The sequence below is a fragment of the Arthrobacter sp. L77 genome, from assembly GCF_000816565.1.
Lineage (GTDB): Bacteria > Actinomycetota > Actinomycetes > Actinomycetales > Micrococcaceae > Arthrobacter_D > Arthrobacter_D antioxidans.
Map to the genome: position 1 here is coordinate 1 of NZ_JWSU01000006.1, position 230,686 is coordinate 230,686.

The window sequence follows — 230,686 nt, forward strand, 5'->3', positions numbered from 1 at the left end:
AGCCTGGCCTGGCCGCGCCGGCCGGTGATCCCGCTGCGGCGCTGGACGGCCTGGCCGCCGTGCGCGCGCGGGCCTTCGCCGAGGCCGATCCGGACCTGCTCGCGATGGTCGACGTCGAGGGGTCCCCTGCGATGGCGGTGGACCGTGAAGCGGTCGGGGCGCTCGCGGAGACGGGCAGGACCCTCCGTGACCTGTCGATCGACATCCGCGACGCGGCCGCCCTGACGGACGCGGAGCTGGCGGGCCTCCCGGCGCTCGCGAGCCTGGCGGCGGTCACCGACCCGCCCCCGACCACCGAGGTGTCAGTGGTCCGGGCGACGGCGGCGCTCTCCTCCTACACCGAGACGGCGGCGGGGACGGGGCCGCAGCGGTCCGGACCGAGCCCGCTCACGGCGGCCGGTCGGCAGGAGCTGGTCTTCGTCCTCTGGAGTTCCGCCGACGGGTGGCGGATCCACTCCGTCGTCGCGCCGCCCGCCTGAGGCGTGGTGCCCGCAGGGTTCAGGACGTCACGGTGCGGTGCACCCAGCCGGCGAGGGCCTCCGGTGTGGGCTCGCCGAAGGTGAAGCCGGCCCGGGTCAGCGCGCGAGGCTCCATCCGGGAGCTGACCAGCAGGAGTTCGAAGGCGAGCTGCCCGATGACGGTGGTCAGGATCAGGCCGGGGACGCGGAACCACACCGGCCGGTGGAATGCCTCGCCGAGGTGCAGGGTGATCGCATCCAGGGTCGCGGGCGCAGGAGCGCTCAGGTTGACCGGCCCCGACAGCGGTGCCGTGAGGAGGAACTCCAGCGCCCTGACCTCGTCGTCGAGGCTGATCCACGGCCACCACTGGCGGCCGGAACCGAGCGAGGTCCCGGCGAAGAATCGGATCGGGGTCAGCAGTTTGGGCAGCGCGCCGCCCTTTTCCGACATGACGATCCCGGTGCGTGCGAGCACGACACGGACGGTGTCGGGAGCGCGGAGCGCTTCGGCCTCCCACCGGCGGCAGATGTCGGCGAGCAGCGTCCCGCCGGAGGACGAACTCTCGGTCAGCACCTCGTCACCGCGGTCCCCGTAGTAGCCCGACGCGGACTGGCTGATGAAGACCGCGGGCGGGTTCGCGGCCTTCCGCATCGCGTCGACGAGCGTGCGGGTGGGCAGGATACGGGAGGAGTAGAGCGTCTCCCTGTAGCTCCTCGTCCAGAGTCCGCCTGCGATGCCCGCCCCGGAGAGGTTGATGACGGCGTCCGCCCAGTCGACGGCGTCGACGTCGAGCTCCCCGGCGGAGGGGTCCCACCGGACCTCCTGCGGACCCTTGGGAGCCCTGCGCACCAGGCGTCGGACCTCGTGGTTCGTCTCGAGCTGGCGGATGAGGGCAGTACCGATGGTCCCGGACGCGCCGGCGAGGAGGATGCGCATGGTCCCATCGAACCACTTGTCACGGGGGAACGGTACCGGAGCCGACTGCGGGGGTGGCCGCGTGGCGGGGCCGGGGGAAGGCCGGTCGCGACGAAGGACCCCGGACGGCGTCCAGGGTCCTTCGCATCACGGGACGGGAGGGCTCAGCCCTGCAGCGTGGCGGTCAGGGAGATGTCCTTGACCGCGGCCAGCGCCTGCGACACCGGGCAGCCCACCTTGGCGGCCTGTGCCACGCGCTGGAAGTCCTCCTCGGACAGTCCGGGCACGGTGGCGTCGAGGGTGAGGCGGATGGCGGTGATCCCGGTTCCCGGCTGGAAGTCCACCTCCGCCTTCGTCTCGACGCGCTCCGGGGTCTTCCCCTCCTCGCCGAGGGCGTTGCTGAAGGCCATCGAGAAGCAGGCGGAGTGCGCGGCGGCGATGAGCTCCTCGGGACTCGTCTTGCCTCCGGACTGCTCGGCGCGTGCCTTCCAGGTGACGTCGTAGGTGCCGAGGCCCGAGGAGTCGAGCGAGACCTGCCCCGAGCCCGAGGCGAGGTCCCCGCTCCAGACGGTGTGGGCTGTGCGAACGGTAGCCATGGTTCTCCTTGCTGTCGAACGGGCGCGGGGGTCGCGTCCGGTGCTTCGGTCCCATCCTAGGGAGCGGGGGAGAACGGGAGAAGCCGCACCTCACGGGAAGCGGCTTCTCCTGCGCACCGGGTGGGCGTTACAGTCCGAGCTCGGCCTCGAACGCGCCGCCTTCCAGGCGTGCCTTGAGCGTCTGCAGGAAGCGGCCCGCGTCCGCGCCGTCCACCAGACGGTGGTCGTACGTCAGGCTCAGGTACATCATGGAGCGGATCGCGATCGTGTCGTCGCCGTCCGGGCCGGTGATGACCACGGGACGCTTGACGATGATGCCCGTCCCGAGGATGCCGACCTGCGGCTGGTTGATGATCGGCGTGTCGAACAGGGCTCCGGCGGACCCGATGTTCGTGATCGTGAACGTGCCGCCCGAGAGCTCGTCCGGGCCGATCTGACCGTTGCGGGTGCGTGCGCCGACGTCGGCGATCTTCTTGGCCAGGCCGCCGAGGTTGAGGTTGCCGGCGTCCCTGATGACCGGGACGAGCAGGCCCTTCTCGGTGTCGACCGCGATCGCCAGGTGCTCGGCGTCGTGGTACGTCACTTCCTTCTTCTCCTCGTCGAAGGAGGCGTTCAGCTTGGGGTGCTGCTTGAGCGCCTCGGTGACGGCCTTGGAGAGGAACGGCAGGAACGTGAGCTTCGCGCCGTTCTGCGCCTGGAAGGAGTCCTTCGACGCGGTGCGCAGCTTCGCGATGCGGGTCATGTCGACCTCGATCACCTGGGTGAGCTGGGCGGACACCTCGAGCGACTCGCGCATGCGCTTGGCGATGGTCTGGCGGATGCGCGGGGCCTTCTCGACGGTGCCGCGCAGCTTCGAGGGCTCGACGGCGGGCGCCGCGGGCTTCGACGGTGCGGCGGCCGGTGCCGGTGCCGGTGCGGACTCGGCGGCTGCGGGCTCGGCCTGCTGGGCCTTCTTCGCCTCCGCTGCCTCGAGGACGTCCTGCTTGCGGATGCGCCCTCCCACGCCGGTGCCCTTGACGGTCGAGAGGTCGACGTCGTTCTGGTTGGCCAGGCGGCGGACGAGGGGCGTCACGTAGGCTGCGGCGTCCGAGGCTCCGGACACCTCCGCCGGTGCGGCGTCGGCAGCGGGCTCCGGGGCAGCCTTCTCGGCGGGCTTGTCCTCGGCCGCGGCGGGCTTCGGGGCAGGGGCGTCGTCGGGCGTGGAGGCCTGCGGGGCCTCCTTCGCGGGGGCGTCGTCGCGTTCCTCGGCGGGTGCGGCGGCCAGCGGTTCGCCCGCTGCGGCCTCGGTCTTCTTGGGCGCGGCAGCCCCCGACCCGATCACGGCGAGGACGGCGCCGACCTCGGCGGTCTCGTCCTCGTTCACGCGGATCTCCTGGAGCTTGCCGGCGACGGGGGAGGGGATCTCGGTGTCGACCTTGTCGGTGGAGACCTCGAGGAGGGGCTCGTCGACCTCGACGTCGTCGCCGACGGCCTTGAGCCAGCGGGTGACGGTGCCCTCGGTGACGCTCTCGCCGAGCGCGGGGAGGGTGACCTCGGTGCCCTCGGACGAGTCCCCGGAGGGCTCGCCGTCGGAGGACTCTGCTGCCGCAGGGGCGGCTTCGGGCTCGGCTTCGGGCTCGGCGGGAGCCTCCTCGGCGGCCGGAGCGGCGCTCGCCTCGGCACTGCCCGTATCGGTGCTGCCCTCATCGCCACTGCCAGCATCGGCGCTGCCGGAGCCGTCACCGATCCGCACGAGCGGGGCGCCGACCTCGGCGGTCTCGTCCTCGGCGACGAGGATCTCCTCGATCACGCCCGCGATCGGCGACGGGATCTCGGTGTCGACCTTGTCGGTGGAGACCTCGAGGAGGGGCTCGTCGACCTCGACACGGTCACCGACCTGCTTCAGCCAGCGGGTCACGGTGCCTTCGGTGACGCTTTCACCGAGAGCGGGCAAGTTCACGGATTCAGACATAATGCGCCCGTTTCTCCTTCGTAGATCGTTCCTTGGCAGCTGGTCGACGCGCGTGGCGTGCTCAGCTGGACGTGCTCGGATTTCCTGCTTCCGAGCTTAGTCCACGCCCTCGGGGCGTGGACCAAGCCGGGGTGGTGCCTGAGGTGTTGCGCGTCAGCCGTGCAGCGGCTTGCCGGCGAGGGCGAGGTGGGCCTCGCCGAGGGCCTCGTTCTGCGTGGGGTGCGCGTGGATGAGCGGGGCCACGTCCTCGGGGTACGCCTCCCAGTTGACGATGAGCTGCGCCTCGCCGATCTGCTCGCCCATGCGGCTGCCGAGCATGTGGACGCCCACGATCGGGCCGTCCTTCTCGCGGACGAGCTTCACGAGGCCGCCGGTGCCGATGATCGAGCTCTTGCCGTTGCCGGCGAGGTTGTACTCGTGCGTCTCGACGCGGTCGTCGCCGAACTTCTCGCGCGCGGCCTTCTCGGTGTAGCCCACGGACGCGATCTCGGGATCGCTGTAGGTGACCTTGGGGATGTTCAGGTCGGCGACGACGACGGGCTTCAGGCCGCCGATCTCCTCCGCCACGAAGATGCCCTGCTGGAAGCCGCGGTGGGCCAGCTGCAGGCCGGGGACGATGTCGCCGATCGCGTAGATGTTCCCGACGCCGGTGTGGAGGCGCTCGTCGGTGATGACGAAGCCGCGGTCCAGGGTGAGGCCGGCCTCCTCGTAGCCGAGGTCCCGGGTGACGGGCCCGCGTCCGACGGCGACGAGCATGAGGTCCGCCTCGAAGGTCTTGCCGTCCTCGAGGGACACCACGACGCCGTCGTCGTTCTGCTCCACGGACTTGAACCGGGTGCCGGTGTTGAACTTGATGCCGCGCTTCTTGAACGCCCGTTCGAAGTTCTTGACGATCGAGGCGTCCTCGTTCGGGACGAGCGACGGGAGGGCCTCGATGATGGTGACGTCCACGCCGAAGGACTTCCAGACGGACGCGAACTCGCAGCCGATGACGCCGCCGCCGAGGATGATCGCCGTCTTCGGCACGAAGTCCATGGTGAGGGCCTGGTCGGAGGTGATGACCTTGCCGCCGATCTCGAGGCCGGGGAGGCTGCGCGAGAAGGAGCCGGTGGCCAGGACGATGTGCTTGCCGGTGTAGACGGTGCCGTCGACGTCGATGGTGTTCTCCGACGCGAGCTTGCCCGAGCCCTCGATGACCGTGATGCCCTTGGACTTGATGAGTCCCTGCAGGCCCCGGTACTTGCCCGCGATGATGCCGTCCTTGTACGCGTTGACGGCGTTCATGTCGATCGACTCGAACGTGGCCTTGACGCCGTACTTCTCCGCGTCGCGGGCGCCGTCGGCGATCTCTGCCGAGTGCAGGAGCGCCTTCGTGGGGATGCAGCCGTTGTGCAGGCAGGTGCCGCCCAGCTTGCCCTTCTCGATGAGCCCCACGGTGAAGCCCAGCTGCACCGCGCGGAGAGCCGCAGCGTAGCCGCCGCTGCCTCCACCCAGTACCAGGATGTCGAATTCTTGCGCAGTTGCCGATGCGGCCACTTGGACGCTCCCTCGCGTGGTCTGTTGACGCGCAGGGCGCGTCGGTTGATAGATCGGTTGATGAATCGAGAACTGGTGCGGTCGCGGTGCGGTCGCAGGTGCTTCGTACCCTTGTTTTTCACCCTATCCCCAGATGTCATCGGCATCCACTTGAAGCGCGGGCGCTACGCGCCGCAGTTCGCGGATGTGCGCATTCTCACCCGGGACGTGGAGGACACGTGGAGAGGACGGAGACGGGGTCGAGGGGCGCCGGCCCGGACTGCGGCTCGGCGCCCCTCGCAGGCTACGCGGTGCGGGCGAGTACGTCCTCGACGTACGCCAGCAGGGTGCGGACCCCGACGCCGGTGCCGGCCTTCGGGGTGTAGCCGTACGGCGCTCCCTCGTTGAAGGCCGGCCCGGCGATGTCCAGGTGCGCCCAGGGGATCTTCTCGCCGTCGACCTGGCCGACGAATTCGCGCAGGAACACCGCGGCGGTCATCATGCCGCCGTTCCGCTCGCCGATATTGGCGATGTCCGCGACCTGCGAGTCGAGGCTGGGGCGCAGCTCCTCCGGCAGGGGCATGGGCCAGAACTGCTCGCCCGCGCGGTCCGCCGCGGCCTTCACGGCGTCGCGGACGCCGTCGTCGCCCATGACACCGGAGACACGCGTCCCGAGGGCGATCATCTGCGCGCCCGTCAGCGTCGCGATGTCGATGATGGCATCGGGTGCCTCCTCGCTCGCGGCCGCGAGGCCGTCGGCGAGGACCAGGCGGCCCTCGGCGTCGGTGTTGAGGACCTCGACGGTCCGCCCGCCGTAGATCGACAGGACGTCCTCGGGGCGCTGCGCGGTCCCGGAAGGCATGTTCTCGGCCAGGCACAGCCAGGCCGTGACCTTGGCGGGCAGGCCCAGTTCGGCGACGGCGAGGAGGGTGGTCAGGACGACGGCGGCGCCCGCCATGTCCAGCTTCATGGTCTGCATGCCCGCGGCGGGCTTGAGCGAGAGTCCACCGGAATCGAAGGTGATGCCCTTGCCCACGAGGGCGAGGTGCACGGCGGACCTGGCGGGGGAGTATTCCACCTTGACCATGCGCGGGGGCCGCGAGGATCCCTTGCCGACGCCGAGGATGCCGCCGTAGCCGTCACGCTCGAGGCGCTTCTCGTCCATGACGGTGACCTTCACGGGGAGGCCGCGGGTGAGCTCCTTCGCGGCCTGCGCGAACGTCTCCGGGTAGAGGTGGCTCGGCGGCTGGTTCACGAGCGTGCGCGTTGCGTTGACGTTCTTGCCGAGGATCACGGCGCGCCGCAGCGCGGGGGCCAGGTCGGCGTCGTCCGCGACCGGCGTGTACACGACGACGCTGCGGACGGCGGCCCTGTCCTTCGGCGGGGCGACCGTGCCGTCGGGCTTGATCCCGGACTTGTGCCCCTCGTAGCTGTAGGCGCCGAACGCGGCGCCCTCCGCGACGGCGGTCGCTGCCGCCACGGTCCCGGCCGGCAGGGCGAGGACGACGGTCTCGAGCCCGGTCAGCTGGCGGATCGCGGCGCCCGCGGCGCGGCGGAGGGTCTCAGGTGCGAGCACCTCACCGGCGGCCACGGGTCCCACGCCGGAGAGTACGAGCGAGTCGGCGCCGGTCTCGGGGAGGCCGGGGAAGCGGCGCACCTCGTCCGCGGCACCCGTGATGCCGAGGACCTGGAGAGAGTCCCCGAGGGCGCGCGCGGCCTTGGCGGGCAGGGGGCTGTCGAGCAGGACGGGCCCGTCGGTCCCCTTGGCGACCGCGATCACGAGCGCGTCACTCGGAATCTTCCTGAGGTCCTTCGCGGAGGCGGTCAGGTGTAGTTCGGTGGTTCTGATCACGGAATCTGTCTCCTCGTGTCCGGCTGGGTGGTCCGGATCGGCGTTGCGGGTGCTCCCGGTGTCCGGTGGTCCGGGAACCGTCCTGACGATCGTAGTCTCTACCCCGCGACGGCCCGGAATGAAGCCGGCGCGGGTGGTGTTGAGGAGAGCAGGACCTGACCGGAGGAGAGAGCCATGCTGGATCCACGAACCCTGTACACCACCGACACCGACGTCTTCGACGACCCCGGGAGCAGGGGGCTGCCCCTGCTCGTGAGCCTGACCGGCTTCATGGACGCCGGGCAGGTCGTCTCGCAGGTCAGCGAGGAACTCCTCGAGGTGCTCGAGCACGAGCCCGTCGCCGAGTTCGACGCCGACCAGCTCATGGACTACCGCGGCCGCCGCCCGAAGATCACCTTCGCCGAGGACCACCTGACGGACTACCGGCCGCACCGGCTCGAACTGCACCGCCTGTACGACGGCCTCGGCGAGCCCTTCCTGCTGCTCACCGGCGCCGAGCCGGACCTGCAGTGGGAGCGTTTCGCGAGCGCCGTCGTCGGACTCGTCGAGGAACTGGACGTGCCGATGACCTCGTGGATCCACGCGATCCCGATGCCCGTCCCGCACACGCGGCCGATCGGCGTGACGCTGCACGGCAACCGGTCCGACCTCATCGACGGCATGAACGCCTGGCGGCCCACCGCCGAGCTGCAGGCCTCCATCGGGCATGTCCTGGAGCTGCGCCTGATCGAGGCCGGGCACGACGTCGTGGGGCACGTCATCCACGTGCCGCACTACCTCGCCGAGGCCGAGTACCCTCCCGCCGCCGTGGCGGGCCTCGAGTACCTGGGCGCGACCGCCCGGCTCGTCCTTCCCACCGACCGCCTACGGGAGACCGGGCGCGACGTCGAACGGCAGATCGCCCGGCAGGTCGGGAACTCCACCGAGGTGCAGTCCGTGGTCGCCTCCCTCGAGAAGCGCTACGACGAGTACGCCGACGGCGTGGCCCGGAAGTCGCTGCTGGTCAAGGACAACAGCGAGCTCGCCAGCGCGGAGGAGCTCGGTGCTGCGGTCGAGGCCTACTTGGCGAGCCCGCAGGCGGAGGAGGAGTCCACGCTGCTCTGGGACACGGAGTTCCTGGGGACCACGCCGATCGACTACGACCGCTCCGGCACCGAGGACGGCGGCTCCGACAGCGCGGATGCCTCCCCCGGGACCGGGGCGGCGTCGAAGCCCCGCGCCTCCGACGGACACGACGACGGACCGGGCGGCGCGTCCGCCACGGGATAATGGGCGGGTGAATTCTTCGCGGGCACTCCTGGTCTGGACGGCAGGGGTCGTGGCCTACCTGGTCGCCGTCACGCAGCGCACCACCTTCGGTGTCGCCGGCCTCGAGGCCACGGACCGCTTCAGCGCCTCGGCCTCGCAGCTGTCGATCTTCACCGTCGTCCAGCTGCTCGTCTACGCCGGACTGCAGGTGCCGGTCGGTGTCCTCGTCGACCGCTGGGGTCCCCGGACGCTGATCGTCGCGGGCGGCGTGCTCATGGCGCTGGGGCAGGCGCAGCTGGCCTTCGCGGATTCCGTGGGCGCCGGCATCGTGGGCCGCCTGCTCGTGGGGGCGGGGGACGCCATGACGTTCATCAGCGTGCTCCGGCTGCTCCCCGCGTGGTTCGAGCCGCGCCGCATCCCCGTCCTGACGCAGTGGACGGGGATCATCGGCCAGCTCGGGCAGGTGGTCTCGGTCATCCCGTTCGTCGCCGTGCTGTCCGTCCTCGGCTGGCAGTCCGCGTTCCTCTCGGCCGCCGCCCTCTCGGTCGTCGCCGTCGTGCTCTCGGTGAGCCTGATCCGGGACTCGCCCGTCGCCGGCACGCGGAGCGCCCAGACCATCCGCGAGACCGGCACGTCCCTCGCCGCCGCCTGGAGGCAGCCCGGCACGCGGCTCGGCCTGTGGACGCACTTCACCATCCAGTTCCCCGGCACCGTCTTCGTCCTCATGTGGGGCTACCCCTACCTGGTGCGGGCCGAGAAGGTGGGTGAAGGCGCGGCGTCCGCCCTGATGACGCTGTTCGTCGCGGTCGGGATCGTCTGTGGGCCCCTCCTGGGGCGCTACGTGGGCCGGCACCCCCTCCGGCGTTCCACCATGGTGCTCGCGATCGCCGCCCTGATGGCCGTGGCCTGGCTCGCGGTCCTCGTCTACCCTGGACCCGCACCCCTGCCGCTCCTGACCCTGCTGGTGGTGGCGCTCGCCGTGGGAGGGCCGGGGTCCATGATCGCGTTCGATTTCGCCCGCACGTTCAACCCCGCGGCACGCATGGGGACCGCCACCGGGATCGTGAACATCGGCGGCTTCATGGCGTCCCTGCTCACGATGTTCGCCATCGGGACCGTCCTCGACGTCCTGCTCGGGAACGGCTTCTCGCAGGGGGACCTGTATGCGCTGCCGTCCTTCCGCCTCGCGATGTCCGTGCAGCTCCTCGTCCTCGCGGTCGGCGCCACCGCCGTCGTCGTCGCGCGGCGGAGGGTCCGCCGGAGGATGGCGGAGCAGGGGGTCGTCGTCCCGCCGCTCCGTGACGCCCTGGCCCGGGAACGCCGGCGCCGCCGGGAGCGGAGGGCAGCCCGGAACCGCTAGGGCTGCCTCCGCCCCGCGCCGCGGTTGTCCACATAGGCCGGAACCCCGGTGCGCTCCGCCGGCGACGCGAGGACGCTGGCGGCATGTCATCTCCCACGAGCCCCGCGCGGGGCACCCCGGCGTCACCGTCCTTCGTCGTCACCTCACCGGCCGACATCCTCTCCTACATCCCCCATGCCCTCGGGTTCATGCCCCGCGAGAGCCTGGTGGTCCTGACCACCGCCGGCAGGAGGCTCGGAGCCACGCTGCGGGTGGACCTCCCCGAGGCCGGGGCGGATCCGTTCGGGTTCGCCGACGGCGTGCTCTCGTTCCTGCAGGGTGACGCCGACGCCGACGGCACGCTCGTCGTGGTGTACACGGAGGAACGCTGGGAGAGACGCACCCCGGCCCCGCGCAGCAGGCTGGTGCGGACCGTCGAGACGGTCCTCGATGCCGCGGGCCTCCCCGTCCGCGGGGGCTGGCTCGTCTCGCGGTCCGGGTGGCGCGACGTGTTCTGCACGGAGGAGGAGTGCTGCCCCTGGCCGGGGCAGCCCCTCGACACCGTGACGCTCAGCGCACTGAACGCCGAGCTGATCTTCGGCGGAAGCGCCTTCGACGCATCCGCGCCCGACGCCGTCCTCCGGGCCGCACCCTCCGTCGCCGTGCAGGACGGGGCATCGGCCGCGGTGGCCCGGGCCGTCGAAGGCGCGCAGGCACACTATGCCGCGTGCTGCGCGGGCCGGTGGACGGCACCCGACCAGTTCCGCGCGACGTCCGCGCTGTGGGATGCCGTCCTGCCCTGCGCAGGCGAGTTCGACGTGGAGGCCGAGCCCGACGTCGCGGGCTTCCTCCTCGCGAGCGTCGAGTCCCGCGCGGTCCGCGACTTCCTCCTCGCCAGTGCGTGCCTCGGGTCCCCGGCAGCCCTCGATGGGGCGACCGGCTGCGGGTTGCTCGAGCCCGGCCCGCCGGCCGGCACCCCGTCGACGGAGGAGGGGTCCCCGATCGCCGCCGCACGGGTCCTGCCGGACGTGCGGGGCGGCGGCCCGCTCGAGGATGCCGTCGCCGCACTCCGGGCCGCCGGGGTCGTCCCCGGTCCCGGAACCGGTCCTGACGACGAGCCGGCCGGGTCGCCGTCGGCAGGGCCTGCATCCTGCGGGGCCGAGGCCCTGCTCTACGCGGATGTACTGGCCGGCAGGTACCCCGGCGCGATCGCCTGGGACCGCGTCGATGCGATGAGCATCCTCCTCGCGCGGCTCGCGGCGGTATCGGACGGCGAGTCGCGTGCCGCAGCCCTGACCATGAGCGCCTGGTTCGAATACGCGCGGGGTCGGGGATCACGCGCGGCCGTCTTCCTCGACGCGGCGGAGCGGGCCGTGCCCGGCTACCGCCTCGCGCGTCTGCTGCACGAGCTCCTGCGCCGCGGAGGGCTGCCGGCCTGGGCCCGGAGCCGCGCGACCGCCTGGACCACGGGGGCTGCGGCGGCCCTCCATGACGCGGCCTGAGGCCGGAGGACCGGCAGGACATGCGGTGCCACGGGCCGGCAGCCGACCGCCGGGTGATTTCCGGCGCGGTGGCGACCCGTGAGACAATCGGAGTTGAGACCCGGTTGGGTCCGTGCACCAGAACTTCACCGAGCGTTTCCACGCGGGTCCTTGCCGAGAGGCGGGTCCGAGGGAATAGCGAGGGCTGCAGGACCGTTCCCTTGGGAACTGACCCGGCAGTGTTCATCTGGTATCGAGCGCGGACTTGACAGGGTCATAGTGGTGTTGTCCCTCTGACGATGCCACACACCGCCGTACGAAAGGTTCTCTGTGTCGGTCAAGAAGACAGCAGCACCGGCGTCGTCAGACGCTGGTACCACCACTACCAAGCGACGGGTCGCGGCCAAGAAGCCCGCCACCAAGGCCGCTTCGGCCGCTGCAGCGAAGGCCTCCGCGGCGGACGCCCAGGGTTCCGTGGACACCGTCGACACAACGGATCCCGCCGTCGAGGTCGACGTCGATGCCGAGGACGCGAAGCCCGAGACCCCCGAGGTCGGGACGAGCACCGGCTTCGTCTACTCCGACGCCGACGACGACGACGCACCCGCGCAGCAGGTCGTGTCCGCCGGTGCCACCGCGGACCCCGTCAAGGACTACCTGAAGCAGATCGGCAAGGTCGCCCTGCTGAACGCGGAGCAGGAAGTGGATCTGGCCCTGCGCATCGAGGCGGGCCTCTTCGCCGAGGAGAAGATCGCCGCGGATCCGGACATGGATCCGAAGCTGAAGCGCGAACTCGAGTTCGTGATCCACGACGGCAAGCGGGCGAAGAACCACCTCCTCGAGGCGAACCTCCGCCTCGTCGTGTCGCTGGCCAAGCGGTACACCGGGCGCGGCATGCTCTTCCTGGACCTGATCCAGGAAGGCAACCTCGGCCTGATCCGTGCGGTCGAGAAGTTCGACTACACCAAGGGCTTCAAGTTCTCCACCTACGCGACCTGGTGGATCCGCCAGGCGATCACCCGCGCCATGGCGGACCAGGCCCGCACCATCCGCATCCCGGTGCACATGGTGGAGGTCATCAACAAGCTGGCCCGTGTCCAGCGGCAGATGCTGCAGGACCTCGGGCGCGAACCCACCCCGGAGGAGCTCGCCCTCGAGCTCGACATGACGCCGGAGAAGGTCGTCGAGGTCCAGAAGTACGGCCGCGAGCCCATCTCCCTGCACACGCCGCTCGGCGAGGACGGCGACTCGGAGTTCGGTGACCTGATCGAGGACTCCGAGGCCGTGGTGCCGGCGGACGCCGTGAGCTTCACCCTCCTGCAGGAGCAGCTCCACTCGGTGCTGGACACCCTCTCCGAGCGGGAGGCAGGCGTCGTGGCCATGCGCTTCGGCCTGACCGACGGACAGCCGAAGACGCTGGACGAGATCGGCAAGGTCTACGGCGTCACGCGTGAGCGCATCCGCCAGATCGAGTCGAAGACGATGTCGAAGCTGCGCCACCCCTCGCGGTCCCAGGTCCTCCGGGACTACCTCGACTGACCGTCCGGGCATTCGTCGACGAAGGGCCCCTCCCGCCGGGAGGGGCCTTCGTCATGGGAACCGGGGTCCGGACAGGCCCCGGGACAAGGAAAGGCCCGCTCCATCGGAGCGGGCCTTTCCTTGTCCGTCAGCGCCTGTACACGGGGCGCCTCATGGTGGGTGGTCGGTGGTCCCTGTGGCGATCAGTCGCCTGCGAGGGCCGGCTTCGCGTGAAGCCGCTGGGTCTCGTCCTGCCACTCAGAGGTGAGCGGCTTGAGGTTAGCTTCGACGGCGCGCGCATGGTGGCCGCAGAACAGAAGCTCTCCACCGGAGGACTGAAGGACTGCCCGAACATAGGCCTGGGCGCCGCAGCGGTCGCAGCGGTCCAGGGCAGTGAGCTCGCGAGTGGCTACTGCAGTGGTCATGAATGCCTCCTCATGTGGATCGTGTATTCATATAACCACTATTCGTCGCCGCACCTCCGCAGGCTTGGCCCCCTTTCGCTGGCGGCGTATCAGGGGTATGGGTCACATCCTCGGCGACGGAGGCGCGGTGGCGGGTGCCCGCGGTGCGGCCCCTGCCGGTCACTGTCGGCGGGAGGTAATAAACTGGAGCGACCCATCCCGGCAACCACCCTCCTGACGCCTGTCCTGGATCGTGCCCGTTCCGCCAAGGAGACTGACTCACCGTGACCCCCACCTCGGACTACACCGCCCGGCACCTCTCGGTCCTCGAGGGACTCGAGGCGGTGCGCAAGCGCCCCGGGATGTACATCGGGTCCACGGACTCCCGCGGCATCATGCACTGCCTGTGGGAGATCATCGACAACTCCGTCGACGAGGCGCTGGCCGGCCACGGCCAGAGCATCACGGTCATCCTGCACGCCGACGGCTCGGTGGAGATCCACGACGACGGCCGCGGCATCCCGGTGGACATCGAACCCAAGACCGGCCTGACCGGCGTCGAGGTGGTGTTCACCAAGCTGCACGCCGGCGGCAAGTTCGGCGGCGGCTCCTACACGGCCTCCGGTGGCCTCCACGGTGTCGGCGCCAGCGTGGTCAATGCGCTGTCCTCCCGTCTGGACGTCTTCGTCGATCGCGGCAGCAAGACCTACGCCATGTCCTTCCGCCGTGGCGAGCCCGGCCTCTTCAAGGACGGCAGGACGCCCTCGCCCACCGCACCGTTCGAACCCTTCCTCGACGGTTCGCGCCTCGAGGTCGTCGGGACGGCCAAGCGCGGTGTGACGGGCACCCGCATCAGGTACTGGGCCGACCGCCAGATCTTCACGCCGGACGCGACGTTCTCCTACGAGGAACTGCAGACCCGCGCCCGCCAGACGTCCTTCCTGGTGCCGGGCCTCCGCATCACGCTCCGGGACGAGCGGAAGCTCCCGGGCACGCCGGCGGAGTCCGGCCCCGTGGAGGAGGTCTTCCAGCACGACGGCGGCATCTCCGAATACGCCGAGTTCCTCGCCCTCGACACCGCGGTCACCGATGTGTGGCGCTTCCACGGGTCGGGTCGCTTCAAGGAGTCCGTGCCCGTCCTCGACGACCGCGGGCACAGCCAGATGGCGGAGGTGGAGCGCGACTGCGAGGTGGACATCGCGCTGCGCTGGGGTATCGGCTACGAGACGACGGTCCGCAGCTACGTCAACATCATCGCGACCCCCAAGGGCGGCACGCACCAGAGCGGCTTCGAGCAGGCGCTCCTGAAGACCTTCCGCAAGGTCATCGAGGCCAACGCGCGCAAGCTCAAGGCCGGCACCGACAAGATCGAGAAGGACGACGTCTTCGCCGGGCTGACGGCCGTCCTCACCGTCCGCCTCGCCGAGCCCCAGTTCGAGGGCCAGACCAAGGAGATCCTCGGGACCTCCGCCGTCCGGGCGATCGTCGCGAAGGTGGTGGAGAAGGAGCTGCAGGCGCGGCTGTCCTCCTCCGCGCGGAACGACAAGGCGCAGTCGGCGCTGCTGCTTGAGAAGGTCGTCGCGGAGATGAAGTCCCGTATCTCGGCGCGGGTCCACAAGGAGACGCAGCGGCGCAAGAACGCCCTCGAGACCTCCTCCATGCCGGCCAAGCTCGCGGACTGCCGGATCGACGACGCCGAGCGGTCGGAACTCTTCATCGTCGAGGGCGACAGCGCGCTCGGTACCGCGAAGAACGCCCGCTCCTCCGACTACCAGGCGCTGCTGCCCATCCGGGGCAAGATCCTCAACGTGCAGAAGGCGTCGGTGGGGGACATGCTCTCCAACGCCGAGTGCGCCGCCCTCATCCAGGTCATCGGGGCGGGCTCGGGGCGGAGCTTCCAGCTGGACGCACGGCGCTACGGCAAGGTCATCCTGATGACCGACGCCGACGTGGACGGCGCCCATATCCGGACGCTGCTCCTCACCCTCTTCTTCCGGTACATGCGCCCGCTGGTGGAGGCCGGCCGGGTGTACGCCGCCGTCCCACCGCTGCACCGGGTCGAGGTCATCAACGGAGGCTCGAAGGCCAACGAGATGATCTACACCTATTCGGAGGCGGAACTCACGCGGCTCCTCGCGACCATGGAGAAGCAGGGGAAGCGCTACAAGTCGCCGATCCAGCGCTACAAGGGGCTCGGGGAGATGGACGCGGACCAGCTCGCGGAGACCACCATGGATCCGCGGCACCGGACGCTGCGGCGCGTCCGCATCCAGGAGGCGGAATCCGCCGAGCGCGTCTTCAACCTGCTGATGGGCAGCGACGTCGCCCCCCGCAAGGACTTCATCGTCGCGGGCGCGGCATCCCTCGACCGGGACCGCATCGACGCCTGACGGGCGCTCAGCCGAGCAGTTCGGGGGCCACCAGGAGCAGCGGAGGCACCACCAGCAGCAACCCGGCGGATGACAGGGCCAACCCCTGCTGCATCCGGCTGAGGGGCGGCAGGGGAGTGAGCAGCCGGCGCAGGCGAGGGACCGTCGACGCCCCGTCGGCGGTCCCGCCGGACACCGCCCTCGCAGTGGTCAGGCGGATCCCGCTCTCGTCTGCCAGTGCGTCATCGAGTGCATCCGGCGCCGACGGCGCTGCCCCCGCGCCCACGATGGCGATCGCGCGGACGAGCGTCGACTCGTCCACGTGGCGCAGGGCCTCGTCATCGGCGAGCATCTCGATCAGTTCGCTCACGGCCTGCTGGGCGAGCCGGGACGTGGGCAGCCACGGCAGCGCCGACCGCCAGGCGGCGAAGGCCCACAGCAGCAGATGGTGCCGCTGGTGCAGGTGCGCATGCTCGTGCGTGAGGACGGCGTCGAGCTCCGCCTGGCTGAGCAGGTCCATCAGCCCGTCCGACATCACCGTGACGGAGCGTGCCCCGCCCGGCAGGCAGTAGGCCACCGGCGTGGGGTGCCTGATGACGAGCGTCGCGGGCTGGCCGACCGCGGGGGAGCTGAGGAGGGTGAGCATGTCCCGGTGCCGCCGCCGCTGCCGGTGGATGCGCACGAACGTCAGGGCCAGTGTGAAGACGAGGTGCCCGAAGAGCAGGATCGCGGCGCTGATCGCGAAGACGTGGATGACGCCGAGGGATTCGGCCGACCTGTCATCGAGCAGGATGTCCAGGAAGGCCGCCGAGGCCTGGACGAGGTTGTCGCCGAGCGGCTCGAGGCCCCAGACCAGCATGGCACCGATCATCGACAGACCGCCCGCCAGGGCTATCGACTGCCACAGCAGCATGGCCGTGAACGGCGCCCTCGCCGGCCAGTCGGCCCGGGAGAGTGCGATGGGTGCAGGCCACGCGAGGATGATCGCGAGTGCCGCGAGCAGGTAGGAGGCCCAGAACACGGGGCGGGTCAGCTGCCGCCGAGCAGCTTGCGCAGGGTCTGGGCTTCGGCTTCCGACACGCTGCCGATGAAACGGGCGAGGACGGCTTCACGGTCCGGCGCGGTCACGAGTACCTCATGCATCAGTTCCGCCGTGTGGTCCTCGCGGCTGGTGACGGACATGTACCGGTGCGGGCGGCTGTCCCGTTCCCGGGTGACGAGGCCCTTCTTCTCGAGCCGCGACAGGACGGTGAGGACCGTCGTGACGGCCAGTTCCCGCCCCGCTTCTCCGAACGGCGCCTCGGCGATGGCGTCACGCAGCTCGTTGGCGGTCATCGCCTCCGGTGTCGTCCACAGCAGGTCCATCACCGTGCGTTCCAGGTCTCCGAGCGTTGCCATGGTCTTTCCTTCAATCGATCGCGATCCGTGCCCCTCGGGGGGGCGGGGATGCACTCCCGGGAGGGAATGCTCACGCGTGGTACCTCTAACGTACAACGTCCCGGCCCACAATTCTACTCTGTGTAGAAGAGTCTCCGACTTGTTCTACGATATGTAGAACAACGAGTTCTACACCCCGTAGAAGTTCCGTCGACATCGACGCGATGCACTGCTGAAAGGGCCCGATGGAAGCCTTGGAGATTGCCCGCTGGCAATTCGGAATCACGACCGTCTACCACTTCATCATGGTCCCCCTGACCATCGGACTCGGGCTGCTCGTGGCCGTCATGCAGACCCTCTGGTACCGCACCGGCCGGGAGCACTACCTCCGGATGACCAAGTTCTGGGGGAAGCTCTTCCTCATCAACTTCATCGTCGGCGTCGCGACGGGCCTGGTGCAGGAGTTCCAGTTCGGCATGGCGTGGAGCGAGTACAGCCGCTTCGTCGGTGACGTGTTCGGAGCGCCGCTCGCCATGGAGGCGCTCCTGGCCTTCTTCGTCGAGTCCACCTTCCTCGGCCTCTGGATCTTCGGCTGGGGGCGGCTTCCGCGCCTGATCCACCTGCTCTCGCTCTGGACCGCGGTGCTCGCGTCCGTCTTCTCCGCGTACTTCATCCTCGTCGCGAACTCGTGGATGCAGCATCCCGTGGGCGTGGAGATGGTCGATGGCAGGCCCGTCATGGTCGACGCCTGGGCGGTCTTCACCAACAACACGGCCCTGGTCGCCTTCCCGCACACCCTCTTCGGCTGCCTCGCCGTCGCCGGGGCCTTCCTCCTCGGCATCAGCTGGTACCACCTGTGGAAGAGGCGCCACGACGGGCTGGACACGCTCGGCCCCGACGGGAAGGTCGTCGTCGGTGACGGCGGCGGTGCGCGGGATGCGGCGGATCACACCGTATGGCTCCGCTCGGCGCGGGCCGGCGCCGTCGTGGCCATGATCGCGTTCGCCGGCACGGGCATCACCGGCGACCTGCAGGGCAAGCTCATGTTCGAGCAGCAGCCCATGAAGATGGCGGCCGCCGAAGCGGCGTGCCACGACGGCACGGGGTTCTCCCTCCTGTCCGTCGGCAACCTCGGATCGCAGAGCTGCGACGACATCGTCGCGGTCGTCGAGGTCCCCGGAGTGCTGTCCTTCCTCGCCAACGGCGATTTCACCACCGAGGTCAAGGGCGTCAACACCCTCCTGCCCGAGTACCAGGAGCAGTACGGCACCCACCTGCCGGACGATCCGATGTACGGGGACCTGGCGGGCTCGGAGATCGACTACCTGCCGGTCATGGAGGTCACCTACTGGGGCTTCCGCATCATGATCGGGTTCGGGGCGATCGCCGCGGCGGCGGCCGCGGCCGTCCTGTGGGTCCTGCGGAAGGGCACGGTCCCGGAATCGCGGTGGCTCATGCGCCTTGCGGTCTTCGGGATCCTCGCGCCGTTCGGGGCGAACATCGCGGGCTGGGTGTTCACCGAGATGGGCCGGCAACCGTTCGTCGTCGCGCCCAATCCTGATGCGTCCGGCATCGACGGCGTCTTCATGTTCACCGCGGCAGCGGTCTCGCCCGGCGTGTCCCTCCCCGAGCTGGTCACCTCGCTCGTCCTGCTGACCCTCGTGTACGCCGTCCTCCTCGTGGTCGAGGTGAAGCTGCTCTTCACCTACGTCCGCGGCGGTACCGCCTCCGCGATGCCCGAGCTGGCCCACTCCGATGACACCGAGGGGTCCGACGGCGGCAGGAAGGACGACGGCGATGTCCTCGCATTCGCGTACTGACCGGTCCGGCACCGGTTCCCGTTCCACGTCCCGCCCCACGTCCCCCTCGTTTGCCCGGAAGGATCCCCGATGACCGAGGCCCTGCCCACCATCTGGTTCGTACTGATCGCCGTGCTGTGGTCCGGGTACCTCTTCCTCGAGGGCTTCGACCTCGGGGTGGGGATGCTGATGAAGCTCATGGCCCGCAACGACACGCAGCGGCGCGTGCTGCTGAACACCGTGGGTCCGGTGTGGGACGGGAACGAGGTCTGGCTCGTGACGGCGGTGGGCGCCACGTTCGCGGCCTTCCCCTACTGGTACGCCTCCCTGCTGTCCGCGCTGTACCTGCCGTTCCTGCTGGTCCTGCTCGGCCTGATCTTCCGCGCCGTGGGCTTCGAGTGGCGGGGCAAGCGGCACAGCGACGCCTGGCGCAACGGCTGGGACTGGGCCATCGCGCTCGGTTCGTTCGCCGCGGCAGCCGGGATCGGTGCGGCGCTCGCACTGACCACCACGGGCCTGCCGCTCGACGCGAACGGCGACCGCGTGGGCGGCGCCTTCGCCTGGGCCACCCTGCCGGCGCTCCTGGGTGCCGCCGCCGTCGTGCTGTTCTGCCTCCTCCACGCCGCCGCGTTCATCGCCCTCAAGACCGACGGCGGGGTACGCGCGCTGGCCGACCGCCTGTTCCGCCGCCTCCTCCCGGTCGCGATGCTCCCGTTCCTCGCCTGGGCGCTCCTGGTCCAGCTGGACACCGGGTCGGTGCTCACCTGGCTCGTCGTCGTCGGCGCCGTCGGCGCGCTGACCGCCTCCTACCGCTTCTCCTCCGTGGGCCGCGACGGGCGCGCCTTCGCGGCGCTTGGCCTCGGGATGCTGGCACTCGTCGGGTCGATCTTCGGCGCCGTGTTCCCCGTGGTCCTGCCGTCCACCCTCGATCCCGCCTTCGATCTGACCGTGCAGAACGCGTCGTCCTCGCCCTACACGCTCGGCCTGATGAGCATCGTCGCCTGCTTCGGGGTGCCGCTCGTCCTCGCGTACCAGGCCTGGACCTACTGGGTCTTCCGGCAGCGGGTCTCGGAGTCCAGCATCCCGGCGGCCCACGCCGTCACCGCACTGTGAGCGGCGCCGTCGGGACCGCCGCCCCGGAACAGGACGCCGGACACGCCACCACGCCGCAGGAGGCCCACGCCGCGCCGGCCGGTCGGCGCGTCTCGCCGCTGGCGACGCTGAGCGCAGGAGGGCCCGCAGGCGCTGCGGGGTCGACGACGGCGCTGTACCTCCTCGGCGTGCTCGCCGCCGTCCGCGCGGCAGGGCTGGTGCTCCTGGCGCAGGCCCTCGCCCTCGGCATCGGATCCCTCGCCGCCGGTTCGCTCGACGTCCGCGGCGTGCTGCTGCAGGGCATCCTCGGTGCCGGGCTCCGCACCATCGCGGCGTGGGGGCAGGACGCGACCGCCGCGCGCCTCGCCCTCGGGACCAGGGAGCGGATGCGCGAGGCGGCACTCCTGCGCCTGCTCGACGACGGCGGCACCACGCGTGCCGCCGCCGGCAGCGGCACGGGCTCCCTCGCCGTACTGCTCACGCGCGGACTCGACGGGCTCGACAAGTACTACACGCAGTACCTGCCAGCGCTCATCACGTGCGCCGTGGTCCCGCTGCTCATCGGCGCACGGATCCTCGCCGCGGACTGGGTCAGCGCGCTCATCATCCTCCTCACGGTGCCGCTCGTGCCCGTCTTCATGGTGCTGATCGGCCTCCATACGCAGGAGCACACGCAGCAGGCCACCACCGCGCTGGGCCGCCTGTCGGACCACCTGCTCGAACTCGCGCGGGGCCTCCCCGTCCTCGTGGGGCTCGGCCGCGCCGCCGAACAGACCCGCGCCCTCCGGGAGATCGCCGACACCTACACCTCGCGCACCATGACGACGCTCCGCACGGTCTTCCTGTCCTCCCTCGCCCTCGAGCTCATCAGCACCATCTCGGTCGCCGTCGTCGCCGTCTTCGCGGGCGTGCGCCTGGTCCACGGGGACCTGGGGCTCGAGACCGCGCTGATCGCCCTCATCCTCGCGCCCGAATGCTACGGCCCCCTGCGCGACGTCGGGGCGGCCCACCACGCCAGCGAGGACGGCGAGGAGGCCGGGGCCCGCGTCCGTGCGGTCGTCGACGCCCCCGCGGCCCCGCCGGAGGACCTGCCGGTACGCGTCCCGACGGCCGACGGGAGGGCCGGCCGGCCGGCCGGGCTCCGCGTGGAGGCCCTCACCGCCCGCTACGACGGCGTCCTCGAGCCGGTCTTCGCCGGCGTCCGCTTCGTGCTCGAGCCCGGGACCGTCACCGCGCTCCGGGGCCCGAGCGGCTCCGGGAAGTCCACCCTGATGCGCGCCCTGGCCGGGGGAGCGGCCGTCCCACCCGGTCTCCGCCTCGAAGGCCGGGTGACGGGGCTCCGGAGCGGTGCGGTCGCCTGGGTCCCGCAGCACCCCGAGCTCCTGATGGAGACCGTCCGCGCCGAACTCGCCCTCTACGCCGGGCTTCCCGCGGAGTCACCCATCCTCGACGCCCAGCTCGCCGCCGTCGGCGCCGCCGGACTCGCGGACCGCCGCAGCACGGAGCTGAGCCCGGGAGAACTGCGGCGCGTCGCCGTCGCACGCGCCCTGCTGCGCGCACAGGACCCGTCGGTCGCCCTCCTGCTCCTCGACGAGCCGACCGCCCACGTGGACGACGACGCGTCCCGCGCCATCCGGGCCGCCGTGACGGCACGCCGCACCGGACTGACCGTCCTCCTGATCGCGCACGACGACGAGACGGCGCGCCTCGCGTCGGCCGAGGTGCGCCTGGGCGGACTGTCCGCGGGCGGGGCCGGGGGCGCGACGGCGCCAACCGGCGCCTTCCAGCGGACGGCCCTCCCGACGGCCCTCCCGACGGCAGGGAGGCCCGCCGCCCGAGGACAGCTCGCGCTCGCGGACCCGGACGCGGCAGGCCGGCCCGCGGGATCCGGGCCCACCGAGCCCACCGAGCCCAGAGGCACGGAACGCGGGCCCACGGCGCCGACCGGCACCCTTCCCGACCCCGTGGACCCCGTGGACCGCGTTCCCGGGCCCGCCGGCGCGGACCGTGCGGGAGGGCGCCGGCCGCACGCCCCGAGCACGTCGTGGTCCCGCTCCGCCCGCGACGTGCTCGGACTGGTGCGGCCCTGGGACCGGCGCTTCCTCGCCGCCGCCGCCTTCGGGCTCGGCGCGTCGGTCTTCGCCGTCGCCCTGACCGCGCTCAGCGGCTGGCTGATCGTCCGCGCCGCCGAGCAGCCGCCCATCCTCTACCTGCTCACGGCGATCGTCGGCGTCCGCTTCTTCGGTATCGGCCGCTCCGTCCTGCGCTACCTGGAACGCCTCCGGCTGCACGCCGCCGTGTTCCACCGGGCGGACGACACACGGCTGCGGCTGTGGACCGGGCTGCTCGGCACCGGCCGTTCATGGCGCACGATCGCCCGGGGGTCCGGGGGCATCGAACGGCTGGTCGGGGACATCGACGAGCTCCGGGACCTGTCCTCACGCGCCCTGCTGCCCGTCGTGGTCTCGGTGCTGACGGGCGTCGCCGCGCTCGCCACCACGGCCGCGCTGCACCCGGCCTCCCTCGGGTGGCAGGCCCTGGCCGTCGTCGCGGCCCTCGTCGTCGCACCCGCCGTCGCCGTTCTCCGCGAGCAGGCCGCGGGCGCAGCGGCCGTGCGGCTCCGTGCGCAGGGTCTCGAGCGCGTCACGGGGCTGCTGCGGGCCGCCCCCGATCTCCGGGTGAACGGCGTCCACCGGCCCGCGCTCGCCGAGACCCGTGCCCTCGGGTCAGCGGTCGCGGCGACGGCGCGGCGTTCGGCGTCGGCGGCGGGTGCGTCGACGGCCGTGATCGTGGCCGCGTGCTGCACCGCCTCGCTCGGCATCCTCGTCGGCGCGGGAGATCTGCCGGCGGACCTCACGGCCGTCCTCGTGCTCATGCAGCTCGCGCTGATCGAGCCGTTCGTCGCCGGCACGTCCGCCGTGCAGCATTGGGGTCCGCTGGCGGCCGTGACTCGCCGGATCGTCCCGCACCTCGGCCCCGCCGCCGGCTGGGAGGAGGACCTGCGGCGCGCGGGCGCCGGGCAGGGCGGCCGGCCCGCGCAGTCCGCCGCGCTCCGTTGCGCGAGCATCGGCTACGAGCCCGGCCACCCCGTGGTCGACGGCCTGGACCTCGAGCTGGTACCGGCCCGCTGGACCGGGCTGACAGGTCCCTCCGGCAGCGGCAAGTCCACCGTGATCGGCGCGCTCCTCGGTTTCCTGCCCCTCGAGCGGGGGACGCTCGTCGTGAACGGGGAGCCCGCGGACGACGCCGTCACGCCGCGCATCGCCNATCGGCTACGAGCCCGGCCACCCCGTGGTCGACGGCCTGGACCTCGAGCTGGTACCGGCCCGCTGGACCGGGCTGACAGGTCCCTCCGGCAGCGGCAAGTCCACCGTGATCGGCGCGCTCCTCGGTTTCCTGCCCCTCGAGCGGGGGACGCTCGTCGTGAACGGGGAGCCCGCGGACGACGCCGTCACGCCGCGCATCGCCTGGTGCCCGCAGGAGAGCCACCTCTTCGACTCCAGCCTGCGCTCCAACCTGCAGCTCGCCCGGCCGCCCGGCGACCCGGCCACCGACGCCGAGCTGGACGCCGTCCTCGGCGCCGTGGGACTGACCGGGCTGGTCGACGGGCTCGACGACGGGCTGGATGCACCCGCCGGGGCGGGAGGCTCCCGGCTCTCCGGCGGGCAGCGGCAGCGGCTGGCCGTGGCGCGCGCCCTGCTCACGCGGTCCGGCGTCGTCCTCCTCGACGAGCCCACCGCCCATCTCGACGCCGACGGTGCCCGGTCCCTGCTCGGGGACCTCCGGCGGGGCCTCCCGGACACCGCCGTCCTCCTCGTCACACACGATCCCTCGGAGGCCGCGCTGTGCGACGGCGTCGTGGCGCTGGGCCCTCCCATCCACGACGCACCGCCTCGAGGGGCCGTGGGGGCCTGACCGACGGGTACCGGACTGCTCCGTCCTGCCGGTGATGCGCCCCGTCCTGCAATACGCTGGGGCCATGACCACGCCCCACCCGCCCGGACCCGACGCCGGTCCGGCCACCCCGGCGCAGGGCCCTCCGCCGCTGCCCGACGCACTGCTGTGGCGGGCGCTGACCTACGCCGACATCCCCCGCTGGCACGCGCTCGTCCAGCGCATCGCGGAGGAGGACCAGCCGGACTGGGTGGAACAGCGCGCCGACCTCGAGCAGGCGCTGCGAGCCTCGAAGAACGATCCCCGCAAGGACACCGTCGCCGGGTTCGACGCCGACGGTGAGCCGCGGGCCTTCGGACGTCTGTCCAGGAATCCCGGCTCGTCGCTGATCCACGGCGCCGGCGGAGTCGATCACGCGTGGCGCGGTCGCGGCATCGGCCGGGCCGTCCTCGCCTGGCAGGCCTGGCGTGCGGAGATGCGCCTCCGGGAGACGGGGCACACGGAGGGGATCTTCCGGAACTACGTCGAGGAACGCAACCCCTCGCACCTGGCGCTGCTCGCCGCGAGCGGCAGCAGGATCGTCCGCTACTTCACCGAGATGACGCGGCCGCTGGACCAGCCGATCCCCGACCTCGCCTTCCCCGAGGGGCTGGAGCTCCTCACCTTCGCGGAGGGCATGGACCGGGGCATCTCCGAGCTGGTCCGCCTCGCCCACAACGACGCCTTCCAGGACCACTGGGGGAGCGAGCCCCGCGATCAGGAATCGTGGCAGTTCACGGTCAGCCACCCTGAGTTCCGGGCCGACTGGAGCCTCGCACTCGTCGACCCGTCGACGGGGGAGGTGGCCGCCTACCAGCTGGCCAGCTACGACCCCGATTCCCAGCGGCTCCTGGGCCGCACGGAGGGCTACACCGACCTGCTCGGTGTCCGACGGACCTGGCGGGGTCGAGGCCTCGCCCCGGCCCTGCTCGCCGAGGCGATGCGGCGGTACCGGGCGGCGGGCATGCAGAACGCCGGGCTCGGCGTGGACACCGAGAACCCCTCCGGGGCGCTCGGCCTCTACGAGCGCATGGGCTACGTCCCGACCCAGCGGTCCATCGTGTTCGACCTGCCGCTGCGCGTGAACCCCGCCTGACCCTTCCCTCCCTCTTTTCCCGGCGGGTGGACTGTGGTTCACTCGTAGGCACGGAGGGGAGTATCCCCACATCCGGTTCGTCGTCACTACGAGGGTCCCAGCACCCTCCGGCGGACAGGGCCGATTCCTGTTGGCCGGGAGAGACCTCCAGTTGGTTTTCACTGACTGGAAGGCAGCACTTCATGGACGTCCCCCTCTGGGTCTGGTTCGCCGTCATCGGCTTCATCCTCCTCATGCTCGTCGTCGACCTCGTCGCCCACCGGCACGCCCACGTCATCAGCGTCCGCGAGGCGGCCGCCTGGTCGGGCGTCTGGGTGTTCTGCGGCGTCGTGTTCGGCATCATCGTGTGGCGCGTCTGGGGCGCCGAGTTCGGGCAGCAGTACTTCGCCGGCTACCTCATCGAGAAATCCCTCGCCGTGGACAACGTCTTCGTCTGGGCCATCATCTTCACGTTCTTCGCCGTCCCCCGCGAGTACCAGCACCGCGTCCTGTTCTTCGGGGTCCTCGGCGCCCTGGTCTTCCGCGGGATCTTCATCGCCTCCGGGTCGGTCCTGATCCAGAACTTCTCCTGGGTCCTCTACGTCTTCGCGGCGTTCCTGCTCTTCACCGGGTACCGGATGCTCGTCCAGCGCAACGAGCACATCGACCCGTCGAAGTCGCGGGCCCTGAAGTTCTTCCGCCGGTACGTGCCCATGACGGACGCCTTCCACGGCCAGCGGTTCCTCGTCCGCAAGAACGGGGTCCTGCTCGCCACCCCGCTGCTCGCCGTCCTCGTTCTGGTGGAAGTCACGGACATCGTCTTCGCCGTGGATTCCATCCCCGCGATCTTCGCCGTCACCGACGAGGTGTTCCTCGTCTTCACCGCCAACGCGTTCGCGATCCTGGGCCTGCGCGCCATGTACTTCCTCCTGGCCGACCTCATCCACCGCTTCGTGTACCTGAAGGTCGGACTCGCCCTGGTCCTGGTGTGGGTGGGCATCAAGATGGCCCTGAAGATCGACGTCTACTACATCCCCACGCCGATCTCCCTCGCGGTCATCACCACCATCCTCACCGTCGCCGTCGTCGCGAGTCTCATCGCCACCCGCGGCCAGGAACGCCACGAGCCGCCGGGGCCCGCCGTCGCCCCCTTCCGCACCGCCGGCGAGGACGAGATCGCCGCCCTCCAGCCCCTCCGGGCCGGCCGCCGCGGGACGAGCGGCGCGGACCGCCGGTCATGACACCGGAACGGAGGTCCGTCGTGCGGGCGCACATCAGCCCGCCGCGCGGCCGCGTCACGGCCGGCACCAGCCGGGAACTCATGGCCTGGCTGTTCATGCGGTGGTCCGGCGCGCTGCTGCTGGTGCTGATCCTCGTCCACCTGTTCGTGAACCTCATGCTGGGGGAGGGCATCAACCAGATCGATTTCGCCTTCGTCGCCGGGAAGTGGGCGCATCCGTTCTGGCAGTGGTTCGACCTGCTCCTGCTCTGGCTCGCCATGCTGCACGGCACCAACGGGCTCCGGGTCATCATCGACGATTACGCCGACGCCGCCATGACACGCCTGTGGCTCAAGGGCGTCCTGGTCTCCTGCTCGGCGGTGATCATCGCCCTCGGATCGCTGGTGATCTTCACCTTCGATCCCTGTCCGGTAGGCGCCGCGGCGTCGTCGCTGCCCTCGTTCTGCACGACGGGCACCGGGACGCCGCACGCACCCTGACCTCCCGTGCCATCGGGCGACCGGCGGCTATTCGTGCACGGGCTCGCCGGTCACGCGGTGGTCGGCATGGTTCATGCCCTCGAGGATGAGCCGGGACAGGTGTCCGTCCACGATGCTGTAGATGACGTTGCGCGCATCCCTCCGCGTGGACACCAGGCCGGAGAGCCGGAGCTTGGCCAGATGCTGGCTCACGGCGGTCCGGCTCGCCCCGGTGGCCGCGACGAGGCTTCCGACGTCAGCGGGCCCGCGGGTGAGGATCCACAGGAGGTGCAGGCGGGTGGGATCAGAGAGCATGCGGAAGGTCGCAGCGCCGGCCTCGAGACGCTCGGCGTCCGGCTCCACCGGGTGGACGAGGCTCGGCCGGCCGGGCGGGCGCCTGTCCGGGATGGCAGGCTCCAGGGGGTCGGGGGAGTGTCCGTTCATGCCGACCACGTCCCTTTCGTCCCCTGCCCGTACGGTGATGCACCTAACCTACCGTCCGTTGCGCGCGTGCCGAGCCGCTCGTGGAACCGCCCGGGATCGCGGCGTCGCCGTCTCCCGTCCCGGCCGACGGCCACACGAGGACGCCGACGACGGTGCCGGCGAGCGCGAGTCCGGCGAGGGCGAGGGCGGCCGCCGTCTGTCCCGCGGCCGCGCCCACCCAGCCGGCCACGGGGTAGGTGAGCATGAAGCAGGCGTGGGAGAGGGAGAACTGGGCGGTGAAGAGGGAGCTCCGGGTGCCGTCGGTGGCCACGCGGCGCAGCAGTCGTGAGGACGGGGTGCTGATCATGGAGGTGCCGATGCCGAGGACGGCCCACAGGCCGAGCAGGATCGCCCACGGACTGCCCGTGAGGGGCACGCTGCCCTGCCGGGTCAGGGCGAGGAAGGCTGCGGCCGGCAGTGCCACCGTCAGGACCGACGCGCCGATGAGCATGAACGTCCGGTCGGGCGTGCGCTCCAGGGCCCGGGGTGCGACGAACGCGACGAGCATGGAACCCGCGCCGTACGACGCGAAGGCGATCGCGACGTCGGTGTTGGAGCCGCCGAACAGGTCCCGCGCGTAGACGACGGTGTTGACCAGCACGAGGGCCGTGGCGGCTGCGACGACGAGGTCCAGGGCCAGAAGCCCGCGCAGGGAGGGCTTCCGCAGGAAGATCCGGGTGCCCAGGGTGGTGCGGTGCAGCAGCGAGCCCTGCTGCTGGGCCGGCGGGATGACCGGCAGCCGGGTGGCGAGGACCATGCCCGCGGACACCAGGAAACCGGCCATCGTTCCGACGAACAGGGTGTGGAAGCTCATCACCGTCAGCAGGAGCGCGGCCAGCAGCGGGCTGACCAGGGACTCGAGGTCGTAGGCGAGCCGGGACAGGGACAGGGCCCTGGTGTAGTCCTTCTCCCCGGGCAGCACCACGGGGATGAGCGCCTGGAACGCCGGGGTGAACGTCGCGGACGCGGACTGCAGGACGAAGACGAGCACGTAGATCTGCCACACCTGGTCGATGAACGGCAGGCTCAACGCGATCGCGGCGCGCACCAGATCCGCGCCCACCAGGACGCCCTTGCGGGGCAGGCGCTCGACCAGCGCCGCCATCACCGGTGCCACGAACACGTAGGCCACCATCTTGATCGTCAGGGCCGTGCCCAGGACGGCGCCCGCCCGACCGCCCGCGAGATCGAAGGCCAGCAGGCCCAGCGCCACGGTGAGCAGTCCCGTCCCCAGCAGGGCGACGACCTGGGCGGTGAACAGCTTCCGGTACGCGGGACGGCGTAGGACAGACAGCATGGGGAGGACCCGTCTCGAGCAGGAACACGTCCGCCCAGTGTAGGTGCATCAGTACGCACTCGTTCACATGTGAGGCGGCACCGTCGATCCGCTCACCCCGCCGGGGCAAGGTCCCGGCGGCGCATGAGACCCAGCGCCAGCGCGCCACCCGCCGCGACGGCCGCGATCAGCCACCACAGACCCTTCACGTCGATGCCGTCGCTCGTGACCGTCGGAGTGACGCCCATCGGCGACAACTCGACGACCCAGTCCGGGAAGCCGAACAGCGGCCCGAACAGGCCGAGCGTCATGCTGACCAGCACGAGCGCCCAGCCGAGCGGGATGGTCAGCCGCGGTGCCACGACGAAGATCACCGCCGTGACCACGATGAACACCGAGGCCGCCGCGATCTGCCCTGCGCCGGTGATGACCACATCACCCAGGAGCGCCCAGTCGCCCTCCCGTGACGCGAGGCCCGCGGCGGCGCCGACCAGTGCCGCCGCGATCACCACGAGGACGCCGACGAAGGCGACGATGACGAAACCCGCGAGCCACCGGACGCGGTCCACCGGGGTGCTCAGCACCAGCTCCGCCGTGCCGCGTGTCTCCTCCTGGCGTGCCCGGCACACGGTCTGCACCGCGCAGCACGCGGCGAGGATGCCCAGCATCGTGAAGAAGGCGACGACCGTGCCCTGCTCCATGTCCGTGCCGCCCGAGATCGCGCGGATGATCTGCTCGAGGGCAGGGTTGTCCACCCCGATGTCACGGATCACCCCCGACAGGGTGGTCGCCAGGATCCCCGTGACCAGGCCCCCGAAACCCCACCCGATGATCGACGGGCGGGCCAGACGAGCGACGAGGCCGAGCGGGGTCGACAGCGTCGCGGGAGCACCGGGTCTGCCGCGCCGTTCGGGGACGAAGCTCCCGCCCAGGTCGCGGACGGCCTGCAGCGCGACCGCGACACCCGCCAGGACCATCCCGAGTGCTGTGCACAGCACGATCGGCCCGACGGCGTCGTCGGCGAACGGCCGTGTCTGCTCGCCCCAGCCGAACGGAGACAGCCAGGTGAGCCACGAGCTCTCCATGCGCTGCAGGTCGTTGCTGGGTGTGCCGATGGCGTTGCCGATGCCGGCTGCCAGGAAGGAGAGCATCAGGGCCCAGACGGCGAGGGAGTTGGCGCCCGACGAGGTCCTCATGAGCTGGGCGGAGACGAGGCCCACCCCGAGGAAGGTCAGCCCCACGGCGCCGGCGCCGAGACCGGACACGACCGACCCCCGGATGTCGAGTCCGGTGGCCGTCAGCGCGACGGCGCAGAGGGTCGCGAGCACCGCATTGGCGAGGATGCCGTGCGTCAGCGTGGCAAGCAGGGGTGCCTGCCGGCCGGCCCGGGTCGACGCCACCAGTTCGGCCCGGCCGATCTCCTCGTCGCCGCGCGTGTGCCGCACGGCGAGGAACGAGCTCATCAGGGCCGCGAGGAGCGCGAGGAACGGGAAGATCAGGAAGAGCATGAAGGCGCCCTCGCCGGCGCCTGACGGCAGGCCGCGGAAGAGCAGGATCACGGGATTGGCCATGACCACCGCCAGGATCGAGGCGCGGGCCTCCTCGGTGCCGTACGCCTGCGCGACGCTCACCTTCGTCAGGTAGGCCAGCAGTGCGGCGCCGGTCGTCCACAGCAGCAGCTGCACCCCGTCGCGCCGCAACCGTTGGCCGAGGAGCGCCAGGAAGATCGTCATCGGACCGCTGTCCGGTGCCGCTCGTGAGCGTTCCCGTCCTGACCGGTCCCGGCGAGGTCGTCGCCGTAGTGCCGGAGGAACATCTCCTCCAGCGAGGGGGGGTCGATGCGGAGCCCCTCGACGTGCAGCGCGGTCAGCGCCGGCAGCACCGAGGAGACGCGGTCGCTGTCGACGGTGAACCTGGCCCGTCCGTGCTCCAGCCGCACATCGTGGGCGTCCGGGATGGACCCGAGCGGTGCCGCCTCCGTCGCCGCGAACGAGACCTCGGTCCGGGTGAGGTGGCGCAGATCCGCGAGCGTGCCGGACTCCACGACCCTCCCGGCACGCACGATGCTCACGACGTCGCAGAGCTGCTCGACCTCGGAGAGGATATGGCTCGAGAGCAGGACGGTGGCGCCACCGTCCCGCACCCGGGTGATCTCGTGCTGGAACACCATCGCCATCAGGGGGTCGAGGCCGCTGGTCGGCTCGTCGAGGATGTAGAGCTCGGCGGGCACGGCGAAGGCCGCGATCAGGGCCAGCTTCTGGCGGTTGCCCTTGGAATAGGCCCGGCCCTTCTTGCGCGGGTCGAAGAGGAAGGCCTCCATCAGCCGCTCCCGCTCGAGCCGGTAGCCGCGCTCGTGGCGCCGGCCGCCCCGCAGGCGGGAGATGAAGTCGATGGTCTCTCCGCCGGAGAGGTTCGGCCAGACATCGACGTCGCCGGGGACGGACGCGATCCTCCGGTGGAGGGCGGCGGCCTCACGCCAGGGGTCGGCCCCGAACACCTCCACGGCGCCCGACGTGGCGCGGGCCAGACCGAGCAGGACGCGGATCGTCGTGGACTTCCCGGCGCCGTTGGGCCCGAGGAATCCGTGGATCTGGCCCTCTCCGACGTCAAGGTCGAGCCCGTCGAGCGCATGCACCCGACCGTAGTGCTTGGCGAGGTCGCGGGCCGCGATGACGCTGGCCATGCAGGGGAGCATACGCCCGCTCCTGGCCCTTGTGAACAGTCCTCGGGCCCCCTCGCCCGTCCTAGAGCAGCGTGCCCTGGGCGTCGTCGTCCGGCTGTGCGTCGCGGGCGGGACCGCCCGACGGCGACCCCTCCGGTGCACCCACCTCCGGCACCGCCGGTCGCGTCGCCTCGACGAGCCCCACGAGGTTGGGCCCGACGGCGTCGATCTGCTGGGTGAGGGGGACCCCCGAGCCGTCGCGCCGGCCGTGTTCGGTGGGCAGTGCGCGGGCCACGCCGTTGGCGGACGCGGCACGCGCGGGGCCGTGGCCGGCCCAGGCCAGGGAGAGCGATTCCTCGCCACGGAGGAAGCGGTGCGCGCGCACGCCGGCGGTGGCGCGGCCCTTCACCGGGTACTCGGAGAACTCGGTGACCTTCGCCGATCCCGCGGCCGTCCCGGGCAGTGCGTCGCCGGCCGCGGCGACCGTCACCACCACACCCTGGCCGTCCCCGTGGGACACCGTCCCGAAATGCAGGACGGCGTCGCCGGGCGCGAGCTTGATGCCGGCCATCCCGCCGGCCGTCCGGCCCTGGGGCCGCACCACCGAGGCGGGGAACCGCAGGAGCTGGGCCAGTCGGGTGATGAACACGAGGTCGTCGGCGTCGGACGCGGCAGCGATCCCCACGACCCTGTCCTTCGGCTTGAGCGAGATGACCTCCCAGTCGTCACGGTTCAGCGGGTAGTCGGGCTGCACGCGCTTCACCACGCCCTGCGCCGTGCCGAGGGCGACCACCGCTCCCAGCGGGGCGAGCCCCACGAGGCTCTCGCCGCGCTCGAGCGTGATGAACTCCGACGACGGGACCCCGCCCGCCAGGTTCGGGACGCCCGCCGTGGGCGGCAGGGCGGGCATGTCCATGACCTGGAGGCGGATCATCCGTCCCGCCGAGGTCACGGCGCCCACCTCGCCGCGCGCCGTGGAGGCGAGGACGGACCGGAAGGCGTCGTGCTTGATCCGCTGTCCGTCCCCGAAGGGCTGCCGGTCGGAGGTGCGGGCGAGCTGGCCGGACGCCGAGAGCAGCACCCAGCAGGGATCGTCCGAGATCTCGAGCGGGAGCATCGCCTTCCCACCCTTGGCGGCGGGCGCCGGCAGGGTGGAGCCCTTCAGCGGCGCGGCCGACTCGGACTCCAGCAGCACGGTGCGCCGGGGTGTGGCGAACTGCTCCGACAGCGCGGCGAGCTCGTCGGACACCAGCGTGCGGAGCCGCTCCTCCGACCCGAGGATGGCCTCAAGCTCCGCAATCTCGAGGCGGAGCTGGTCCTGCTCCTTCTCGAGCTCGATGCGCGAGTACTTGGTGAGCTGGCGCAGCCGCAGCTCGAGGATGTAGTTCGCCTGGATCTCGGTCAGGTCGTAGATGGCCATCAGGCGCGTCCGTGCCGCGGAGGACTCGTCCGAGGCCCGGATGATCTGGATGACCTCGTCGATGTCCACGATCGCGACGAGCAGGCCCTCCACGAGGTGCAGGCGGTCGCGCTTGCGCTGGAGGCGGTAGGAGGTGCGACGGCGGACCACGAGGACCCGGTGGGTGATGTAGACCTGCAGGAGCTCCAGCAGTCCGAGGGTGCGCGGCTGCCCGTCGACGAGGGCCACGTTGTTGATGCCGAAGGAGTCCTCCATCGGCGTGAAGCGGTACAGCTGCGCGAGGACGGCGTTCGGGTTGAAGCCGTTCTTCAGCTCGATCACGAGGCGCAGGCCGTGCTTGCGGTCCGTGAGGTCCACGATGTCCGAGATGCCCTGCAGCTTCTTGGCGGTGACCGCGTCCTTGATCTTCTCGATCACCTTCTCCGGGCCCACGGTGTAGGGGAGCTCGGTGACCACGAGGCCGGTCCGGCGGGCGGAGAGCTGCTCCACCTTGACCGTGGCGCGCGTCTTGAACGAGCCGCGCCCCGTGGCGTAGGCGTCCCGCACGCCGTCGAGCCCCACGATCTTCCCGCCGCTCGGGAGATCCGGCCCGGGCACGAAGCGCATCAGGTCCTCGAGGGAGGCCTCCGGGTGCGCGATGAGGTGGCGTGCCGCCGCGACGACCTCGCCGAGGTTGTGCGGCGGCATGTTCGTCGCCATGCCGACGGCGATGCCGCTGGCGCCGTTGACCAGGAGGTTCGGGAAGGCGGCGGGGAGCACCTCCGGCTGGGTGAGCTGGTTGTCGTAGTTCGGGACGAAGTCGACGACGTCCTCGTCGAGGTGGTCCGTCATCGTCAGGGCCGGGGCCGCCAGGCGCGCCTCCGTGTACCGTGCGGCCGCCGGACCGTCGTCGAGCGAGCCGAAGTTGCCGTGCCCGTCGATCAGCGGCAGGCGGAGGGAGAAGTCCTGGGCCATGCGCACCATGGCGTCGTAGATGGCGCTGTCACCGTGGGGGTGGAGCTTGCCCATCACCTCGCCCACCACGCGGGCGGACTTCACGTGGCCGCGGTCCGGGCGCAGGCCCATGTCGGTCATCATGTAGAGGATGCGCCGCTGGACGGGCTTCAGGCCGTCACGGGCGTCGGGGAGTGCGCGCGAGTAGATCACGGAGTACGCGTACTCCAGGAAGGACTCCTCCATCTCGGTTTCGACGTCGATGTCGATGATCTTCTCGGTGAAATCCTCCGGCGGTGCGGAGTTCTGGCGCCTGGCCATGTGCGTGGCGGTTCCTCAACAACTCAGGGGTACGGTTCGGGGTTCTCTGGCGGCATCCGCGACCCGGGGACGGTTCCGACCGCGGTCCCGGCCCGGCCGGGGGGATGCCGACTACCCTGAGTCTATGGTGGCAGACGGACAATACCCCGAATACTGGGAAGCTGATGTCGTCCTGCGCGACGGCGGGACGGCCCACCTGCGGCCCATCTCACCCTCCGACGCCGACGCCGTCCAGGCGTTCCACGTCCGCCAGTCGCAGAACTCGATCTACCTGCGGTTCTTCACCTACAAGGCCAGGCTCAGCACCAAGGAGCTCCGGCGCTTCACCGAGGTGGACCACCGCGACCGCGTCGCGTTCGTCATCACGCGGGGCGGCGACATCATCGGGATCGGCCGCTACGACCGCCTCGACGACCCGCTCGAGGCCGAGGTGGCCTTCAACGTCTCCGACTACCACCAGGGGCGCGGCGTCGGCTCCATCCTGCTCGAGCACCTCGCCGCCGCCGCCCGCGAGAACGGCATCCGCCGGTTCTCCGCGGAGGTCCTCCCCGAGAACCGGAAGATGATCACGGTCTTCGCCGAGGCCGGCTACGAGGTGGAGCGGCACTTCGACGACGGCGTGGTGATGCTCAGCTTCGACATCGATCCCACCCGGAGGTCCCAGGCGGTGATGGAGTCGCGGGAGCACCGCGCGGAGGCGAGGAGCATGGCGGAACTCCTGACGCCGTCCTCCGTGGCCGTGATCGGCGCCAGCCGCGAATGGGGGACCGTGGGCTACGCGCTGCTCGAGAACCTGGTGGACGGCGGGTTCACGGGGCGCGTGTACGCCGTCAACCCCGAGGCCTTCGAGCTGCACGGCATGATCTCCCACGCCTCGCTCGCCGAGGTCCCGGAACCCGTGGACCTCGCGGTCATCGCCGTACCCCAGGACCAGGTGGAGGCCGTCGTCGACGAGTGCGGCCGTGCCGGGGTCAAGGGCCTGCTCGTCGCCACCGCCGGCTACGGGGACGACGACGGCGACGGCCTCGCACGGCAGCGCGCCCTCGTGCACAAGGCCAGGGCCCAGGGCATGCGCGTGGTCGGGCCGGCGTCGCTCGGCCTCGTGAACACGGACCCCGCGATCCGGCTCAACGCCTCGATGGCGCCCGGACTGCCGATGCGCGGGGCGCTGTCCCTCTTCAGCCAGTCCGCGGGCCTCGGCGTGCTCCTCTACGCCAGCGCGCACCGCCGCGGACTCGGCGTCTCCTCGGTGATCTCCGCCGGGAACCGGGCCGACGTCTCGGGCAACGACGCCATGCAGTTCTGGGAGGACGACCCGACCACGCGCGCCGTCGGCCTGTACTTCGAATCGATCGGCAACCCGAGGAAGTTCTCGCGGATCGCCCGCCGCCTGGCCCGGACCAAACCCGTGATCGTCGCGAAGTCCGACGTCACGGGCCTGCAGCTCCCGCCGGGCCACGCCGTCCGCACCAGCCAGGCACCCCCCGGTGCCCTCGACTCCATGCTCCGGCAGTCCGGGGTGATGCGGGTCGAGACCACGGAGCAGCTGATGGACATCGCGCAGATCGTGGCGAGCCAGCCCCTGCCCCAGGGCCCGGGCGTGGCGGTGTTCAGCAACTCGTCCGCCCTCGGCAAGGTGGTGGCCGACGGCGTCGTGTCGCAGGGCATGACGGTCGCGCGGCTGGAGACCGGGCTGCTGCTCGACACGGGGCAGTCCGTCGCCCTGCCCGCCCTCGCCTCGGCCGTGGCGGACGCACTGCGCGACGACGCCGTGCACACCGCGATCGTCACCACGCTTCCGGTCCGCGGGCTCACCGCGGAGGCCATGGCCGCATGCCTGCAGCGGTGCGCCGAGACGGCAGGCAAGCCCGTCGTCGCGTCCTTCACCGGCATCCTCGACGCCCGGGTCCAGCTCGACGGACTCGTGGCCGCGCCGTCGTCCGGCGACGAGCCCGCAACTCCCACCACTCCCGCTGCCCCCGCCGCACCTCCCGAGGCCGATCCCGTCCGGGTGCCCGTCGCGGCCACCCCCGCCGGCGTCCCGGGCCNCCCTCGGCGACAGCTTCAGGGAGTGGGGCGAGCAGCTCGAACTGCTCGTCGCCGTGCGGGGCAGCCTCGACAAGTTCACGCCCGACATCTTCGACCGCCCCGTGACGGACCTGATCTCGGCCACGGCGCCGTCGTCCGGTACGCGCACTGGCGCTCCCGCGACCACGGGGAGTTCGTGGACCCCGACGGCGTCGACGTCGACGCCGCGACGCGGATCCTGGCGGACGTGCGGGCCAGGGTGGCCGACGTCGAACTGACACGGCTCACCGCGGAGGAGAGCGCCGCGCTGATGGGCTGCTACGGCCTGCACCTCCAGCCGTCCGCCCGCTTCTCCTCCGCCGACGAGGCGGTCGAGGAGGCGGGACGCCTCGGCTGGCCGGTGGCGCTGAAGACCATGGACGAGAACCTGCGCCACCGCCTCGACCTCGGCGGCGTCCGGCTGAACATCGGCGAGCCCGAGTCGCTGCGGCGGAACATCACCCTGATGGAGAAGGTGCTCGCCCCGTTCGGCAGCTTCGGCATGGAGGTGCAGTCCATGGCCCCCTCGGGCCAGGCCTGCAGCCTCCGCGCCATCGAGGATCCGCTCATGGGCCCGGTCATCTCCTTCGGACTGGCGGGCGACGCCGTCAACTTGCTCGACGACTGGGCCCACGCCGTCCCGCCCCTCAGCACGGGCGACATCGCGGACCTCGTCCGCGCGCCGCGCGCGTCCCGCAAGCTCTTCGGCTACCAGGGCCTGCCTCCCGCCGACGTCGCGGCCATCGAGGACCTCGTGGCGCGCGTGGCCCTGCTGAAGGACAACCACCCGGAGATCGCCCGGCTCGAGTTCAATCCCGTGCTCGTCGCCGCGTCCGGGCTCTCGGTGCTCAGCGCCGCGATCGACGTCGGCAATCCGCAGCGCCGCACCGACAGCGCACGGCGGGCGATGCGCGACTGACCGTACCCGCGTCCGCGGGTTGGTTAGGCGGGAGGCGGGCCGGTGGGGGAAACTGGGCGTATGACCCCATCGCTTTCGGCACAGTGGCGCGACCTCGATGCATCGCTCGAGCGGGCAGGCTTCTACCCCCGGCTCGTGGCCGACGTGGTCCATGACGCCCTCGACGGCCGGGAGCCGCTCTCCCACGTCGCACACCTCGAGACGCACTTCGAGCGCACCGAGGTGCACCGCCACATCACGGTCCTGGTCCTCACCGAGGACATGCTGGTCATCACGCACGTGGACGACCAGCAGCTCGACGACGCCGGCGAGCAGGTCATGGCGCAGATCTCCACCGAGTCCGTCCCCGTGAGCCAGATCCGCTCCGTGGTCCTGAGCTACCTCTACGCGCAGCCGCAGGACTACAAGCCCACGGACCAGGTCCGCGAGATGACGCTCGCCATCGCCTGGTCCGGCGGGCAGCGCCTGGACATCGGCCCCGCCAGCTGCGGCGACCCGCAGTGCGACGCCGACCACGGCCTCACCGGGACGATGGCCCAGGAGGACATCGTGCTGCGCGTCAGCGCCGAGGCGGACGGCGCGCAGGCGGTGCAGAACGCCAAGGGGTTCGCCCGGGCGCTGCGCAAGGTCAACACGGCGAGCCCCGTCGCCGGCGGGTACATCGCGGCGCCGGACGTGACGCCGCGCCGGCAGCCCGGCTTCGGCGCGCGGTTCAACAGGCCGCACCACCAGCGGTAGCGGCGGTGCCTTTCCTCCACCGGGAGCCCCTGCCCGCTCCGCCCGCCTACGGCGTGTCCACCGTGGCCGAGGTGATGACCAGTTCTGCCGCAGTGCTCGGCGTGGACGGCTTCACCAACGCCCTCGGCCTGCCCGCCGCACGGCGCATCGCCGTCGTCATGGTGGACGGCCTGGGCATGACGCTGCTGCGGAGGTACGCCGCGCACGCCCCGTACCTGCGGGAGAGCCTCCCGTCCGCGCGGATCCTCTCCTCCGCCTTCCCCTCGACGACGGCGGCATCACTGGCCAGCCTGGGCACGGGCCTCGCCCCCGGGCAGCACGGCCTGGTGGGCTACGACGTCCTCGACCCCGCACAGGATGCCGTGGTGAACATGCTCGGCCGGTGGGACGCCGCGGTGGATCCGCTCGCCTGGCAGCCGCACCCGACGGTCTTCGAGAGGGTGTCCGTGCACCTGCCCGTCGTCACCGTGAGCCACCCCCGCTTCGAGGACTCGCCCATGACCCGCGCGGCGCTGCGCGGCGGGGCCTTCGCCGGGGCGGGCATCATCCACGCGCAGATCGACGCGGCCGCCGAGCAGCTGGCTGCGGCGCCGTCCATGCTCATGTACTTCTACGTCAACGACCTCGACAAGGCCGGCCACCGGTGGGGCGTCGACTCCCCGCAGTGGCTGCGCGCCCTCGAGGACCTGGACGCCGCCCTGAAGCTCCTGGCCCGCCGGGTCCCCTCGGACACGCTCCTGCTCCTGACGGCGGACCACGGCATGGTGGACATCGCGGCACCGCAGCGGATCGACTATTCGGCGCACCCCGACCTCCTCGAGGGCGTCGCCCACACGGGCGGCGAGCCGCGCATGCTCCACCTCTACCTCGCGCCGGAGCTCTCCGCCGGGGAGCGGGACGCCCTGGCGCTGCGCTGGCATGAGGCCTTCGGGTCCCGGGCGTGGGTCCTGACGCGGGACGAGGCCGTCGCCGGAGGATACTTCGGGCCCGTGCGCGACGACGTCCTGCCCCGCATCGGTGACCTGCTCGTGCTGGCACGGGAGGGCATCGCCCTCATCGACGGGCGGCGCGTGCAGCCGACGGCGTTCGAGATGGTGGGGCAGCACGGCTCCCTGACGCGGGCCGAGCGCGACGTCCCCCTCATCACCCTGGCGAGACCCGCAGCGACCGGCTGCCCAGCGGGCAGCCGCAGCAGGAGCAGCAGGGGGGCGCGCCGTGGCTGAGCTCCTGTTCTTCTCGGGCACCATGGACTGCGGGAAGTCCACCCTCGCACTGCAGATGGACCACAACCACAAGGCCCGCGGCCGCCGGGGCGTGCTCTTCAGCTCCCACGACCGCGCGGGGGAGTCCATGATCTCCAGCCGCCTCGGGCTCCAGGTGCCGGCCGTCGAGGTCTTCCCGGACACCGACTTCTGGACCGAGCTCACGCTGCGGCAGACCATGGGCGCGCGGATCGACTACGTGATCTGCGACGAGGCACAGTTCTACACGGTCGACCAGATCGACCAGCTGGCGCGCGTCGTGGACGAGATGGACATCGACGTCTTCGGTTTCGGGATCACCTCGGACTTCCGCACCCGGCTCTTCCCGGGGTCGCAGCGCCTGATCGAACTCGCCGACCGCGTGCAGGTGCTGCAGGTGGAGGCGCTGTGCTGGTGCGGGAAGAGGGCCACCCACAACGCCCGCACCGTGGACGGCGTGATGGTCGTCGAGGGGGACCAGATGGTGGTCGGCGATGTGGACCAGCCCATCGACGACGACGCCCCGGCGATCGTGAGGCGTCCCGCGGACGATCCGCTGTCCGGAGGACGCGACCGTGAGCCCGTGGTCGGGTACGAGACGCTGTGCCGACGGCACCACATGCGCCGCCAGACCTCCCGGACGTCGCCGTCGCTCTACGCCAACGAGGCGCCGCTGCCCTTCGAGACGCGGCTCCACGAGGCCGACCTGACCTGACCCGCAGTCCACGTGCCGGGCCAGGCGGCCGGGCTGCGCGGTCGGTGCGGTCGGGGCGTTCCGGTGATGCCGCCGCTCAGGGCGGCGGGCAGGTCAGTCGCCCTTCCGCCCGAAGACGATGTCGTCCCAGCTCGGCACGCTCGAGCGCTTGGGCTTGACCCGGCGCTCCGCCGCGACGTCCGCGCCGTCCTTGCCCGGTTCCCTCGCAGCGTCCCTGTTGGTGTCCTTGCCCGTGTCCCTGCCGGACCCCTTGCCGGTGCCCCGGGGCGCATCCCGGCCCGTGGTGCGGGCAGCGTTGCCCTTGCCGGTGCCGTCGCGTCCCGTCCCCGCTGCCGGCGGCTGGAGCCGGCGGGAGGGCTGGGCGAAGATGCTGATCTCGCGGGTGTCCGTGCTGACCCCGTCGTGGAGCCTCGGCGATCCGTCCTCGTGCCGGGCCGCTTCGTCCCCGCTGCCGCCATCGCCGGCCGGCACGTCGTCGTCCCCGATCCGCGGCGCGAGCGAGAGACCCTGGACCGCGGTCTCCCGTCCGGTCGGCGCGTCCTCGTCGGCGACGCCCGGATCCCCGTCCAGCCCGCTTTCGCCGTCGCGGGCCGCGGTGTCCCGGGTCTGGTTGTCCAGGGTCCCGTTGTCCAGGGTCCCGCTGTCCGCGATGCCGTCGTCGGCCCTCGGATGGGCGGCCGGGATGCCGCCGCGCGTGAGGAGTTCCGCGAGGGCGTCGTCGCCGTCCTCGTCGGCGCCGAGGCGCTGGCCTCGGCGTGAGCGCAGGACGTCCAGCAGGCCGTCCTGGTCGGCCGGGGCCGCCTCGTCGGCCTTCTCCGCCTCGAAGTCGAAGACACGATCCGCCACGGCGCTGAGCCTGCGGGCGGGGAGCGGGCCGTCGAGGGGTTCGAGTTCGCTGAGCACCTGCGCCCACCGGTTGCCGTTCACGACCGTCTTGCGGGTGGGGTTGTACGTCCACTGCGCGGGCGGCTGCTCGCCCAGGTCCACCGTGGAGCCCTCGGGCAGTTCGAACGAGGCCTCCACGTGCCAGGACCCGTCCTGGCGCCGCCACGAGTCCCATTCGAGGGACGCCGGGTCCACCCCGTAGCTCTGCACGCGGTAGGCGACCATGTCGCCGAGGAGGGCGGGGTCGTCGCCGAAGGCTGACCGGTAGCCGTCATGGCTCGGAAGCGGTGTGGCGACCTCGACGCGCTGCGCGAGGTAGGCCAGGTAGTCGCGCTCGGCGCGCACCGGACCCTCGTAGCGCTGCACGTGGGCGAGGTCGAGGCCCGATTCGGCGGCGACCTGCTCCGCCGTCGCGCCCGTCCGGATGCGGGCCTGGATGTCGCGGGGGGTCAGGTGGACCGGGGGCTTCGCCGGCTTCGCCCGGGGCTCCTGCGGCGGCACCGCCCGGGGCGCGGTCGGACCGTCGGCGGGCGTGCTCGCACGGCGCAGCGCGTCGTCGATGGGCAGCCGGTAGGACACCCCATCCTCGCCGCTCAACAGCAGATGTCCACCATCCTCATGGACACCCACCAGGCGTAGCTCGTGCATCGATTCCTCCAGCCGACAATAATTCCTAGATGAAACTGTGCCACTGAATGGCGGCCATTCCTACTACGTGATCAGGCGTGGCGGGCTGCGGCGCTGCGCCGGGCACAAATCGGGAGGCCGTAGCGTTATGACAGCCGTGGGCAGACGACCCGCGGATGGTCGGACAGGATCCGGACGGTATGGAGCGTGGGAAGGCAGATATGGCGACGGACTACGATGCGCCGCGAACAACGGTCGACGACGACGGCGACACCCGCAGCGACGGACTCGAGGCACTCGGCGCCGGGGCGGCGCTGCAGACGGCGGTGATCGACGACGACGAGCTCGAGGCCGCGGACTCCTTCGACCTGCCCGGCGCGGACCTCTCCAGCGAGGAGATCTCGGTGCAGATCCTCGCGGCGCAGGCCGACGAGTTCACCTGCGCCTCCTGCTTCCTCGTCCGGCACCGGTCGCAGATCGCCCGCGACCGCGACGGGCAGCTGTACTGCGTGGACTGCGAGGGCTGAGGCTCAGCCGGCCAGGGCTGCGACGAGGCGTTCCGGGGTGCGGGAGGACGCGAGCCAGTAGGGCGTGCGGTCCTCGGGATCCGTGACCTCGATCCTCACGACCGGCGAGATCCAGCCCCTGATGCACAGGTAGGCGAGGCCGTGCAGGCCCGGGCCGCGCTGGTAGGTCGCATCTTCGCCGCCGAACCAGTCCACCGCCCCGAGGTACTCGCGCTCGATGGTCGCGCGGCCCACGGTCAGGGTGGTCGGGGTGACAGTGATCCGTGGCGTGGACAGGATGAGCATGGTGAACACGATGACCGCGACGACGACGGCCACCGCGTAGCCGACGAACATCGAGATGGGCGCGAACATGATGATCGTCGCCGCGGAGAACCCCGCCGCGATCAGCCAGATCCAGGGCGAGGGCCACAGGCGCTCGTCGTAGAGGACGGTCTGGTCGGGTGTGTTCTGGGGGGCTTCCCCGGGCGCGCTGGACATGACACCAGCATTCCACCCTTTCGCCCCGGCCTCATCCCCGCCCCGGCTCCCGGCCACCTCGCGGCCTCGCCCCCCGGAGGGTCCCGAGGCTGTCAGGTGGGGCTCCGGCAAAGGCGCTAAAGTGGGGTGCTGGTCACCGGATAGCTCGCCTTGGAGATGCAGTTCATGGGTACACAGCAGGACCTCCCGGTCCAGATCTTGATGCTCGACGACGGCCTCGAGCCCCCCGCGTACGCCACCGACGGCGACGCCGGCGCGGACCTGCGCACCGCCGTCGATCTGGTCCTCGAACCGGGCGAACGCGCGCTCGTCCCCACGGGGGTGGCCATGGCGCTCCCGCAGGGCTACGTGGGCCTCGTGCACCCGAGGTCAGGGCTCGCCGCCCGACACGGCCTGACGATCGTCAATGCTCCGGGAACCGTCGACGCCGGCTACCGCGGGGAGATCAAGGTCTGCCTCCTCAACACCGACCGGCATGAACCGGTCCGCCTCTCGCGGGGCGACAGGATCGCCCAGCTGGTCATCCAGCGCGTGGAGCGTGCCGCGTTCACCGTCGTCGACCGGTTGCCCGACAGCGCCCGCGGCACCGGTGGCTTCGGGTCGACCGGCGGCTTCGGGAGCCCCGCCCCGGCGCCCGCCGGCGCAGCGCCCGCGGGCGGCTGACGCCCCACTCCGTGTCGCAGCAGCGACCACCGAAGATCCCACCCACTCGACCACGCCACAGGAAAGGACCCCGGACATGGCTTTTGGGCGCCCCAGGAAGAAGAAGCAGGACGACGTCCCCGACGCGTCGGAGCAGCAGGACCACGATGCCACGGCGGCGCCGGGCGGAACGGTGGACGAGGCTGCGACGGGCGGGACCGCCGATGCGCCCGCTGATGCCGCCGTGCCTGCGGCTGCCGGTGCACCCGGCGTCCCGCAGGCCGCCGCCCTCGTGTCCAGCGCGGACTACGATCGCGCCACCCACGGCCCGTTCGACCTCTCCGAGCAGGACACCGCGAGCGGCTACATCGACCTCGGTGCCGTGCGGATCAACGCGGCCGACGGGCTGCAGCTGCGCCTCGAGGTCGAGGAGCGCAGCAAGCGCGTCATCGCCGTGACGCTGGATCTCGGTGGGTCGACCCTCCAGCTGCAGGCCTTCGCCGCGCCGAAGACGGAGGGTCTGTGGGACGAGATCCGGGAGCAGATCGGCACCTCGGTGGGCGCCCAGGGCGGCACGGTCGAGGAGCGGCCGGGCAGGCTCGGTACCGAACTCTTCGCCAAGCTGCCCGCGCAGACACCCGACGGCCAGGCCGGGTACCGGGTGGCGCGCTTCGTGGGCATCAACGGCCCGCGCTGGTTCCTGCGGGGAGTCTTCGGGGGCCCCGCGGCCCTCGAGCCGGCCGCGGCAGCACCCATGGAGCGGCTGTTCCGCAGCGTCGTCGTGGTCCGCGGCGACCACCCCCTCCCGCCGCGCGAGCTGCTGCAGCTCAAGCTGCCCAAGGAGGCCGCGGCAGGGGCCCCGGCCGCTCCCGCTCCCGCTCCCGCGCGCCCGGACCTGAACCCGCTCGAGCGCGGTCCCGAGATCACCGAGACCCGCTGACCGCCGTGCCCGCCCTGCCGTCCGGCCCGGGTCCCGCCGACCCCGGCGGCCCGGGGCGCGGTCCCGTCCCCGCACCGGCCGCGCTTCCGCAGCGTGGGAGGATCAAGGCCCACGGGGTCGTGACCAGCCTCACCATCGCGCCCGTCCTGGCCCCGCCGTCCTTCAGCGTCCTCGCGCGGATCGACTGGAACGGTGCGCGGACGACCGTCCGGATCATCTGGATGGGCCAGCGGCGCGTGCCGGGGATCGAGGCGGGAGTCGCGCTGCGGTTCGAGGGAATGCTCACCACGGTGGACGGCACGCCCACCGTGTACAACCCGCGCTACGAGATCATCGGCCGCCCGGACGAGAACGGATGAGGTACCAGACATGAGCCACCCGATCGAGGATCCCGACGCCCACCGGCGGCACGCCGACGACGGCGGCCGCCCGGCGGAGGACCGGCCGACCGACCCGCAGGCCGCTCCGCAGGCCGGGCCGACGGCCGCGGACCTCGCCATGCAGTACGCCGCGAAGTCCGGGGTGAAGCGCAGCGACTCCGGCCAGATCGACGTCCTGTCCTCGGTGGGAGGTGTCCAGGGTCTCGCCGAGAGCATCGCCCCCGGGCTGGTCTTCACCGTCCTCTTCACCGTCACGAGGGACCTCACGGTCTCGCTCGTCGCGGCGCTGGCGGTCTCCGCCGTCTTCACCGTCCTCCGGCTCGTCTCGAGGACACCCGTCACGCAGGCCCTCGCGGGGCTCGTCGGCGTGGCGTTCTGCGCCATCGTGGCCCAGCGCACCGGCAACGCGGAGGACTTCTTCCTCCCGGGCTTCTTCATCAACGGCGGGTACATCATCGCGATGGCCGCCTCGGTGGTGTTCCGGTGGCCCTTCGCCGGGCTGCTCTTCGGCTTCATCCGCAACGAGGGCATCGAATGGCGGAAGGACCCCGCGCGCGTCCGCGCCTACGCGACCGCCACCTGGATCATCGTGGCGGTGCTGGCACTGCGCCTGGCCGTCCAGGTGCCGCTCTACCTGGCCGGGAACGTCGCGGCGCTGGGATCCACGCGCGTGGCCATGGGGCTACCGCTGTACGCGCTCGGCGTCTGGCTCGCATGGATCGTCTCGCGCCCCCGCCCGGTCACGGCCGGCGGACCTCCCGCGGACAGCTAGTTGTCGTCGTCGTTCCGGGCGGAGAGGGCCACCCGGAGCTCGTCCTCGGCAGCGATGGCCGCGAGGAAGAACAGCTCGTCACCGCCCTCCACGAGGTCGTCCGGGCTGGGGGTGATGGGGGAGTCGTCGCGCAGGATGGCGACCGCGGCGCAGTCCTCCGGGAGGCTGAGGGAGCCGATCGTCTGGCCGATGAGGGGGGAGTCCTGGGGGACCGTGAACTCCACGATCGAGGACACCCCGGTCTGCAGCGTCAGCAGGCGCACGAGGTCGCCGATCTCCACGGCCTCCTCCACGAGGGCCGTCATGAGCCGGGGCGTGTTGACCGCAACGTCCACACCCCAGGAGTCGTCGAACATCCAGTCGTTCTTCGGGTTGTTCACCCGACCGACCGTGCGCCCCACACCGAACTCGCTCTTCGCGAGGAGCGACACCACGAGGTTCACCTTGTCGTCGCCGGTCGCGGACACCACCACGTCGGCCTCGTCGAGCCGGGCGTCCTTGAGCGTGGTGAGCTCGCAGGCGTCCCCGATCAACCACTTGGCCCCCTTGAGCCCGCTGCGGCCGATCACCTCGGGCTTCTCGTCGATGAGCAGGATCTCGTGCTTGTTGCCCAGCAGCTCCCGCGCGATCGACGAGCCGACGCTCCCGGCTCCGGCGATGACGACCCTCATTGGTTCTCCTCCTTCGGCGCCGCGGCGAGGATGCGACCGATCTCGCTCGTCGCGGTCGTCTTCATCATGGCGTGCAGGATGTCACCCTGCTGGTAGCTCGTGTCATGGGCGGGCAGGATGCCCTCGCCGAAGCGCGTGAGGTACGCGATGCGCACGCCGCTCGCGGCCTCGATGCTCTTCAGCGACCGCCCCAGCCAGGCGTCGCTCGGCGCGAGTTCGGCGAGGATCAGCCGCCCGGAGGTCTCACGGAAGTCCCCGTTGATGGTCTGCTCGGGCAGGATCCGGCGGAGCACCTGGTCGGCGCTCCAGCGCACGGCGGCGACGGTGGGGATGCCGAGGCGCTGGTAGATCTCCGCGCGTCCCGGGTCGTAGATGCGCGCCACCACGTGCGGCACGTGGAACGTCTCGCGCGCCACGCGGGTGGCGAGGATGTTCGAGTTGTCGCCGCTGGACACGGCCGCGAAGGCGTAGGCGTCCTGGATCTCGGCGTGCTTCAGGGTCTCCCGGTCGAAGCCGACGCCCGTGACCTTGCGGCCGCCGAAGGAGGACCGGAGGCGGCGGAACGCGCGGTCGTCCTGGTCGATGATCGCTACCGAGTGGCCCGATTCGTCGAGTGTGTGGGCGAGGCTGACGCCCACCCTGCCACAACCCATGATCACAAAATGAGCCACCGAGGGCACCCCTGATTCTTGGTGTAGATCCTGCCGTTCCCTGCCGTACCAGCTCCAAGCCTAGTGGCTGGCCGGACGACCGGACGCGCTAGTGTTTGGGCTGTGCTGACTTTTCTCGAGGCCGTCAAGCGGGTGCTGGTGGGCAAGCCCTTCGCCAGCGACCGGCTGCGGAACAGGAGCCTGCCGAAGCGCCTGGCGCTGCCCGCCTTCTCGGCCAGCGCGCTGTCGTCGGTGGCCTACGCGCCGGACGAGATCCTCCTGACGCTCGCCCTCGCCGGGGTGGCCTCCGTGGCCATCTCGCCCTGGGTGGGCCTCGCCGTGATCGCGGTCCTGCTCGTCGTCGTCGCCTCCTACCGCCAGGCGGTCCACGCCTACCCCTCCGGCGGCGGCGACTACGAGATCGCGAAGCGGAACCTCGGACCCCGGGCGGGCACCACCGTGGCCTCGGCACTGATGATCGACTACCTGCTCACCGTCGCCGTGTCCGTCTCGGCGGCGGCCCAGTACGTCGTCTCGCTCGCCCCCGCGCTGGAGGACGTCCGTGTGACCCTCGCCGTCGTGGGCGTCGCGGTGCTCGTCCTGCTGAACCTGCGCGGCGTCACGCAGGGCGTCCGCGCCCGCGCCGTCGTCACGTACGGCTTCCTGGCGGGGATCCTCGCCCTGTGCGTCACGGGCACGGTCCAGGCCCTCACCGGGACCCTGGCCGACGCCCCGAGCGCGCGCTTCGAGATCGTCCCCGACACTGCGCTCGACGCCGGTCTGGTGGGGCTCGCTGGTGGCCTCCTGATCCTCCGGGCGTTCTCCGCGGGTGCAGCCGCCCTCACCGGGCTCGAGGGCCCGGGCTCCAACGTGCCGCGCTTCGAGAAGCCGCGCTCACGCAACGCCGCGACGACACTCCTGATCCTCGGCCTGGTGTCCTCCGCGATGCTCGCGGGCGTCATCTACCTCGCCAATGCCGCGCGCGTCCACGTGGTGCAGGACCCCGGGGCGCAGCTGCTGCTCGACGGCGGGCCGGTCCCCGAGGACTACATCCAGGCGCCCGTGGTCAGCCAGCTCGCCCGCACCGTCTTCGACGCCGGCTCCCCGGTCTTCTACCTGGTGGTCGCCGCGACGGCGCTCATGCTGATGCTCGCGGGCCACGCGGCCTTCAACGCCTTCCCCGTCCTGGCCTCCATCCTCGCCACGGACGGCTACCTCCCGCGGCAGCTGCGGACCAGGGGGGACCGCCTGACCTTCAGCAACGGCATCATCGCGCTCGGGCTCGGCGCCGTCGTCCTCATCCTCGTGTTCCGGGCGGATGTCACCGCTCTGGTGCAGCTGTACATCGTCGGTGTGTTCGTCTCCTTCACGGCCGGCCAGCTGGGGCTCATCACGCACTGGAACAGGGTGCTCCGCAGCACCGTCGGCAAGCAGAACCGGTGGACCATCCACAAGTCCCGCGCCATCAACACCCTCGGCTTCGGCCTCACGGCGGCGGTCCTCGTGGTCGTCCTCGTCACCAAGTTCGAATACGGTGCCTGGATCGCGGTGCTCGCCATGGCGGTCCTGTTCGTCCTCATGCGCGCCATCAAGAAGCATTACGACACCGTGGCGGCGGAACTCGCGATCGACGACGCCGTCCGCCTGCGCGCCCTGCCCTCGCGGGTCCACGCCGTGATCCTCGTCTCCCACGTGCGGAAGCCGGTGCTGCGCGCCCTGGCCTTCGCCCGTGCCTCGCGGCCCTCCCGGCTCGACGCCATCACGGTCGACGTCGACGCGGACCAGACGCGCCGTACCCTCGCCGACTGGGACAAGTTCGAGATCCCGGTGCCGATCACCGTGCTCGCCTCGCCCTATCGCGACACCATCACGCCGATCCTCGAGTACATCCGGTCGATCCGCAGGGACTCGCCCCGCGACCTGATCGTGGTCTACATCCCCGAGTACGTGGTGGGAAAGTGGTGGGAGCAGCTGGTGCACAACCAGACCGCCCTGCGCATCAAGGCGCGGCTGCACTTCGTACCCGGGGTGATGGTCGCCAGCGTGCCGTGGCAGCTCGCGTCCTCCGACGCGGCCCAGATCTATCAGGACATGAAGTAGGAAGAAGCCCCATGAGCGACGCCGTCCGAGCCTCCGATCCCTCGACCCCGGGAGAGCGGCCCGATCCCGCAGCGGCGCCCGCCCGGCCCGGCACGCCGGAGCCGACCGCCGGAGCTCCCGCCGAACCGACGGCCGAGCCGACGGCCGAACCGACCGCCGAACTGACCGTCGGGAAGGCCGCCCACGGCGGCCACTTCGTGGCCCGGCACGAGGGCCGCGTGGTCTTCGTCCGGCACGCCCTGCCGGGGGAGCGCGTGCGCGTCCGGTTCACCGGGACGGACGACGCCGCCAGTTTCTGGCGCGCCGACGTCGTCGAGGTGCTCGAGGCCTCGCCCGCCCGGGTTCCCCACCCGTGGCCCCTCGCCGACGCCCTGAAGGCCGCCGCCCGGGGACGCGCGGCCGTGGGCGGGGCCGAGTTCGGGCACATCGCCCTCGACGAGCAGCGCCTGCTCAAGGCCGCCGTCTTCGAGGAGCAGCTCTCGCGCCTGGCGTCGATCGACCGCCCGGTGACCGTGGAGGCAGCTCCGGGGGAGGCCGCGGACGGCCTCGGCTGGCGCACCCGCGCGGCGTTCGCCGTGGACCACGCCGGGCGGCTCGCCATGCACCTGCACCGCTCGCACGACGTCGTCCCGGTCCGCGAGATGCCGCTCGCGGTCGCGGCCGTCAACGACCTCCGCCTGTGGACGCTGGACCTGACCGGCATCGAGCGGGCCGACGTCGCCGTGCCGTCCGGCGGGGGCGAGCCGCTCGTGCTGCTCGTGCCGGCCGCCGCGACCTCCCCGCGGCGCGTCGCTGCCGTCGCGTCCTCCATCCACGGCGCCTCCGTGGGCGTCCTCGACCCCGAGTCCGGGCAGGTGCAGCGGANCCGCCTGCGCCCAGGGGTTCATCTTCTCGTTCTCGCCGCCGGGCAGGTAGCCGAGTTCCTGGCCGCCCACGGCGTAGAGCGGCCGGAAGACCACCACCTTGCGGTGCTCCCGGCGTTCGAGCACGGCCTCGAGTCCCGCGCACAGGGCGAGGGCGGACTTGCCGGTGCCGTCGCGTCCTCCATCCACGGCGCCTCCGTGGGCGTCCTCGACCCCGAGTCCGGGCAGGTGCAGCGGATGACGGGCCGCACGTGGCTCCAGGAGAGCGTGCTCGGCCTCGACTACCGCGTCACGGGGGCGGGCTTCTGGCAGATCCACCGGGGCGCGCCCGAGGCCCTGGTCACCGCGGTCCTCGACGGGCTCCAGCCGGCCGCGGGCGAACACCTGGCCGACCTCTACGCCGGCGCCGGGCTGTTCACCGTGCCGCTCGCCCGTGCCGTCGGACCGGACGGCTCGGTGCTGTCCGTCGAGGGATCGCCCGGCACGAGCCGCGACGCGAAACGCAACCTCCACGGCCAGGACCACGTCTCGATCGTCCAGGGCCGGGTGGACGCCGTGCTCGGGCGCCGGAACGAACCGCTCGACGGAGTCCTGCTCGACCCGCCGCGTGCCGGCGCCGGCAGGAAGGTGGTCCGGCAGATCGTCCAGGCCCGCCCGAGGGTGGTCGGGTACGTCTCCTGCGACCCGGCGTCCTTCGCCCGCGACTTCGGCTACTTCCTAGCCGCCGGCTGGTCGCTCGACGCCCTGCGGGTCTTCGACCTGTACCCGCACACGCACCACATGGAGTCCTTCGCGCGCCTCCTGCCTCCCGCCTGAGGCGGAGCGCGCTCCCGCCAGACGCGGAGGACGCCCCCGACGGCGGGGGTCCCACCCTCGCCGCCGGCGGGAGGGCAGGCACCCCGCCGCTGCGCGGACGCCTGTCAATGGCACCCCGCCCGGACCCCGAACGTTAGAGTTAAGGATCATCCGGGGCGGCCACGCCGCCCCTCCGAACGAATCAAGGAGGCGCGGATGGGACTCTTGGAGACGATCCACGGCCCACAGGACCTGAGCAAGCTCAGCGAAGCGCAACTGAAGGCACTCGCGCAGGAGATCCGCACCTTTTTGGTGAGCAACGTCTCGCGCACCGGAGGCCATCTGGGGCCCAACCTCGGGGTCGTCGAACTCACCCTCGGCATCCACCGCATCTTCGACTCGCCGCGCGACAGCATCATCTTCGACACCGGCCACCAGTCCTACGTGCACAAGCTCGTGACCGGTCGCCAGGACTTCAGCACGCTCCGGCAGGAGGGCGGGATGTCCGGGTACCCCTCGCGGGCGGAGTCGGTGCACGACATCGTGGAGAGCTCGCACGCCTCGTCCTCGCTCTCCTGGGCGGACGGCATCTCCCGGGCCCGGGTCCTCGGCGGTGAGGGCGACCGCTACACCGTGGTCCTCGTGGGCGACGGCGCCCTCACCGGGGGCATGGCGTGGGAGGCGATCAACAACATCGCCGCGGACAAGCGGCGCCGCGTCGTGATCGTGGTCAACGACAACGGACGCTCCTACGCCCCGACCATCGGCGGCGTCGCCGACTACCTGGCGTCCCTGCGGCCCACCCTCGACTCGGTGCGGACGCACCGCATCTACGAACGCACGCTGGACCGGGTGAAGAACCGCATGCAGAACGGCGGCCCGGTCGGCGAATTCAGCTACAAGAGCCTCCACGCCCTGAAGAAGGGCGTCAAGGACTGGTGGGCGCCCCAGGGCCTCTTCGAGGACCTCGGCATGAAGTACGTGGGGCCCGTGGACGGCCACGACCAGTCAGCCGTCGAGCAGGCCCTGCAGCTCGCCAGGAACTACGAGGGCCCGGTGATCGTGCATGCGATCACGGAGAAGGGCCACGGCTATGCGCCCGCCCGCGCCCACGAGGCCGACCAGTTCCACGCCGTCGGCATCATCGACCCCGAGACCGGCGAACCCGTGGACGGCGCGGGGTCGCAGTCCTGGACCTCCGTCTTCGCGAACGAGATCGCCGACATCGCCGACGAGCGCCCCGACATCGTGGGCATCACCGGGGCCATGCTGATCCCCGTGGGGCTGCACCGTTTCGCGGCCCGGCACCCCGACCGCGTGTTCGACGTCGGCATCGCCGAGCAGCACGCCGTCACCAGTGCGGCCGGCATGGCCTACGGCGGGCTCCACCCGGTCATCGCCCTCTATGCCACCTTCCTCAACCGGGCCTTCGACCAGCTCCTCATGGACGTGGCCCTGCACAAGGCGGGCGTGACGGTGGTCCTCGACCGGTCCGGCGTCACCGGGCCCGACGGCGCGAGCCACCACGGCATGTGGGACATGGCCCTCCTGCAGGCCATCCCCGGCCTTCATCTCGCCGCACCCCGGGACGCGTCCCGGCTGCGCGAGGAACTGCGCGAGGCCGTCTCCGTCTCCGACGCCCCCACCGTGGTGCGGTACTCCAAGGGCTCCGTGGGCGCGGAGGTGGAGGCCGTGGAGCGCCTCGACGACGGCGTCGACGTCCTGACCCGCCGGCCGTCGGGGTCGCGCACCAACGACGTCCTGATCGTCAGCGTGGGCGCCATGAGCGAACTGGCGCTCGACGTGTCGAACAGGCTCGGGGCGCAGGGCATCAGCTCCACCGTCATCGACCCCCGCTGGCTCCTCCCGGTCCGCCGCTCGGTCATCGACCTGGCAGCGGAGCACCGGATCGTGATCGTCATCGAGGACGGCGTCCGCGCCGGCGGCGTGGGGTCCAGGATCCGCCAGGAGATGCGCTCGGCGGGCGTGGACACCGCGCTCAACGAGGTGGGCTTGCCGGTCGAGTTCCTCGACCATGGATCGCGCAGCCAGGTCCTCGAGCGCGTGGGGCTGACCGCGCAGCAGATCACGCACGACGTCGTCGCGCAGGTCCTCGGCACGAAGGTGCCCGTGGCCCGTCCGCTCGCCGGCGACCACGCGCCGGCCACGGATCAGTTCCCGCGGAGCTGACAGGCCGGACGGCCCCGTCGAACGGGGCGTCCCGCGCGCGTGGGACGCCCCATTCGAAAGGTGGTGTGAGACAATGACGAAGGCTGGCGAGGGAACCACATTCCCGCGCCGGTCCAGTGACAGGCTTCCGTTCCGCAAGCGATGCTCCCGTCCTACCGAGTCCGCCCCGTCGGCGGAAGTAGGCGGAATCCGCCGGTGGGACCCACCGTCCACCACGGCGGCTGAGTTGGAAAAGCGCCACTGGTCGTCGAGTGATTCAGCACCCCCATGACGGTGCGACCTCGGACGACATGACATCGACTTCCGGTCAGCCGCCGGGCGAAAGGCCCGCGGCCGGCCGACATACCGCCCTCGAGGGCGCTGGAATGTGGCCGGTGCCGCAGGGGCTTGGAGCGAGCACCTCATGGATCAGTCAGAACAGCAGGAGAACGGCCAGACCGCAGCGGAAGCACCCGTGGAGGCCCAGGCAGCACCGGCGAGGACGCCGAGGAAGCGCCGCACGGCCAGTGCGCCGGCCGGGGCGCCACCCTCGGTGTTGCAGCCGGCACCCGATGCAGGGACAGCCGGGGAGAGCGCAGGGACTGTGGCCGACGCCTCCACCGGGATCGCCACCGATACGCCTGCCGAGACCGCCGCGCCGGTCCGCAAGCGGGCCCCGCGCGTCCGGAAGCCGGTCGTCGTGACGGATCAGACCCCCACCCCGGAGAGCACGGCGGACGCCGCGGAGGGATCGCCGGCAGCAGCCGACGACGCCCCGGCCGCCCCCGTGCGGGCACCCCGCACCCGCCGTCGTGCCGCCAGCGCCGAGGCCGGGCCCGCCACCGCGGTACCCGCCGCCGTCGAGCCGGCAGTGTCCGCGGCAGCACGGACCGCAGAGCCGGTCGCCGTCGATACGGCCGATCCGTCAGGCACCGACCCCGCGACCACCGTGACCGCGGCGTCGCCCGTCGCCGACGATTCCGCCGGGACTCCCGCTCCCGCGCGGGCACCCCGCACGCGTCGTCGTGCGGCCGGCGCCGACGCCGGACCCGCCACGGCGATCGATGGCGCCATCGTGAGCGCCGTCGACCAGGCAGCCCCCGTGGACGCCGATGTACCGGCCGTCGGGACGGATGCCGCCGAAGCGGTCTCGGCGGAGAAGCCGAGCCGTGCACGCCGGACCTCCTCCCGGACCCGCAGCCGCCGGGCTTCGGAGCCCCTGCAGCAGGACGGGCCGGAGGGGAACGCTCCCGCCGCAGCCGAGCCCTCCGCCCCGGACGCCGCAGCCGCCGGGAACACCATCGGGACCACCGCCGAGACCACCACCGACGAGGGCGTCGAGGACGGCGAGACCGCGGACGGCGGCCGCCTCGATCCGTTCGCCATCCCCGAATCGCCGCTGTCCCTCCTGTTCCATGCGCCGGACCTCACCACGGTCTCCGTGCCGTCCGTGAAGGTCGCGCCCCCGCTCGAGGAGGAGGCGGGGGAGGACGAGTCCGAGGAGTCCGGTCGCCGCTCGCGCCGCAGCCGCCGCAGCAGGGGCCGCGGCCGGGGTGACGCGGGCCAGGCCGAGGCCGGCACCGAGGACGCCGGAGGCGAGGACCAGGAGGACCGCCCGAACGGCAGCGGACCCGAGGAGAGCGCCAGCGTGACCTCACGCCGTCGTCGCCGTCGCCGTCGTGGCGACCAGGACCTCGAACTGACCGGCGGCGAGGACGACGATCCGCCCAACACCGTCACCCGCGTCCGCGCGCCGCGGCAGTCCAGCGAGCCGGTCTCCGACCGCGTGACCAGCGTGCGCGGATCCACGCGCCTCGAGGCGAAGAAGCAGCGCCGCCGCGAATCGCGCGATACAGGTCGCCGCCGCACCGTCATCACCGAGGCCGAGTTCCTGGCCCGCCGCGAGTCCGTCGACCGCCAGATGATCGTGCGCCAGTCGGACGACAGGATCCAGATCGGCGTGCTCGAGGACGGCATGCTCGCGGAGCACTTCGTCTCGAGGACGCAGCAGGATTCGCTGATCGGCAACGTGTACGTCGGCAAGGTCCAGAACGTGCTGCCCAGCATGGAGGCGGCCTTCGTCGACATCGGACGCGGACGCAACGCCGTGCTCTACGCCGGTGAGGTCAACTGGGACGCGGCGGGCCTCGACGGCCAGCCGCGCCGCATCGAGCTCGCCCTGAAGTCCGGGGATCCCGTCCTCGTGCAGGTCACCAAGGACCCGGTGGGGCACAAGGGAGCCCGGCTGACGAGCCAGATCTCCCTGCCCGGCCGCTACCTCGTGTACGTCCCGGGCGGGTCCATGACGGGCATCTCCCGCAAGCTGCCCGACGTCGAGCGGAACCGGCTCAAGCGCATCCTCAAGGATCGCCTCCCCGAGAGCGCCGGCGTGATCGTCCGTACCGCGGCCGAGGGCGCCAGCGAGGAGGAGCTGACCCACGACATCAACCGCCTCCGCGCGCAGTGGGAGGAGATCGAGCGCAAGGCCGGCTCGACCAAGACCCTCGCCCCCGAACTGCTGTACGGCGAGCCGGACCTGACCATCAAGGTGGTCCGTGACGTCTTCAACGAGGACTTCTCCAAGCTCGTCGTCTCGGGCGAGGACGCGTGGGACACCATCGAGGCCTACGTCATGTACGTGGCGCCGGATCTCGTGGGCAGGCTGGAGAAGTGGACCGGCGAGGAGGACATCTTCGCGGCGTCCCGCATCGACGAGCAGATCACGAAGGCCCTCGAGCGCAAGGTCTACCTGCCCTCCGGCGGATCCCTCGTGATCGACCGCACCGAGGCCATGACCGTCGTCGACGTCAACACCGGGAAGTTCACGGGCAGCGGCGGCAACCTCGAGGAGACCGTCACCAAGAACAACCTCGAGGCCGCAGAGGAAGTGGTACGCCAGCTGCGCCTGCGGGACATCGGCGGCATCATCGTCATCGACTTCATCGACATGGTGCTCGAGGCGAACCGCGACCTCGTCCTCCGTCGTCTCGTGGAATGCCTCGGACGGGACCGGACCAAGCACCAGGTCGCCGAGGTCACCTCGCTGGGCCTGGTCCAGATGACGCGCAAGCGCATGGGCACGGGCCTGCTCGAGGTCTTCGGCGAGGACTGCGAGCACTGTGCGGGACGCGGCGTCGTCACCTACATGGAGCCCGTGGAACACCGCCGGTCCACGACCGGAGAAAGCCAGCAGCAGCAGCAGCCGCGCCAGGACAAGCCGTCCCGGAGCGAGCGCAAGCGCAACCGCGGTCGCGGGGGCCAGCAGGACGAGGTCATGGCGCAGGCTCCGGTGGCCGTCGTCGAGAGCCCCGACCGCGCCGCGAAGGCCGAGGCCGCCCGCGCAGCCCTGGCGAGCATCGCGGCCGCGACCCACCACGCCCATGAGGAGGCGGCCGAGCAGGACGCCCCCGCAGCGGACGTCCAGGTCACCGAGGCCGTGCTGACGATCAACGGCGAGACGGTCACCCTGCCCCGGGCGGACGGCCGACGGCCGGCCGTCCAGGAGACGGTCGAGGCTCCGGCCACACGCCTGACCCTCGACAGCCTGAGCGAGGCCTTCAACCGGAAGCCCGCCGCGGCAGGAGCCGTCGACGGCGTGGAGCTGTCCGCACAGGTGCCGGCGGCGGAACCCCGCACCGGACCGGCGGCGACCTCCGGACCGACGGCTTCCGAGCCGACGTCGGGCGGGACCGCCCGCGCGTCGCGTCCGCGCCGCCGTGTGGCCCGTAGCGCGCAGGGAGCGGCCGACACGGCCATCGAGACGCAGGGCGTGGAGGCCGCCGTCGAGCCGGCAGGGACCCGGCACGTGGCGAAGGCCGCGGCGCCCGTGGCGAAGCCCGAGGCATCCGCCGTCGAGCCCCTGATCTTCGGCGTCGGGGTGCCCGCCTCCGAGCTGTAGGGACCAGGGGAACGGCACGACCGTTCCCCTCCAGGAGGGTCGGAGTCCGCAAGGGCTCCGGCCCTCCTGTTTTCCCGCCCGGCCCCTCCCGAACATCCTGAGCATCGCGGGCTCGGACCCCCGCGGCGGGGCCGGCGTCCAGACGGACATCAAGAGCATCAGTGCCAACGGTGGCTATGCGATGGGTGCGGTGACGGCGCCGACGGCGCGGGACACGCGCGGTGTCAGCGCCGTGCACACCCCTGCCGTCCCCTTCCTCCGCCGGCAGCTCGACGCGGTATCCGACGACGTCACCATCAGTGCGGTCACGATCGGGATGCTCGGCAGCGCCGCGATCGCCGAGTGCGTCGCCGGATGGCTCGACGACGTGGCACCGCCCGCCGTCGTGCTGGATCCCGTCATGGTCGCCACGAGCGGCGCCCGGCTGCTCGACGACGACGCCGTGCGGGCCGTCCTCGAGCTCGCCCGCCGGGCATCACTGGTCACCCCCAACATCGCCGAACCCGCCGTCCTGGTGGGCGCCGGCCCGGCACCGACCCGGGGTGTCGCCCTCGAGCAGGGCACCACTTTCGCCGTGCGGCTCGGCACGTCCGTCCTGGTCAAGGGCGGGCACGTCCCGGGGGAGCGGTGCCCGGACGCCCCCGTTCCACCCTCAGGTGCCCCCGAGGAGCGCCTGGTCGTCGACGGCAGGCGCGTGGGGACGGTGAACACGCACCGCACGGGATGCCCGCTCTCGTCGGCCCCGGCCACCCGATTCGCCATCACCGGGGACTGGCCCACAGCGCTCCGCGAGGCGAAATCCTGGCTCGAGGGTGCGCTCCTCTCCGCCCACCGTCCGACCGGCCGACGGAAGCCTGCCCGCAGACCACTTCTCCTACTACCTGCAGCCCTCCACCTCAGGGAGTATGCGGGCGTCCTCGCGCGCACGGCCGCGCCGGCGCCGTCCGAGGCGGAGCGGCGCTTCTGCCTCGCGGCGGCCGCCTCCTGCCTCGGGAACGAGACCGACCTGCACCGCGACCGGCTCCTCAGGGAGACCGGGACGGGCTTCGGGGACGGGGACGCCGGGCCGGCCGGCGCACGCCCCTACGGCGCATGGATCGCCACCTACGCCGACCCCGACGTCGTTGAGGCGATGGCCAGGGCGGCGCGCCATGCTCGCCGCCTTCCGGTGGTCCGCGCTCCACGAGCTGCACTTCTTCGACGCCGCCCGTGTCCACGGCCCGGGACGTGCGCCGCGGGGTGCCACTGATTTGCGGGAAGAGGCGGTACTGCCGTAGCCTTGACCCTCGGTGCATCCGCCTGTTAACCGGCATGTCCGTGGGTGTCCGTCAGGGCTTCTGACCCGTGCAGAAGCTCCTGACGACACCAGCAGCCCCAGGGTTCGGTGTCATGGACACACGGAGCGGGACAGGCGCGAAGAGCAACCCCAGGATTGCTGCCGAGGCGCACCCTAGTTTTTTCATCAGAAGTCAAGATTGTCGAGAGAAGTGAGTTCCCAAGTGGTGTACGCGATTGTCCGCGCAGGCGGCCGCCAAGAAAAGGTTTCTGTAGGAGACCTCGTTACCCTTGACCGCGTCACCGGTCAGGCTGGAAGCACGTTCAAGCTTCCTGCCCTCCTTCTGGTAGACGGCGCCAAGATCACCTCCGCAGCGGAGGACCTCGCGAAGGTCTCCGTCACTGCCGAGATCGTCGAGAATCTTCGTGGACCGAAGATTGTCATCCAGAAGTTCAAGAACAAGACCGGCTACAAGAAGCGCCAGGGTCACCGTTCGGAACTGACCCGCGTCAAGATCACAGGTATCGCGTAGTCCCTTCGGGCTACCGATCTCCTCACGTAGAACATTCCAGCGAAGGCAGGCATAACCCATGGCACATAAAAAGGGCGCAAGCTCCACGCGCAACGGCCGCGACTCGAACGCGCAGTACCTCGGCGTCAAGCGCTTCGGTGGCCAGGTCGTCAAGGCCGGCGAGATCATCGTCCGCCAGCGCGGCACCCACTTCCACCCGGGCGCCAACGTCGGCCGCGGCGGGGACGACACCCTCTTCGCACTCGAGGCAGGTGCCGTGGAGTTCGGCACACGCCGCGGACGCAAGGTCGTCAACATCGTGGGCGCTGCAGCAGAGTAGTTCTGCGCACGGTACACCAGGCATTTCGGGTGGGGTGAGCCTCTACGGCTCGCCCCACCTTTCTTTTAAGCCGATCAGACTCGGCACAGTGAAGCATTTGTAGAAGGAGATCAACGTGGCGAGCTTCGTTGACCGCGTAGTCCTGCACGTATCCGGCGGCACCGGCGGCCACGGCTGCGTTTCCGTCCACCGCGAGAAGTTCAAGCCCCTCGGCGGGCCCGACGGCGGCAACGGCGGCGACGGCGGCGATGTCATCCTCCGCGTGGACCACCAGACCACGACCCTCCTGGACTTCCACCACGCACCCCACCGGCACGCCACGAACGGCGGCAACGGCATGGGCGACTGGCGCGGCGGCAAGAGCGGCGAGACCCTGATCCTGTCCGTCCCGGACGGCACCGTCGTCAAGACGAAGGACGGCGAAGTGCTCGCCGACCTCGTGGGCGAGGGCACGGAGTTCATCGCCGCGGCCGGCGGACAGGGTGGGCTCGGCAACGCCGCCCTGTCCTCCCAGAAGCGCAAGGCACCCGGCTTCGCGCTGCTCGGCATCCCCGGCGACGAGCGCGACGTCGTCCTGGAACTCAAGTCCATCGCGGACATCGCCCTCGTCGGCTTCCCCTCCGCCGGGAAGTCCAGCCTCATCGCCGCCATGTCGGCCGCCCGCCCGAAGATCGCCGACTACCCGTTCACCACCCTCGTCCCGAACCTCGGTGTCGTCGAAGCGGGTTCCACGCGCTTCACCATCGCGGACGTCCCCGGCCTCATCGAGGGGGCGAGCGAGGGCAAGGGCCTCGGCCACCACTTCCTCCGCCACGTGGAGCGCTGCGCCGCCCTCGTGCACGTGCTCGACTGCGCCGCGCTCGAGACGGACCGCGACCCCCTCAACGACCTCGCGATCATCGAAGCCGAACTGGACAAGTACGCCGTCGACATGAGCTTCGCCGGCCCCGACGGCGACGTCGTGCCGCTGAACGAGCGCCCGCGCCTGGTCGCGCTCAACAAGGTGGACGTCCCCGACGGCAAGGACATGGCCGGCTTCGTGCGCCCCGAGCTCGAGGCGCGCGGCTACCGCGTCTTCGAGGTGTCCGCCTCCAGCCATGAGGGCCTGCGCCAGCTCGGCTTCGCCATGGCGGAGATCGTCGAGAACGCACGCAAGGCCGTGGCGACCGCCCCCCCGAGGATCGAGCCCCCGGTGCTCCGGCCCCGCGGCGTCAATGCCGCCTCGTTCAGGATCCGCCACGAGGAGAAGGACGCCCTGCCGCTGTTCCGCGTCCTCGGCGAGAAGCCCGAGCGCTGGGTCAAGCAGACGGACTTCACGAACGACGAGGCCGTCGGCTACCTCGCGGACCGCCTCGCCAAGCTCGGCGTGGAGGAGCAGCTGTTCAAGACCGGCGCGAAGCCCGGCGACACCGTGGTGATCGGCGAGGGCGACGGCGTGGTCTTCGACTGGGAGCCCACCATGATGGGCGGCGCCGAACTGCTCGCCGGCCCCCGCGGCTCCGACCTGCGCCTCGCCGAGTACGTGCGGCCCACGCGCGAACAGAAGCGCGAGGAGTACCAGGAGCGCAAGGACGCCAAGGCCGCGGCCCGCGCCGAGCTCGAGGCCGACCGCAAGGCGGGCGTCTGGACCGAGTCCGTGCAGAACCGCAAGCAGGCCTCCTCCGCCCAGAAGGGCGCAGACACCGAGTCCGAGGACTAGGCCCCCGTGTCTGCGGACCACTCCCGGCACCCCCTCGCGTCCCGCGCGGGGCTCGCCGCGGCGGGCCGGATCGTCGTCAAGGTCGGTTCGTCGTCACTGACCTCCGTCTCCGGCGGCATCTCCGGTGAGGCCCTCGTCCGGCTCGCCGACGTCCTCGCGGAGCGGCGCACGGCCGGGACCGAGATCATCCTCGTGTCCTCCGGCGCGATCGCCGCGGGCCTCGCGCCCCTGGGGCTCGCACGCCGTCCGTCCCAGCTGTCCGCGCAGCAGGCCGCGGCGAGCGTGGGGCAGGGCCTCCTGATGGCCCAGTACTCCCAGGCGTTCGCGGCGCACGGCGTCACCGTCAGCCAGATCCTGCTCACGGCGGACGATCTCATCCGGCGGTCCCACTACGCCAACGCGCACCGCGCGATGGAACGGCTGCTGAACTTCGGCGTCGTGCCCATCGTGAACGAGAACGACACCGTCGCGAGCCACGAGATCCGGTTCGGCGACAACGACCGCCTCGCGGCGCTCGTCGCGCACCTCGTGAAGGCGGAGGCACTCATCCTGCTCTCCGACGTCGACGCCCTCTACGACGGCCCGCCGGGGGCCGGTGCCAGCCGGATCCCGCACGTCGGCTCGCCCGCCGACCTCGAGGGCGTCACCATCGGACGCGCCGGCAGGGCCGGCGTCGGCACCGGCGGCATGGTCACCAAGGTGGAAGCCGCGACGATCGCCGCGTCCTCGGGCATCCCCGCGCTGGTCACGTCCACAGCGAACGCCGCGGCCGCACTGCGCGGCGACGACGTCGGGACCTGGTTCACGGCCACCGGCAAGCGCCAGCCCATCAGGCTGCTCTGGCTGGCCCACCTCGCGCGGGTCCTGGGTACGCTCGTGCTCGACGACGGTGCGGTGCGCGCCGTGGGGGAGCGACGCCGCTCCCTGCTGGCCGCCGGCGTCGTGGACGTGGACGGCGTGTTCGAGGCGGGAGATCCCGTCCAGCTCGTGAGCGGCGACGGCACGGTGGTGGCGCGAGGCCTCGTGAACTACAGCTCGACCGAGCTTCCCCGCATGCTCGGCCGGTCCACGCACGATCTCGCGGAGGAACTCGGCGCCGAGTACGAGCGCTCCGTGGTGCACGTCAACGACCTCGTGGTACTCCAGGCGGCCTCGGCGTCATGAAGGGCCGGTCCCCGGATGCCGGAGCGGCGCCTCGCTAGACTTGGGGGATGACCGACCTGCAGGCCGCGCCCACCCATCGGAACGACACCGCCATGGCGCTGTCCCCGGACCAGCTCACCGACGCCGTCCACGCCATCGCCGACCGCTCCCGTGAGGCGTCGCGCATCCTGGCCCGCGCCACCCGGGCCCGCAAGGACCGCGTGCTCCTGGCGATCGCCGATGCCCTCGTCAGCAGGCGCGACAGCGTTCTCGCCGCGAACCGGACCGACGTCGACCGCGGCCGCGCCGCCGGGACCTCCGCGTACCTCCTGGACCGCCTGAGCCTCGACGCCGAGCGCGTGGGGAAACTCGCCGACGCGCTGGCGCAGCTCGCCGCCCTCCCGGACCCCGTGGGCACCGCCGTCCGCGCGGAGACCCTGCCCAACGGGCTGCGCATGAGCCAGGTCCGCGTTCCCCTCGGCGTGGTCGCCGCGATCTACGAGGCACGCCCCAACGTGACAGTGGACATTGCCGGCCTGGCCCTGAAGAGCGGCAACGCCGTGATCCTGCGCGGCGGCAGTGCGGCCGCAGCCACCAACGCGGCGCTGGTCGGGATCATCCGCGACACACTCGAGGACCACGGCCTGCCCGACGACGCCGTCCTCACCATCGACGAGTTCGGCCGGGACGGCGCCCAGGTCCTCATGAAGGCCCGCGGCCGGGTGGACGTCCTGATCCCGCGCGGCGGGCGGGAGCTCATCCAGTCCGTCGTGACGACGGCGCGCGTCCCCGTGATCGAGACGGGGGAGGGCAACGTGCACATCCTGCTCGACGAGAGCGCCGACGAGACGATGGCCGTGGACATCCTGCTCAACGCCAAGACGCAGCGCCCCAGCGTCTGCAACACGGTCGAGACACTCCTCGTCCACGCGCGGGCGACGGCCGCCCCGGCGGTCCTCGCGGCGCTCGTCCGCGCCGGCGTCACCCTGCACGTGGACGAGCGGTCGCGGGGTCTCCTGCCGGCCGGCACGGACGCACCGACGGCGACGGATGACGACTGGGGGCGCGAGTACATGCAGCTCGACCTCGCGGTGAAGACCGTGGACAGCGTCGACGACGCCCTGCGGCACATCCGCCGGTGGAGCACGGGCCACAGCGAGGCGATCATCACGAACAACCTGGCCTCCTCCGAGGAGTTCGTGGCCGGCGTCGATTCCGCCGCCGTCCTGGTCAACGCGTCCACGCGCTTCGTGGACGGCGGGGAGCTGGGCCTCGGCGCCGAGGTGGGCATCTCCACCCAGAAGATGCACGCCCGCGGACCGATGGGCCTGGCCGAGCTCACGACCACCAAGTGGATCGTCCAGGGCGCGGGGCACGTCCGCCGCTGACGCCCCCGGGCGTAGGGGGCAGCCCCTCCTTTACGCGTACCATGGGACCTGATGACCGCGCCGGTCCGTAGCGGACCGGCGACCCTGAACCGACAGAGGAATGACGATGCTCTACTCCCTCGGCAGCATGCTGCTGGCCACCGAAGCCATGGAACACCACACCGAACTGCCGATGCCCGCCATCGCGTACGGGCTGATCGTCATGGGCATCCTGCTCACCCTGATGCTCGTCACCGTGTCCTTCTCGAACGTCCGGAACCGCCACGAGGCGGTCGAGGAGCACATCGACCCCCACAAGCAGCACACCAACAAGCACGACCACGGCGAAGCGAACCGGCACTAGCGGTCCAGGTGGCAGCAGACACAACCGAGCGGGACGTCATGGGCGGCTTCAGGCAGCGGCACCATGACGGATCGCCCTGGCGCCTCGGGGTCATGGGCGGCACGTTCGACCCCATCCACCACGGGCACCTGGTCGCCGCGAGCGAGGTCGCCTCGGTGTTCGACCTCGACGAGGTGGTCTTCGTGCCGACCGGTCAGCCCTGGCAGAAGGTCGACAAGGACGTGACGGCGGCCGAGCACCGCTATCTGATGACGGTCATCGCGACGGCGTCGAACCCGAGCTTCACCGTGAGCCGCGTGGACATCGAACGTCCGGGTCCCACGTTCACGATCGACACCCTGCGCGACCTGAAGGCGGAGCGGCCGGACGCCCAGCTGTTCTTCATCACCGGCGCCGATGCCATGGCCCAGATCCTCACCTGGAAGAACGCGGAGGAGCTCTGGTCCCTCGCCCACTTCATCGGGGTGACGCGCCCCGGGCACGAACTCGACGGGCGGGGCCGCGACGTGAGCCTGCTGGAGGTGCCCGCCATGGCGATCTCCAGCACGGACTGCAGGCACCGCGTCGGCGAGGGGAAGCCCGTCTGGTACCTGGTGCCCGACGGCGTGGTGCAGTACATCGCCAAGCACCGCCTCTATCGGCGCGTGGACCCGTCCGGGACGGGGCCGGCGTCGCAGCAGGGGGACGAACACGTCCCGCCGACGGAACGGCAGCACCGGGACAGTCCGACCTCCCTACAACAACCCACTGGATGAATCACCGATGAGCAAGGCGAACGACGCACGGGACACCCGGTCTTCCCTAGCGGACCGTGCCGGGTCAGGGGAGTCGGACATGGCAGCGAGGAGCAGCTCCGCGGACGTCAGCCCGCAGGACGCCCCGGCGAACGACGGCGGCGGTGTGCGGGTGGAGCTCCCCACGCGCCGTCAGCTGCGGCTGCAGCAGGTCGACGGGCGGGCGGTGGCGCCCGATCCGGCGACCGACCAGCGGGTGGACGTCGTCAGGGCGCCACTACCCGGCGGGCGTCGGGACCGTCGTCGGCGGTCCGACACCCAGGTGGCGTCCGATCCCACGGCACCCGGGATCGCAGGACCCGGCGCGCCTGCGCCCGGGGACACCGCGGACGGGGCGGCCGCGCCGCCGTCGAGCCGTGGGGAGGACATGAGCGTCGAGGAGGCCCTCGCCGCCCGGCAGTCGATCGGCGACGACGCGAGCGAACACCTTGCCGGCCTGCGGGCGGCCGGGACGGAGAACCCCTTCGTCGTCGACCCCGGGGTGCTGGCGCAGCAGAAGGCTCTGGCCGACCGCGCCGCGGCCCTGAATTCGCGTGCGCGCCGGCCGCAGGAGCCGTCGGAGCAGAACCAGCAGCGCACGCCCCCGCCGATCGACCCGACCGCGGCCCACAACCTCTCGATCATCGCCCCACCCGTGCTCGTGCGGGTGCCCGGCAGTGCGCAGTCCGTCCTGCGTGCGCCTGCGACCACGCACATCCCGATCGTCCTGCCGCGCCCCGAGCCATCCGCCGCCCTGCCGGTCCGGACCGGGGAAAGTGACAGCCGAGGTCTGGAGGGGCCGGATCTGAGGGCGAGCACCCAGCCCATCGGGGCGCGGGACGCCTTCGGCCTGGACCCCCTCGATGCGATGACTGCGGGCCTCGGAAGGCTGCGGCGCATGCGGTATCTGCAGTACTCGTTGCTCGTCGTGGGCGCGACCGCCCTCGCGACCGGGATAATAATGACAGTCAGCTCCCTCAATGGGTGAAACTGCTGGCCACACACAAGGAGATCAGTGAGCGCTACCGAACAGTCCATTGGCATAGCCCGCACCGCGGCGCATGCCGCAGCGGACAAGATCGCCCAGGATATCGTCGCCATCGACGTCAGTGACAGGCTCGCGATCACGGACATCTTCGTGATCGCCTCCGCGCCGAGCGAGCGGCAGGTCAACGCCATCGTCGACGGCATCGAGGAGGAGCTGTCCAAGCAGGGCCTGAAGCCCGTGCGCCGTGAAGGTCGCAGCGAGGGCCGCTGGGTGCTCCTCGACTACGCGCAGGTCATCGTGCATGTGCAGCACGAGGAGGACCGTGTGTTCTACGCCCTCGACCGGCTGTGGAAGGACTGCCCGTCCGTGGACCTCCAGCTCGAGGAGGCGCTGCAGAGCTCGCCGCAGGTCGCGGCGTCCGACGTCGTCCCGGAGTGACGCGGTACCCCCACGCCCATCCCGCGGCCCGGCGCATCGTCTTCTGGCGCCATGGCCGCACGGAATGGAACCACTCGGGCCGTTTCCAGGGCCAGGAGGACATCGACCTGGACGAGACCGGGCGGGAGCAGGCCGTGCGGGCGGCCGAGGTGCTGCTGCTGCGGGAACCGTCGCTGATCGTCTCCTCGGACCTGCGCCGTGCGGCCGACACGGCCCGGACGCTGGGGGAACTCACGGGGCTGCCGGTCCTCTACGATCCGCGCCTCCGCGAGACGCATGCCGGCTCGTGGCAGGGTTTGTCCTTCGCCGAGATCGACGAACAGTTCCCGGATGACAACGCCGCCTGGCGGGGCGGAGACCCCGAGGTGCGCGCCGGGGGTGCCGAGAACCGCATCGAGGTCGGCGATCGCATGCTCGGTGCGGTCACGGAGGCCGTGGAGCGGATCGGTCCGGCCGAGACGCTCGTGGTCGTCAGCCACGGTGGATCCATCAGGGCGGCCCTCGCGGCCCTGATGGGACTGCCTCCGGAACGCTGGGGTGCCCTTGCGGGGCTGTCCAACTGCCACTGGTCCGAGGTGCACGAGGTGGTGGACCGGGCCGAGGCGCTGTTCTCGTGGCAACTCACCGAGCACAACGTGGGGCTCGGCTCGCTGCCCGAGGAGCCACTGGAGGGATGAGTGGACGCTGGAAGCCGATTTGTCGAAGCCGCCAGAATTTACTAGACTGATCGAGTTGCTTCGGCCGGTTCGCCCGGACGATGCAGCGTAGATTCGGGGCTATGGCGCAGCTGGTAGCGCACCTGCATGGCATGCAGGGGGTCAGGGGTTCGAATCCCCTTAGCTCCACAACGAACCGCCGGAATCCAAGGTAAGAACCTTGGCCCGGCGGTTTTTTGTTGCCCTGGGGGAGTCGATGCCCGCAAAAGCAAGGTCCGACAACGTGCTCCGCGGGCCGGCGGGTGGAGGACATCCGAGCGGACTGACCTGTGACACGGTTCGCAGCGAGATGGCGGAAAGAGATCGCGGCTCCCGTGTCATGCCGGTGAACCGGGATGGATGGTCGGCTGGCGACTCTCGGCCTTTCTTGCGAAGCTTCGGCGTCCTGAGACGGTGTGGGAAAGCATGGCGGGGTTCACGGCCTTGAAGAGTGGAAGACGTTCTAGGCGGCCGTTGCATCCGGCTTCCGGCGGTGTCTGTGGTGTGTTTCGTAGCTTTCGAATACCGCTGAGGTGGTTTTCCCTGGGTGACCGAATCGTCCACGCAGGACATCCGCCAGGTCATCAAGGGCTGCGTGCATCATCCGTCCGGCAAAGCGCAGGTCGGGGTCGGTGCTTGCCTGCGCTTCGGAGGCCAAGAGTTGTGCATAGGTGATGGTGGCCGGCAGGGATCCTCTCCTCTGTGCTTCGTGGAAGTAGTACGTTTCGTTGAAGGCCAGCAGGTCGATGCTGACCGTGGCTACACTCCTCGCGAACGATTCAAGCAATGCAGCGGCATGTCCGGGTTCCAGCGCGGAGAGGCCCTGCTGGCCGGCGGCCTCACGGAACAGGTTCAGTTCGTGGGCGAGGGCGCGGCGACGGCTCAGTGCTGGATATGTTTGCAGAATCCAGGAGACCGTGGCGGTGAGCAACCCGAAGCCGGTGACGGCCTGCGCTGCAGTGACGAATCGGAGCAGGGGCGTCGCCGGAACTATTTCTCCGTAACCGACCGTGGATAGGCTGACCATCGAGAAGTACAGGGCTTCGGCGAGGTCGCCGCGGTGGGGAACGCCGTCGGCGTAGACGAACCCCTCCGGTAGGTGCGGAAGGTACACCAGAGCCCACCCCATGATGGCCAGCGACGCCCAGGCGCCGATCACGGCTGCCATTGCAACGGGGGCTGCAACGGTGGCAGCACGGTCGGCGAAGCGTCGGGACAGCAGCCACAAGGCGCGCATGATCATCCTGCAGACAGGTCCCGCACCATGGGGATAGAGGAGTGTGTGGAAGACGTCGGCGGCCATCAGGAGAATCAGTCCTGCCCCGATACCAGTCAGCACGATGTCTCGGAAGTCCATGGTTCACCTTACGGTCAGGGCAGTGTCCGCACCGATCGACCGCTACCGGTGCCGCCCCGAGTGAGTGCAAAGGCGTTGCGTCGAGTACGATCCTGCGCCCCGTCAGTGCCGGACTCATGGTCGGAGACCTGCTCGACGCGGCAGGTCCACACCACCGGGCCGACGCATCCGGGACGGTCCTCGACCGGGCCACGAATCCTGGGACGGGCCATTGATATGCGCTCCGCCCAGGAATAGGCTCTGCCGTCCCAGCATGATCGATACGGCACACGGAGAGGTTTCTGACATGGGAGCTGCAGAAGACGGTGAAGTGGTTCGGCGGGGATATGAGGCATTCATCGCAGGGGATCTGGCGACTCTTGGCGAACTGTTCGCGGACGACGCGGTGTGGTCCGTCCCTGGAACCGGCGTGCTGTCCGGCATGAAGCGGGGACGCGACGCTGTCTTGGCTTACTTCGGCGAACTGGGATCCCGTTCCCGGGGCTCACTCCGGGTAACCGTCCAGGACATCGTCGGCGGGGAAAAGCACACCGTGGGAATCCATCACAGCCACGCCGACATCGACGGAAGGACCTACGACCAGGTCACGGTCGTCGTGTTCGCACTCCGGGACGGAAAGGTGATCGAGGCCAAGGAGTTCTTCGAGGACCAGACCAAGTCGGACGAGTTCTGGGGCTGAGTTCGCTTCAGTGCAGCGTCCTCCGCGGTCGCAGCCTGTTCGGCCGCCACTGCGACCACCGCCTCGGCACCCGTGTCACCGGGACCGGAGACCTCCGGCTATATCGGGGGAAGGGTGACGGCACGGTGTGGAGCGGTTAACACATCGGAGTGCCCTGGACCTCGATGAACGCGCGAGGGACACCAGCGGACCTCTTTTGAGCTTCAATCCCCACCCCATTGATCGGTCGCTCCGCCCTCAGCCCCCCACCGCCGCCAGGGCGTCCCGCACCGCGTCGACGGCGACGGCCGTGTCGGCGTCGTCGGTGCTCCAGTTGCTCACCGAGATCCGCAGGATGTCCCGGCCCTGCCAGCGCGAACCGGACATCCACACCCGTCCGTCGGCGATGATCCGCTCTGTCACCGCCCGCGTGGTGGCGTCGTCGCCGAACGTCAGCGAGACCTGGGTGTAGACGACGTCGTTGAGTATTTGCACGCCCTCCACGGCGGCCAATCGCTCCGCGAGGTGCCGGGCGTGCCGCACCAGCCCGCGGACCTGGTCAGTGACGCCGTCCCGGCCCAGCGACTTCAGGGCCGCCCACACCGGCACGCCGCGGGCACGCCGGGACAGCTCGGGGACGGTCTCCAAGGGGTCCGCGGGGCCGTCCGTGGCCTGGACGAGGTAGCTGGCGTGCACGCCCATCGCGGCACGCAGCGCGGTGGCATCGCGGACCACCGCGATGCCGCAGTCGTACGGCACGTTGAGTGTCTTGTGTGCATCGGTGCCCCAGGAGTCGGCGCCCTCCACTCCCGCGGTCAGGGCCGCCAGCTCCGGCACGGCGGCGGCCCACAGTCCGAAGGCGCCGTCCACGTGGACCCAGGCGCCGTGGGCGTCGGCGACGGTGATCGCCTCCGTGAACGGGTCGAAAGCCCCGGAGTGCAGGTTCCCGGCCTGCAGGCAGACCAACAGCGGGGTGCGGCCCGACCCGCTCGACCGTCCGCGCCCGGCATCTGCCGAGGCGAGGGTCAGGGCACGGTCCAGTTCCGCCGGGTCGATGCGGCCCTGCCCGTCGACCGGCACCACCGTGGGCCGGCCCAGCCCCAGGTAGCGGAGCCCCAGGTCGATCGTGTCGTGCCGTTCCCTGCCCACGAAACACTCGATCCGTGGTGCACCGGTGAGGCCCTCCGCGTCCAGGTCCCATCCGGCGTCTGTCATCAGCCGCCATCGGGCCGCGGCCAGTCCTGTGAAGTTGGCCATCGTGGCGCCCGTGGTGAAGCCGACATCCGCTGTCTGCGGCAGGTTCAGGAGGTCGAGCAGCCAGGTGCCGGCGGCTTCCTCGATGGCCGCCGTAGCAGGGGTCGCGTAGCGGAGCCCGGTGTTCTGGTCCCAGGCGCTGACGAGCCAGTCCGCAGCCAGCGCCGCGGGCAGCGTGCCGCCCATGACCCAGCCGAAGAACCGCCCGGAGGGGATGGCCATCAGCCCGGGTTCCGCCTTCGCGGCCAGATAGTCCACCACGTCGGCCGCCGGGGATCCGGCACGGGGGAGGGGGCCGCCGAAATCTGCTGCGAGATCCGCGGCGGTCCTGCTCGGGCCGACGCGCCGTCGGGTTTGGCTCTGGAGCCATTGGCGTGCGTGCCCCGACGCCGCAGCGAGGGCGTCTTCGTAGCGTTCCTCGGGTGCCGACATGGCGGCATGCTACGCCCGCGCATCAGGAAGCGGCAGTGCCTTCCGGACGGTCATCCACGGGGATCCGTGACCTGGTGGAAGCTTCCGCTACTCGGTGGAAGGGGGCCGCCCGGGGGAGTCGGTGTAGTACGACCGCAGCCCGTGCTTCACTCCGAGCCGGACGATCCAGTACAGGATGAAGCCGGTGATCGCAGGCACGATGAGCCAGACGACGAGAATGACGAAGAACCCGATTCCATCCAGACGCACAGCTACCCCCATTGACGAACGATCAGATGGCCCGAGCGTAGCGCGCGTTCCGCGCGAGGCGCTCCACTCGCCGCCGGCGCGGGGTCTTCCATTCCGGTCCACTTCGCCCTAGAGTCTTTATTGTCAGATTGACAATAAACAAGGAGCGCGACATGACCGCGGTACTGGACTGGATGAACTCACCGGCAGCAACCCTGCTCGGGGCACCCGTCAGCTGGATCGAGGTCATCGGTTTCCTCACGGGCGCGGCCTGCGTCTACGGTGTCGCCCGGCAACGGGCCTGGAACTGGCCGGTCGGCATCGTCAACAACATCGCCTTCATGATCCTGTTCTTCGGCGCCGGGCTCTACGGCGAGACCGTGCTGCAGGCCGTCTTCGCCGCCGTCGCCGTCTATGGCTGGTACAACTGGGTCCGTGGCGCCAGGGACACCGACGCGACAGGCGACCTGCCGATCCGCGACGCCGCCCGTACTGAAGTCCTCGCCGGTCTCGGCATCGTCGGCGCGGCGACCGTGGGGATCGCCATGATCCTCACCCACGGGACGGACTCCCAGGTGCCCTGGCCGGATGCCTTCGTCCTCGCGGCCTCGCTGCTGGCGACCTACGGGCAGGCGAAGAAGATCTTCCAGCACTGGTACGTCTGGATCGCCATCGACCTCGTGTCCATCCCGCTCTACTTCTCGCGGGGCCTGAACCTCACTGGCATCCTCTACATAGGGTTCACCGCCCTGTGCGTCTACGGCCTGATGGACTGGAAGCGCACCCGCACCGACGCTGCCCCTGTAGCCGCCACCGCACCCGAGGGGGTGTCGGCATGACCCGCTTCGCCCAGGGCGTCGTCATCGGAAAGTTCTACCCGCCCCACGCCGGCCACCGTCACCTCATCAGGACGGCCGCGGAGCACTCCGAGGAGCTCGCTGTCGTCGTGCTCGGCAACCGCTTCGAGAACATCGAACTGGCAGACCGCGTGAAGTGGCTCGCCGCCGAGTTCGAGGAGACGAACGTGACCGTCCTCGGGATGCCGAACGACTGCCCCGAGGACTACCACTCACCGGCCATCTGGAAGGCCCACGACGAGGCGCTGCGCATCGCCCTCAGGACGAGGGGCGTCACGAGTGTCGACGCCGTCTTCAGTTCCGAGGAGTACGGACAGCAACTGGCCGAGCACTTCGGCGCCGTCCACGTCCTGGTGGACGCAGCGCGCACCGCCTACCCGGTCAGCGGGACCCTGTGCCGGGACGACCTCACCGCGGCCTGGCGGACCATCCTCAAGCCCGCCCGGCAGGACATGGCCGTCCGCATCATCCTCGTCGGCGCCGAGTCCACCGGTACCAGCACCCTGACGAGGGCTCTCACCGCGCACTACCGGAAGCGGTACCCCGAGCTCGTCGACGTCCCCGAGTTCGGCCGCCACTACACGTACGACAAGTTCGCCGCCGCACAGGCCGGGAACCCCGACGCCGTCCTTGCCGACCTCGTCTGGACCGCCGAGGACTTCGCCGTGATCGGTGAACGGCAGAACGAGCTGGAGAACGAGGCGGCCGCGCGGTGCCCGCTGGTCGTCGCCGACACCGACAGCCTCGCCACCACCCTGTGGGAGCGGTACTACCTCGGCGAAGGCAGCCACGGCTCCTACCGGGCCATGACGCAGCTGCCACGCCGGGACCTCTACCTGATCACCGACCACGAGGGCGTCGCCTTCGAGGACGACGGCTGGCGCGAGGGGGAGCACCGCCGGGCGGAGATGACCGAATGGTTCAAGGAGGAGTTGACCCGCGAGGGCCACTCCTGGATCCTCGTCTCCGGCGACCAGGACCGGCGCATGGCCACGGCGACGGAGATCGTCGACCTGATCATCGCCCAGCGGAACCGCTTCACCTCCCCGCCCTGGGCCACCCGCACGGTACTGGCAGGACAGCCGTGAGCCTCGACGAAGAGCGGTTCCTCGAGGACTACGAGCCGAAGGACTATCCCTCGGTCGCCCTGGCCGTGGACCTCGTCGTCGTCGCCGTCATCGGGAACACCCTGCACGCTGCCCTCGTCCGGCGCGGTGGACATCCCTTCAAGGGGCAGCTCGCCCTGCCCGGCGGCTTCGTCGGGCAGGGCGAGGACGCGCTGCAGGCCGCCTGGCGGGAGCTCGAGGAGGAGACCGGACTGGACCTCGGGGCACACCGCGCCCACGTCGAGCAGCTCGCCACCTACAGCTCACCCAGGCGCGACCCGCGCATGCGCGTCGTCTCCATTGCCCATCTGGTGCTGCTCGCGACCGACGGCCGGTCCCTGCCCGAGCTCGACCCGGGCAGCGACGCCGCGGCCGCCCGATGGCATCCCGTCCACGAGGTCCTCGCCACCGAGACCCTCGCTTTCGACCACCGGGAGATCCTCACCGCCGCCCTCGAGCGCCTCGCCGGCAAGATCGAATACACGCTCACCGCGGCGAAGCTCCTGCCCGAGGAATTCACCCTCTACCAGCTGCGCCATGTCTACGAGGCCGTCTGGAACACCGAGAAGCTCGACGCGGGCAATTTCACCCGCAAGATGACCGGCGCCCTGACCGGCACCGGACGGAAGGCGCTCCGTTCCAGGGGAGCTCCGGCGGCGCTCTTCACCGTGAAGGACGAATACCTCAGCCCACCCATGATGCGCCCCACCGCGGGCCCCAGCAGAAGCGAAGGAATGCCCTGATGCTGTCCACGGACCCTGTCCCGTGCGCGTTCCGAGCGACCGCCTACTACCGGAGCTCGAGGTGGCTGCGCCGCCGGGAGCGTGCGTTCCGCTACGACGTCCTCTGGAAGGACGGCAGTGTCGACCGAGACATCAACCTGGTGAAGGTCATGTACAGGCGAGCTCCGGCGGACTTCCAGGTCACCGAGCGGGCCATGATGAACCACACGCCCGACGTCGGAAGCGGCTCCTGGATTCTCTACGCCTACGGCAGTCCTATCGACGGCCCTGCCTGACTATTGGAGCACCTGACATGGTGCTCGGGCGGCGGTGGGCAAGTGGATGGACTATCCCTGCGGGTGACCGCTTCGCGCGTGATCCTCCAACGGGGAGCGGGGACGAGGCCGGCGCGGTGACGACATGGTGGACTCGATGGCAGGATCCTAGATCCGCCGCTTGTAATGGTCGTGGGTCAGCTTCAGCTGCTCGGCCCAGAACGCGTACTTCCGTTCCCGGGAGGCACCGAACTCGAGATGGCCGAGGTTCTCCGCGAGCATATAGAACTCACTCCCGGGCTCCCGTTCCACGTCCGAGAGCGTCGCGACCGACGAGAGCATGAACCGGCTGTGCAGGAGGTCCTCTTTCACGACGTCGGCGAGGAGCGCACCGAGGGCATCGCGGTCGGCATCCTGCGAGAGATCGAACGGTTCCGTATCGGTGTCCCTGCTCATCTGCTGATTGAGGTCCGCGTAGGTGATCAGTTCCTGCCGGCGGGCAGTGTGGACCATGATGCTGCGGGCAGCCTCCATGACTATGGCCCGGTCCTCGTCAGTGCGTGCGTGCGGCATGCTGCCCCTTCCGTCGGCTTCGGAAAGCCTATCCGTCCCAGCTCCCATGATCTCCCTGTACTCCGGGAGGGCTCGACCGTGCGCTCCCGGTGCGGAGCCTCCTTCCCCGGGAGAACGAGGCGGGTCCGGCCTTTACACGGTGGTGCGGGGCGGTATATGGCTTGGCCTATGCGAAGTCATCACGTGAGCAGGATCATCACGGCATCCCAGGAGGCTGTCTACGAGTTCGCGTCCGACATCGGCAACCTCCCGAAGTGGGCGGCCGGTCTCGCGCAGTCGGAGGTGGTGCAGGAGGGGCGGGATCTGTTCGTCGAGTCCCCGATGGGGCGTGTCCGGATCCAGTTCGTGGAACGCAACCGGTTCGGGGTGCTCGATCACGACGTCGTCCTGCCGTCCGGGACCATCGTCACCAATCCGATGCGGGTACTCGCTCACCCGGAAGGAGCCGAAGTGATCTTCACCGTTCGCCAGATCGAGCTCAGCGATGTGGAGTTCGCCCGGGATATCAGGATGGTCGAAGCCGATCTGGCTCGTCTCGCAGTCCTGGTGAGCAATCCTCCGGACGTCGAATAGGCGATCTGCGCGCGGGCCGGGACCGGGCGTACGGGAGGGATGAATCGATGGACGCCCGCACTTCTTTCGGGCACGCTGATCGGATCAGGGCGAAAGAAGGGTATCCGTGATGAGTACGATTCTGGGTCCTCTGGACCTCCGGTTCACTGCTCCGATCGGGGTGGAGGTCAGGGGTGACCTGTGGGCGTGTGTCGAGGTTCCCGACTCGAGGGGACTGTTCGGCACCGGCAAGGCGGTAAGAGTAGCTGGGAGCGTCGACGGTGAACCTTTTACTGTTGCCCTGATGCCCACAGGGAAGGGCGGGCACATGCTGTCGATCAGCGCGAGACTGCGGAAGAAGATCGGCAAAGGGCTCGGGGACGACGCCGTGATCCACATTTCTGAGCGCCTGACCTGAAGGTCACTGACGCTGGCGCATCGGTGTGGTCTCCACTTCCCGACGAGCTAGAGGTGTCGGAGGTACCGCTCGGGTGCGGTGAGGAAGGCTTGCCAGGCGGTGACGAGATTCAGGTCTTCCCAAGGCTGGGGGCGCAGGTCCCAGCTGCCGACTTCGAGGATCTGCGCCTGAGGTAGTGCTGCCAGGAGGGGTGAGTGCGTGGACATGATCACCTGCGACTTCCCTGAGGCGACACGCTCCTTGAGGACACCGAGCAGGGCCAGGCATCCCGAGAAGGAGAGGGCCGATTCAGGTTCGTCGAGGACCCACAGGCCGGGGCCGCGGAAGCGGTCGACGACCAGCTCGAGGAAGGACTCGCCGTGGGACATCTCGTGGAACGGAACATTCGGCCCAGTGGTGCTCGGATTCGATTCGAGGTAGGTGAAGAAACCATGCATGGTCTCGGCGCGCAGGAAGTACCCGCGGCGGGTGGTGCCGGCGTTCCGGACCAGCTGGAGGTGGTCTGCGAGCACAGACTCGGTGGAGCGTGTCGAGTGCCGGGCGCCGGTGGATCCGCCCTCGGGGGAGAGCCCGTAGGCCAGCGCGATGGCCTCGACGATGGTGGACTTCCCTGACCCGTTCTCACCGACCAGGACGGTGGCGGGACCGAGATCGAGCCCCTCATCGAGGATGGTGGTGACAGGGGCCAGCGTGGCCGGCCATATCCGCCGGTCGAGCGTGTTCTTCGGGTGCTCGGTGAGTCTCCGGAGGGGGAATCTTTCGAAGGCCATGCGCTCAGTGTGCCAGCCTCCACCGATGCGGCTCCCGGATTCCACCGGGGTGATCGGCTCGATCACCACCCGGCACGGAATTCGCAATCCTGCAGCGCAGATGCAGGTGCAGGATCTTGTCCGGCCTGTCGCACTGAAAAGGACACACGTGGATGCGAGCCGTGAAAGGGGAGCAATCCGGTCCCGAGGAATACGCTGGTTCTTGCCGTGGCAGATTGCCCGCGAGTCCTACCACCGAGGATGGAGATCGACCCGATGCGGAGTGCGCACCGTGCTGAAGGAACCACCGACAATTATGCGGTGTTCATGGATCGCCTCGAAACCGCAATCGTCACCCTTCGGGAGAAGCACGCATTGGTCGATCTGGCCGCACCTCTGGTCGCTGAACTGTACCGGGAGAACCAGGTCGGGCATCAAGGCTGGGTCGATCGACGACGCGACGTCGAGGCGGCTATCGATGAGTATCGTGGCAACACAACCGGCTACGAACTGCTTGCCGACCTTCTGCAGGATGCAACCACCCTCGAGCGGACCTTCGAAGAGCGAACACGGCGCCTCGAGGGCAAGCGCCGGATGATCGAGGACAGGCACAAGGATCTTGACGCGTCCCTCATGGATCTGGAACAGAGCAAGGCGAAACTGGATCTTTCTCGGATGCTCACCCAGGACAGAAGTGCACTGAGCCGGACGATGTCTCAGGATGGACGTGCTAGGGGAACGGCCGTCACCGGGGGAATCGACGCCGAGCTCGAGTCCGCCCGAGAGGCAGTGTTCCTCGCCGAAGCACTGGTGGAAGTCAAGGGTCACCGGGCGCAATGACTGAGGACAAAGAAATCATCATAGCGAAGTTCGACGACAAGGACTGGAAGGACTATGCTTCCTTCTCCTTCTCCTTCTTCTACTTCGTCGGGACCTTTGTGGCTTATGCCCTCCTGTGGGCGCTGGTTCCGTTGGCCGCACTTCTTTTCATGCCGGAATTGAGGAGCCCGACCTATGTCATCGTATTCTCCTGCACCCTCGGCCTTGCGTGGACCATCAAGTTCTGGAGATCGACTTCCATGAAGGTCAAGGCACGTCTCTCCACCTGTAGTGATCGAATCAATGTGGTGTTGACGGAACTCTCCGGAAATCCAGCACAGAACATGACGCCCGAAGAACTTGAGCAGCTGATCGTCTCGGGAGCGAGGCACGAGTTCGATGTGAACGGGGTGCCGGGAGCCTATCTCCTGGTCCGGAAGGAACAGGAACCCGAGGTGGAGGAGAATGCGGGCGGGAGGACCCGCAAGAAAGACGGCAGTACGGTGAACAAGTGCTGGCAGGTGGCGATTGGCGTCGAGGCGCCGCCGCACGGTACCGAGAGTTTTGATCGTTTGTTCCGTGCAGCGACAAGTGGCAGCCGGTAGAACGTCCCTCCATCGTCCCCTCATCCCGCGCCATCGCCGCACCCGGCGACGACCTCGGCTGGAGCGTCCCGAGCGGTGAGCTGTTCCAGTGGTGGTCCGACCGGGAGGGCGCGACCGGTCTGGCAGTATACGGGCGCCGACTGTGGGAGGCCGGCCTAGCGAGTGGAGTTTGCCAACTCGTAGAAGCGGAAAAAGCCGAAGTCCTGGATGGGAAGAATCTTGAACTCGTCGAAGCCGGCGGCCGAGGCATAGCGACGCAACGTCTCAGGGCGCATGACCGTGCCAGTTCCGGCGCTGTTCGGGTGCGACATCCCATCGGGCAGGCAGATCATCAGGCTGAATCCGTACATGAGTCGCTCGACCTCGGTACCGGGAGGATCGAAAACCTCGGCGACGGCTTCATCCACGACAACCGCTGTTCCACCCTGTTTCAGTGACCGTCGTACACCAGAGAGCACGTCCTGGGGATAGGGCATGTCGTGCAGGCATTCGAAGGCGAATACTGCGTCGAATCGATCAGCCGGCAATCCGGAGGCGTCCAGGTGCTGAAATTCAACGGCGCTACCTGCGTCCGCCGCATTGGTGCGCGCAAGATCCACCGCTGCCGATGTCCGCTATCTCAACACCGGGCTCCTGCAGCCGCGCAATCAGCTCGGGAATCTGGTTCAAAGCAGTCCCGAGTTCCTGTTCGAACCACGGGCGGTTCATGTCGGCCTGTGATTCCCGGACCTCATCGCCGAAGTCCTCCCAGCTGACGCCCGCGCCGGCCCTGTAAGCGTCCTGTAGCGCTGGTAGCTGCACCGCAGCACCTGCAAGCATCCGGGCGAGGGGTGCGAGGTAGTTCAGGCTCTTCGCGTTCGTGAGTACCTCAGCGGCAGCTGGTGGCAGGCGAAAGCGGGGAGCTTCGCCGTCGTCGTCCGCAGCGAGAAGACCGGTGGTTGCCTGCTGGTGGAGCCATTCACGGGCGTAGCGCTCCGACGTTCCTGTGCGTGCCGCGAGCTCGGACGGCGTCGCCGGCCCTTCGGCCGCAAGGCTCCTGTACCAGCCGAGGCGGTCCCCGAGATGTATGGAGAGTACGTCCATCATGCCCAGTGCCGCGGCAAGAACGCGCTCAGCGATGGCTTCAGCGTCAGGGTCCTCGTCCATCTTTCCTCCCACAAGCATTTCAACACTGGACGCGTGCAGCCAAGGATGAACCTGCTGTCCGCGGTTGGCAAGAGGCTCTTGAAGCCCCCGCGCCTTGCGGACGTCAGGGCTGTCTCCAAGGTGAGGCATAGGTGAGAACTCGCAGCGGTTCATGAGACCGTGGTCTGCGGGCATGTGCTACTCGGACCTACCCGTGTGCGCTGCACTCAGTGCCGTTCGGGCCGTCCGGTGTCCCGTTCGTGGCCCGGGCTCCCGTGCCAGTCCAGTGCACCGGCACGTAGACGGCGGGGAAAGGTGAGCATGTCCCAGTCGGAGTGGATCCAGGTCCCGCTTGCGGACGCGGTGGTGGAGGCTCAGGTGCGTGGGAGGGGTGAGCCCGTCGTACTGATTCAGACAGCCGTCACCGCTGACGAATTCCTGCCCCTCGCGGTCCAGCGTGAATTCGCTGACGCTTATCAGGTCATTGTCTATCACCGCCGTGGCTACGGGGGCAGCAGTCCTGTCGACGGACGCGGTTCGGTGGAGCGGGACGCGAGGGACTGCGAGCAGCTACTGGACGCGCTCGGCGTTGAGAAGGCACACATATTCGGGGGGTCCTACAGCGGGGCCGTGGCCCTGCACCTGGCAGCATCCGCTCCGAATCGGGTCCACACACTGTGCCTGGCCGAACCACCACCGGTACACACCCCGACGGCTGACGAGTTTCGCAGCGCAAACGCTCAACTCACGGCTTACTACCGGCAACACGGATCAGCGGCGGCGATGGACTACTTCATGACACGTCTTATGGGGTCCGGGTGGCGAACAGAACTCGAAGCAATGCTCCCTGGCGGAACCGCGCAGGTTGAACGTGACGCCGACACGTTCTTCGCCACCGATATACCGTCGCTCCTCGCGTGGCGCTTCGGGGCGGAGGATGCGGCAAGGATCACCCAGCCTGTCCTCTATGTGGGCGGAACCGAGAGTGGACCGTGGTTCGCCGAAGTAGGAGAACTCTTGCTCCGTTGGCTCCCGCAGGCCGAGGAAGCAATGTTGAGCGGAGCGGATCATTCCCTGGCACTCACGCACGCTCCGCAGCTGGCGAGAGCACTTACGGGTTTTCTCGGCAAACACCCCATGGAGCGGCATTAGCGCCTTAGCAGGGCCGGAGCGTATCGGGCGGATCGAATGAACCCAGAATTCTCGGTGATTCCTGCTCAGCGCCCGTATCCCAGCAATGTCTCAGGGCGTTCATTGTCGGTGCAGGTATGGCAGCGGCGGTGCGCATAACCGTTCAGGCACTTCGCCTCCAGGCTGCACTCGGAAGGCGCATTCGAAGGTAATGTCCGCAGGGGGGAAGAAGCAGTGCAGGGTTCTTGCCGGGTCATTCCTCGCCATTCATGCCACTTCTTCCTCAGGAAACTCCGACCATGTCCAAGCTGCCGTCCCTCTTTGCCCTCGCTTCTGTCGCCGCACTCCTCGCGGGTTGCGCCGGCGCCCCGGCCGATGAGCCTGCTGCCGCTCCAACGCCTGTCATCACCACGTCGTCACCCAGTGCAGCGCCGGAACCGTCGGCGACCCCGTCGGCAACCCCGTCGGCAACCCCGTCCGTCGAACCGGCTCCGCCCGCGGAACCAGTAGTGCCCGCCGTTCCGGCACCGACGCCCACCAGCGTCCCCGAGCCCGAGGTGGCTGAGAGCATCGCCGTCACGCCGCATCCCGAGTGGAATGCCGTGAGGGTGACTGTCCCGCAGGGCGCCTCCGTCACGCTCCATGGCAGCGGATACCAGCCCGGGCAGCAGATCTTCATCGGCCTCGGGATCGACAGGACGGACGGCTGGGTGATGGACGAGCAGTCGGCAATCGCCGACGCCGGAGGGAACTACAGCTTCACCATGACGATCGCTGCGGATCTTCCGCCCCGGGCGTACGGCGTTCTGACCTTCGTCGAGGATCACGGGAGGGGCGGGCCGGACTTCGAGGCGACGAAGCGCTACGCCGGCATCGACGTCGTCGCATCCTAGGAGGAGCGAAACCTCGTGTCACCGGCGCGACACCGCGCCTTGGCAGCCCGAGGGACCTAAGGGGCATCCGGGCCCGACGACGCGTCGAGGATGCGCGCAGCACCCGCCTCCGCGGCCAGCTGTTCCTCGGTCAGTGCCGATCCGCGGAGGAAGCCGCTCCGGGCGAGCATCCCCCGGAGCTCTCCGACCCCGTAGGGGCGGGGCCATCGGCTGTGGGCGACCACGTGGCAGCTGGGACACAGCGGAACGAGGTCGACGAGCGGATCGACGGCGTAGTCGGCGTCGACGTACTCCGGCGGGGTGATGTGGTGCATCTGGATCAGGTCGCCGCCGTCGAGGCCGTACCTCTGCTCGAAGTCGAGGCCGCACGCATGGCAGGCGGCACCCCGGTGGGCGACGACCGTCCTCCGCACTTCCGGGTCGCGTTCGAACCGGTTGGCCTGTACCCGCTTGCCGGCGGCCGGAGGCAGGGACCCCGGGGCGGGCTCGAGGGATCCGGCGTCGGGGGTGAAGGCCTCCCTCCACACCGCACGCATCGCGTCCTCGTCCGTCCCCTCGATCACGACCGGCCGGCCGTCGGCGGCCAGCACGCCGGGCACCCGGTCCACGAGCCGCGGCAAGGCCAGCTGATCGCCGTAGGCGAGGAGGGCGTCGAAGTCGATCTCCACCGACGTCGTCGGCTCATCCTCCGGCGTGGGGCTGCCGACGACGGCGAGGCTGCCGTGGCCGATCAGGCCCTGCGCGGCCGGGGGACCCGCGAGGATCACCAGCCACACGTCCATGCCGCGCGAGGCGGCAAAGCGCCGGCCGGCGAAGCGCGATCCCGCAGCGTGCGACGCGTGACCGTGTGAGGCTGCGGCGTGCGACGAGGAAAGGTGCGCGGGGAGGGTCCAGCGCTGCCGGACGAGGCCGTCCCGGCGCACGGCGTCGACGTCGGCTCCGTACGGTCCGTCCCACTGCGGTTCGGCCGGGTTCCAGGGAATGATCACTGCCGCCATGGCACGAGTGTGACAGATCACCGACCGTTGAGGTTCAGCCCCGCAGCAGCCATGTCTCGGCTTCGTCCCGCTCGGTGAAGAACCGCACCTCGGCGCGGGCCCTCACCAGGAACGCGGTGAGCACGAGGTCGACGGCGTCCTCCCCGAGCACGGCCACCCTGGCGGGGAGGTCGTGGGCGAGGATCGCGGCCCTCGCCTCCCACGAGATCTCCTTGAGCTTCGTCACCTCCACCAGCAGCGGCAGCGTCGTCGAGCCGGCCGCGGCGAGAGCCGATCCGACGCGCGCGATGTCGTCACGGTCGATGGCGATGCGCGGTCCCCAGCGCAGGCGGATCAGCGGAGGCAGGGCGGCGAGGGAGAATCGGCCCGTCCGGCGGTCCGCCGGCCCGCGGGCGTGACACCGCTGCACCACATTCGTATCCACTTGAGAGACCCCTCGAATCACACACGTCACAGCCGGTCGCGCAGGAGCACGGACCGGAGAGTGTTCGATGCCGCCCGGGGTGCGGATGGGTGAACGATCGACGAACTTCTCGTCCCTCGCGTCAGTGGGAGCGGGTAGTCACAGCTGCCAGGGCGGCTGATCGTGCCAGAGCAGCAGGCCGTCGAAGGTGCCGATCACCTCGCGCACGCCCGGTGCGAGGACGGGGAGTCCACCGTCGACGGCGATCAGCGGTCCGTAGTGCCGCAGTTCCGCCATCTCGTTGGCGAAATGCAGTGCGCGTGCGTGGTCCGCCGTGAGCCACAGTCCGCCCGCTGCAACGGCCTCGAGGGCTGCCTGGGCCCGGCCGAAGAGGATGGCATGGGCGAGGTCGATGGCCGTTGTCTCGGGGTCGCGTTCGGCTTCGACGGCCCAGCTCCGCAGTACAGGGTCTTCCTTGAACCGCACGCTCGTCTGTTCCCAATCCACTGCCATGACGTCCCCGCTGATCGTTGGCTGTATCGAAGTTAAAGCGTCCCAGCAGGCGCCCCCACCGACAAGACCGGCTGGTCCGGAACGCGAAGTTGTTAGCCGCCCGTGACCTGTGTTTAATCCGCTCGTCCGCCGCGGCGGGCCATGCCAGACTGGGACCATGCGCCCACATTCCCTGAAACCGCACGCGCGCTCCGCCAACCCGAGCCGTGCCACGACCCCCGCCGGTGAGGAGCGTCATGTCGCAATGCGCCTCGACGACGCCTGGCTCCGCTTCCAGACCCGGCTGGCCATCCGCCGCGGACGGGTGGAGACCGTCATCCCCTACACGGGCTACGGTTCGACGTCGTGGGTGCGCGTCCTGGCCCGCGTGGTCCTCAGCGACCCGCGGGACGCCGTCCCGGGGGCGGAGGAAGGCCGCCTGAAGCCGTTGCAGGAAGGCATGCGCGGCTGGCGCAACTTCACGAGCGCGCCGGTGGCCCACGCCGTCGTGCACGTCACCATCGGTGACTCGGTGCACGACGTCGAGGCGGACCGCGGCGGCGTGGTGGACGCCCGGATCCCGGTGGACCTCGCCGCGGGATGGCACAACATCACCCTCCAGGCGGGCGGGTCCCGGACGGTGGAGGCGCCCGTGCGGATCGTCGCGGACGGCACGGAGTTCGGCGTCGTGTCCGACATCGACGACACCGTCATGGTGACGGCGCTGCCCCGACCGTTCCTCGCCGCCTGGAACACCTTCGTGCTGGACGAGCACGCGCGGACGCCCACCCCCGGCATGGCCGTGCTCTACGAGCGGATCGTGCGCACCCTCCCGTCGGCCCCCGTGCTGTACCTCTCCACCGGGGCCTGGAACGTGGCGCCGACGCTGTCGCGCTTCCTGTCCCGGAACCTCTACCCGGCGGGACCCAAACTGCTGACCGACTGGGGTCCGACGCGCGACCGGTGGTTCCGCAGCGGCCAGGAGCACAAGCGGCTCTCCCTGGAGCGGCTGGCCGAGGAGTTCCCCGGCATGAAGTGGCTGCTGGTGGGTGACGACGGACAGCACGACGAGGCGATCTACGCGGAGTTCGCCCGCCGTCACCCGGAGAACGTGCGGGCGATCGCGATCCGCCAGCTGTCCGTGAGCGAGGCGGTGCTCGCAGGCGGCCGTTCGAAGACCGGCATCCAGCCGACGCCGGGCATCCCGTGGATCTACGCCCCCGACGGCGCCGGGATGTCCACCCGGCTCGAGGAGATGGGGATCATCGGGGACTCGGTGCGCACGGCGGACGTGCCCGAGGAGGGGGAGATCGCGGGGGAGTCGGACTGACCGACCGCCGCGGTTCGTCATGAACGCCGGAAGTCTTGATGGGGCCCACGAACTGTCGTAGCGTGGGCCCCTAGCTACTGCACGTAGCGGGTCAGCGACTTCCGCCAGGAAGTGTGGGTGCCCCCATGTGGGCCTGACATTCGTACGCAGCATCGCGGTGATCCGTCGCCGTCATCATCCTGCACATTCTCCTGCCCGTCCGCCCTCGCAGGCGGCAGGGCGGCACGTACGAAGAGGACCCCATGCCGCCACCCGCCCATCCCGCTCTCTCCTACGAGCTCTACCCGCCGCGGAACGCCGCGGCGGAGGACTCCCTCTGGACCACCATCCGGCGGCTCGAGGACACGCGACCCGACTTCGTCTCCGTGACCTACGGCGCGGCGGGCCACAACAGGGATGCCGCGTTCACCCTCCTGCGGCGCCTGCTCACGGAGACCGCGCTGAAGCCGCTGGCCCACCTCACCTGCGTCGGTACCAGCCGGGCGGAGCTCACGGAGATCGTCGACCGGATGATCGGCGGCGGAGTGCGCGGCATCCTCGCGCTGCGGGGGGACACGCCGGAGGGCCACGCACCCGATCCGGACGAGGTGGAGCACGCGGACGGGCTCGTCCGGCTCATCCGTGACGTCGAAGCCGGGCGCACCGCGCAGCTCGCGGCCGGCCGCATCTCGGTGGGCGTCGCGGCGTACGCGACCCGCCACCCCGATTCGCCGAACGCGGAACAGGACATCGAGGTGCTCCTGGCGAAGGAGGCCGCCGGCGCCGACTTCGCGATCACCCAGGTGTTCTTCCGGCCCTCCGACTACTCACGGCTCGTCACCCGTGCGCGGCGTGCCGGGGTGACGATCCCGATCATCCCCGGCGTCATGCCGCTGACCAGCACCCGCCGGCTGGAGAAGCTGAGCAGCCTCGCGGGCGTCGACGTCGACGACGCCCTGTGGTCCCGCCTCGAGGGTGCCCGCACCGACGGCGAGCGCCGTCGCGTGGGCGTCGCGGCCACCGTCGAACTCGCCCGGGCGGCGCTGGACGACGGCGCCCCCGGCCTGCACCTCTACACCTTCAACGAGCACGCGGCCGCCCTCGACGTGCTCGACGCGCTCGAGCTGGAGCGGCCGCCCCAGGCCGGCCTGGCCGCTTCCCTCTGACCCGACTGCCGCCACCAGGAGACCGACGTGTCCATACCGTTCCCGCACAGCACGATCATCGGCTACCCGCGCATCGGGCCGCACCGCGAGTTGAAGAAGGCCCTGGAGGCCTACTGGTCCGGGCAGTCGGACCGGTCAGCCCTGGAGGATGAGGCGCGGCGCATCCGCGAGTCCAGCTACGCGCGCCTGGCGGAGCTCGGGCTCGACCCGCACGACAGCTCCATCCCGGCGTCGTTCTCCCTCTACGACCAGGTGCTGGACACCGCCGTCGTGCTCGGCGCCGTGCCGGAGCGGTTCGCGGACCTGCCGGACGACGACGGCGTCCTGGACCTCGACGCCTACTTCACCCTCGCGCGGGGCGACGCCACGCGGCCGCCGCTCGAGATGACGAAGTGGTTCGACACCAACTACCACTACCTGGTGCCGGAGATCGGCGCTTCGACACCCTTCGCGCTGTCCCCGGACTCCGTGCTGCGGGAGGTCGACGAGGCGGCCGAGGCCGGCTACCGGGTGCGGCCCACGCTGATCGGCCCGGTGACGTTCCTGCTCCTGAGCAAGGCCGACGACGGCGCCGACCCGTCCTTCGTGCCGCTGGACAGGCTCCACGACGTGCTGCCCCTGTACCGGGAGCTCCTGCGCCGGCTCGCGGACCGCGGCGTGCGCTGGGTGCAGTTCGACGAGCCCGGCCTCGTCGCGGACACGGAGGTGCCCGAGGAGCGGATCGAGGCGGCGGTCCGGGAGGCGTACGGGCACCTCGCGGAGGGTGCGGACCGGCCCTCCCTGTTCGTCGCCACGCCCTACGGCGCCCTCGGGACCCGGCTCGCAGGCCTGGCCGCCACCGGCGTCGACGCCGTGCACCTCGACCTGGTCAAGGGTGCCGTCCCCACGGCTGCGGAGATCGGCGTGCTGCGCGGCAGGACGCTCGTGGCGGGCATCGTCGACGGCCACAACGTCTGGAAGGCCGACCTCGCCGCGGCGAGCGGCGTGCTCGACACCCTGAGGGCCGAGGGCGTCGCCCTGTCCGTGGCGACCTCCACCTCCCTCCAGCACGTCCCGCACGACGCAGGCATCGAACAGGCGCTCGACCCGCTGCTGCGCTCCTGGCTGTCCTTCGCCGACCAGAAGGTCCAGGAGGTGGCCGTCCTCGCGCGGCACGTCGCGCACCCGGGCGCCGTCGACGGGGAGATCGCTGCCGCCGCGCGGATCCTCGCCGGGCGCCGGGCGTCGCCCGGCGTCGAGGTCCCGGCCGTCCGCGCACGGACCGCGGCCCTCACGCCGTCGGACTTCGTCCGGGGCGACTACGGAGAACGGCGCGCGGCGCAGCAGGCGGCGCTGGAGCTGCCGGTCCTGCCGACGACGACGACCGGCTCCTTCCCGCAGACCGCGGAGATCCGCTCCGCGCGGGCCCGGGCGGCACGGGGCGCGCTGACCGCGGAACAGTACGAGGCCGCGCTGCAGGACGAGATCCGGCGCGTGGTCCGGCTGCAGGAGGACCTGGGCTTCGACGTGCTGGTGCACGGGGAGGCCGAGCGCAACGACATGGTGCAGTACTTCGCCGAGCACCTGGACGGCTTCGACGTGACCCGGCACGGGTGGGTGCAGTCCTACGGCTCACGGTGCACGCGCCCGTCGCTCCTCTGGGGGGACGTCAGCCGGCCCGCTCCCATCACGGTGCCGTGGACGTCCTTCGCGCAGTCCCTCACCGACCGGCCGGTCAAGGGCATGCTGACCGGGCCGGTGACCATCCTCGCGTGGTCCTTCGTCCGCACCGATCAGCCGCTCGCCGCCACGGCCAACCAGGTGGCGCTCGCCCTCCGGGACGAGGTGGAGGACCTCGAGCGGGCGGGGACCCGCATCATCCAGGTGGACGAGCCCGCACTGCGGGAACTGCTGCCCCTCCGGCGGGCCGACCAGGCCGCGTACCTCGCGTGGTCGGTCCGGGCCTTCACCCTGGCGACGGCGTCCGCGGCGCCGGCCACGCAGATCCACACCCACCTGTGCTATTCGGAGTTCGGCAGCGTCCTCGCGGCCATCGACGGGCTCGACGCCGACGTCACCTCCCTCGAGGCCGCGCGCTCGCGGATGGAAGTGGTGCACGATCTCGGGGAGCACGGGTTCGGGCGGGGTGTGGGGCCCGGGGTGTACGACATCCACTCGCCGCGCGTGCCGTCCGTCGAGGAGATCCGGGCACTCCTGGAACGCGCCGTCCGCCACGTGCCGGCCGGGCAGCTCTGGGTGAATCCGGACTGCGGGCTCAAGACGCGCGGCTACCGGGAGACGGAGGAGTCGCTGAGGAACCTCGTCGGGGCCGCCCGCGCGGTGCGGGCCGCCGTGGAGGCTCCGGCCGGACTCGGCTAGGCCGTCACCGCAACGGCCGGTACGCCGATGCCCCTCACGCCGCGCGGCCCCGGTGCACCGTGGTGCGCTTCACCGCTCCGTCCGGGGTGAAGTAGGTCCACGGGCCGGTCTTGCTGCCATGGTCGAACTCGCCCTCGTCGATGATCGCCCCCGCAGCGCTCCACCGCTGCCAGAACCCGTGTTTCTCCCCGTCGACGAAGCCGCCTTTCTGGAGCAGCCCGCCGGACGCGCGATACCAGGTCACCGGTCCGGTGAGGCGTCCCTCGATGTAGTGGCTCACCGACCGCACCCGCCCGTCCGCGAAGTAGTGCGTCCACTCGCCGGCTCGCTCGCCCGCGACGTAGGTGCCGGCGACCATGCCACCGTGAGGATCACGCTCCTCCCAGCGGCCGGTGCGGCGCCCCGAGGCATCCTCCTCGTTCAGCGCCTCGTCGTTGCTCATGTGGTGCTCGCCGGCTGGACGGGGTGGCCGGCGGTGTGATTGAGGGTCGTGCCCACCAGCCCCTCCAGCCAGTTCTCCCATGCCGGTTCCTCGCGCCGGACATAGTCAGCGGCGTCGGCGGAGAACAGGTAGGCCCGTACGCCCGCCGTCGCCGTCCCGGCGCTCTCGCCGTAGGCGAAGACAGTGAGCATCCCCGGCACCGGCGCGGTGAGCCGGACCAGCGCCTGGCGCTCGCCGACACGCTCCACCCTGCCGGTGGCACCGCGGATCTCCACTGCCGCACCCTCCTCGCCCAGCCCGAGCGCCTCGTGCAGGGTCGACCAGAGCCCCTGCGCGTCGCCGGGGTGGGAGGCGGTGGCCTCGAGTTGCGCAGCCTCCTGGCCGGGGAAGTGCGCCAGGTAGAGGCGCAGGTTGTCGAAGAACGGCATCCAGTTGGCGCCCATGTCCTCCCAGAACTCCGACTCCCAGTCGGCGCCGGTCCCGAAGCCGCTGCTGGTGACGCGCACAACGCAGGTACCGCCGGATCGGGCTTCGACGAGGAACTCCGACGTCAGCGGGCTGAGCGCATCCGGGTCCTTGCCCATGAGGGCAGCCCAGTCCTCCTCGTAGGCGATGCGGCGCGGTGGATCCCAGCCGGTGACGTGGCCGTCCGACCCCATCTCGGGGCCCATGCTGAAGTGCAGTGAGCCGCCCTCGCGCTCCTCCATCTCGGTCGGCAGGAACCAGGCGCTCATCCCCTTGGCGGTGGCTATGGCCTGCCAGACCTGCTCCGGGGTCCCCGGGACCTCGACGCTGAATTCCAGGCGGTACGGGACGTTCGGGATCGTGTTCATCGGTTCTCCTCAGGACGTGGGTGTGCGGCGACGACGAGCCGGTGCGGGCGCCCGTCGTCGTGGTGGTAGCGTGCGGCCAGTTCGAGCACCGCAGCGGTCAGATCGTCGGCGAAGGCAGCCCGGTCGGCGGCCGACCGGAAGCCGATCTGTGTGTCGATGGTCAGGGTCGGCAGGCTCTTGCCGTGTGCATCCGCCCGACGCGCCAGCGCACCGACCTCGCGCACCAGACGGCCGGCCAGCGCGACGAGGTAGCCCGCCGACAGGTGGTCGTCGTTGGCGTCCGGATCGGCCGCCGATGCGCTGACGGCTGCCGGCGATACGACGTAGGACACTGCCGATGCGCGCAGGACCCGCTCGGTGATCCCCCCGTGCCGGCGCTCCTCGACCAGCTCCACCAGGCCATGCGCCTCGAGCGCCTTGAGATGGTAGTTGATCTTCTGGCGCGTGAGACCGACACGGGTGGAGAGCTCGGCGGCGGAGGCCGGAACGGCCAGCTCGCCCAGCAGCCTGGCGCGGACCGGATCCAGGACGGCAGCGGCCGCCCCGGTGTCCTCGATGACTTCGACGTCGTGCATGCCACCACAATGGCCCTTGACAATAATAGTTGTCAAGGGCCTGTCCGCCCCGCAAAGTCCGCCGAGCGGCGACCCGGCACGGGTGCGTGCTTCCGGGGATGCAGGCCGCTACGCAGCGGGCGTACGACCCCGTCTCGCGGCAGCGATGATTCGTGCCAGCGCCCACCCGGCAGCCGTCACCAGGGGCACACTCGCGACGATCAGGGCAACCGGGTTCGGCTGAAACGTCGGCCCGCCGGGACCGGCCACATACGCGCCGAGGGGCAGCACGCAGCCGCCGCCACCGCCGCCCGAGCCCTCGCCCTCCGGGGCTGCTCCGCCCTGCGGCGACGTGCTCGAGCCACTGCCACCGCCGAAGCCGAAGATGACCAGAGCGGCCGGGACGACGTCCCGTCCGCCCACGGTGCTGCCCTCGCCGAACGCTATCCTCGTACCCCACGACGGCACCGACTTCGTCAGACTCTCGATCGGATCATCCATCAGCCCACGGCCTCCGCTCCTGCCCCGATAATGACCGCCCCCGGATCGGAGGGCGCAGGTCAGCCGAACCCTCCCGCCCGCGCCGGGACCCCGGGGCCGGACTCGGCTCGGCCCAGAGTAGAACGTCCCGCTCCGGGCCACCAGAGGCCTTGTCGAGTTGCTGTCATCCGCACCGAGGGACGCGCACCCTAGGCGCGGTCCGCCGCCGTGTGCCGGGGTGCGATGCTCTGGCTGCGGAGGATCTCGGCCAGGTGGTCGAGGAAGAGACGCACCCGGGCGTCGTCGGCGTCGCCGGTGCGCAGCGCGAAGATGCTGCGGGCGAGCCTGATCTCGGGCACGTCGAGCGCCACGATGCCCTCGGGCCGGTTGACCATCGCGAGCTCGGGCACGAGGGCGGCCCCCAGACCGGCGGCGGTGAGTTCGAGGCTCGCGTTGAAGTCGTCGCAGTAGGCGCTGATACGGGGGTGGAGGTTGCAGCTCGCGAAGAGCCGCTCGATCACGGTGGCGTCCGCCGTGCCGGGGTGGTGCATGATCCAGGGCATGTCGGCCAGCTGGTCGGCGCTGACCCGGGCACCGCTGCGGATGCCCCAGCTCGCAGGCAGGATGACGCGGAAGTCGTCGTCGCCGATCCACTGGCGGCTGAGGGTGGACGGCCACGCGAGCCCGGCCTGACCCACCTGGTAGACGAGCGCGAGGTCGAGGTCCCCTCCCGTGCGCAGCCCCTGGATGGTGTGGGCGGGCTCGCCGACGAACACGCGCAGCGAGACCCCGAGGCGCTTCCACTCGGGCATGCGGAGCAGCCGCGGCAGGGCGAACGTGGCGAGGCTGGGGAACAGGCCGAGCCGGAGCTCGTGGGCGGGGCCCGACCCGGCGCGGGCGGTGGAGGCGAGCAGCGCATCGATGTCCGTGAGGACCTTCGCCGCGTGCCGGGACATGGCGACGGCGGCGTCCGTGGGGACGGCGCTGCGCGCCGAGCGCGTGAACAGGACCGCGCCCGTATCGCGTTCCAGCGCGGACATCTGCTGCGATACCGCCGACGCCGTGTAGCCGAGGCTGGTGGCTGCGCCGCTGAAGGACCCGTGGCGGATCACCTCGAGCAGCGTCCGCAGGTGGATCGGGTTGACCATATAGCACTCTCCATCCCCGTGGTCCATGCCGGATCGGCCGGCACGGGTCCCGTCGAGCTTACTGGGGAGCCTTGGCCTGGCGGCTCCACCGTTCGTTGGGCACATGGGGTGGGTGCACGACGACGGCACCCGCCACACGTGTGCACTCACCGGGTGCTCAAGGGGGAGGGGAGTCGTGGCCTGGAGTGATCACCGTTCGTTGGGCACATGGGGTGGGTGCACGACGACGGCACCCGCCATACGTGTGCACTCACCCGGGCGCCGGAGGTCAGGAGGGCGCGTCCTTCCAGCCGCCCCGGTGGGTCATCGACGGGGCCGCGGGCTGCGGCGCCGGCCAGACGACGATCAGCGCCGTCGCGAGCGGCCCGAGGAGGAAGGAGACGAGGAACCAGATCCACCTCGATCTGTTCTTCTGCTCCGCCAGGCCCGCGTTGATGAGGGCCAGGGTGAGCATGAAGAAGCCTGAGCTGACGTAGTCGTCCATGCCCCCACCCCATCACGCGGGGCGCTGCACACAGGGGATGTCCCGGCGGCGTGCCGCACGCCCTTCGCTGTGCCCCGGCCGACGGTCGCCACACCGGACACGACACGCCGTGATGAACGCGACACGAAGAATTTCTGCCTGTGCGGAAGTACTCCACAGAGCTGTGGACGACGCCCCCGCGAGGCTGCGGATCGGCTGATTTCCGGGGTTCCGCCGAGCGCTGATCTGTGGACATCATGTGGACGACGACCCCTCCGAATGACATACTTGTAATACATCATCTAGGGGTTGGCACCACGGGCCTGCACTAGATGTAGTATCGAAGGACAGAAACAGCCGCTGGACGGCATGGGTTTGCCAGACGCGGGAATCCCCGGATCTCTTCCCCTTCCGGGGTCGCGCGCCGCTCATGACGCAGCAGCTGTTTCATCGATAAATCTCGTATGAGTAGTAGAGGAAAAGGGGACCAGGACATGACCGTCACGGTGTACACGAAGCCGGCTTGCGTACAGTGCAACGCCACCTACCGCGCTCTGGACAAGAAGGGCATCGCCTACCAGAGCGTCGACATCTCGCAGGACCCGGCCGCCCTCGAGCGCGTGCGCTCCATGGGGTACATGCAGGCCCCCGTGGTCATCACGGACAACGACCACTGGTCCGGCTTCCGCCCCGACAAGATCAGCACGCTCGCCGACGCCGTCAGCTCGGTAGCCTGACCGATCCCTTCGGGGATCGCCGGCGAGGCATCCGGACATGGCCACCATCGTGGACAACCGAGCCGCCCCCGCTGAACCGGCTGCTGCCGGGGACGCCGAGGGACCGCTCACGGACGCCCCGCTGATCTACTTCTCGTCCGTCTCGGACAACACCCACCGCTTCGTGACGAAGCTGGGGGTCCGGGCCGCCCGCATGCCGCTGCTCACCAAGGAGCCCACGCTGCGGGCAGCCCGGCCGTACGTCCTGGTTCTTCCCACCTACGGCGGGACCACCGGCAACGGGGCGGTGCCCCGCCAGGTCGTGAAGTTCCTGAACAACCAGCAGAACCGCAGCCTCCTGAGGGGGGTGATCGGGGCGGGTAACACCAACTTCGGTGAGACCTACTGCCGTGCGGCCGACATCGTCGCCGCCAAGTGCAACGTCCCCGTTCTCTACAGATTTGAAGTCATGGGCACGTCCGAGGACGTGGACCGGGTAACCAAAGGATTGGAAGAGTTTTGGACATGAGTGTTGCAGAGACAGAGACGGGTGCTCCCGCAGCCGCAGTGGACCGTTTCAAGGACATGGGCTATCACGAGCTGAACGCCATGCTCAATCTGTACGGGCCGAACGGCGAGATCCAGTTCGACGCCGATCGCGAGGCTGCGCACCAGTACTTTCTGCAGCACGTGAACAACAACACGGTGTTCTTCCACGACCTCGAGGAGAAGCTCGACTACCTCGTGAAGAACGAGTACTACGAGCGCGAGACGCTCCACCAGTACACGATGAACTTCATCCGTGACCTCTTCAAGCGCGCGTACGCCAAGAAGTTCCGCTTCGAGACCTTCCTCGGCGCCTTCAAGTACTACACCTCGTACACGCTGAAGACGTTCGACGGCAAGCGCTACCTCGAGCGCTACGAGGACCGCGTGTGCATGGTCGCCCTGCACCTGGCCCGCGGCAACGAGGCCCTCGCCGAGCAGATGGTCGACGAGATCATCGACGGCCGCTTCCAGCCCGCCACCCCCACGTTCCTCAACGCCGGCAAGCGCCAGCGCGGCGAGCTCGTCTCCTGCTTCCTGCTCCGCATCGAGGACAACATGGAGTCGATCGGCCGGTCCATCAACTCGGCCCTGCAGCTCTCCAAGCGCGGCGGCGGCGTCGCGTTCGCCCTCACCAACATCCGCGAGGTCGGCGCGCCGATCAAGCAGATCGAGAACCAGTCCTCCGGCGTCATCCCCGTGATGAAGCTCCTCGAGGACAGCTTCTCCTACGCCAACCAGCTCGGTGCCCGCCAGGGCGCCGGCGCGGTGTACCTGCACGCGCACCACCCGGACATCAACCGCTTCCTCGACACCAAGCGCGAGAACGCCGACGAGAAGATCCGCATCAAGACGCTGTCCCTCGGCGTCGTCGTCCCCGACATCACCTTCGAGCTCGCCAAGCGCGACGAGGACATGTACCTGTTCTCGCCGTACGACGTCGAGAAGGTCTACGGCATGCCGTTCTCCGACATCTCGGTCACCGAGAAGTACTACGAGATGGTGGACGACGCCCGGATCAAGAAGACCAAGATCAAGGCCCGCGAGTTCTTCCAGACCCTCGCGGAGATCCAGTTCGAGTCCGGCTACCCGTACATCATGTTCGAGGACACCGTGAACCGGGCCAACCCGATCGACGGCAAGATCATCATGTCCAACCTGTGCTCCGAGATCCTCCAGGTCTCCGAGCCCACCACGTACAACGAGGACCTGTCCTACGACCAGGTGGGCAAGGACATCTCCTGCAACCTCGGTTCGCTGAACATCGCGAAGACCATGGACTCGCCCGACTTCGGGCGGACCATCGAGACCGCGATCCGCACCCTCTCGGCCGTCTCGGACATGAGCCACATCGGCTCGGTGCCCTCGATCGCCAAGGGCAACGACGCCTCGCACGCCATCGGCCTCGGCCAGATGAACCTGCACGGCTACCTGGCCCGTGAGCGCGTCCACTACGGCTCCGACGAGGGCCTGGACTTCACGAACGTCTACTTCTACTCCGTGGTGTACCACTGCCTCCGGGCGTCGAACCTGATGGCCATCGAGACCGGACGCACGTTCGCCGGCTTCGAGAAGTCCCAGTACGCCAGCGGCGAGTTCTTCGACAAGTACACCGACCAGGTGTGGGAGCCGGCGACGCCGCGCGTGCGTGAGCTGTTCGCCGACGTGCGGATCCCCACGCAGGAGGACTGGCGTGCCCTGAAGGCCTCGGTCATGGAGCACGGCATCTACAACCAGAACCTGCAGGCCGTCCCGCCGACCGGCTCGATCTCCTACATCAACAACTCGACGTCCTCCATCCACCCGGTGGCGTCGAAAATCGAGATCCGCAAGGAAGGCAAGCTGGGCCGCGTGTACTACCCGGCGCCGTACCTCACCAACGACAACCTGGAGTACTACCAGGACGCGTACGAGATCGGCTACGAGAAGATCATCGACACCTACGCCGCTGCCACGCAGCACGTGGACCAGGGCCTGTCCCTGACGCTGTTCTTCAAGGACACCGCCACCACGCGTGAGATCAACAAGTCGCAGATCTACGCCTGGCGCAAGGGCATCAAGACCGTCTACTACATCCGTCTCCGCCAGCTCGCGCTGGAAGGAACTGAGGTGGAGGGCTGCGTCTCATGCATGCTCTAGGCAACTAAATTGGCCAGGCCGGGCGGTATGCCCGGCCTGGCTTCCGGCACACCAGGCAGTACCCACGCAGACAAGGAACACACCATGAGCGAGAAGCTGAAGCTCGTAGACCAGGTCCAGGCCATCAACTGGAACCGTATCCAGGACGACAAGGACGTGGATGTCTGGAACCGCCTGGTGAACAACTTCTGGCTGCCCGAGAAGGTGCCGCTGTCCAACGACGTGCAGTCGTGGGCCACCCTGACGCCGGAGGAGCAGCAGCTCACCATGCGCGTCTTCACCGGTCTCACGCTGCTCGACACCGTCCAGGCGACGGTCGGCGCGGTCAGCCTCATCCCCGACGCCATCACCCAGCATGAGGAAGCCGTCCTCACGAACATCGCGTTCATGGAGTCGGTGCACGCCAAGAGCTACTCCTCGATCTTCTCCACGCTGGCCTCCACCAAGGAGATCGACGAGGCATTCCGCTGGTCCACGGAGAACGTGAACCTGCAGCGCAAGGCGCACATCGTCACGGACTACTACCGCGGTGATGATCCCCTGAAGCGCAAGGTCGCCTCGACGCTGCTCGAGTCCTTCCTGTTCTACTCCGGCTTCTACCTGCCCATGTACTGGTCCTCGCGCGCCAAGCTCACGAACACGGCAGACCTCATCCGCCTCATCATCCGCGACGAGGCCGTGCACGGGTACTACATCGGCTACAAGTTCCAGCGTGGGCTCGAAAGTGCGACGCCGGAGCGCCGCCAGGAGCTCAAGGACTACACGTTCGAGCTGCTCTTCGAGCTGTACGAGAACGAGGTCCAGTACACCCACGATCTCTACGACGCCGTGGGCCTGGCCGAGGACGTCAAGAAGTTCCTGCACTACAACGCCAACAAGGCGCTGATGAACCTGGGCTACGAGGCGATGTTCCCGTCCTCCGTGACCGACGTGAACCCGGCGATCCTCTCCGCGCTGTCCCCGAACGCCGACGAGAACCACGACTTCTTCTCCGGCTCGGGCTCCTCGTACGTGATCGGCAAGGCAGTCAACACCGAGGACGAGGACTGGGACTTCTAGGAGGCGGCTGAGCCCTCCGCCGACGAGGAGCGTCTGCAGGCGGTCATCATGGCGGAAGCCGGTGCGGGCTACCGCGGGCACGAAGTCGATGTGGTCTTCGAGCGTGGCAGCTGGTGCTTGAATTCGTGGAGTACCGGGTGGGGCACCCCGCGTAACGACCCGGCGGAGGGGGCAACGCATGACTGACACGGCTATGAGCTCATTCCTTCCGGCTCCACCCGACCACAGGCGGATGAGCTGTTCTTCGGGCTCAGGGCGGACTGGGGCGGGCGTGCCGCGACGTTGCGTGCGTGACTCCGGGGTTGTCGGGTAATGGGTGTTGAGCTGGATCGGCCCCGTGGGGGCTTGGCCGCCATGTGTGTCGCCCAGACCACGAGCTGGGGCCTGCTCTATTACTCGCTGCCGGTGGCCCTTGTCCCGATCAGCCGAGACACCGGGTGGTCCGTGCCGGCGATGACAGCGGCGTTCTCGGCCGGACTGGTCATCTCGGCGTTCCTCGGGGTGCGGGTGGGACGCACGCTCGACCGGACCGGGCCGAGGCTTCTGATGAGTATCGGCAGTGTCATCGGCGTCGTGGCGTTGCTCCTGGTGGGTACCGCACCGAACTTCGCGGTCTTCGCCGGCGCCTGGCTGATCGCAGGATTCGCGCAGGCTGCGGTGCTCTACCAACCGGCGTTCGTGGTGCTCACCCGCTGGTACGGGCCGCACCGAGTGCGGGCCCTGACGATCCTGACCCTGGTAGCGGGGTTCGCGTCCACGGTGTTCGCGCCCGTCACCGCGGCGCTGATCGATGCCCTCGGGTGGCGGTCCGCATACCTCGTCCTCGCAGGGATCCTGGCGCTGGTGACGATCCCGCTGCACTGGTTCTTCCTCAACGCACACTGGACAGCGGCCGCCGGCGCGCCCCTCCATGCCGAGGCGCTGCAGGACGCCCGGGCAGTCACGCGGAGCGGGCCGTTTCGTCTGCTGCAGGTCACGATGGCCCTCTCGACGCTCGCTCTCTTCGCAGTGACCTTCAACCTGATCGCCCTGTTCCTCGAACGCGGCATGAGTTACCAGAGTGCTGCGGTGTCCTTCGGCTTGATCGGGGTGGGGCAGGTGATCGGCCGGGTCGCCTACTCGGCCCTACCCTCGCGCACGTCCGCCGTGACACGGACCGTGGTGCTCGCCGCCGCCGGGGCCGCATGTATCTGGGCCCTCGCCCTGGTGCCGGGCCCGCCGGAACTGTTGGTTGTCGTGGCAGTGGCCGCCGGGATGGTGCGAGGGTGTAATACGCTCCTGATGGCCACAGCCGTATCGGACCGGTGGGGGATCCGGAATTTCGGTACCCTGCAGGGCGTGTTCGCGGCGCCGGTGACCGTGGTGGGAGCCTTGGCTCCCGCCGCGGGCTCGGCCCTGGCCTTCGTGTTCGCAGGCTATCCCGCCATGGTCCTGGTCATGGCCGTGCTTGCGACGATCGGCGTCGTCACCGCTTCCCGCACCCGTACCCCCGGCCATCCGCCCCTTGCCGTCGTGGACGGTCAGGAGGACCGCCGGTAGTCGAGCCCACGAAGCAGGGTCCTCCATCTGCGGTGCGGGCCCGATCAGAAACCCTGCTGGATGGCCGCCGCCACCGCCCCGACGTCGTCGTTCGCCGTGAACACCCCGTCGATGTCGTCCGCGAACCCCTGGTTCAGGATGATCGTGAACGCGACGTTCCGGCCGCTCTGAGTCTCCATGACACCTCCGAGCGTCTTGGTGCCGAGCCGGAGGCGCCCGTTGAACGAGTCGCCGCCGGCCAGGGTCCCCGTCTTGGCGAACACCTTCCCCGCGGCGGGGCTGTCGGCCTGCACGGTGGACAGTGAGCCGTCCACGCCCAGGATCGGGAGGGTGTCCCGCCAGCGCTCGGCATCCGCTCGGTCCGCCATAATCGTCTGGATCTGCACGGCGTTCTCGGCCGTGATGTAGTTGCCGTCCAGGCCCGAGCCGTCGATCAGGGACGCTCCCGTGATGTCCAGACCGGCGTCCTTCCAGATCCGCCCGGCCTCGCTCACGCCGGTGCTGCAGTCGTCCGTGCCGGTCTCCACGGCCAGGAGGCAGACGAAGGTCTGGGCGCCGCGGTTGTAGCTGATCTTCATGACGTAGGTCGCCTCCTCCTCCAGCGGCAGCGACTCGAGCTCGGCAACGGACGGGAGCGCGTCGATACCGGCCTGCGGTGCGAGAGCCGCCGTGGAGTTCACGGCGATCGGGTCGACGCCCACCGACACGCCGGCGCGCCCGAGTGCCTCGATGAACGCCGTGCGGGCGAACGTCGCAGGATCCTCCAGCACGAGCACCTTCAGCTGCGGGTCGCTGTCGGCGGCGATCGTCCCGCTGATCACGATCTCCCCACCTCCTGCCGACGCCGGATTCGTCACCGCGGCCTGCTCACCGGCAGCGACGGTCCGGATGTCGCTCACCACGCGCCACGGTTCGACGGCGGGGGTCAGCTCCACCGTCGCCGGTTCTCCGACGTCGCCCGGCGTGATCTGGAGGTCGAGGATGTTCTGGTTGATGATGATCGGCGTGATCGGCTCTCCCGCCAGCTCGCCCGCGAAGAGTCGGTCGTCGACGACGACGTCCCCGCTGACCGCGTCGATCCCGGACGCCTTGACCTGCGCGGCGAGATCGTCCAACCCTGTCAGCGGGTCCTCCGGCGTGAGCGTGGCCCCGGGCAGCGGATTGGCATCGTTGTGGTCCAGATTCGTGAAGTCGACGGTGCCGTCGGGCTTCGTGCGCCCGCCCATCGTGAGGTCTCCCTTGCCGACGAGGACGAGGTCACCCCGGAGCACCCCGCCGACAACCTCGCCGACCCGTTTCACCGGGGTGGTGAGCGTGTGATCCGGTCCCCAGGTCAGCCACGCCGCGCCCACGCTGTAGGTTTTCACGAACGAGCCCGGCTCGGCCATCTTGTCCCCGTCGAGGTCGATCAGCACCTCACCCGTATCGATGTCGGTGGCGGTGATGTGCCAGCGGCCGTTCGCGTACTCCGGCTGATCCATGACCTCCAGCGCCGCATCGGGTACCTGCGACACGGGCCGTGCGTCGCCGGCCGGGGCAGGCGCGGCGGGGTCGGCGTCGGGGGTGCACGCCGTCGCCACACTCGCCACGACGAGCATCAGCGCAGCCGCCACTGCTGTCCTTCTACGGTCGCGTCGGATCATGGCGTTGCTCCACTCTCGATGACCGCCGCGAGGCGACGGAAGAGCTGGTCGGCGGGATGGGCGCCGGATTCCTCGTTGGACAGGTTCATGAAGACCACGATGGACGCACCGGTGTCCGGCTGGTGGAAGAGGGCGGCGGTGAAGCCGAAGCCCTCACCGTTGTGACCCCACCAGCCCCCGGTCTCGCCGACGCCGAGCGCATAGAGATCGTAGGGCGGGCCGGCGTCCAGGGGCGCTCCCACAAGGCGCTCCGCCTGGGTCGACGTCTCGAGCAGGGCGCCGGTGGCGAGGGTCTCCGCCCAGGCGCGCCCGTCGTCGAGGGTCGAGACCATCGACCCTGCCGGACCGAAGACGGACATGTTGGGTGCCTGCGGCTCGGGCCCGCCGGCGCCGGGGGCATAGCCCACCGGGTGGGCGGTGTCCCACGTCGATGCGTCGATGATGTAGTCCGTGTCGGCCTGGTCGAGCGGCTCGAGGATGAGGTCCTCCAGCACGGCATCGAACGGCTGTCCGGTCGCCTGCTCGACGACGGCGCCGAGCAGGTTGGTATTCGCGTTGGTGTAGACCTTCTCGGTGCCCGGTGTGAACTGGGCGGGCTTGCCGAGCATGAACCCGTTGAGGTCCTCGAGGGTGAAGATCCGCTCCGGATCCTCGGAGAAGGCGTCGACGAAGTCCTCGTTGGTGTAGTCCGCGGCGCCGCTGGTCATGCCGGCGAGCTGGCGCAGGGTGATCCGGTCACCATCGGTGACACCCTCGACGTACTCCCCGATGGTGTCGTCGAGAGAGATCACGCCCTCGTCGGCGAGCTGCAGGACGAGCGTCACGGTGTAGGACTTGGTGACGCTGCGTAGCGGCCACTGCATCGCGGGGTCGACGGCAATGCCCTTCTCGAGGTCGGCAGTGCCGGACACCGTGGTCCATGTGCCTTCGTGGGGGATCCAGACGCCCACGGCGGCGCCGGGTACCCCGTACTCGGCCATCGTCCGCTCGACGGTCTCCCGGAGGTCGGCGCGCAGTCCGCTCGGCAGTTCTCCTTCCGGCGCGACCGGGCGTTCCGTCCCCGGAGAGGACGCCGGAGAGGACGCCGGAGAGGACGCCGGAGGGGACACCGTGGACGACGCTGGGGAGGAGGAATCGGGTGTGGCTGTGGGCGATGCCCCGACGCATCCGGTGAGCAGGACCGCCGCCGTGAGGCTGGTGGCCACACCGGTGCCGAAAGCCCATGCATGACGACCCGACGGTGCGAAGGTTCTCGTCACGAGCAGCTCCCTAGGAGGTCACCACCGCGGAACTGTCCGGAAGCGCGAGGAGGATCGCGACACGGTGTGATCGGTTCACAAGCAATCCCCGCAACCTAGTCCTGTCCCAGCGGGGCCACCAGTGACCAAAGTCCATGTTTCGTGGCGCCCCGGGTCGGCGGCCCCGCGGCTAGGGCCAGGTCCGCCAGTGCTTCCAGCGGGACGGTTCGGGCTCCACCCGGGGCTGCTGCTCCGGCTCGGGTTCCTCGCCCAGCGCCCGCGCGGCCTCGACGAGGTCGTCGGTGGTGAGCATCATGACGTCGTCGCGGTCGAGGGTGTCGAGACTCCGGCCGGCGTCGAGCGACAGCCTCAGCGCCTGGCGGTTGAGCGCCTGCTCGAACAGCGTGCGGGCGAAGCGGGCGTTACCGGAATCCTCGCCCGCGTGGATGTTGGCGAGGATGCGGCGCAGCATCTGATCGGCCCCGGGCTCCAGGACGTACTCGTGCTGGGTCAGCATCTGCCGGAAGATCGTCTCGAGCGCATCGACGGAGTAGTCGGGGAACGTGATCTCCCGCGCGAACCGGGAGCGCAGGCCGGGGTTGGAGAGCAGGAACGATTCCATCAGTCGCGGATAGCCGGCCACGATCACCACCATGCGGTGCCGGTGATCCTCCATCCGCTTGAGCAGCACCTCGATGGCCTCGGGGCCGAAGTCCATCCGGCCGTCCTCCGGGGTCAACGCGTAGGCCTCGTCGATGAACAGGACGCCGTCCAGCGCGCGGCGGATCACCCGGTCCGTCTTCATCGCCGTCGCGCCGACGTACTGCCCCACGAGGGCCGAGCGGTCCACCTCCACCAGGTGACCCTTCTGCAGCAGCCCGACCGCGCGGTACATCTCGGCCAGCAGGCGCGCGACGGTGGTCTTACCGGTGCCGGGGTTGCCGAGGAACACCAGGTGCTGGGACGTCGCCACCTCGGGCAGGCCGTGCGCCTTGCGGCGCGCCTGGACCTGGAGCAGAGCGACGAGCGCCCGCACCTGTTCCTTGACGCTTTCCAGCCCGACGAGCGCGTCGAGCTCGGCCTGCACCTCGGCGAGCGGCCGGGCCGGTCCGGGCCGCGCACTGAAGACCTCACCCACGCGGTCGTCGCCTCGATCCGACCCCGGCAGCTTGATCTGATCGGCCAAGTTTCCGAGCGTCTCGCGCAGCTCGTCGAGGGGGTTGCGGCTGGCGGCCATGAATGTCTCCTGGGGCGATATGGAATGCGGGGACAGGATCCGCGGCGTCCGGACCGCGGTGCCGGGCGGCACGGAGTCCTGAAGGTGCCTCTCAACTGTAGTACCGCACGGAAATCACCGACAGGGCCGGAAAATCTCGTGCAGAGAACGTGATCCGCGCTATACTAAGCAGGCTGATGAATTGGCTCAGCCGTAATTGCAGTGCCAGCTGAAACTTGTCCCAACCCGAAGGAGACGCCATGAGCACGAAGGTCGAAAAGAGCATTCTCGTCAACGTCCCGGTCAGCATCGTGTACAACCAGTGGACCCAGTTCGAAGAATTCCCCCACTTCATGGGTGGCGTCAAGTCCGTCACGCAGCTCGACAACCAGCGCCTCAACTGGGTCGTCGAGATCGGTGGGATCCGCCGTCAGTGGGATGCAACCATCCTGGAGCAGGTCCCCGACAAGAAGGTGTCCTGGGCTGCGACCGAGGGCGCAACGAACGCCGGCTCGGTCTCCTTCGACGACGTCGGAGGCGGACAGACCCAGGTGCACCTCGTCCTCGAGTACGAGGCCGAAGGCCTCGTCGAGAAGATCGGCGACAAGCTCAACGTCGTCGAGAACCAGGCCGAGGGAGACCTCAACCGCTTCAAGGCCTTCATCGAGGACGAGGGCTACGCCACCGGAGCATGGCGCGGCTCGGTCGGAACCGGCGTCGGCACCGGCGAGCCCGGCGTCGAGTCCGCTGCCGCTTCCCGCGGTGACAGCGGCAAGGCGGGAGTCTCCGGCAAGGTCGCCGCAGGTATCGGTCTCGCCGCTGCAGCTGCCGCCGTCGGCGTTGCCGCCAGCAAGAAGAAGGACGACGACGACACGACGGTCGTGGAAGAGGACGTCACGCTCACGCCCGTGACCGACGTGGCACCCGAGGTGTACACGACCGACGACGCCGTGCTCTCGCGCAGCACCGAGGACGTCCTCCTGCCCGTCGAGGATGTCGACCCGGTATCGGCCGGAACGCAGAAGGGTACTGCGGCGGACCCGCTGACCGATCCGCTGGCCGACCCCCTGCTGAACAAGAACCGCCCCACCGGCGGAGCGCTCTGACCACTGAGTGATGCACGCCCCGCACGGGGACGTGTCGCAGGCAGCCACCTACTCCATCAGGGGGTGGGTGGTTGCCTGCTTTCAGGCGGCCTGAGGCCGGGGCGGTTCGGGCCAGGAACACCGTGCGAGGAGGAAGGGAACACCGAGTGCCGTTCGTACTGATTCGTCTGATCCGGGGCCTCGGGCGTTCGCGTGTCTGGGTCCTGCCGGCCGTCATCATCCTCGTGGTGTTCCTCACCAGCTGGCCCCTCATGGTGTGGGCGGAGCCGTCCAGCAACACCATCACCTCCGTGGCGAACTACTGGTGGTGGTTCCTGGTCACTGCGGCCACCGTGGGCTACGGGGATTTCTTCCCGACCTCGCCCGGCGGCCGCGTGGTCGGGGCCTATGTCATCGTCGGCGGCATCGTCACCCTGACCACGCTGTTCACCCGGGTCGCGTCGGCGATCGAGAATGCAAAGGGACATCGCATGAAAGGCCATCTCAGCTCGGACATGTCGGATCATCTCGTGATCGTCGGCTACACGCCGGGACGTACCGAACGGCTGATCCGCGAGATCAGCGCCGATGATGCCCATCGGATCACCCTCTGCGCCTGGGACGAGACTCCCGAGAATCCGATGCCCGAGCAGTCCCATCTCGGTTTCGTCCGCGGAGATCTCGCCGAGGAGAGCGTGTTGCGGCGCGCAGGCGTGCACCGAGCCGCACGCCTGCTCATCGACGCCCGCGACGACAACGAGGCGCTGGCCGTGACGGTGGCCGTCACGCATGTGAACCCCGAGGCCCACACGGTCGTCACGCTGCGCGACATGAGCCGGGCCCACAACTTCTCCTACATCGCCGCCGACGTCCGCTGCGTCCAGTGGCACTCGCCGCGCCTTGCCACCGAGGAGCTGCAGGATCCGGGTATCGCGGTCGTCTACACCGACCTCATGAGTCACGGCGGCCGCAACACCTACAGCACACGCCTCCCCGAAGCGCTCCACCAGATGAACTTCGGGCAGGTCCAGGAGGTCCTGGGCCGACACTTCACCACCACGGTGCTGGCAGTGCAGCACGAGGGGGCCGTCATCAACCCCGGCTGGGACGCGCAGCTACCCACGGATGCTGTCCTGTACTACGTGGGAGAGCGCAGGCTCTCCCCGGAGGAGATCGCCGGTGCCGCCGCGCGACAGCCGTACAAGCAACGCGCCGCCTCCGTCGACTGAATTCCGCTGCCCGTGGATAGCCGCCCGCGCGCCTATACTCTGAGGATGCCGATCACACACCTCGCCCGGGGCCTCCATGTCCAGCCGTCCGCCGTCGAGCGGGCCGGGGCCGTCCTGTGAGCGGCGGTCTCGTAGCCCTGCTCGACGACGTCGCGGCGATCGCCCGCATCGCGGCCGCGTCGGTCGACGACGTCGCAGCAGGAGCCGCCAAGGCGGGGGCCAAGGCGGCCGGTGTGGTCATCGACGACGCCGCGGTCACCCCTCAGTACGTCTCCGGGGCCGACCCGTCCCGCGAGCTGCCGATGATCAAGCGCATCTTCTGGGGCTCGCTCCGCAACAAGCTGCTCATCATCCTGCCGGCACTGCTGCTCATCAGTGCCTTCATCCCCGCGGTCATCCCGTTCATCCTCATGCTGGGCGGCACCTACCTGTGCTACGAGGGTGCCGAGAAGGTCTGGCACAAGATCCGCGGCCACGCGGCCGAGAAGGCGCCGGCCACCGCACGCGGACCCGAGGCGGAGGCGAAGGTCACCAAGGGCGCCATCACCACGGACTTCATCCTGTCCTGCGAGATCATGGTCATCTCCATGAACGAGGTGTCCAGCGAGTCCATCTGGGCCCGTGCAATGATCCTCGTCGTCGTCGCCCTCGCGATCACGGTCCTCGTGTACGGAGCGGTCGCGCTCATCGTGAAGATGGACGACATCGGCCTGCACCTGACCACCAAGGACTCCGCCGGCGCCAAGCGTTTCGGCGAAGCGCTCGTCAAGGGGATGCCCGCCGTCCTGGCCGGCATCACCTTCATCGGGACGATCGCCATGCTGTGGGTCGGCGGCCACATCATGCTGCAGGGGGCCTACGATCTCGGCTGGCACCTGCCGTACGACCTCGTCCACGTCCTGGAGTCCCCGTTCGTCGGCATCCCTCTCGTGGGCGGCTTCCTCGCCTGGCTCGTGAACACCCTCTGCTCGGCCATCCTCGGACTCGCGTGGGGGCTCATCGTCATGGCCGTCGTGCACCCGCTGCTGAAGGCACTGCCGTTCGGCAAGAAGGGCGAGCACGAGGAGGGCGACATCCGCGCCGCCGTCGCCGGCTACCGGTCGGACAAGCGAAGCGCGGACCACGCCTCCTGACCCGGCAGCACCCGAACAGCCCGGCACCCTCCGGCCCTCCGAACGCGACAGCGTTCGGAGGGCCGCTTCCGTTAACCGGGCACAGCACATCCAGGACAGGCGCCCTCCTGCGAACCCTAGATCCTGCTGTCAGTGCATGCTAATGTGCAGTTACTGCAATATTTAGCGACAGGAGCCCACCGTGTCCGTCCACGAAAGCCGCATCCCATGACCGCCCCACCCGTCATCGATGCCCGGAACATCCACAAGAGCTACGGGAAGGGGGCCGGCCGCTTCGACGCCCTCCGCGACGTGACCCTCCAGATCTGGCAGGGCGAATGCGTGGCGATCGTGGGCAAGAGCGGGTCGGGCAAGTCCACGCTCATGCACATCATCGCCCTGCTCGACACCCCCGACGCCGGCAGCCTCACCTACGCGGGACAGGACGCCCTCGCGCTGTCCGCGAAGAGCGTCAGCGCCCTGCGCAACAAGGAGTTCGGCTTCGTCTTCCAGCAGTTCTTCCTCACGCCGGGCACGACCGTCCTGGACAACGTGACCCTGCCGCTGAAGATCGCGGGGGAGCCGTCGAAGAGCCGCAGGGCGCGAGGGCTCGAGGTCCTCCGCCAGTTCGAACTGGAGGACAAGGCCACCAGCCGGGCCACGGACCTGTCCGGCGGCCAGAAGCAGCGCGTGGTCATCAGCCGGGCCCTGGTCAACGAGCCCAGCGTCATCTTCGCCGACGAGCCGACCGGCAACCTCGACACCGCCACCGGGGCGATCGTGCAGGACGCGCTCTTCGCGCTCAACCGCGACCTCGGCATCACCCTGGTGATCGTGACACACGACGAGGAGCTCGCCGCCCGCTGCGACCGCCAGGTCTTCCTCCGCGACGGCGTCCTGGTGACGCCCGCCCATGAGCGGGGAGCGGCGGCATGAGGACGATCGATCTCCTCCGCACCGCGGTCCGCAACACCTTCCGCAGCAAGCTGCGCACCACGCTGACGGTCCTGGCCCTCTTCATCGGCGCCTTCACCCTGACCCTCACCACGGCCGTGGGAGCCGGCGTCACCGACTACGTCACGCGGCAGGTGGCGAGCCTCGGCGCCGACGACGTCCTGATCGTCACCAGGGCCGCAGCGGACACGACGACGGACGGCCCCGCGCCCTACGACCCCCGGACCTCCAGTGCCTCCACGGGCACCGACGCTCCCGGCCTGCCCGGGAGCGGCCAGTCGGATCCGCTCACCGACGGCGACCTCCAGGAGCTGGCGGCCACCAGCGGGATCATCAGCGTGGATCCCGTCCAGGCCGTCGCCGTCGACTACGTCCAGGGGGACACGGAGACCCGGCTGGAATTCACCATCAACCCGACGTCGTCCATCACGCGCGCCGATCTCGTGGCGGGCGAACAGCTCGACGAGGCGGCCACGACCCCCCAGCTGATGCTTCCCTCGGACTACGTGGAGCCGCTCGGGTTCGAGGACGCGGCCGCCGCCATCGGCGTAACCGTCCGGCTCGGCATCACGGACGTGCTGGGGGAGCAGCATACGCTCGACGCCACCATCGCGGGAGTGTCGCAGGAGAGCCTCCTCGCCTCCGGCGGGGGAGCCAACGCCTCCCTCATCGACGGCCTGGCCCGACTCCAGGCTGCGGGCATCGACACCGGGCCCGCCCGCTACTCCCTCGCCGTCGCGTACTTCGACACCGCACTGTCCGACGACGGGATCAGCCGGCTGCAGGCGGACCTGGCCGACGCCGGGTTCGGTGCGCAGACCATCCAGGACCAGCTGGGCGTCATCAGGACCGTGATCGACGGGATCGTGGGCGTGCTCAACGCCTTCGCCGTCGTCGCCCTCGTGGCGGCCGCCTTCGGGATCGTCAACACGCTGCTCATGAGCGTCCAGGAACGCACCCGCGAGATCGGCCTGATGAAGGCGATGGGCATGCGCAGCGGCAGGATCTTCTCGCTCTTCAGCATCGAGGCCGCCTTCATCGGCTTCCTGGGGAGCGCGATCGGCGCGCTGGCCGCCGTCGTCGTCGGGTCCGTCCTCAGCGGCGCCCTCGCCGCGGGCCCCCTCGCGGCGCTCCCGGGGCTGGACATCCTCCTGTTCGACCCGGCGTCGATCCTCGCCATCATCCTGCTCATCATGGTCATCGCGTTCGTGTCCGGGACGCTGCCCGCCAGCAGGGCGGCGCGGAAGAACCCCATCGAATCGCTACGCTACGAATAGGCGCGGTTCCGAACGGCAGGGGAGACATGGCAGGCGGCAGTGAGCAGGGACTCCGGCAGCGCAAGCAGGCGGCGACGGCACTCGCGATCGAGCGCAGTGCCGTCGCGCTGGTCCTCGACCACGGGCTCGACGCAGTCACCGTCGACATGATCTGCGCGGCGAGCGGGGTCTCCCAGCGGACGTTCTTCAACTACTACAGGACGAAGGACGCGGCGATCCTCGGCGCCGCACCCGGCTCGCTGGACGAACGCCGTGTCAGGGAGTTCCTCGTCTCGGATTCGCCCGACGTACTGGAGGAGCTCCTCGGCCTGCTGGCCACCCTCGTGCCCGTGAACGCCGACACCAGGGAGCTGGTGGCGCCGCGCCTCCGCATCATCAGCCAGAGCCCCGCCCTGATGCAGAAGGAGATGGAGCGGCTCTCGGGCGTCCACGACGACGTCGCCGAGATCCTCTACCTCAGGATGCGGCGCGCGGCCCCGGCGGACGAGCCGGCGGAGGAGACACGGCGGCAGAGCGCGCTGATCGCCCACCTCGTCCCCGGGATCCTCCGGTTCAGCCTCGAACAGGGGAACGACGACGCGCCCGGCGCGATCAGCCGGCTCCTGGCCGATGCGCTCGGGAAACTCCTGCCCACCCCGTCGCCGGGCGCCCCCGACACGGGCGGCGCGGGCGCCCCCGACACGGGCGGCGCGGGCGCTCCGCCACGGTGACGCAGACGGCGCCGACCGCGTAGCCCGCATCCTTGCACCACCGCGGCGGCCGCTTCCCCCGACCCTGCGTGAAGCCCCTTTGTAAAGGACGAATCGTGGCCACGACGTGTCCTTCTCGCGCGCTCCGGGGCGGGGAGAGGATGGGCTCGAGGGCGCTGCGCGCAGCAGGACCAGGGCCGGCACGTGCGGCCATCCGGTGCGACGAGGTGCTCCCAGCCAGATCGCCGCGGATCCGGATCCGGGTCCGTTCCCATCGCACCGTGAAGGATACGATCCCATGAACAAGATGCGCCTGCTCGCCGTCCCCGCTCTCGCCCTCACCGCCGTCGCCCTGACAGGGACCTCCGCACTGGCGGCGGACGGCAGCTACTCGTCCACCCTCGGCCAGGTCAACGGCACCACCGGCACGGGCACCGTCACCCTGGACGTCGTCGGCGACCAGGCCACCATCGACCTCCAGGTGTCCGGACTCGCCGAGACCTTCCAGGGCGCCCCCTACCCGCACGTGCAGCACATCCATGGCGGCGCCGCCGGCGTCTGCCCGACGCCGGCGAACGACACCGACGGCGACGGCATCATCAGCGTCACCGAGAGCGCGCCCGGCTACGGAGGCATCCTGGCGACGGTGACGACGTCGGGGCCCACGACTCCTGCCGAGGCCCTGAACCTGCAGCTCGGTGGGCAGGGCGGAACCTACGCGGTCCAGCGCACCTTCACGATCGACGCCGCGACCATGGCGGCACTCGAGAACGGAACGGCGGTCTTCAACGTGCATGGCCTGGATCCGGCCACGACGCCGTCGACCCCGGAGGCGTTCAACGCTCCCAGCGACCTCGACCCGGCCCTGCCGCTCGGCGCGACCTCGCCCGCGCTGTGCGGGACGCTCGTACCGGCCCAGATGGGCTCCATGCCGTCGGGCGGAGCCGACACCGGTGCCGCCGTGGAGTCCATGTCCTCCTCCGCGGGGTTGATCGCCCTCGGGGGCGGCGTCCTCCTCGCGGGCGCCGTCGGCGGGACCTACGCCGTGCGCCGCAGGACGGCGAAGGCCTGATCGTCCGCGGCTGAACCGGCGATCGTCACGCCCCCGCACGGGGGCGCGATGGTCGCCGGACCGGGCGCTTCGTGGAGGAGCTCACCCTTGCGCCCTCGGAACCCGGCATGCCTATAGTGGAGCCGTGCTCTCCTAGATCCTCGCCCCTCCTGCGCCCGCGGCCACCGCCCGGCAGGACACCAGCCAGCCCCGAGGATCACCGTGACCACCTCCACCTCCCCGCACGCTGCCGCCCACCTGCGCGTCGACGGCGTCTCCAAGAGCTTCGGGGCGCGCCGCGTCCTGACCGACGTCTCCTTCACCGTCTCCCGCGACCGCGCCGGCCTCATCGGCGAGAACGGGTCCGGCAAGACGACCCTGCTGCGCATCATCGCCGGGCTCACCCCGCCCGACGGCGGCACCGTGACCACGGTGCTGCCCGGAGGTGTGAGCCCACGCGTCGGCCTGCTGCACCAGGAACCGCCGTTCGCCCCGTCCGCCACGATCACGGAGGCGCTCGAGACCGCCGTCGCCCCGGTGCGCGCCGCGGCGCACGCCGTCGAGCGTGCAGGCCTCGCCCTGGCCGATGCCCCCGAGGACCCGTCGACCGCCACCGCGTACGCCGCGGCCCTCGAGACGGCGGAGCGCGTCGGTGCGTGGGACGTCGACGCGCGCATCGCCGCCGTCGTCGCCGGGCTCGGACTGTCCGCCCTCGCAGGGGACCGGCCGACGCGTGAGCTCTCCGGTGGGCAGCGCTCCCGCCTGTCCCTGGCCTGGCTCCTCCTCAGCACGCCCGACCTGCTGCTCCTGGACGAGCCGACCAACCACCTGGACGACGGCGCCGCCGCCTACCTGTCGACCCTCCTCGAGGACTGGCGGGGCCCCGTGCTCATCGCGAGCCACGACCGGGCGTTCCTGGACGACGTCGTGACAACCCTCATCGACCTCGACCCCGCCCCGCTCCCGCAGTCGATCGCCGGACCCCTCGTGGCCGACGGCGACGGCACCGGCATCGGCGTGGTCCGCTTCACCGGCACCTACACCGGGTACGTGCACGCCCGGCTCGACGCCCGGGAGCGGTGGGACCGCCGCTACCGGGACGAACAGGCGGAGCTGGAACGGCTCCGCGCCACCGTGGCGGACAGTCACCTCGTAGGCCATGAGGACTGGACGCCCCGCTCCGAAGGGCGCGCCAGCCTCAAGTTCTACTCCGACCGCAACGCGAAGGCGGTGTCCCGGAGGGTCGACGACGCCACCTCCCGGCTGCTGTCCCTCGAGGACCGGCAGATCCGCAGGCCACCCCGGGAGCTGCGGTTCCAGGGGCTCACCGCGGCCGGCGCACCCGCGACACCGGCGGGAGCGCTCCCCGTCCTCACCGCGGCGGAGGCCGCGGTGCATGGGCGCCTGGCCGCCACGTCGCTGGTGCTCGGCGCGGGGGAGAAGTGGCTCGTCACGGGCCCCAACGGGTCCGGGAAGTCGACCCTCCTCAGCCTCCTCGCCGGGGACCTCCGCCCGACCTCCGGGACGGTGGGTGCTGCGCCGTCGCTGCGCATCGGCCTGCTCGCCCAGGACGTCGACCTGCCCGACCCGCACGGCCGCGGCCCCGGACGGACGGCACGTCAGGCCTACGACGACGCCGTCGGACCCGCCTGCGAGCAGATCCCGCTGCGGACCTTCGGGCTCGTCCACCCGCGGGACGAGAACCGGCCCGTCGCCGTGCTGAGCGTCGGGCAGCAGCGCAGGCTGGCACTCGCCATCCTCCTCGCCGGTCCTCCCGACGTGCTGCTCCTCGACGAGCCCACCAACCACTTCTCCCTGCTCCTGGCCACCAGGCTCGAGGCCCTGATCCCCGGGTACCCGGGGACGGTCGTCGTCGCCTCGCACGACCGGTGGCTCCGGCGCACCTGGCGGGGCAGGCGCCTCGAGCTCACCGCCGACGACGCACTGGGCCGACCGGGACCGGGCGGCCCGGGGCGCGGTGGGCCGCCGAGAACCGTGGCGCGCTGACCGGCGTCAGCGGTGCGCCGGGAACGGGATGCGGTCGAGGTCCGACGCCGCGATCACCGTCGCCCTGCCGGCCGTGGCCCGCGCCTGAGCCGCCAGCAGGCCGACGTCGTCGTAGCGGGACGAGAAGTGCGTCAGGACCAGCGTGGCCGCGCCGCCGTGGGCGGCGAGGGAGCCCGCCTGCCCGGCCGTGAGGTGCAGGTACTGGGCGGCGAGGGCGGCATCGTCGTCGCTGAAGGTGCTCTCGGTGACCAGGAGGTCGGCGCCGTCGGCGAGCGCGGACGCGCCGTCGCACGGCGCGGTGTCCATGATGAACGCGAAGCGGCGTCCGGGCCGGTGCACGCTGACGTCGTCGAGCCGCACGGAGCCGAGGCTCCCCTCGCGCTGCAGGCGGCCGACGTCGGGTCCGGTGATGCCGGCGGCTGTGAGCCTCTCCGGCAGGAAGGTCCGCCCGTCCGGCTCGGTGACGCGGTAGCCGTAGGCGTCGACGCGGTGGCGCAGCGTTTCGACCTCCAGCCCCGGGGCGATCTCCCCGGCGGAGCCGTGGGGGTGCAGGTGGAGATCGATGCCCGGCGTGGCGAGGAAGACGAGGGCGCGCACCACGTCCTCGCCGGACGCCGGGTAGTGGAGGTGCACGGGGTGGTGGACGCCGTCCAGGACCATGCGGGAGAGGACGCCGGGCAGCCCGAAGCAGTGGTCCCCGTGCACGTGGGTGATGCAGATGCGGTCGATCTTCGACGCCGCGAGACCGGCATGGATCAGTTGCCGCTGCGTGCCCTCACCGGGGTCGAAGAGGATCCCCTCCTGCTCCCACTGCAGGAAGTAGCCGTTGTGGTTGCGGGTCCGGGTGGGCGCCTGGGAGGACGTGCCGAGGATGACGAGCTCACGCATGACCCCAGTCTTGCACCGGGAGGGTGGGCAGGGGAGTGCCGTCAGAGCCGCGAGATCCCGAGGCCCGCGATGAACAGCCCGGCGATCAGGAGCGTGATGCCCGTGATCGTCTGGCTGTTGCGTTGCAGCCACAGGTCCATCCGGGCCAGGACGGCGTCGGCGCGCTCGGGCCGGCGTATCCGCAGGATGATCGGTACGAGGATCTCCGCCTGGGCGATCAGGACGTACGCGAGGACCACCAGCGTGCCCGTGAGCGGCCGGAGGTCCTGGAGCCCGATGAGCGTGCCGGCGGTCAGGGAGAGCAGGACCGCCTTCGGCCGCAGGTTCAGGGCCAGCCCCAGGACGAGGAACTCCCAGGGACGGGCCGAGCCGACCCGGGTCCGCATCCTGCCCAGGGCCGCGCTGTCGGTGCTGCGCGTGCGCGAGAGGAGGAAGATGCCGTAACCGATCACGGCTGCTGCCACGACGAGGCCGACCACGGCCACCCGCGCGTTCGGGTCCGGGCCCTCACGGACCGGCATGAAGCGCAGGCCGGCCGCGGCACCGCCCACCAGCAGGAGGGCCCCGGTGAAGCTCCCGATGAGGAAGGACCACGCGCCACGGTGGGCGTTGGGGGAGAGCAGGATGATGATGGTCACGCTGGCGGGCACCGTGCTCATCGTCCCCGCGAAGGCGACGGGCAGCAGGCTGATGAGGAGGCTCAGCATGGGGGATCCACGGGGCACTGGAGCCGGAGCCGGGGCGACGTCATGCCTGCTCCTCCCGTGGGGCAGTGCGCTTCGCCCGTCGCTGGGCCCGCCGGGTGCGGGTCTCGCCGTCCTCCTCCTCGAGGATCTCCGTGAGGGCCGACGTGTCCCCGGTCAGGGCCCGTCGCCACGCCGTCGACGGGTCCGCGTCGATGAGGATCGCCCGGACCAGCAGGGTCAGCGGAACGGCCAGGACAGCACCGGCAGGCCCCAGGACCAGAGCCCAGAAGAGCACGGAGACGAAGGTCAGGGTCTCGCTGAGGGACACCGCGCTGCCGACGTACCTGGGCTGGATGATGGACTGGATGGCGCCGTTGACCACCCCGTAGACGATGATGACGCCGACGACGGTCGGCCACCCCCCGCTGAGGTAGCCGAAGAACAGGGGAGGGACGATGGCGATGAAGTAGCCGACGTTCGGGATGAAGCTGCAGATGAAGGAGAGCAGGCCCCAGAGGAGGGCGCCCGGGACCTGGAGGAGGACGAGCACCAGCCAGTTCACCGCACCCTGGGCAAGGCCGAGCAGCGTCGTCGCCACCATGTAGCGGCGAGCCCCGGCCGCGAACCCGACGAGCGCGGAGACCAGCCCCGGGTCGTGGGGGGCCAGGTAGGTGAGGAGCGCCGGCACCCGGGACCCGTCGACGGCCATGAGGATCAGCAGGGTCAGGATCACCACGAGGCTGCTTGCTATGCTCGCCACACCGCCCAGCAGACCACCGATGAACCCGGTGATGCTCTCCGGTGTGAACCCGTCCTCGATCGCGTCCGTCTGGTCCGCGCCGACTCCCAGCGATGCCAGCAGCCCGGAGATGGAGGTGCCCACCTGCTCCAGTTGGGACGCGTACTGGGGAAGAAGGGCGGAGAACTGTGCAACCGCCAGGACCAGGCCCAGGGCGAAGGCGAGGACGAGCGCGAGAGCGGCGGCGATCGACGAAGCCGTGGCGACCCCCCGGGGGATCCCACGCCGGCGCATCCGACTCCGGAGGGGGTGGACGCACAGGGTGAGGATGATCCCCAGGACCACCGGGACGAAGACACCCCTCATGGCGGCGATCCCGAACGCTGCCGCCGTCGCTCCGCCGAGGGCGAGCAGGATGGTGGTGCTGCGCGGGAGGGCTGGTCGCGGATCAGCAGCAGGCGGGTCCGGCTCCATGGACGTCTCCTTCTGCTGCAGGGATGCGGCGGGTCTGGTCTTCATTGTCGGCGCGGGGAAAGGCCGGGGTCTCACCTCCTGTGGATGAGACCGGGGATCGGCCGTTGACAGGCCGTCCGTGTGGGCGGGGTGGGCGCCGGGTCTGGACCGGCCGGCGGACCCGGGAAAGAATGGGGATCGTGTCCGCCCGGACGCCCACCGGACGTGGGTGGGGCACACCGACCGGGCACGCAGACCCGGGTCCCTCGGCGAAGGAGCACACATCGTGGAGTATGCAGCAGCGCCCGACGCGCCCCCTCCCGGCGCCATGCTCACCGCGACCCGCTCCTGGAAGCAGGGCACCTGGCGCACCCCCTCCCGGGCTCTGCTCCCGGCCGCCCTGGTGTCCCTCGCCGGCTTCGTGCTGCTCGTCCTCCACCAGTCCCTGGCCGGCTACGGGCTGCTGGCCGCGGCGCTCGCCGTGGCCGCCGTCGCCGACCGCGCCCTGTTCCGGGACCTGGCGCTCATCGCCTTCGGCATCACGGTGATGACCCTCGTGCCCATCACCACCGACATCAGCGTGGAGCACATGGCGGTCATGGGATCGGCGATGATCCTCGCCGTCGGCGTGCCCTACACCGTCTCGCGCTTCGGGTACCGCGACCACGCGGTCACCTTCCCCCTGCGGACCGGCGAGCCCTGGACCCGCACCGAGAAGTGGTACCTGCCCGTCGTCGTCCTCATGGGCTACGCCCTGCTGCCCTTCTACATGATCAGCACCGGGGTCTACACGAACTGGCCGGCGGCGTCGGAACCGGCGGAGATCGCCCGCCTGTTCGTCGGCACCAACGGCCTGGGGATCTGGGACGAGCTGTTCTTCATCTGCACGGTCTTCGCGCTCCTGCGCCGGCACCTGCCCATGGTGCAGGCCAACATGCTGCAGGCGGTCCTGTTCACCTCGTTCCTGTGGGAGCTGGGCTTCAGGGCGTGGGCGCCGCTGTTCATCCTCCCGTTCGCGCTCCTCCAGGCCTTCATCTTCACGCGGACGCGCTCGCTGTCCTACATCATCTGCGTGCACCTCCTCTTCGACTTCGTGCTGTTCCTCGTCCTCCTCCACGCGCACAACCGGGCGTGGTTCGACATCTTCATCTACTAGTGACCGGGCCGGGGTCGTCACGGCCCGGCGGTGAGGGGTCCGCCCAGGATCCGGGGTCGTCGAGTGGACGAGCGCACCGGAAGCCGATGTGCGAGGTCGCGGTGTCCTCGGCCTGCGGGGAGCGGGCGGCCGGGCGGTAGCGCAGGCAGTACTCCGGAGCGCAGAGGTGCGAGCCCCCCTTGAGGACGCGGCGGGGGATGCCGGACCCGGGTTCCGCGCTTTCGGCGGCCCGGTCCCGGTGCGGAGTGCAGGCGCATCCGCTGACCTGTCGGTGACCCGCTGCGAGGTCGACCGTGTCGTGGCGGGCCGAGTAGTAGGTGCTGGTCCACTCCCACACGTTGCCGATCATGTCGAGGAGGCCGTACCCGTTCGCAGGGAACGTCCCGACCGGGGAGGTCCCCTTCCACCCGTTCGCACCCGTGTGGAGGTAGGGGAACCGTCCCTGCCACGTGTTGGCCATCAGCACACCGTCCGGCCTGACCTCGTCGCCCCACGCATAGGTGAACGCATCCGACAGTCCGCCCCTGGCGGCGAACTCCCATTCCGCTTCGTCCGGTAGCCGTTTGCCGACCCAGGCCGCATAGGCGCCGGCGTCCGCGAAGGACACCTGCACCACCGGGTGGTCCTCCTTGCCGTCGATGGACGACCCGGGCCCCAGCGGCTGCTGCCAGCACGCACCCGGGACCCAGCGCCACCACTGTGTCCAGTCACCCAGGTCCACCGGACCGGGTGACGGAGTGAAGACCAGCCCGCCCGGGGCCAGGTCGCAGGGTGACAGGCCGGGAAACCCGACCGGGTCCAGCGGCCGCTCGGCCACTGTCACGTACCCCGTTGCCGCGACGAAGACGGCGAACTCCGCGTTGGTCACGGGACGTTCGTCCAGCTCGAAGGGCGTTACGCGCACCTGGTGCGGGGGCCCCTCGTCGGCGTAGAACTCCTCCGATCCCATCCGGAACTCGCCGGCCGGGATGTGCAGCATCGCGGGCATCACAGGCATACCGGGCGTCGTCCTTCCCGTTCCGCTGGGGCCGGCTGCTCCGTCACATGAGGATCGGACGCTGTCCACCGGCCATGGGTGGACCGATGCTACCCGCTGTCACGCCATCCCTCCAGAGCCTGTCCGGCACCCACGGGTGATGGGTTCATTCCTTTGGGGTGAGGCGGATGCCGACCGCGCGGGACAGGGTGAGGGAGCAAACGAGCAGAACAATAACCTCGAGGAGTCCCATGTCCATCACGGAGTACAACCCGGGTGACCGGTTCCCGGGCGTCATCGGACGGACCGTCGAGGAGTCGACGCCGGCCTGGCCCGCTCCTCGACGGGCTCCCGACGGAGCGCCGAACGTGGTGCTCGTCGTCCTCGACGACGTGGGCTACGGGCAGATCTCCTGCTTCGGCGGACTGGTGGAGACGCCGAACATCGACCGCGTCGCGGCGAGCGGCCTGCGGTACGCGAATATGCACACGACCGCACTGTGTTCACCGAGCCGGTCGTGCATCCTGACCGGCCGAAACCATCATTCCAACGGTGTTGCCAGCATCATGGAGCTGGCCACCGGCTTCCCCGGCTACGACGGCAGGATGCCGTTCGAGAACGGCATGCTGCCGGAGATGCTGATCGACCACGGCTACAACACGTTCTGTGTGGGCAAGTGGCATCTGTCGCCGTCCGAGGACAATTCCCCGGCAGGGCCGTTCCACCGGCGGCCTCTCGGGCGCGGATTCGAGCGCTACTACGGGTTCCTGGGCGGCGAGACCAACCAGTGGTACCCCGATCTCACGCAGGACAACGCGTCGGTCCAGCAGCCGCGGCTGCCCGAGGACGGCTACCACCTGAGCGAGGATCTTGCGGACCAGGCCATCAGGATGATCCTGGACAGCGAGGCCAACGCACCGGACAAGCCGTTCTTCATGTACTACGCCCCCGGCGCAGGACACGCCCCGCACCACGTGCCGAAGGACTGGGCGGACCGGTACCGCGGCCGGTTCGACGAGGGGTGGGACGCGTACCGGGAAACGGTGTTCGCCCGGCAGAAGGAGATCGGCCTGTTCCCGGCCGACGCCGGACTGTCCCCCCGCGACCCCGATGTGCCGGAGTGGGACTCGCTGAACGACGACGAGCGTCGGTTGTACGCCCGGATGATGGAGGTCTACGCCGGGTTCGTCTCGCATGCCGACCACCACTTCGGACGCGTGCTGGACACACTCCAGCAGATCGGTGAACTCGACAACACACTGGTCATGGTCATCTCGGACAACGGCGCCTCGGGCGAAGGCGGTGTGACGGGCTCCTTCAACGAGATGCTGTTCTTCAATCAGGTTCCCGAGAAGTTCGAGGACAACCTCGCCATGATCGACGAACTGGGCGGCACCCGGGCCTACAACCACTATCCGTGGGGGTGGACGTGGGCGGGCAACACGCCGTTCCGACGCTGGAAGCGTGAGACGTACCGTGGTGGGGCGACCGACCCGTTCGTCGTCGCCTGGCCTGCGCGGATCGCGGCACGCGGCGAAGTCCGCAACCAGTACGCCCACGCCATCGATCTGGTGCCCACGGTCCTCGACGCCCTGAGATTCGAGCCGCCGGCCGCCGTGCGCGGAGTCACCCAGGCACCGATCGAAGGGGTCAGCTTCGCCCCTTCCTTCGACACGGCGGACGCCCCGACCGGCCACACCACGCAGTACTTCGAGATGTTCGGCCACAGGGCGATCCATCACGACGGGTGGCGGGCCGTGTGCCCCTGGCCGGGGCCGAGTTACACGGAGGCCGCGGCCGCGGGTCGCCGGATGGGAGAACCGATCACCCCGGAGGTCCTCGAGCGGCTCGACGCGAACGGCTGGGAGCTCTACGACATCACCGCCGATCCCACCGAGTCATCCGACCTCGCTGCCGAGCACCCCGACCGGCTGCGGACGCTGATCGCCCTGTGGTGGGAGGAAGCCGGGAAGTACAAGGTCCTGCCCCTGGACGGGTCGCTCCAGGAACGTCTGACGACCGAGCGTCCGCAGACATCGAGGCCACGCACCCGCTTCACCTATCGCCCCCACACCTCCCTGGTCCCGGCCTTCGCGGCTCCGCCGGTCCTCAACCGGCCCCACTCCATCGAGGCCGACGTCGAGATTTCCGGCGACGACACCAGCGGCGTTCTCATCGCGCAGGGTGGAGATGCCGGCGGCTACACCTTCTTCGTGGACGGCGGACGCCTGCGGTACGTCTACAACTACGTGGGCCGCGAACAGTTCGAAGTGTCATCCTCCGCACCGCTCCCTCCAGGACGGCACACCCTCCGCTACGAGTTCGAGCCCACGGGCCGGCCCGACTTCACGGTGGGCAAAGGAACACCCGGCCGCGCCCAGCTCTACATCGACGGCACACTGGTCGGCAACGCGGACTTCCCGTACACCACGCCGCTCCTCTTCGAACTCGAAGGACTCAGTTGCGGATACGATTTCGGCGCCCCGGCGACCAAGAACTATCAGCCACCGTTCACCTTCACGGGCACGATCCATTCGGTCACCGTCGAGGTGTCCGGCGACCTGATTCGCGACGACGACGCCGACATAGCACGGCTGATGGCGCAGCAGTGAGACCGGGAGCAGCCTCGCTCGGAAGGAAGGGTGTCCATCATGCCGATCTACGAGTACCACTGTCCCCGATGCGACGTGTACGAGATCATCCGCGGCATGGGGGCGGCGCCCGCGGAGGATGCCTGCCCCACCTGCGGGCAGCCGGCCCGGCGGAAGATCAGTGCACCCCACGTCTCCAGGACGGGGACGTCGGCCTTCCGGCTGATCGACTCGACCGAACGCAGCGCTTCGGAACCCGGGGTGGTCTCCGGGAGCCTTCCGTCCACCGGCAGAGGGAACTCTGTCTACCCGACGAATCCTCTGCACCGTAAACTGCCGCGCCCCTAGTCCCGGCGTGCGGCGACGATCATCAAAGGAGATGAAATGCCTGACGTCGTATTCCCACTCGATTCGACCAGGAAGTTCGAGGACCAGGAGAAAGTCGGGCACAACCGATGGCACCCCGAGATTCCCCCGGTGGCCACCGTGAAGCCCGGGGACTCCTTCAGGGTCCATTGCCGGGAATGGTTCGACGGCGCCATCGTCAACGACGATTCCGCCGACGACATCCTGAATGCCCCGCTCCTCACGGTCCACAAACTCAGCGGCCCCTTCGCCGTGGAGGGAGTGAAGCCGGGGGACCTCCTCGTCGTCGACATCCTGGATGTCGGCCCGATCCCCCAGGAGGACTCGGGTCCGCTCGCCGGGCAGGGGTGGGGGTACACCGGCATCTTCTCGCGGAACAACGGCGGCGGGTTCCTCACCGACCAGTTCCCTGACGCCTACAAGGCCATCTGGGACTTCAGCGGGCAGGTGGCGACCTCGCGCCATGTGCCGGAGGTGTCCTACGTGGGACTCATCCACCCCGGCCTGATGGGCACGGCGCCGTCCGCCGGCCTCCTGGCGACGTGGAACAAGCGGGAGGGGGACCTGATCGCCACGGACCCGCACCGCGTCCCCCCGCTCGCGCTGCCACCCGAGGGGGAGCACGCCCTGCTCGGGAGCCTGCCCGCGTCGGAGTTCGACCGCGTGGCGGGGGAGGCGGCCCGCACGGCGCCGCCCCGGGAGAACGGCGGCAACCAGGACATCAAGAACCTGTCGAAGGGCTCCCGGATCTTCTACCCGGTGTTCGTGGACGGCGCGAACCTGTCCCTGGGCGATCTCCACTTCTCGCAGGGCGACGGCGAGATCACGTTCTGCGGTGCGATCGAGATGGGCGGCTTCATCGACCTCCGGGTCGACGTCATCAGGGGCGGCATGGACACCTACGGCGTGAGCGAGAACGCCATCTTCATGCCCGGCATCGTCGAGCCCCGGTACAGCGAATGGATCGCCTTCTCGGGCACCTCCGTGACCCTCGACGGCAAGCAGCACTACCTCGATTCGCACCTGTCCTACCAGCGGGCCTGCCTGCACGCGATCGACTACCTGACGAAGTTCGGCTACAGCCCGGAGCAGGCCTACCTGCTGCTGGGATCGGCGCCGATCGAGGGCAGGCTCTCGGGCGTGGTGGACATCCCCAACTCCTGCTCCACCGTGTACATCCCCACGGCGATCTTCGACTTCGACGTCCGCCCCTCCTCGGCCGGCCCGCACAGGATCGACCCCGGCATGGGTGCGCCGAGGTCGAGCAACACCTAGGCCCCTCAGATCCCGCCTGCGCCGGTGGGGCCGACCGGATCGAGCCCACCGGCGCAGCCGCGCCTCCCTGTCCGGGCATGCCGTCCCTTCGACCCTTGACGTGGACCCACCACGGCGGTTAACTAGTTAAGTAACTAACCAGTTGACCCGGAGGCCGCGGTGATCGAGGAAGGCAAGCCCCTGTTCGTGCAGATCGCCGAGCAGGTCGAGGACTCGATCGTGGACGGGAGCATCGCCGAGGAGGCGCAGGCTCCCTCGACGAACGAACTCGCCGCCTTCTACCGCATCAATCCGGCGACCGCGGCGAAGGGGGTGAACATGCTCGTCGACAAGGGAGTGCTCTACAAGCGTCGGGGGATCGGCATGTTCGTCGCCGCCGGCGCCCGCGAGCTGCTGCTCAGCGAGCGGCGCAGCGACTTCGCCCTCCGCTATGTCCAGCCCCTGCTTGCCGAGGCCCGCAGGATCGGGCTCGAACCGGACGACGTCGCCAGCCTCGTCCGTGGCGGTGCTGCACCGGCAACACCCTAGGACCTGTCGGATCGAAGGACATCATGGACCCTGTCATCGAGGTCACGAACCTCACGAAACGCTACAAGGACGTACTGGCCCTCGACGACGTCGGCTTCGACATCCAGCGGGACACCATCTACGGCTTCCTGGGACGCAACGGAGCCGGCAAGACGACGGCGATGTCGATCCTCACGGCGCAGAACCTCCCGACCAGCGGGCGGGTGCGCGTCTTCGGTGAGGACCCCTACGAGAACGCGCGCGTGCTCAGCCGCATGTGCTTCGTGCGCGAGAGCCAGAAGTATCCCGACGATGCGACGCCGCGCCATGCGTTCGCCTCCGCCCGCCTGTTCTTCCCCCGGTGGGACCAGGGTCTCGCCGACGAGCTCGTGGACGAGTTCCAGCTGCCGCTCAAGCGCACGATCAAGAAGCTCTCGCGCGGGCAGCTCTCGGCCGTCGGCGTCATCATCGGGCTCGCGTCCCGCGCGGAGATCACCTTCTTCGACGAGCCGTATCTCGGCCTGGACGCCGTTGCCCGCCAGATCTTCTACGACCGCCTCCTGACCGACTACGCGGAGCATCCGCGGACGGTGCTCCTCTCCAGCCACCTCATCGACGAGGTCTCGAACCTCATCGAGCGCGTGCTCGTGATCGACGCAGGGCGCATCATCATGGACCGGTCCACGGAGGACGCCCGCGCGCAGGCGACCAACGTCGTCGGCGACGCCGCCATCGTGGAACGGGCCCTGCACGGCCACGAGGTCATCCACCGCGAGAGCCTCGGCCGCGTGGCATCCGTGACGATCCTCGGTCGTCTCGACGACGGCGAGCGGGCGGGGCTCGCCGCGAGCGGCCTCGATCTCGCGCCCGTCTCACTCCAGCAGCTCATCGTGCGCCTCACCCAGCAGAGGACGCCCGGCCCCGGCGCGCCCGCCGAGGCCACCCAGGAAGGAAGCCTCCGATGACCACCCTCGAGTCCGGTGCCGTGACGCGCCCTCCCGCCGTGCGCAACCGCACGCGCAACGTCGTGCGCCTCCAGTTCGTCAATACGCAGACGTTCCTCTGGGTGCCGGTCCTCGTGCTGGGCGGCGCCTGGGTCCTCACGATGCTCATCTACTGGATCCTCCAGAACGCAGGGGTCAGCGAGGTCAAGACCGGTGGGGGCTCACAGGCCCCGCTGTGGTACTTCCTGTGGGTCGGCATCCAGGCGATGACCATGACGTTCCCCTTCTCGCAGGCGATGAGCCTGACGCGCCGGGAGTTCTACCTCGGTTCCCTCGCCGCCGCGGCCGTGAGCGGCGTCGGGATGGCCTGCGCGTTCGTGCTGCTCGGGCTTCTCGAGCAGGCGACGGACGGCTACGGCATGAACGGCTACTTCGCCTACCTCGCGTGGGTGTGGGAGGCAGGGCCGCTCGCGGCGGGCCTGACGTACTTCGTCCTCACCATGCTGTTCTTCATCATCGGCTTCTGGTTCGCCACGATCTACACGAGGTACGGCACGATGGTGCTCACCATCGTCATGATCGGCCTCGGCCTCGTGTTCGTGGGCCTCATCGCGCTCGTGACCCGGCAGCAGGCCTGGCCGGAGGTGGGGCGGTGGGTCCTCGACGCCGGTTCGCTGGGACTGACACTGTGGGCGATCGCCCTGGGTGCGCTGCTGGCGGTCGGTTCCTACCTCACGCTGCGCAGGATGCCGGCCTGATGCACACGGCCTCCGACGCCGCCGCCTTCATCGACGACGCCCTCCAGTACGAGAGCTCCTGGGAGCGCGCCGAGGACTACGAGCGGCGCTTCGGGACGGGCCTCGAGTACTACGGGGCCTCGATCGGTGCGGTCCGCGGGACCGTCCGCAATGCGGAACGCCGGTACCCGGAGCTGGGGCACGACGACGTCACCGCCCTCGCCTCCGACCTCTGGTCCCGTCCCGTGTTCGAACGCCGCCTGGCGGCCGTGGTTCTGCTGCAGTCGGCGGGCCGGCTGCTGCGCCACTCCGACCTCACCCGCATCGAGGGCTTCCTCCGCTCGGCGCACCTGCCTGAACTGGCGGATCCGCTCGCGGTGGACGTGGTGGGGCCGCTGCTCCTGCGGCTCCGGGGCCAGGATGCCCTCCGGGCGGCGTCCGTCCTGGACCGGTGGGCGGCCGGCGAGGACGCCGCGCTGCGCCGGGCGGCGGTCCTGACCCACTTGCCGGCCTTCCGGGCGGGGCAGGGCGACGACGCCTCGTTCCGCCGGACGGTCCGCCTCGTCTCGGGCGCGCGGCAGGGACGCGTGCCCGAGGTCGAGGAGGCCGTCGACCTGGTGCGGGGCAGCGGCGCGGCCTGAAGGGACCGCGGGTACTAGCGGATGTCGATGGTCCGGACGATCTTGCCCCGGAGCGCCGGCATGAGGTGGTGGACGCCCATCAGTCCGAGCCCGTACCGGCGGACGCGCCGCATCGACGTCGCCACCCGCAGCCGCGGGTCGATGTGCACGGCGCCGAGGCCGAGGCGGCGGGAGATCCTGACGGAGAAGTCGATGTCCTCGTCGCGCTCGTCGATCGACGTCCGCGCGATCCCGCCGCTCGCCAGGTAGGCCGCGGAACGCACCGCCATGTTGTGGCCGGCGACGAAGCGCAGGTAGGCGGGGTCCAGGTGCTGCACGGCCATCATGACCCGCAGTGTCGCCATCGCGCCGGGCATGAGGAGATCGTCGCCCCATCGGAAGTGCCCGTCCCGCAGCGGGACGCTCGTGCCGCCGACCAGCTGCACCTCCGGGTGCTGCGTGAACAGGGCGCGGATGCGGCTGGTCCAGTCGGCTTCGGGCTCGCTGTCGCCGTCGGTGCGGGCCACGAGCGTGAAGCCGTCCGCGATGGCCGCGCGGAACCCGGTGTCGCACGCCGCGCCCGTGCCCTTCTGCAGCTCCACCAGGACCCGGACGTCGAGGCCGGGCTGGGCGGCCGCGTAGCCTTCGACGCGCTGCACGGTGTCATCGGTGGAGCCGTTGTCCACGACGTAGATGCGCAGGTCCGCGGCGTCGCGCTGCCCGCGGAGGGCGTCGAGTGTGCGGGCGATGCCGGGTTCGTTGAACACCGGGACGACGACGGCGAGGCGGTCGGTCACGAGGGGGTCCTTCGGGGAAGCGGGGGTGTCGTCGGTCATGGCGTCACGGGGCGTCGAGGTCGGATGCGGCGAACGTGTCACAGGAGGGCAGGTCCCCGGTCTGGAAGCCGTGCGAGAACCAGGCCTGGCGCTGGGCGCTGGAGCCATGGGTCCAGCCCTCGGGGTCCACCTGCCCGGTCGCGGACTCCTGGATGCGGTCGTCACCCACGGACGCCGCCGCGGAGAGGGCGTCCTGCAGGTCGGTGTCCGAGAACGGGCGGAGGAACGGCTCGCCGGACTCGGCGTCGGGGACGGAGACGGCGTGGGCGGCCCACATGCCGGCGAGGCAGTCGGCCTGCAGCTCGACGCGGACGCCACCGGACTCCGCGCCCTGCGGGTCCTGCTGCGCGGCGCCGAGGGTGCCGATGAGGTTCTGGATGTGGTGGCCGAACTCGTGGGCCACCACGTACTCCTGGGCGAGGGGTCCGCTGGAGGAGCCGAAGCGCGTGACGAGGTCGTCGAAGAAGGCGGTGTCGTAGTACGTCTGCTCGTCCGCCGGGCAGTAGAACGGGCCGACGGCGCTCGTCGCCCTGCCGCAGCCGGTGTTCTCCTGACCGGTGAAGAGGACCACACCCGGCTCGGTGTAGGCCACGTCGAACTGCTCGAGGTAGGGCAGCCAGAAGCTGTCGAGGCTCTCCGCCGTCGCGAGGATCCGGCAGTCCAGCTGCTCGTTGGCGTCCGCGCCGGTGAGGCACTCGCTGATCGCCCCGCTCGTACCGGCCGTGTCCCCCTGCTCCTGTGCGATGGAGGAGCCGTCGTCGAGCCCGAGCTGGTCGACCACCTCGGGACCGAAGATCAGCGAGAGGATGAGGAGGAGTCCGCCGCCTACGCCGCCGCCGATGGCCGCGCCGCGTCCCCGCCCCCGTCGGTCGCTGACCCGCGAGGGGTCGAGTCGGACGTTGTCGTTGAAGCTCATGATCCAACCATAAGCCGACTTAGCGTTGACGGGGACCGCGGCCCGCCGGTGGACGCTAGGGGAGCGGCGCGAGCGCGCGGGTGGGCGGCGTCCGGGCGGCGAGCACGTCCGCGGCGCTCAGCCGGAGTGCCCGGAGATCCTTCTCGAGGACCACCGCCGCGCGCTTGTTGCCGCCGGCGTTCAGATGCACCTTGTCGGCGAGGAAGGCCGCGAGGTCGTGGGTCGTCAGCCAGTCACCCGCCGAGACGAAGGGGATGCCTCGTTTCTCCGCCAGACCGCCCAGCAGGGTGTCCACCTCGTGGCGCCGGCCGCCGCCGTCCTCGGCGCTGCGGCTGAGGGTGCCGACCATGACGAGGCGCGATGACGGATAGATGCGCTGGAGACCGAGGATCAGCGCGTTCGCGCTGCCGAGGATGTCGCCGTCGGACGCCCCGAGTGCGGCATCGTTGCCGCCGCCGCCGATGACGACGAGGGCCGGGTCCCCGTGCGGCAGGACCCACCGGTTGCTCGCGAGGGAGTCGTAGTAGTTGGGGATGCGGTCGCGGTGGTTCGATGCGACGAATCCCGTGCCGCCCGCTCCCGCGAACCTCACCGAGTAGCCGAGGCTGCGCAGGGCGACCTGCGGCCAGCTCTGCTTCCCGGAGGCCTGGGAATCGCCGATGAGGACGGCGGTGCGCGGGAGATCCTGTACCACGATCTCCCGCCGGTCCGTGGCGGGGTTCTCCACGATGCTGCCGACCGGGAGCGATGGGTCGCGGGTGTCCGCCGCGGCGGGGGGAACGCAGCCGAGGAGGAGGCCCAGAGCCACGACGGCCGACAGGACCGCCGCGCGGGGACCACCAGTGCTCCCACCCATCGAACCTCACCCTTCTCGCGCCCACCCGCCCCCACAGGCGTTCGCACCAGCCTATCGCCGAGGGACGCCGGACCTGCGCCCCGGCACGCGGCGAGCCGTCGCCCGTGTCCGGTCTAGTGCAGGGGTGCCGGGGCGTCGTCGGCGGTCTCGGGCCGGCGGACGAAGAACGAGGCGACGACGGCGAGCAGGAAGATGACCGCGCCGTACAGGAAGGCCGCCCGGATGCCTCCGGCGAGTGCGGCGTCGGCCGCGGCGCCGGTCTCCGCCAGCGATGTGCTCCGGAGCGTCATCACCGAGATGAACAGCGCGGTGCCGGCGGCGCCGGCCAGCTGCTGGACGGTGCCGAAGACCGCGCTGCCATGGGAGTACAGCCGCGGCCGCACCGAGCCCAGGGCCGAGGTGAGGAGCGGCGTGAACATGAGCGCGAGCCCGATGCTGAGCAGCACGTGCGCGCCGAGGACGAGGGGCACGGGCGTGGTCTCGGTCACCTGCGTCATGGCCCAGAAGACGGCGCTCACGAGGAACGCGCCCGGGATCAGCAGGACGCGGGGTCCGCGGCGGTCGTAGATGCGGCCCACGATCGGGCCGAGCAGTCCCATGGCCAGCCCGCCGGGGAGCAGGAGCAGGCCGGACTGGAAGGGACTCAGGCCGAGGACGGACTGCGCGTAGATGGGGATCAGGATGATGGTGCCGAACAGCGCCATCATGCTGACCGCGATCGCGACGATCGAGATGGAGAAGTTCCTCGAGGTGAACACCCGCAGGTCGAGCAGGGCGGCGTCGCGCCGTTGCAGGACGAGCTGGCGGGTGACGAACACCGCGAGGCCGGCCAGGCCGACGACGAGGGGCAGCCAGGCGGGGACGGGGCTGCCGGTGGACGCCTCGCCGAGCTGGCTCAGCCCGTAGATGATGCCGCCGAAGGCGACGGCGGAGAGGACCACCGAGGGGACGTCGATGGAGGATCGACGCGGCATGGTCACGTTCTGCATCTTGGCCGAGCCGATGGCCAGGGCCGCGAGCGAGATCGGCAGGACCAGCCAGAACAGCCAGCGCCAGTCGAGCGTGCTGAGGATGGCGCCGGAGATGGTGGGGCCGAGGGCGGGGGCGACGGAGATGACGATCGAGATGTTGCCCATCACCTTGCCCCGGGAGGTCGGCGGTACGAGCGTCATGACCGTGGTCATGAGCAGCGGCATCATGATCGCGGTGCCGCTGGCCTGCACCACGCGTCCCACCACGAGGATCTCGAAGCCGGGAGCCATCGCCGCGATGAACGTGCCCAGGCTGAACAGGCTCATCGCCGCCATGAAGACGGGGCGGGTGTTGAAGCGCTGCAGGAGGAAGCCGGTGATCGGGATGACCACGGCCATGGTGAGCATGAACGCCGTGGTCAGCCACTGGCCGGCGCCCACCGTGATGCCGAGGTCCGTGACCAGGCGGGGGATCGCGACGCCCATGATCGTCTCGTTGAGGATCACCACGAACGCCGAGATCAGCAGGAGCGTGATCACCAGCTTGTCGCGGGCCGGGAGGGCCCCTGCGGCGGCGGCAGGGGCGTCCGTCGTCCGGACGGTGCGGCCGGCGGCGTCCGCGCGCTGCGCGTCCCGGCCGGGATCGGCGTCCGTGACGCGGGACGGGGGGCTCTGGGTCATGGGGAATCCGCTCGGTTCTGTGTGCTGCGCGGCTCTTCGGGGCTTGCGCCGGCCGGGTGCCGTCATTGTCTGTGGTCATGCCGGACCGGAGCCCACGATGGTTGATCCGGTCAATCAACTGAACCACGGCCGGCCGGACTCTATTCCGGCCGGAGAGGCTCCGCTCCGGGAGCCGGCCCGCCGTCGCCTAGCATGGGGCGGGTGAATTCTTTCTACCGCGATCTCGGCAGCGGAAAATTCGAGTCGACCATCCACGCCCAGGGCGCCTGGAACCCGCAGGAGCAGCACATGGCGCCCATCGCGGGCCTGCTCACCCAGTGCCTGCTCGAATGCGAGCCGCGCGAGGGGATGCAGCTCAGCCGCGTGAGCTTCGACATCCTCGGGATGATCCCCGGCGGGGAGTTCCACGTGACCACCGCCGTCGTCCGTCCCGGGCGGACCATCGAACTGGTGGAGGCCCGCATGGAGGCGGCCGGCCGGACCGCGATCATCGCCAGGGCCTGGCGGCTCGGCACGCAGGACACGGCCGACGTCGCCGGCGCCGAGGACCCGCGCATGCCCGGCCCCGACGACGCCGGACCGCACGAGGGCATGACGGCGTGGCCGGGCGGCTTCATCAGGTCGCTCGAGGTCCGCGTGGTCCCCGGACACCGGCCCGGCAGGGGCCAGGTCTGGCTGCGCAACCCCCATGCGATGGTGGAGGGCCGCCAGTCCTCCGACGTCGTACGGCTCGTGGGCATGATGGACGCCGCGAACGGGATCGCGTCCCGTGTGGCGCCGGGCGGCGACAGCTGGATGTTCCCGAATGTGGACCTGCAGATCCACCTCCACCGCATGCCGCGGGGCGAGTGGCTGGGCCTGGATACCCGCGTGACCTTCGGCGAGCACGGCGTGGGCCTGACCTCCAGCGTGGTGCACGACCTCGACGGACCCTTCGGGCGCGTGGAGCAGATCCTCACGGTCCGCAGGCTCTGACCCGCAGGCTCTGACCGTACGAGGACCCGACACCCCGGAATGCCCCGGCCGGTCCGGGGGTTGCACGGGACACGCAGTCCGCGCCGCCGGGCGGGACGCCGTCGATGAGGAGGAAGCATGCCGAAAGCGATCTGGAAGGACACGGTCGTCGCCCAGTCGGAGGAGACGGTGAAGGTCGAGGGGAACCACTACTTCCCGCCGGGATCCATCGTGCAGGAGTTCTTCCGACCCACCGACACGCACACCGTCTGCCCCTGGAAGGGGACGGCCGGCTACTACACGCTGACCGTGGACGGGGAGCAGAACACGGACGCGGCCTGGACCTACCCGGAACCGAAGGAGGCGGCGGAGAACATCCGCGGTCACTACGCTTTCTGGAAGGGCGTCACGATCAGCGACTGACACCACCCGGAAGGGCGCCGTCCTGGCGACGGCGCCCTTCCGCGTGCTGCTGACCGGCACCCCCACCGACGACGGCGCCGACCGGCGCCCTGACGAAGGAGCACCATGCAGTATCGGACACTCGGCAACAGCGGCACCTCGGTCTCGCACCTGGCCCTCGGCACCATGACCTTCGGCGCGGAAGCGGACGAGGCCGGCTCCCACGCCATCCTGTCGGACTACGCCGCCGCGGGCGGCAACCTGATCGACACCGCGGACGTCTACACGGCGGGCGTGTCGGAGGAGATCATCGGGCGGTGGCTCGCGAAGAACCCCGCGGAACGGGACCGGATGGTCCTCGCCTCCAAGGGCCGGTTCCCGATGGGTGAGGACGTCAACGACCTCGGCCTGTCCCGGCGCCACCTCCGCAAGGCCCTCGACGCCTCGCTGACCCGCCTCGGCGTCGATCACATCGACCTCTACCAGGTCCACTCGTGGGATCCGCTGACACCGCTCGAGGAGACCCTCGGTTTCCTGAACGAAGCCGTGGTCCAGGGCAAGATCGGCTACTACGGGTTCTCGAACTACACCGGATGGCAGCTGACGAAGGCCGTCATGATCGCCCGGCAGCGCGGCTACTCCCTCCCCGTCACCCTGCAGCCGCAGTACTCGCTGCTCGTGCGCGAGATCGAAGCGGAGATCGTGCCGGCCGTGCTCGACGCCGGCATGGGGATGCTCCCCTGGTCACCCCTCGGCGGTGGCTGGCTGACGGGCAAGTACACGCGCGACACCGAGCCGACGGGTGCCACCCGCCTGGGGGAGAACCCGCAGCGCGGCATGGAGGCCTGGGAGCAGCGCAACGCCCAGGAGCGCACGTGGCGGATCATCGACACCGTGACCGGGATCGCCTCGGAGCGCGGCGTCAACGCCTCGCACGTGGCGCTCGCCTGGGTCGCCGCGCAGCCCGGCGTGACGTCCGTGATCCTCGGGGCCCGGACGCAGGAGCAGCTGGCGGACAACCTCGCCTCCGCCGACCTCGACCTGACGCCGGAGGAGCTCGGCCGCCTGGACGAGGTCAGCGCGCCGACCTTCTCCGACTACCCGTACGGCGTCCCCGGCATCGAGCAGCGCAGCCGGGCGATCGACGGCGGCCGCTAGCTCCTCCCGCGGTGAACGGGGTGCGGGTCGGACGTGGAAGGGTCCGGGGCGCCGGTGACCTGATGCTGCCGGCAGGGCGTGGGCGCGGCCCGGGGGCGTCGACTGCCTACGATGGACGGATGAGCATTCCGTGGCAGGGCGCACCCGGGCTGGCGCTCGTCCCCGACCCGGTGGGGGATGACGCCGCCGCAGAACTCGACCGCGGGATCGGCCTCCTCCGCGAGGTCGCCGCGGGGGACCGGTCGCCGACCCTGCGCCTCTACCGTCCGAGCCCCACCGTCGCCTTCGGGCAGCGGGACGCCCGGCTCCCGGGGTTCGGGGACGCCGCGGCCGCCGTCGCCCGGCACGGCTTCGCGCCGCTCGTCCGGCGTGCGGGCGGTCGCGCCGCCGCCTACCACCGGGGCTGCCTCGTGGTCGACCACATCGAGCCGGCGCCCGACGCCGTGGCCGGCACCCGGGCGCGCTTCGCCGCGTTCGGCGACTTCTTCGCGGGGGTGCTCGCCGACGTCGGACTGGACGCACACGTGGGCGAGGTGCCGGGGGAGTACTGCCCGGGCGAGTTCAGCGTGCACGGACGGCGCGGCGGCGTCCCGGTGATCAAGCTCGTCGGGACCGCCCAGCGGGTGGTCGCCGGCGCGTGGCTGTTCTCGTCGGTGATCGTCGTCGAGGAAGCGGCGCCCCTGCGGNCCGCCGCACGGTACATCGCCGCTCGTCCGGCGTGCGGGCGGTCGCGCCGCCGCCTACCACCGGGGCTGCCTCGTGGTCGACCACATCGAGCCGGCGCCCGACGCCGTGGCCGGCACCCGGGCGCGCTTCGCCGCGTTCGGCGACTTCTTCGCGGGGGTGCTCGCCGACGTCGGACTGGACGCACACGTGGGCGAGGTGCCGGGGGAGTACTGCCCGGGCGAGTTCAGCGTGCACGGACGGCGCGGCGGCGTCCCGGTGATCAAGCTCGTCGGGACCGCCCAGCGGGTGGTCGCCGGCGCGTGGCTGTTCTCGTCGGTGATCGTCGTCGAGGACGCGGCGCCCCTGCGGGCGGTCCTGACCGACGCCTACGCCGCCCTGGGGCTCGCGTGGCTGCCGTCCACCGCGGGCGCGGCCGAGGACCTCGCCCCCGGGGTGACCGTCGACGCCGTCGAGCACGCGCTGCTCACCGCGTATGCCGGCGTCGTCGGCCTCGACGCTCCCGCGCCCGACACCCGCCCGTCCGACACCCGCCCGCCCGGCGCCCCCGCGCCTGCGACCCCTGCGGCGTCCGGCCTGTCCTGAGGCCGGACGCCGACGGCGTCAGGAGCCGCGCCGGATCCACTCCTGGAGGTGCGGGGCCTCGTCGCCGATCGTCGTGCTGTCCCCGTGCCCGGTCCGGGCGACGGTCTCCGGCGGCAGGGTGAGCAGCTTCGTCCGGATGGACTCGACGATCGTGGGGAAGTCGCTGTAGGAGCGGCCGGTGGCGCCCGGCCCGCCCTGGAACAGCGTGTCACCGGTGAAGACGGTGCCCGCCTCCTCCAGGTAGTAGCACACGGAGCCCGGGGAGTGGCCCGGGGTGTGCAGCGCCCGCAGCGTCACGCCGGCCACCTCGATCGTGTCGCCGTCGCCGATCGACCGGTCGGGATTCCGCTCCGGGAACACCATGTCCCACAGCGGGCGATCGGCGTCGTGCAGGTGGACCGGCGCGTGCACGGTGTCGACCAGCTCGGCGACCGCGCGGATGTGGTCGTCGTGCGCATGGGTGAGGAGGATCGCCCGGACCGTGCGGCCGCCGATCTGCTCCACGATCGCCGCGGCGTCGTGCGGGGCGTCGATGACCACGCACTCGGTGTCGTCGCCGACGATCCAGACGTTGTTGTCGACGTCCCAGGTACCGCCGTCGAGCGAGAAGGTGCCCGAGGTGACGAGGTGCTCCACCCGTGCGGCCATCAGAGCTCCACCACCGAGCGGAGCACGGCGCCGCCGTGCATCTTGTCGAACGCCTCTTCCACCTGGTCGAGGCGGACGCGCTCCGTGACGAAGGCGTCCAGGTCGAGGGTGCCCTGCAGGTAGTGGTCGACGAGCATCGGGAAGTCCCGGCTCGGCAGGCAGTCCCCGTACCAGGAGGACTTGAGCGAGCCACCGCGGCCGAAGACGTCGAGCAGCGGCAGTTCGATGGTCATCTCGGGGTTCGGGACCCCGACGAGCACCACGGTCCCGGCGAGGTCGCGGGCGTAGAACGCCTGCCTGTACGTCTCGGGGCGTCCGACGGCGTCGATCACGACGTCGGCTCCGTTGCCGCCGGTCAGCGCACGGATGCCCTCCACCGGGTCCTCGTCCTTCGAGTTCAGGACATGCGTGGCCCCGAGGCCCTTCGCGAGCTCGAGCTTCCGGTCGTCGATGTCCACGGCGATGATCGTGGTGGCCCCGGCGAGCTTCGCCCCGGCGACGGCGGCGATGCCCACTCCGCCGCAGCCGATGACGGCGACCGAGTCGCCGCGGGAGACGTTGCCCGTGTTGATGGCCGCACCGATGCCGGCCATGACACCGCAGCCGAGCAGGCCCACGGCGGCGGCGTCGGCCGCAGGGTCCACCTTGGTGCACTGGCCGGCGGCCACGAGGGTCTTCTCGGCGAAGGCGCCGATGCCGAGGGCCGCCGTGAGCTCGGTGCCGTCCTCCAGGGTCATCTTCTGGGTGGCGTTGTGCGTGTCGAAGCAGTACTGCGGCTCACCCCGGCGGCACGCCCGGCACTCGCCGCAGACGGCGCGCCAGTTCAGGATGACGCGGTCGCCCGGGGCGACGGTCGTGACGTCGTCGCCGACGGCGCTCACGACGCCGGTCGCCTCGTGCCCGAGCAGGAACGGGAACTCGTCGTTGATCGCACCCTGCTTGTAGTGCAGGTCCGTGTGGCAGACGCCGCAGGTGAGGATGTCGACGAGCGCCTCGCCGGGCCCGGGATCCGGGACGAGGATGGTCTCGATCGTGGCGGGGGCATCCTTTGCCCGCACCACGACGCCCTGAACTGTGTGCACCATGTGTTGCTGTCCTTCCGCTGGGGGCGGCGGCCGGGTGACCGACCTGCCGCTTCCAGCATATGGGGACGGCGCGGGTGCGCGGGGGCGGCAGGACCTAGGCGGAGATCCTTGCCCGGACCTCCGCGACCGAGGGGTTCGTGGCGGTGCTGCCGTCGGGGAAGATCACCGTCGGCACGGTCTGGTTGCCGCCGTTGAGGGACGCCACGAGTTCGGCGGTCCCCTCGACCTCCTCGATGTTGATCTCCGTGTAGCCGATGCCCTGCGCGGAGAGCTGGGACTTCAGGCGACGGCAGTATCCGCACCACGTGGTGGAGAACATGGTGATGGATCCTGCGTCTGGCGTGTAGTCCACGGTGCTCCTCGTCTGTGCGCACGGATCTCCGCGCGCAGGTGTTGGGGGTGCGGGCCCGGTGTGGTCCCGCACCCTCGTCAACGCGTGATCGCACCGGGCCATTCCTGCGGGCCGGGTCCTGTCGCCCCCTTGCCGCCGCGGACCGCACGGGTAGGCTCACGGCATGGCTGAAGCAGAGGAAGAACAGAGCGTGAAGCAGCTGGCCGCGGTCCGCGTGGCCATCAACGAGGTGGACGAGCAGATCGTGTCCCTCATCTCCCGCCGCGAACGGCTGGTCCGGCGGGCCGGGGCCCTCAAGCGGGACGACGCCTCCGTCCGTGCGCCGGCCCGGGTGGAGCAGGTCATCACGAACGTCCGCGGCTACGCGTCGAAGCAGGGTGTGGACCCTGCCGTCGTCGAGCAGACCTACCGTGCCATGATCGAGGCCTTCATCGAGTACGAGCTGCGGGTACGGCGGGAGCCGTAGCGCAGGCCGGGATGACGCCCCGGCGTCGCCCCGCACCGGGCTTGTTGGTCGGCCCTGCGCCCACCCGATACGATCAGCACGGCGGTCCCCGGGCTCATCGGGTGCCGTCACGCCCTGTCGGGCGTCCCTGTTCCGATTCCCCGAGGAGACCCTCCGTGTCAGCGCCCCAGCCCATCAGACTCATCGTCGACGGCGAAGAGAAGCAGGCGACGGCGGGCACCACCGGCACGGAGCTGTTCGGCGAGCGGCGCGACGTCGTCGTCATGCGGGTGGACGGCGCCCTGGTGGACCTCGACCGGGAACTGCCCGACGGCGCCGCCGTGGAGGGCGTGACGCTCGAGGACCCCGCGGGGCTCGAGGTCCTCCGCCATTCCGCCGCGCACGTCATGGCGCAGGCCGTGCAGCAGCTGCGCCCCGGGGCCACGCTGGGCATCGGCCCGTACATCACGGACGGCTTCTACTTCGACTTCGACGTCGACGAGCCCTTCACGCCCGACGAGCTGAAGCAGCTCGAGAAGATGATGCTGAAGATCGTCAACGCCAACCAGCGCTTCGTCCGCCGGGTCGTGTCCGAGGACGAGGCCCGCGAGGCGATGAAGGACGAGCCGTACAAGCTCGAGCTGATCGGCCTCAAAGGTGGCGCGACGGACGAGGACGGTGCCTCCGTCGAGGTGGGCGCCGGCGAACTGACCGTCTACGACAACGTGGACCGCAAGTCCGGCGACGTCGTGTGGAAGGACCTGTGCCGCGGTCCGCACCTGCCCAACACCAAGCTCATCTCCAATGCCTACTCGCTCACCCGCTCGGCGGCCGCCTACTGGCGCGGCAGCGAGAAGAACAAGCAGCTGCAGCGGATCTACGGCACGGCATGGCCCACCAAGGACGCCCTCAAGGCCTACCAGGAACGGCTGGCCGAAGCGGAGCGGCGCGACCACCGGCGCCTCGGCACGGAGCTGGACCTGTTCTCCTTCCCGGACGAGCTGGGCTCCGGCCTGCCCGTGTTCCACCCCAAGGGCGGCACCATCCGCAAGGCGATGGAGGACTACTCCCGCCAGCGCCACACCGACGCCGGATACGAGTTCGTCTACACGCCCCACATCACGAAGGGGCACCTCTACGAGGTCTCCGGGCACCTCGACTGGTACCGGGACGGCATGTTCCCGGCCATGCACATCGACGAGGAGCTCAACGAGGACGGCACGGTGCGCAAGCCCGGGCAGGACTACTACCTCAAGCCGATGAACTGTCCCATGCACAACCTGGTCTTCCGGTCCCGCGGGCGGTCCTACCGCGAACTGCCGCTGCGCCTGTTCGAATTCGGCTCGGTCTACCGCTACGAGAAGTCCGGCGTGGTCCACGGCCTGACGCGTGTCCGGGGCATGACCCAGGACGACGCCCACATCTACTGCACCCGCGAGCAGATGAAGGACGAGCTCACGGGGACGCTGAACTTCGTGCTGGGCCTGCTCAAGGACTACGGCCTCGACGACTTCTACCTGGAGCTCTCCACACGCAACCCCGAGAAGTCGGTGGGCTCGGAGGAGATCTGGGAGGAGGCCACCCGCACCCTCGCCGAGGTCGGCGAGGCCTCCGGCCTGGAGCTGGTGCCCGATCCCGGGGGAGCCGCGTTCTACGGTCCCAAGATCTCCGTCCAGGCGCGCGACGCGATCGGCCGCACCTGGCAGATGTCCACCATCCAGCTGGACTTCAACCTGCCCGAGCGCTTCGAACTCGAATACCAGGCGGCCGACGGCACCCGGCAGCGCCCCGTCATGATCCACCGGGCGCTCTTCGGGTCGATCGAGCGCTTCATGGGCGTCCTCACCGAGCACTACGCCGGGGCGTTCCCGGCCTGGCTGGCACCCGTGCAGGTGCTCGCCGTCCCCGTGGCGGAGGCCTTCAACGACTACCTGTTCGACGTCGTCGACAAGCTCAAGGCCGAGGGCATCCGCGCGCAGGTGGACGCCGGCTCCGACCGCTTCCCCAAGAAGATCAGGACGGCGAGCAAGGAGAAGGTGCCGTTCGTGCTCATCGCGGGAGGCGAGGACCAGGAGGCCAACGCGGTCTCGTTCCGTTTCCGCGACGGCAGCCAGGACAACCAGGTACCGGTGGACGAGGCCGTCCGCAGGATCGTGGAGGCGGTCCGCAGCCGGGAGGCGACTCTCTGATGGCCGACGCCGACAGTCCGGACACCTCCCTGCTCGGCGAGCCGGCGGCCGGGTACCCGGGTGACCGGGAGGTCACCGACGGCTTCGAACTCGCCGGCGTGCCCGACGCCTTCCAGCGGCTGTGGACCCCGCACCGTCTCGCCTACATCAAGGGCGGGCAGGAGCAGGTGACGACGGAGGAGTCGTGCCCGTTCTGCCGCGCTCCGCAGCTGAGCGACGAGGACGCCCTGATCGTCCACCGCGGCACGCACGCCTTCGTGCTGCTCAACCTCTTCCCCTACAACGCCGGGCACCTCCTGGTCTGCCCGTACCGGCACGTGCCCGACTACACGGACATCGACGGCGCCGAGACCGCGGAGATCGCCGCCCTCACCCAGACCGCCATGCGCGTGCTGCGCCGGGTCTCCAACCCCTCCGGATTCAACCTCGGCATGAACCAGGGCGTCACGGGGGGCGCCGGGATCGCAGCCCACCTGCACCAGCACGTGGTGCCGCGCTGGGGCGGGGACGGGAACTTCCTGCCGATCATCGCGCAGACCAAGGCCATCACCCAGACGCTCGGCGACGTGCGCGGGCAGGTCGCCGCGGCGTGGGACGCCGGCGACGCGGGATCGGCCTCCTGATGCTCAACCGGTACGCGCGGGGCTTCTTCACCCGGCTCTTCACGCCCCTGGCCAGGCTGCTGCTGAAGTGGGGAGTGACGCCCGACGCCGTGACCATCGCCGGCACCCTCGGCGTGGCCGGCGGCGCACTGGTGTTCTACCCGCTCGGGCAGCTGTTCTGGGGCACGGTCTTCATCACCCTGTTCGTGTTCTCCGACGTGGTCGACGGCATCATGGCCAGGATCAAGGGCCACAGCGGCCTCTGGGGGAACTTCCTCGACTCCACGCTCGACCGCATCGCCGACGGCGCCCTCTTCGCCGGCGTGGCCATCTGGTTCTTCACGGGCGGGCAGAACACGGCCATCGCGGTCGCGGCCCTCGCCTGCCTCGTGCTGGGCATGATCGTGTCCTACGCGCGGGCCAAGGCGGAATCGCTCGGGTTCACCGCGAACGTGGGCGTGGCCGAGCGCGCCGAGCGCCTCGTCTCCGTCCTCGTGGTCACCGGGCTCACGGGTCTCGGGCTGCACCAGGGGGTCCTGCTCGCGGTGCTGGTCATCCTGGCCGCCGCGAGCCTCGTCACGGTCTACCAGCGGATCAGCACCGTGCGCCGGCAGTCCCGCGAGGCGCGGCCGGCGTCCTGACACCGTCCGGCCCGTCCGGCGTCGTCGACCCGAGCGCGCAGGTGGGGTGGGTCCAGGTCGGCCGGACCCGCCGCACGTGCGCCCTCGGAGCCGCCGAGGCCTCAGGACGCGGAGGCGAGGGCCGGCCGGGGCCCGGTGAAGGTGGCCGCGTGGCCGCGCAGGGGCGTCAGCGCGGTGCCCAGGGCCGAGAGGTACTCGGCGCGCCGCTTCGGAGCCACCCTGGAGGTCGGGGCGGGCGACGCGCCGGGGGTGTCGGCGTAGTGGGTCGCGAGTCCGTCGTGCAGCAGCCGGAGCGCCTCGGACTTCTGCTGCGACACGGCCGAGTGCGTGGTGCCGAGTTCGGCTGCGACGTCGGTCACCGAACGGCCCTCGAAGAAGACCTGCTCGATGATGTGCCGCATGCGCGCCGGAAGGTGGACGACGGCGGCCCGCAGGTGCCGGATCTGCTCGTCGGCGAGGAGCGAGGCCTCGGGCAGCTGGTCGAGCGACGGGACGAGGTCGAGCACCGTCTCGTCGAGCACGTGCACGGAGCGGGCGGCGTCGTCGAGCGCCGAATGGACCTCCTGCCGGCTGACGCCGAGCGTCATGGCCAGCTCGTCGGTGGTCGGCCTGCGGCCGAGGGAGGCAGCGAGGGCGTCCTGCGCGCCCAGGGTGTCACCGATCCGCCGTCGGACCGACCGCGGCGCCCAGTCGTTGGACCGCATCTCGTCCGCGAAGGCGCCCGTGATGCGACGCCGGGCATAGGCGCCGAACGGCACGCCGAGCGTGGGATCGAAGGCGTCCGCCGAGGTGATGAGCGCGATCGCTCCGACGGATGCCAGGTCCTCCCGCGACAGATGCGTGGCGCGGGCGCACAAGGACGAGACGAGATACCCGACCAGTGGCAGGTTGTCGACGATAAGTTTTTCACGGTCCCGTGAATGCATGAGCAAGCTCCCCAGCTGGCTAGTCGCATTGCTGCCCGTAGCGGCCCGGTGAGGGGCTGCCGGGGGCGGCAGGTGTCGTGATGAAGCTATCAGCGGCGTTTCGGGCGTACGGGCCCCTTAGGCCAATCCTGCTCAAAGGCTGAGGTTCGTCTGCTTACACCGGCCAAAACTTCGGTCCGGGGTCTTGAGTCCTGAGCGAGGCCCCGATGATTCACCGCCGTCGGAACCGTCTACAGGGCGACCCGTCATCCAGGGGAAGGACTCACGATGCCGCACATCCCGGCGTTCCTGCCACCCGACCTGCACATCGTCTCGCAGGCGGAGCTGCTCCTGCTGGAACGCGGAGCCGTGGCCCGGGGAGGCAGGCCGGGCCACGGCGCTGCCGGTCCGTCCGCGCCGTGGCCCGAGGAACCCCTCGACCGGCTGCTCGATGAACTCGAGCGTCGTGAGCTGGCCGCCGGCGACCGAGCGACCGAGGCCGGGCGCGTATCATGAGGTGTCAGCTTTTATCTACCTTTTAGGGGCAAGTTGTGTCCACCGTTGAAGGAAATCCGGCAACCACAGCACAGACCGGTGGAAACCGGGTGAAGCGCGGTATGGCCGAAATGCTCAAGGGCGGCGTCATCATGGATGTCGTCACCGCCGAGCAGGCCCGCATCGCCGAAGATGCGGGTGCCGTCGCGGTCATGGCGCTCGAGCGGGTGCCCGCGGACATCCGGGCCCAGGGCGGCGTCTCGCGCATGAGCGACCCCGACATGATCGACAGCATCATCGCGGCCGTCTCCATCCCGGTCATGGCCAAGGCGCGGATCGGCCACTTCGTGGAGGCGCAGGTGCTGCAGTCCCTCGGCGTCGACTACATCGACGAGTCCGAGGTCCTGACGCCCGCCGACTTCACCAACCACATCGACAAGTGGAAGTTCACGATCCCCTTCGTGTGCGGGGCCACCAACCTCGGCGAGGCCCTGCGGCGCATCAACGAGGGCGCTGCCATGATCCGGTCGAAGGGCGAGGCCGGCACCGGCGACGTCTCGAACGCCACGATGCACATGCGCAAGATCCGCTCCGAGATCAACCGCCTGTCCTCGATGGCCGAGGACGAGCTGTACGTGGCCGCGAAGGAACTGCAGGCCCCGTACGAGCTCGTGAAGGACGTCGCCGCGGCAGGCCGCCTGCCGGTGGTGCTGTTCACCGCGGGAGGCATCGCGACCCCCGCGGACGCCGCCATGATGATGCAGCTCGGCGCCGACGGCGTCTTCGTGGGCTCCGGCATCTTCAAGTCGGGCAACCCGGCCGAGCGCGCGAACGCCATCGTCCAGGCGACGACGTTCCACGACGACCCCGACATGATCGCCAAGGTCTCCCGCGGCCTCGGCGAAGCCATGGTGGGCATCAACGTCGACGAGATCCCGCAGCCGCACCGCCTGGCGGAGCGCGGCTGGTAATCCGGCAGGGCATCACGAAGGGTCGCAGCCGCGAGGCTGCGGCCCTTCCGCGTTCCCGGGGCGGTCCGGCCCGGGTCAGAGCGCCAGCGCGTAGGTCTTCCCGCGGCCGAGCAGCGCGAACCCCCGCCGGGAGAGGAACGCGTAGCCCTGCGGGGTGGCGTTGACGGCGAGGTCGACCGCCCCCGCCGCTCCCGCGGCGCGGGCAGTGGCGCTGAGCAGTGCCGTGGCCAGTCCCCGCCGCTGGTACGCGGGGAGGACCTCCAGCTGGTGGATGCCTCCGAGGCCCTGCAGCCCGGCGACCCCGACCGGATGGAACGAGTACGCTGCACCCGAGATGTTCCCGTGGACGGGATCGCGGGTCACGGCGTGCCAGGCCTGGCGCGGCTGGGCGCGGGCCACCCCGAGTTCCTGCCGCAGCGGCCCCGAGTAGTCGGGCACCTCGGTGGTGAGGACCGCGGCGTCGTCCCCGGGCCCGACGACGGCGGAGACGGGCGCCGCCATCCACCACGGCTGCCAGCTCGGGCCGAACCCGAGCTCGGCGAGCTCTGCGCCGTCCACCGCGGCGTTGAGCCAGACCCGGACGGACGACGCCCCGAGCCTGGTGCCCTCCGCCAGGGCGGGCCGGACGGCGTGCGCGCGGACCGCCTCGGGGAACATCATCATGAGCTCCCGCCGCGCGGGCAGCCACACCCAGGTGGCACCGTGCGTGGAGAACGTCTTCCCGCCCGTCGCCGTCGCGAGCGCCGCGCACCAGGCGGACTGCAGCCGCTGGCACGCGGCGATGCTCACCACGCCCGACCGCCGGCGGACGGTTCCCTCATGCGAGGCCGCGGCGGACCAGCAGGGGCTGGAGGTCCGCGTCCCGTCCCCGGAACCTGCGGAACGCCTCCAGCGGGTCGATGCTGTTGCCGCGGGAGAGCAGCTCACGCCGGAAATGATCGCCGTTCTCCCGGGTGAGACCGCCCGAGGACTTGAACCACTCCACGGTGTCGGCGTCGAGCATCTCGCTCCAGATGTACGCGTAGTAGGACGCGGCGTACCCGCCGGCGAAGATGTGCTTGAAGTACGAGGTGCGGTACCGGGGCGGGACGGGGGCGAAGTCGATGCCGGCGTCCGCGAGGGCCGAGGCCTCGAAGGCCAGCGGATCCTCGATCACCGCGCCGGACGGGACGGAGTGCCAGGCGAGGTCGAGGAGGGTCGCGCCGAGGTAGGCGGTCGTCTCGAAGCCCTCGCCCCAGGCGCCCGCCGCATGCATGCGGTCGATGACGTCCTGGGGGAGCGCCTCGCCCGTCTCGTGGTGGCGTGCGTAGTGCGCCACGATCTCGGGCCACAGGATCCACATCTCGTTGACCTGCGACGGGTACTCGACGAAGTCGCGCGGCACGGACGTCCCGGCGAGGAGCGGGTAGGTGACGTCGGAGAACAGGCCGTGGAGGGCGTGGCCGAACTCGTGGAAGGTGGTGACCACCTGGTCGTAGGAGAGCAGCGTGGGCTCGCCGACCCCGGGCGTGGAGATGTTCAGGTTGTTGATGACCACCGCGCGCGTGCCCTCGAGCCGGGACTGATCCACGAAGGAGTTCATCCAGGCGCCGCCGCTCTTGGTGTCGCGCGTGTAGAAGTCACCGAGGAACAGGCCGAGCCCGGACCCGTCCTCGTTGAACACCTCCCACACGCGCACGTCGGGGTGGTAGCCCGTGAGGTCGGTGCGCTCCGTGAACGTCAGGCCGTACAGGCGGTTCGCGGCGTAGAAGACGCCGTCGTTCAGGACGCGCTCGAGCTCGAAGTAGGGGCGCAGGGCATCGAGGTCGACGTCGAACTTCGCCTTCCGCACCTTCGCGGCGTAGTAGGCCCAGTCCCACGGCTCGATGCCGTGGCCGGCCTCCGCCTCGAGTTCGGCGGCCTCCGCGCGGGCGTTGCGGACCGCCGGAGCCGCGAGCTCCCGCATGCGGTCGAGGATCGCCTCGAGCGACGGCGCCGTCTGGCTGTCGGTCGCCGCGGCGGCGTGCGTGTCGAAGCCGAGGAGGGCGGCACGCTCGGCGCGGAGCGTGGCCATGCGCACGGTGATGGCGAGGGTGTCGGACTCGTTGCCGCGGGCCCCGCGGCTCACGGAGGCCTCGTGCAGGCGACGGCGCACCTCGCGGTTCGTGAGCTGCTCCAGCGCCGGCTGCGCGGTCGGCAGGATGAGGGTCAGCAGGTATTTCCCCTCGTGCCCGGCGTCGGACGCCGCAGTGGCCGCCGCGGAGATCGCATCGGCGGAGAGCCCGTCGAGTTCCTCGGGGGAGTCGAGCACCAGCGCGGCATCGTTCGTGTCCTTCAGCAGCTTCTGCGAGAACTCGGTGCTCAGCGCCGACAGCTCCGCGTTCAGCCCGCGCAGCGTGGCCTGTGCGTCGTCGTCGAGCTCCGCTCCCGCGCGCACGAACCCGCGGAGGTACTCCTCCACGAGGCGCGCCGACTCGGCGTCGAGCCCCTCGAGGGGTACCTGGCGGATGCGCTCGAACAGGGCGCGGTTCAGCTTGATGTTGTCCTCGTGCTCCGCGATGCGGGGGGCGATCCGCTGCTCCAGCTCCTGGATGGCCTCCGTGGCATGGCTGACCGAGTTGCTGAAGAAGACCCGCGAGACGCGGTCCAGGGTGCTGCCCGCACGCTCGAGGGCGATGAGCGTGTTCTCGAAGGAGGCCGGTTCCCCGGATCCCGTGATGCGCTCGATCTCGGCGAGGTGCTCGGCGAAACCGGCATCGAACGCGGGCAGGTAGTGCTCGTCCCGGATGGCCGCGAACGGGGGCAGCTGGTAGTCGAGGGTACTGGGCTCAAGAAAAGGGTTGCTCATGGGAACTAACTTTTGCACGTTGTTGCAGGTAAGCCCACCACCCTTGACCCGGTGGCATGTGCCTCCCTACTGTCGGAATGCTTCGCTGCCTGATGATCGCCCGTCCTCCCGACCGTCGACCTGCGGGCTGGGGCGCACGGCACAGACGCCGCTGCGATGCGGGGCGCGCCGGGCAGTGCAGCCCGGTTCGACGAAGGAGCACCGATGAGAAACCGTTCCCGAACGTCCATCCTGCTGACGCTGTCCCTCGCGGTCACCGGCCTCGGCGTGTCAGCCGGCCCCGCGGGCGCCGCCCCACCCCCGCCGACGGTGGTTCCGGCAGCGGACCGCACGACGCCGATCCCCGCCGTGGAGGGGCCCCTCGCCTCCACCGCCGCGTCCTACCCGTTCGGCGCCGCCGACCACCAGGAGGTGCCGCAGGACCTGTCCCGGCTCGGCTACGTGGAGGAGGAGTACCTGGTCAGCGGCACCTCGAACGTCTACACCTGGCCCTCCGCCGGGCCCGCGCAGGTCCGCACCGGCGACGCCCCGTACACCACCCGCGTGCTCGTCCGGAAGCCGGCCAAAGGCCAGAAGTTCAGTGGCAACGTGGTCGTCGAGATGCTCAACCCGAGCAACCTGTTCGACCTCAACATCGGCTGGGCCATGGCCCAGGAGCAGATCGTGGCCAACGGCGATGCCTGGGTGGGGATCACCGCCAAACCGATCGCCGTCCAGGCGCTGCAGAACTTCGACCCGGAGCGGTACGCGTCCCTCTCCTTCGCGAACCCGCTGCCGCTGGATGATCCGCGGAACTGTGCGACGGTCGCCGCCGATTCGGCCAGGACCACCGAGAACGGGCTGATCTGGGACATCTACTCCCAGGTGGGGGCGTGGCTGAAGAGCAGCGACGCCGCGAACCCGCTCCGCTACGGGGCGCGGGACTCGCGGGTGGAGCACGCCTACGGCTTCGGGTACTCCCAGACCGGCGGGTACCTCGTCAACTACATCAACGGCGTGCACCCGCTCGTCGTCGCCTCGGACGGGGAGCCGGTCTACGACGCCTACATCGTCGCCGTCGCCGGCGGTGCCTTCGCCGGCGCCTACCCGATGAACCAGTGCGAGCCGGCGCCCCCGGCCACCGACACGCGCCGCCAGTTCGAGGACGTCGGCGTCCCCATCATGCGGATGATGTCGCAGTCCGACTACCTGCTCGGCATCGGCTCCCGCCGCGCGGACAGCGACGAGCCGGGCGACCTGTACCGGCACTACGAGATGGCCGGCGCCGGGCACGCGACGCCGGACGAGCTGACGTACTCGGCGTCCTCCGCGGACATCGTCGCGGCCGAGCGGGCCGTTCCGCCGGCGTCGTGCAACGAGGGACCGCGCAGCAGGTTCCCCAGCTCCATCTTCTTCAACGCCGCACTTAGGAACCTCGATCTCTGGGTGCGGGACGGCGTCGCGCCGCCGCGTGCCGAGCCGATCCTGGTGCGCGACGGCGCGCCCGTGCTGGACGCCTACGGCAACGTGCAGGGGGGCCTCCGCTCGCCGTTCCTCGACGCGCCGACCAGCACCTGGTACGGCACGGCGACGGGCGCGTCCTTCTGCTTCATCGCGGGCTACGAGCGGCCACTGTCCCAGGACGTGCTCGACGGCCTGTACCGGAACCACGGCAGCTACGTGCGGGCGGTCAGGGACAGCGTGCGGACGCTCGAGGACGAGGGATTCCTGACGCGCTACGACGGCCGCGAGCTGCGGCGCGACGCGGCACGGAGCGACATCCCCTGAGCGGAGAACCCGAGCAGGACCTCAGCCCGGCCCCGGTCTCCTACCGGGGCCGGGCTCCGGCGTGCTGCCGGGCGAGGTCAGCGAGCGAGTCGTCGACGCCGTCGTCGTCGAACGCACCGAACCTCCGCTCGGCGGCGGTCCTCAGCAGGAAGTCGGCGATCGCCGGGTTCTTGGGCAGCAGGGACCCGTGGAGGTAGCTCGCGACGATGTTCCGGTAGCGGGCGCCCTCGTGCTTCTCGCCGGCGTTGTTGCCCGCGCCCTTGGTCACGGTCGCCAGGGGCCTCAGCCCGCTGCCGAGGAACGTCTGCCCACTGTGGTTCTCGTAGCCGTGGATCTCGCCGAACTCCTCGCTAGTGGCGACCACGTTGCCGATCAGCCGCTCGGAGCCGCCGCGGGTCTCGAGGTCGAGCACCCCGATGCCGGGGATCACGGTGCCCTCGTACGTCCGGAAGCTGTTGCCGAAGAGCTGGTACAGCCCGCAGATGAGCAGCATCGGCGTGCCGTCCTCGGCGAGCTCCCGCAACCGGGGCGCGATGGCCTGCAGGTCCTCCTGGATGACCACCTGGCCGCTGTCCTGGCCCCCGCCGCCCACGATGATGTCGACGTCGTCCGGGAACGGGTCGCCCGCATTGTGCTCGAGGATCTCGGCGCCGTAGCCGCGCCAGGCCAGGCGCTGCTTCAGCACGAGGACGTTGCCGTAGTCCCCGTAGATGTTCATCTCGCGGGGGTACAGCTGCAGGATGCGCAGGGACCCCTTGTGCGGATCGGCGGGCGCCCCGGTCAGGGCGGCGGCGGATGGGGCGTCACTCATCAGGAGACCACCTCGACCTTCGTGATCTTGGACAGCTCGCGGCGCACCGCGAGCATGGCGGTGTAGGTGCAGAAGATGCGCTTCGGACGGCCCGCGGAGCCGCGGATGAACTGCCGGAGCGCGTCGGTGGTGTCGGGCTCGACGGCGCCGACGCGGACGTCGTCGTACTTCAGGCGCAGCGCCATGTCGTAGGCGCGGACCCCGCTGACGACGTCCACCCCGCCGAGGCCCAGCGAGTCGAAGTCGACGTCCCATAGCCAGGACATGTCGCGTCCGTCGGCGTAGTTGTCGTTGATGGCGATCATCGTCGCGCAGCCGGCGGGGTCGAAGGACTTCAGGCCCAGGCGGAACCCGCTCGGGTTCTTGACCAGCACCAGCTCCAGGGCCTGACCGTCGACGACGAGGCTCTCGCCCCGGCCGAACGCCGGTTCGACGGCGGCGAGGGAGGAGAACAGGCGGTCGCCGTCCGCGCTGCCGCCGAGGACCGCGCGGGCCGCCGCGAGGGCCGCCGCCGCGTTGAAGATGTTGTAGACGCCGCGCAGGCGGAGATCGGTGCGCGTCGTCGTGCCGTCCACCTCGAAGCTCGCCGCAGTGCCGTCCACGGACGCGAGGACCACGTCGGCGGGCAGGGCCGAGGCGGGTGCGGTGCCCGCGGCGCCGCGCAGTTCGTCGTCGTTCGGGAAGGTGCTCCGGAGGGACGCGTCGAGGCCGAAGTAGACGACGTCGGCCGCCGTGATCGACGACGCCAGCCCGGCGACGCGCGGATCCTCGCGGTTCAGCACCACCGTGTCCGTGGTGGCGAGCGCGATGCGCTCGAGCAGGCGCGTGGTCGCGTCGATCTCCCCGAACCGGTCCAGCTGGTCGCGGAGGACGTTCAGCAGCAGGGAGTACCGGGGAGGGACGAGCTTCACGAAGTGCACGGCGTGGGCCTCGTCCAGTTCCAGGACGGCGACGTCGGCCTTGAGGCGCCCGCGCCAGTCGACCTCGCCGAGCAGTGCCGCCGCGACGCCGCGCGTGAAGTTGCTGCCCGTGCGGTTGGTGAACACCGTCAGGCCCTGGCCCTCGAGCAGTTCCACCACCATCTTGGTGGTGGTCGTCTTGCCGTTCGTGCCGCTGACGACGACGACGCCGCGGGGGAGGGTGGACAGGGCGCGGCCCATGAAGCCGGGGTCGAGGCGCTCGACCACGAGGCCCGGGAACGCGGAGCCGCCGCCGCGCAGGCGGGAGGCGAAGCGCGCAGCCTTACCCACGAGGACTGGAAGGGGATTCATGCCTCCAAATTATCGCAGGCCCGGGCGCCTTGCCGGGACGCGGCGGGGAGTCGCTCCTCACGCCCCGCCGGGAGCGGGGGCCGGAGAACCTAGAATTGGGGGATGACCTCCCTGTCCTCCCCGGCTCCCACGCCCCCGTCCGGCGTCGTGGTCGGCGTCCTCGCCGTCCAGGGCGATGTCCGCGAGCACATCGCGACCATCGAGTCCCTGGGCGGGCGGGCCGTACCCGTCCGGCGGGCCTCGGAACTGGCCGGGATCGACGGCCTGATCATCCCCGGCGGGGAGTCCACCACGATGGACAAGCTCACCCGGACCTTCGGGCTGGCCGGACCGCTGCGCGACAGGATCGGCGACGGGATGCCCGTCTACGGCTCCTGCGCCGGGATGATCATGCTCTCCGACGTCCTCGCGGACCCGTCCACGGACCGCCTCGGCAACCCGCAGCAGACGCTCGGCGGCCTCGACATGGTGGTGCGGCGCAACGCGTTCGGGCGGCAGCGCGAGTCCTTCGAGGCCGATCTCGCCTTCGGCGGGCTCGCCACGACCGGGGGCGCCGGCGGCGCCGATCCGGTGCGGGCCGTCTTCATCCGCGCCCCGTGGGTGGAGAAGGTGGGTGCGGGCGTCCAGGTGCTGGCGCAGGTGCCCGCGTCGGAGACGCCGCAGCCCGGACCCGCACCGGACGGTGCCGGTGCGGACTTGGAACCGGTCGCTAGAATTGTCGCAGTGCGTTCGGGGAACCTGCTGGCCACGAGCTTCCATCCGGAGGTCACGGGGGAGCGGCGGGTCCACGAACTGTTTATTCGGATGATCAGAGGAGAAGCGTAGGCATGTCGGGGCACTCCAAGTGGGCAACAACCAAGCACAAGAAGGCCGCGATCGACGCCAAGCGCGCGAAGTCCTTCGCCAAGCTGATCAAGAACATCGAGGTCGCGGCGCGGGCCGGCGGCGCCGACGTCGCCGGTAACCCGGGGCTCGAGCTGGCCGTCTCGAAGGCCAAGAAGACCTCCGTCCCCATCGACAACATCAACCGCGCGGTGAAGCGCGGGGCAGGTCTGCTCGGCGAGGCCGTCGACTACCAGACCATCATGTACGAGGCCCGCGGCCCCCAGGGTTCGGCGCTGCTGATCGAGTGCCTCACGGACAACAAGAACCGCGCGGCCTCCGAGGTGCGCCTCGGCATCTCCCGCAACGGCGGCACGGTCGCCGATCCGGGCTCCGTGGCCTACCTCTTCGCACGCAAGGGCGTCGTCACGCTCCCGAAGAAGGACCTCACCGAGGACGAGCTGCTCCTGTCCGTCCTCGACGCCGGGGCGGACGAGGTCAAGGAATCGGCCGAGACGTTCGAGATCGTCTCCGAGCCGCAGGACCTCCGGGCCGTGGTCGCGGCGCTCGACGAGAGCAGCATCGAGTACGAGACCGACGACGTCGAGTTCGTCCCGTCCATGCAGGTGGACCTGGACGCCGACGGCGCGCGGAAGTTCCTCAAACTCGTGGACGCCCTGGAGGAGCTCGACGACGTCCAGAACGTCTACTCGAACGCCCACCTCCCGGACGAGGTCCTGGCGGAGCTCGAGAACGACGACTGACATCGTCCGTCCCGGCCCCGGGCGGCGGGTAGCCCCGTGACCTTCCGCGTGATGGGCGTCGACCCCGGGCTGACGCGCTGCGGGCTCGCCGTCGTCGACATCGAATCCAACCGACGCTCCACCCTCGTGGCCGTCGGCGTGGTGGGCACCGACGCCGGGCAGAGCCTCGACCAACGGCTCCTGGTCATCTCGGAGGCCGTCGACACCTGGCTGGACCTGCACGAGCCGCAGGCCCTCGCCGTCGAGCGCGTCTTCAGCGGGACCAACATCAGCACCGTCATGGGCACCGCGCAGGCGTCCGGGGTCGTCATCGTGTCCGCGGCGCGCCGCGGCATCCCGGTGGCACTCCACACGCCCACCGAGGTGAAGGCCGCGGTCACGGGCAACGGGCAGGCGGACAAGGTGGCGGTCACGAAGATGGTGACGAAGATCCTGCGGCTCGACACGCCGCCCCGGCCCGCCGACGCCGCCGACGCCCTGGCCCTGGCGATCACCCACGCGTGGCGCCGCGGCGTGGGGACGCAGGCTGCGGNCGGCGGCAGCGAAGAACAATGCCCCGTCGAGACGGAAGACGGACTGGTGACCCCCGCGCAGCGACTGTGGGCCGAGGCGGAGGCCCGGGCCCGCCGCCGCTGAGCAGATGACGCCTGTCCCGGCGCCCGCTCAGCGCGAGCTGCGGACGTCCAGGACGGACCGCACACCGGGGAGTGCGTCGCTCACCCGCGCCTCCAGGCTCGGACCCTCGTCGTCCGCGAGCCAGGCATGCAGGCACTGCCGGAAGAGCGCGAACCCGATGGCGGCAAGGACGTCGGACTGCTCCGGGGGGAACCCGCGACCGATGAGGGCCGTCGTCACGTCCTTCTGCCACCGGGCCTGCTTGGCGAGTTCCCGTCCGGACAGTGCGATGTGCGAGTCGATGACGCGTTGGCGCCGCTTCAGCAGGTCGCGCCGGGACTCCATGGTCGACGCGAGCGTCCCGAGCGCCTTCCCCATGTGCACGTCCGCGCGGACGGGACCGGTGTCCTCCGCGATGACACCGATGAGCAGCGGCAGGAGCTCGTCGTCATCGGCGAAGAGCACTTCCTCCTTGTCCGCGAAGTAGCGGAAGAACGTCCGCGGGGTCACCCCGGCCGCGAGCGCGATGTTCTCGACCGTCGACTCGGCGTAGCCGCGGTCGACGAACTGGCTGATCGCCGCGTCCACGAGGCGGCGGCGGGAGTCTTCGGGCCATCGGGGCATCCCCCGATCCTACCCTTGTGTCACTTTGTGACATCAACTATAGTCTCTGCCATGACACAAACTGTCGTCACGTCACCGACGGTCCTGCTGACCGGCTTCACGAGCGGTATCGGCGCACGGATGCTCGAGGAGCTCCTCGAGCATCCGTCACGGCCGAGCCTCGTGCTCCTCGCCCGTGGTGCTGCCGACCTGGAGGACGCGCTCGAGCGCGCCCGGGCCACCGGGCTCGTCGCCATGGGTGCTCTCGCCGATCTCGGCGACCTCGGTTCGATCCGCACTGCACTCGAGCAGATCCATGCAGCGCAGGAGCGGGGCGCGGTGCGCCCCGTCGACGTCGTGCTCCTCAACGCCGGCGCACAGTTCACGAGCGGGCGCCGTGCCGGAGCCCAGGGCCACGAGCTGACCTTCACCGTCAATGTGATCGCGCAGCACCTGCTCCTGCGCGGGCTGGAACCGCTCCTCGCCGCGGACGCCCACGCGGTGCTCCTGGGGTCCTCCACCCACCGGGGCAAGAAGGCGAGCTTCAATCTCGTCCCGGACCCGCAGTGGCGGGATCCCGAGGATCTCGCCCGAGCGGAACCCCCGGCCGATGGTCCCGTCCGGTTCGCCGACGAGCGCGGGAAGGGGGGCGTCGCCTACGCCTCGAGCAAGCTCGCGCTGGTGACCCTCGCCCACGACTGGGCGGAGCGGCTCGCCGCGTCCGGGCATCGACTCAACACCTACGATCCCGGGCTGGTCGCCGGGACCGGGCTGGGCAGGGACATGCCGGCCTCCAGGTACTGGGTCTGGAAGCACGTGATGCCGGCGATGAGTGTCCTCCCGGGAGCCTCGACCCCACGGGCCACCGCCCGTCACGCTGTCCGGCTGGCTCTCGGGGACGCCCACGGGTCGCTGAACGGCGGCTACGTGGAGATCGGCCGGGTCACCCGGGCGGACGCGGCCACGTTCGCGGCCGATCGGCGTGAGCGGCTGTGGGCCTGGCTCGAAGGTGCCGTCCGCGACCACCTGCCGACCTATGCCGCGTCCGAGGGGTCCCGATGATCCTCGTGTCCCTGGGGTTGAACGTGCTCGTGCTGGTTCCGGTGACCGCCCTCCTGGCCGGCGGGACGCCCGGGCTCCGTGCGGTGTTCGGGGAACGGACGCCGGCCCGGGACATCCTCCTCGCGATCTATGCGGCGATCCTCGCAGCCTCGGCCGTCCTCATGGGCGCGGCGCTCGTCCTATCCGATGCACCGTGGCTGACCGGAGCGGTGGGGGCCCTGCTGGCGGTGCAGGTCGTCTACAAAGGCCTCACCGCCCTCACCGTGCGGAACGGCCTGCGTCACCCTGTCGTCCTCGCCAACCTTGCGATCGCCGTCGTGCACCTGATCACCCTCATCGGGATCGCGGCAGCCTTCCGGTGATCGCCCGGGCGCGGCGGGTCACCGGCCGGATCATCGCCCGGGATGCGGGCGGGCCCGGACCCGAGGCGTCCCGCCCGACGGCGGACCCGGTGTGGCGGCTCGATCGCGGGCCGGATCGCCGGTACCGTAGTGCATTAGAACGTATGTTCGACGCCGGGTGGACGCCCGGCGGTCCCGCCCGCAAGTGCCCCTGGAGCCCTTCATGATCAGTTCCCTGCGCGGAACAGTGACCCACGTGGGCCTGCACTCCGCCGTCCTCGACGTCAACGGCTTCGGCATGCAGGTCCAGGCGACCCCCCAGACCCTCGCCGGGTTCCGCGTGGGGGAGCAGGCCACCGTCGCCACGGCCATGATCGTCCGCGAGGACTCCATGACGCTGTTCGGCTTCGAGGACGCCGACCAGCGCGAGGTCTTCGAGACGCTCCTGGCGGTCAGCGGCGTGGGACCCCGCCTGGCCCTCGCCGTCCTCGCCGTCCACACGCCCGACGCCATCCGCATCGCCGCAGCTGCCGGCGACGACAAGGCGTTCAGCAAGGTGTCGGGGATCGGGCCCAAGGGCGCCCGCCGGATCGTGCTCGAGCTCGCCGGCAAGCTGGTCCCGCCCGATGCGAAGCCCGGGGTGCCCAAGCAGACCTGGCAGGGCCAGGTCCTCACCGCCATGATGGGTCTCGGCTGGTCCGAGAAGGACGCCGGAGCGGCGATCGACGCCGCCGTCGAGGAGGCACCCGAGGTCGCCGCGACCGGTGACGTGGGCCAGATCCTGAAACTCACGCTGCGCAGGCTCGGCCAGGACGGCGCCCGCAGCTCGGCCCGGACGACGGTGGGCACATGACGGACAAGCAGCAGGAGGAGGCGCCGCTCGTCGCGCCGGCCGCGGACCCCGAGGACCGCGCCGTCGAGGCCGCGCTCCGGCCGAAGAACCTCGACGACTTCGTGGGCCAGAAGCGTGTGCGCCGGCAGCTCTCGCTGGTGCTGGAGGCGTCCCGCCTGCGCGGGCGCAGCGCGGACCACGTGCTCCTTTCCGGTCCGCCCGGCCTCGGCAAGACGACGCTCGCGATGATCATCGCGGCCGAGATGAACGCGCCGCTGCGCATCACCTCCGGGCCCGCCATCCAGCACGCCGGTGACCTCGCGGCCATCCTCTCCTCCCTCACCGAGGGAGAGGTCCTCTTCCTCGACGAGATCCACCGCATGTCCCGGCCCGCCGAGGAGATGCTCTACATGGCGATGGAGGACTTCCGCGTCGACATCATCGTCGGCAAGGGGCCCGGTGCCACCGCCATCCCCCTGGAACTGCCGCCCTTCACCCTTGTGGGCGCCACGACCCGCGCGGGGCTCCTGCCGGGACCGCTGCGGGACCGCTTCGGGTTCACCGGGCACCTCGAGTTCTACTCCACCGAGGAACTCGAGCTCGTGCTCCGCCGCTCGGCCATGCTCATGGACATGAAGGTCAATTCGGCCGCGTTCGCGGAGATCGCCGGCCGGTCCCGCGGCACGCCGCGTATCTCCAACCGCCTGCTCCGGCGCGTCCGGGACTGGGCGCTGGTGCACGGCGTCGACCTCATCGACGCGCGCTCCGCGGGTGCGGCGCTGGACATGTACGAGGTGGACGCGCGGGGCCTCGACCGGCTGGACCGCTCGGTGCTCACGGCGCTCATCACCAAGTTCAACGGTGGGCCCGTGGGCCTGTCGACGCTCGCGATCGCCGTGGGCGAGGAACCGGAGACGGTCGAGACCGTCGCCGAACCCTACCTGGTCCGCGAGGGCATGCTCGGGCGCACCCCGCGCGGCCGGATCGCGACGGCGGCCGCCTGGCGGCATCTGGGGATCGAGATGCCCGCGAACGTCGCTGCCGCGATGCCCGAGGACCTGTTCTCCGTCACGCCCGAGGACCTGGTGGCCACGGAATCGGCCGTCGACAGCTGGGCCCAGCCGGACTCCTGACGCGGGGATGCTCAGGAAACGCCTTTACACTGGTGTCTCACGATGTGTGCCGCGGCACAGTCCTGCCACCCAGACCCCAGCCCCAGGAACGGATCCCCAGTGCTTGCAGATGTAGTCGCCCAATCCACCACCGGACAGACCGGAGGCTTCGACGTCTTCGGTCTGCTGCTCCCGCTGGCCCTGGCCTTCCTCATCTTCACCATGTTCCGCAGGCAGCGGAAGGCGCAGCAGCAGGTCAAGGAGATGCGCACCCAGATGGAACCCGGCACCGAGGTCATGACCCAGTTCGGCCTCTTCGGGACCATCGCCTCGATCGACCAGGAGAACAACAAGGCCGTCCTGGAGCTGTCGCCGGGTACCTTCGCGACGGTCCACACGCAGGCGCTCTCGAAGGTGGTCCAGCAGGAGCCCGCCGTCGCGGACGCGGACGCGACGGCCGCGGAGCCCCTGGACGGCCCCGGCTACGACGCCTCCACGGTGCCCGACGACGTGTCCTCGATCGACGGCGTCGACCGCGGCCCTGCCGGCGGTTCCACCGCTGCGGGCACCCCGGGATCCGCGTCCGGCGTCGAGACCCCCGAGGAGACCCTGGAGCGCCTGAACCGGGAATCGCCGCGGGAAAACCGCGACGCGCGCGACGCCCGCGACCCCAAAGCGAACCCGGACAACTAGCATTCCGTAGGGCGCCGGTAGCAGTACCGGCGCCCCCATGATCACCCGGCGCACCCGACGCGCCACTGCATAAGGACACCCCACCATGCCTCGTACCGGTCCCGGGACGGCAGCCAAGCGGACACTCGTCTGGCTGGGCGTACTGACAGCACTGCTCGCAACCCTGCTGGGAGCGGGCGCCCACTGGAGCACCGCGAGCTGGAGCCCGCGCCTGGCCCTCGACCTCGAGGGCGGGACGCAGATGATCCTGGCCCCCCGCGTCCAGGACGGCAGCGAGATCACGCCCGAACAGCTCGACCAGGCCGTGGAGATCATCCGCCAGCGCGTCGACGGGTCCGGTGTCGCGGAAGCCGAGATCAGCACGCAGTCCGGCCAGAACGTGATCGTCTCCCTGCCGGGTACCCCCGACGCACAGACGCGCGACCTCATCCAGGCCTCCGCCCAGATGGAGTTCCGTCCGGTCCTCACCGGCGGTCCCGGCCAGGCCGCGGCCGCCGAGACGCCGACGCCGGAGGACCAGCTCCCCACGCCGGCCGCCGAGCCGCAGGACGCGAGTGATCCCAACTGGATCACCCCCGAGCTGTACAAGGAGTTCGAGGCCCTGAACTGCCTCGACCCGGCAGCACTGGAGCCGGCAGAGGAACCCGCGCCCGCCGACGAGCCGATGGTCGCGTGCGAGCCGGACACCCAGGGCAAGTACATCCTCGGCCCCGTCGAGGTGCCCGGAACCGACATCTCCACGGCGAGCTACGGACTGGAGCGCAGCCAGGGAGGCCAGACGCTCAACAGCTGGGCCGTGAACATCGACTTCAACGACGAGGCCACCGAGACCTTCCGCGAGGTCACCGAACGCCTCTACGCGTTCGGTCAGGGTGACCCGCGCAACCAGTTCGCGATCGTCCTCGACGGCCAGATCGTGTCCGCGCCGACCACCAACGCCGTCATCCCCGACGGCAACCCCTCGATCAGCGGCAGCTTCACGGAGGAATCCGCGGCGGCCCTGGCGGAGCAGCTCAAGTACGGAGCGCTGCCGATCAGCTTCGAGATCCAGAGCGAACAGCAGATCTCCGCCACCCTGGGTGCCGACCAGCTGCGGGTCGGGCTCATCGCCGGCCTCATCGGCCTCCTGCTCGTCGCTGCCTACTCCATGTTCCAGTACCGGCTCCTCGGCCTGGTCACCATCGCCTCGCTGGTCGTCGCCGGCGTCCTGACCTACCTGGCCATCTGCATCCTCGGGTGGACGGAGAACTACCGTCTCTCGCTCGCCGGTGTCGCCGGCCTCATCGTCGCCATCGGGCAGACCGCGGACTCGTTCATCGTCTACTTCGAGCGCATCCGCGACGAGCTCCGGGAGGGACGCGGGCTCATCTCCGCCGTCGAGAACGGCTGGCGGCGCGCCAAGCGGACCGTGCTCGCGTCGAAGGCGGTGAACCTGCTGGCCGCGCTCGTGCTCTTCTTCGTCGCCGTCGGCAACGTCCGCGGGTTCGCGTTCACCCTCGGCCTCACCGCGATCGCCGACCTCATCGTCGTCTTCCTCTTCACCCACCCGGTCCTCCGGCTCCTGGCGAGGACCAAGTTCTTCGGCGAGGGCCACCCGTGGTCCGGCCTGGATCCGAGCCGCCTCGGAGGCATCCCGCTGTACCGCGGCGCCGGCCGCCTCCGCCAGCCGGGCGAGGGCACCGTGAAGCCGGTCGCCGTCGCCCGGACCAAGAACAAGGGCGCCACCGCCGAGGCCGAGCGCCGCCTGACCATCGCCGAGCGTCGGCGTGCGGAACAGCAGAAGGCCCTCGCGGGCCGTACCGGTTCTTCCCAGAAAGAGACCAACGAATGAGCCGCACGAACTTCGCAACCTTCGGCAACGAGCTGTACTCGGGGAAGCGCTCCTACCCCTTCGTCGCCCGACGGAACCTCTGGTTCCTGATCGCCGGCATCGCCCTCCTGATCTCGATCATCATCCCGGTGGTCAAGGGCGGCTTCAACCTCGGGATCGACTTCCGGGGCGGCTCGGAGTTCACCGTGTCCTCCACGCAGGACAAGGATCCAGCGATCGGCGAGCGGGCCGTGACCGACGTCGTCCCCGAGGCCGTCCCGCGTGTCACCAACATCGCGGGCGACACCATGCGCGTCCAGACGGAGCGCCTCTCCGACGACGAGACCCTGAGCGTCCGGGACAACCTGGCCGGCGGGTACGGCGTGGGCGAGGACCAGGTCACCTCGAGCTACGTGGGACCCACCTGGGGTGAGGACGTCAGCCGGCAGGCCCTGATCGGCTTCGGAGTGTTCGTGCTCCTGGCCGCGATCCTCATGGCGCTCTACTTCCGCACCTGGAAGATGGCGGTCGCCGCGATGGCCGCCCTCGTGGTGGTCATGGTCGTCACCGCGGGGCTCTACTCGCTGAGCAACTTCGAGGTCACGCCGTCGGCCATCATCGGCTTCCTGACGATCCTCAGCTACGCCCTGTACGACACCGTGGTGGTGTTCGACAAGATCCGCGAGAACACCGCGGACATGAAGACCTCCACCGAGCGGACCTTCGCCGAACAGGTCAACCTCGCGGTGAACCAGACACTCGTCCGGTCCATCAACACCTCCGTCGTCGCGATCCTCCCGGTCGCCTCGATCCTCTTCATCGGGGCCTTCGTGCTCGGTGCCGGTACCCTCCAGGACCTGTCGCTGGCCCTGTTCATCGGCATCATCCTCGGCACCCTCGGCACCATCTTTATCGCCGCGCCGCTCTACGCCGCGCTCCGGCTCAACGAACCGGAACTGAAGGAGCAGGAGGAGAAGGTCCTCGCCCGGCGCTCCCTGGCGTCGGCCTCCGCCTGAGCCGCGGACAGCCCCGGCACGGTCGTCGGCCGCAGGAGACCCGTCCGGGTGCCCTGCGGCCGATGCCGTTCCGGGCCCGGCTAGAATTGGACCGTCGCATGACCGGTGGCATCGCGGGAACCCTTCCGGGCCCGGGATCGAGATTGAGGGATGGCACATGGCTGAAGCGGTGAAGCCCACGGGAGGGCCCGACGGCGGTCCGGGCGCCTCCACGGCGGGCGGGCAGGGCCCGGTCGCGACGGACGCCGTGCGCCCCGGACCGTCCCGGGGCCTCGTGCAGCCGGAGTCGCCGAGCTCCGCGCCCTCCGCGACGAGCGCCGACCAGGTGGCTCCCGGCAGGCGGGGGCGGACCCGCGCGCGCATCGCCCGGCTCACCGGCCGCGGCTCCTCCGGCTACTCGCCCGTCCTCGAGCCGCTGCTGCGCACGGTCCGGGCCAACAACCCGAAGGAAGACCTCGACCTCATCCAGCGCGCCTACCTCGTCGCGGAGCGCAGCCACGAGGGTCAGACGCGCAAGAGCGGCGATCCGTACATCACGCACCCCGTCGCCGTCGCCACCATCCTGGCCGAGCTGGGCATGACCGGCACCACGCTCGCCGCGGCCCTCCTGCACGACACCGTCGAGGACACCTCGTACACGCTCGAGGAGCTCAAGCGCGATTTCGGGCCCGAGGTGGCCATGCTCGTCGACGGCGTGACGAAGCTGGACAAGGTGTCCTTCGGGGACGCCGCGCAGGCCGAGACGGTCCGCAAGATGGTCGTCGCCATGGCGAAGGACATCCGGGTCCTCGTCATCAAGCTCGCCGACCGGCTGCACAACGCCCGCACCTGGCGTTTCGTCTCGCCCGCCTCCTCCGCGAAGAAGGCGCGGGAGACCCTCGAGATCTTCGCACCGCTCGCGCACCGGCTGGGCATGAACACCATCAAGTGGGAGCTCGAGGACCTCTCCTTCGCGGCCCTGCACCCGAAGGTGTACGAGGAGATCGTCCGCATGGTGGGGGACAGGACCCCCGAGCGGGAGAAGCACCTCAGCCTCGTGCGGAACCAGATCGAGGAGGACCTGCGCACCGTCAGGATCAAGGCGACGATCACGGGACGGCCCAAGCACTACTACTCCATCTACCAGAAGATGATCGTCCGGGGTAAGGACTTCGACGACATCCACGACCTCATGGGCGTGCGCGTCCTGGTGGACAGCGTGCGTGACTGCTACGCGACCCTCGGCTCCCTGCATTCGCGCTGGAACCCCCTTCCCGGGCGGTTCAAGGACTACATCGCGATGCCGAAGTTCAACATGTACCAGTCGCTGCACACCACCGTGATCGGTCCGGGCGGCAAGCCCGTGGAGATCCAGATCAGGACCCACGACATGCACCGCCGTGCCGAGTACGGTGTCGCCGCCCACTGGAAGTACAAGAGCGGCGGCCGGCAGCTCGAGGCGCAGGACGGCGGGGACATGGGGTGGCTGCGCAGCCTCGTCGACTGGCAGCAGGAGACCTCTGACCCGAACGAGTTCCTCGACTCGCTGCGGTTCGAGATCAACGCGCGTGAGGTCTTCGTCTTCACCCCCAAGGGCGAGGTGATGGCGCTGCCGGCCGGGTCGACGCCGGTGGACTTCGCCTACGCCGTGCACACCGAGGTGGGCCACCGGACCATCGGGGCGAGGGTGAACGGGAAGCTCGTCCCGCTCAGCAGCGAGCTGAACCACGGCGACTCGGTGGAGATCTTCACCTCGAAGGCCGAGGGCGCGGGGCCGAGCCAGGACTGGCAGAACTTCGTCAAGAGCCCGCGCGCCCGGAACAAGATCCGGCAGTGGTTCACGAAGGAGCGGCGCGAGGAGGCCGTGGACAAGGGCAAGGACCTGCTGACGCGCGCCATGCGCAAGCAGAACCTGCCGCTGCAGCGCATGATGACGCACACCGCCCTGATGACCGTGGCGGAGGAGCTCCACCACCAGGACATCTCGGCGCTCTACGCCGCCGTCGGTGACGGACACACCTCCGCCCAGAACGTCATCGAGCACCTCGTGGCCCTCATGGGCGGACACGAGGGCGCCGAGGAGAGCATCGCCGAGACCGTGGTCCCGGCCCAGCCCCGGCGGCCCAAGTTCTCCGATTCCGGCGTGACCGTCCGCGGGGTCGGTGACGTCTGGGTGAAACTCGCGCGCTGCTGCACGCCCGTCCCGCCGGATCCGATCATCGGGTTCGTCACCCGCGGCTCGGGTGTCTCGGTGCATCGGACCGACTGCCGCAACGTGCAGGAGCTGCGCGACCAGCCGGACCGGATCGTGCCCGTGGACTGGGCTCCCACGCAGTCGAGCGTGTTCCTGGTCGAGATCCAGGTCGAGGCGCTCGACCGCAAGAGCCTGCTCTCCGACGTCACGAGCGTGCTCGCAGAGAACCACGTGAACATCCTCGCGGCCAGCGTGAACACGTCCACGGACAGGGTCGCGATGTCCCGCTTCGCCTTCGAGATGGGCGATCCCAAGTACCTCAGCCACATCCTCAGCGCCGTCCGGCGCATCGACGGCGTCTTCGACGTCTACCGGACCACCGGCTCCCAGCGCCGGCCCTGAGGGCGGGCACGGGCGCCGCCGGTGTCCGTGCGCGGCCGCTCGTGGGTGCCGTCTCATCCTGCGCCTGCCGCCGGACGCCGGGCCGCCCTCACCCTCGACAGGGCACGCGTCTTCCCGGGCACCCGCGAGGCGCCCAGGAGTGCGGCCTCCACGAGGCGGAGCGGGCAGTCCAGCTCGCGGTCCCGGCCGATGGCCCGCAGGATGCCCACCGCATCACGGTCCTCGCCGTGCACGGCGATGTCCAGGGCGGTCCTGAGCGGGGTGGTCACGCACACCCCGCCCACCCTGTTCACGTCGAACGGTCCGAGCGCCACCTGGTGCATGACGGCGGACGTGAAGGGCGGCAGGGCCGTGGTGCGGCGCCGGTGGTCCGTCACGAGGCTGATCACGGTCGGAGGAGCGGCGCACCCGTAGATCCACGCCGCGCAGGAGCGCCCGAGCGCCACCCGGGACCGCACCGACTGCGGGATGCTCCGGGCGGCGGCCTGCGACCGGATGGCGGGGTCCTCCCGGAAGTCGCTCCGGAGATAGGACCCGCCGATCACGAGCCGCACCAGGCCCTCGAGCCGCATGGCCTGCAGCTCCGCCGAGGTGAAGATGTCTCCCGCGTGGAAGAGCGCGCCGCCGGTCGAGGTGACCGGAGGGTGTGCCGCTCCGGGATAGCGCTCGGGAGGTGCTGCGGCGGAGGCGCTGTGCAGGGGGGCCATCACCTCAGCATGCGGACTGCACCTCCCACGCAAAAGCCCCCCGGCGCCCATGTGGACAAGGGCGCCGGGGGGCTGTCGCTGCGTGCGAGCGGGGCGCTAGGAGAAGTCCTGCGCCGACCGCTGCAGCATGTCGAGCCACTGTTCCCGTGCTGCCAGCGCTTCCCGGGCCGAGGCGATCTTCTTGGCGTCACCCGCGCGCTCGGCGTCGGCGAGGTCGTCCTTGAGCTGGGCGATGGTCGCTTCGAGCTGGCTCAGGGCGCTGTTGGTGCGCGCCTTGGTCTCGGGGTTCGTCTTCGTCCAGTGCTCCTCGTCGGCGGCCCTGACGGCGTCCTCCACCTTACGGAGCCCGGCGTCGATACGGCCCATGTCGGCGCGCGGGACCTTCCCGGCCTCGTCCCACCGGTCACGGACGGACTGCAGGGCCTTCTTCGCGGCGGCGAGGTCCCGGATCGGCAGGATCTGCTGGGCTTCCCGCAGCAGTGCCTCCTTGGCCTCGAGGTTGCCCGCGTACTCCTCGTCGACGGCTTCGTTCGCGGCCTTGCGGGCCTCGAAGAAGCGGTCCTGGGCGGCGCGGAAGCGGGCCCAGAGGGCGTCGTCGTCCTTGCGGCTGGCGCGCTTGGACGCCTTCCACTCGTCCATCAGATGCCGGTACTCGGCAGCGGTCTGGCCCCAGTCCGTCGAGCCGGACAGCTGCTCGGCGCGCTTGATGAGCGCTTCCTTGGCCTGCTTCGCCTCGGCGTTGTCGCTGTCCAGCTGGGAGAAGTAGGCGCGGCGATGGCGGTCGAAGATGGTGCGGGCGGACCGGAAGCGCTTCCAGAGCGAATCCTCCGTGCCACGCCCGAGCCTCGGTCCGTTCTTCTGGGCGGCCTTCCAGAGCTCGAAGAGCTCGTTCATCCGGGTGCTGCTGGCCTTCCACTGCACGGTGGAGGGATCGCGGTCGGCGAGCTCCTCCGCTTCGGCGACGATCGCCTCGCGAGCCGCGAGTTCCTTCGCCTTCAGCTCGTCCTGGACGGCGCGCTCGGCCTTCTCCAGGCCTCCGATGGCCTCGAGCAGGGTGTCGATCCGCGCCTCGAGTGCCAGGACGTCGCCGACCACCTTGCGTTCGCCGACCTGCGCACGCAGGTGCTTGGCCGTCTTGGCCATGTCCGATGCCGGCGCCTTCGCCTGCACCCGCTGCTCGAGGAGCGCCACCTGGCTGACGATGTCGTCGTACTTGCGCACGAAGTAGGCGAGGGCCTCCTGGCGGGTCGCGTCCGGGTACTGGCCGACCGCATGTTCCTCGCCGTCGACGAGCAGGAAGACGTGGCCGTCCTCCTCGACGCGCGCGAACCTGCCGGCTTCGGCCAGGGGCGTGCTGTGGGCGACGGGCGCCGCCACCGGCGTCGTCGCCTGCTTCAGCGGGCGCGGTGCCATCTTCGTGGGAAGCGGCGGGCGGGGAGCGGACGGCTGGGGCGACGGGGCGCTGGGCGGCGCGGCCTCGGCCGNGGCAGGGGCCTCGTCCGTGGGGGTCGCTGCCTCCTCGGTAGGCGCCTCGACCTCCTCCGGAGCGGCTGCGGGCTCGGCCGGGGCCTCGTCCGTGGGGGTCGCTGCGTCCTGGGCGGGCGTCTCCTGGGCGGGAGCCGCTGCGTCCTGGGCGGGCGTCTCCTGGGCGGGAGCCGCTGCGTCCTGGGCGGGCGTCTCCTGGGCGGGAGCCGCTGCGTCCTCGGCGGGCGTCCCGGACGCCGCGGCGTCCGAGGACTCCGTGGATCCGGCCGACTCTTCCGCCGCTGATTCCCCTGCCGCCGCGCCGGGCTCTGCCGCTACGGATGCCGTGTTCGTGCCGTCGCCTGCCGCAGCGTCCTGCTGCGAGTCCTGGCCGATGGTCGTGTCGTCGGATTGCTGACTGTCTGTCACCGCTAGAAGTCTTTCGCTCGTCGGATGGCCGTGAACCGCGCCAGGGCCATTTCATGCAGGGTCTAGGAGTCTATCGGTCATGCCGGTCGGGGTACGGCAACAAGGGCCTTCCGGCCGACCTCGCTGCGCACTCCGCTCCTGACCTGAACTCCGGGAACCTGCCCTGAGGCTACTTTACCCACTGGCCTTCGTTCCGCGGCATGGCGGGGGCCGGCGCACCGGGCTGGACGAGCCGCCCCGTCCGGCCCGCGCTTTTCCGGCGGAGGCTACCCGGCACCTAGGATTGAGGCCGCAGAACCGGATCGCCCCGCCGTCGGGGCGAGGACCGGAAACCCCGTGCAGGAGGAGATCCCCCTAATGGCCCGCAAGGCATCACTGTCAGGCTTTCCCGAGTGGCTCCCCGAGGAGCGCCTGATCGAGCTCCACGTGTTGGAGGTGCTGCAGCGCACGTTCGAGCTGCACGGGTTCTCCAGCATCGAGACCCGCGCCGTCGAGACCGTGGACCACCTCCTCCGCAAGGGCGAGATCGACAAGGAGGTCTACGCGGTCTCCCGCCTGCAGGCCGACGAGGCGTCCGCCTCGGAGAGCGGACTGGCGCTCCACTACGACCTCACCGTGCCGTTCGCACGCTATGTCGTCGAGAACGCCGGCCACCTCGCCTTCCCCTTCCGCCGGTTCCAGATCCAGAAGTGCTGGCGCGGCGAGCGGCCGCAGGAGGGCCGTGCCCGGGAGTTCACCCAGGCGGACATCGACGTCGTCGGCGACGGCGTCCTGCCGTTCCGGTACGACGTCGAACTCGCCCTCGCCGTCGTCGAGGCGCTCGGTGCCCTCCCGATCCCCGACTTCACCCTGCGCGTCAACAACCGGAAGCTCGCCGAGGGGTTCTACCGCGCGATCGGGCTCGAGGACACCGCGGCGGTGCTGCGCAGCATCGACAAGCTCGAGAAGATCGGCGCCGAGAAGGTGGGCGCACTGCTGCGCGACGAGGTCGGCGCGGACGACGAGCAGGTGCGCCTGGCCCTCGAGCTCGCGGGCATCCGCACCGCGGACACGTCCTTCGTGGAGCGGGTCCGTGGTCTCGGTGTCACGAACGAACTCCTCGAGGAAGGACTCGAGGAGCTCCGGCAGGTCGTCGGCGAGGCGTCGCGGCGTGCGCCGGGCCGGGTGGTCGCGGACCTCAGCATCGCCCGGGGGCTCGACTACTACACCGGGACCGTCTACGAGACGGTGCTCGACGGGCACGAGGGCCTCGGCTCCATCTGCTCCGGCGGCCGCTACGACGCGCTGGCCCGCAAGGGCAACCGCACCTTCCCGGGCGTCGGGCTGTCCATCGGCGTCACCCGGATCGTGTCGCGGATCCTCAGCCAGGGCTTCGCCACGGTCTCCCGTGCGGTCCCGACGGCGGTCCTGGTGACGCTCGCGGACGAGAACGCCTGGTCGCAGGCCCAGGATGTCGCGACGGCGCTCCGGAGCCGCGGCATCTCCGCGGAGGTGGCCGCGACGGCCGAGAAGTTCGGGAAGCAGATCAAGTTCGCGGACCGCCGCGGCATCCCGTTCGTGTGGTTCACGTCGGCGGACGGCTCGCACGAGGTGAAGGACATCCGGTCGGGCGACCAGGTGGCGGCGGACCCGTCCTCGTGGACACCTCCGGCGGAGGACCTCCGGCCCGTCGTCGCCCGCGCCTGACCGGCGCGTCGTCCGCGCCTGCCCGCGGCGTCGCGCACGAAGGCACGCCCCGCGAGGCCGGGGCCGGCCTCCTCAGGTCCGGCGCCGCCGTCGTGCCAGGACCACGGCCCGCACGGCGACCCCGACGGCGAGCACCGCGAGCATGGTCAGCACCGACGCCGCCGGCAGCGTGAAGGCGAGCACGAGGCAGGCTGCCGCCCCGACGGCGTTGAGCCAGCGCGGGGCGTACCACTGCCGGTCCGTGAGGGTGAAGGCGGAGACGTTCGCGATCGCGTAGTACACCAGCACCCCGAAGCTGGAGAACCCGACGACGGTCAGCACGTCCGTGGCGAGCAGCAGCACCACCACGACGGCGGCGGTCGCGACGTCCGCCGCCCAGGGCACCGCGAAACGCGCCGAGACACGGGAGAGCATCGACGGCAGGTCCCCGGTGCGGGCCATCGCGAGGCTCGTCCGGCCCACGCCCGCGATCAGGGCGAGCAGCGCACCGAGGCTCGCGAGCGCCGCCGCGAGGACGACCACCGTGTCGAGCACCCCGGCAGCCCCTCCGGGCGAGGCCGCGTCGACGACGTCCCGCAGCGGCGCCGTCGAGGCGGCGAGGGCCTCCGGGCCGAGGGCGTTCAGCAGCGAGAGCGCCAGGAGCAGGTACAGGAGGAGGGTGAACCCGAGGGCGCCGAAGATCGCCCGCGGGATGTTCCGGCGCGGCTCCCGGACCTCCTCGCCCATGGTCGCGATGCGCGCGTAGCCCGCGAACGCGAAGAACAGCAGGGCCGCGGCCTGCAGGACGCCACCCACGCCGCCCGTTCCACCGGAGCCGGCGCCGGACGGGGCCGCAGGGGCGGTGAACGCCACGACGACGACGAAGGCCAGGACGGGCACCACGAGCGAGACGATGATGCGCGTCGCGAGGGCCGTCCGCGTCACCCCGAGGAGGTTCACCCCCGTCAGCCCGGCGACGGCGGCCACGGCGGCGGCCTTCTCCGCGCCCGGTGCCGCGTACAGGCCGAACGTGAGGGCCATCGCCGCGCAGGAGGCCACCTTGCCGGTGACGAAACCCCACCCGGCGAGGAACCCGGGCCAGGGCCCCAGCTGCTCCCTGCCGTACACGTAGGTCCCCCCGCTGGACGGATAGCGGACGGCGAGCGAGGCCGTCGCCGCGGCGTTGCAGTAGGCGACGAAGCCCGCGATGACGACGGCGAGGGGCAGCAGCGCCCCCGCCGAGGCGCCGGCGGGGGCGAAGACCACGAAGGCGCCCGCGCCGATCATCGCCCCGACCCCGACCGTGGTGGCGTCGAAGCCGCCCATCGCGCGGCGCAGTCCCGGTGGCTGGGTCATGGTGCTCCTCGACGGTTCCGGGACGGCCTGTCCGGCCGGTCGGAACCGGACCGGTAAAGTTGGACGGGTTTGCACCAACTCTAGGCAGGCGAGGCTCGCCTGCGACTCATCGAACGTATTTGTGGGAAGGAATGCTGTGCTCCGCACGCATGAACTCGGCTCGCTTCGGCCCGAGCACGTAGGACAAACGGTCACCCTGGCTGGATGGGTCGCCCGTCGCCGGGATCACGGCGGCGTCGCGTTCCTCGATCTCCGGGACGCCTCCGGCGTCGCCCAGGTCGTCGTCCGTGAGGAGGACGTGTTCTCGTCCCTGCGCAACGAGTACGTCCTGCAGATCGTCGGCGAGGTCCAGCAGCGCCCCGAGGGCAACGAGAACCCGGCCCTCCCCACCGGCGCGATCGAGGTCATCGCGGACACCGTGACCATCCTCAACACCTCCGACCCCCTCCCGTTCCAGATCGACGAGCACGTCGAGGTGGGTGAGGAGGCACGCCTGCGCCACCGCTACCTCGACCTCCGGCGCCCCGGCCCCCAAGCCAATCTGCGCCTCCGGTCCGAGGCCAGCCGGATCGCCCGCGAACTGCTGCACGCGGACGGGTTCGTGGAGATCGAGACCCCCACGCTCACGCGCTCCACGCCGGAGGGCGCCCGCGACTTCCTGGTGCCTGCGCGCCTCGCGCCCGGCTCCTGGTACGCGCTTCCGCAGTCCCCGCAGCTGTTCAAGCAGCTCCTGCAGGTCGGCGGCTTCGAGAAGTACTACCAGCTGGCCCGCTGCTACCGGGACGAGGACTTCCGCGCCGACCGCCAGCCCGAGTTCACCCAGCTCGACATCGAGGCGAGCTTCGTGGAGGAGGACGACATCATCGCCCTCGGCGAGCAGCTCGTCGCCGCGCTCTGGAAGCTGATCGACGTCGAGATCCCGCTGCCGATCCGCCGGATGACGTACGCCGAGGCGATGGCGAAGTACGGCTCGGACAAGCCGGACCTCCGCTTCGGGCTCGAGCTGACCGAGCTGACCGAGTTCTTCAAGGACACCGGCTTCGGCGTCTTCAAGGCTCCCTACGTGGGGGCCGTCGTCATGCCCGGCGGTGCCTCGCAGCCGCGTCGCCAGCTGGACGCCTGGCAGGAGTGGGCGAAGCAGCGCGGGGCCAAGGGCCTCGCGTACGTCCTCATCGACGACGACGGCAGCCTCCGCGGGCCCGTCGCCAAGAACCTCACCGACGCCGAGCGCGAGGGCCTGGCCGGCGCGACCGGGGCCAACCCGGGCGACTGCATCTTCTTCGCTGCCGGCGACAGGTCGTCGTCGCGCGCCATCCTCGGTGCCGCCCGGGTCGAGATCGGCCGGCGCACGGGGCTCATCACGGAGGGTGACTGGGCCTTCGTGTGGATCGTCGACGCGCCCATGTTCGAGCCGGCCTCCGCAGCCGTCGCCGCGGGCGACGTCGCCGTCGGTGGCGGCGCGTGGACGGCCGTCCACCACGCCTTCACGTCCCCGAAGCCCGAGTTCCTCGACACCTTCGACACGGACCCGGAGAACGCGGTCGCCTACGCCTACGACATCGTCTGCAACGGCAACGAGCTCGGCGGTGGATCCATCCGTATCCACCAGCGCGACGTGCAGGAACGCGTGTTCGCGGTCATGGGCCTCGGCAAGGAGGAAGCGCAGGAGAAGTTCGGCTTCCTGCTCGAGGGCTTCAAGTACGGCGCACCGCCGCACGGCGGGATCGCCCTGGGCTGGGACCGGGTGGTCTCGCTCCTCGCGGGGACCGATTCCATCCGCGACGTCATCGCGTTCCCGAAGTCCGGCGGCGGGTTCGACCCCCTGACCGCGGCGCCCGCGCCGATCACGGCGCAGCAGCGCAAGGAGGCCGGCGTGGACGTCAAGCCGAAGGCCGCCGCCGAGGGCTGATCGGCGACTCCGGTCCGGGGCGCTGCCCCGGACGGTGTGCAGTTACGGCGGGTGCGGGTCGATCGCACCCNCCCCCCGCCGCAACTGCGTCCTGGAAGGCTGGGGACGGAGGCGCCGCGGCGCTGCTTCGCTGTCGGACGAATTGTGACCGTTCGGGGGAGGGTTCCGGCGGGCTGTGAAATAATCGGGGGAGTACGTGCTCCGGGGTCGGTGTAATTCCGAACCGGCGGTGATAGTCCGCGACCCGCTCAACGTCCCGCACCCGCGGGGTGGCGGCGGTTGAGCCGGTGGAATTCCGGGACCGACAGTCAAAGTCTGGATGGGAGAAGCACGAACAGCAGGGAATCACCGCTGCCCGTCGCCGGGTCGCGGCGCCTGTCGTGGCAGCAGCCAGGGCGGGACGTCCCTTGCTGCTGCCGTTGCCCGGAGCCGTGGACCCGGTGAAGGATCGGCATGGACTTTCTGCAGTGGCTCTTCGAAGCCCGCATCCCCGTAGGCAACGGTTCCCTCCTGCTGCGCGAAGTGGTGGGTAACGTCTTCGGGCTCCTCAGTGCCTTCGGCGGCATGCGCCGGCGCGTCTGGGCCTGGCCGGTCGGGATCATCGGCAACGTGCTGCTCCTCACCGTCTTCCTCGGATCCCTCTTCGGCGCCGCGAGCGCCGCCAACCTGCTGGGCCAGGCCGGCCGGCAGGTCATGTTCATCGCCGTCTCGATCTACGGGTGGCGCCGATGGCGGGCCAGCCGCGACCAGGGCGGCCAGGCCGTCGAGCCCCGCTGGGCCGGGACGAAGGCGCGCCTCGGGATGGTCTCCTTCATGATCGTGGGCACCTTCGCCCTCACGCCCCTGTTCCGCCTGCTCGGCTCGTACGAGCCCGTCTGGGCGGACGCCTGGACGTTCGTCGGGTCCCTGCTCGCCACCTACGGCATGGCCAAGGGCTGGGTGGAGTTCTGGCTCGTGTGGGTCGCCGTGGACATCGTCGGGGTCCCCCTGCTGTTCAGTGCGGGCTACTACGCCAGCGCCTTCATGTACGTGTTCTACGGGGCCTTCACGCTCGTCGGCTTCTTCGTGTGGGCACGCGCCCAGCGCACCGAGAAGCCGCGCATCGAGACCCTCCTCCCGGATCCGACGCTGCGATGAGTGCGACACCCGGCACCCGGACCACCGCCGCGGAGGCGGCCGCGATGCTCCGCGCCCTGGACCTCGCCGGCCGCGGGGTGCGCGGCGCCAACCCCCTGGTGGGCGCGGTCCTGCTCTCCGGTGACGGCACCGTCCTGGGGGAGGGCCACCACCGCGGGGCCGGCACGGCGCACGCCGAGCCCTCCGCCCTCGCCGATGCCCGACGGCGCGGCAACGACCCGCGCGGCGCCACCATGGTGGTGACCCTCGAACCCTGCAACCACACCGGCCGGACCGGCCCGTGCAGCGAGGCGCTCCTCGACGCCGGCGTGGCCCGCGTGGTGTACGCGGCCGACGACGTCGACGGTGCCGCCGCCGGGGGCGCCCGGCGGCTGCGCGAGGCCGGCGTCGACTGCGTCGGCGGCCTCGAGGCCGCCCGCTCTCACCACCTCAACCGGCGCTGGACGGCGTCCGTCCTCGCCCGCCGGCCGTTCGTCACCCTGAAGTCCGCGCAGTCCCTCGACGGACGCGTGGCGGCCCGCGACGGCTCCAGCCAGTGGATTACCGGCGCCGACGCCCGCGCCGACGGCCACCGGATCCGTGCCGTCGCCGACGCCGTCCTCGTCGGCACCGGGACCGTCCTCGCCGACGATCCGCGGCTCACCGCCCGCATCGACCCGGCGTCGGGGGCACAGGACGCCCGGGTGGCACCTCCGACCCCGGGCCTCCGGGTGGTCCTCGGGCGCACCCCCGTGCCCGACGACGCCTCCGTGCGCGGGGAGGGTTTCCTCCACCTGGCCACGCGGGACGTGGACGCGGCCCTCGGCGAGCTCCATGCCCGGGGTGTCCGCCACGTCCTCGTCGAGGGCGGCCCGCGCATCGCCTCCGCGTTCCTCCGGGCGGGAGTGGTGGACGAGCTGTTCAGCTACGTCGCGCCACTGATCCTCGGCGACGGGGCACCCGCCTTCCCGGATCTCGGCGTCGGGACCCTCACGGACGCCGAGCGCTGGGCCCTGGACGACGCCGGTGGCCCCGCCGTCCGGCAGTTCGGCCCGGACGTGCGGCTGCACCTCGGGCCCCCACCGGCCACCGCCTGACCCGCCCCGCCCCGCACCGCCCACCGATCGCGAAGGAAGTACCAGTGTTCACAGGAATCGTCTCCGAACAGGGCAGCGTGGTCTCCCTGGAGCTCACGCCCGACGGCGAGAGCGCGCTCCTCGTCTTCGAGGCGCCCGGCACCGGCCGGGACCTCGCGCCCGGCGCCTCGATCGCCGTCAACGGCGTCTGCCTGACGGCCGTCACGCTCGACGGCGGCCGCGTGGGCGTCGACGTCATGGGGGAGACCCTGCGCCGCACCACCACGGGCGGCCTGCAGCCCGGCGCGCCCGTCAACCTCGAGCGGTGCGTCCCCGCGGGCGGGCGCCTCGACGGCCATGTGGTGCAGGGGCACGTGGACGGCATCGGCGTGCTGCTGGAGCGCGAGGACCTCGGCGCCTGGCACCGGCTCCGCTTCGGGCTGCCCGCCGGCCTGGGACGCTACGCCGCGGAGAAGGGGTCCATCGCGATCGACGGCGTCTCCCTGACCGTCACCGCGGTGAGTCCGCCCGAGGACGCCGAGCAGTGGTTCGAGGTGGGGCTCATCCCCACCACCCTCCGGGAGACCGGCCTCGGCGCGAAGGCCCTCGGCGACCCGGTGAACCTCGAGATGGACGTGCTCGCGAAGTACGCGGAACGACTCCTCGGCTTCGCCGCCGCGGACGCCCGCCGGGACCAGGCCAGCGGCGGTACACCGTGACGGGAACCGCTCCGGTGCGTCTCGACCCGATCGAGGACGCCATCGCCGCCATCGCCGCCGGCGGCGCCGTCGTCGTGGTGGACGACGAGGACCGCGAGAACGAGGGTGACATCGTCTTCGCCGCCGAGGACGCGACGCCCGCCCTCGTGGGGTGGACTGTGCGCTGGACGTCGGGTGTGCTCTGCGTGCCGCTGCGCTCGGAGGACGCCGACCGGCTGCTCCTGCCGCCCATGACGGCGGTCAACGAGGACGCGAAGGGCACGGCCTACACGGTCTCGTGCGACGCCGCGGCGGGAGTGAGCACCGGCATCAGCGCCGCTGACCGCGCCCGCACGGCGCAGGTGCTGGCCGACCCGGCCAGCGGCCCCCTGGACCTCACCCGGCCGGGCCACGTCTTCCCGCTGCGCGCCGCCCCCGGCGGCGTCCGCAAGCGCCCCGGGCACACCGAGGCCGGGGTGGACCTGAGCGTCCTGGCCGGCAAGCGCCCGGCGGCCGTCATCGCCGAACTCGTCCACGACGACGGCGACATGATGCGCCTGCCCGCGCTCCGTCGCTTCGCCGACGAGCACCGGCTCCCGCTCGTCTCGATCGAGGACCTCGTGGCCCATCTCCGGGCCCGCGAGGACCACCGGCACAGCGCCTGACCGCCGACCGACCCACCAGCACCACGGCAGCACAGCACCACCCGGCAGTATCCCTGCAGCAACCCACCCGAAGGAGACCCATGAGCGGCCACGGAGCACCCAGCATCGACGTCAGCGCACTGACCACACCGGACGGCGCGCCCCTGCGCCTCGCGATCATCGCCGCGAGCTGGCACACCCAGATCATGGACGGGCTGCTCGACGGCGCCCGCCGCGCCGCCGCGGAGGCCGGCGCCGAGGTCACCGAGATCCGGGTGCCCGGCAGCTTCGAACTTCCTGTCGCCGCCGCACGCCTCGCCCCCCGGTTCGACGCCGTCGCGGCCCTCGGCGTCGTCATCCGCGGCGGCACGCCGCACTTCGAGTACGTGTGCCAGGCGGCGACGTCGGGCCTCACCGACGTCAGCGTCCGCACCGGCGTGCCGGTGGGCTTCGGGGTCCTGACCTGCGACACCGAGCAGCAGGGACTGGACCGCGCCGGCCTGCCCGGCTCCTCCGAGGACAAGGGGCACGAGGCCGTGTCGGCCGCCCTCGCGACGGCCGCCGTCCTCCGCGCGTCGGAGCGATGAGCACGGAGGCGTCCGTCACAGGACGCGGCCCGCGTGCCGCGGCGGCTGCGCGAGCCGATAACCTAGGAGGTGTGAAAACCTTTGATTCCCTGTTCGAGGAACTCAGCGCGAAGGCGGTCGAGCGCCCCACGGGGTCGCGGACCGTGGCGGAGCTCGACTCGGGCGTGCACGGTATCGGCAAGAAGGTCGTCGAGGAGGCCGCCGAGGTGTGGATGGCGGCCGAGTACGAGTCCGCCGAGGAGGCCGCGGAGGAGATCTCCCAGCTGCTCTACCACCTGCAGGTCCTCATGATCGCGAAGGGACTCACGCTGGAGGACGTCTACAAGCATCTGTAGCCGCACAGGGCGCACCCTGCACCCCTCCGCGGCTCCGGCACGTCTCGTCCCCCGTCCCCACCAGCGAAAGATCCCCATGCTCCGTGTAGCAGTCCCCAACAAGGGCGCCCTCTCCGAGGCCGCCTCGTCCATGCTCGCCGAGGCCGGCTACCGCCAGCGTCGCGATTCCCGCGAACTGGTGCTCGTCGACCCCGAGAACGAGATCGAGTTCTTCTTCCTCCGCCCGCGCGACATCGCGGTGTACGTGGGCTCGGGGACCCTCGACGTCGGCATCACCGGCCGCGACCTCTTCCTCGACGCCCAGGTGCAGGCCGAGGAGCTCATGCAGCTCGGCTTCGGCGCCTCTACCTTCCGGTTCGCCGGACCCGTGGGGGACTTCTCCTCGCTGGAGGAGCTCGAGGGCCGCCGCCTGGCGACCAGCTACGAGGGCCTCCTGAACGACTACCTCGCCGCGCGCGGCATCACCGCATCGGTGGTCCGGCTCGACGGCGCCGTCGAGTCCTCCGTGCGCCTCGGCGTGGCCGACGCCATCGCCGACGTCGTCGAGACCGGCAGCACGCTCCGCGCCGCCGGCATGGAGATCTTCGGTGAGCCCATCCTGCAGAGCGAGGCCGTGCTGATCGGCAGGGCCGGCGCGGAGGCGCCCGCCGGCCTCGACGTGCTGCTGCGGCGCCTGCAGGGCGTCCTCGTGGCGCGCCAGTACGTGATGATGGACTACGACATCCGCAAGCACCTCGTGGACGAGGCCGCCGCCCTGACGCCCGGCCTCGAATCCCCCACGGTCTCGCCCCTGCGCGACTCCGAATGGGTGGCCGTCCGCTCCATGGTCAAGCGCCACCAGACCAACCGGGTCATGGACGAGCTGTACGAGCTCGGCGCGCGCGCCATCCTCGTCAGCACCATCCACGCCTGCCGGATCTAGGGGAGGGGCAGCCATGACCGTCGCAGTCCGCGTCATCCCCTGCCTCGACGTCGACGCCGGGCGCGTGGTGAAGGGCATCAACTTCGAGGACCTGCGCGACGCCGGAGATCCCGTGGAGCTCGCTCACCGCTACGACCGCGCCGGCGCCGACGAACTCACCTTCCTCGACGTCACCGCGTCCTCGGGCAACCGTGAGACCACGCTCGACGTCGTCGCCCGCACCGCGGAGGAGGTCTTCATCCCGCTCACCGTGGGCGGGGGCGTCCGTGAGATCTCCGACGTCGACCGCCTCCTGCGCTTCGGCGCGGACAAGGCGTCCATCAACACCGCCGCCGTGGCCCGCCCTTCCGTGATCGACGAGATCACCGGGCACTTCGGCGCGCAGGTCCTCGTGCTGTCCCTCGACGCACGGCGGACACGGGACGCGAGCACGCCGTCCGGCTTCGAGGTCACCACGTACGGCGGCCGCAAGGGCACCGGGATCGACGCCGTGGCCTGGGCGAAGGAGGCCGCGGACCGCGGGGTCGGGGAGATCCTGCTCAACTCGATCGACGCCGACGGCACCAAGGAGGGCTTCGATCTCGAGCTCATCCGCGCCGTGCGGGCCGCCGTCGGGGTGCCCCTGATCGCCTCGGGCGGCGCGGGCAAGCCCGAACACTTCCCGCCCGCCGTGGCGGCCGGCGCCGACGCCGTGCTCGCGGCCTCGGTCTTCCACTTCGGTCCCGTGGACGCGATCGCCCAGGTGAAGGCGGCCATCCGCGCGGCAGGCTTCCCGGTCCGCTAGGACCCGGGGACGCCCGGCGTCGGGCTCAGATGCCGACGTCGGCGCTCTGGAGCAGGGCGACGGCGTCCGGCTGGCCCTCGAACGTGACCAGGGCCTGGGCGCGCCCGTGCGCGTGCAGGAGCAGCTCACCGGGATCGCCGACGATCGCCACGGACACGGGGGCGCGCTTGGCGACATGCCGGGGCCCGTCGGGGCACACCAGCACGATCCCCAGGTCCACGCCCCGGTAGAGGTACGCCGCGCGCTTGACGAGCTCCTCCCAGAGGGCGTTCGCGTACTCCACGTCGAGGGCCCGCGGCGCCCAGCGCGTCGTCGCCCGGCGCACGTCCTCGGTGTGCACGAAGTACTCGATGAGGTTGGCGCTGCGGTCGATCGCGCCGATGCGCATCGGCGACAGGGCGGGCGGACCGGCCAGGAAGCGGTTCACGAGGGCCTCGTAGGCCGCCGGCGACGCCGCCCGTTCCGCCGTCTCCCGCGTGGCACGCTCGGTCGCGGGGGCGAGCTTCCGGATCACCATGCCGAGACCCAGGGCGGGCCGGTGCTCCCGGAGGTAGAGGTGCGCGGCGAGGTCGCGTGTCTGCCACCCCTCACACAGGGTGGGGGCGTCGGGGCCGGCTGCAAGAAGCGTCTCGGCCAGGACCTCGCGGGACGGGGTTACGTAGCGCATCACTGCTGAAACTAGCATGACGGGCCCGGTCGGGGGCAGGCCCCGCCCGTGCTCCCGCGTGGCCCGCACTAGAATCAGGGGTGATGCTCCCCTCCACTTCCTCCCCGGACCATGCCGCCCCCTCCGCCGACCCCGGCCCCGAGGGCGACGGCCCCGCCCTCGACCCCGCGATCGCCCGCGCCCTCAAGAAGGACGACGCCGGGCTCGTCGCCGCCGTCGTCCAGCAGTACGACACGCTCGAGGTCCTGATGCTCGGGTGGATGGACGAGGAGGCGCTGCGGCGGACCCTGACCACGGGCCGCGTGACGTTCTACTCGCGGTCCCGCGCCGAGTACTGGCGGAAGGGCGACACCTCCGGGCACCGGCAGTGGGTGAGGGGCGTGGCCCTCGACTGCGACGGCGACGCGCTGCTCGTGACGGTGGACCAGGAGGGCGCGGCCTGCCACACCGGCACGCGCACGTGCTTCGACGGCCGGGCGCTGCCCGCCGAGACCGCCCACCGCCCCGACTCCGAAGGACTCTGACCCATGCAGCACCTGGGCACGATCAGCCCCACCCTCGAGGAGTTCCGCGCGCTGGCCCGGGCCCGCCGCGTGGTGCCCGTGCACCTGACGGTCCTCGCGGACGCGCACACGCCGATCGGCGTCTACCGCAAGCTCGCCGCCGGGCAGCCCGGCACGTTCCTCATGGAGTCCGCCGCCGTCGGCGGTGTCTGGTCGCGGTACTCCTTCATCGGCTCCCACTCGCGCGCCACGCTGACCTCACGGGACGGGCAGGCCCACTGGCTGGGCGAACCCCCGGCCGGCGTCCCCGTGGACGGGAACCCCGTCGAGGCCCTGCGCCTCACGGTCGAGGCGCTGCGGACCGAGCGGTTCGAGGACCTCCCGCCGTTCACCTCCGGGATGGTCGGCTTCGTGGGCTGGGAGGCCGTCCGCCACTGGGAGCGGCTCACCAGCCCCCCGGAGGACGATCTCCTCCTGCCCGAGCTCGCCATGTGCCTGGTGTCCGACCTCGCCATCCACGACAACTCCGCGGGCTCCCTCACCCTCGTCGCCAACGCGATCAACTTCGACAACACCGACGAGCGCGTCGACGAGGCCTGGCACGACGCCGTCGCGCGCATCCAGGGGATGCTCGCGAAGCTCGTCGCGCCCACCGAGCTCGCCGTCTCCGTGATGGCGGCCGACGCCCCGGGCGCCGAGGCGTCGACGGACCGCGTCCGCGAATCGTGGTTCGAACCCGACTACCTCGCGGCGATCGAGCGCGGCAAGCAGGCCATCGTCGACGGCGACGTCTTCCAGGTGGTCATCAGCCGACGCTTCGAGATCGAGTGCGACGCCTCCGCGCTGGACGTCTACCGGATCCTGCGCACCACGAACCCCAGCCCCTACATGTACCTGTTCAGCCTCGAGGACGCCGACGGGAGGGGCTACTCGATCGTGGGCAGCTCGCCCGAGGCCCTCGTCACGGTGACCGGGGACGAGGTCATCACCCATCCCATCGCCGGCTCGCGGCCCCGGGGGAGGACGACGGAGGAGGACCGCGACCTCGCCGTGGAGCTCCGCGCCGACACCAAGGAGATGGCCGAGCACCTCATGCTCGTCGACCTCGCCCGCAACGACCTCTCCAAGGTGTGCACCCCGGGCAGCGTCGACGTCACGCAGTTCATGGAGGTGGAGAAGTTCAGCCACATCATGCACCTCGTGTCCACGGTGGTCGGGCGGCTCTCGCCGTCGAAGAGCGCCTACGACGTCCTCGCGGCCACCTTCCCGGCCGGCACGCTCTCCGGAGCACCGAAGCCGCGGGCCCTGCGCCTCATCGACGAGGTGGAACCGCACCGGCGCGGCATCTACGGCGGGGTGGTGGGCTACCTGGACTTCGCGGGCGACATGGACATGGCCATCGCCATCCGGTCGGCCCTGCTGCGCGACGGCAGGGCGTACGTACAGGCCGGCGGCGGCATCGTCGCCGACTCCGTGCTCGAGTCCGAGGCGCTCGAGACGGTCAACAAGGCGGCGGCACCGCTCCGGGCGGCCCTCACCGCGGCCGCCCTGCGCCCGGCGACGGCGGACCTGTCGTGAGCGCCGCCGGTCACCACGCCGCGGGTCGCTTCACGCGCCGCGGCGTCGTCGTGCTGGGAATCGTGGTGCTCGCGCTGCTCGCCTTCGGGGCGACGACGCAGACCTGGCTCACGGTGCGCCTGCCCCAGGACGCCGTCCAGACGCCCGACCTCGCCATCGCCGGCAGCGATGCGGCGACGCCCGTGACGGCGTTCGCCCTCGTGGCACTGGCCGCGGCCCTCGCCATCTCGATCGCAGGGCGCGTGGCGCGCTGGATCATCGCCGTCATCCTCGTGCTCTCCGGGGTGGGGATCACGATGTCCAGCGCCGCGGTGGCCCTCGATCCCTCCTCCGCCGCCGAGCCGGCCATCGGGACGGCGATCGGCGTCAGCGGCCTCGCCGGCGCCGACGCGGTCCCCACGGCGATGCCCTGGGTCGCCGCCGCGGCCGGGGTCCTCCTCGTGCTCGCGGGCGCCTGGGTGGTGCTCGCCGGGCGCACCTGGGGCATCAACCGGCGGTACGACGCCGGTGCGTCCCGCACGGTCCACGCCTCGCCGGGACGCGCGCCGGCGGACGCACCCGCTCCGTCGACGGGTGATGTGCCGCCCGGCGTCGTGCCCGACGACGCGCGGGCGGACACCGACGGGGACGCCCCCACCGCGCCGCCTGAGGGCGCCCGCAACGCCGTCGTGACCCCGACCGTGGATCCGGGCCCCGCACCCGATGCCGGGTCGGGCTCCACGACCGACGAGCCGGGCCCCGACCCGGACGGGCAGCGGCCGGCGCAGCAGGCGCGGGGGAGCGCCCACGCCGACGAGATCGACAGCTGGGACGAGCTCTCGCGCGGCAACGACCCGACGCGCTGATCGGCAGCCCCGGCCGCGCGGGCCGGCCCTGCCGGAGCCCGCCGCGTGCCGCCGCCCCGCCCCATCAATGGCAGAATGGGAGACGACCCGTTCGAAGGAGATTACCCATGGCATCCGAGACCAGCGCCAGCGCCACCCGCAACACCCCGGCGACCCACGCCCAGATGGGTGACGAGACGATCGGCCACGGCAACAGCCCCGCCGCGTGGACCTGCGTGCTGATCATGCTGGTGGGTGCCGCGATCGCCTCCTTCGCCTACATCCTCGCGAGCACCGAGGGCAACCACGACTTCGGCACCCTCCTGTTCTGGGGTGGCATCGGCGTCATGTTCGTCGGCCTGATCGTCGGTTTCATCATGCGCAAGATCGGCTACGGCGTCGGCGGATCGAAGCTCAAGGACAACGGCCACTAGATGACGGTCCTCGACGACATCATCGACGGCGTCCGCGAGGACCTCGCGGAGCGTCGACGCGCGCTGCCCCTCGACGACGTGCGCACGGCCGCCCTCGCAGCCCCCGCACCGCTCGATGCGTTCGAGGCCCTCGGGGCTGGACACGGCGGAGCCGTGGCGGTCATCGCCGAGGTGAAACGCAGCAGTCCGTCCAAGGGAGTCCTCGCCGACATCGCGGACCCGGCCGCCCTGGCCGCCCGCTACGAGCAGGGGGGCGCAGCCGTCATCTCCGTGCTGACCGAGCAGCGGCGCTTCGGCGGATCACTCGCCGACCTCGACGCCGTCCGCTCGGCGGTGTCCCTCCCCGTGCTCCGCAAGGACTTCACGGTGGACGAGTACCAGATCTGGGAGGCGCGCGCCCACGGCGCCGACGTCGTCCTGCTCATCGTCGCGGCACTCACCGACGAGGAGCTGGGCGCGTTCCTCGCGCTCACCGCCGAACTCGGGATGCACGCGATCGTCGAGACGCACACCGCTGACGAGGTGCGCCGCGCCGTGGCGGCCGGCGCCGCGATCATCGGCGTCAACGTGCGCAACCTGAAGACCCTGGACATCCACCGCGGCGTCTTCGCGGAACTGGCGCACCTCATCCCGGCCGGGACGGTCGTCATCGCCGAATCGGGCGTCCGTGACGCCTCCGACGTCGCCGACTACGCCGCCGGCGGGGCGCACGCCGTCCTGGTGGGGGAGGCGCTGGTCCGCCACAGCGACCCCGCCGCGACCATCGACGCGTTCACGCGCGCCGGCCTGGACGCGTGGCGGGCCATGGACACGCCGGCACACGGCTGACGGATCGGACCGGATCTCCGCCGGTCGCAGCGGGCCCGGCAGGGCCGGACCGCCGGGGCGCCGAGCCCCGGCGGGACAGCGAGCAGTACACGGACCGGCCACCCCGGTCCGCCAGGGACCCGGGCGGCACCGACGGCCGAGTCAGGACCAACAGGACAGGAACGCTGAAGTCATGACCGATATGCACCAGGACACGGGCCGCGAAGGCACGGGCGTCCGAGCAGGGGACGCCATCGACGCCGGGGCGGCCGAGGCCTTCCTCAGCCACGACGAGAGCCTCCGCCACGCCCCCGGTCCCTACTTCGGCTCCTACGGCGGGCGGTGGATGCCCGAGTCGCTCATCGCCGCGCTCGACGAACTGCAGGACACCTTCGAGAAGGCCAAGGCCGACCCCGAGTTCACGGCGCAGGTCGCCGAGCTCAACAGGAACTACGCCGGCCGACCGTCCCTCCTGACCGAGGCGGAGCGCTTCGCGAAGCACTGCGGCGGCGTGCGCGTCTTCCTCAAGCGCGAGGACCTCAACCACACGGGCTCGCACAAGATCAACAACGTGCTGGGCCAGGCCCTGATCGCCAAGCGCATGGGCAAGACCCGCGTGATCGCCGAGACCGGGGCCGGCCAGCACGGCGTGGCCAGCGCGACGGCGGCAGCCCTCCTCGGGCTCGAGTGCGTCGTCTACATGGGCGCGGAGGACACCCGCCGCCAGGCCCTCAACGTCGCGCGCATGCAGCTGCTCGGCGCGACGGTCATCCCCGTGACCAACGGCTCCCAGACCCTGAAGGACGCCATCAACGAGGCCCTGCGCGACTGGGTGGCGAACGTCGGGACCACGCACTACCTGCTCGGCACCGCGGCGGGCGCCCACCCCTTCCCGTCCATGGTCCGGTACTTCCACGAGGTCATCGGTGACGAGGCGCGGGAGCAGATCCTCGAGCAGACGGGCAAGCTCCCCGACGCCGTCTGCGCCTGCGTCGGCGGCGGCTCGAACGCCATCGGCATGTTCCACGGCTTCCTCGACGACCGCGAGGTGGCCCTGTACGGCTTCGAGGCCGGCGGCGACGGCGTGGAGACCGGCCGCCACGCGGCCACGATCACGCTGGGCCGCCCGGGCGTGCTGCACGGTGCGCGCTCCTACCTCATGCAGGACGAGGACGGCCAGACGATGGAGTCCCACTCCATCTCCGCGGGCCTGGACTACCCGGGCGTCGGCCCCGAGCACGCCTACCTCGCCGACATCGGACGGGCGCACTACGAGCCCATCACCGACGCCGAGGCGATGGAGGCCTTCAAGATCCTCAGCCAGGCCGAGGGGATCATCCCGGCCATCGAGACGGCACACGCCCTCGCCGGTGCCATGAAGGTGGGGCAGCGCCTCGCGGCGGACCTCGGGCCGGGGGAGAAGGCCTCGGACAAGATCGTCGTCGTCAACCTCTCGGGCCGCGGCGACAAGGACGTGGCGACCGCCGCGGAGTACTTCGACCTCCTCCCGGACGACAGTGCCGAGCAGGAAATCGCCCAGGAGGGAGAACAGCTGTGACCACGCATCCCGCCACTGCTCCCTCGACCGGTCCCGCCACCGGCTCCAAGGCGGCGGCCGCCATCGAGAAGGCGCGCCGCGAAGGCCGCGCCGCCCTCATCGGGTACCTGCCCGCCGGCTTCCCCGACGTCCAGACCACCATCGACGCCGGCATCGCCATGGCGAAGAACGGCGTGGACCTCATCGAGATCGGGATCCCGTACTCGGACCCGGTCATGGACGGGCACGTCATCCAGGAGGCGACGGTCGAGGCGCTGGCCAACGGCTTCACCGTCCCACGGATCTTCGACGTCGTCGCCGGCATCACGAGTGCCACCGATGCCGCCGTCCTCGTCATGACCTACTGGAACCCCGTCATGCGCATGGGTGTCCGCGACTTCGCCGAGCGCCTCGCAGCAGCGGGCGGCGCCGGGCTCATCACCCCCGACCTCATCCCCGACGAGGCCTCCGAATGGCTCGAGGTCTCCGACGAATTCGGTCTCGACCGTGTGTTCCTCGTGGCACCGTCCACCTCCCCGCAGCGCATGCGGGCCACCGTCGACGCCAGCAGGGGATTCGTCTACGCCGTGTCGGTGATGGGCGTGACCGGTGCGAGGACCTCGGTCGGTGCCGCCGCCCGGGCCGTCGTCGATGCCGCGCATGCGGCCGGAGCCGAGCGGGTCTGTGTGGGGCTCGGGGTCTCGTCCTCCGCCCAGGTCCGTGAGATCGGCGCGTACTCCGACGGCGTGATCGTGGGCACCGCCCTCGTCGCCGCCCTGCGCGACGGCGGAGTGGACGCCGTCGCCGAGCTCACGCGTGAACTCAGCACCGGCACGGGCAAGGCGACCGCGTGATCGGCGGGAGCCTAGCCGCGTCGATCCCCAGCCCGCCGGCGGAATGGGCGAGCTTCAGCCTCGGACCCGTCACCGTCCACGCGTACGCGCTGTGCATCCTCGCCGGCATCATCCTGGCGCTCCTCCTCACGCAGAAGCGGTTCGTCTCCTTCGGCGGCCACGCGGACACGGTCTGGGACATCGCCATCTGGGCCATCCCGTTCGGCATCGTCGGCGGGCGGCTCTACCATGTGTTCTCCTCCCCGGACGCCTACTTCGGCCCGGACGGGGACATCGCGCGCATCCCGCAGATCTGGCAGGGCGGCCTCGGCATCTGGGGCGCGATCGCCCTCGGCGCGGTCGGTGCCTGGATCGGCGCCCGGCGCGCGGGAGTGAAACTCTCCGCCTTCGCCGACGCCGCCGCGCCCGGGGTGCTGCTCGCCCAGGCCATCGGACGGCTCGGCAACTGGTTCAACCAGGAGCTCTTCGGCGCGCCCACCACGCTCCCGTGGGGCCTCGAGATCGATGCCGACAACGCGAACTTCCCGCCCGGCACGGAGCCCGGCACGCTGTTCCACCCCACGTTCCTCTACGAGCTCCTGTGGAACCTCGCCGGCGTGGCCCTGCTGCTGCTGCTCTCGCGGAGGATCACCCTGCGCGGCGGCCGCATGTTCTGGCTCTACGCCGCCTACTACACGCTCGGACGCGTCTGGATCGAGGCGCTCCGCATCGACGACGCCGAGATGATCACGCTCTTCGGCGTCACCCAGCGCCTCAACGTGTGGACCAGTATCGCCGTCTTCCTCGTGTCCGTGGCCGTCCTCATCTACCTGACGGTCAAGCGGGACCCCGTCGCGGAGCTGGAGGTCTACCTCCCCGGGCGCGAGCCGGCCGACGCCGTCGAGGCGGACGGTGCCCACGAGGGTGCCGACCGGAGTGCCGACCGGAGTGCCGACCGGAGTGCCGACGACGGCGCCGCGACGGCCGCCGGGACCGGCGACACCGCGGGGACGACGCCGGGAAAAGGCGCCTCCCGTAACGCTTCAGCCACAGGTGGCCATGCCTCGGACACGGGGCAAAGCGGGCGGAACGACCGTGGTAATCTGTCCGAAACAGACGGTTCCTGAGTAGGCGATCCGCGTACTCGGGCCCCCGCGCAAGCGGAACCGCGGGAGTCGGTCCCCCGATACAGCAGTCCCCGGGCCACCGCCCCTCAAGGACGCAACACCACATCGTTGTGGACTCCAGGTGCGACGGCCGGATCACCCTCCGACCCCGCACCGACATCGCCGCCACGGGTGCCTGATGCCCGCAGCAACTGCCCGCCAACAGCGCCGGGCACCACCGGCAGGGGTGCCGGGACTCGAGACACACACGACGGCGACCGCTCCCGGACAGCGGCGCCCGCGGGGCCAAAGGCTGTCCCCTCCCGACGCTCCATCATGGGGGAAGGATCCTTATCTGATGACTGCTTTGACGCCAGGAACGCCGACCGAGGCCGCACCGGGGGCCACGACGCCCGACACGGGCGACGACGCGGGGGCCGTCACCTCGCCCTTCACCCGGTTCGCCGCGCTGCCGGAGGCCTCGGGCCTGTACGACCCCGAGAACGAGAAGGACGCCTGCGGCCTCGCCGTCATCGCGACCCTGCGCGGCGAGCCCGGGCATGACATCGTCGACGCGGCGCTCACCGCGCTGCGCAACCTCGAGCACCGCGGCGCCGTCGGGGCGGACGAGGGCACCGGCGACGGCGCCGGACTGCTGACGCAGATCCCCGACGAGTTCTTCCGCGCCGTCGTCGACTTCCGGCTGCCGCCCGCCGGCTCCTACGTCGTCGGCACCGCCTTCCTCCCGACCGAGGCCAAGGAACAGGCGACCGCGCGTGCGGGCCTCGAATCGCTCGCCGAGGCCGAGGGGCTCGACGTGCTGGGCTGGCGGGTCGTGCCCGTCGTGGCCGACCTCGTCGGCGCGATGGCCCGGGCCTGCATGCCGCACTTCGTGCAGCTGTTCCTCGCACCCCTGGACGGCGACGCCTCGGACCTCGACGCGAAGGCCTTCCGGGTGCGGAAGCGTGCGCAGAACAAGTACGGCGTGTACTTCCCGTCGCTGTCCTCCAAGACCATCGTCTACAAGGGCATGCTGACCACCGCGCAGCTCGAGCCCTTCTACCCGGACCTCTCCGACGAGCGCTTCAAGACCTGCCTCGGGATCGTCCACTCGCGGTTCTCCACCAACACCTTCCCGTCGTGGCCGCTCGCCCAGCCGTTCCGCACCATCGCCCACAACGGCGAGATCAACACGGTGAAGGGCAACCGCAACTGGATGCGCGCGCGGCAGTCGCAGCTGTCCAACCCGCTGCTGGGGGACGCGCCGGAGGAGCTCTACCCCATCTGCACGCCGGGCGCCTCCGACTCGGCGACCTTCGACGAGGTGGCCGAACTCCTGACCCTCTCGGGCCGCCCCATCACGCACTCGATCATGATGATGATCCCCGAGGCGTGGGAGAACCACGCCACCATGGATCCCGCACGCCGCGCCTTCTACCAGTACCACTCCATGCTCATGGAGCCGTGGGACGGCCCCGCCGCCGTGTCCTTCACGGACGGCCGCCTCGTCGGTGCCGTCCTCGACCGCAACGGCCTGCGCCCCGCCCGCTACTGGGTCACCGAGGACGGCCTCGTCATCCTCGCCTCCGAGGTGGGCGTGCTCGACGTCGAACCGTCCCGCGTGGTCCGCAAGGGCCGCGTCTCGCCGGGCAAGATGTTCCTCGTCGACACCGAGGCCGGCCGACTCATCGAGGACCAGGAGATCAAGGCGGAGATCGCCGCCGCGAACCCGTGGGGCGAGTGGGTCAAGGAGAACCTGATCCAGCTCGAGGACCTCCCCGAGCGCGAGCACGTCATCCACACCAAGGCGTCCATCAGCCGGCGCCAGCGCACCTTCGGCTACACGCAGGAGGAACTGCGGATCCTGCTCGGCCCCATGGCGAAGACCGGCGCGGAGCCGCTCGGCGCCATGGGCTCGGACACGCCGATCGCGGTGCTGTCCAAGCGCCCGCGCCTGCTCTTCGACTACTTCGTGCAGTCCTTCGCGCAGGTCACGAACCCCCCGCTGGACTCCATCCGCGAGGAACTCGTCACCTCCATGGGCGTCACGATCGGCCCCGACGGCAACCTGCTGTCCACCGGCCGCGTCCGCTCCCGGCAGATCGCCCTGAAGTTCCCGGTCATCACCAATGACGAGCTGGCGAAGATCGCCAACCTCGAGACCGACGACGGCGACCGCCTGACCGTCCGCGTCCGCGGACTGTACCGGCACGACGGCGGCGAGGCCGCCCTGCGCGCCCGGCTCGCCGAGATCTGCGAGCAGGTCTCCAGCGCGCTCAACCGCGGGGTCGAGTACGTGGTCCTCTCCGACCGCGACTCGAACGCGCAGTGGGCCCCCATCCCGTCCCTGCTCCTGACCAGCGCCGTCCACCACCACCTCCTCCGGAGCGCCACCCGCACCAAGACGTCCCTCGTGGTCGAGGCGGGCGACGTCCGCGAGGTCCACCACGTCGCGGTGCTGATCGGGTACGGCGCCTCCGCAGTGAACCCGTACCTGGCGATGGAGAGCTGCGAGGAACTCGTCCGCAACGGCGACATCACCGGCGTCAGCGCGGAGGCCGCCGTCGCGCACCTCATCAAGGGCCTCGGCAAGGGCGTCCTTAAGATCATGTCCAAGATGGGCATCTCCACCGTCAGCTCCTACTGCGGGGCCCAGACCTTCGAGGCGCTCGGACTCTCGCAGGAGCTCGTGGACGAGTACTTCCACGGCACCCAGACCCAGCTCGGCGGCATCGGCCTCGACGTGGTCGCGGCCGAGACCGCGGCCCGGCACGACAGCGCGTACCCCGAGGACGGCATCGAGGACCCGCACCGCGGCCTCGACAACGGCGGCGAGTACCAGTGGCGCCGCGAGGGCCCGCCGCACCTGTTCAACCCGGAGACCGTCTTCCGGCTCCAGCACGCCACGCGGGAGCGCCGCTACGACATCTTCAAGGCCTACACCCGCGGCGTCGACGACCAGTCGAAGGACCTCATGACGCTGCGCGGGCTGCTCCGGTTCCGCGGGGACGCCCGCGAGCCGATCAGCATCGACGAGGTGGAGCCCGTCTCGTCCATCGTCAAGCGGTTCTCGACCGGCGCCATGAGCTACGGCTCCATCTCGCAGGAGGCGCACGAGACGCTCGCCATCGCGATGAACCGCCTCGGCGCCAAGTCCAACACGGGCGAGGGCGGCGAGGACGTCGAACGCCTGCTGGACCCGGAGCGCCGCTCCGCCATCAAGCAGGTGGCCTCCGGCCGGTTCGGCGTCACGAGCCTCTACCTGACCAACGCGGACGACATCCAGATCAAGATGGCGCAGGGGGCCAAGCCCGGCGAGGGCGGGCAGCTCATGAGCCAGAAGGTCTACCCGTGGATCGCCCGCACGCGGCACTCCACGCCCGGCGTGGCCCTGATCTCCCCGCCGCCGCACCACGACATCTACTCGATCGAGGACCTCGCCCAGCTCATCTACGACCTCAAGCGGTCCAACCCGAGCGCCCGCATCCACGTGAAGCTCGTCTCCGAGGTCGGCATCGGTACGGTCGCGGCGGGCGTCACGAAGGCGAAGGCCGACGTCGTCCTGGTCTCCGGGCACGACGGCGGCACCGGCGCCAGCCCGCTCAACTCGCTCAAGCACGCCGGCATCCCCTGGGAGCTCGGCCTGGCCGAGACGCAGCAGACGCTGATGCTCAACGGACTCCGCGACCGCGTGGTGGTCCAGGTGGACGGGCAGCTCAAGACGGGGCGCGACGTCGTCATCGCGGCCCTGCTGGGCGGCGAGGAGTTCGGGTTCGCCACGGCGCCGCTCGTGGTCTCCGGCTGCATCATGATGCGCGTGTGCCACCTGGACACCTGCCCCGTCGGCGTCGCGACGCAGAACCCCGAGCTCCGCAGCCGCTTCACCGGCAAGCCGGAGTTCGTGGTGAACTTCTTCGAGTTCATCGCCGAGGAGGTCCGCGAGCTCCTCGCCGAGCTCGGCTTCCGGACCCTCGAGGAGGCCATCGGCCACAGTGAACTGCTCGACGCCCGGGAGGCGATCGAGCACTGGAAGGCCGACGGACTGGACCTCGACCCGATCCTGCGCGGCAACGAGTTCGGTCCGGGGGAGCCGCTCCGGAACATGTTCAAGCAGAACCACGACCTGGACCAGCACTTCGACAACAAGCTCATCGAGATGAGCGCCGACGCGTTGCAGCACCGGGCCCCCGTGCGGATCTCCGTCGACGTCGTCAACACGGACCGTTCGGTGGGCACCATGCTGGGCCACGAGGTCACCCGCACCTTCGGCCTGGACACCCTCCCCACCAACACCATCGACGTCACGCTCACGGGGCAGGCCGGGCAGTCGCTCGGCGCCTTCCTGCCCGCCGGCATCACGCTGCGGCTCCTCGGCGACTCCAACGACTACGTGGGCAAGGGGCTGTCCGGCGGGCGCATCATCGTGCGGCCGGACCGCGCCAACGTGTTCCGCGCCGACCACAACGTCATCGCCGGCAACGTGATCGGCTACGGTGCCACCAGCGGCGAGATGTTCCTGCGCGGGCAGGTGGGGGAGCGCTTCCTCGTCCGGAACTCCGGGGCCACCGCCGTCGCCGAGGGTATCGGCGACCACGGCTGCGAATACATGACCGGCGGCCAGGCGCTGATCCTCGGCCGGACCGGGCGGAACTTCGGTGCCGGCATGTCCGGAGGAACGGCCTTCGTGCTGGACCTCGAACGGGCCAGGGTCAACCGGCAGAGCCTTGAGAACGGTGAGCTGCTGCTCGTCGACCTCGATGCCGAGGACGTCGAGATCGTCCGGCAGCTGCTGATCCGGCACGTCGAGGAGACCGAGTCCAACCTCGCCGAGAGCCTCCTCGACTCCTTCGAGGACACCATCGCACGATTCACCAAGGTCCTGCCGCGCGACTACGCCGCGGTACTGGACGCCCGTGCCACCGCCGTCGAACAGGGCCTGGACCCCGACGGCGAAGAGGCATGGACCAAGATCCTGGAGGTAACCGGTGGCTGACCCACGCGGATTTCTGAAGGTGCGCGAGCGCCAGACCCAGCCACGCCGGCCGGTCCCCGTCCGCATCATGGACTGGAAGGAAGTGTACGAGGCGCAGGAGAAGGGCGTCCTGAAGGCGCAGGCGGGCCGCTGCATGGACTGCGGCATCCCGTTCTGCCACCAGGGCTGCCCGCTCGGCAACCTCATTCCCGAGTGGAACGACCTCACGTTCCGGGAGAAGGGCCGCGAGGCGATCGAGCGCCTGCACGCGACGAACAACTTCCCCGAGTTCACGGGCAGGCTCTGCCCCGCGCCCTGCGAGTCGTCGTGCGTGCTCGGCATCAACCAGGACCCGGTCACGATCAAGCAGGTCGAGGTCTCCATCGCCGACCAGGCGTTCGAGGAGGGCTGGGTGGAACCGCACCCCCCGGAGCGCCTGACCGGGCGCACGATCGCCGTCGTCGGGTCCGGGCCCGCCGGCCTCGCCGCCGCGCAGCAGCTCACCCGCGCCGGGCACACCGTGGCCGTGTACGAGCGTGACGACCGCATCGGCGGCCTGCTGCGCTACGGTATCCCCGACTTCAAGATGGAGAAGATCCACCTGGAGCGGCGCCTGGACCAGATGAAGGCCGAAGGCACCCGCTTCCGCACCGGTGTCGCCGTCGGCAAGGACATCAGCTGGGGCCAGCTCAAGCGGCGCTACGACGCCGTCATCGTCGCCACGGGCGCCACCGTGCCGCGCGACCTGCCCGTCCCCGGCCGGGACCTCGCCGGTGTGCACTTCGCCATGGACTACCTCGTGCAGGCCAATCGCGTGGTCGCCGGCGAGCACGTCGAGGAGCAGATCCACGCCGAGGGCAAGCATGTGGTCATCCTCGGCGGCGGTGACACCGGGGCGGACTGCCTCGGCACCGCGCACCGCCAGAAGGCCGCCTCCGTCACGACGCTCGCCATCGGCCAGCAGCCGTCCACCGAGCGGCGTCCCGACCAGCCGTGGCCCACGTTCCCCACGCTCTTCGACATCGCCAGCGCCCACGAGGAGGGCGGTGAGCGCCGTTTCCTGGCCTCCACCGTCGAGTTCGTCGGTGAGAACGGCGTGCTGCGCGGCATCAAGGTCGCCGAGACCGAGTTCGTCGACGGCCGCCGTGTCCCGAAGGCAGGCTCGGAGCGTGAGATCCCCGCGGACCTCGTGTTCCTCTCCCTCGGTTTCACGGGCGCCGAGCCGGCTGGGATCACCGAGCAGGTCGAGGCGGAGTTCGACGACCGCGGGAACCTGGCGCGCGACGGCTACTACATGACCAACACCCCCGGCGTCTTCTCGGCGGGTGACGCCGGCCGCGGCCAGTCCCTGATCGTCTGGGCCATCGCCGAGGGTCGCGCCTGCGCCGCCGCGGTGGACCAGTGGCTCATGGGATCCACGCGGCTGCCCGCGCCCGTCGCGCCGAGCGACCGTTCCATCGCCGTCCTCTGACCGGCTCCAGCACTCATCCCCCGACCAACACGACTAGGCTAGGTTTCATGAGACGCGCAAAAATCGTTGCAACATTCGGCCCCGCAATCGCCAGCTACGAGAACACCCTCGCTGTGCTCGAGGCGGGCGTCGACGTGGCCCGGATGAACATGAGCCACGGCGACTACGCCGTGCACCTCAGCACCTACGAGAACGTCCGCCGTGCCTCGGCGGAACTCGGCAAGCCCGTCGGCATCTTCGCCGACCTGCAGGGACCGAAGATCCGCCTCGGCCGGTTCGTCGACGGCCCCCACGCGCTGGCCCCCGGCGACGTCTTCACCATCACCGTCGAGGACATCGAAGGTACCCAGGAGATCTGCTCCACGACGTTCAAGGGCCTGCCCCACGACGTCAACGTCGGGGACCTGCTGCTCATCGACGACGGCAAGGTCACCCTCCGCGCCACCGCGGTGGACGACGTGAAGGTCACCACCGAGGTCGTCGTGGGCGGCATGGTCTCGAACAACAAGGGCATCAACCTGCCCGGCGTGGCCGTCAACGTGCCCGCCCTCAGCGAGAAGGACGAGGACGACCTCCGCTGGGCCATCCAGACCGGCGTCGACATGGTCGCCCTGTCCTTCGTCCGCGACGCCGGCGACGTCAAGCGTGTCCACGAGATCATGGACGAGGAGGGCCGCCGCGTCCCCGTCATCGCGAAGATCGAGAAGCCCCAGGCCGTCGACGCCCTCGAGGAGATCATCGACGCCTTCGACGCCATCATGGTGGCCCGCGGAGACCTCGGTGTGGAACTGCCCCTGCAGGACGTCCCGATCGTGCAGAAGCGCGCCGTGGAGCTCGCCCGCCGCTGGGCCAAGCCCGTCATCGTGGCCACGCAGGTCCTCGAATCCATGATCGACAACCCGCGCCCCACCCGCGCCGAGGCCTCCGACTGCGCCAACGCCGTGCTCGACGGCGCGGACGCCGTGATGCTCTCGGGCGAGACCAGCGTGGGCAAGTACCCGATCGAGACGGTCCGCACCATGGCCGACATCATCGAGTCCACGGAGCGCCACGGCCTCGAGCGGGTCCCGCCGCTCGGCAGCAAGCCGAAGACCCGCGGCGGTGCCATCACCCGCGCCGCCGTCGAGATCTCCGACCAGCTCGACGCCAAGTACATCTGCACGTTCACCCAGTCCGGGGACTCGGCCCGCCGCCTCTCCCGCCTGCGCCCCAGGAAGCCGGTGTTCGCCTTCACCCCGGTGCAGTCGACGCTGAACGCCATGTCCCTGATCTGGGGCGTCCAGCCCCGGCTCGTCGAGTTCGTGGAGCACACGGACCAGATGACGGCCCAGGTGGACCGTGTCCTCTTCGAGCAGGGCCTCGTCGAGGTGGACGATCTCGTGGTGATCGCCGCCGGGTCCCCTCCCGGACAGGCCGGCTCCACCAACTCGATCAAGGTGCACCGCGTCGGTGACATCACGGACGCCGGGCAGCTCCCCGAGGACCACACGTCCTACATCAAGGAAGGCGTGGGCCCCTGGCCCGTCAAGAAGAAGTAGCCCGACCCGCAGGACAGACGACAGGACCCCCTCCCGAATCGGGAGGGGGTCCTGTCGTCCGTGAGCCCGGATGGGCGCGGTCAGTTGACCTGGTTGATGATCGTCTCGGCGACCTCGCGCATGCTCAGGCGGCGGTCCATGGACGTCTTCTGGATCCAGCGGAAGGCCTCGGGTTCGGTGAGGCCCATCTTCGTGGTCAGGAGGCTCTTGGCACGCTCGACGAGTTTGCGGGTGGCGAACTGCTCCTGCAGGTCGGTCACCTCCGCCTCGAGCGCCTTGATCTCCTCGTGGCGTGACATGGCGATCTCGATGGCCGGGATGAGGTCCGCCGGGGTGAAGGGCTTGACCACGTAGGCCATGGCGCCCGCGTCCCGTGCCCGTTCGATGAGCTCCTTCTGGCTGAACGCGGTGAGCAGGACCACGGGCGCGATGCGCGCCTTGACGATCTGCTCCGCGGCCGTGATGCCGTCCATGACGGGCATCTTCACGTCCATGAGCACGAGGTCCGGCTTGTGCTCCTGGGCGAGCGCGACGGCCTTCTCGCCGTTGTCGGCCTCGGCCACGACCTCGTAGCCCTCCCCGCGCAGGATCTCGATGATGTCGAGCCGGATGAGCGTCTCGTCCTCGGCCACGATGACCCGGCGTGCGGGCCCGGCGGGCGTGGATTCGGTGGGTTCAGACACTGTTGCTCCTTGATGATGACGGCGTGCGGGGGGCACGGGGAGGGTGTGCGCCCGTTCCTGGAACCAGCCTATCGGCATGTAGAGTGGATTCGCGCACCGGCCGTCCAGGAAGTCATCCCTCCCGGAGGCCGCGGCAGGTACGGCCCGAATGGCGGAATTGGCAGACGCGCTGCACTCAAAATGCAGTATCGAGAGGTGTGTGGGTTCGAGTCCCACTTCGGGCACCGTGTTCGGGGCGGATGGGCACTTCTCTCATCGCAGGCCGGGGTCTAGTATGGACGCGCACCGCGAGACGGTGTCGGGATGGCCCTGCTGGGAAGCACCGTCGAAAGTGAAGATCGCACCTGGATGCGGCGGGGACGAGACAGGTCGGGCGAGAATGCCCGCGGGTACCCCCGAATTGGTTCTGGTCTGCGCACATCTGCTCTGGGCATAAACGGGCGGCCTCGCCGGACGACCGCCTGAGGCGTGCCGAACGCGGCACACACCCAGCCCCATTACCGGGCCCGGCATGCGTGGAAGAAATTCATCATGAAAAAGTCTCTCAGTTGGCGTCTGTTCATTCTTGTGGCAGGAGCCCTGCTCGGCCTCATTGCGAGTATGGGCCTCGCCGCACCAGCCGTTGCGTCACCGGTCCAGGTCGCAACCGCCGGAAACTACCACGACGGTGGTGGGGATCTGACCCTCAAGGCGGACCGCGACGGCAAACACATCAGTTTGAAAGTGATCGGCGAGAATTTCGACGCCAAGAAGGTCGAGGTGAAAGTCGTCCAGTTCAAGCACAACGGCAACTATCGCGTCGTCGACCATCGCACGGTGTGGACGGATCGCGGCGACGACTTCAAGTACCAGGTCAAGTACGTCGAGTGCGGGAAGTCCTACCAGGCCTTCAGCTACAGCAAGAAGGATGGCTGGAACAGTAGCGGGACGATCTGGATCAAGTGCGACAGGGGTGGGCACTACGGCTACTAGTAGTGCGCACTCCACCTGATGGACCCGCGACGACGGGCCCGGAAGGAGGGGGCCACCTGCCCTGATGGGCATGCTCGACCCGGCAGGGAACGGCCGTACACGGTGCAGGCCGCTCCCTGCCGGGTCACGCCGCGTGAGCGGCGGGGCCGCAAATCCCTGTACCCGTTGCGGCCACGGGAGCCGGGGGTACATTGAGGCCATGGCCAGCGAAGCGATGATCCTNGACGTCGACGGACCCCACGGCGTGCGGTCCGTCCGGGTGTCCAGCCCCTCCCGTGTCCTCTGGCCCCAGGCCGGGCTCACCAAGCTCGACCTCGCTCGGTACCTCGTGGACGTGGCGCCCGCGTTCCTCCGCGCGAACGGCGACCGGCCGGTGTCCCTGCAGCAGACTCTCGTGGAAGTACTGATCCCGCTGGTAGCAGCCGCCCGGGCGACGAGTTGCTCTCCGTCGGCCCTCAGGGCGGCCGCGTACGAGACAAGCTCTTCTGGTGCCACCGCTGGGTACTCGCGGTACGGCGAGCGCAAGCAGACGGCCCGGGAACGACACCGCGTATCCACGACCTGCGGCATACCCGCGCCTCCTGGCTCATTCAGGACGGCCAGTCCCTGTTCAGCGTTAGCACGCGGCTCGGGCACTGCTCCACCGATACGACCGAATGCATCTACAGGCATCTCATGCCCGACGGTCTCCAAGGGGCCGCTCACGCCAGCCAGCGCGCACTACAGGACCTGCCGCTCGTGACGGCCGCAGGGAGCAAATGAGAGGGCTTCTCCATCTAGCCCACGGGCAACGAATTAACTACCGCTGCGAGCAGTGTGGGACCACCCGCATCCGCATCGAAAGCGTAGTGAAGGTTGCTGGGTCCAAAGGTATGCCGCTGCAGCGGGTGCATTACCTGCCGGTGGGGCCCGACATCAAGGGGCGCCTCAAGGTGGTAGATGCGCGAGAGGCGCACGGCATCAGCGTTGACATCGGCCGGAACCAACCGTAGTAGCGATCACCCGCAATGAGGCCTTCCGAGAACCAGTCGCACGGTGCCGGTTATGTCTTCAATAGTATCCCTTCCACTCGCGGGAGATGCGTGAAATAATCGCCCCGTCTCCGCATTCGACATCTGTATTTTGCTCGCCTCCCTGCAGCAAACCTCAAATAGTCCTCGGCCGGGAAGGCCGTTATGTGTAACCACATTGATGTGGACCCGCCATGGTGTGGGTGATGGATCTTAGCGGTGATCAATCATGGGCTAGAGAAGCGGTCGATGCCTTGCATGCCGGTGGTCTGGGGCTGCAGGTCGTGGATGCCCCCGTTTCGGAATCCGCTGTGGGGGTTATTCTGTCCCAGGCCTTCTCCCCAGAATTAGGGGATGCATTAGGTGCCGTGGATCCCAGCAATCATGCGGTGGTAGTTATCGGCCCTCCGGACGGCACGCTGGACCCTTGGCCGGTGTTGGCGTCTGGAGCCTCTGACTGCATACCTTGGCGCGGCCAGACGTCAGCAATATCCGCTTGGACGCAACGCTCTCGGGAAGTCCGCAGAATCCTCGAGTCCCCAACCGTGCGAAGCCAATTCGTGGGCACGAGCAAGGCCCTCACGACAGCACTCCGCGATCTCATAATCGCCGCCCACTACGGCAGGGCGCCGGTCCTGATTCTCGGCGAAACCGGAACCGGTAAGGAGCTTGCGGCCAAGGTCGCTCACGCGGTGAGCCGCCAGCGCGGCGGCCTAGTGGTAGTGGACTGCACCACCATCGTCCCCACACTGCTCGGTAGTGAGCTGTTCGGCCACGAACGTGGCGCGTTCACCGGGGCGGTCAGTGTCCGAACGGGTGCGTGTTCGGCGGCCGACCAAGGATCGCTGTTCCTCGACGAGATCGGAGAGTTGCCCCTCGACCTCCAACCCGAACTTCTACGCGTCATCCAGGAAGGTGCATATAAGCGAGTGGGCGGTGACCGCTGGCTTCACAGCAGTTTTCGGCTGATTTGTGCGACCAACAGGGACCTTGCGGGTGATGTTGCTGGGGGTGGGTTCCGAGCGGATCTTTATCACCGGATTGCAGCGACAACCGTCACCATGCCGCCCTTGAGGGACAGGTTGGAAGACGTGCTGGGCCTTTTCGCTGGGTTTTGCAGGGAGGCCAGCGGGGCAAGCGAGGCGCCCGACGTGGATCCCTCAGTCCAGGAAGCCTTGCTTCACCGCGACTATCCCGGCAACCTCCGCGATCTGCGGCAACTCGCGTCCCGGGTGGTTGCCCGTCACGTAGGCCCTGGCGCCATTTCACCGGGTGACTTGCCAGTGCAGGACCGGCCTGTAGCGAGCCCTGGGGGGCCTGCCGCGAGTCCGTCGGAGGAGCCCGTACTTGGTGATACCTTCCTCACGGCCGCTCACTGCGCTGTCGACCAAGGCTGGACCCTGAACAATATTGAGGAGGAGGCCAAAGAGGCGGCATTGCAGGTGGCTCTTGCACGGTGTGAAGGGGACAAGAATGCAGCGGCCAGAATGCTGGGCGTCAACGTACGTACTGTTCAGCAGCGGGTGAAGAAGAAGAACGATGCAGGCATTCCGGCTCAAGTGTCGGAGGAGAGTTCATCGGCGACTTCGCGCCAATAGCGGTCTCCCGTCTCGTGGCCCAACTCGTAATACAGGCCGGCTAATTCGCGCCATAGGATGTCGGCTCCTTTCCGGTTGACGGTTTGGGCGTGGGTGCCTGGGCGCTTGTACACCTCGGCAAACTGGTTGCGCACGCTGTCTTCGACGGCTAATCCGAACATATCGGGCTTCGTCATGTCGGGGAACGGCATGAACTTGGGTAGTTTCACTCGCGGCAGTTCCCGCTTAGAAAGAATGAGTCGATCCAGGCTCGGGAGCTGGCCAGATTTCAGGAGCTCCTCCCTTCTAATTTTGTGGGCGAAAACTCTCAAGTGTGTGGGGTTCTTCGCGTTCTCTGGAAATGCAAGATAGGTAAGCAGCCATATGGACTCGCGTTTCGGTTCTTGCCCTGCGTTCTGGTGGCGCCTTATTTCGCTTTGGTTTAGGTAGTCCCGCAATTGTGCGAGCCCCTTTCTTATGGCGGGAGGATTATGCGGTTTTATTTCCGCGAGGCCCGCTTGTGTGATCCCGGTGGTCTCCCTCAAAGACCTGAAAAAGCTCGTGAGTTCGGACTCGTGGTATTCACCAACGGCGGGCCGGGTGGCCGGGTAGAGCGCGAAGTGGGTGGGCATGGCTTCTCCTGAAGGGTTGTCGGGCTTCTCTAGTCAGGCGTAGTACGTTGCCACGAAGGACGAGTTCCCGGTCTTCAGGGCACAGAAGCAGCGCGTGGATTTTGGCAAGTTCAGGGGCGGGATGGAGGTAAGGGCCATCGCTGCCGAACAGGACCTTGTGTGCCCCTGCTCGGGCAACTGCTTCGACGAGAAGGTCGAAGTACCGCACCCCGGCAGTATCGGTGAAGACGTTGGATGAGTGCTCGAGAAGGGAGATCAAGCGCACTTGGGCTCGCCAATCATCGGAAAAAGAGGACAAGTGAGGAACAATCCAGGACACCTCCGGATGACGTCGCGCCAAGTAGGCCACGATGTCTATGTCACCGCCGGGGTCGAACAGAACGGGCATGTGATGGTGAAAGGCGGCATGAGCGACTTCGTCAGTGGCCACGCCGTCGGACCAGTGCACTTTTATTCCGCAGGCACCCCTTGAATGAGCTACCCTCACGATTTCGTGGATACCGTCACGATCGCGGGCTGCATTGACAAAGACATACCAGAGCCATTTAGTGGGTGCACCCTCGACGAGGTTTGCCACGACACTATTCGCTGCGGCGTAGGTTCCCACAGGGGCTGCCAAGAGTACGGCCCGGTGTACGCCCACGGTTGCCGCGCGAGTCACCCAGAGGTCGAAGGATTTCCGGTAGTCCGGTGGGCCGAGAGGAACACCTGCTGTGCCCACGTGTACATGGGAGTCAATAATCTCGAGATGTTTCACGCTGCCACGTGGCCTCGGGTAACAGCCGCGAGAGCACGGACCAGCCTGTCAAGGTCGGCCTGCCGGTGGTCCGCACGAACCACCACGGAAAGCACGGCTTCACGGTGGCAGCGCGGGAGCTGGACGAGGGCTTGGATGCCGTACCGCGTGAGCCCTTTCCACCAGCATGAGGCGAGCAGAAGCGAAGGAACCCGTGTGCCGACAATAGGAAATGTGAGTCCCTGCGGTGGCACTCCGAGGTCACGGAAGGCGCCGCGCAACCATCGCGTGAGGTGGTAAAGGCGGTCCCGCATTCCGCTGATCACATCGTTGTCGGCCAAAGCGTCCAGGCCCGCCCCTACATCCGCGGCCGATGGTGGGCTGCTGTGCAGGCGGTTGCTGCCTCCGCGTGCAACCGCACTGATAGCCGCCTCTTCGCCGGTGATGATGGTGACGGGCGTCCCGTATGCCTTAGCGAGCGAGGCGAGCCAAATGAACCCGTCGTGATTACAGCCGGACCAACGAATTGTGCTTGTCCCGTCTCCAAAACTGCACCTGTCGGCTCGATAGCCCAGTAAGCCGAACGCCAAGGAGTCATCGACGATGACACCTCCACCGGTGCTCAGCGCGGTCGCCTGCAGCCTGGCAAGCGGGGCGGGGAGATTGCACCCCTGGCACCAGCCATCTGTGAGAAACCAGGTCCTGTCCGACCGGGTTACCAGCGGAGGCTTGTGATGGGGGAAGGCCGACACCCTAACCCCCGCGGCCGCGGCTGCCCGGCATGCCCACCGCGCCAGCGGGTATGCTCCCTCGTCGACCAAAAGCTGGTCACCGGGCTGAGGAAGCGTCTCGACCACATCCATCAGGCCGTGGAGAACGGATCGTGAGACGAGGCCCACCTCCGCACGTTGCCTCGCAGCTACGATCGCGGCGAGCCTGATCATGGCCGGCGTTTCCCTCAGCGCGGCAGGCACCCCGGTAGTCAGATCTTCCCAGGGGGGTAGCTGACTACTGGGGTGACGCTGTCCAAGAAAGAGAGCCGACGTGTAGTCCAATCCGGACGGAGACACGGTGACAACCCTTGTTCAGAACCGCGTCGTCTGGGCGAGCCGGCGGTTCAGCAGGACAGATGGCAACGTGGCATCCGCCTTGATCGAAAGGTCGACCCCTGTGACCGCACGGTAAGCATGAATGTATCGTTGGACCGCGTTCTTCCATCTAAGGGCCCAATTCTCGGCGTCCGTTCCCTGCAATTGAGATTCGTTCCAGCGGCCGTGGCGCACCGACAGCAGGAGCTGCTCGCCATGGAAGGCCAGGTCGTAGAAATGAGTCACACTGGCGTCTGACCACCCTTGGAGTGACTTCATGGTATCCAGGCGGCCCATCCAAGGCTCCTCGTAGGGAATCATGGTTGGCTCGCCGAGATAAAGGCCCATCTCTCTCTGTGCCAGCATCCATTGGATGTCGAGTGTCTCGATCCGCGCCCGAAGCGGAAGATCGGCAAACCGGTTGTTTGCACCCATGGCGAGAACCAGGTGCAATTCGCGGAGACTGCTCAGCAGGGGAAACGGATCTGCGTCAATGGTCTTGTCATCGCGGTCCTTGTAGAACAGGTGGGTAGCATGGAGCAAGCTGTGGAATGCCGAAGGGAATTGCGTGCGGCGCTCAAGAAGCGGCCGTTTTGAAACCGCTTGTCCGATCAGGTCAAAACCATACTCGGCCGCGTACTCACGGCGCCGGCCCTCGACGGTGAGTCGATGGCTCTCCTCAGCGCCGAGTCCCACGATGATGCGTTGGAGTGGTTGGAGCGGACTGGTACTGAATCGCCTCAGTGGGTCAGGAGCTTCTTGGCGATAGGGGTTGGCAAACCGCGCGACCACGCGATTGAGCGTCTGGAACAGCATCGCCTCTTCCATCCAGTAGACAAAGATCATTTCGACGAACGGAACCTGTGCAAGCGGGTACCCCTTGTACGGGTGGGCATCCCCCTCCAGCTCAGCTTCTTTGACCACGTACGACAAGTCCATTCCAGCATTGTCGGTATTTCCGGGCTCTCCCGGAACCTCACCAAGCGCCACTTTAGTGACGAACTTGCTCGAAAGCTTGTGCAAGCGTTCGTAGGTCGGCAACCCGTATGCGGAAACTGGCAGTCTGGTTCTGGATCGGAGTCGGTCCGTCGCGTAGGTCGCAAATCTCTCGTACCGCAGCCGTTTTCCAACTTCGCCGATGAACTCCCAGAGCATTTCTTGCTCGCTTCCCGGTGCCTCCGCCGGAACGAGTGAAACCTTCATGACCGCACCGCCGCCTGGCGTACCTCCGCGGGGCGGAACAACCGGTTCAGCAGGGAGTGGGTCCTCGGCGTGTTCCCCGACGGTGACTTCCTCGATAAAACTGAACTCCTTCATTCCTGGGTAACGGGCTTTGATCGTATAGGTTCCCGCTTTTTCAAATACGATATTCATTCTGGAGGGACTCCCGGGCCGAAGTGTGCGGTGGATAGGTCCTTTTGTGTTTCCGATACGCGCGTAATTATCATCTGGGTCGCGGACCTGAAAGTCGAACTTTCCCGGACTCTCCTGATCGAGTTCGAATTCAAAAACAACCGGTTCCCCAACAAACACTTGCTCTTCTGGTTTGCGTATGAATCGCATGGCTATCTCCTTATGAAGGACGTTTCGGTAAGGGAGGATTTCTCCGAAGATGGCCGGCTCCGGCCGCCACCTGAAGTGTTGTCAAGGCTTCCGCGGACTGCCCAGGCTGTGAGTAGTGACGACAGTTGAGAACTTTCCTGCTTAGCGGTGATGCGCCCGGACGCCTTGGCCTGGCCTATAACGGCAAAGACAAGCGAGGGTGGTTGTCGGGCAATGAGGCCGAAGTCGTTGTCCCAGGTTTGATGGAGGCGCAGCAGGTGTTCGGGTTGACGCTCGTGCAACTGCCAGATCGCGCGTAACTGACGACCGCCAGTTTGTGGCGAGCTGTGGCGCAGGAGGAGGCTGACAAGATCCGTGATGTGTGCTTCGCACTTCTTGATCCAGGCGACGTGTTCCGCCGGCAGTCCCGTTAGGGGGTACATTGCCCGCCAAATTCTGGCAAGTTCGTCCCATTGTGGATGGGGGTAGAAAGCTGTTCCTATGGCGGCACTGATCAGCACGCGCAGGTAGGGCATGGGATGAGGGTCGTCCCCCCCGGGACGAAAGACGAAGTACCGGGGAAGGCTTACCACCGCGAGCAGGCCGACAGTTGAGGTGATGCCTACTTTCGCGACCGACCACATGTCTGCCACTATTTCGCTGATCCACAGGGACCAGATCTTCCAGGTTCCATTCGGTTCGATGGCTGCCCGCTTGTCGATTTCGGTCCGAAGGGACCGAACTAAGTCAAGGTGAGCGGCCCCTTGGTGGCCGACCTCATGGATGAGTGAGGAGGCGATGCCGCTGCCGATCATCCGTTCACGGGGGAGGCGAATGATGCCAACGGGATTCGGTTTTCCCCCAGGCAGTCGAGTGTTCGCCCTCCGGATGGCGGCCCCCGCCCCCCTGGCGAGGTAGACAACCAGGCTCGTCTTGTCGGGCGATGTGACGTCTACCCGCAACGAATCCTGTGCAAGCGCGTCAAGTCCGGATAACCAGACTCCCGTCGAATGTTCGCTGCGTTGGGTTACGACTTCAGTGAAGAGATCGAACTGGGCGAGAATGACGTTGAACTGGAGACGGATGTGAACGAATCGTCGCTGCTGCTCGGCGGGTGCGGCCAATCGACCCTCGCCGTGAAGCCACTCGAGAAAATTGCCTATTCGCTGACGCAGTTCGTTGCGCCCCGAATGGAGAAAATGCTCGATCCGCCACTGAGCGTCGGGAGGGAGGGCTGCAGCCAGCACCATGGTTTCGTGCATCACGAAGGGCTTGATGTGGTCGAGCCGGACCAAAAGGCCGTGTGCCTCGCTGTCGATGAGACTGGTTCCCACCGTCTGTGTGCTCATGGTGTCTACTCCTTTCTGGTGAGACCCGATCGGCATCACGTCACAGACCGAGGATGATCACGCGACCGTTGCGGCGGATCCATCGGCCTTCGTCCGCACCGGACGGCTCGCTGTCTCCATCGTCCTGCGGTGCGCCCCACACGGCGCCTGCGTACGGATCGCCATAGCTGCGCGGGCCTCGACGGGGCCTGCGCTGCGCGTAGCCGCGCCCGGGCCGAAGGAGAGACGGAGCGTGGGTTCGTGCCGCACTTATCGTGGCCGCCCGCGCGGCGGCAAGCGGAGGTACGGACACCGGTGTCCGTGCCGCATTGCGGTAGGAGGCTCGTGCAAACCGTACATATCGGCGAGCAGCCTCCTCTTCAGCCTCGGTCTCGTCCATCGCTTCAGCCTCCTCCACTTCGAGTAAACCGCCGGCCATTGAACCGAGCTTGCTGCCGATCGCTGTGCCGATGCCGGGGGCGACGAAGGACCCGACAGCCCCGCCTACAATGGGGAGTGCGGTCTTTGCGACGGTCTTCAAAGCGCCACCGACCATTTTTCCGATGGGCGATTTGATAAATTTGCTCGCGCCCTTGACGACGCTTCGAGCCAGCTTGCCAAGGAATTGGTCGAGTTCCTCCTCGGAACTGAGGGAAAGAAACTCCATGGCCAGTTCACTTTCGAGGTTCTCCTCTTTTTCCGACTCGAATTCATTACTTCCGTAGTCGGCTTCTCCTTCTTCCTCCTGAGTCCACTCGTATTCGTACTCTGCAGGGGAGTAGTTGGTGCTCATGTCGTTCTCCTTCTTGGTGTGAGCTCGTGCAATTGGTGAGACATCTACCCGGCGCCGAGGACAACGATGGCGCCGTTGCGGCGCACCCATCGTCCGCTGCTTGGGCCCGCGCCTTGCGTGGTCGGAGGCCGGAGCAGGCCTGGAAGGTGTTGCTTGGCGGCCGCGGTTGCGGCTTGCTTGGCAGCGGTGGACGCCGGAATGCTGGTGGGTGTGGACGCCGCGCGCTTGGCTGTTGACGTCGCGAATCGCACGAAGGCCCGAGCTGTTTCGAAGTCGCGGTCCTCGGCGGACAAACCCTCCAACTGCAGGCCCGTCTCGAACTTGGTTCCAAGCCACTGGCCGACCCGTTGACCGGCCTGACCTCCCATGCCGGGGGAGACGTAGTTGCCAACCGCTTGACCGAGTTGGGGCAAGGCCCTGCGGGCGGAGTCCTTCAGGATGTTGCCCACAGCTTGGCCTGCGTCCGATCCAGCGAAGCTACGTGCCGCTGATACGGCGCTCTTGACCAGATTGCCGAGAAACTGATCAAGCTCCCGGTCGTTTGATACGGCCAGCAACTCAGCGGCGAGAGCTAGTTCGCCGCTGTCGTTTGCTCCAGCTTCACCCCAGAGCTCACCGGGGTTGCCGCTGTCCTCGTAGGAGGTGAACTCATCCGACTGAGATTCGTAGGTTGCGCGGTCTTGGCCGAGGCGGGACTGCTCACCGCTTACCTCACCCCAAGTGCCACCTTCCTCCTGGCCCTCGAAGAGGGCCCTATCGATGTCATGCATGATTCTTCCTTCCAGGAGTTGCAAACGCTCCGCGCGGAGCGCCCGTGCGGAGAACCGCATACCCTTTCATTGCACAATTCGTGCCAGCCTTGGCGTCGCTACCAAGAGCACAACGGGTGCGTAAATCGGGGAGGCTGCTAGGCAATGCCCGAGCTCGACGAAGTCAACGTCGTTCTGAGCGAACGCAGGTTCGTTGTCAGCGCACCCGTCGTGGGAGGGCACCAGAGTTCACAGCAAGGTCGTGGCGGTACTTGGACACAGTTCGCCGTGCGATCTCGATACCTTGACCGGAGAGGTCTCCGCGCAGCATGTTGGCCGATCTGCCATCAGGGGCTGCAGCGACGAGATTCGCAACTGCAATCCGCGCCGCCACCCCCTTGCCAAAAAGGCAGGACAAGTCGACAATGTTGCCTTTTGGCAAACGCAGACGTTTTCCCTTGACTGCCCGGCTAACCGTGGAGGGATGGAGGCCGAGCTCCTGCGCCACCGCTGTACGCGTGAGTGGCCTATGGAAGGACGGCCCCGACTCGAGGAAGCGTCTCTGGTGTTCGGCAGCGTACCCCGCAACCCGCATGAGAACGTTGGCGCGAGAATCAAGTTGAAGTATGAGCCGACGGGCAGCAGCTTCATGGTCGGCCAGCCACTGCTTGGCTTCGGGCACGTCGTCCAGGCCGGCCGCAAGGTCCACTACAGACAAGCCGAACCAGACACTGTCCGGAACTTCCACGTCCAGCGACCCGTCGGCATTCCCGTAAAGGAGCACATCGGCGCATTGCGATGGAACATCAATCGGATTCGTTTCCACCATGGCAAAAGGCCGCAGACGAGTCTGGATGATGATCAGCCCATTCCTCACGTCATCCTCGGTGAGCCCCAGCGCCTGAGCGGCGAGGTTCAGGCGTCCTTCCGAAAGGTCTGACAAGTGATCACGGACTAAATGTGGGAGCCATTCGGGGCACTGTCTGTCCCGGACGAGGACCTCAGCCTGGGCCGTCAGCATAGTGCAAACATTTTCCGCCCCGATGCCCGGCGGGCCGACGACCCGCACCGCCCGCAGCGCTTCGTCCACCTCATTGACACCCAGGCCGTGAAGCCGGGCTATTTCCTCCGTACTCGAGTCCAGCAGGCCACGTCCGCTGAGGTGACAAACCACAGCGGTGAGGGCGTCGCGGCAGTCGGAGCGCACTTCCAGCGCCGCCTCGACCTCGATCGTGCGATATGGATCGATGCCCGCTGCAATCTGTTCGTGGAGCTCCCGGGCACCTTGGTGCTCTCGGCATCGGTGACAGAAGCCACCGGTTACATGCCGTCCGCAGCGCGGACAAGGGTGACCGGCTGTACGTTCCAGCACTGGATTCTCTTCGAGGCAGTGTTCGGTAGCTTCAACGACTTCCTGGTAAGTCATTCCCACCATGCCTAGCACCTGCAGGACTCCTGGCAGCGTCCGCAGATCCGTCCGAAGCCCCGCCTGCAGGATAAGGCCGTGTGGAGGGTGGCCGGCAGTCATGATTCACGTTAGTCCTGGAGGGAATCACTTGGGGAGGGTGAAGGGCGAGTGATTCGGTAACGGGACCGGATCCAAAGCTGCCCCGGGCCGTTTCTCGGAAGTCGTTGATGACCGATTCAGATGCGTCGTTGCTGGGTGTCGAAGGTATCGGGCTCTTCACGAACAAGGGTGGAACGCAAGTCTCAATCCGCCTTCTGCGAGCAGGCTGGGTGCGATGTAGTTGGTGAGGTTCCGGAATCCGAGGGCTGAGTCGTGGCGGAGTTCGAGGCGTCCATTGATCGCATCGGCCGGACGACTGCTGGTGCCGGGCGGTCGAAGAATGCACGGACCTCCCCGTCGCGTTGTTTCAGGGTCCGGCCGAGCTGGCGGATCCCGGAGAGGTCGGTGGGAACGCCGGTTGCACCTGCGTCGATGACGATCGCGCTCACCCCCTCGAATCGGGTGGGGTAATCGATGAGCCGTCGCTTGCCTTCCGTGAGGACAGCATCGTACGCGGCAATCCAGGACACGCCGGATTCGGCCGCTACTCGGGTCATCCTCAGGTGTCGACCACAACGCCCTTCAGCGCCCACCCGCCATGAGAAACCTCTGCCAGCGGCTGCGCAGCTTTCGCCATGTCCTGCCGCCATACCCGTTGGCATCCCGAGCACAGGTACCGACGCACCCGTACGAGCAGTGTCGTGGGCCGATGACCGAACGACTCGTGCGTGAGTTCTCGCACGACGGCGTGCCTGAGCGCTGCTTCCGCCCCGCAGTGGCTGCACCACGCGTCCGGCTCGAGGACACGACATTCCAGCACCGCCCTCTTCGGATCCAGATGCCGTTCGACGGTAACCGGCCGAGCTCGTCGAGGTGGCAAAACGTCGTCACAGCAGGGTCAGCGAAAGTAGGGGGAGGCCTTCCGGCCGGGATCGTCTGCGTGAGAACGTCCATCTTGCGGGAGGCCTCGACCCGTACCTCCTCACCGACCCGCACCACCCTCGTTCGTGAAGAGCCATGAAGGAGAGAACAGGTGATTGCTCCCATGACCGCACATTATTGGTCAGGATCAGCTGACGGTCCCGGAGCATCTCCAGCGGTTCCGATCGTGAACACTTTGGTCATCCGCGAATGGCAGGAGCCCCATCGTCCACATGGCTTCCGGGCAAGAATAAGATTCGATCAAGCTCATGGAAGCGGCGTAGACACCTTAACTGCCTCGGATCCATCTATAGTGCTACAGGCGGTGTGTGAGTGGCTTTCTGCGCTGCCGGGAGCCGCTTATCGGGACTGAAGGCGCTTTACGTCCGGTCAATCGTCCGTCAAGCGCCTGGGCTACGAGCAGAGTCAATGATTCGGAGGGGCGAAGGCCCATATCCTCATCAAGTCGCGCCTGATATCGCTGATAGGCGCGAACAGCGGCGGCGGCGTTGCCATGCTGCAGCTCGGCCGAGATGAGTAATCGGACTGCCTCCTCGTAGAGCGGTTCGATCTCCAGGGCAGCTTCTGCCGCCGCGCCTGCGGTTTCGCAACTGCGCTGGTCTAGATGCGTCTTCGCGATGATGGTGCAAGCGCGAAGGCAGTCCTGTTGAAGTCGGTTCTGTTCGAGCATTATCCAGTCGTCGTACCAGCCGGGTAGTAGCCGTGCGTCACGCAGATCACGCAACAGGGCCGCAGCCTTCACCTCTGGTCTCGGCTGCTCCAGGTCTGCGATCAGGCCTTGAACCCTATGCAGGTCTACGTCCACATGATCACTCAGGGACAGCATGGGACCGTCATTGACGAGCAGTCCCGGAATTTGTCGAGTAGCGACGTGCACGCTGACCCGCAGGCTTTCCAATGCCCTGGCGTCCGGGTGTTCCGGCCACAGCAGTCCCACAAGGTAACTTCGCAGGCAGGGGCCCTTGATGGCGAGAGCGGCGATAAGGCGCTGTTGCCGTGGTGCAACATGAACAAGGACCCCGTGGCGGTGAAGCCGCCACGCCCGCAGCAGTTCGAGCCTCAGGACCTTACAATCGGTGCAGTTCATGGGAACCTGATCTCGGTTCATAAGAACGAAAAACCGTGCGGTGATAACCTTCCTCAACCTGACGGTTTATGTCAATAGAGGTGGTTCTATTTCACCTGTGTCTCGTCATCACACTTCTACCACTGTTGCTCGATAATCGCTTCGCGCAAATAGATGGTACGACTAGATTCAGGCGTGTCAAGAGGAGCCGTAAATGATCAATGGATCTTGTTTCAGGGTATTCTTCAGGACTTCCTCCTTGGGTACCATTCGCTTCGTCCGTGACCTCGGCCATGAGTGACCTCGAACTTTTCATCGAACTAGATCGCACCGGGCGGTGGGGGAGGCGCGACCGTTGCGGTCGCCCCTAGACATCCGACCCGGCGAGTTGTCGGCACGCGGGGTATCGAGAGGTGGCTCATCGAGGCAGCGGTCGCTCGGAGCCTGAGCAAGGCTCGGGCTTTGCCGGGCGTCACCCGATTGGATCGATAACGCCGCTGTAACGGCCAGTCATTAGCGTGCGGAGACCTGGGGTGTCAAGAGTGGGTATCACTGCACCTGGCCATGGAGGTCCTCATGCGGGAAGTACGAAAGCTGAGCGTAGGGCGGCGACGGGACGCCGACAGCTTCGGGTGGGCCCTTGATCCCACGGATCAAGCACTCGTCGTCAGTCGAAGACGCGCCAATGACCAGGAGTGGTTGCCCGACGCTCTCTGCGGCGAGGTCGGTCGACGACTCCTCCTCGCCGAACTGCAGTTCAGTCGCTGGATGGTTCGACGCGTGGAGAAGGTCAGTTTCAATCAGGACCGTAATGTCACGCGACGGCTCACAATCGACTTCAACGTGCCGGACTACGCGCCGCTCTTCGTCGACAAGGTGGGTAACCGGTTCTGGCTCGTGCCCCTGTCGCTCATGCGACGGCGCACGCTGGTGAACATGCGGATCACGGACGAGAACGATCATGTCCTGCCGACGCCGGGGATTCGTCTCGCGCAGCAACTCGACGAGTCGATCCTCGTCGCAGCGACCGCCACCGTTGCGCCCGAACCCGCCGAGCCGGACATGGTCCGCGCCTTCACCCGTGAGCTCGTCGCAGGCTCACGTCGGCAGACGAAGGAGGCAATGGAGCTTTTCGAGGGCACGAAGGAAGGCTCGGAGGGTGAAGTCCCCCCACACCTGGAGCCACTCGCCAAAAGTCCTATTGTCCGAGCTGTCGTTCACCTCATCCGGCGGAACTTCTCCCTGTACGTCTTCCTTCCCGCAGGCCAACGTCATCGGCTGATAAACCTCGAGTTCAGCGAACCGACCGGATGGACCCGGATGACGCCGTGCATGACCCCCGACGGCGAGGTGAGGGAGTATGTTCACGACGACCGACCGGCCGCAGGCACAGAGACCGTGCGCGCATGGCGGATCCAGCAGGCGAGGCGGAAACTGTCGACGGGTCTTCCTGCGGCCCTGGGGCTACTGCCCACAAGAATCCGTGTCCAGGTACCTGGCGCTGAGAACGCGGCGAGCTATCACCTCGAGCTGACCGCTCCTGAAGGAGTGGAGGTCGTTGAGGCGCGCCTGCTGGCGGGACGACCAAATAGGGGACAACAGAATGATGGTCAGGTGCGCTACACCTCCGACCACGTCGTGGGGCACACGGCCACCGTGGGCCTCCACGGGGTCGAGGTTCCCAACGGTTCACTCTGCCAGGCGCAGGTGGATTTCAGAGTCACGTCGCGAGGTTGGCTCACCAATGCCGTCTTCTCGTGCGGGTTGGTTGCGGTGGTGTTGGCCTCCCTCGTGCTGAAGGTGACATACGGCGGGGCGTCGTGGTCCACCGGCCAGGTCACGAACATCATCGCACTGCTCATCACGACGTCTGCGGCGGTCGGTGCGATGATCGCCCATTCGACCTTCACGGGCGTCGCGGCTCGGATGGTGGCTCGCCTCCGCGGCTTGGCCGCCGTTGCAGTAGCCCAACCCATCGTGGCAGCAGGGGCACTGGCGTTCGCGGAAGAAGTCGATGGCACATCGACGGTCCAGCTTGACGGCGGCACGCGCGCTGTTCTGTGGATGGCCACCTGTGCGGCACTCGTTGTCTTCGGTTTGATCGCCGCGGCCCTCGTCTTGAGCCTGAGATGCGAGCGCCGGGGCCACAAAGCGGCATCACCGTGGGACATGACGGACGACGACAAAGAGGAAGAGGCCAAGCCGAAGACCTTCGCGGCTGCACTCGAGAAGTACGAATTCGATAGGTCTGCCATCGGGATTCTCTCCGCGGAGGGGTGGCATGAGCGGTATGAATGGACCGATGACAAACAGGACGCGGTGGTCAAGGCGCTCGAGGACCTGGCGCCGAAGTCACCGTGGGTGACTTCGACACCTGCGTCGGATCGGCAGGATTCGGTGGGCGATGTCGGCGATGCGTGCCACCACAGGGCATTCCCTCGACAGCCAAGCGCCATGAGACGTGGATGATTCGACTCAATTCACTGTTGTACTCCATCAATTCGCCCGAGGCGGTAGGAATGCCTATGAATTTCTCGCTGGTAACACGTCAGTAACGCCACCGGTGCTCTGATGATCTCGGTCTCAGACGCCGATGCCGATGGTGTTCGACAGATGTCGCCACTCGGTTCCGACATGTCGGTGCTACTCACGAGTATTCAGCGGTCGCCCTCCTACAGCAGGGTGATCGCACGATGGACACCGGATCGGGGAGAAGATCGTGAACGAAGAAGAGGCTCGTCAAAAACTGATTGAGAACATCAAGCACCGACGATCATGCATCAAGCTGTTCCTCCGACAGGAACGACCTCGTCGGAACAGGCTGACCATGGCAAGCATCGTCGGTAGCGCACTGGCTGCGACCCTTACCGCGGGCCCAGCCCTCGGCGGGACCGAGTTCGCTACAGGCGTTCAAGGAGCCTTGGCCTTGGAACAGAGCTCCATAGTCTGGCAGGTGCTCTGTCTGGGCGCGATGCTGGCCTCGATCGTAGCTGCGGTATCGACCAATCTGGCCAATTCGCACTCAGTGGCTGACAAGATCAGCGCAGCAGAGGCGTGTTATGTCCAACTCGAGGGACTGCAAACGGCATTGGACCTCGGACGATTGCCCGTTGAGGATGCTCTTCAGCTGTACCAGCAGTACACGGCTCAAGTGGCGTTCGTCGATGATGTGGAGGACACAGCGAAGTCCACGCGGTGACCTCGAACCCTCCGGCATCGGCCGGAGGGTGGCACGGCGTTGCGGCCACGGGAGCCGGGGGTACATTGAGGCCATGGCCAGCGAAGCGATGATCCTCGACGTCGACGGACCCCACGGCGTGCGGTCCGTCCGGGTGTCCAGCCCCTCCCGTGTCCTCTGGCCCCAGGCCGGGCTCACCAAGCTCGACCTCGCCCGGTATCTCGTGGACGTGGCGCCCGCGTTCCTCCGCGCGAACGGCGACCGGCCGGTGTCCCTGCAGCGCTTCGGCGGCGACGTGGACGGCGACTACTTCTTCAGCAAGAACCCGCCCAAGGGCGCCCCCGATTACGTCCGCAGTGTGGCGGTCACGTATCCCAGCGGACGCTCGCACCCGCAGCTCGTCCTCGACGAGCCCGCGTCCGCGGTCTGGGCCGCCCAGATGAACACCGTCGTCTTCCACCCGTGGGCCTCGCGGGCCGAGGCCCCGGACCTGCCCGACGAACTGCGCATCGACCTCGACCCGCAGCCGGGCACCACCTTCGCCGACGTCGTCGCCGCCGCCCACGCCCTGCGGGCCGTCCTCGGCGAGGCGGGCCTGGACTCCTTCGTGAAGACCTCGGGCAACCGCGGCCTGCACGTCTTCGCGCCGATCGAACCGGTCCACGAGTTCCTTGAGGTCCGCCACGCCGTCATCGCCGCGGGCCGCGAGCTCGAGCGCCGCATGCCGGAGAAGGTGACCACGGCCTGGTGGAAGGAGGAGCGCGGGGCGCGCATCTTCGTGGACTACAACCAGGCGAACCGCGACCGCACCATGGCCGGCGCCTACAGCCCGCGGGCGCTGCCGCACGCCCCGGTGTCCTGCCCGGTGACCTGGGACGAACTGGACGGCGTCGACCCGGTGTCCTTCACGATCGAGACGGTACCGGACCGCCTGAGGACGGTCGGCGACCCGTGGGAGGACCTTCATGCCGAGCCGGGCAGCATCGATGCTCTGCGCGGCTGGTGGGATCGCGACGTCGGGAACGGCCTCGGCGAGCTCCCGTTCCCGCCCGACTTCCCGAAGATGCCCGGCGAGCCCATGAGGGTGCAGCCGAGCCGCGCGCGCACCCGCGACTGACCACTGCCGTCGCCCGTGTCGAGGACCAGCCCACGGGGTGCTCATGGGTCGGGCCCGGGGCCTCTCCGGAGTAAACTTGGCGCATGACCACCCCTGATTCCCCCCGCACCGCCGTGGTCATCGAGGACGACGACGACGTCCGGGATCTGCTGCACACCGTCCTGACGGGATCGGGCTTCCGCGTGCACACCGCGCCCGCAGGATTGGCCGGCGTGGAGATGGTCCGCCGGCTCCGGCCCGACGTCGTCACCCTCGACGTCGGTCTGCCGGACATCGACGGATTCGAGGTGGCGGGGCGGATCCGGCGTTTCTCGACGACGTTCATCGTCATGCTGACCGCGCGCGCCGATCCGTCCGACGAGAAGCGCGGCTACGACGCCGGCGCCGATCGCTACCTGCGCAAACCCTTCCGCCCGGCCGAGCTGCGCCGGCACATCCAGGAAGGCCTCGCGGCGCAGGGCGCCTGAGCCCACCCGCAGCCGTCCGGTTCGTCCCGCGCGGCGCCCGACGGGGGAGCCTCCCGATCAGTCGCGGTCGTCGCGGATCATGTTCGTGATGCGGGCCGTGGAGAGCCTCCTGCCCTGCTCGTCGGTCATCACCACTTCGTGCGTCGTCAGGGTCCTCCCGAGGTGGATGGCCGTGGCGGTGCCGGTGACGAGGCCGGACGCCGTGCTGCGGTGGTGGGTCGCGCCGACCTCGATGCCGACGGCGTGGCGGCCCGGGCCGGCGTGGAGTCCGGCCGCGAAGGAGCCGAGGGTCTCCGCGAGCACCACGTGGGCGCCGCCGTGCAGGATGCCGGCCACCTGCTGGTTGCCCTCCACCGGCATGGTCGCGACCATGCGCTCGGCGCTCATCTCGGAGAACACGATGCCCATCTTCACGGTGAGGGCACCCACCCCGTAGCGGCCCAGCCAGCCGTGCATCCCGGCCGGGATCCCGGCGGCGACCAGTTCGGCCAGACGCTCCTCGGACAGTGGCTGGAGGGCGTCGGGCCGGGTGCGGTTGTCTGTCATGGGAACTAGGCTGGCACCTGTGAGTGAAACGACCAAACCTGCTGCCACCCTGACCATCGCCCCTTCCGTCAACGACGCCGCGGAGGCCTCGCCGGCAGCATCCGCGGCGGCGGGCGCGCAGGATGCCGGGCGCCGCAGCGACGGCTCGCGCAACAGGCTCCTCGTCATCGACGGCCACTCCATGGCGTTCCGCGCCTTCTACGCCCTGCCGCCGGAGAACTTCTCGACCGACACCGGCCAGCACACCAATGCGGTGTACGGGTTCACGGCGATGCTCATCAACCTCATCAAGGACCAGCAGCCCAGCCATGTCGCGGTGGCCTTCGACCTCGACACCCCCACCTTCCGGTCCGAGGAGTACACGGAGTACAAGGGCGGCCGCTCGAAGACGCCCGAGGAGTTCCACGGGCAGGTGGACCTGATCATCAAGGTCATGGAGGCCATGCGCATCCCCACCATCTCGATGGACGGCTACGAGGCGGACGATATCCTCGCCACGCTGGCCAGCCAGGCGGCGGCCGCCGACTGGGACGTCCAGGTGGTCAGCGGTGACCGCGACGCCTTCCAGCTCGTCAACGACCGCGTCACCGTGCTGTACCCGAAGCAGGGCGTCACGAACATCCCGCAGATGGACGCGCGGGCCATCGAGGAGAAGTACTTCGTCCCGCCGCACCAGTACTCGGACCTCGCCGCGCTGGTGGGGGAGAGCGCCGACAACCTGCCCGGCGTGCCCGGCGTGGGCCCGAAGACGGCGGCCAAGTGGATCAAGCTGTACGGCGGGCTCGAGGGCATCCTCGAGAACCTGGACAAGATCGGCGGCAAGGTCGGGGACTCGCTGCGGGCCAACATCGAGGACGTCAAGAGGAACCGGCGCCTGAACCGCCTCCTCACGGACCTCGACCTGCCCGTGGACCTCGCGGCCATGGTCTCCCAGCACCCGGACCGCTCCGCCGTCGAGGACCTCTTCGACTCGCTGCAGTTCAACACGCTGCGCAAGCGCCTGTTCGACCTCTTCGGCGAGGAGGAGAGTGAGGACGAGGCGGACGAGCAGCACGCCCCGGCCCACGAGGTCCTCGAGGACGCCGCCGGCCTGACGCACTGGTTCAACGCCACCAACCAGGCGCAGGCGTCCCTCGCGCTGGCGACGGAGACGACGGCGGGCGCCACCGACGTCGTCGGGATCGCGGTCGTCACCAGCCTCCACGCCGCCTTCATCCCGCTCGAACCGCTGGACGCCGACGCGGAACGGGTGCTCGGGGCCTGGCTGGCGGACCGGGACGCGCCCAAGATCGTCCACGACTTCAAGACCGTGTTCAAGCTGCTCTCCGCCCGCGGCTTCCTGCTGGCCGGGGAGGTCGACGACACCGCGATCTCCGGGTACCTCATCCAGCCCGATCGCCGCAGCTACGACCTCGCGGACCTCGCCCAGTACCACCTGCGCCTGTCCATCACGGCGGCCGCCTCCGACCCGTCGGGGCAGCAGGCCCTCGACCTCGGCGCCGACGACGTCGCGTCGCCGGCCGTGGTCGCGGCCTACGCCGCCCTGCAGCTCAGCGAGCATTTCGCCGGGCAGCTCGTCGAACGCGGCGCGAACCAGCTCCTCGGCGGGCTGGAGCTGCCGCTCGCCGAAGTGCTGGCCCGCATGGAACTCACGGGCGTCGCCGTCTCGGTCGAGGGCCTGGACCGGCTGTACGACGACTTCTCGACGACGATCGGCGCCGCCGGGGCGGAGGCCTACCGGATCATCGGCAAGGAGATCAACCTCGGCTCGCCCAAGCAGCTGCAGGCCGTCCTCTTCGACGAGCTCGGGCTGCCGAAGACCAAGAAGATCAAGACCGGATTCTCCACCGACGCCGACGCCCTGACCGATCTCATCACCAAGACCGGCCACCCGTTCCTCGAGCAGCTCCTCGCCTACCGCGACGCCATGAAGCTGCGCCAGACCGTCGAAGGCCTGCGGAAGGCGGTGGGGGACGACGGCCGCATCCACACCACTTACCTGCAGACCATCGCGGCGACCGGCCGGCTGTCCTCGACGAACCCGAACCTGCAGAACATCCCGGTCCGTTCGGATGAGGGGCGCCGCATCCGTGAGGTGTTCGTCGTCGGGCGGGGCCGGGACGGCGAGAAGTACGAGAGCCTGATGACGGCCGACTACTCCCAGATCGAGATGCGGATCATGGCGCACCTCTCCGGCGACGAGGGGCTCATCTCGGCCTTCCAGGAGGGCGAGGACCTTCACCGGTTCGTCGGCTCCCACATCTTCGGCGTCGCGCCGGAGGAGGTCACGAATGCCATGCGCTCGAAGGTCAAGGCCATGTCCTACGGGCTGGTGTACGGGCTGAGCTCGTTCGGGCTCTCCAAGCAGCTCAACATCTCCGTGGACGAGGCGCGCACCCTCATGCGCGACTACTTCGAGCGCTTCGGCGCGGTGCGCGACTACCTGCGGGGGATCGTCGAGCAGGCCCGCAAGGACGGCTTCACCTCCACCATCGAGGGGCGGCGCCGCTACCTGCCGGACCTCTCCAGCGACAACCGGCAGCTGCGGGAGATGGCCGAACGCGCCGCGCTCAACGCACCCATCCAGGGGTCCGCCGCGGACATCATCAAGAAGGCAATGCTCGGGGTCGACGACGCACTGACCACGCGCGGCCTGGCGTCCCGCATGCTGTTGCAGGTGCACGACGAACTCGTCCTGGAGATCGCCGAAGGCGAGCGGGACGAGGTCGAGGCGCTGGTCCGCCAGGAGATGGGCGCCGCCGCGGACCTCTCCGTCCCGCTCGACGTCTCGGTGGGGACCGGGGCGAGCTGGCACGACGCCGCGCACTGATCAGCGGACGCGGGACGGACGCCCGTCCGGCTCGCCCGGCGTCGTGCTGGTGCAGGCCGGAGGCGTCCGTCTAGGCTGGTGGACTGTGAGCCAGTACACAGCACCCATCCAGACCGCCCACCAACCGGACCTCCGGACCGAGATCTTCACGCCCGGCGCCGACGAGGACGCCTCGACGGACGGCCGCTTCGCGAAGTGGCTCGACGGCGAGAGCATCGGCTTCCACGAGGGGACGCTCGACCCCGAGGACGTCCCGCGGTACCTCGCGGCGTACCAGGCGGACCGGCGCGTGCTGTGGGGTGTGTACGACAGCGCCCAGCCCGCCGAGGCGCTCGGTGCCGGCCATCCGGTCGCCACCTACGGCACCATGGTGCACCCGCTGAACGTCGGCGCCACGCAGCTCGACGCGCACCAGATCACCGCCGTCACGGTCCGCCCCAGCCACCGGCGTAACGGCATCCTCCGCTCCATGATGATGCGCGACCTGCGCGAGGCGAAGGACCGCGGACTGCCGCTGGCGATCCTGACCGCCTCCGAGGCCACCATCTACGGACGCTTCGGCTTCGGCTGCGCCACGTTCACGCAGACCATCGAGGTCGACGTGCGCGAGCGTTTCGAGGTCACGGCGCCGAGGACCGGGACGACGGCGCTCGTCGCCCGGGAACACGCCGTGGACCTCGCCGAGCGGATCTTCGACCGCTTCCAGGCGGTGACATTCGGCTCGGTCGGCCGGCAGTACGCCGTCGCCCGGCGCATCGCCGGCGTGTGGGGCCGCGAGCGGCCCGTCGAGGACCGGGCCGTGCGCCTGGCCGTTCACTACGACGCCGCCGGCGAACCCGCGGGGTTCGTGAGCTACCGCTTCGCGGGCTGGGAGACCACGCCGTACACGATGAAGATCGTGGACCTCGTGGCGTCCACGCCGTCGGCCTATCTCGAGCTGTGGCGCTACCTCGGATCGCTCGACCTCGTGGAGCGCATCACCTGGGACGGCGCACGACGCGACGACGCCCTGCCCTGGGCGCTGCGGGACCGGCGCTGCTACCAGGTCAAGGGCACCGACGACGTGCTGTGGGTCCGCCTGCTCGACGTGCCGGTGGCGCTCGGGAAGCGGTCCTACCGGGGCAGCGGCAGGGTGGTGCTGGAGGTGCTGGACGACCACGGGATCGCCGACGGCTCCTACACGCTGACCGTCGTCGACGGCGTCGGGACGGTCGGACGGGCCGAGCCCGCCGCCGCCCCGGACGTCACGGTGACCGTCAACGCGCTGGGATCCCTCTACCTCGGCGGGGTCCTGGCTTCCACGCTCGCGGCGGCCGGGGGACTGACCGTGCGGACGGACGGCGCCGTGGACGTGCTCGACACCCTGTTCGGGCGCGCGCAGGAGCCCTACTGCATCACGTATTTCTAGGGGTTCGCCGCACCCTCGCGCATCGCACGGCCCGCGACTCCCGGGGCCCTGCGCTGCTTTGACGGTGTTGGACCCCGAGGCTAGACTAGACAGGCGCGTGGTGCGCTCTGATGTTTCCCGGTGTCCAACCGACGATTCATGGGAGTGCATCACCATTCCTGAGCCTCACCGAGGTTCTTTCCATTTCGTCCACATCCGGACACAGGAACCCGCAGTCGGCGTAGCCGGCACCGCGGGGGCCGGCGTGACCGGAGCAAGTAATCTTCCACAACGGAGCCCCAACTACATGACCATCACCACCACCGAGAAGCAAGGTGCCCCCGTAGTCGCAATCAACGACATCGGCACCGCTGAGGACTTCCTCGCAGCGATCGACGCGACCATCAAGTACTTCAACGACGGAGATCTCGTCGAGGGTACCGTCGTCAAGGTCGACCGCGACGAGGTCCTGCTCGACATCGGTTACAAGACCGAGGGTGTCATTCCTTCCCGCGAGCTTTCCATCAAGCACGACGTCGATCCCGGGGACGTCGTCTCCGTGGGCGATCAGGTCGAGGCTCTGGTTCTCACCAAGGAAGACAAAGAAGGCCGCCTGATCCTCTCCAAGAAGCGCGCTCAGTACGAGCGTGCCTGGGGCGACATCGAGAAGGTCAAGGAAGAGGACGGCGTCGTCACCGGCACCGTCATCGAGGTCGTCAAGGGTGGCCTCATCCTGGACATCGGCCTGCGTGGCTTCCTGCCCGCCTCCCTCGTCGAGATGCGTCGTGTCCGCGACCTGGCTCCGTACATCGGCCAGCAGATCGAAGCGAAGATCATCGAGCTCGACAAGAACCGCAACAACGTCGTGCTGTCGCGTCGTGCGTGGCTCGAGCAGACCCAGTCCGAGGTGCGCTCGACGTTCCTCAACAAGCTCGAGAAGGGCCAGGTCCGTCCGGGCGTCGTCTCCTCGATCGTCAACTTCGGTGCATTCGTGGACCTCGGCGGCGTCGACGGTCTCGTGCACGTCTCGGAGCTGTCCTGGAAGCACATCGACCACCCCTCCGAGGTCGTCGAGGTGGGCCAGGAAGTCACAGTGGAGGTCCTCGAGGTCGATCTCGATCGCGAGCGCGTCTCCCTGTCGCTGAAGGCCACGCAGGAAGATCCCTGGCAGACCTTCGCCCGCACGCACGCCCTGGGCCAGGTTGTTCCCGGCAAGGTCACGAAGCTCGTCCCCTTCGGCGCGTTCGTCCGCGTCGAGGACGGCATCGAGGGCCTCGTGCACATCTCGGAGCTCGCTGTCCGCCACGTCGAGCTGGCCGAGCAGGTCGTCTCCGTGGGTGACGAGCTCTTCGTCAAGGTCATCGACATCGACCTGGAGCGCCGTCGCATCTCCCTCAGCCTCAAGCAGGCCAACGAGGGCGTCGACGCCGACAGCACCGAGTTCGATCCCGCGCTCTACGGCATGGCCGCCGAGTACGACGAAGAGGGCAACTACAAGTACCCCGAGGGCTTCGACCCCGAGTCGAACGAATGGCTCGAAGGCTACGAGAACCAGCGCGCTGCCTGGGAAGCCCAGTACGCCGAGGCACAGTCCCGCTGGGAGTCGCACAAGAAGCAGGTCGTCCAGCACGCTTCGGACGACGCCGCTGCAGCGAACGAGCCCGCCGAGTCGAGCTCGACGAGCTACTCGTCCGAGCCCGTCGTCGCCGATGCGGGATCCGGTTCGGGAACGCTTGCTTCCGACGAGGCGCTTGCCGCTCTCCGCGAGAAGCTGACCGGAGCGTAAGCTCCCGCGTCGACGCAGTACCGTTGAAGGCCCCCGTCCACCGGACGGGGGCCTTCTCCGTGTAGGGGGTCCCCGCGTGGTCGAGCGCGTACGTGGGGTGGGTGCTGGGCGAGAGGACCCGCCGGAGCTGCGCACTCGGCCCGGGCCTTCGGGCTCGATCCACTCGATCCGAGCGCGCGTGGCCTACCGGCGCGTCGAGGCCGTGACGGTGAAGCGGGGTGAGCGGTCGAGCTGCCGTGTCGCGCCGATGATCCGCTCGAGGGCCGGCCGGTAGCGGAGGTGGCTGTTCCACACCGTGATCAGCTCCCCGCCGGGCGCCAGGACGCGCGCGCAGGCATCGAAGAGCCGGTGGGCCACGCCGGCATGCACCGTGCTGCCGGAGTGGAAGGGCGGGTTGAGGATGATGACTCCCACCGAGGCGTCGGGCAGCGCCGAGAGGGCGTCGTCCCTGCTTACGGTGATGCGGTCCGCCACCCCGTTGGCTGCCGCCGTCGCTGCCGCCGACGCGGTCGCCGAGGCGGACTGGTCCGTGGCGAGGATCCTGAGGTCCGGATGGGCCAGCGCCACGAAGGCGGCGATGGCCCCGTTCCCGCAGCCCAGGTCGACGACGTCGGCGGTCCCCGACGCGCCCGCCGTGGGCTCCGGGAGGCGGCGCAGGTGGGGGAGCAGCAGTCGCGTGCCGGGATCGAGCGCCGGTCCGCCGAACGTGGCCCCGTAGGCGAGGAGCTCGAGCGGACGGGCGAGGCCGACGTCGTGCCGTGCGCTGCGTGGGAAGGAGGACCCGCCCACCGGCAGAGGGTCCGACGCCGTGAGGACCCGTGCCTTCTGCCGCGCGAGTCCTGCCGTGACGTCGCCGAAGTGGCGGCCGAGAACCGCGTTCATGGACACGGACATGTGCTTGACCCGTCCCGCCGCCACGATCACGACGTCCGGCCGCGCATGGGCGGCGATGGTCCAGGCGATTTCGTCGAGCTCGTCGAGTGAACGCGGCAGGCGCAGGAGGACGGTCGACACGCCGTCGAGCAGTTCCGCACCGAGGGGGAGGGGCCGGTAGGCGCTGTGGAGCCCCTGGTCGGCCGCATTCAGCGCGAGTGCCCGCTCATTGACCACGCCGTCCTGGAAGACGCGGATGTCGCTCCGGCCGGAGAAATGCGCGGCACCGAGCGTGAGCGCGCCGTAGGCGTCGTTGATCGTCGCGACGTCACCGGGGCGGCGGAGCCGGTCCGCGGCGGTGTCGAGGAGCAGGCGGTCCGCGGCATCCACGGCCACCAGTTCGGTGGTCTCCAGATCGGGGCGGCGGCGCAGGCGGTCGAGGCTGAACGGGGTCACCGGATCAATCCTAGGTGCCGGGCGGCCGGGGCCCCGAGCCATGACATCGCGTCTGCACAGTGAGGCCACTTCAGGTCCGAACGGTCGCCGGCCTCTACCACTTCCGGCCGGACCGTGGGACTGTGCACCGATGGACCAGTACCTGTGGGTGTTGAAGCGGAATGAACTCGCCTTGATTCGCGAACTGGAACCGGAGCGACTGGCGCTCCTGGACGAGGACGGGCTCCTGGCCCTGCATCGGCGTGTGCGGAGGGCCCGCAACAAGCACACCACGAACTATCGGCGGAAGGCGGCGGGGGAAGTGCCGGACGCCGGTGGACGTGGTGCCGCCGCACGAGCCTCGGACAAGTCCCGCGGCAGAGCCTACGTGTTCGAGGAGGCCCTCTCGATCGTCAGCGCCGAGCTGGCTCGCGTTGCCCACGATGCCGCCGAGACGCTGAAGGATGAGCGGCTCGAACGCGCGCGAGCAGGACGATCGACGGGACCGAAGCAGGACGGCAATGGATCCGCACCCGATGCGGGTTCAGGTGTCGTCCTGCCCCACACGAAGACTACGGGTGGCTTGAAGCGGGATGCGTCGAGCCGTTCGAAGGGCGCCCGCCGACAGGCCAAACGGGATAGTGGCTAGGTTGTCCCGCCGGCACCCGCCTCCGTCGGGAAACGGCCCCCGGTGAGCGTGTCGGCGATCCGACGGAGGACAGGCGGCAACCGGGAGTCCTGCTTCCGCTGACCCTACGAGCCGAACCCGGCATCCCCACGGCGTGGTGCGGACTAGGGTTGGCTCATGCTGCGTATCGGACTCACAGGGGGCATCGCTGCCGGGAAATCGGTCGTGGCCCGCCGGCTCGCCGAGCTGGGGGCGGTGCTGGTGGACGCCGACGTCCTGGCCCGTGCCGCGGTCGAGCCGGGGTCGGCGGGGCTCGACGCCGTCGTCGCCGCCTTCGGGCCGGAGATCCTCGGAGCCGACGGCGGGCTCGACCGGCCTGCGCTCGGGCGCCTCGTGTTCGCCGACGCGACCGCCCGCGAGCGACTCAACGCCATTGTCCACCCGCGCGTGAGGGCCGCGGCTGGGGCGCTCATCGAGGGAGCGCCGCAGGATGCCGTCATCGTCGAGGACATCCCGCTCCTGGTCGAGACCGGCCAGGCCGCACGGTTCCACCTCGTCGTCGTCGTCGACGCCCCCGACGCCCTGCGCATCGAACGCATGGTGGACCATCGGGGCATGGGGCGCGACGATGCCGCACGGCGCATCGCCGCGCAGGCATCCCGTGGGGACCGGCTGCGCGCGGCGGACGCCGTGCTCGTCAACGATCGCGGGGTCGACGAGCTCCTCGCCGCGACGGACGGCCTGTGGCGGACGCGCATCGTGCCGTTCCGCGACAACCTGGCAGCCGGAAGGCCTGCGGACGAACGGCCGGCGGACGGAGGCGCCGCGCGCCCGACCGCGGGCCTCGCGGGAACGAGCCGACTCGCGGACCGCATCCGCGGGAAACTGGACGCCGCCCTCCCGCCGGGCTGTTCCGTGGCACCTGACGAGGCACCGGGCGGTGCGCCCGACGGGGCTCCGGACCAGACGTCGGACCGGACGCGAACCGGGCTGCCCGCCGACGTCGTACGTGCGGCCCTCCGCGTCGTCGTCCCGCCCGGCGGGGACATCGACGCGGCGTCGGACGCCGTGGCGGGGGCCGGATTCCCGAGGGACGAGCGCATCCCGGGTCACGGACGGACACCTTCGACGACGTCCCACCGGGCGGCCGACCCGGCGATCGACGTGAACGTGACGGTCGGCCCGGGACCGGGCGCCGTCTGAGGTCCCCCGGAGGGCGCGGGGCGGCTTTCAGCCGCCAGCAGATCGGCGGGGGAAGTGTCGGTGGCAGGGACTACCGTTGAGACATGAGTCTTGCGCAGGAAATCAAGCGTGTGGTCGCCCCGTTCGAGGTCATCAGCGAGTACACGCCGGCCGGCGACCAGCCCACGGCCATCAAGGAACTGGCGGAGCGCATCAATGCGGGGGAGAAGGACGTCGTCCTGCTCGGCGCCACCGGTACCGGCAAGAGCGCCACGACCGCCTGGCTGATCGAGCAGGTGCAGCGCCCCACCCTGGTCATGGTGCAGAACAAGACCCTCGCCGCGCAGCTCGCCAACGAGTTCAGGGAGCTGCTGCCCAACAACGCCGTCGAGTACTTCGTCTCGTACTACGACTACTACCAGCCCGAGGCCTACGTCCCGCAGACGGACACCTTCATCGAGAAGGACTCCTCCATCAACGAGGAGGTCGAGCGCCTCCGGCACTCCGCGACCAACGCCCTGCTGACGCGCCGCGACGTCATCGTCGTCGCCACCGTCTCCTGCATCTACGGCCTCGGGACGCCCGAGGAGTACATCAACAAGATGGTCACCCTGCGCCGCGGCGACCAGATGAACCGGGACGCGCTGCTGCGGCAGTTCGTGGGCATGCAGTACACGCGCAACGACATGGACTTCCACCGCGGTACGTTCCGGGTGCGCGGCGACACCGTCGAGATCATTCCCATGTACGAGGAGCACGCCCTGCGGATCGAGTTCTTCGGGGACGAGGTCGAGAACATCTACACCCTCGACCCGCTGACCGGGAACGTGATCCGCGAGGAGGAGGAGATGTACGTCTTCCCCGCCTCGCACTACGTCGCCGGTGAGGACCGCATGACGCGGGCGATCAAGGACATCGAGGACGAACTGCAGCAGCGGCTGGCGGAACTCGAATCCCAGAACAAGCTCGTGGAGGCGCAGCGCCTGCGCATGCGCGTGACCTACGACCTCGAGATGATGCAGCAGATGGGTTTCTGCAACGGCATCGAGAACTACTCGCGGCACATCGACGGCCGCGATCCGGCCTCGGCGCCGCACTGCCTGCTCGACTACTTCCCCGACGACTTCCTGCTCGTTGTCGACGAATCGCACGTGACCATCCCGCAGATCGGCGCCATGTACGAGGGTGACTCCTCGCGGAAGCGGACCCTCGTGGACCACGGATTCCGCCTGCCGTCGGCCATGGACAACCGCCCGCTGAAGTGGGACGAGTTCCAGGACCGCATCGGCCAGACGGTCTACCTGTCCGCCACCCCGGGCAAGTACGAGCTGGGCAAGGCCGACGGCTTCGTGCAGCAGATCATCCGGCCCACCGGGCTCATCGACCCCGAGGTGGTCGTCAAGCCGACCAAGGGGCAGATCGACGACCTGCTGGACGAGATCCGGAAGCGCGTGGCGATCAACGAGCGCGTCCTGGTCACCACCCTCACCAAGCGCATGGCGGAGGACCTCACCGGCTACCTGCTCGAGCACGGGGTGAAGGTCGAGTACCTCCACTCCGACGTCGACACGCTGCGCCGCGTGGAACTGCTGCGGGAGCTGCGGATGGGTACGTTCGACGTCCTGGTGGGCATCAACCTGCTGCGCGAGGGGCTCGACCTGCCCGAGGTGTCGCTCGTCAGCATCCTCGACGCGGACAAGGAGGGCTTCCTCCGGAGCGCGACCTCCCTCATCCAGACGATCGGACGTGCGGCACGCAACGTGTCCGGTGAGGTGCACATGTACGCGGACCGCATCACGGACTCGATGGCGCGGGCAATCGACGAGACCAACCGGCGCCGGGAGATCCAGGTGGCCCACAACCTGAAGCACGGCATCGACCCCACGCCGCTCAGGAAGCGGATCGCGGACATCACGGACACCATCAACCGGGAGGACGCCGACACCCGCGCCCTGCTCGAGGAAGCCGGCAAGTCCCGGAAGCCGAAGAAGGGGGCCGGGCGGCACGAGGGCCTGGCGTCGGTCCCCGCCGAGGACCTCACGGACCTGATCCAGCAGCTCACGGACCAGATGCACGCGGCCGCCGCGGAACTGCAGTTCGAGCTGGCCGGGCGCCTGCGCGACGAGGTGGGGGACCTGAAGAAGGAACTGCGCCAGATGCAGTCCGCCGGGCACGCCTGAGGGCGGGCGGGCGGCGTCCCGCTGGACGGCACCGTGTCAAGGAGGCCGCCGGACGAGCACCCGAGGGGGCGCGTTCGTCGGCCTTCCTGCCCGCCGGGTAGCATTATCCCGACGTGGGGGAGTATCCCTAAGCGCTACGGACGTCAGCACGCGAGGCACAGTTGCCCCGCCGGGCGTAGCGGTCGGTCGGTTCGAAGCCGCGGCGGAGAGACTCACGGCGATCCACAGCACCCCCGGAAGGTACTTCATGCCCGCATTACCCGTAGCGTTCGAGGTCGGCACGTTCATCGTGCTCGGCCTGATCCTGCTGTTCGACCTGCTGCTCGTGGTCAAGCGGCCGCACGAACCATCCATGAAGGAAGCGGGACTCTGGGTCGCATTCTATGTGGGCCTGGCGCTGGTGTTCGCGGCCCTGATGTTCGTCTTCACCGGGCCGGAGTACGGCGGCCAGTTCGTGGCGGGCTGGATCACCGAGTACAGCCTGAGCATCGACAACCTCTTCGTGTTCATCATCATCATGGCGCGCTTCTCGGTGCCCCGGAAGTACCAGCAGGAAGTGCTCATGGTGGGCATCATCATCGCCCTGGTGCTGCGCGGGATCTTCATCGCCCTCGGTGCCGCCGTGATCGAGAACTTCAGCTGGATCTTCTTCATCTTCGGGGCCTTCCTCCTCTACACCGCCTACAAGCAGGCCACGGACTCCGGTGAGGACGAGGAGCAGGCCGGCGACAACAAGCTCATCGCGAAGCTCCGCTCGGTCCTGCCGATGTCGGACCACTACGACGGCAACAAGATCCGCACGGTGGTCGACGGCAAGAAGGTCTTCACACCGATGCTGATCGTCTTCGTGACGATCGGCCTGACCGACCTCCTGTTCGCCGTCGACTCCATCCCCGCGATCTTCGGCCTGACGCAGAGCGCCTTCATCGTGTTCACGGCGAACATCTTCGCGCTCATGGGCCTGCGCCAGCTCTACTTCCTGCTCGGCGGCCTGATGACGCGCCTCATCTACCTCAAGCACGCGCTGTCGGTGATCCTCGCGTTCATCGGCATCAAGCTCATCCTGCACGCGATGCACGTCAACGAGCTGCCCTTCATCAACGGCGGCGAGCACATCGAGTGGGCTCCCGAGATCCCCACCTTCGTCTCCCTCGCCGTGATCGTGGCCACCATCGTCGTCGCCGTGATCGCCAGCCTCATCCGCTCCAGGGTCACCGGTACGGCCCCGGAGAAGGCCGGGACGGAGTCCACGGACGAGCCCGCGGTCGACAGCGGACTCGCCCAGGCTGCCGACGAGGCAGAGGTCGAGGGGCCCCGCCGCTAGGCACCACCGGCACCCACCGCGCGACGAAGGGACCCCGCACACCGCGTGCGGGGTCCCTTCTGTGTACCGGCCGTCCCGCGAAGCAACGGTTGTGGTCCCGCCCGCCCAACGGCCTTCTCACCCTGTCTACGTGATGCGGTGCTCTCCCTAGGGTCGTCCAATGGTGATGATCCCGGAGTTGCTCCAGTCCCCCCGCTCGATGGCGGGACCGGAATCACCCGCCCACGGACGATGCGGAGGATGGTGTGACCTCGAACCACAGGGAGCGGATCGCAGCACCCGTGGGCGTCGGCCCATCCGCCCCGCCCTTCGGCGAGCATGACCCGGTCCCCGGGGCCGACGTCGAAGACCTCGTGGAGTGAGGCGGTACCGTGCCGATCCAGTTGCAGACGCACCGACTCATCCGGGCCGGCGTGCGCTCGGCGGCGGGGCGCGTCGTGCTGCGTTCCTTCCGCGACCTCCGAGACCTCGAGCTCTTCGATCGGGCGATGACGCTCGCGGCCCAGGCGTTCACGTCCATCCTGCCGATCCTCATCGTGACCGGTTCGTTGCGGGGAAGCGTGAACCCTGAGGCGGACTCGCTCTTCGCCGAGAGCCTCGGCCTCGACCAGGACACGGCAGAACTCGTGCAGCAGTCGATGCCGGCCCCTGCCGAGGGAGTGACCTTCACGCAGGTCGCCAGTGTGTTGCTGCTGCTCATCGCCGCGACCGCCTTCACCCGGGCACTCGAGCGTTGCTTCCGCAAGATCTGGAAAACGCCGAAGGTGGGCCTCCGCTTCGCCTGGCGCTGGGTCGCTGCGATCATCGCCATCGTCATCGGGCTCCTGCTGATCATCACCACCCGCAGCGTGGTGCGTGGCACGGGCGCCATCTCGGTGCTCGGGTTCACCCTGGAGGCGACGATCTGGTGCCTGTTGTGGTGGATCGCCTCATGGCTGGTGGTCAACCGCACCGTCAGCCTGCAGGCACTCCTGCCGGGATCGGTTCTCGCCGGACTGGGAATCGCCGGGGCCACTGCAGTAGGCCGCGTCTACCTTCCCCAGATCCTTGCGGCCTCGGCCGATGAGTTCGGTGTCCTCGGCCTGGCCTTCTCGTACATCGGCTGGCTGTTCGTGCTGATGGCAGTGCTCCTCGCCTCGCTGACCATCGGGCGCGTCGTCCATCTCGCCATGATCGGGCGACTGTGGAGCCACTCGGGTGAGGGGGCTGCACCTCCCACGGTGGCGAACGGCCGCCCCTGACATGGCGTGCGGTGGAGGGAACCGGCGGGCGAGACTGCGGCGGAGCTCCGCGATCACCACGTCACGGTCACGATCTTCGCCACCGTCGGCTTCGGGGACATCTCGCCCACGAGCCGGCCGGGGCGCCTCACCGTCATGGTCCAGATGCTCCTCAACCTGCTCGTGCTCGGACGGTGGCCCGAGCGCGGGCGACGAGGTTCTCCGCTAGCTGCGCGCCATACCGAGCAGCCGCTCGAAGATCGCCTCGCCGTCGTCGGCGATGCCGTCGTGGTGGAAGTCGTCCGTCTCCCAGACTTTCAGGTTCCGCACCGACGCCGCCGTCGCCAGCGACAGGTCCCGGTCGACGTAGATGTCGTGGCGGTACACGGCGGCCGCGGCCGGGACCGTGTTGGTCGCCAGGACGTCCGCGTCGTACAGGGGTCCCCAGTCGTTCTTCTCCGCGAGGACGTCGGCGACCGCCCGCAGCGGACGGAGCGCCGGGTCCTCCTCGAAGTACCACGGATACACCATTTCCCCGGTGAGGAGGACCTCGTCGGCGTCGTCCCTGAACCGGGGGTACTCCTCGAGGATCCGCGCGGCGGACCACGACGAGGCCGGCCCCTGGCAGTAGATCGACTCGTGCAGCAGCGCGTACAGCGGCTGCGCCGCCCGGCTGACGACGGCGTGGACCTGCTCCAGGAACGACGCCGACAGGCGGGGTCCGTCCGCCGTCGTCGTGAACGCGTCCTCCAGCAGGTAGTGGAGGCCGTGGACGCGCGTGTTGCCGCCCAGGAAGGAACCGACCATCTGGAAGCGCCGCACCGTGAGCCGCTCACCGCTCGGGAGGAACTCCTCCACACGGTCGAGGTGACGGGCGATGCGCGTGACGCGGGCACGGTCCTCCGGGTACCACCCGAAGTACTCGGCGTTGCGCTCCTCGACGCGCGCGAACGTGGCCCGGTACACCTGGTCGGGCGACCCGGCCAGGGGCGCGAGCCCGCCGGTGATCAGCGCGCGCTCGATACCCTCCGGCGCCCGGGAGAGATACGTGAGGGTGCAGAAGCCGCCGTAGCTCTGGCCGAAGACCGTCCAGGGTCCGCTGCCCAGCCGGTGGCGGATGAGTTCGGCGTCGGCGACGATCGAGTCGGCCCGGAAGTGCGCGAGGTAGTCGGCCTGGGCCTGCGCGGACCCCAGGGCGCCGAGCGTGGCGGCGTCGGCCGGCGTCGAGAGTCCGGTGCCCCGCTGGTCGAGCATGAGGATCCTGAAGTCACGGGCCGCGGCCTTCATCCAGCCCGAGAGCCGGGTGGTGCGTACGCCCCGGCCGCCCGGGCCGCCCTGCAGGAACAGGAGCCAGGGGAGCCGTGCCACCTCGTCGTCGCGGTGCTCGGTGGAGGAGTACTCGCGGGCGAACACCTCGATGCGGGGGGAGCCGGGGTCGGCGTGGTCGAGCGGGACCCTGAACACGTGGCCTGTGGCGCGCAGGCCGCGCATGACGGCGGTCGTGCCGACGGTGTGCTCGGCGGGATGATCGGAGGCGCTCGGAACGTCGGGGGCGCCCTGCCCGGTGGTCGGAGCGGTCACAGGGCAGCGACGCCGGCGAGCGCGTCGCCCGTCAGCCGGAACGTGCTCCACTCGGACTGCGCCGCCGCACCGAGGCTCTCGTAGAAACGGATGGACGGCTCGTTCCAGTTCAGCACCGACCACTCCACACGGGCGTAGCCGCGTTCGGTGGCGATCCGGGCGAGGTTCGCGAGGAGCGCCTTGCCGTGCCCCGCCCCGCGCGCTTCGGGCCGCACGTAGAGGTCCTCGAGGTAGATGCCGTTGACGCCCTCCCAGGTGGAGTAGTTGAGGAACCAGAGCGCGAAGCCCTGGACCTCCCCCCGGGCCTCCGCCACGTGGGCGTAGATGGTGGGCCGTTCACCGAACAGGGCCGCCTCGAGCGACGCCGCGGTGTTCCGGACGGCGTCCGGCTCCCGCTCGTAGTGGGCCAGGTCGTGGATGAGCTGGAGGATGACCGGAACGTCCGCCGGCCGTGCTTCCCGAATGGTAGTCATTCCTCCAGCCTAGCCAAGGGCGGGTCAGCCGGACGCCGGACCGCCGACGCCGAGGATCCTCACCACCGGGCTGCCGGCCTCGTCGGAGGCCGCGAGGTCGATCTCGGCGTTGATGCCCCAGTCGTTGTTGCCCTCCGGGTCCTTCAGGATCTGTCGCACCTTCCACGCCGCGGGGGTCTTCGTGATGAGCAGGAGGTTCGGCCCGCGGGCGTCAGGGCCGTCGTCGATGTCCTCGTAGTCACCGAAGTAGCCGTCCAGGGCCTCGGCCCAGCGGTCGGCCGTCCAGCCGGAGTCGGCGTCGAGGGTCCCGAGCGCGGCATCCTGCTCGTCGGCGAAGAGCCTGACCCGCTGGAACATCTCGTTGCGGACCATCACGCGGAAGGCGCGTTCGTTGGAGGTGACGGACGGCGGCTCGTCCGGCAGGTCGACGGCGTCCGCCGCAGCGACCGGTGTGAGGCCGGCCGCCAGCTGCGTCCACTCGTCGAGCAGGCTGCTGTCGGTCTGGCGGACCACTTCCCCGAGCCATTCGAGGATGTCGCTGAGGTCCTCGCGCAGCGCCTCGACGGGCACGGTGTGGCGCAGCGCCTTGTAGCAGTCGGCGAGGTAGCGCAGGAGGATGCCCTCGGACCGGGTGAGGGAGTAGAACGCCACGTACTCGCCGAAGCTCATGGCCCGCTCGTACATGTCCCTCACCACGGATTTCGGGGCCAGCTCGAAGTCGCCCAGCCACGGCGCGGACGCGCGGTAGACGTCGAAGGCCTGCTGCAGCAGTTCCTCGAGGGGTTTCGGGTAGCTGACCTCCTCGAGGCGGGCCATCCGGGCGTCGTAGTCGATGCCCTCGGCCTTCATCGCGGCCACGGCCTCCCCGCGGGCCTTCTTCTCCTGCGCGTTGAGGACCTGGCGGGGCTTCTCGAGTGTGGCCTCGATGACGGAGACGACGTCGAGCGCGTAGCCGGGCGCCTCCGGGTCGAGCAGTTCGAGGCTCGCCATCGCGAAGGGCGAGAGCGGCTGGTTGAGGGCGAAGTTGGCCTGCAGGTGCACCTTGAGCCGCACGCGGCGGCCGTCCGGTTCGGGCTCGGGAAGCTTCTCGACGATGCCGGCCGTGACGAGTTCGCGGTAGATCCCGATGGCCCGGCGCATGAGCCGGAGCTGGGACGCGCGCGTCTCGTGGTTCTCCGTCAGGAGCCGCTTGGTGGCCGTGAAGGGGTCGCCGGGCCGCTCGAGAAGGTTCAGGAGCATGGAGTGGCTGACGGAGAACGACGACGTCAGCGGGTCCGGGATGCTCTCCACGAGCCGGTCGTAGGTGGGCTTGCCCCAGGAGACGAAGCCCTGCTGGGGTTTCTTCCGCACCACCTGGCGCAGCTTCTTCTGGTCGTCGCCGAACTTGGACACCGCCTTGGCCATGGCCTTGGCGTTCTCCACCACGTGCTCGGGCGCCTGGACGACGACGGTGCCCGCGGTGTCGTAGCCGGCGCGGCCGGCACGGCCGGAGATCTGGTGGAACTCGCGCGCGTTCAGCAGGCGCGTGCGGACGCCGTCGTACTTGCTGAGGGCGGTCAGGAGCACGGTGCGGATGGGCACGTTGATGCCCACGCCGAGGGTGTCGGTGCCGCAGATGACCTTGAGCAGGCCGGCCTGGGCGAGCTGCTCGACGAGGCGCCGGTACTTGGGGAGCATCCCGGCGTGGTGGACGCCGATGCCGTGGCGCACCAGCCGGTTGAGGGTCTTCCCGAAGCCGGCGGAGAACCGGAAGGTCGCGATCAGCTCGGCGATGCGGTCCTTCTCCTCGCGCGTGCAGACGTTGACGCTCATCAGGTTCTGCGCGCGCTCGATCGCCTCGGCCTGGCTGAAGTGCACCACGTAGACGGGGGCCTGCCGCGTGGCCAGCAGCTCCTCGAGCGATTCCTGGATGGGCGTCTCGACGTAGTAGTAGTGGAGCGGGATGGGCCGCTCCACGGACGTGACGGTCGCCGTCGGGCGGCCGGTGCGCTCCGTGAGGTCCTTCTCGAAGCGCGTGACGTCGCCGAGGGTCGCGGACATCAGGAGGAACTGGGCCTGCGGCAGTTCGAGGAGCGGCACCTGCCATGCCCAGCCGCGCTGCGGGTCCGAGTAGAAGTGGAACTCGTCCATGACCACGGTGTCGACGTCCGCCTCCACGCCCTCCCGCAGTGCGATGTTGGCGAGGATCTCCGCGGTGCAGCAGATGATCGGCGCGTCCTGGTTCACGCCGGAGTCGCCCGTGATCATGCCGACGTTCTCCGGTCCGAAGATGTCGCAGAGTGCGAAGAACTTCTCGGACACGAGGGCCTTGATCGGGGCCGTGTAGTAGCTGGTGCGGCCCTCGGCGAAGGACTTCAGGTGGGCGGCGATCGCGACGAGGGACTTCCCCGAGCCGGTGGGCGTCGCCAGGATGACGTTGGCGCCGGAGACGAGCTCCATCGCGGCCTCGTCCTGCGCCGGGTACAGGGTCAGGCCGCGGCCCGTCGCCCAGCCGGTGAAGGCCTCGTAGACCGCGTCCGCGGTGAGTCGGCCGTCGTCGTGCCGGGGGAGGTGCTCTTGGATTGTCATGATCCGTTCAGCCTACCGGTGCGGTTCGGCGGAGGTTAGGGTGAGCCATGCGCTGGGATCCTGGACTCTACGCCCGCCACGCGGGACATCGCGGGCGCCCGTTCTTCGACCTCGTCGCGCGGGTGGGGCATGACGCCCCACGGACCGTCGTCGACCTCGGGTGCGGGCCGGGCGATCTGACGGAGACGCTTGCCCGCCGGTGGCCCGACGCGCAGGTGGTCGGTATCGACTCCAGCGGGGAGATGATCGACGCCGCGCGGCAGCGGCCGGCGCTCCCGAACCTGCGGTTCGAGGTCCGCGACCTGCGCGACTACACACCGGGGAGCGACGACGTGATCGTCACGAATGCCGCGCTGCAGTGGGTGCCCGGTCACGCGGGCCTCCTCGACCGGTGGGCGCGGGCGCTCCCGGAGGGTGGCTGGCTCGCGGTGCAGGTTCCCGGCAACTTCTCCGCACCGTCGCACGCGCTGATGCGTGACCACGCGGCGAGCCCGCGGTGGGCCTCCCGGCTCGACGGCGTCCTGCGCCATGACGATGCGGTCGGCGACCCCTCCGACTACCTCGGGCTCCTGCTCTCCGCGGGACTGCAGCCCGATGTCTGGGAGACGACCTACGAGCAGGTGCTGCCGGGGGAGGACGCCGTCCTCGGCTGGGTGCGCGGCACCGGCCTGCGGCCGATCCTGGACGCGCTGTCCGCGGACGAGGCCGAGGAGTTCGAGGCCGGCTACGGGGACCTGCTGCGCCGCGCGTATCCTGCCGGCGAGCACGGGACCGTGTTCGGGTTCCGCCGCATCTTCGCCGTCGGGCGCCGGCCCTCCTGAATGGTCGCCACGGCCGGGACGCCGACCGCCCGGCCGGCTACCAGCCGCGCTGCTTCCACTCCGCCAGCGACCCGCGCTCCGCGCCGAGCGTGGTGCCCCTGCCGTGGCCCGGGTGCACCACGGTGTCGTCGGGCAGCTCGTCGAAGATCCGCGCCACGACGTCGTCGTACAGGGACGCGAAGCGGCCGGGGTCGCCCTGGGTGTTGCCGAGGCCGCCGGGGAACAGCGAGTCGCCCGTGAAGAGGTGCGCGGGTCCGTGGGGGTCGCGGTACAGGAGGGCGATGGAACCCGGCGTGTGGCCGCGCAGGTGGATCGCCTCCAGCTCGAAGCCCTCGAAGGAGCCGACGTCGTGGTGCTCCAGCGGGACGTCCGTCGCCACGGCGATGTCGGCGACGTCGTCCGCCCCGGCCGCGGTGCGGGCCATCGTCGCCTCCTTGACCTCGGCCAGGGCACGGACGTGGTCCCAGTGCGAATGGGTGGTGACGATCAGGGCCACGCGCGCCTCCGCGTCGGTGTCCTCCTGCGCGTCGGCGAGGAGCCCGAGGATGGCGGGGGCGTCGTCTGCGGCGTCGATCAGCACCTGGGCGCCGCTCGACTTCGAGGTGAGCAGGTACACGTTGTTGTCCATCTCCGAGACGGAGATGCTGCGGATCGTCACTTCGCTGAGGTCGTGCAGGGGCTCGGTCATGAGCACAGTGTAGGCAGGACGCCCGCGCACCGGCGGAACGGGCCCGGGGTGGGGGCCGCAGCGACGGTAGGGTCTCAGGAGGACGGGCCGGCCAGGGTCCGCGGATCCGTGACGGAAGGGACAGGGCATGGAGCAGGGCATTCCCCGGTGGCTCAGGCTGGACGAGAAGAGTGCCGTGCCGCCGTTCGAGCAGATCAAGCAGGCCGTCCTCGGAGCCGCCAACGCGGGCAAGGCTCCCGTCGGCACGCGCCTGCCGCCCGTGCGCGGACTCGCCGCCCACCTCGGTGTCGCCGCGAACACCGTCGCCCGTGCCTACCGCGAACTGGAGCAGGCCGGTGTCGTCGAGACCAGGGGCCGGGCCGGGACCGTCATCGCCGCCGGCGGCGACACGGCCCGGGAGCGCGTGGCCGACGCCGCGGATGCGTTCGCCGCCGTCGTCCACTCCGCCGGGGTCCCGGAGGCCGAAGCTGTCGCCATGGTGAGGGCGGCATTGCGCCGAGGGTGAACGGCACGCGCGGGCGCGCCGCGCCAGCGCGGATCCGGGACTATTCGAATATGCTTTCGAACGGCTTTTCTCCTACAGTTATCTGGTGTCTATAGCAAATTCTCTTGAGCAGCACGCCCACAACCCGGAGCCGGCTCCCCAGGACCTCTCCCGGCTGATCGTCAAGGGTGCACGCGAACACAACCTGCGGAACGTCGATCTCGACCTGCCGCGCGACGCCATGATCGTCTTCACCGGCCTCTCCGGATCGGGCAAGTCCTCGCTCGCGTTCGACACCATCTTCGCGGAAGGGCAGCGGCGCTACGTCGAATCGCTGTCCGCCTACGCACGGCAGTTCCTCGGGCAGGTGGACAAGCCCGACGTCGACTTCATCGAGGGCCTCTCGCCCGCGGTCTCGATCGACCAGAAGTCCACCAGCAAGAACCCCCGCTCCACCGTGGGCACGATCACCGAGATCTACGACTACATGCGCCTGCTTTGGGCGCGCGTGGGACGCCCGCACTGCCCCGTCTGCGGCGAGCCGGTGGCCAAGCAGACCCCCCAGCAGATCGTGGACCAGCTCCTCGAACTCGAGGAGGGGACGCGCTTCCAGGTCCTCGCACCCGTGGTCCGGGCACGCAAGGGCGAGTTCGTCGACCTCTTCCAGGAGCTCACCGCCAAGGGCTACTCGCGGGCCCGGGTGGACGGCAAGCTCATCCAGCTCAGCGAACCGCCCAAGCTGGGCAAGCAGTACAAGCACACCATCGAGGTCATCATCGACCGCCTCGTGGTCAAGAGCGGCATCCGGCAGCGCCTCACCGACTCCGTCGAGACGGCCCTCAAGCTCGCCGACGGCCGCGTCCTCGCCGAGTTCGTCGACCTCCCCGAGGACGACGCCAAGCGCCTGCACGCCTTCTCCGAGCACCTGGCCTGCCCCAACGAGCACCCGCTGGCCATCGACGAGGTGGAGCCGCGGTCCTTCTCCTTCAACAACCCCTTCGGTGCCTGCCCCGCCTGCACGGGCATCGGCACCAAGCTGGAGGTCGACGAGGAACTCGTCGTCCCCAACCCCGACCTCAGCCTCGCCGACGGCGCGATCGCGCCGTGGTCGCTCGGCACGGCGACCCTCGAGTACTGGACGCGGCTGCTTCAGGGCCTCGCGTCCGAGCTGAACTTCGACGTCACCACGCCCTGGCGCAAGCTGCCGGACCGCGCCCGCGAGGCCGCGCTGTACGGCAAGGACCACAAGGTGGTGGTGCAGTACAAGAACAGGTTCGGCCGGGAACGGAAGTACAGCACGGGCTTCGAGGGCGCCATCCAGTACATCCAGCGCAAGCACACGGAGACGGAATCCGAGGCCTCACGGGACCGGTACGAGGAGTACATGCGGGAGATCCCGTGCCCCACGTGCGGTGGTGCGCGGCTCAACCCGGCCTCGCTGTCGGTGCTGATCAACGGCCGGAACATCGCCGAGGTCTCCGCGATGCCGATGCGCGACTGCGCGGACTTCCTCGACAACCTCGTCCTGACCGGCCGCGAGGCGCAGATCGCCAACCAGGTGCTCAAGGAGATCCAGGCGCGCCTGACGTTCCTCCTCGACGTCGGCCTGGAGTACCTCAACCTGGAGCGCGCCTCGGGCACGCTGTCCGGCGGAGAGGCCCAGCGCATCCGCCTCGCCACGCAGATCGGCTCCGGACTGGTGGGCGTGCTCTACGTCCTCGACGAGCCGTCCATCGGCCTGCACCAGCGGGACAACCGCCGGCTCATCGAGACCCTCACGCGCCTGCGGAACCTCGGCAACACGCTCATCGTCGTCGAGCACGACGAGGACACCATCGCCGAGGCCGACTGGATCGTGGACATCGGCCCGGGCGCGGGCGAGCACGGCGGCGAGGTGGTGCACTCCGGCCTCCTCGAGGACCTGCTCACCAACGAGAGGTCGCTGACCGGCGACTACCTCTCGGGCCGCCGGAAGATCGAGATCCCGGCGAAGCGCCGGAAGATCGACCGGTCGCGCCAGCTGAAGGTGGTCGGCGCGCGCGAGCACAACCTCGTGAACGTCGACGCGACGATCCCGCTCGGGGTGCTCACCGCCGTCACCGGCGTCAGCGGCTCGGGCAAGTCCACGCTCGTCAACGACATCCTCTACAAGGTGCTCGCCAACAAGCTCAACGGCGCCAAGCAGGTGGCCGGTCGGCACAAGCGGATCGACGGGCTGGAGCACCTCGACAAGGTCATCCACGTGGACCAGAGCCCCATCGGCCGCACCCCGCGCTCCAACCCGGCCACCTACACGGGCGTCTTCGACAACATCCGGAAACTCTTCGCCGAGACCACCGAGGCGAAGGTCCGCGGCTACCTGCCCGGGCGGTTCTCCTTCAACGTCAAGGGCGGCCGGTGCGAGGCGTGCTCCGGCGACGGCACGCTGAAGATCGAGATGAACTTCCTGCCCGACGTCTACGTCCCCTGTGAGGTGTGCCACGGAGCGCGGTACAACCGCGAGACGCTCGAGGTCCACTACAAGGGCAAGACCATCGCCGATGTCCTGGACATGCCGATCGAGGAGGGGGCCGAGTTCTTCGCGGCGTTCAGCCCGATCGCCCGGCACCTCAACACGCTCGTGGAGGTGGGCCTCGGCTACGTGAGGCTCGGGCAGCCCGCCACCACGCTCTCCGGCGGCGAGGCGCAGCGCGTGAAGCTCGCGAGCGAACTGCAGAAGCGCTCCAACGGGCGCAGCATCTACGTCCTCGACGAGCCGACAACGGGCTTGCATTTCGAGGACATCCGCAAGCTCCTGCTGGTGCTGCAGGGCCTCGTGGACAAGGGCAACACGGTCATCACGATCGAGCACAACCTGGACGTCATCAAGAGCGCGGACTGGGTGATCGACCTCGGGCCGGACGGCGGCTCCGGCGGCGGGCAGATCATCGCGACCGGCACGCCGGAGCAGGTCTCGAAGAACGAGCGCAGCTACACGGGCACCTTCCTGAAGGAGGTCTTCGCCAAGGCCGCCGGGTAGCCCTCCCGCCGCATCCGGTATGCCCGGGAGGGCATGGATGACGCCCGCCCTCCCGGTGCTATGGCAAGCTTGGCCGGTGGCAAATACGCGTGCGCTGATCCTTTTCGACCTCGATGGAACGCTCGTCGACCCGGCAGGGACGATCACCGGGGGCATCAGTTCGGCACTCGAGCACCACGGGTTCCCCGTCCCGCCCGATGACGCGCTCCAGGCGATGATCGGGCCGTCCCTCGTCCACTCGCTGACCGCGACCGCCGGCGTGCCGGCGTCCCGCGTCCCCGACGTCGTCGCGACCTACCGCGCCGGGTACCTGGCCACCGGGATGTCCCGGAGCCGCCCCTACCCGGGCATCGCCCGGTGCGTGGAGGCACTGCTCGACGGCGGCGCGACCGTTGCGGTCGCCACCCAGAAGCCCGAGTGGCTCGCGGAGGAGCTCCTCGCCGCGCAGGGGCTCCGCGACCTCTTCTCCTCCGTCCACGGCTCGCCGCGGGACGAAGCCGCGACGGCCGGCGGCAAGACGCCCATCATCCGGGCCGCCCTCGAACACCACGGGTACGACGCCGGGCCCGCTGGACGCGCCGTCATGGTGGGCGACCGCCGCCACGACGTGGAGGGCGCCGCCGCGAACGGACTGGCCTGCATCGGCGTCACCTGGGGCTTCGCCGCGCCCGGCGAACTGGAGGACGCGGGGGCGGCCGCCGTCGTCGGGTCCGCGGACGCCCTGCTGGAGGTGCTGCGTGGGCGTCTATGACCTGACGCGCAGCGCCACGCGCGGGCTCATCGCCGG

201 protein-coding genes, 2 tRNA genes, 12 pseudogenes and 1 riboswitch (1 of these 216 cut by a window edge) are annotated in these 230,686 nt (G+C 69.8%); of the genes and pseudogenes, 141 read left to right on the forward strand and 74 right to left on the reverse strand.

All coding sequences use genetic code 11. The features are described from left to right. A pseudogene (locus RY94_RS18160) lies at positions 1–479 on the forward strand (hypothetical protein); the annotation flags it as partial. A gap of 19 nt (positions 480–498) precedes the next feature. Here the strand turns inward: RY94_RS18160 and RY94_RS10235 are convergent. The 5 genes from RY94_RS10235 to RY94_RS10255 form a co-directional block, all read right to left on the reverse strand. Then, a complete protein-coding gene (locus tag RY94_RS10235) occupies positions 499–1,395 on the reverse strand; it encodes a TIGR01777 family oxidoreductase (protein ID WP_043444869.1) in 897 nt (298 codons plus the stop codon). Between the two features lie 143 nt (positions 1,396–1,538). Then, positions 1,539–1,970, reverse strand: a complete 432-nt coding sequence (locus RY94_RS10240; RefSeq protein ID WP_043444871.1) for an OsmC family protein — start codon at positions 1,968–1,970, stop codon at positions 1,539–1,541. 127 nt (positions 1,971–2,097) lie between these two features. Beyond that, a complete protein-coding gene (gene sucB, locus RY94_RS10245) occupies positions 2,098–3,921 on the reverse strand; it encodes a 2-oxoglutarate dehydrogenase, E2 component, dihydrolipoamide succinyltransferase (protein ID WP_043444873.1) in 1,824 nt (607 codons plus the stop codon). 153 nt (positions 3,922–4,074) lie between these two features. Continuing rightward, the gene (lpdA, locus tag RY94_RS10250; protein WP_043444875.1) at positions 4,075–5,457 is read right to left on the reverse strand and encodes a dihydrolipoyl dehydrogenase; all 1,383 of its coding nucleotides are present in this window, start codon (positions 5,455–5,457) and stop codon (positions 4,075–4,077) included. A gap of 283 nt (positions 5,458–5,740) precedes the next feature. Then, positions 5,741–7,288 (reverse strand): leucyl aminopeptidase, encoded by a 1,548-nt coding sequence (locus RY94_RS10255; RefSeq protein ID WP_043444878.1) that lies wholly within the window; start codon positions 7,286–7,288, stop codon positions 5,741–5,743. A gap of 174 nt (positions 7,289–7,462) precedes the next feature. Here RY94_RS10255 and RY94_RS10260 point away from each other — a divergent pair. From RY94_RS10260 to RY94_RS10275, 4 genes and pseudogenes are all read left to right on the forward strand, one after another. Then, positions 7,463–8,356 (forward strand): annotated as a pseudogene (locus RY94_RS10260) (proteasome assembly chaperone family protein); the annotation flags it as partial. A gap of 208 nt (positions 8,357–8,564) precedes the next feature. After that, a complete protein-coding gene (locus tag RY94_RS10265; RefSeq protein WP_043444880.1) occupies positions 8,565–9,896 on the forward strand; it encodes an MFS transporter in 1,332 nt (443 codons plus the stop codon). Between the two features lie 83 nt (positions 9,897–9,979). Further along, positions 9,980–11,377 (forward strand): DUF4192 domain-containing protein, encoded by a 1,398-nt coding sequence (locus tag RY94_RS10270; protein WP_043444883.1) that lies wholly within the window; start codon positions 9,980–9,982, stop codon positions 11,375–11,377. Between the two features lie 309 nt (positions 11,378–11,686). Continuing rightward, complete coding sequence (locus RY94_RS10275; protein WP_043444885.1) at positions 11,687–12,895, forward strand: RNA polymerase sigma factor; 1,209 nt, start codon at positions 11,687–11,689, stop codon at positions 12,893–12,895. A gap of 182 nt (positions 12,896–13,077) precedes the next feature. Here the strand turns inward: RY94_RS10275 and RY94_RS10280 are convergent, their stop codons facing one another. Beyond that, a complete protein-coding gene (locus RY94_RS10280; RefSeq protein WP_043444887.1) occupies positions 13,078–13,299 on the reverse strand; it encodes a DUF7455 domain-containing protein in 222 nt (73 codons plus the stop codon). Between the two features lie 263 nt (positions 13,300–13,562). Between RY94_RS10280 and RY94_RS10285 the strand changes: the two genes are divergently transcribed. After that, complete coding sequence (locus RY94_RS10285) at positions 13,563–15,668, forward strand: DNA gyrase/topoisomerase IV subunit B (protein WP_043444889.1); 2,106 nt, start codon at positions 13,563–13,565, stop codon at positions 15,666–15,668. A 7-nt stretch (positions 15,669–15,675) separates the two neighbouring features. Here the strand turns inward: RY94_RS10285 and RY94_RS10290 are convergent, their stop codons facing one another. Then, positions 15,676–16,668 carry a M56 family metallopeptidase gene (locus tag RY94_RS10290; RefSeq protein WP_043444891.1) on the reverse strand — a complete coding sequence of 331 codons (993 nt, stop codon included), beginning with the start codon at positions 16,666–16,668 and terminating at the stop codon, positions 15,676–15,678. A gap of 8 nt (positions 16,669–16,676) precedes the next feature. Further along, the gene (locus RY94_RS10295) at positions 16,677–17,045 is read right to left on the reverse strand and encodes a BlaI/MecI/CopY family transcriptional regulator (protein WP_043444893.1); all 369 of its coding nucleotides are present in this window, start codon (positions 17,043–17,045) and stop codon (positions 16,677–16,679) included. Positions 17,046–17,269: 224 nt separating this feature from the next. Here RY94_RS10295 and RY94_RS10300 point away from each other — a divergent pair, with 224 nt between their 5' ends. The 7 genes and pseudogenes from RY94_RS10300 to RY94_RS10325 all read left to right on the forward strand — a co-directional run bounded on the left by RY94_RS10300 (position 17,270) and on the right by RY94_RS10325 (position 26,643). Then, a complete protein-coding gene (locus RY94_RS10300; protein WP_043444895.1) occupies positions 17,270–18,844 on the forward strand; it encodes a cytochrome ubiquinol oxidase subunit I in 1,575 nt (524 codons plus the stop codon). A 69-nt stretch (positions 18,845–18,913) separates the two neighbouring features. Continuing rightward, positions 18,914–19,936: a cytochrome d ubiquinol oxidase subunit II gene (gene cydB, locus RY94_RS10305; RefSeq protein ID WP_043444896.1), complete on the forward strand. Its 1,023-nt coding sequence runs from the start codon at positions 18,914–18,916 to the stop codon at positions 19,934–19,936. 197 nt (positions 19,937–20,133) lie between these two features. Next, positions 20,134–23,151: pseudogene (locus RY94_RS17870) on the forward strand (ATP-binding cassette domain-containing protein); the annotation flags it as partial. A 55-nt stretch (positions 23,152–23,206) separates the two neighbouring features. Next, positions 23,207–23,830, forward strand: a complete 624-nt coding sequence (locus tag RY94_RS18400; RefSeq protein ID WP_231554537.1) for an ATP-binding cassette domain-containing protein — start codon at positions 23,207–23,209, stop codon at positions 23,828–23,830. A gap of 64 nt (positions 23,831–23,894) precedes the next feature. Further along, positions 23,895–24,944: a GNAT family N-acetyltransferase gene (locus tag RY94_RS10315; protein ID WP_197060653.1), complete on the forward strand. Its 1,050-nt coding sequence runs from the start codon at positions 23,895–23,897 to the stop codon at positions 24,942–24,944. A gap of 182 nt (positions 24,945–25,126) precedes the next feature. Continuing rightward, a complete protein-coding gene (locus tag RY94_RS10320; RefSeq protein ID WP_043444898.1) occupies positions 25,127–26,164 on the forward strand; it encodes a TerC family protein in 1,038 nt (345 codons plus the stop codon). A gap of 80 nt (positions 26,165–26,244) precedes the next feature. Continuing rightward, on the forward strand, positions 26,245–26,643 hold the full coding sequence (locus tag RY94_RS10325; RefSeq protein WP_231554538.1) for a succinate dehydrogenase: 399 nt from the start codon (positions 26,245–26,247) through the stop codon (positions 26,641–26,643). Between the two features lie 27 nt (positions 26,644–26,670). Here RY94_RS10325 and RY94_RS10330 read toward each other — a convergent pair whose 3' ends face one another. From RY94_RS10330 to RY94_RS10350, 5 genes are all read right to left on the reverse strand, one after another. Continuing rightward, on the reverse strand, positions 26,671–27,066 hold the full coding sequence (locus RY94_RS10330) for an ArsR/SmtB family transcription factor (protein WP_082046375.1): 396 nt from the start codon (positions 27,064–27,066) through the stop codon (positions 26,671–26,673). Between the two features lie 43 nt (positions 27,067–27,109). Further along, positions 27,110–28,402 (reverse strand): MFS transporter, encoded by a 1,293-nt coding sequence (locus RY94_RS10335; protein WP_082046266.1) that lies wholly within the window; start codon positions 28,400–28,402, stop codon positions 27,110–27,112. 92 nt (positions 28,403–28,494) lie between these two features. Then, on the reverse strand, positions 28,495–30,114 hold the full coding sequence (locus RY94_RS10340) for an ABC transporter permease (protein WP_043444902.1): 1,620 nt from the start codon (positions 30,112–30,114) through the stop codon (positions 28,495–28,497). After that, positions 30,111–31,064 carry an ABC transporter ATP-binding protein gene (locus tag RY94_RS10345; protein ID WP_052274395.1) on the reverse strand — a complete coding sequence of 318 codons (954 nt, stop codon included), beginning with the start codon at positions 31,062–31,064 and terminating at the stop codon, positions 30,111–30,113. The genes RY94_RS10340 and RY94_RS10345 overlap by 4 nt, the downstream gene beginning before the upstream one ends. A gap of 61 nt (positions 31,065–31,125) precedes the next feature. After that, on the reverse strand, positions 31,126–33,717 hold the full coding sequence (locus RY94_RS10350) for a DNA gyrase/topoisomerase IV subunit A (RefSeq protein ID WP_082046267.1): 2,592 nt from the start codon (positions 33,715–33,717) through the stop codon (positions 31,126–31,128). Positions 33,718–33,841: 124 nt separating this feature from the next. Here RY94_RS10350 and RY94_RS17875 point away from each other — a divergent pair, with 124 nt between their 5' ends. The 4 genes from RY94_RS17875 to RY94_RS10370 are packed head-to-tail and all read left to right on the forward strand — an operon-like array spanning position 33,842 to position 39,397. Further along, positions 33,842–36,703 carry a bifunctional acetate--CoA ligase family protein/GNAT family N-acetyltransferase gene (locus RY94_RS17875; protein WP_043444904.1) on the forward strand — a complete coding sequence of 954 codons (2,862 nt, stop codon included), beginning with the start codon at positions 33,842–33,844 and terminating at the stop codon, positions 36,701–36,703. Positions 36,704–36,763: 60 nt separating this feature from the next. Beyond that, entirely contained in the window at positions 36,764–37,441 is a 678-nt protein-coding gene (locus RY94_RS10360; protein ID WP_043444907.1) for a DUF5998 family protein, read from the forward strand. A gap of 5 nt (positions 37,442–37,446) precedes the next feature. Next, complete coding sequence (locus RY94_RS10365; protein ID WP_043444909.1) at positions 37,447–38,664, forward strand: alkaline phosphatase family protein; 1,218 nt, start codon at positions 37,447–37,449, stop codon at positions 38,662–38,664. Continuing rightward, positions 38,657–39,397 (forward strand): thymidine kinase, encoded by a 741-nt coding sequence (locus RY94_RS10370; RefSeq protein ID WP_043444911.1) that lies wholly within the window; start codon positions 38,657–38,659, stop codon positions 39,395–39,397. The genes RY94_RS10365 and RY94_RS10370 overlap by 8 nt, the downstream gene beginning before the upstream one ends. A gap of 93 nt (positions 39,398–39,490) precedes the next feature. Here RY94_RS10370 and sepH read toward each other — a convergent pair whose 3' ends face one another. Next, positions 39,491–40,930 (reverse strand): septation protein SepH, encoded by a 1,440-nt coding sequence (gene sepH, locus RY94_RS10375; protein ID WP_043444913.1) that lies wholly within the window; start codon positions 40,928–40,930, stop codon positions 39,491–39,493. A gap of 200 nt (positions 40,931–41,130) precedes the next feature. Here sepH and RY94_RS10380 point away from each other — a divergent pair, with 200 nt between their 5' ends. Beyond that, positions 41,131–41,436 carry a DUF4193 domain-containing protein gene (locus RY94_RS10380; protein WP_043444915.1) on the forward strand — a complete coding sequence of 102 codons (306 nt, stop codon included), beginning with the start codon at positions 41,131–41,133 and terminating at the stop codon, positions 41,434–41,436. Positions 41,437–41,439: 3 nt separating this feature from the next. On the opposite strand, the gene RY94_RS10385 is transcribed toward RY94_RS10380, so the two are convergent. Further along, positions 41,440–41,916: a DUF3093 domain-containing protein gene (locus RY94_RS10385; protein ID WP_043444917.1), complete on the reverse strand. Its 477-nt coding sequence runs from the start codon at positions 41,914–41,916 to the stop codon at positions 41,440–41,442. Positions 41,917–42,072: 156 nt separating this feature from the next. On the opposite strand from RY94_RS10385, the gene dut reads away from it, so the two are divergent. The 4 genes from dut to RY94_RS10405 all read left to right on the forward strand — a co-directional run bounded on the left by dut (position 42,073) and on the right by RY94_RS10405 (position 44,650). Then, positions 42,073–42,579 carry a dUTP diphosphatase gene (gene dut / locus RY94_RS10390; RefSeq protein WP_442853454.1) on the forward strand — a complete coding sequence of 169 codons (507 nt, stop codon included), beginning with the start codon at positions 42,073–42,075 and terminating at the stop codon, positions 42,577–42,579. A 76-nt stretch (positions 42,580–42,655) separates the two neighbouring features. Continuing rightward, positions 42,656–43,498, forward strand: coding sequence for a DUF3710 domain-containing protein (locus tag RY94_RS10395; protein ID WP_043444919.1), 843 nt, complete (start codon positions 42,656–42,658; stop codon positions 43,496–43,498). A gap of 119 nt (positions 43,499–43,617) precedes the next feature. Then, on the forward strand, positions 43,618–43,857 hold the full coding sequence (locus tag RY94_RS10400) for a hypothetical protein (protein WP_043444921.1): 240 nt from the start codon (positions 43,618–43,620) through the stop codon (positions 43,855–43,857). A 10-nt stretch (positions 43,858–43,867) separates the two neighbouring features. Then, positions 43,868–44,650: a DUF3159 domain-containing protein gene (locus RY94_RS10405; RefSeq protein WP_043444923.1), complete on the forward strand. Its 783-nt coding sequence runs from the start codon at positions 43,868–43,870 to the stop codon at positions 44,648–44,650. On the opposite strand, the gene RY94_RS10410 is transcribed toward RY94_RS10405, so the two are convergent. Further along, complete coding sequence (locus RY94_RS10410; protein ID WP_043444925.1) at positions 44,647–45,321, reverse strand: potassium channel family protein; 675 nt, start codon at positions 45,319–45,321, stop codon at positions 44,647–44,649. The genes RY94_RS10405 and RY94_RS10410 overlap by 4 nt on opposite strands. Then, the gene (locus RY94_RS10415) at positions 45,318–45,992 is read right to left on the reverse strand and encodes a potassium channel family protein (RefSeq protein ID WP_043444927.1); all 675 of its coding nucleotides are present in this window, start codon (positions 45,990–45,992) and stop codon (positions 45,318–45,320) included. Before RY94_RS10415 ends, RY94_RS10410 begins: the two co-directional genes overlap by 4 nt. Before the next feature lie 102 nt (positions 45,993–46,094). On the opposite strand from RY94_RS10415, the gene RY94_RS10420 reads away from it, so the two are divergent. Next, on the forward strand, positions 46,095–48,071 hold the full coding sequence (locus RY94_RS10420) for an APC family permease (RefSeq protein WP_043444929.1): 1,977 nt from the start codon (positions 46,095–46,097) through the stop codon (positions 48,069–48,071). Positions 48,072–48,082: 11 nt separating this feature from the next. Then, positions 48,083–48,325 (forward strand): annotated as a pseudogene (locus RY94_RS18630) (TRAM domain-containing protein); the annotation flags it as partial. A 612-nt stretch (positions 48,326–48,937) separates the two neighbouring features. On the opposite strand, the pseudogene RY94_RS18635 reads toward RY94_RS18630, so the two are convergent. Next, positions 48,938–49,195 (reverse strand): annotated as a pseudogene (locus RY94_RS18635) (PhoH family protein); the annotation flags it as partial. A gap of 333 nt (positions 49,196–49,528) precedes the next feature. Between RY94_RS18635 and RY94_RS18730 the strand changes: the two are divergent. From RY94_RS18730 to RY94_RS10495, 15 genes and pseudogenes are all read left to right on the forward strand, one after another. After that, positions 49,529–49,750 (forward strand): annotated as a pseudogene (locus tag RY94_RS18730) (class I SAM-dependent RNA methyltransferase); the annotation flags it as partial. 195 nt (positions 49,751–49,945) lie between these two features. After that, complete coding sequence (gene dxs / locus RY94_RS10430; protein ID WP_043444931.1) at positions 49,946–51,919, forward strand: 1-deoxy-D-xylulose-5-phosphate synthase; 1,974 nt, start codon at positions 49,946–49,948, stop codon at positions 51,917–51,919. A 403-nt stretch (positions 51,920–52,322) separates the two neighbouring features. Further along, complete coding sequence (locus tag RY94_RS10435; protein ID WP_082046268.1) at positions 52,323–55,796, forward strand: ribonuclease E/G; 3,474 nt, start codon at positions 52,323–52,325, stop codon at positions 55,794–55,796. Positions 55,797–55,953: 157 nt separating this feature from the next. Further along, complete coding sequence (locus tag RY94_RS10440) at positions 55,954–57,045, forward strand: bifunctional hydroxymethylpyrimidine kinase/phosphomethylpyrimidine kinase (RefSeq protein WP_231554541.1); 1,092 nt, start codon at positions 55,954–55,956, stop codon at positions 57,043–57,045. Positions 57,046–57,295: 250 nt separating this feature from the next. Further along, positions 57,296–57,604 (forward strand): 50S ribosomal protein L21, encoded by a 309-nt coding sequence (gene rplU, locus RY94_RS10445; RefSeq protein ID WP_043444935.1) that lies wholly within the window; start codon positions 57,296–57,298, stop codon positions 57,602–57,604. Between the two features lie 58 nt (positions 57,605–57,662). Continuing rightward, positions 57,663–57,923 carry a 50S ribosomal protein L27 gene (gene rpmA, locus RY94_RS10450; protein ID WP_028280075.1) on the forward strand — a complete coding sequence of 87 codons (261 nt, stop codon included), beginning with the start codon at positions 57,663–57,665 and terminating at the stop codon, positions 57,921–57,923. A 115-nt stretch (positions 57,924–58,038) separates the two neighbouring features. Next, positions 58,039–59,622: a GTPase ObgE gene (obgE, locus tag RY94_RS10455; protein WP_043444940.1), complete on the forward strand. Its 1,584-nt coding sequence runs from the start codon at positions 58,039–58,041 to the stop codon at positions 59,620–59,622. A gap of 6 nt (positions 59,623–59,628) precedes the next feature. After that, positions 59,629–60,786 (forward strand): glutamate 5-kinase, encoded by a 1,158-nt coding sequence (proB, locus tag RY94_RS10460; RefSeq protein ID WP_043444942.1) that lies wholly within the window; start codon positions 59,629–59,631, stop codon positions 60,784–60,786. Positions 60,787–60,833: 47 nt separating this feature from the next. Beyond that, the gene (locus RY94_RS10465; protein WP_043444944.1) at positions 60,834–62,153 is read left to right on the forward strand and encodes a glutamate-5-semialdehyde dehydrogenase; all 1,320 of its coding nucleotides are present in this window, start codon (positions 60,834–60,836) and stop codon (positions 62,151–62,153) included. Positions 62,154–62,259: 106 nt separating this feature from the next. Beyond that, the gene (locus RY94_RS10470; protein ID WP_052274249.1) at positions 62,260–62,496 is read left to right on the forward strand and encodes a hypothetical protein; all 237 of its coding nucleotides are present in this window, start codon (positions 62,260–62,262) and stop codon (positions 62,494–62,496) included. Positions 62,497–62,534: 38 nt separating this feature from the next. Continuing rightward, positions 62,535–63,251, forward strand: a complete 717-nt coding sequence (nadD, locus tag RY94_RS10475) for a nicotinate-nucleotide adenylyltransferase (RefSeq protein ID WP_269429755.1) — start codon at positions 62,535–62,537, stop codon at positions 63,249–63,251. A gap of 79 nt (positions 63,252–63,330) precedes the next feature. After that, positions 63,331–64,257, forward strand: a complete 927-nt coding sequence (locus RY94_RS10480) for a hypothetical protein (protein WP_156135134.1) — start codon at positions 63,331–63,333, stop codon at positions 64,255–64,257. Between the two features lie 27 nt (positions 64,258–64,284). Further along, positions 64,285–64,695, forward strand: a complete 411-nt coding sequence (rsfS, locus tag RY94_RS10485; protein ID WP_043444948.1) for a ribosome silencing factor — start codon at positions 64,285–64,287, stop codon at positions 64,693–64,695. Then, positions 64,692–65,372 (forward strand): histidine phosphatase family protein, encoded by a 681-nt coding sequence (locus tag RY94_RS10490; RefSeq protein WP_043444951.1) that lies wholly within the window; start codon positions 64,692–64,694, stop codon positions 65,370–65,372. Before rsfS ends, RY94_RS10490 begins: the two co-directional genes overlap by 4 nt. Positions 65,373–65,467: 95 nt before the next feature. Next, a tRNA-Ala gene (locus RY94_RS10495) sits at positions 65,468–65,540 on the forward strand. 313 nt (positions 65,541–65,853) lie between these two features. Here the strand turns inward: RY94_RS10495 and RY94_RS10500 are convergent. Continuing rightward, positions 65,854–66,747, reverse strand: coding sequence for a potassium channel family protein (locus RY94_RS10500; RefSeq protein ID WP_043444953.1), 894 nt, complete (start codon positions 66,745–66,747; stop codon positions 65,854–65,856). A 253-nt stretch (positions 66,748–67,000) separates the two neighbouring features. Between RY94_RS10500 and RY94_RS10505 the strand changes: the two genes are divergently transcribed. Then, a complete protein-coding gene (locus RY94_RS10505) occupies positions 67,001–67,426 on the forward strand; it encodes a nuclear transport factor 2 family protein (RefSeq protein ID WP_231554496.1) in 426 nt (141 codons plus the stop codon). A gap of 237 nt (positions 67,427–67,663) precedes the next feature. Here the strand turns inward: RY94_RS10505 and RY94_RS10510 are convergent, their stop codons facing one another. After that, on the reverse strand, positions 67,664–69,091 hold the full coding sequence (locus tag RY94_RS10510; protein WP_043444957.1) for a pyridoxal phosphate-dependent decarboxylase family protein: 1,428 nt from the start codon (positions 69,089–69,091) through the stop codon (positions 67,664–67,666). A gap of 87 nt (positions 69,092–69,178) precedes the next feature. Then, positions 69,179–69,340, reverse strand: coding sequence for a hypothetical protein (locus RY94_RS17880; RefSeq protein WP_156135135.1), 162 nt, complete (start codon positions 69,338–69,340; stop codon positions 69,179–69,181). Positions 69,341–69,492: 152 nt separating this feature from the next. Between RY94_RS17880 and pnuC (RY94_RS10515) the strand changes: the two genes are divergently transcribed. From pnuC (RY94_RS10515) to RY94_RS10530, 4 genes are read left to right on the forward strand one after another with little or no spacing between them, the layout of a single operon-like run. Beyond that, positions 69,493–70,158 (forward strand): nicotinamide riboside transporter PnuC, encoded by a 666-nt coding sequence (gene pnuC, locus RY94_RS10515; RefSeq protein ID WP_043444959.1) that lies wholly within the window; start codon positions 69,493–69,495, stop codon positions 70,156–70,158. Then, on the forward strand, positions 70,155–71,264 hold the full coding sequence (locus RY94_RS10520) for an AAA family ATPase (RefSeq protein ID WP_043444961.1): 1,110 nt from the start codon (positions 70,155–70,157) through the stop codon (positions 71,262–71,264). The genes pnuC (RY94_RS10515) and RY94_RS10520 overlap by 4 nt, the downstream gene beginning before the upstream one ends. Beyond that, a complete protein-coding gene (locus RY94_RS10525) occupies positions 71,261–72,025 on the forward strand; it encodes an NUDIX hydrolase (protein WP_043444963.1) in 765 nt (254 codons plus the stop codon). Before RY94_RS10520 ends, RY94_RS10525 begins: the two co-directional genes overlap by 4 nt. Then, the gene (locus RY94_RS10530; RefSeq protein ID WP_043444965.1) at positions 72,025–72,300 is read left to right on the forward strand and encodes a hypothetical protein; all 276 of its coding nucleotides are present in this window, start codon (positions 72,025–72,027) and stop codon (positions 72,298–72,300) included. The genes RY94_RS10525 and RY94_RS10530 overlap by 1 nt, the downstream gene beginning before the upstream one ends. 147 nt (positions 72,301–72,447) lie before the next feature. On the opposite strand, the gene RY94_RS10535 is transcribed toward RY94_RS10530, so the two are convergent. Next, positions 72,448–72,852 carry a hypothetical protein gene (locus RY94_RS10535; protein WP_156135136.1) on the reverse strand — a complete coding sequence of 135 codons (405 nt, stop codon included), beginning with the start codon at positions 72,850–72,852 and terminating at the stop codon, positions 72,448–72,450. 183 nt (positions 72,853–73,035) lie between these two features. On the opposite strand from RY94_RS10535, the gene RY94_RS10540 reads away from it, so the two are divergent. Together RY94_RS10540 and RY94_RS10545 are read left to right on the forward strand one after the other, a co-directional pair. Continuing rightward, positions 73,036–73,425 carry an SRPBCC family protein gene (locus RY94_RS10540; protein ID WP_043444969.1) on the forward strand — a complete coding sequence of 130 codons (390 nt, stop codon included), beginning with the start codon at positions 73,036–73,038 and terminating at the stop codon, positions 73,423–73,425. A 109-nt stretch (positions 73,426–73,534) separates the two neighbouring features. After that, the gene (locus tag RY94_RS10545; RefSeq protein WP_043444971.1) at positions 73,535–73,822 is read left to right on the forward strand and encodes a DUF1905 domain-containing protein; all 288 of its coding nucleotides are present in this window, start codon (positions 73,535–73,537) and stop codon (positions 73,820–73,822) included. 47 nt (positions 73,823–73,869) lie between these two features. Here RY94_RS10545 and RY94_RS10550 read toward each other — a convergent pair whose 3' ends face one another. Next, entirely contained in the window at positions 73,870–74,592 is a 723-nt protein-coding gene (locus RY94_RS10550; protein WP_043446270.1) for an AAA family ATPase, read from the reverse strand. Positions 74,593–74,832: 240 nt separating this feature from the next. On the opposite strand from RY94_RS10550, the gene RY94_RS10555 reads away from it, so the two are divergent. Both RY94_RS10555 and RY94_RS10560 read left to right on the forward strand, forming a co-directional pair. After that, positions 74,833–75,411: a hypothetical protein gene (locus RY94_RS10555; RefSeq protein ID WP_156135137.1), complete on the forward strand. Its 579-nt coding sequence runs from the start codon at positions 74,833–74,835 to the stop codon at positions 75,409–75,411. Then, positions 75,408–75,995, forward strand: a complete 588-nt coding sequence (locus RY94_RS10560) for a hypothetical protein (RefSeq protein ID WP_043444975.1) — start codon at positions 75,408–75,410, stop codon at positions 75,993–75,995. Before RY94_RS10555 ends, RY94_RS10560 begins: the two co-directional genes overlap by 4 nt. Before the next feature lie 155 nt (positions 75,996–76,150). Here RY94_RS10560 and RY94_RS18410 read toward each other — a convergent pair whose 3' ends face one another. Next, the gene (locus RY94_RS18410; protein WP_231554497.1) at positions 76,151–76,594 is read right to left on the reverse strand and encodes a class I SAM-dependent methyltransferase; all 444 of its coding nucleotides are present in this window, start codon (positions 76,592–76,594) and stop codon (positions 76,151–76,153) included. Next, a complete protein-coding gene (locus RY94_RS18415) occupies positions 76,557–77,159 on the reverse strand; it encodes a hypothetical protein (protein ID WP_231554498.1) in 603 nt (200 codons plus the stop codon). Before RY94_RS18415 ends, RY94_RS18410 begins: the two co-directional genes overlap by 38 nt. A 282-nt stretch (positions 77,160–77,441) precedes the next feature. Here RY94_RS18415 and RY94_RS16870 point away from each other — a divergent pair, with 282 nt between their 5' ends. Together RY94_RS16870 and RY94_RS10575 are read left to right on the forward strand one after the other, a co-directional pair. Next, the gene (locus RY94_RS16870; protein WP_052274250.1) at positions 77,442–78,272 is read left to right on the forward strand and encodes an alpha/beta fold hydrolase; all 831 of its coding nucleotides are present in this window, start codon (positions 77,442–77,444) and stop codon (positions 78,270–78,272) included. A 488-nt stretch (positions 78,273–78,760) separates the two neighbouring features. Further along, positions 78,761–79,144 (forward strand): hypothetical protein, encoded by a 384-nt coding sequence (locus RY94_RS10575; protein WP_043444977.1) that lies wholly within the window; start codon positions 78,761–78,763, stop codon positions 79,142–79,144. Positions 79,145–79,200: 56 nt separating this feature from the next. Here RY94_RS10575 and RY94_RS16875 read toward each other — a convergent pair whose 3' ends face one another. The 3 genes from RY94_RS16875 to RY94_RS10590 form a co-directional block, all read right to left on the reverse strand. After that, on the reverse strand, positions 79,201–80,142 hold the full coding sequence (locus RY94_RS16875) for an HNH endonuclease (protein ID WP_052274251.1): 942 nt from the start codon (positions 80,140–80,142) through the stop codon (positions 79,201–79,203). Between the two features lie 34 nt (positions 80,143–80,176). Continuing rightward, a complete protein-coding gene (locus RY94_RS10585) occupies positions 80,177–80,566 on the reverse strand; it encodes a hypothetical protein (RefSeq protein ID WP_156135138.1) in 390 nt (129 codons plus the stop codon). A gap of 138 nt (positions 80,567–80,704) precedes the next feature. After that, positions 80,705–81,058 (reverse strand): hypothetical protein, encoded by a 354-nt coding sequence (locus RY94_RS10590; RefSeq protein WP_043444982.1) that lies wholly within the window; start codon positions 81,056–81,058, stop codon positions 80,705–80,707. Positions 81,059–81,215: 157 nt separating this feature from the next. Between RY94_RS10590 and RY94_RS10595 the strand changes: the two genes are divergently transcribed. The 3 genes from RY94_RS10595 to metE all read left to right on the forward strand — a co-directional run bounded on the left by RY94_RS10595 (position 81,216) and on the right by metE (position 85,870). Next, a complete protein-coding gene (locus RY94_RS10595; RefSeq protein ID WP_043444984.1) occupies positions 81,216–82,367 on the forward strand; it encodes an App1 family protein in 1,152 nt (383 codons plus the stop codon). Between the two features lie 242 nt (positions 82,368–82,609). Next, positions 82,610–83,512 (forward strand): methylenetetrahydrofolate reductase, encoded by a 903-nt coding sequence (locus RY94_RS10600; protein WP_043444986.1) that lies wholly within the window; start codon positions 82,610–82,612, stop codon positions 83,510–83,512. Between the two features lie 27 nt (positions 83,513–83,539). Next, positions 83,540–85,870 carry a 5-methyltetrahydropteroyltriglutamate--homocysteine S-methyltransferase gene (metE, locus tag RY94_RS10605; protein WP_043444988.1) on the forward strand — a complete coding sequence of 777 codons (2,331 nt, stop codon included), beginning with the start codon at positions 83,540–83,542 and terminating at the stop codon, positions 85,868–85,870. A 34-nt stretch (positions 85,871–85,904) separates the two neighbouring features. On the opposite strand, the gene RY94_RS10610 is transcribed toward metE, so the two are convergent. The 6 genes from RY94_RS10610 to RY94_RS10635 all read right to left on the reverse strand — a co-directional run bounded on the left by RY94_RS10610 (position 85,905) and on the right by RY94_RS10635 (position 89,811). Next, positions 85,905–86,312, reverse strand: a complete 408-nt coding sequence (locus RY94_RS10610; protein WP_043444990.1) for a toxin-antitoxin system YwqK family antitoxin — start codon at positions 86,310–86,312, stop codon at positions 85,905–85,907. Then, positions 86,309–87,145 carry an SRPBCC family protein gene (locus tag RY94_RS10615; protein WP_052274252.1) on the reverse strand — a complete coding sequence of 279 codons (837 nt, stop codon included), beginning with the start codon at positions 87,143–87,145 and terminating at the stop codon, positions 86,309–86,311. The genes RY94_RS10610 and RY94_RS10615 overlap by 4 nt, the downstream gene beginning before the upstream one ends. Continuing rightward, positions 87,142–87,720: a winged helix-turn-helix domain-containing protein gene (locus RY94_RS10620; protein WP_043444992.1), complete on the reverse strand. Its 579-nt coding sequence runs from the start codon at positions 87,718–87,720 to the stop codon at positions 87,142–87,144. Before RY94_RS10620 ends, RY94_RS10615 begins: the two co-directional genes overlap by 4 nt. Positions 87,721–87,828: 108 nt before the next feature. Beyond that, positions 87,829–88,200, reverse strand: coding sequence for a hypothetical protein (locus RY94_RS10625; RefSeq protein WP_043444994.1), 372 nt, complete (start codon positions 88,198–88,200; stop codon positions 87,829–87,831). Between the two features lie 188 nt (positions 88,201–88,388). Continuing rightward, on the reverse strand, positions 88,389–89,327 hold the full coding sequence (locus RY94_RS10630) for a LysR family transcriptional regulator (protein ID WP_043444996.1): 939 nt from the start codon (positions 89,325–89,327) through the stop codon (positions 88,389–88,391). Positions 89,328–89,595: 268 nt separating this feature from the next. After that, positions 89,596–89,811, reverse strand: coding sequence for a hypothetical protein (locus tag RY94_RS10635; RefSeq protein WP_043444998.1), 216 nt, complete (start codon positions 89,809–89,811; stop codon positions 89,596–89,598). A gap of 473 nt (positions 89,812–90,284) precedes the next feature. Between RY94_RS10635 and nrdH the strand changes: the two genes are divergently transcribed. The 5 genes from nrdH (at position 90,285) to RY94_RS10660 (ending at position 95,789) form a co-directional block, all read left to right on the forward strand. Next, positions 90,285–90,527 (forward strand): glutaredoxin-like protein NrdH, encoded by a 243-nt coding sequence (gene nrdH / locus RY94_RS10640; protein ID WP_043445000.1) that lies wholly within the window; start codon positions 90,285–90,287, stop codon positions 90,525–90,527. 37 nt (positions 90,528–90,564) lie between these two features. Then, positions 90,565–91,035 (forward strand): class Ib ribonucleoside-diphosphate reductase assembly flavoprotein NrdI, encoded by a 471-nt coding sequence (gene nrdI / locus RY94_RS10645; RefSeq protein ID WP_043445002.1) that lies wholly within the window; start codon positions 90,565–90,567, stop codon positions 91,033–91,035. After that, positions 91,032–93,191, forward strand: a complete 2,160-nt coding sequence (nrdE, locus tag RY94_RS10650; RefSeq protein ID WP_043445004.1) for a class 1b ribonucleoside-diphosphate reductase subunit alpha — start codon at positions 91,032–91,034, stop codon at positions 93,189–93,191. Before nrdI ends, nrdE begins: the two co-directional genes overlap by 4 nt. A gap of 84 nt (positions 93,192–93,275) precedes the next feature. Then, complete coding sequence (gene nrdF / locus RY94_RS10655; protein WP_043445006.1) at positions 93,276–94,250, forward strand: class 1b ribonucleoside-diphosphate reductase subunit beta; 975 nt, start codon at positions 93,276–93,278, stop codon at positions 94,248–94,250. 354 nt (positions 94,251–94,604) lie between these two features. Then, positions 94,605–95,789 (forward strand): MFS transporter, encoded by a 1,185-nt coding sequence (locus tag RY94_RS10660; RefSeq protein ID WP_052274253.1) that lies wholly within the window; start codon positions 94,605–94,607, stop codon positions 95,787–95,789. A gap of 44 nt (positions 95,790–95,833) precedes the next feature. Here the strand turns inward: RY94_RS10660 and dacB are convergent, their stop codons facing one another. The 3 genes from dacB to RY94_RS10675 form a co-directional block, all read right to left on the reverse strand. Continuing rightward, positions 95,834–97,402 carry a D-alanyl-D-alanine carboxypeptidase/D-alanyl-D-alanine endopeptidase gene (gene dacB, locus RY94_RS10665; protein WP_197060655.1) on the reverse strand — a complete coding sequence of 523 codons (1,569 nt, stop codon included), beginning with the start codon at positions 97,400–97,402 and terminating at the stop codon, positions 95,834–95,836. 26 nt (positions 97,403–97,428) lie between these two features. After that, positions 97,429–98,691 carry a serine hydrolase domain-containing protein gene (locus tag RY94_RS10670; RefSeq protein WP_156135139.1) on the reverse strand — a complete coding sequence of 421 codons (1,263 nt, stop codon included), beginning with the start codon at positions 98,689–98,691 and terminating at the stop codon, positions 97,429–97,431. Positions 98,692–98,860: 169 nt separating this feature from the next. Then, positions 98,861–99,907, reverse strand: a complete 1,047-nt coding sequence (locus RY94_RS10675) for an AAA family ATPase (RefSeq protein ID WP_043445010.1) — start codon at positions 99,905–99,907, stop codon at positions 98,861–98,863. A 239-nt stretch (positions 99,908–100,146) separates the two neighbouring features. Between RY94_RS10675 and RY94_RS10680 the strand changes: the two genes are divergently transcribed. From RY94_RS10680 to RY94_RS10715, 8 genes are all read left to right on the forward strand, one after another. Next, positions 100,147–100,992: an SRPBCC family protein gene (locus RY94_RS10680; RefSeq protein WP_082046271.1), complete on the forward strand. Its 846-nt coding sequence runs from the start codon at positions 100,147–100,149 to the stop codon at positions 100,990–100,992. 146 nt (positions 100,993–101,138) lie between these two features. Further along, positions 101,139–102,200, forward strand: coding sequence for an ion channel (locus RY94_RS10685; protein ID WP_052274255.1), 1,062 nt, complete (start codon positions 101,139–101,141; stop codon positions 102,198–102,200). Between the two features lie 116 nt (positions 102,201–102,316). After that, positions 102,317–103,333: a DUF808 domain-containing protein gene (locus RY94_RS10690; RefSeq protein WP_043445011.1), complete on the forward strand. Its 1,017-nt coding sequence runs from the start codon at positions 102,317–102,319 to the stop codon at positions 103,331–103,333. A 207-nt stretch (positions 103,334–103,540) separates the two neighbouring features. Next, complete coding sequence (locus RY94_RS10695) at positions 103,541–104,248, forward strand: ABC transporter ATP-binding protein (protein ID WP_043445013.1); 708 nt, start codon at positions 103,541–103,543, stop codon at positions 104,246–104,248. Beyond that, positions 104,245–105,543: an ABC transporter permease gene (locus tag RY94_RS10700; protein ID WP_043445015.1), complete on the forward strand. Its 1,299-nt coding sequence runs from the start codon at positions 104,245–104,247 to the stop codon at positions 105,541–105,543. The genes RY94_RS10695 and RY94_RS10700 overlap by 4 nt, the downstream gene beginning before the upstream one ends. A gap of 26 nt (positions 105,544–105,569) precedes the next feature. Continuing rightward, positions 105,570–106,253 carry a TetR/AcrR family transcriptional regulator gene (locus RY94_RS16880; protein ID WP_052274256.1) on the forward strand — a complete coding sequence of 228 codons (684 nt, stop codon included), beginning with the start codon at positions 105,570–105,572 and terminating at the stop codon, positions 106,251–106,253. Positions 106,254–106,530: 277 nt separating this feature from the next. Further along, positions 106,531–107,304, forward strand: coding sequence for a hypothetical protein (locus RY94_RS10710; protein WP_043445017.1), 774 nt, complete (start codon positions 106,531–106,533; stop codon positions 107,302–107,304). Between the two features lie 201 nt (positions 107,305–107,505). Then, positions 107,506–109,290 carry an ABC-F family ATP-binding cassette domain-containing protein gene (locus RY94_RS10715; RefSeq protein ID WP_082046272.1) on the forward strand — a complete coding sequence of 595 codons (1,785 nt, stop codon included), beginning with the start codon at positions 107,506–107,508 and terminating at the stop codon, positions 109,288–109,290. Positions 109,291–109,296: 6 nt separating this feature from the next. Here the strand turns inward: RY94_RS10715 and RY94_RS10720 are convergent, their stop codons facing one another. The 3 genes from RY94_RS10720 to RY94_RS10730 are packed head-to-tail and all read right to left on the reverse strand — an operon-like array spanning position 109,297 to position 112,122. After that, on the reverse strand, positions 109,297–110,178 hold the full coding sequence (locus RY94_RS10720; RefSeq protein ID WP_043445019.1) for a ribonuclease Z: 882 nt from the start codon (positions 110,176–110,178) through the stop codon (positions 109,297–109,299). 41 nt (positions 110,179–110,219) lie between these two features. After that, positions 110,220–110,885, reverse strand: coding sequence for a GAP family protein (locus tag RY94_RS10725; protein ID WP_043445021.1), 666 nt, complete (start codon positions 110,883–110,885; stop codon positions 110,220–110,222). A 40-nt stretch (positions 110,886–110,925) separates the two neighbouring features. Beyond that, a complete protein-coding gene (locus tag RY94_RS10730; RefSeq protein WP_231554499.1) occupies positions 110,926–112,122 on the reverse strand; it encodes an AI-2E family transporter in 1,197 nt (398 codons plus the stop codon). A gap of 262 nt (positions 112,123–112,384) precedes the next feature. Here RY94_RS10730 and RY94_RS10735 point away from each other — a divergent pair, with 262 nt between their 5' ends. Next, complete coding sequence (locus RY94_RS10735) at positions 112,385–113,212, forward strand: CPBP family glutamic-type intramembrane protease (RefSeq protein WP_052274401.1); 828 nt, start codon at positions 112,385–112,387, stop codon at positions 113,210–113,212. On the opposite strand, the gene RY94_RS10740 is transcribed toward RY94_RS10735, so the two are convergent. Further along, entirely contained in the window at positions 113,202–114,200 is a 999-nt protein-coding gene (locus RY94_RS10740; RefSeq protein WP_197060680.1) for a formylglycine-generating enzyme family protein, read from the reverse strand. The genes RY94_RS10735 and RY94_RS10740 overlap by 11 nt on opposite strands. 239 nt (positions 114,201–114,439) lie before the next feature. Here RY94_RS10740 and RY94_RS10745 point away from each other — a divergent pair, with 239 nt between their 5' ends. The 7 genes from RY94_RS10745 (at position 114,440) to RY94_RS10775 (ending at position 121,249) form a co-directional block, all read left to right on the forward strand. Beyond that, complete coding sequence (locus RY94_RS10745) at positions 114,440–116,800, forward strand: arylsulfatase (RefSeq protein WP_043445023.1); 2,361 nt, start codon at positions 114,440–114,442, stop codon at positions 116,798–116,800. Between the two features lie 96 nt (positions 116,801–116,896). Continuing rightward, the gene (locus RY94_RS17370) at positions 116,897–117,127 is read left to right on the forward strand and encodes a zinc ribbon domain-containing protein (protein ID WP_231554542.1); all 231 of its coding nucleotides are present in this window, start codon (positions 116,897–116,899) and stop codon (positions 117,125–117,127) included. Between the two features lie 36 nt (positions 117,128–117,163). Continuing rightward, the gene (gene fmdA / locus RY94_RS10755) at positions 117,164–118,420 is read left to right on the forward strand and encodes a formamidase (RefSeq protein WP_043445025.1); all 1,257 of its coding nucleotides are present in this window, start codon (positions 117,164–117,166) and stop codon (positions 118,418–118,420) included. A 159-nt stretch (positions 118,421–118,579) separates the two neighbouring features. After that, the gene (locus RY94_RS10760) at positions 118,580–118,948 is read left to right on the forward strand and encodes a GntR family transcriptional regulator (protein ID WP_043445028.1); all 369 of its coding nucleotides are present in this window, start codon (positions 118,580–118,582) and stop codon (positions 118,946–118,948) included. A gap of 23 nt (positions 118,949–118,971) precedes the next feature. Continuing rightward, on the forward strand, positions 118,972–119,892 hold the full coding sequence (locus RY94_RS10765) for an ABC transporter ATP-binding protein (protein ID WP_043445029.1): 921 nt from the start codon (positions 118,972–118,974) through the stop codon (positions 119,890–119,892). Further along, positions 119,889–120,629 (forward strand): hypothetical protein, encoded by a 741-nt coding sequence (locus RY94_RS10770; protein ID WP_052274258.1) that lies wholly within the window; start codon positions 119,889–119,891, stop codon positions 120,627–120,629. The genes RY94_RS10765 and RY94_RS10770 overlap by 4 nt, the downstream gene beginning before the upstream one ends. Further along, the gene (locus RY94_RS10775) at positions 120,629–121,249 is read left to right on the forward strand and encodes a DNA alkylation repair protein (RefSeq protein WP_043445031.1); all 621 of its coding nucleotides are present in this window, start codon (positions 120,629–120,631) and stop codon (positions 121,247–121,249) included. The genes RY94_RS10770 and RY94_RS10775 overlap by 1 nt, the downstream gene beginning before the upstream one ends. A gap of 14 nt (positions 121,250–121,263) precedes the next feature. Here the strand turns inward: RY94_RS10775 and RY94_RS10780 are convergent, their stop codons facing one another. From RY94_RS10780 to RY94_RS10795, 4 genes are all read right to left on the reverse strand, one after another. After that, complete coding sequence (locus RY94_RS10780) at positions 121,264–122,064, reverse strand: glycosyltransferase (protein ID WP_052274259.1); 801 nt, start codon at positions 122,062–122,064, stop codon at positions 121,264–121,266. A 4-nt stretch (positions 122,065–122,068) separates the two neighbouring features. Continuing rightward, entirely contained in the window at positions 122,069–122,980 is a 912-nt protein-coding gene (gene ypfJ / locus RY94_RS10785; protein WP_043445033.1) for a KPN_02809 family neutral zinc metallopeptidase, read from the reverse strand. A gap of 55 nt (positions 122,981–123,035) precedes the next feature. Beyond that, positions 123,036–123,836 carry an SGNH/GDSL hydrolase family protein gene (locus tag RY94_RS10790; RefSeq protein WP_052274260.1) on the reverse strand — a complete coding sequence of 267 codons (801 nt, stop codon included), beginning with the start codon at positions 123,834–123,836 and terminating at the stop codon, positions 123,036–123,038. 113 nt (positions 123,837–123,949) lie between these two features. Continuing rightward, positions 123,950–125,488, reverse strand: a complete 1,539-nt coding sequence (locus RY94_RS10795) for an MDR family MFS transporter (protein ID WP_082046274.1) — start codon at positions 125,486–125,488, stop codon at positions 123,950–123,952. A gap of 192 nt (positions 125,489–125,680) precedes the next feature. On the opposite strand from RY94_RS10795, the gene RY94_RS10800 reads away from it, so the two are divergent. From RY94_RS10800 to RY94_RS10820, 5 genes and pseudogenes are all read left to right on the forward strand, one after another. Continuing rightward, complete coding sequence (locus RY94_RS10800; RefSeq protein ID WP_043445035.1) at positions 125,681–126,463, forward strand: thioesterase family protein; 783 nt, start codon at positions 125,681–125,683, stop codon at positions 126,461–126,463. Between the two features lie 117 nt (positions 126,464–126,580). After that, positions 126,581–126,865, forward strand: coding sequence for a DUF427 domain-containing protein (locus tag RY94_RS10805; RefSeq protein WP_043445037.1), 285 nt, complete (start codon positions 126,581–126,583; stop codon positions 126,863–126,865). Positions 126,866–126,970: 105 nt separating this feature from the next. Beyond that, positions 126,971–128,002: an aldo/keto reductase gene (locus tag RY94_RS10810; RefSeq protein ID WP_043445039.1), complete on the forward strand. Its 1,032-nt coding sequence runs from the start codon at positions 126,971–126,973 to the stop codon at positions 128,000–128,002. Positions 128,003–128,121: 119 nt separating this feature from the next. Then, positions 128,122–128,688, forward strand: a pseudogene (locus tag RY94_RS18420) (lipoate--protein ligase family protein); the annotation flags it as partial. A gap of 7 nt (positions 128,689–128,695) precedes the next feature. Continuing rightward, a pseudogene (locus RY94_RS10820) lies at positions 128,696–129,271 on the forward strand (lipoate--protein ligase family protein); the annotation flags it as partial. Between the two features lie 18 nt (positions 129,272–129,289). Here RY94_RS10820 and RY94_RS10825 read toward each other — a convergent pair. From RY94_RS10825 to RY94_RS10835, 3 genes are all read right to left on the reverse strand, one after another. Continuing rightward, positions 129,290–129,919 (reverse strand): MBL fold metallo-hydrolase, encoded by a 630-nt coding sequence (locus RY94_RS10825; RefSeq protein WP_043445042.1) that lies wholly within the window; start codon positions 129,917–129,919, stop codon positions 129,290–129,292. Continuing rightward, positions 129,919–131,004: an S-(hydroxymethyl)mycothiol dehydrogenase gene (locus RY94_RS10830; protein WP_043445044.1), complete on the reverse strand. Its 1,086-nt coding sequence runs from the start codon at positions 131,002–131,004 to the stop codon at positions 129,919–129,921. Before RY94_RS10830 ends, RY94_RS10825 begins: the two co-directional genes overlap by 1 nt. A 94-nt stretch (positions 131,005–131,098) precedes the next feature. Next, positions 131,099–131,356: a mycoredoxin gene (locus RY94_RS10835; protein ID WP_043445046.1), complete on the reverse strand. Its 258-nt coding sequence runs from the start codon at positions 131,354–131,356 to the stop codon at positions 131,099–131,101. 163 nt (positions 131,357–131,519) lie between these two features. On the opposite strand from RY94_RS10835, the gene RY94_RS10840 reads away from it, so the two are divergent. From RY94_RS10840 to pgsA, 4 genes are all read left to right on the forward strand, one after another. Continuing rightward, positions 131,520–131,822 (forward strand): chorismate mutase, encoded by a 303-nt coding sequence (locus RY94_RS10840; protein WP_043445049.1) that lies wholly within the window; start codon positions 131,520–131,522, stop codon positions 131,820–131,822. Positions 131,823–131,977: 155 nt separating this feature from the next. Further along, a complete protein-coding gene (thrS, locus tag RY94_RS10845) occupies positions 131,978–133,990 on the forward strand; it encodes a threonine--tRNA ligase (RefSeq protein WP_043445051.1) in 2,013 nt (670 codons plus the stop codon). Then, entirely contained in the window at positions 133,990–134,613 is a 624-nt protein-coding gene (locus RY94_RS10850) for an HIT family protein (protein WP_052274263.1), read from the forward strand. Before thrS ends, RY94_RS10850 begins: the two co-directional genes overlap by 1 nt. Next, positions 134,613–135,233 carry a phosphatidylinositol phosphate synthase gene (gene pgsA, locus RY94_RS10855; protein WP_043446324.1) on the forward strand — a complete coding sequence of 207 codons (621 nt, stop codon included), beginning with the start codon at positions 134,613–134,615 and terminating at the stop codon, positions 135,231–135,233. Before RY94_RS10850 ends, pgsA begins: the two co-directional genes overlap by 1 nt. 101 nt (positions 135,234–135,334) lie before the next feature. Here the strand turns inward: pgsA and RY94_RS10860 are convergent, their stop codons facing one another. After that, on the reverse strand, positions 135,335–136,159 hold the full coding sequence (locus RY94_RS10860; RefSeq protein ID WP_082046275.1) for a sigma-70 family RNA polymerase sigma factor: 825 nt from the start codon (positions 136,157–136,159) through the stop codon (positions 135,335–135,337). A gap of 267 nt (positions 136,160–136,426) precedes the next feature. Here RY94_RS10860 and RY94_RS10865 point away from each other — a divergent pair, with 267 nt between their 5' ends. Beyond that, on the forward strand, positions 136,427–136,654 hold the full coding sequence (locus RY94_RS10865; RefSeq protein WP_043445053.1) for a hypothetical protein: 228 nt from the start codon (positions 136,427–136,429) through the stop codon (positions 136,652–136,654). A 35-nt stretch (positions 136,655–136,689) separates the two neighbouring features. After that, positions 136,690–137,604 carry a pyridoxal 5'-phosphate synthase lyase subunit PdxS gene (gene pdxS, locus RY94_RS10870; RefSeq protein WP_043445055.1) on the forward strand — a complete coding sequence of 305 codons (915 nt, stop codon included), beginning with the start codon at positions 136,690–136,692 and terminating at the stop codon, positions 137,602–137,604. A 75-nt stretch (positions 137,605–137,679) separates the two neighbouring features. Here the strand turns inward: pdxS and RY94_RS16895 are convergent, their stop codons facing one another. Together RY94_RS16895 and RY94_RS10880 are read right to left on the reverse strand one after the other, a co-directional pair. After that, complete coding sequence (locus RY94_RS16895) at positions 137,680–138,396, reverse strand: GNAT family N-acetyltransferase (protein WP_052274264.1); 717 nt, start codon at positions 138,394–138,396, stop codon at positions 137,680–137,682. A gap of 25 nt (positions 138,397–138,421) precedes the next feature. Next, positions 138,422–140,431: a M3 family metallopeptidase gene (locus tag RY94_RS10880; RefSeq protein WP_043445057.1), complete on the reverse strand. Its 2,010-nt coding sequence runs from the start codon at positions 140,429–140,431 to the stop codon at positions 138,422–138,424. Between the two features lie 204 nt (positions 140,432–140,635). Between RY94_RS10880 and RY94_RS10890 the strand changes: the two genes are divergently transcribed. Further along, positions 140,636–142,198 (forward strand): alpha/beta hydrolase domain-containing protein, encoded by a 1,563-nt coding sequence (locus RY94_RS10890; RefSeq protein WP_043445061.1) that lies wholly within the window; start codon positions 140,636–140,638, stop codon positions 142,196–142,198. A gap of 40 nt (positions 142,199–142,238) precedes the next feature. On the opposite strand, the gene RY94_RS10895 is transcribed toward RY94_RS10890, so the two are convergent. Together RY94_RS10895 and RY94_RS10900 are read right to left on the reverse strand one after the other, a co-directional pair. Further along, positions 142,239–143,009: a type 1 glutamine amidotransferase gene (locus tag RY94_RS10895; RefSeq protein WP_043445063.1), complete on the reverse strand. Its 771-nt coding sequence runs from the start codon at positions 143,007–143,009 to the stop codon at positions 142,239–142,241. After that, positions 143,009–144,280: a Mur ligase family protein gene (locus tag RY94_RS10900; protein WP_043445065.1), complete on the reverse strand. Its 1,272-nt coding sequence runs from the start codon at positions 144,278–144,280 to the stop codon at positions 143,009–143,011. Before RY94_RS10900 ends, RY94_RS10895 begins: the two co-directional genes overlap by 1 nt. A gap of 102 nt (positions 144,281–144,382) precedes the next feature. On the opposite strand from RY94_RS10900, the gene pdxT reads away from it, so the two are divergent. From pdxT to ruvC, 3 genes are read left to right on the forward strand one after another with little or no spacing between them, the layout of a single operon-like run. Beyond that, the gene (gene pdxT, locus RY94_RS10905) at positions 144,383–145,105 is read left to right on the forward strand and encodes a pyridoxal 5'-phosphate synthase glutaminase subunit PdxT (RefSeq protein WP_043445068.1); all 723 of its coding nucleotides are present in this window, start codon (positions 144,383–144,385) and stop codon (positions 145,103–145,105) included. A gap of 2 nt (positions 145,106–145,107) precedes the next feature. Next, the gene (locus RY94_RS10910; RefSeq protein ID WP_043445070.1) at positions 145,108–145,866 is read left to right on the forward strand and encodes a YebC/PmpR family DNA-binding transcriptional regulator; all 759 of its coding nucleotides are present in this window, start codon (positions 145,108–145,110) and stop codon (positions 145,864–145,866) included. Between the two features lie 36 nt (positions 145,867–145,902). Then, entirely contained in the window at positions 145,903–146,502 is a 600-nt protein-coding gene (gene ruvC, locus RY94_RS10915; RefSeq protein WP_043445072.1) for a crossover junction endodeoxyribonuclease RuvC, read from the forward strand. 27 nt (positions 146,503–146,529) lie between these two features. On the opposite strand, the gene RY94_RS10920 is transcribed toward ruvC, so the two are convergent. Beyond that, a complete protein-coding gene (locus RY94_RS10920; RefSeq protein WP_052274265.1) occupies positions 146,530–147,105 on the reverse strand; it encodes a TetR family transcriptional regulator in 576 nt (191 codons plus the stop codon). Positions 147,106–147,156: 51 nt separating this feature from the next. On the opposite strand from RY94_RS10920, the gene RY94_RS10925 reads away from it, so the two are divergent. The 8 genes from RY94_RS10925 to RY94_RS10960 all read left to right on the forward strand — a co-directional run bounded on the left by RY94_RS10925 (position 147,157) and on the right by RY94_RS10960 (position 156,525). Then, entirely contained in the window at positions 147,157–148,146 is a 990-nt protein-coding gene (locus RY94_RS10925; RefSeq protein ID WP_082046276.1) for an SDR family NAD(P)-dependent oxidoreductase, read from the forward strand. After that, entirely contained in the window at positions 148,143–148,508 is a 366-nt protein-coding gene (locus RY94_RS10930; RefSeq protein ID WP_043445076.1) for a hypothetical protein, read from the forward strand. The genes RY94_RS10925 and RY94_RS10930 overlap by 4 nt, the downstream gene beginning before the upstream one ends. 202 nt (positions 148,509–148,710) lie before the next feature. Then, positions 148,711–149,340: a Holliday junction branch migration protein RuvA gene (gene ruvA / locus RY94_RS10935; protein ID WP_043446336.1), complete on the forward strand. Its 630-nt coding sequence runs from the start codon at positions 148,711–148,713 to the stop codon at positions 149,338–149,340. Further along, complete coding sequence (gene ruvB, locus RY94_RS10940; protein WP_043445078.1) at positions 149,337–150,452, forward strand: Holliday junction branch migration DNA helicase RuvB; 1,116 nt, start codon at positions 149,337–149,339, stop codon at positions 150,450–150,452. Before ruvA ends, ruvB begins: the two co-directional genes overlap by 4 nt. Positions 150,453–150,551: 99 nt before the next feature. After that, the gene (gene yajC, locus RY94_RS10945; protein WP_052274266.1) at positions 150,552–151,124 is read left to right on the forward strand and encodes a preprotein translocase subunit YajC; all 573 of its coding nucleotides are present in this window, start codon (positions 150,552–150,554) and stop codon (positions 151,122–151,124) included. Positions 151,125–151,209: 85 nt separating this feature from the next. After that, positions 151,210–152,955, forward strand: a complete 1,746-nt coding sequence (secD, locus tag RY94_RS10950; RefSeq protein ID WP_043445080.1) for a protein translocase subunit SecD — start codon at positions 151,210–151,212, stop codon at positions 152,953–152,955. Further along, positions 152,952–153,950, forward strand: a complete 999-nt coding sequence (gene secF, locus RY94_RS10955; protein WP_043445082.1) for a protein translocase subunit SecF — start codon at positions 152,952–152,954, stop codon at positions 153,948–153,950. The genes secD and secF overlap by 4 nt, the downstream gene beginning before the upstream one ends. A 157-nt stretch (positions 153,951–154,107) precedes the next feature. Next, positions 154,108–156,525, forward strand: a complete 2,418-nt coding sequence (locus RY94_RS10960; protein ID WP_043445084.1) for a RelA/SpoT family protein — start codon at positions 154,108–154,110, stop codon at positions 156,523–156,525. A gap of 53 nt (positions 156,526–156,578) precedes the next feature. Here the strand turns inward: RY94_RS10960 and RY94_RS10965 are convergent, their stop codons facing one another. Both RY94_RS10965 and RY94_RS10970 read right to left on the reverse strand, forming a co-directional pair. Next, positions 156,579–157,232 carry a hypothetical protein gene (locus tag RY94_RS10965; protein WP_052274267.1) on the reverse strand — a complete coding sequence of 218 codons (654 nt, stop codon included), beginning with the start codon at positions 157,230–157,232 and terminating at the stop codon, positions 156,579–156,581. 96 nt (positions 157,233–157,328) lie between these two features. Further along, a pseudogene (locus tag RY94_RS10970) lies at positions 157,329–158,987 on the reverse strand (DUF349 domain-containing protein); the annotation flags it as partial. A gap of 495 nt (positions 158,988–159,482) precedes the next feature. Between RY94_RS10970 and hisS the strand changes: the two are divergent. Further along, positions 159,483–160,811, forward strand: a complete 1,329-nt coding sequence (gene hisS / locus RY94_RS10975) for a histidine--tRNA ligase (protein ID WP_043445086.1) — start codon at positions 159,483–159,485, stop codon at positions 160,809–160,811. Positions 160,812–160,883: 72 nt separating this feature from the next. Here the strand turns inward: hisS and RY94_RS10980 are convergent, their stop codons facing one another. Further along, a complete protein-coding gene (locus RY94_RS10980) occupies positions 160,884–162,146 on the reverse strand; it encodes an APC family permease (RefSeq protein ID WP_043445088.1) in 1,263 nt (420 codons plus the stop codon). A 136-nt stretch (positions 162,147–162,282) separates the two neighbouring features. Here RY94_RS10980 and aspS point away from each other — a divergent pair, with 136 nt between their 5' ends. The 9 genes from aspS (at position 162,283) to hisF (ending at position 170,217) form a co-directional block, all read left to right on the forward strand. After that, entirely contained in the window at positions 162,283–164,055 is a 1,773-nt protein-coding gene (gene aspS, locus RY94_RS10985; RefSeq protein WP_043445090.1) for an aspartate--tRNA ligase, read from the forward strand. A 193-nt stretch (positions 164,056–164,248) separates the two neighbouring features. After that, positions 164,249–164,390, forward strand: a riboswitch (FMN riboswitch). 118 nt (positions 164,391–164,508) lie between these two features. Then, positions 164,509–165,192, forward strand: coding sequence for a nicotinamide riboside transporter PnuC (gene pnuC, locus RY94_RS10990; RefSeq protein WP_043445093.1), 684 nt, complete (start codon positions 164,509–164,511; stop codon positions 165,190–165,192). Then, positions 165,189–166,268: a bifunctional diaminohydroxyphosphoribosylaminopyrimidine deaminase/5-amino-6-(5-phosphoribosylamino)uracil reductase RibD gene (ribD, locus tag RY94_RS10995; RefSeq protein ID WP_043445095.1), complete on the forward strand. Its 1,080-nt coding sequence runs from the start codon at positions 165,189–165,191 to the stop codon at positions 166,266–166,268. Before pnuC (RY94_RS10990) ends, ribD begins: the two co-directional genes overlap by 4 nt. Before the next feature lie 44 nt (positions 166,269–166,312). Further along, positions 166,313–166,966, forward strand: coding sequence for a riboflavin synthase (locus tag RY94_RS11000; protein ID WP_043445097.1), 654 nt, complete (start codon positions 166,313–166,315; stop codon positions 166,964–166,966). A 14-nt stretch (positions 166,967–166,980) separates the two neighbouring features. After that, positions 166,981–167,610 carry a 3,4-dihydroxy-2-butanone-4-phosphate synthase gene (gene ribB / locus RY94_RS11005; RefSeq protein WP_331375709.1) on the forward strand — a complete coding sequence of 210 codons (630 nt, stop codon included), beginning with the start codon at positions 166,981–166,983 and terminating at the stop codon, positions 167,608–167,610. 80 nt (positions 167,611–167,690) lie between these two features. Beyond that, positions 167,691–168,176: a 6,7-dimethyl-8-ribityllumazine synthase gene (gene ribH, locus RY94_RS11010; RefSeq protein WP_043445099.1), complete on the forward strand. Its 486-nt coding sequence runs from the start codon at positions 167,691–167,693 to the stop codon at positions 168,174–168,176. 71 nt (positions 168,177–168,247) lie between these two features. Continuing rightward, complete coding sequence (locus RY94_RS11015) at positions 168,248–168,511, forward strand: phosphoribosyl-ATP diphosphatase (protein WP_043445100.1); 264 nt, start codon at positions 168,248–168,250, stop codon at positions 168,509–168,511. A gap of 76 nt (positions 168,512–168,587) precedes the next feature. Beyond that, positions 168,588–169,433, forward strand: a complete 846-nt coding sequence (hisG, locus tag RY94_RS11020) for an ATP phosphoribosyltransferase (RefSeq protein ID WP_043445102.1) — start codon at positions 168,588–168,590, stop codon at positions 169,431–169,433. 13 nt (positions 169,434–169,446) lie between these two features. After that, a complete protein-coding gene (hisF, locus tag RY94_RS11025) occupies positions 169,447–170,217 on the forward strand; it encodes an imidazole glycerol phosphate synthase subunit HisF (RefSeq protein ID WP_043445104.1) in 771 nt (256 codons plus the stop codon). 25 nt (positions 170,218–170,242) lie between these two features. Here hisF and RY94_RS11030 read toward each other — a convergent pair whose 3' ends face one another. Further along, positions 170,243–170,884: a TIGR03085 family metal-binding protein gene (locus tag RY94_RS11030; RefSeq protein WP_043445106.1), complete on the reverse strand. Its 642-nt coding sequence runs from the start codon at positions 170,882–170,884 to the stop codon at positions 170,243–170,245. Positions 170,885–170,967: 83 nt separating this feature from the next. On the opposite strand from RY94_RS11030, the gene hisI reads away from it, so the two are divergent. The 11 genes from hisI (at position 170,968) to pyk (ending at position 186,487) form a co-directional block, all read left to right on the forward strand. Continuing rightward, on the forward strand, positions 170,968–171,408 hold the full coding sequence (gene hisI, locus RY94_RS11035; RefSeq protein WP_082046279.1) for a phosphoribosyl-AMP cyclohydrolase: 441 nt from the start codon (positions 170,968–170,970) through the stop codon (positions 171,406–171,408). Between the two features lie 3 nt (positions 171,409–171,411). Next, positions 171,412–172,965, forward strand: coding sequence for an anthranilate synthase component I (locus tag RY94_RS11040; RefSeq protein ID WP_043445108.1), 1,554 nt, complete (start codon positions 171,412–171,414; stop codon positions 172,963–172,965). Next, on the forward strand, positions 172,962–173,810 hold the full coding sequence (locus RY94_RS16900) for a Trp biosynthesis-associated membrane protein (protein WP_052274268.1): 849 nt from the start codon (positions 172,962–172,964) through the stop codon (positions 173,808–173,810). The genes RY94_RS11040 and RY94_RS16900 overlap by 4 nt, the downstream gene beginning before the upstream one ends. A gap of 107 nt (positions 173,811–173,917) precedes the next feature. Further along, positions 173,918–174,223, forward strand: coding sequence for an HGxxPAAW family protein (locus RY94_RS11050; RefSeq protein ID WP_043445110.1), 306 nt, complete (start codon positions 173,918–173,920; stop codon positions 174,221–174,223). Beyond that, positions 174,224–175,051, forward strand: a complete 828-nt coding sequence (gene trpC / locus RY94_RS11055; RefSeq protein WP_043445112.1) for an indole-3-glycerol phosphate synthase TrpC — start codon at positions 174,224–174,226, stop codon at positions 175,049–175,051. A gap of 181 nt (positions 175,052–175,232) precedes the next feature. Then, positions 175,233–176,588, forward strand: coding sequence for a tryptophan synthase subunit beta (gene trpB, locus RY94_RS11060; RefSeq protein ID WP_052274404.1), 1,356 nt, complete (start codon positions 175,233–175,235; stop codon positions 176,586–176,588). Further along, positions 176,585–177,421: a tryptophan synthase subunit alpha gene (trpA, locus tag RY94_RS11065; protein ID WP_043445114.1), complete on the forward strand. Its 837-nt coding sequence runs from the start codon at positions 176,585–176,587 to the stop codon at positions 177,419–177,421. The genes trpB and trpA overlap by 4 nt, the downstream gene beginning before the upstream one ends. After that, positions 177,418–178,527: a prolipoprotein diacylglyceryl transferase gene (gene lgt, locus RY94_RS11070; protein WP_082046280.1), complete on the forward strand. Its 1,110-nt coding sequence runs from the start codon at positions 177,418–177,420 to the stop codon at positions 178,525–178,527. The genes trpA and lgt overlap by 4 nt, the downstream gene beginning before the upstream one ends. Before the next feature lie 337 nt (positions 178,528–178,864). Further along, on the forward strand, positions 178,865–183,499 hold the full coding sequence (gltB, locus tag RY94_RS11075) for a glutamate synthase large subunit (RefSeq protein WP_043445117.1): 4,635 nt from the start codon (positions 178,865–178,867) through the stop codon (positions 183,497–183,499). Beyond that, positions 183,492–184,949, forward strand: a complete 1,458-nt coding sequence (locus RY94_RS11080) for a glutamate synthase subunit beta (protein WP_043445118.1) — start codon at positions 183,492–183,494, stop codon at positions 184,947–184,949. The genes gltB and RY94_RS11080 overlap by 8 nt, the downstream gene beginning before the upstream one ends. A gap of 47 nt (positions 184,950–184,996) precedes the next feature. Beyond that, positions 184,997–186,487 carry a pyruvate kinase gene (gene pyk, locus RY94_RS11085; protein WP_043445120.1) on the forward strand — a complete coding sequence of 497 codons (1,491 nt, stop codon included), beginning with the start codon at positions 184,997–184,999 and terminating at the stop codon, positions 186,485–186,487. 80 nt (positions 186,488–186,567) lie between these two features. Here pyk and RY94_RS11090 read toward each other — a convergent pair whose 3' ends face one another. Further along, positions 186,568–187,170 carry an ANTAR domain-containing response regulator gene (locus tag RY94_RS11090; RefSeq protein ID WP_043445123.1) on the reverse strand — a complete coding sequence of 201 codons (603 nt, stop codon included), beginning with the start codon at positions 187,168–187,170 and terminating at the stop codon, positions 186,568–186,570. Positions 187,171–187,312: 142 nt separating this feature from the next. On the opposite strand from RY94_RS11090, the gene RY94_RS11095 reads away from it, so the two are divergent. The 5 genes and pseudogenes from RY94_RS11095 (at position 187,313) to RY94_RS17385 (ending at position 190,750) form a co-directional block, all read left to right on the forward strand. Next, positions 187,313–187,394: transfer RNA gene (locus RY94_RS11095), tRNA-Leu, on the forward strand. 307 nt (positions 187,395–187,701) lie between these two features. Then, a complete protein-coding gene (locus RY94_RS11100; protein WP_156135141.1) occupies positions 187,702–188,142 on the forward strand; it encodes a hypothetical protein in 441 nt (146 codons plus the stop codon). Positions 188,143–188,341: 199 nt separating this feature from the next. Next, a pseudogene (locus RY94_RS18425) lies at positions 188,342–188,530 on the forward strand (ATP-dependent DNA ligase); the annotation flags it as partial. 50 nt (positions 188,531–188,580) lie between these two features. Further along, a complete protein-coding gene (locus RY94_RS18735) occupies positions 188,581–188,904 on the forward strand; it encodes a tyrosine-type recombinase/integrase (RefSeq protein ID WP_197060656.1) in 324 nt (107 codons plus the stop codon). Between the two features lie 808 nt (positions 188,905–189,712). Further along, the gene (locus RY94_RS17385; RefSeq protein ID WP_197060657.1) at positions 189,713–190,750 is read left to right on the forward strand and encodes a sigma 54-interacting transcriptional regulator; all 1,038 of its coding nucleotides are present in this window, start codon (positions 189,713–189,715) and stop codon (positions 190,748–190,750) included. Here the strand turns inward: RY94_RS17385 and RY94_RS17890 are convergent. From RY94_RS17890 to RY94_RS17410, 9 genes and pseudogenes are all read right to left on the reverse strand, one after another. Next, the gene (locus tag RY94_RS17890; protein WP_156135142.1) at positions 190,708–191,361 is read right to left on the reverse strand and encodes a hypothetical protein; all 654 of its coding nucleotides are present in this window, start codon (positions 191,359–191,361) and stop codon (positions 190,708–190,710) included. The two genes, RY94_RS17385 and RY94_RS17890, sit on opposite strands and share 43 nt — an antisense overlap. Further along, the gene (locus RY94_RS17390; RefSeq protein ID WP_082046283.1) at positions 191,312–192,118 is read right to left on the reverse strand and encodes an amidohydrolase family protein; all 807 of its coding nucleotides are present in this window, start codon (positions 192,116–192,118) and stop codon (positions 191,312–191,314) included. Before RY94_RS17390 ends, RY94_RS17890 begins: the two co-directional genes overlap by 50 nt. Before the next feature lie 1,064 nt (positions 192,119–193,182). Next, positions 193,183–194,748: a hypothetical protein gene (locus RY94_RS17900; RefSeq protein WP_156135144.1), complete on the reverse strand. Its 1,566-nt coding sequence runs from the start codon at positions 194,746–194,748 to the stop codon at positions 193,183–193,185. A gap of 2 nt (positions 194,749–194,750) precedes the next feature. Then, positions 194,751–196,076 (reverse strand): hypothetical protein, encoded by a 1,326-nt coding sequence (locus tag RY94_RS17395; protein WP_197060658.1) that lies wholly within the window; start codon positions 196,074–196,076, stop codon positions 194,751–194,753. 40 nt (positions 196,077–196,116) lie between these two features. Next, a complete protein-coding gene (locus RY94_RS17905) occupies positions 196,117–196,848 on the reverse strand; it encodes a hypothetical protein (protein WP_156135145.1) in 732 nt (243 codons plus the stop codon). Positions 196,849–196,892: 44 nt separating this feature from the next. After that, positions 196,893–197,618: a hypothetical protein gene (locus RY94_RS11120; RefSeq protein WP_156135146.1), complete on the reverse strand. Its 726-nt coding sequence runs from the start codon at positions 197,616–197,618 to the stop codon at positions 196,893–196,895. A gap of 196 nt (positions 197,619–197,814) precedes the next feature. Then, positions 197,815–199,023, reverse strand: a complete 1,209-nt coding sequence (locus RY94_RS17400) for an RNA polymerase factor sigma-54 (RefSeq protein WP_197060659.1) — start codon at positions 199,021–199,023, stop codon at positions 197,815–197,817. A 509-nt stretch (positions 199,024–199,532) separates the two neighbouring features. Continuing rightward, positions 199,533–200,058 (reverse strand): annotated as a pseudogene (locus tag RY94_RS17405) (transposase family protein); the annotation flags it as partial. Positions 200,059–200,341: 283 nt separating this feature from the next. Next, positions 200,342–201,133 (reverse strand): AfsR/SARP family transcriptional regulator, encoded by a 792-nt coding sequence (locus tag RY94_RS17410; RefSeq protein ID WP_082046382.1) that lies wholly within the window; start codon positions 201,131–201,133, stop codon positions 200,342–200,344. A 555-nt stretch (positions 201,134–201,688) separates the two neighbouring features. Here RY94_RS17410 and RY94_RS11135 point away from each other — a divergent pair. From RY94_RS11135 to RY94_RS11150, 4 genes are all read left to right on the forward strand, one after another. After that, positions 201,689–203,581, forward strand: coding sequence for a hypothetical protein (locus RY94_RS11135; RefSeq protein ID WP_156135147.1), 1,893 nt, complete (start codon positions 201,689–201,691; stop codon positions 203,579–203,581). A 250-nt stretch (positions 203,582–203,831) separates the two neighbouring features. Further along, positions 203,832–204,311 (forward strand): hypothetical protein, encoded by a 480-nt coding sequence (locus tag RY94_RS11140; protein ID WP_231554504.1) that lies wholly within the window; start codon positions 203,832–203,834, stop codon positions 204,309–204,311. A 73-nt stretch (positions 204,312–204,384) separates the two neighbouring features. Then, positions 204,385–205,407 (forward strand): non-homologous end-joining DNA ligase, encoded by a 1,023-nt coding sequence (ligD, locus tag RY94_RS11145; protein ID WP_043445140.1) that lies wholly within the window; start codon positions 204,385–204,387, stop codon positions 205,405–205,407. An 83-nt stretch (positions 205,408–205,490) separates the two neighbouring features. Beyond that, positions 205,491–205,874, forward strand: a complete 384-nt coding sequence (locus RY94_RS11150; protein WP_052274271.1) for a response regulator transcription factor — start codon at positions 205,491–205,493, stop codon at positions 205,872–205,874. 57 nt (positions 205,875–205,931) lie between these two features. Here the strand turns inward: RY94_RS11150 and RY94_RS11155 are convergent, their stop codons facing one another. Further along, positions 205,932–206,420 carry a hotdog fold thioesterase gene (locus RY94_RS11155; RefSeq protein ID WP_082046285.1) on the reverse strand — a complete coding sequence of 163 codons (489 nt, stop codon included), beginning with the start codon at positions 206,418–206,420 and terminating at the stop codon, positions 205,932–205,934. A gap of 181 nt (positions 206,421–206,601) precedes the next feature. Here RY94_RS11155 and polA point away from each other — a divergent pair, with 181 nt between their 5' ends. From polA to rpsA, 3 genes are all read left to right on the forward strand, one after another. Then, on the forward strand, positions 206,602–209,250 hold the full coding sequence (gene polA, locus RY94_RS11160) for a DNA polymerase I (protein ID WP_043445144.1): 2,649 nt from the start codon (positions 206,602–206,604) through the stop codon (positions 209,248–209,250). An 85-nt stretch (positions 209,251–209,335) separates the two neighbouring features. Further along, positions 209,336–210,658, forward strand: a complete 1,323-nt coding sequence (locus tag RY94_RS11165; RefSeq protein WP_231554505.1) for a GNAT family N-acetyltransferase — start codon at positions 209,336–209,338, stop codon at positions 210,656–210,658. Between the two features lie 286 nt (positions 210,659–210,944). After that, on the forward strand, positions 210,945–212,423 hold the full coding sequence (gene rpsA / locus RY94_RS11170; protein ID WP_043445146.1) for a 30S ribosomal protein S1: 1,479 nt from the start codon (positions 210,945–210,947) through the stop codon (positions 212,421–212,423). Between the two features lie 183 nt (positions 212,424–212,606). Here the strand turns inward: rpsA and RY94_RS11175 are convergent, their stop codons facing one another. Continuing rightward, on the reverse strand, positions 212,607–213,752 hold the full coding sequence (locus RY94_RS11175; RefSeq protein WP_231554506.1) for a class I SAM-dependent methyltransferase: 1,146 nt from the start codon (positions 213,750–213,752) through the stop codon (positions 212,607–212,609). Positions 213,753–213,882: 130 nt separating this feature from the next. On the opposite strand from RY94_RS11175, the gene RY94_RS11180 reads away from it, so the two are divergent. From RY94_RS11180 to RY94_RS18740, 6 genes and pseudogenes are all read left to right on the forward strand, one after another. Further along, positions 213,883–214,380, forward strand: a complete 498-nt coding sequence (locus RY94_RS11180) for a hypothetical protein (protein ID WP_043445148.1) — start codon at positions 213,883–213,885, stop codon at positions 214,378–214,380. 156 nt (positions 214,381–214,536) lie between these two features. Further along, a complete protein-coding gene (gene coaE / locus RY94_RS16905) occupies positions 214,537–215,562 on the forward strand; it encodes a dephospho-CoA kinase (RefSeq protein WP_052274273.1) in 1,026 nt (341 codons plus the stop codon). A gap of 83 nt (positions 215,563–215,645) precedes the next feature. Further along, a complete protein-coding gene (uvrB, locus tag RY94_RS11190; protein ID WP_043445149.1) occupies positions 215,646–217,721 on the forward strand; it encodes an excinuclease ABC subunit UvrB in 2,076 nt (691 codons plus the stop codon). A 247-nt stretch (positions 217,722–217,968) separates the two neighbouring features. Further along, on the forward strand, positions 217,969–219,045 hold the full coding sequence (locus RY94_RS11195) for a TerC family protein (RefSeq protein WP_082046287.1): 1,077 nt from the start codon (positions 217,969–217,971) through the stop codon (positions 219,043–219,045). A gap of 371 nt (positions 219,046–219,416) precedes the next feature. After that, positions 219,417–220,286, forward strand: a complete 870-nt coding sequence (locus RY94_RS11200; protein ID WP_043445152.1) for a YhjD/YihY/BrkB family envelope integrity protein — start codon at positions 219,417–219,419, stop codon at positions 220,284–220,286. A gap of 6 nt (positions 220,287–220,292) precedes the next feature. After that, positions 220,293–220,442, forward strand: a pseudogene (locus tag RY94_RS18740) (ion channel); the annotation flags it as partial. A 48-nt stretch (positions 220,443–220,490) separates the two neighbouring features. Here RY94_RS18740 and RY94_RS11205 read toward each other — a convergent pair. The 3 genes from RY94_RS11205 to RY94_RS11215 all read right to left on the reverse strand — a co-directional run bounded on the left by RY94_RS11205 (position 220,491) and on the right by RY94_RS11215 (position 224,887). Then, entirely contained in the window at positions 220,491–221,756 is a 1,266-nt protein-coding gene (locus RY94_RS11205; RefSeq protein ID WP_043446368.1) for an alpha/beta fold hydrolase, read from the reverse strand. 86 nt (positions 221,757–221,842) lie between these two features. Next, complete coding sequence (locus RY94_RS11210) at positions 221,843–222,319, reverse strand: GNAT family N-acetyltransferase (RefSeq protein WP_043445153.1); 477 nt, start codon at positions 222,317–222,319, stop codon at positions 221,843–221,845. A 24-nt stretch (positions 222,320–222,343) separates the two neighbouring features. After that, entirely contained in the window at positions 222,344–224,887 is a 2,544-nt protein-coding gene (locus RY94_RS11215; RefSeq protein ID WP_043445155.1) for a DEAD/DEAH box helicase, read from the reverse strand. A gap of 47 nt (positions 224,888–224,934) precedes the next feature. Between RY94_RS11215 and RY94_RS11220 the strand changes: the two genes are divergently transcribed. Then, positions 224,935–225,708, forward strand: coding sequence for a trans-aconitate 2-methyltransferase (locus RY94_RS11220; RefSeq protein WP_043445157.1), 774 nt, complete (start codon positions 224,935–224,937; stop codon positions 225,706–225,708). Positions 225,709–225,745: 37 nt separating this feature from the next. Here RY94_RS11220 and RY94_RS11225 read toward each other — a convergent pair whose 3' ends face one another. After that, positions 225,746–226,396: an MBL fold metallo-hydrolase gene (locus RY94_RS11225; protein WP_043445159.1), complete on the reverse strand. Its 651-nt coding sequence runs from the start codon at positions 226,394–226,396 to the stop codon at positions 225,746–225,748. 127 nt (positions 226,397–226,523) lie between these two features. Here RY94_RS11225 and RY94_RS11230 point away from each other — a divergent pair, with 127 nt between their 5' ends. The 4 genes from RY94_RS11230 to RY94_RS11245 all read left to right on the forward strand — a co-directional run. Then, a complete protein-coding gene (locus RY94_RS11230; RefSeq protein WP_043445161.1) occupies positions 226,524–226,901 on the forward strand; it encodes a GntR family transcriptional regulator in 378 nt (125 codons plus the stop codon). Between the two features lie 85 nt (positions 226,902–226,986). Then, positions 226,987–229,899 (forward strand): excinuclease ABC subunit UvrA, encoded by a 2,913-nt coding sequence (gene uvrA, locus RY94_RS11235; RefSeq protein WP_043445163.1) that lies wholly within the window; start codon positions 226,987–226,989, stop codon positions 229,897–229,899. A gap of 76 nt (positions 229,900–229,975) precedes the next feature. Further along, entirely contained in the window at positions 229,976–230,650 is a 675-nt protein-coding gene (locus RY94_RS11240) for an HAD hydrolase-like protein (protein ID WP_231554507.1), read from the forward strand. Then, positions 230,637–230,686, forward strand: the start of a protein-coding gene (locus RY94_RS11245; RefSeq protein ID WP_043445166.1) for a lysophospholipid acyltransferase family protein. It continues 619 nt past the right edge of the window; the window shows 50 of its 669 coding nt (coding positions 1–50); its start codon is at positions 230,637–230,639; its stop codon lies beyond the right edge, outside the window. Before RY94_RS11240 ends, RY94_RS11245 begins: the two co-directional genes overlap by 14 nt.

Coding starts and splice junctions, on each gene's coding strand:
- RY94_RS10235 (WP_043444869.1), bottom strand. CDS start 1,395: ATGCGCATCCTCCTCGCCGGCGCGTCCGGGACCATCGGTACTGCCCTC.
- RY94_RS10240 (WP_043444871.1), bottom strand. CDS start 1,970: ATGGCTACCGTTCGCACAGCCCACACCGTCTGGAGCGGGGACCTCGCC.
- sucB (WP_043444873.1), bottom strand. CDS start 3,921: ATGTCTGAATCCGTGAACTTGCCCGCTCTCGGTGAAAGCGTCACCGAA.
- RY94_RS10270 (WP_043444883.1), top strand. CDS start 9,980: ATGTCATCTCCCACGAGCCCCGCGCGGGGCACCCCGGCGTCACCGTCC.
- RY94_RS10280 (WP_043444887.1), bottom strand. CDS start 13,299: ATGACCACTGCAGTAGCCACTCGCGAGCTCACTGCCCTGGACCGCTGC.
- RY94_RS10295 (WP_043444893.1), bottom strand. CDS start 17,045: ATGGCAACGCTCGGAGACCTGGAACGCACGGTGATGGACCTGCTGTGG.
- RY94_RS10300 (WP_043444895.1), top strand. CDS start 17,270: ATGGAAGCCTTGGAGATTGCCCGCTGGCAATTCGGAATCACGACCGTC.
- cydB (WP_043444896.1), top strand. CDS start 18,914: ATGACCGAGGCCCTGCCCACCATCTGGTTCGTACTGATCGCCGTGCTG.
- RY94_RS10315 (WP_197060653.1), top strand. CDS start 23,895: ATGACCACGCCCCACCCGCCCGGACCCGACGCCGGTCCGGCCACCCCG.
- RY94_RS10320 (WP_043444898.1), top strand. CDS start 25,127: ATGGACGTCCCCCTCTGGGTCTGGTTCGCCGTCATCGGCTTCATCCTC.
- RY94_RS10325 (WP_231554538.1), top strand. CDS start 26,245: ATGGCCTGGCTGTTCATGCGGTGGTCCGGCGCGCTGCTGCTGGTGCTG.
- RY94_RS10330 (WP_082046375.1), bottom strand. CDS start 27,066: ATGAACGGACACTCCCCCGACCCCCTGGAGCCTGCCATCCCGGACAGG.
- RY94_RS10335 (WP_082046266.1), bottom strand. CDS start 28,402: ATGCTGTCTGTCCTACGCCGTCCCGCGTACCGGAAGCTGTTCACCGCC.
- RY94_RS10340 (WP_043444902.1), bottom strand. CDS start 30,114: ATGACGATCTTCCTGGCGCTCCTCGGCCAACGGTTGCGGCGCGACGGG.
- RY94_RS10345 (WP_052274395.1), bottom strand. CDS start 31,064: ATGGCCAGCGTCATCGCGGCCCGCGACCTCGCCAAGCACTACGGTCGG.
- RY94_RS10350 (WP_082046267.1), bottom strand. CDS start 33,717: ATGGCCAGGCGCCAGAACTCCGCACCGCCGGAGGATTTCACCGAGAAG.
- RY94_RS10360 (WP_043444907.1), top strand. CDS start 36,764: ATGACCCCATCGCTTTCGGCACAGTGGCGCGACCTCGATGCATCGCTC.
- sepH (WP_043444913.1), bottom strand. CDS start 40,930: ATGCACGAGCTACGCCTGGTGGGTGTCCATGAGGATGGTGGACATCTG.
- RY94_RS10380 (WP_043444915.1), top strand. CDS start 41,131: ATGGCGACGGACTACGATGCGCCGCGAACAACGGTCGACGACGACGGC.
- RY94_RS10385 (WP_043444917.1), bottom strand. CDS start 41,916: ATGTCCAGCGCGCCCGGGGAAGCCCCCCAGAACACACCCGACCAGACC.
- dut (WP_442853454.1), top strand. CDS start 42,073: ATGCAGTTCATGGGTACACAGCAGGACCTCCCGGTCCAGATCTTGATG.
- RY94_RS10395 (WP_043444919.1), top strand. CDS start 42,656: ATGGCTTTTGGGCGCCCCAGGAAGAAGAAGCAGGACGACGTCCCCGAC.
- RY94_RS10405 (WP_043444923.1), top strand. CDS start 43,868: ATGAGCCACCCGATCGAGGATCCCGACGCCCACCGGCGGCACGCCGAC.
- RY94_RS10410 (WP_043444925.1), bottom strand. CDS start 45,321: ATGAGGGTCGTCATCGCCGGAGCCGGGAGCGTCGGCTCGTCGATCGCG.
- dxs (WP_043444931.1), top strand. CDS start 49,946: ATGGGACTCTTGGAGACGATCCACGGCCCACAGGACCTGAGCAAGCTC.
- RY94_RS10435 (WP_082046268.1), top strand. CDS start 52,323: ATGGATCAGTCAGAACAGCAGGAGAACGGCCAGACCGCAGCGGAAGCA.
- rpmA (WP_028280075.1), top strand. CDS start 57,663: ATGGCACATAAAAAGGGCGCAAGCTCCACGCGCAACGGCCGCGACTCG.
- RY94_RS10465 (WP_043444944.1), top strand. CDS start 60,834: ATGACCGACCTGCAGGCCGCGCCCACCCATCGGAACGACACCGCCATG.
- RY94_RS10470 (WP_052274249.1), top strand. CDS start 62,260: ATGCTCTACTCCCTCGGCAGCATGCTGCTGGCCACCGAAGCCATGGAA.
- nadD (WP_269429755.1), top strand. CDS start 62,535: ATGGGCGGCTTCAGGCAGCGGCACCATGACGGATCGCCCTGGCGCCTC.
- RY94_RS10480 (WP_156135134.1), top strand. CDS start 63,331: ATGGCAGCGAGGAGCAGCTCCGCGGACGTCAGCCCGCAGGACGCCCCG.
- RY94_RS10500 (WP_043444953.1), bottom strand. CDS start 66,747: ATGGACTTCCGAGACATCGTGCTGACTGGTATCGGGGCAGGACTGATT.
- RY94_RS10505 (WP_231554496.1), top strand. CDS start 67,001: ATGATCGATACGGCACACGGAGAGGTTTCTGACATGGGAGCTGCAGAA.
- RY94_RS10510 (WP_043444957.1), bottom strand. CDS start 69,091: ATGTCGGCACCCGAGGAACGCTACGAAGACGCCCTCGCTGCGGCGTCG.
- pnuC (WP_043444959.1), top strand. CDS start 69,493: ATGACCGCGGTACTGGACTGGATGAACTCACCGGCAGCAACCCTGCTC.
- RY94_RS10520 (WP_043444961.1), top strand. CDS start 70,155: ATGACCCGCTTCGCCCAGGGCGTCGTCATCGGAAAGTTCTACCCGCCC.
- RY94_RS10530 (WP_043444965.1), top strand. CDS start 72,025: ATGCTGTCCACGGACCCTGTCCCGTGCGCGTTCCGAGCGACCGCCTAC.
- RY94_RS10535 (WP_156135136.1), bottom strand. CDS start 72,852: ATGCCGCACGCACGCACTGACGAGGACCGGGCCATAGTCATGGAGGCT.
- RY94_RS10545 (WP_043444971.1), top strand. CDS start 73,535: ATGAGTACGATTCTGGGTCCTCTGGACCTCCGGTTCACTGCTCCGATC.
- RY94_RS10550 (WP_043446270.1), bottom strand. CDS start 74,592: ATGGCCTTCGAAAGATTCCCCCTCCGGAGACTCACCGAGCACCCGAAG.
- RY94_RS10555 (WP_156135137.1), top strand. CDS start 74,833: ATGGAGATCGACCCGATGCGGAGTGCGCACCGTGCTGAAGGAACCACC.
- RY94_RS10560 (WP_043444975.1), top strand. CDS start 75,408: ATGACTGAGGACAAAGAAATCATCATAGCGAAGTTCGACGACAAGGAC.
- RY94_RS18415 (WP_231554498.1), bottom strand. CDS start 77,159: ATGCTTGTGGGAGGAAAGATGGACGAGGACCCTGACGCTGAAGCCATC.
- RY94_RS16870 (WP_052274250.1), top strand. CDS start 77,442: ATGTCCCAGTCGGAGTGGATCCAGGTCCCGCTTGCGGACGCGGTGGTG.
- RY94_RS16875 (WP_052274251.1), bottom strand. CDS start 80,142: ATGGCGGCAGTGATCATTCCCTGGAACCCGGCCGAACCGCAGTGGGAC.
- RY94_RS10590 (WP_043444982.1), bottom strand. CDS start 81,058: ATGGCAGTGGATTGGGAACAGACGAGCGTGCGGTTCAAGGAAGACCCT.
- RY94_RS10595 (WP_043444984.1), top strand. CDS start 81,216: ATGCGCCCACATTCCCTGAAACCGCACGCGCGCTCCGCCAACCCGAGC.
- RY94_RS10600 (WP_043444986.1), top strand. CDS start 82,610: ATGCCGCCACCCGCCCATCCCGCTCTCTCCTACGAGCTCTACCCGCCG.
- RY94_RS10610 (WP_043444990.1), bottom strand. CDS start 86,312: ATGAGCAACGACGAGGCGCTGAACGAGGAGGATGCCTCGGGGCGCCGC.
- RY94_RS10615 (WP_052274252.1), bottom strand. CDS start 87,145: ATGAACACGATCCCGAACGTCCCGTACCGCCTGGAATTCAGCGTCGAG.
- RY94_RS10620 (WP_043444992.1), bottom strand. CDS start 87,720: ATGCACGACGTCGAAGTCATCGAGGACACCGGGGCGGCCGCTGCCGTC.
- RY94_RS10625 (WP_043444994.1), bottom strand. CDS start 88,200: ATGGATGATCCGATCGAGAGTCTGACGAAGTCGGTGCCGTCGTGGGGT.
- RY94_RS10630 (WP_043444996.1), bottom strand. CDS start 89,327: ATGGTCAACCCGATCCACCTGCGGACGCTGCTCGAGGTGATCCGCCAC.
- RY94_RS10635 (WP_043444998.1), bottom strand. CDS start 89,811: ATGGACGACTACGTCAGCTCAGGCTTCTTCATGCTCACCCTGGCCCTC.
- nrdH (WP_043445000.1), top strand. CDS start 90,285: ATGACCGTCACGGTGTACACGAAGCCGGCTTGCGTACAGTGCAACGCC.
- nrdI (WP_043445002.1), top strand. CDS start 90,565: ATGGCCACCATCGTGGACAACCGAGCCGCCCCCGCTGAACCGGCTGCT.
- nrdE (WP_043445004.1), top strand. CDS start 91,032: ATGAGTGTTGCAGAGACAGAGACGGGTGCTCCCGCAGCCGCAGTGGAC.
- nrdF (WP_043445006.1), top strand. CDS start 93,276: ATGAGCGAGAAGCTGAAGCTCGTAGACCAGGTCCAGGCCATCAACTGG.
- RY94_RS10660 (WP_052274253.1), top strand. CDS start 94,605: ATGTGTGTCGCCCAGACCACGAGCTGGGGCCTGCTCTATTACTCGCTG.
- RY94_RS10675 (WP_043445010.1), bottom strand. CDS start 99,907: ATGGCCGCCAGCCGCAACCCCCTCGACGAGCTGCGCGAGACGCTCGGA.
- RY94_RS10680 (WP_082046271.1), top strand. CDS start 100,147: ATGAGCACGAAGGTCGAAAAGAGCATTCTCGTCAACGTCCCGGTCAGC.
- RY94_RS10695 (WP_043445013.1), top strand. CDS start 103,541: ATGACCGCCCCACCCGTCATCGATGCCCGGAACATCCACAAGAGCTAC.
- RY94_RS10700 (WP_043445015.1), top strand. CDS start 104,245: ATGAGGACGATCGATCTCCTCCGCACCGCGGTCCGCAACACCTTCCGC.
- RY94_RS16880 (WP_052274256.1), top strand. CDS start 105,570: ATGGCAGGCGGCAGTGAGCAGGGACTCCGGCAGCGCAAGCAGGCGGCG.
- RY94_RS10710 (WP_043445017.1), top strand. CDS start 106,531: ATGAACAAGATGCGCCTGCTCGCCGTCCCCGCTCTCGCCCTCACCGCC.
- RY94_RS10720 (WP_043445019.1), bottom strand. CDS start 110,178: ATGCGTGAGCTCGTCATCCTCGGCACGTCCTCCCAGGCGCCCACCCGG.
- RY94_RS10725 (WP_043445021.1), bottom strand. CDS start 110,885: ATGCTGAGCCTCCTCATCAGCCTGCTGCCCGTCGCCTTCGCGGGGACG.
- RY94_RS10730 (WP_231554499.1), bottom strand. CDS start 112,122: ATGAAGACCAGACCCGCCGCATCCCTGCAGCAGAAGGAGACGTCCATG.
- RY94_RS10735 (WP_052274401.1), top strand. CDS start 112,385: ATGCTCACCGCGACCCGCTCCTGGAAGCAGGGCACCTGGCGCACCCCC.
- RY94_RS10740 (WP_197060680.1), bottom strand. CDS start 114,200: ATGCCCGCGATGCTGCACATCCCGGCCGGCGAGTTCCGGATGGGATCG.
- RY94_RS10745 (WP_043445023.1), top strand. CDS start 114,440: ATGTCCATCACGGAGTACAACCCGGGTGACCGGTTCCCGGGCGTCATC.
- RY94_RS17370 (WP_231554542.1), top strand. CDS start 116,897: ATGGGGGCGGCGCCCGCGGAGGATGCCTGCCCCACCTGCGGGCAGCCG.
- fmdA (WP_043445025.1), top strand. CDS start 117,164: ATGCCTGACGTCGTATTCCCACTCGATTCGACCAGGAAGTTCGAGGAC.
- RY94_RS10765 (WP_043445029.1), top strand. CDS start 118,972: ATGGACCCTGTCATCGAGGTCACGAACCTCACGAAACGCTACAAGGAC.
- RY94_RS10770 (WP_052274258.1), top strand. CDS start 119,889: ATGACCACCCTCGAGTCCGGTGCCGTGACGCGCCCTCCCGCCGTGCGC.
- RY94_RS10775 (WP_043445031.1), top strand. CDS start 120,629: ATGCACACGGCCTCCGACGCCGCCGCCTTCATCGACGACGCCCTCCAG.
- RY94_RS10780 (WP_052274259.1), bottom strand. CDS start 122,064: ATGACCGACGACACCCCCGCTTCCCCGAAGGACCCCCTCGTGACCGAC.
- ypfJ (WP_043445033.1), bottom strand. CDS start 122,980: ATGAGCTTCAACGACAACGTCCGACTCGACCCCTCGCGGGTCAGCGAC.
- RY94_RS10790 (WP_052274260.1), bottom strand. CDS start 123,836: ATGGGTGGGAGCACTGGTGGTCCCCGCGCGGCGGTCCTGTCGGCCGTC.
- RY94_RS10795 (WP_082046274.1), bottom strand. CDS start 125,488: ATGACCCAGAGCCCCCCGTCCCGCGTCACGGACGCCGATCCCGGCCGG.
- RY94_RS10800 (WP_043445035.1), top strand. CDS start 125,681: ATGGGGCGGGTGAATTCTTTCTACCGCGATCTCGGCAGCGGAAAATTC.
- RY94_RS10805 (WP_043445037.1), top strand. CDS start 126,581: ATGCCGAAAGCGATCTGGAAGGACACGGTCGTCGCCCAGTCGGAGGAG.
- RY94_RS10810 (WP_043445039.1), top strand. CDS start 126,971: ATGCAGTATCGGACACTCGGCAACAGCGGCACCTCGGTCTCGCACCTG.
- RY94_RS10825 (WP_043445042.1), bottom strand. CDS start 129,919: ATGGCCGCACGGGTGGAGCACCTCGTCACCTCGGGCACCTTCTCGCTC.
- RY94_RS10830 (WP_043445044.1), bottom strand. CDS start 131,004: ATGGTGCACACAGTTCAGGGCGTCGTGGTGCGGGCAAAGGATGCCCCC.
- RY94_RS10840 (WP_043445049.1), top strand. CDS start 131,520: ATGGCTGAAGCAGAGGAAGAACAGAGCGTGAAGCAGCTGGCCGCGGTC.
- RY94_RS10850 (WP_052274263.1), top strand. CDS start 133,990: ATGGCCGACGCCGACAGTCCGGACACCTCCCTGCTCGGCGAGCCGGCG.
- pgsA (WP_043446324.1), top strand. CDS start 134,613: ATGCTCAACCGGTACGCGCGGGGCTTCTTCACCCGGCTCTTCACGCCC.
- RY94_RS10860 (WP_082046275.1), bottom strand. CDS start 136,159: ATGCATTCACGGGACCGTGAAAAACTTATCGTCGACAACCTGCCACTG.
- RY94_RS10865 (WP_043445053.1), top strand. CDS start 136,427: ATGCCGCACATCCCGGCGTTCCTGCCACCCGACCTGCACATCGTCTCG.
- RY94_RS10880 (WP_043445057.1), bottom strand. CDS start 140,431: ATGAGCAACCCTTTTCTTGAGCCCAGTACCCTCGACTACCAGCTGCCC.
- RY94_RS10890 (WP_043445061.1), top strand. CDS start 140,636: ATGAGAAACCGTTCCCGAACGTCCATCCTGCTGACGCTGTCCCTCGCG.
- RY94_RS10895 (WP_043445063.1), bottom strand. CDS start 143,009: ATGAGTGACGCCCCATCCGCCGCCGCCCTGACCGGGGCGCCCGCCGAT.
- RY94_RS10900 (WP_043445065.1), bottom strand. CDS start 144,280: ATGAATCCCCTTCCAGTCCTCGTGGGTAAGGCTGCGCGCTTCGCCTCC.
- pdxT (WP_043445068.1), top strand. CDS start 144,383: ATGACCTCCCTGTCCTCCCCGGCTCCCACGCCCCCGTCCGGCGTCGTG.
- RY94_RS10910 (WP_043445070.1), top strand. CDS start 145,108: ATGTCGGGGCACTCCAAGTGGGCAACAACCAAGCACAAGAAGGCCGCG.
- RY94_RS10920 (WP_052274265.1), bottom strand. CDS start 147,105: ATGCCCCGATGGCCCGAAGACTCCCGCCGCCGCCTCGTGGACGCGGCG.
- RY94_RS10925 (WP_082046276.1), top strand. CDS start 147,157: ATGACACAAACTGTCGTCACGTCACCGACGGTCCTGCTGACCGGCTTC.
- RY94_RS10930 (WP_043445076.1), top strand. CDS start 148,143: ATGATCCTCGTGTCCCTGGGGTTGAACGTGCTCGTGCTGGTTCCGGTG.
- ruvA (WP_043446336.1), top strand. CDS start 148,711: ATGATCAGTTCCCTGCGCGGAACAGTGACCCACGTGGGCCTGCACTCC.
- ruvB (WP_043445078.1), top strand. CDS start 149,337: ATGACGGACAAGCAGCAGGAGGAGGCGCCGCTCGTCGCGCCGGCCGCG.
- secD (WP_043445080.1), top strand. CDS start 151,210: ATGCCTCGTACCGGTCCCGGGACGGCAGCCAAGCGGACACTCGTCTGG.
- secF (WP_043445082.1), top strand. CDS start 152,952: ATGAGCCGCACGAACTTCGCAACCTTCGGCAACGAGCTGTACTCGGGG.
- RY94_RS10960 (WP_043445084.1), top strand. CDS start 154,108: ATGGCTGAAGCGGTGAAGCCCACGGGAGGGCCCGACGGCGGTCCGGGC.
- RY94_RS10965 (WP_052274267.1), bottom strand. CDS start 157,232: ATGGCCCCCCTGCACAGCGCCTCCGCCGCAGCACCTCCCGAGCGCTAT.
- hisS (WP_043445086.1), top strand. CDS start 159,483: ATGGCCCGCAAGGCATCACTGTCAGGCTTTCCCGAGTGGCTCCCCGAG.
- RY94_RS10980 (WP_043445088.1), bottom strand. CDS start 162,146: ATGACCCAGCCACCGGGACTGCGCCGCGCGATGGGCGGCTTCGACGCC.
- pnuC (WP_043445093.1), top strand. CDS start 164,509: ATGGACTTTCTGCAGTGGCTCTTCGAAGCCCGCATCCCCGTAGGCAAC.
- ribD (WP_043445095.1), top strand. CDS start 165,189: ATGAGTGCGACACCCGGCACCCGGACCACCGCCGCGGAGGCGGCCGCG.
- ribH (WP_043445099.1), top strand. CDS start 167,691: ATGAGCGGCCACGGAGCACCCAGCATCGACGTCAGCGCACTGACCACA.
- hisG (WP_043445102.1), top strand. CDS start 168,588: ATGCTCCGTGTAGCAGTCCCCAACAAGGGCGCCCTCTCCGAGGCCGCC.
- hisF (WP_043445104.1), top strand. CDS start 169,447: ATGACCGTCGCAGTCCGCGTCATCCCCTGCCTCGACGTCGACGCCGGG.
- RY94_RS11030 (WP_043445106.1), bottom strand. CDS start 170,884: ATGCGCTACGTAACCCCGTCCCGCGAGGTCCTGGCCGAGACGCTTCTT.
- hisI (WP_082046279.1), top strand. CDS start 170,968: ATGCTCCCCTCCACTTCCTCCCCGGACCATGCCGCCCCCTCCGCCGAC.
- RY94_RS11040 (WP_043445108.1), top strand. CDS start 171,412: ATGCAGCACCTGGGCACGATCAGCCCCACCCTCGAGGAGTTCCGCGCG.
- RY94_RS11050 (WP_043445110.1), top strand. CDS start 173,918: ATGGCATCCGAGACCAGCGCCAGCGCCACCCGCAACACCCCGGCGACC.
- trpC (WP_043445112.1), top strand. CDS start 174,224: ATGACGGTCCTCGACGACATCATCGACGGCGTCCGCGAGGACCTCGCG.
- trpB (WP_052274404.1), top strand. CDS start 175,233: ATGCACCAGGACACGGGCCGCGAAGGCACGGGCGTCCGAGCAGGGGAC.
- gltB (WP_043445117.1), top strand. CDS start 178,865: ATGACTGCTTTGACGCCAGGAACGCCGACCGAGGCCGCACCGGGGGCC.
- pyk (WP_043445120.1), top strand. CDS start 184,997: ATGAGACGCGCAAAAATCGTTGCAACATTCGGCCCCGCAATCGCCAGC.
- RY94_RS11100 (WP_156135141.1), top strand. CDS start 187,702: ATGAAAAAGTCTCTCAGTTGGCGTCTGTTCATTCTTGTGGCAGGAGCC.
- RY94_RS17890 (WP_156135142.1), bottom strand. CDS start 191,361: ATGCCCACCCACTTCGCGCTCTACCCGGCCACCCGGCCCGCCGTTGGT.
- RY94_RS17900 (WP_156135144.1), bottom strand. CDS start 194,748: ATGCGATTCATACGCAAACCAGAAGAGCAAGTGTTTGTTGGGGAACCG.
- RY94_RS17395 (WP_197060658.1), bottom strand. CDS start 196,076: ATGAGCACACAGACGGTGGGAACCAGTCTCATCGACAGCGAGGCACAC.
- RY94_RS17905 (WP_156135145.1), bottom strand. CDS start 196,848: ATGAGCACCAACTACTCCCCTGCAGAGTACGAATACGAGTGGACTCAG.
- RY94_RS11120 (WP_156135146.1), bottom strand. CDS start 197,618: ATGCATGACATCGATAGGGCCCTCTTCGAGGGCCAGGAGGAAGGTGGC.
- RY94_RS17400 (WP_197060659.1), bottom strand. CDS start 199,023: ATGACTTACCAGGAAGTCGTTGAAGCTACCGAACACTGCCTCGAAGAG.
- RY94_RS17410 (WP_082046382.1), bottom strand. CDS start 201,133: ATGAACTGCACCGATTGTAAGGTCCTGAGGCTCGAACTGCTGCGGGCG.
- RY94_RS11135 (WP_156135147.1), top strand. CDS start 201,689: ATGCGGGAAGTACGAAAGCTGAGCGTAGGGCGGCGACGGGACGCCGAC.
- ligD (WP_043445140.1), top strand. CDS start 204,385: ATGGCCAGCGAAGCGATGATCCTCGACGTCGACGGACCCCACGGCGTG.
- RY94_RS11150 (WP_052274271.1), top strand. CDS start 205,491: ATGACCACCCCTGATTCCCCCCGCACCGCCGTGGTCATCGAGGACGAC.
- RY94_RS11155 (WP_082046285.1), bottom strand. CDS start 206,420: ATGACAGACAACCGCACCCGGCCCGACGCCCTCCAGCCACTGTCCGAG.
- polA (WP_043445144.1), top strand. CDS start 206,602: ATGGCGTTCCGCGCCTTCTACGCCCTGCCGCCGGAGAACTTCTCGACC.
- rpsA (WP_043445146.1), top strand. CDS start 210,945: ATGACCATCACCACCACCGAGAAGCAAGGTGCCCCCGTAGTCGCAATC.
- RY94_RS11180 (WP_043445148.1), top strand. CDS start 213,883: ATGGACCAGTACCTGTGGGTGTTGAAGCGGAATGAACTCGCCTTGATT.
- coaE (WP_052274273.1), top strand. CDS start 214,537: ATGCTGCGTATCGGACTCACAGGGGGCATCGCTGCCGGGAAATCGGTC.
- uvrB (WP_043445149.1), top strand. CDS start 215,646: ATGAGTCTTGCGCAGGAAATCAAGCGTGTGGTCGCCCCGTTCGAGGTC.
- RY94_RS11195 (WP_082046287.1), top strand. CDS start 217,969: ATGCCCGCATTACCCGTAGCGTTCGAGGTCGGCACGTTCATCGTGCTC.
- RY94_RS11205 (WP_043446368.1), bottom strand. CDS start 221,756: ATGCGCGGCCTGCGCGCCACAGGCCACGTGTTCAGGGTCCCGCTCGAC.
- RY94_RS11210 (WP_043445153.1), bottom strand. CDS start 222,319: ATGACTACCATTCGGGAAGCACGGCCGGCGGACGTTCCGGTCATCCTC.
- RY94_RS11215 (WP_043445155.1), bottom strand. CDS start 224,887: ATGACAATCCAAGAGCACCTCCCCCGGCACGACGACGGCCGACTCACC.
- RY94_RS11220 (WP_043445157.1), top strand. CDS start 224,935: ATGCGCTGGGATCCTGGACTCTACGCCCGCCACGCGGGACATCGCGGG.
- RY94_RS11225 (WP_043445159.1), bottom strand. CDS start 226,396: ATGACCGAGCCCCTGCACGACCTCAGCGAAGTGACGATCCGCAGCATC.
- RY94_RS11230 (WP_043445161.1), top strand. CDS start 226,524: ATGGAGCAGGGCATTCCCCGGTGGCTCAGGCTGGACGAGAAGAGTGCC.